The organism is Kitasatospora sp. NBC_01246 (assembly GCF_036226505.1).
Classification (GTDB): domain Bacteria; phylum Actinomycetota; class Actinomycetes; order Streptomycetales; family Streptomycetaceae; genus Kitasatospora.
Genome location: NZ_CP108484.1, coordinates 2,568,993 through 2,799,193 on the forward strand (window position 1 = coordinate 2,568,993; position 230,201 = coordinate 2,799,193).

Annotated in this window: 200 protein-coding genes, 1 pseudogene and 3 riboswitches (2 of these 204 cut by a window edge); of the genes and pseudogenes, 75 read left to right on the plus strand and 126 right to left on the minus strand. The window is 73.4% G+C overall.

Translation table 11 applies throughout. From position 1 onward, the window contains the following. On the plus strand, nt 1-1,331 hold the 3' portion of the coding sequence (locus OG618_RS11210) for a bifunctional metallophosphatase/5'-nucleotidase (protein ID WP_329487196.1). The gene continues 496 nt to the left of window position 1, outside the view; only the last 1,331 of its 1,827 coding nucleotides appear in the window; its start codon lies beyond the left edge, outside the window; it ends in the stop codon at nt 1,329-1,331. 104 nt (nt 1,332-1,435) lie between these two features. Next, nucleotides 1,436-2,005, plus strand: a complete 570-nt coding sequence (locus OG618_RS11215) for a Uma2 family endonuclease (RefSeq protein WP_329487197.1) — start codon at nt 1,436-1,438, stop codon at nt 2,003-2,005. A gap of 88 nt (nt 2,006-2,093) precedes the next feature. Here OG618_RS11215 and OG618_RS11220 read toward each other — a convergent pair whose 3' ends face one another. The 3 genes from OG618_RS11220 to OG618_RS11230 form a co-directional block, all read right to left on the minus strand. Further along, nucleotides 2,094-3,551, minus strand: coding sequence for an aldehyde dehydrogenase family protein (locus OG618_RS11220; protein WP_329487198.1), 1,458 nt, complete (start codon nt 3,549-3,551; stop codon nt 2,094-2,096). A 91-nt stretch (nt 3,552-3,642) separates the two neighbouring features. Continuing rightward, complete coding sequence (locus OG618_RS11225; protein ID WP_329487199.1) at nt 3,643-4,509, minus strand: helix-turn-helix domain-containing protein; 867 nt, start codon at nt 4,507-4,509, stop codon at nt 3,643-3,645. A 79-nt stretch (nt 4,510-4,588) separates the two neighbouring features. Then, nucleotides 4,589-5,317 (minus strand): MFS transporter, encoded by a 729-nt coding sequence (locus tag OG618_RS11230; protein ID WP_329487200.1) that lies wholly within the window; start codon nt 5,315-5,317, stop codon nt 4,589-4,591. Nucleotides 5,318-5,365: 48 nt separating this feature from the next. On the opposite strand from OG618_RS11230, the gene OG618_RS11235 reads away from it, so the two are divergent. Both OG618_RS11235 and OG618_RS11240 read left to right on the plus strand, forming a co-directional pair. Beyond that, nucleotides 5,366-5,596, plus strand: coding sequence for an ArsR/SmtB family transcription factor (locus OG618_RS11235; protein ID WP_442906782.1), 231 nt, complete (start codon nt 5,366-5,368; stop codon nt 5,594-5,596). 92 nt (nt 5,597-5,688) lie between these two features. Beyond that, a complete protein-coding gene (locus OG618_RS11240; RefSeq protein ID WP_329487201.1) occupies nt 5,689-5,871 on the plus strand; it encodes a hypothetical protein in 183 nt (60 codons plus the stop codon). A gap of 195 nt (nt 5,872-6,066) precedes the next feature. Here OG618_RS11240 and OG618_RS11245 read toward each other — a convergent pair whose 3' ends face one another. The 18 genes from OG618_RS11245 to OG618_RS11325 form a co-directional block, all read right to left on the minus strand. Next, nucleotides 6,067-7,527 carry a glutamate synthase subunit beta gene (locus tag OG618_RS11245; RefSeq protein ID WP_329487202.1) on the minus strand — a complete coding sequence of 487 codons (1,461 nt, stop codon included), beginning with the start codon at nt 7,525-7,527 and terminating at the stop codon, nt 6,067-6,069. Further along, on the minus strand, nt 7,520-12,121 hold the full coding sequence (gene gltB, locus OG618_RS11250) for a glutamate synthase large subunit (protein WP_329492077.1): 4,602 nt from the start codon (nt 12,119-12,121) through the stop codon (nt 7,520-7,522). Before gltB ends, OG618_RS11245 begins: the two co-directional genes overlap by 8 nt. Before the next feature lie 485 nt (nt 12,122-12,606). Further along, nucleotides 12,607-13,338, minus strand: coding sequence for a VIT1/CCC1 transporter family protein (locus OG618_RS11255; RefSeq protein ID WP_329487203.1), 732 nt, complete (start codon nt 13,336-13,338; stop codon nt 12,607-12,609). Nucleotides 13,339-13,491: 153 nt separating this feature from the next. After that, nucleotides 13,492-14,472 carry a prolipoprotein diacylglyceryl transferase gene (gene lgt, locus OG618_RS11260; protein WP_329487204.1) on the minus strand — a complete coding sequence of 327 codons (981 nt, stop codon included), beginning with the start codon at nt 14,470-14,472 and terminating at the stop codon, nt 13,492-13,494. Between the two features lie 162 nt (nt 14,473-14,634). After that, complete coding sequence (locus OG618_RS11265; protein WP_329487205.1) at nt 14,635-15,498, minus strand: DsbA family protein; 864 nt, start codon at nt 15,496-15,498, stop codon at nt 14,635-14,637. Nucleotides 15,499-15,572: 74 nt separating this feature from the next. Further along, nucleotides 15,573-16,085, minus strand: a complete 513-nt coding sequence (locus tag OG618_RS11270) for a MauE/DoxX family redox-associated membrane protein (RefSeq protein WP_329487206.1) — start codon at nt 16,083-16,085, stop codon at nt 15,573-15,575. 125 nt (nt 16,086-16,210) lie between these two features. Next, complete coding sequence (locus OG618_RS11275; RefSeq protein WP_329487207.1) at nt 16,211-16,468, minus strand: hypothetical protein; 258 nt, start codon at nt 16,466-16,468, stop codon at nt 16,211-16,213. Nucleotides 16,469-16,661: 193 nt separating this feature from the next. Continuing rightward, nucleotides 16,662-17,471: a tryptophan synthase subunit alpha gene (trpA, locus tag OG618_RS11280; RefSeq protein WP_329487208.1), complete on the minus strand. Its 810-nt coding sequence runs from the start codon at nt 17,469-17,471 to the stop codon at nt 16,662-16,664. A 2-nt stretch (nt 17,472-17,473) separates the two neighbouring features. Then, nucleotides 17,474-18,748, minus strand: a complete 1,275-nt coding sequence (gene trpB, locus OG618_RS11285; protein WP_329487209.1) for a tryptophan synthase subunit beta — start codon at nt 18,746-18,748, stop codon at nt 17,474-17,476. A 44-nt stretch (nt 18,749-18,792) separates the two neighbouring features. Next, the gene (trpM, locus tag OG618_RS38020) at nt 18,793-18,945 is read right to left on the minus strand and encodes a tryptophan biosynthesis modulator TrpM (RefSeq protein WP_380382725.1); all 153 of its coding nucleotides are present in this window, start codon (nt 18,943-18,945) and stop codon (nt 18,793-18,795) included. A gap of 10 nt (nt 18,946-18,955) precedes the next feature. Then, nucleotides 18,956-19,762: an indole-3-glycerol phosphate synthase TrpC gene (gene trpC / locus OG618_RS11290; protein WP_329487210.1), complete on the minus strand. Its 807-nt coding sequence runs from the start codon at nt 19,760-19,762 to the stop codon at nt 18,956-18,958. 200 nt (nt 19,763-19,962) lie between these two features. Beyond that, the gene (locus OG618_RS11295; RefSeq protein WP_329487211.1) at nt 19,963-20,403 is read right to left on the minus strand and encodes a DUF2752 domain-containing protein; all 441 of its coding nucleotides are present in this window, start codon (nt 20,401-20,403) and stop codon (nt 19,963-19,965) included. 127 nt (nt 20,404-20,530) lie between these two features. Then, the gene (locus tag OG618_RS11300) at nt 20,531-20,785 is read right to left on the minus strand and encodes an HGxxPAAW family protein (protein WP_329487212.1); all 255 of its coding nucleotides are present in this window, start codon (nt 20,783-20,785) and stop codon (nt 20,531-20,533) included. Between the two features lie 146 nt (nt 20,786-20,931). After that, on the minus strand, nt 20,932-21,543 hold the full coding sequence (locus OG618_RS11305; protein ID WP_329487213.1) for a TIGR02234 family membrane protein: 612 nt from the start codon (nt 21,541-21,543) through the stop codon (nt 20,932-20,934). Continuing rightward, nucleotides 21,540-22,151 carry a Uma2 family endonuclease gene (locus tag OG618_RS11310; RefSeq protein WP_329487214.1) on the minus strand — a complete coding sequence of 204 codons (612 nt, stop codon included), beginning with the start codon at nt 22,149-22,151 and terminating at the stop codon, nt 21,540-21,542. The genes OG618_RS11305 and OG618_RS11310 overlap by 4 nt, the downstream gene beginning before the upstream one ends. A gap of 26 nt (nt 22,152-22,177) precedes the next feature. Continuing rightward, nucleotides 22,178-23,698, minus strand: coding sequence for an anthranilate synthase component I (locus OG618_RS11315; protein ID WP_329487215.1), 1,521 nt, complete (start codon nt 23,696-23,698; stop codon nt 22,178-22,180). Nucleotides 23,699-23,735: 37 nt separating this feature from the next. Further along, on the minus strand, nt 23,736-24,107 hold the full coding sequence (hisI, locus tag OG618_RS11320; protein WP_329487216.1) for a phosphoribosyl-AMP cyclohydrolase: 372 nt from the start codon (nt 24,105-24,107) through the stop codon (nt 23,736-23,738). A gap of 97 nt (nt 24,108-24,204) precedes the next feature. Then, a complete protein-coding gene (locus tag OG618_RS11325) occupies nt 24,205-24,678 on the minus strand; it encodes a hypothetical protein (protein ID WP_329487217.1) in 474 nt (157 codons plus the stop codon). Nucleotides 24,679-24,828: 150 nt separating this feature from the next. On the opposite strand from OG618_RS11325, the gene OG618_RS11330 reads away from it, so the two are divergent. The 3 genes from OG618_RS11330 to OG618_RS11340 all read left to right on the plus strand — a co-directional run bounded on the left by OG618_RS11330 (nt 24,829) and on the right by OG618_RS11340 (nt 27,018). Beyond that, nucleotides 24,829-25,398: a hypothetical protein gene (locus OG618_RS11330; RefSeq protein WP_329487218.1), complete on the plus strand. Its 570-nt coding sequence runs from the start codon at nt 24,829-24,831 to the stop codon at nt 25,396-25,398. Nucleotides 25,399-25,434: 36 nt separating this feature from the next. Beyond that, nucleotides 25,435-26,082: a TIGR03085 family metal-binding protein gene (locus tag OG618_RS11335; RefSeq protein ID WP_329487219.1), complete on the plus strand. Its 648-nt coding sequence runs from the start codon at nt 25,435-25,437 to the stop codon at nt 26,080-26,082. Between the two features lie 150 nt (nt 26,083-26,232). Beyond that, a complete protein-coding gene (locus tag OG618_RS11340; protein ID WP_329487220.1) occupies nt 26,233-27,018 on the plus strand; it encodes a VOC family protein in 786 nt (261 codons plus the stop codon). A 51-nt stretch (nt 27,019-27,069) separates the two neighbouring features. Here the strand turns inward: OG618_RS11340 and hisF are convergent, their stop codons facing one another. The 8 genes from hisF to hisD form a co-directional block, all read right to left on the minus strand. Beyond that, nucleotides 27,070-27,840 carry an imidazole glycerol phosphate synthase subunit HisF gene (gene hisF / locus OG618_RS11345; protein ID WP_329487221.1) on the minus strand — a complete coding sequence of 257 codons (771 nt, stop codon included), beginning with the start codon at nt 27,838-27,840 and terminating at the stop codon, nt 27,070-27,072. Next, a complete protein-coding gene (locus OG618_RS11350; protein WP_329487222.1) occupies nt 27,837-28,268 on the minus strand; it encodes a Rid family hydrolase in 432 nt (143 codons plus the stop codon). The genes hisF and OG618_RS11350 overlap by 4 nt, the downstream gene beginning before the upstream one ends. Next, a complete protein-coding gene (priA, locus tag OG618_RS11355) occupies nt 28,265-28,990 on the minus strand; it encodes a bifunctional 1-(5-phosphoribosyl)-5-((5-phosphoribosylamino)methylideneamino)imidazole-4-carboxamide isomerase/phosphoribosylanthranilate isomerase PriA (RefSeq protein WP_329487223.1) in 726 nt (241 codons plus the stop codon). Before priA ends, OG618_RS11350 begins: the two co-directional genes overlap by 4 nt. A gap of 22 nt (nt 28,991-29,012) precedes the next feature. Continuing rightward, nucleotides 29,013-29,648 (minus strand): imidazole glycerol phosphate synthase subunit HisH, encoded by a 636-nt coding sequence (hisH, locus tag OG618_RS11360; protein WP_329487224.1) that lies wholly within the window; start codon nt 29,646-29,648, stop codon nt 29,013-29,015. Nucleotides 29,649-29,727: 79 nt separating this feature from the next. After that, nucleotides 29,728-29,880 carry a hypothetical protein gene (locus tag OG618_RS11365; RefSeq protein WP_329487225.1) on the minus strand — a complete coding sequence of 51 codons (153 nt, stop codon included), beginning with the start codon at nt 29,878-29,880 and terminating at the stop codon, nt 29,728-29,730. Then, the gene (gene hisB, locus OG618_RS11370; protein ID WP_329487226.1) at nt 29,877-30,470 is read right to left on the minus strand and encodes an imidazoleglycerol-phosphate dehydratase HisB; all 594 of its coding nucleotides are present in this window, start codon (nt 30,468-30,470) and stop codon (nt 29,877-29,879) included. Before hisB ends, OG618_RS11365 begins: the two co-directional genes overlap by 4 nt. A gap of 5 nt (nt 30,471-30,475) precedes the next feature. Then, complete coding sequence (locus OG618_RS11375; protein ID WP_329487227.1) at nt 30,476-31,624, minus strand: histidinol-phosphate transaminase; 1,149 nt, start codon at nt 31,622-31,624, stop codon at nt 30,476-30,478. Beyond that, entirely contained in the window at nt 31,621-32,955 is a 1,335-nt protein-coding gene (hisD, locus tag OG618_RS11380) for a histidinol dehydrogenase (protein WP_329487228.1), read from the minus strand. The genes OG618_RS11375 and hisD overlap by 4 nt, the downstream gene beginning before the upstream one ends. 91 nt (nt 32,956-33,046) lie before the next feature. Here hisD and OG618_RS11385 point away from each other — a divergent pair, with 91 nt between their 5' ends. From OG618_RS11385 to ybaK, 3 genes are read left to right on the plus strand one after another with little or no spacing between them, the layout of a single operon-like run. Continuing rightward, on the plus strand, nt 33,047-34,663 hold the full coding sequence (locus tag OG618_RS11385) for an oxidoreductase (protein ID WP_329487229.1): 1,617 nt from the start codon (nt 33,047-33,049) through the stop codon (nt 34,661-34,663). Nucleotides 34,664-34,705: 42 nt separating this feature from the next. After that, nucleotides 34,706-35,434, plus strand: a complete 729-nt coding sequence (locus OG618_RS11390) for an LON peptidase substrate-binding domain-containing protein (protein WP_329487230.1) — start codon at nt 34,706-34,708, stop codon at nt 35,432-35,434. A 32-nt stretch (nt 35,435-35,466) separates the two neighbouring features. Then, on the plus strand, nt 35,467-35,961 hold the full coding sequence (gene ybaK, locus OG618_RS11395) for a Cys-tRNA(Pro) deacylase (protein WP_329487231.1): 495 nt from the start codon (nt 35,467-35,469) through the stop codon (nt 35,959-35,961). Nucleotides 35,962-36,015: 54 nt separating this feature from the next. Here the strand turns inward: ybaK and OG618_RS11400 are convergent, their stop codons facing one another. The 6 genes from OG618_RS11400 to OG618_RS11425 all read right to left on the minus strand — a co-directional run bounded on the left by OG618_RS11400 (nt 36,016) and on the right by OG618_RS11425 (nt 42,592). Beyond that, a complete protein-coding gene (locus OG618_RS11400) occupies nt 36,016-36,849 on the minus strand; it encodes a hypothetical protein (protein WP_329487232.1) in 834 nt (277 codons plus the stop codon). A gap of 163 nt (nt 36,850-37,012) precedes the next feature. Beyond that, nucleotides 37,013-37,825: an ABC transporter permease gene (locus OG618_RS11405; RefSeq protein ID WP_329487233.1), complete on the minus strand. Its 813-nt coding sequence runs from the start codon at nt 37,823-37,825 to the stop codon at nt 37,013-37,015. Continuing rightward, nucleotides 37,822-38,823, minus strand: a complete 1,002-nt coding sequence (locus OG618_RS11410; protein ID WP_329487234.1) for an ABC transporter ATP-binding protein — start codon at nt 38,821-38,823, stop codon at nt 37,822-37,824. Before OG618_RS11410 ends, OG618_RS11405 begins: the two co-directional genes overlap by 4 nt. A 149-nt stretch (nt 38,824-38,972) precedes the next feature. After that, on the minus strand, nt 38,973-40,178 hold the full coding sequence (locus OG618_RS11415; RefSeq protein WP_329487235.1) for an NYN domain-containing protein: 1,206 nt from the start codon (nt 40,176-40,178) through the stop codon (nt 38,973-38,975). 309 nt (nt 40,179-40,487) lie between these two features. Further along, the gene (locus OG618_RS11420; RefSeq protein ID WP_329487236.1) at nt 40,488-41,534 is read right to left on the minus strand and encodes an aspartate-semialdehyde dehydrogenase; all 1,047 of its coding nucleotides are present in this window, start codon (nt 41,532-41,534) and stop codon (nt 40,488-40,490) included. A gap of 158 nt (nt 41,535-41,692) precedes the next feature. Then, nucleotides 41,693-42,592 (minus strand): 4-hydroxy-tetrahydrodipicolinate synthase family protein, encoded by a 900-nt coding sequence (locus tag OG618_RS11425; protein WP_329487237.1) that lies wholly within the window; start codon nt 42,590-42,592, stop codon nt 41,693-41,695. A 72-nt stretch (nt 42,593-42,664) separates the two neighbouring features. On the opposite strand from OG618_RS11425, the gene OG618_RS11430 reads away from it, so the two are divergent. Continuing rightward, nucleotides 42,665-43,555 carry a LysR family transcriptional regulator gene (locus OG618_RS11430; RefSeq protein ID WP_329487238.1) on the plus strand — a complete coding sequence of 297 codons (891 nt, stop codon included), beginning with the start codon at nt 42,665-42,667 and terminating at the stop codon, nt 43,553-43,555. A gap of 31 nt (nt 43,556-43,586) precedes the next feature. Here the strand turns inward: OG618_RS11430 and dnaE are convergent, their stop codons facing one another. Beyond that, complete coding sequence (gene dnaE, locus OG618_RS11435) at nt 43,587-47,120, minus strand: DNA polymerase III subunit alpha (protein ID WP_329487239.1); 3,534 nt, start codon at nt 47,118-47,120, stop codon at nt 43,587-43,589. 187 nt (nt 47,121-47,307) lie between these two features. Here dnaE and OG618_RS11440 point away from each other — a divergent pair, with 187 nt between their 5' ends. After that, entirely contained in the window at nt 47,308-48,636 is a 1,329-nt protein-coding gene (locus OG618_RS11440; RefSeq protein WP_329487240.1) for a DUF2252 domain-containing protein, read from the plus strand. 2 nt (nt 48,637-48,638) lie between these two features. Here the strand turns inward: OG618_RS11440 and OG618_RS11445 are convergent, their stop codons facing one another. Together OG618_RS11445 and OG618_RS11450 are read right to left on the minus strand one after the other, a co-directional pair. Then, complete coding sequence (locus tag OG618_RS11445; RefSeq protein ID WP_329487241.1) at nt 48,639-49,856, minus strand: hypothetical protein; 1,218 nt, start codon at nt 49,854-49,856, stop codon at nt 48,639-48,641. A gap of 381 nt (nt 49,857-50,237) precedes the next feature. After that, on the minus strand, nt 50,238-50,828 hold the full coding sequence (locus tag OG618_RS11450; protein ID WP_329487242.1) for a dienelactone hydrolase family protein: 591 nt from the start codon (nt 50,826-50,828) through the stop codon (nt 50,238-50,240). A gap of 190 nt (nt 50,829-51,018) precedes the next feature. Here OG618_RS11450 and OG618_RS11455 point away from each other — a divergent pair, with 190 nt between their 5' ends. Then, nucleotides 51,019-52,653, plus strand: a complete 1,635-nt coding sequence (locus OG618_RS11455; RefSeq protein ID WP_329492078.1) for an alkaline phosphatase D family protein — start codon at nt 51,019-51,021, stop codon at nt 52,651-52,653. Between the two features lie 66 nt (nt 52,654-52,719). Here the strand turns inward: OG618_RS11455 and OG618_RS11460 are convergent, their stop codons facing one another. The 6 genes from OG618_RS11460 to OG618_RS11485 all read right to left on the minus strand — a co-directional run bounded on the left by OG618_RS11460 (nt 52,720) and on the right by OG618_RS11485 (nt 59,721). After that, nucleotides 52,720-53,592 carry an ABC transporter permease gene (locus OG618_RS11460; protein ID WP_329487243.1) on the minus strand — a complete coding sequence of 291 codons (873 nt, stop codon included), beginning with the start codon at nt 53,590-53,592 and terminating at the stop codon, nt 52,720-52,722. Then, nucleotides 53,589-56,423 carry an alpha/beta fold hydrolase gene (locus OG618_RS11465; protein WP_329487244.1) on the minus strand — a complete coding sequence of 945 codons (2,835 nt, stop codon included), beginning with the start codon at nt 56,421-56,423 and terminating at the stop codon, nt 53,589-53,591. Before OG618_RS11465 ends, OG618_RS11460 begins: the two co-directional genes overlap by 4 nt. A 526-nt stretch (nt 56,424-56,949) precedes the next feature. Next, on the minus strand, nt 56,950-57,420 hold the full coding sequence (locus OG618_RS11470; protein WP_329487245.1) for a GNAT family N-acetyltransferase: 471 nt from the start codon (nt 57,418-57,420) through the stop codon (nt 56,950-56,952). Between the two features lies 1 nt (nt 57,421). Beyond that, nucleotides 57,422-58,360: an RluA family pseudouridine synthase gene (locus OG618_RS11475; protein ID WP_329487246.1), complete on the minus strand. Its 939-nt coding sequence runs from the start codon at nt 58,358-58,360 to the stop codon at nt 57,422-57,424. A gap of 33 nt (nt 58,361-58,393) precedes the next feature. Continuing rightward, entirely contained in the window at nt 58,394-59,005 is a 612-nt protein-coding gene (gene lspA / locus OG618_RS11480) for a signal peptidase II (protein WP_329487247.1), read from the minus strand. 209 nt (nt 59,006-59,214) lie between these two features. Continuing rightward, nucleotides 59,215-59,721, minus strand: coding sequence for a TraR/DksA family transcriptional regulator (locus OG618_RS11485; RefSeq protein WP_359834327.1), 507 nt, complete (start codon nt 59,719-59,721; stop codon nt 59,215-59,217). A gap of 605 nt (nt 59,722-60,326) precedes the next feature. On the opposite strand from OG618_RS11485, the gene ileS reads away from it, so the two are divergent. Further along, on the plus strand, nt 60,327-63,455 hold the full coding sequence (ileS, locus tag OG618_RS11490) for an isoleucine--tRNA ligase (protein WP_329487248.1): 3,129 nt from the start codon (nt 60,327-60,329) through the stop codon (nt 63,453-63,455). A 207-nt stretch (nt 63,456-63,662) separates the two neighbouring features. On the opposite strand, the gene OG618_RS11495 is transcribed toward ileS, so the two are convergent. The 16 genes from OG618_RS11495 to rsmH form a co-directional block, all read right to left on the minus strand. Next, nucleotides 63,663-65,000 carry a DivIVA domain-containing protein gene (locus OG618_RS11495; RefSeq protein WP_329487249.1) on the minus strand — a complete coding sequence of 446 codons (1,338 nt, stop codon included), beginning with the start codon at nt 64,998-65,000 and terminating at the stop codon, nt 63,663-63,665. A 59-nt stretch (nt 65,001-65,059) separates the two neighbouring features. Continuing rightward, nucleotides 65,060-65,341 carry a YggT family protein gene (locus OG618_RS11500; RefSeq protein WP_148645520.1) on the minus strand — a complete coding sequence of 94 codons (282 nt, stop codon included), beginning with the start codon at nt 65,339-65,341 and terminating at the stop codon, nt 65,060-65,062. A 93-nt stretch (nt 65,342-65,434) separates the two neighbouring features. After that, nucleotides 65,435-66,034 (minus strand): cell division protein SepF, encoded by a 600-nt coding sequence (locus tag OG618_RS11505; RefSeq protein WP_329487250.1) that lies wholly within the window; start codon nt 66,032-66,034, stop codon nt 65,435-65,437. Nucleotides 66,035-66,337: 303 nt separating this feature from the next. Further along, nucleotides 66,338-67,126 (minus strand): YggS family pyridoxal phosphate-dependent enzyme, encoded by a 789-nt coding sequence (locus tag OG618_RS11510; protein WP_329487251.1) that lies wholly within the window; start codon nt 67,124-67,126, stop codon nt 66,338-66,340. Next, the gene (pgeF, locus tag OG618_RS11515; protein WP_329487252.1) at nt 67,123-67,857 is read right to left on the minus strand and encodes a peptidoglycan editing factor PgeF; all 735 of its coding nucleotides are present in this window, start codon (nt 67,855-67,857) and stop codon (nt 67,123-67,125) included. Before pgeF ends, OG618_RS11510 begins: the two co-directional genes overlap by 4 nt. A 3-nt stretch (nt 67,858-67,860) precedes the next feature. Further along, nucleotides 67,861-69,072, minus strand: a complete 1,212-nt coding sequence (gene ftsZ / locus OG618_RS11520) for a cell division protein FtsZ (protein WP_329487253.1) — start codon at nt 69,070-69,072, stop codon at nt 67,861-67,863. A 364-nt stretch (nt 69,073-69,436) separates the two neighbouring features. Further along, on the minus strand, nt 69,437-70,243 hold the full coding sequence (locus tag OG618_RS11525) for a cell division protein FtsQ/DivIB (protein ID WP_329487254.1): 807 nt from the start codon (nt 70,241-70,243) through the stop codon (nt 69,437-69,439). Continuing rightward, nucleotides 70,236-71,342 carry an undecaprenyldiphospho-muramoylpentapeptide beta-N-acetylglucosaminyltransferase gene (gene murG / locus OG618_RS11530; protein ID WP_329487255.1) on the minus strand — a complete coding sequence of 369 codons (1,107 nt, stop codon included), beginning with the start codon at nt 71,340-71,342 and terminating at the stop codon, nt 70,236-70,238. The genes OG618_RS11525 and murG overlap by 8 nt, the downstream gene beginning before the upstream one ends. 6 nt (nt 71,343-71,348) lie before the next feature. After that, complete coding sequence (gene ftsW / locus OG618_RS11535) at nt 71,349-72,656, minus strand: putative lipid II flippase FtsW (protein ID WP_396487115.1); 1,308 nt, start codon at nt 72,654-72,656, stop codon at nt 71,349-71,351. Between the two features lie 233 nt (nt 72,657-72,889). Beyond that, entirely contained in the window at nt 72,890-74,323 is a 1,434-nt protein-coding gene (murD, locus tag OG618_RS11540; protein WP_329487256.1) for a UDP-N-acetylmuramoyl-L-alanine--D-glutamate ligase, read from the minus strand. After that, nucleotides 74,320-75,381, minus strand: coding sequence for a phospho-N-acetylmuramoyl-pentapeptide-transferase (gene mraY / locus OG618_RS11545; protein WP_329487257.1), 1,062 nt, complete (start codon nt 75,379-75,381; stop codon nt 74,320-74,322). The genes murD and mraY overlap by 4 nt, the downstream gene beginning before the upstream one ends. Beyond that, the gene (locus tag OG618_RS11550; RefSeq protein WP_329487258.1) at nt 75,381-76,784 is read right to left on the minus strand and encodes a UDP-N-acetylmuramoyl-tripeptide--D-alanyl-D-alanine ligase; all 1,404 of its coding nucleotides are present in this window, start codon (nt 76,782-76,784) and stop codon (nt 75,381-75,383) included. Before OG618_RS11550 ends, mraY begins: the two co-directional genes overlap by 1 nt. Beyond that, nucleotides 76,781-78,433: a UDP-N-acetylmuramoyl-L-alanyl-D-glutamate--2,6-diaminopimelate ligase gene (locus tag OG618_RS11555; RefSeq protein WP_442906783.1), complete on the minus strand. Its 1,653-nt coding sequence runs from the start codon at nt 78,431-78,433 to the stop codon at nt 76,781-76,783. The genes OG618_RS11550 and OG618_RS11555 overlap by 4 nt, the downstream gene beginning before the upstream one ends. 6 nt (nt 78,434-78,439) lie before the next feature. Next, complete coding sequence (locus OG618_RS11560; protein ID WP_329487260.1) at nt 78,440-80,752, minus strand: peptidoglycan D,D-transpeptidase FtsI family protein; 2,313 nt, start codon at nt 80,750-80,752, stop codon at nt 78,440-78,442. Then, a complete protein-coding gene (locus tag OG618_RS11565; RefSeq protein ID WP_329487261.1) occupies nt 80,749-81,342 on the minus strand; it encodes a cell division protein FtsL in 594 nt (197 codons plus the stop codon). The genes OG618_RS11560 and OG618_RS11565 overlap by 4 nt, the downstream gene beginning before the upstream one ends. 48 nt (nt 81,343-81,390) lie before the next feature. After that, complete coding sequence (rsmH, locus tag OG618_RS11570) at nt 81,391-82,365, minus strand: 16S rRNA (cytosine(1402)-N(4))-methyltransferase RsmH (RefSeq protein ID WP_329487262.1); 975 nt, start codon at nt 82,363-82,365, stop codon at nt 81,391-81,393. Nucleotides 82,366-82,951: 586 nt separating this feature from the next. On the opposite strand from rsmH, the gene OG618_RS11575 reads away from it, so the two are divergent. The 4 genes from OG618_RS11575 to OG618_RS11590 all read left to right on the plus strand — a co-directional run bounded on the left by OG618_RS11575 (nt 82,952) and on the right by OG618_RS11590 (nt 88,645). Continuing rightward, nucleotides 82,952-83,494 carry a beta-class carbonic anhydrase gene (locus tag OG618_RS11575; RefSeq protein ID WP_329487263.1) on the plus strand — a complete coding sequence of 181 codons (543 nt, stop codon included), beginning with the start codon at nt 82,952-82,954 and terminating at the stop codon, nt 83,492-83,494. A gap of 339 nt (nt 83,495-83,833) precedes the next feature. Beyond that, nucleotides 83,834-84,886, plus strand: coding sequence for an AAA family ATPase (locus tag OG618_RS11580; RefSeq protein ID WP_380382775.1), 1,053 nt, complete (start codon nt 83,834-83,836; stop codon nt 84,884-84,886). Nucleotide 84,887: 1 nt separating this feature from the next. Next, nucleotides 84,888-86,210 (plus strand): DUF58 domain-containing protein, encoded by a 1,323-nt coding sequence (locus tag OG618_RS11585; protein ID WP_329487264.1) that lies wholly within the window; start codon nt 84,888-84,890, stop codon nt 86,208-86,210. Beyond that, on the plus strand, nt 86,207-88,645 hold the full coding sequence (locus OG618_RS11590; RefSeq protein WP_329487265.1) for a transglutaminase family protein: 2,439 nt from the start codon (nt 86,207-86,209) through the stop codon (nt 88,643-88,645). The genes OG618_RS11585 and OG618_RS11590 overlap by 4 nt, the downstream gene beginning before the upstream one ends. A gap of 106 nt (nt 88,646-88,751) precedes the next feature. Here the strand turns inward: OG618_RS11590 and OG618_RS11595 are convergent, their stop codons facing one another. The 3 genes from OG618_RS11595 to OG618_RS11605 all read right to left on the minus strand — a co-directional run bounded on the left by OG618_RS11595 (nt 88,752) and on the right by OG618_RS11605 (nt 90,903). Further along, complete coding sequence (locus tag OG618_RS11595; RefSeq protein ID WP_329487266.1) at nt 88,752-89,141, minus strand: DUF3040 domain-containing protein; 390 nt, start codon at nt 89,139-89,141, stop codon at nt 88,752-88,754. A 366-nt stretch (nt 89,142-89,507) separates the two neighbouring features. Next, on the minus strand, nt 89,508-90,260 hold the full coding sequence (locus OG618_RS11600) for a methyltransferase domain-containing protein (protein ID WP_329487267.1): 753 nt from the start codon (nt 90,258-90,260) through the stop codon (nt 89,508-89,510). Nucleotides 90,261-90,339: 79 nt separating this feature from the next. Beyond that, nucleotides 90,340-90,903: an SAV_6107 family HEPN domain-containing protein gene (locus tag OG618_RS11605; RefSeq protein ID WP_329487268.1), complete on the minus strand. Its 564-nt coding sequence runs from the start codon at nt 90,901-90,903 to the stop codon at nt 90,340-90,342. A 542-nt stretch (nt 90,904-91,445) separates the two neighbouring features. Here OG618_RS11605 and OG618_RS11610 point away from each other — a divergent pair. Beyond that, nucleotides 91,446-92,075, plus strand: coding sequence for a DUF4126 domain-containing protein (locus OG618_RS11610; RefSeq protein WP_329487269.1), 630 nt, complete (start codon nt 91,446-91,448; stop codon nt 92,073-92,075). Between the two features lie 10 nt (nt 92,076-92,085). Then, nucleotides 92,086-93,582: a phytoene desaturase family protein gene (locus tag OG618_RS11615; protein WP_329487270.1), complete on the plus strand. Its 1,497-nt coding sequence runs from the start codon at nt 92,086-92,088 to the stop codon at nt 93,580-93,582. A gap of 30 nt (nt 93,583-93,612) precedes the next feature. Here the strand turns inward: OG618_RS11615 and OG618_RS11620 are convergent, their stop codons facing one another. Next, nucleotides 93,613-94,518, minus strand: coding sequence for a hypothetical protein (locus OG618_RS11620; RefSeq protein WP_329487271.1), 906 nt, complete (start codon nt 94,516-94,518; stop codon nt 93,613-93,615). Nucleotides 94,519-94,651: 133 nt separating this feature from the next. Then, the gene (gene metF / locus OG618_RS11625) at nt 94,652-95,566 is read right to left on the minus strand and encodes a methylenetetrahydrofolate reductase [NAD(P)H] (RefSeq protein ID WP_329487272.1); all 915 of its coding nucleotides are present in this window, start codon (nt 95,564-95,566) and stop codon (nt 94,652-94,654) included. Nucleotides 95,567-95,741: 175 nt separating this feature from the next. On the opposite strand from metF, the gene OG618_RS11630 reads away from it, so the two are divergent. Further along, entirely contained in the window at nt 95,742-96,848 is a 1,107-nt protein-coding gene (locus OG618_RS11630) for a polyprenyl synthetase family protein (RefSeq protein ID WP_329487273.1), read from the plus strand. 58 nt (nt 96,849-96,906) lie between these two features. On the opposite strand, the gene thiE is transcribed toward OG618_RS11630, so the two are convergent. Genes thiE through OG618_RS11645 form a run of 3 tightly spaced genes read right to left on the minus strand, consistent with a single transcriptional unit; the run spans nt 96,907 to nt 99,180 of the window. Continuing rightward, nucleotides 96,907-97,557 carry a thiamine phosphate synthase gene (thiE, locus tag OG618_RS11635; protein WP_329487274.1) on the minus strand — a complete coding sequence of 217 codons (651 nt, stop codon included), beginning with the start codon at nt 97,555-97,557 and terminating at the stop codon, nt 96,907-96,909. Then, entirely contained in the window at nt 97,557-97,922 is a 366-nt protein-coding gene (locus OG618_RS11640) for an Rv2175c family DNA-binding protein (RefSeq protein WP_329487275.1), read from the minus strand. The genes thiE and OG618_RS11640 overlap by 1 nt, the downstream gene beginning before the upstream one ends. Nucleotides 97,923-97,974: 52 nt before the next feature. Beyond that, the gene (locus tag OG618_RS11645; RefSeq protein WP_329487276.1) at nt 97,975-99,180 is read right to left on the minus strand and encodes an NAD(P)/FAD-dependent oxidoreductase; all 1,206 of its coding nucleotides are present in this window, start codon (nt 99,178-99,180) and stop codon (nt 97,975-97,977) included. A gap of 98 nt (nt 99,181-99,278) precedes the next feature. Beyond that, nucleotides 99,279-99,391: riboswitch (TPP riboswitch) on the plus strand. 3 nt (nt 99,392-99,394) lie between these two features. Between OG618_RS11645 and thiO the strand changes: the two genes are divergently transcribed. From thiO to OG618_RS11670, 5 genes are all read left to right on the plus strand, one after another. Beyond that, nucleotides 99,395-100,555: a glycine oxidase ThiO gene (thiO, locus tag OG618_RS11650; RefSeq protein WP_329487277.1), complete on the plus strand. Its 1,161-nt coding sequence runs from the start codon at nt 99,395-99,397 to the stop codon at nt 100,553-100,555. Then, nucleotides 100,552-100,761 (plus strand): sulfur carrier protein ThiS, encoded by a 210-nt coding sequence (thiS, locus tag OG618_RS11655; RefSeq protein WP_329487278.1) that lies wholly within the window; start codon nt 100,552-100,554, stop codon nt 100,759-100,761. The genes thiO and thiS overlap by 4 nt, the downstream gene beginning before the upstream one ends. Before the next feature lie 2 nt (nt 100,762-100,763). Beyond that, a complete protein-coding gene (locus OG618_RS11660; protein WP_329487279.1) occupies nt 100,764-101,561 on the plus strand; it encodes a thiazole synthase in 798 nt (265 codons plus the stop codon). Nucleotides 101,562-101,650: 89 nt separating this feature from the next. Next, nucleotides 101,651-103,420, plus strand: coding sequence for a Stk1 family PASTA domain-containing Ser/Thr kinase (gene pknB, locus OG618_RS11665; protein ID WP_329492081.1), 1,770 nt, complete (start codon nt 101,651-101,653; stop codon nt 103,418-103,420). A gap of 141 nt (nt 103,421-103,561) precedes the next feature. Beyond that, the gene (locus OG618_RS11670) at nt 103,562-104,932 is read left to right on the plus strand and encodes an FAD-binding oxidoreductase (protein WP_329487280.1); all 1,371 of its coding nucleotides are present in this window, start codon (nt 103,562-103,564) and stop codon (nt 104,930-104,932) included. Between the two features lie 7 nt (nt 104,933-104,939). On the opposite strand, the gene OG618_RS11675 is transcribed toward OG618_RS11670, so the two are convergent. Beyond that, nucleotides 104,940-105,569, minus strand: a complete 630-nt coding sequence (locus tag OG618_RS11675) for a molybdopterin-dependent oxidoreductase (RefSeq protein ID WP_329487281.1) — start codon at nt 105,567-105,569, stop codon at nt 104,940-104,942. A gap of 218 nt (nt 105,570-105,787) precedes the next feature. Between OG618_RS11675 and bfr the strand changes: the two genes are divergently transcribed. Next, entirely contained in the window at nt 105,788-106,267 is a 480-nt protein-coding gene (bfr, locus tag OG618_RS11680) for a bacterioferritin (RefSeq protein ID WP_329487282.1), read from the plus strand. 16 nt (nt 106,268-106,283) lie between these two features. Here bfr and OG618_RS11685 read toward each other — a convergent pair whose 3' ends face one another. Then, complete coding sequence (locus OG618_RS11685; RefSeq protein ID WP_329487283.1) at nt 106,284-106,568, minus strand: (2Fe-2S)-binding protein; 285 nt, start codon at nt 106,566-106,568, stop codon at nt 106,284-106,286. 187 nt (nt 106,569-106,755) lie between these two features. Next, nucleotides 106,756-108,093, minus strand: a complete 1,338-nt coding sequence (locus OG618_RS11690) for a class II 3-deoxy-7-phosphoheptulonate synthase (protein ID WP_329487284.1) — start codon at nt 108,091-108,093, stop codon at nt 106,756-106,758. Nucleotides 108,094-108,395: 302 nt separating this feature from the next. On the opposite strand from OG618_RS11690, the gene OG618_RS11695 reads away from it, so the two are divergent. After that, complete coding sequence (locus OG618_RS11695; protein WP_329487285.1) at nt 108,396-110,330, plus strand: anthranilate synthase family protein; 1,935 nt, start codon at nt 108,396-108,398, stop codon at nt 110,328-110,330. Nucleotides 110,331-110,387: 57 nt separating this feature from the next. On the opposite strand, the gene OG618_RS11700 is transcribed toward OG618_RS11695, so the two are convergent. From OG618_RS11700 to OG618_RS11710, 3 genes are read right to left on the minus strand one after another with little or no spacing between them, the layout of a single operon-like run. Next, a complete protein-coding gene (locus OG618_RS11700) occupies nt 110,388-111,071 on the minus strand; it encodes a response regulator (protein WP_442906784.1) in 684 nt (227 codons plus the stop codon). Further along, nucleotides 111,064-112,254, minus strand: coding sequence for a MacS family sensor histidine kinase (gene macS / locus OG618_RS11705; RefSeq protein ID WP_329487286.1), 1,191 nt, complete (start codon nt 112,252-112,254; stop codon nt 111,064-111,066). Before macS ends, OG618_RS11700 begins: the two co-directional genes overlap by 8 nt. Before the next feature lie 41 nt (nt 112,255-112,295). Then, nucleotides 112,296-113,114: a lysophospholipid acyltransferase family protein gene (locus OG618_RS11710; protein ID WP_329487287.1), complete on the minus strand. Its 819-nt coding sequence runs from the start codon at nt 113,112-113,114 to the stop codon at nt 112,296-112,298. Between the two features lie 193 nt (nt 113,115-113,307). On the opposite strand from OG618_RS11710, the gene OG618_RS11715 reads away from it, so the two are divergent. Together OG618_RS11715 and OG618_RS11720 are read left to right on the plus strand one after the other, a co-directional pair. Further along, a complete protein-coding gene (locus OG618_RS11715; protein ID WP_329487288.1) occupies nt 113,308-114,102 on the plus strand; it encodes an alpha/beta hydrolase in 795 nt (264 codons plus the stop codon). A gap of 10 nt (nt 114,103-114,112) precedes the next feature. Continuing rightward, entirely contained in the window at nt 114,113-114,859 is a 747-nt protein-coding gene (locus OG618_RS11720; protein ID WP_329487289.1) for a hypothetical protein, read from the plus strand. Between the two features lie 56 nt (nt 114,860-114,915). Here the strand turns inward: OG618_RS11720 and OG618_RS11725 are convergent, their stop codons facing one another. The 5 genes from OG618_RS11725 to OG618_RS11745 form a co-directional block, all read right to left on the minus strand. After that, nucleotides 114,916-115,659: an endonuclease/exonuclease/phosphatase family protein gene (locus tag OG618_RS11725; protein ID WP_329487290.1), complete on the minus strand. Its 744-nt coding sequence runs from the start codon at nt 115,657-115,659 to the stop codon at nt 114,916-114,918. Between the two features lie 134 nt (nt 115,660-115,793). Next, nucleotides 115,794-116,738 carry an ROK family glucokinase gene (locus OG618_RS11730; RefSeq protein WP_329487291.1) on the minus strand — a complete coding sequence of 315 codons (945 nt, stop codon included), beginning with the start codon at nt 116,736-116,738 and terminating at the stop codon, nt 115,794-115,796. A gap of 192 nt (nt 116,739-116,930) precedes the next feature. Then, nucleotides 116,931-117,290 (minus strand): DUF5304 family protein, encoded by a 360-nt coding sequence (locus tag OG618_RS11735; protein ID WP_329487292.1) that lies wholly within the window; start codon nt 117,288-117,290, stop codon nt 116,931-116,933. 182 nt (nt 117,291-117,472) lie between these two features. Beyond that, nucleotides 117,473-118,645, minus strand: coding sequence for an ArsA family ATPase (locus OG618_RS11740; protein ID WP_329487293.1), 1,173 nt, complete (start codon nt 118,643-118,645; stop codon nt 117,473-117,475). A 25-nt stretch (nt 118,646-118,670) separates the two neighbouring features. Further along, nucleotides 118,671-119,105 (minus strand): SRPBCC family protein, encoded by a 435-nt coding sequence (locus tag OG618_RS11745; RefSeq protein ID WP_329487294.1) that lies wholly within the window; start codon nt 119,103-119,105, stop codon nt 118,671-118,673. 322 nt (nt 119,106-119,427) lie between these two features. Here OG618_RS11745 and OG618_RS11750 point away from each other — a divergent pair, with 322 nt between their 5' ends. Then, nucleotides 119,428-121,221: an AMP-dependent synthetase/ligase gene (locus tag OG618_RS11750; RefSeq protein WP_329487295.1), complete on the plus strand. Its 1,794-nt coding sequence runs from the start codon at nt 119,428-119,430 to the stop codon at nt 121,219-121,221. 47 nt (nt 121,222-121,268) lie between these two features. On the opposite strand, the gene OG618_RS11755 is transcribed toward OG618_RS11750, so the two are convergent. Beyond that, complete coding sequence (locus OG618_RS11755; protein WP_329487296.1) at nt 121,269-122,408, minus strand: glycosyltransferase family 4 protein; 1,140 nt, start codon at nt 122,406-122,408, stop codon at nt 121,269-121,271. A 244-nt stretch (nt 122,409-122,652) separates the two neighbouring features. Between OG618_RS11755 and OG618_RS11760 the strand changes: the two genes are divergently transcribed. After that, nucleotides 122,653-124,077 (plus strand): glycosyltransferase 87 family protein, encoded by a 1,425-nt coding sequence (locus tag OG618_RS11760; protein ID WP_329487297.1) that lies wholly within the window; start codon nt 122,653-122,655, stop codon nt 124,075-124,077. Here the strand turns inward: OG618_RS11760 and OG618_RS11765 are convergent. The 6 genes from OG618_RS11765 to OG618_RS11790 form a co-directional block, all read right to left on the minus strand. After that, entirely contained in the window at nt 124,074-125,231 is a 1,158-nt protein-coding gene (locus OG618_RS11765) for a hypothetical protein (RefSeq protein WP_329487298.1), read from the minus strand. The two genes, OG618_RS11760 and OG618_RS11765, sit on opposite strands and share 4 nt — an antisense overlap. A 32-nt stretch (nt 125,232-125,263) precedes the next feature. Then, nucleotides 125,264-126,322: a C40 family peptidase gene (locus OG618_RS11770; RefSeq protein WP_329487299.1), complete on the minus strand. Its 1,059-nt coding sequence runs from the start codon at nt 126,320-126,322 to the stop codon at nt 125,264-125,266. Nucleotides 126,323-126,547: 225 nt separating this feature from the next. Next, a complete protein-coding gene (locus OG618_RS11775; protein WP_329487300.1) occupies nt 126,548-127,702 on the minus strand; it encodes a C40 family peptidase in 1,155 nt (384 codons plus the stop codon). Nucleotides 127,703-127,712: 10 nt separating this feature from the next. Continuing rightward, nucleotides 127,713-127,866: riboswitch (cyclic di-AMP (ydaO/yuaA leader) on the minus strand. A gap of 323 nt (nt 127,867-128,189) precedes the next feature. Continuing rightward, entirely contained in the window at nt 128,190-129,233 is a 1,044-nt protein-coding gene (locus tag OG618_RS11780; protein WP_329487301.1) for a C40 family peptidase, read from the minus strand. Between the two features lie 212 nt (nt 129,234-129,445). Next, complete coding sequence (locus OG618_RS11785) at nt 129,446-130,990, minus strand: NYN domain-containing protein (RefSeq protein ID WP_329487303.1); 1,545 nt, start codon at nt 130,988-130,990, stop codon at nt 129,446-129,448. Nucleotides 130,991-131,066: 76 nt separating this feature from the next. Then, on the minus strand, nt 131,067-131,318 hold the full coding sequence (locus OG618_RS11790; protein WP_329487305.1) for a hypothetical protein: 252 nt from the start codon (nt 131,316-131,318) through the stop codon (nt 131,067-131,069). A 202-nt stretch (nt 131,319-131,520) separates the two neighbouring features. Between OG618_RS11790 and OG618_RS11795 the strand changes: the two genes are divergently transcribed. Together OG618_RS11795 and OG618_RS11800 are read left to right on the plus strand one after the other, a co-directional pair. Continuing rightward, the gene (locus OG618_RS11795) at nt 131,521-132,303 is read left to right on the plus strand and encodes a rhomboid family intramembrane serine protease (protein WP_329487306.1); all 783 of its coding nucleotides are present in this window, start codon (nt 131,521-131,523) and stop codon (nt 132,301-132,303) included. A gap of 41 nt (nt 132,304-132,344) precedes the next feature. Next, on the plus strand, nt 132,345-132,626 hold the full coding sequence (locus OG618_RS11800; RefSeq protein WP_329487307.1) for an Lrp/AsnC ligand binding domain-containing protein: 282 nt from the start codon (nt 132,345-132,347) through the stop codon (nt 132,624-132,626). Between the two features lie 10 nt (nt 132,627-132,636). On the opposite strand, the gene OG618_RS11805 is transcribed toward OG618_RS11800, so the two are convergent. The 3 genes from OG618_RS11805 to OG618_RS11815 all read right to left on the minus strand — a co-directional run bounded on the left by OG618_RS11805 (nt 132,637) and on the right by OG618_RS11815 (nt 135,942). Beyond that, on the minus strand, nt 132,637-134,001 hold the full coding sequence (locus OG618_RS11805; protein WP_329487308.1) for an aminotransferase class V-fold PLP-dependent enzyme: 1,365 nt from the start codon (nt 133,999-134,001) through the stop codon (nt 132,637-132,639). A gap of 51 nt (nt 134,002-134,052) precedes the next feature. Beyond that, nucleotides 134,053-134,170: riboswitch (SAM riboswitch) on the minus strand. Nucleotides 134,171-134,317: 147 nt separating this feature from the next. Further along, entirely contained in the window at nt 134,318-135,394 is a 1,077-nt protein-coding gene (gene trpD, locus OG618_RS11810) for an anthranilate phosphoribosyltransferase (protein WP_329487309.1), read from the minus strand. Nucleotides 135,395-135,516: 122 nt separating this feature from the next. Next, on the minus strand, nt 135,517-135,942 hold the full coding sequence (locus tag OG618_RS11815; RefSeq protein WP_329487310.1) for a hypothetical protein: 426 nt from the start codon (nt 135,940-135,942) through the stop codon (nt 135,517-135,519). Nucleotides 135,943-136,337: 395 nt separating this feature from the next. Here OG618_RS11815 and ctaE point away from each other — a divergent pair, with 395 nt between their 5' ends. The 5 genes from ctaE to OG618_RS11840 all read left to right on the plus strand — a co-directional run bounded on the left by ctaE (nt 136,338) and on the right by OG618_RS11840 (nt 141,167). Continuing rightward, nucleotides 136,338-136,958 (plus strand): aa3-type cytochrome oxidase subunit III, encoded by a 621-nt coding sequence (ctaE, locus tag OG618_RS11820; RefSeq protein ID WP_073923280.1) that lies wholly within the window; start codon nt 136,338-136,340, stop codon nt 136,956-136,958. Nucleotides 136,959-137,145: 187 nt separating this feature from the next. Next, nucleotides 137,146-137,955: a cytochrome bc1 complex diheme cytochrome c subunit gene (gene qcrC, locus OG618_RS11825; protein ID WP_329487311.1), complete on the plus strand. Its 810-nt coding sequence runs from the start codon at nt 137,146-137,148 to the stop codon at nt 137,953-137,955. Next, complete coding sequence (qcrA, locus tag OG618_RS11830) at nt 137,952-139,022, plus strand: cytochrome bc1 complex Rieske iron-sulfur subunit (protein ID WP_380389855.1); 1,071 nt, start codon at nt 137,952-137,954, stop codon at nt 139,020-139,022. The genes qcrC and qcrA overlap by 4 nt, the downstream gene beginning before the upstream one ends. Beyond that, nucleotides 139,019-140,680, plus strand: coding sequence for a cytochrome bc1 complex cytochrome b subunit (qcrB, locus tag OG618_RS11835; RefSeq protein WP_329487313.1), 1,662 nt, complete (start codon nt 139,019-139,021; stop codon nt 140,678-140,680). Before qcrA ends, qcrB begins: the two co-directional genes overlap by 4 nt. 103 nt (nt 140,681-140,783) lie before the next feature. After that, nucleotides 140,784-141,167: a GntR family transcriptional regulator gene (locus OG618_RS11840; RefSeq protein WP_329487314.1), complete on the plus strand. Its 384-nt coding sequence runs from the start codon at nt 140,784-140,786 to the stop codon at nt 141,165-141,167. A gap of 28 nt (nt 141,168-141,195) precedes the next feature. Here the strand turns inward: OG618_RS11840 and OG618_RS11845 are convergent, their stop codons facing one another. From OG618_RS11845 to ctaC, 4 genes are all read right to left on the minus strand, one after another. Continuing rightward, nucleotides 141,196-142,455 carry a L,D-transpeptidase gene (locus tag OG618_RS11845; RefSeq protein ID WP_329487315.1) on the minus strand — a complete coding sequence of 420 codons (1,260 nt, stop codon included), beginning with the start codon at nt 142,453-142,455 and terminating at the stop codon, nt 141,196-141,198. A 165-nt stretch (nt 142,456-142,620) separates the two neighbouring features. After that, nucleotides 142,621-143,037, minus strand: coding sequence for a cytochrome c oxidase subunit 4 (locus OG618_RS11850; RefSeq protein WP_329487316.1), 417 nt, complete (start codon nt 143,035-143,037; stop codon nt 142,621-142,623). Further along, nucleotides 143,037-144,812, minus strand: a complete 1,776-nt coding sequence (gene ctaD, locus OG618_RS11855) for an aa3-type cytochrome oxidase subunit I (RefSeq protein ID WP_380389849.1) — start codon at nt 144,810-144,812, stop codon at nt 143,037-143,039. Before ctaD ends, OG618_RS11850 begins: the two co-directional genes overlap by 1 nt. Further along, nucleotides 144,809-145,663, minus strand: a complete 855-nt coding sequence (ctaC, locus tag OG618_RS11860) for an aa3-type cytochrome oxidase subunit II (protein WP_329487317.1) — start codon at nt 145,661-145,663, stop codon at nt 144,809-144,811. Before ctaC ends, ctaD begins: the two co-directional genes overlap by 4 nt. Nucleotides 145,664-146,030: 367 nt before the next feature. Here ctaC and OG618_RS11865 point away from each other — a divergent pair, with 367 nt between their 5' ends. Then, nucleotides 146,031-147,470 (plus strand): cysteine desulfurase/sulfurtransferase TusA family protein, encoded by a 1,440-nt coding sequence (locus OG618_RS11865; RefSeq protein WP_329487318.1) that lies wholly within the window; start codon nt 146,031-146,033, stop codon nt 147,468-147,470. 22 nt (nt 147,471-147,492) lie between these two features. Here the strand turns inward: OG618_RS11865 and OG618_RS11870 are convergent, their stop codons facing one another. After that, complete coding sequence (locus OG618_RS11870) at nt 147,493-148,470, minus strand: carbohydrate kinase family protein (RefSeq protein WP_329487319.1); 978 nt, start codon at nt 148,468-148,470, stop codon at nt 147,493-147,495. Nucleotides 148,471-148,720: 250 nt separating this feature from the next. Between OG618_RS11870 and OG618_RS11875 the strand changes: the two genes are divergently transcribed. Both OG618_RS11875 and OG618_RS11880 read left to right on the plus strand, forming a co-directional pair. Continuing rightward, the gene (locus OG618_RS11875; protein WP_329487320.1) at nt 148,721-148,939 is read left to right on the plus strand and encodes a hypothetical protein; all 219 of its coding nucleotides are present in this window, start codon (nt 148,721-148,723) and stop codon (nt 148,937-148,939) included. Between the two features lie 103 nt (nt 148,940-149,042). After that, nucleotides 149,043-149,771, plus strand: a complete 729-nt coding sequence (locus tag OG618_RS11880) for a hypothetical protein (protein ID WP_329487321.1) — start codon at nt 149,043-149,045, stop codon at nt 149,769-149,771. A gap of 73 nt (nt 149,772-149,844) precedes the next feature. Here OG618_RS11880 and erpA read toward each other — a convergent pair whose 3' ends face one another. Then, complete coding sequence (gene erpA / locus OG618_RS11885) at nt 149,845-150,198, minus strand: iron-sulfur cluster insertion protein ErpA (RefSeq protein WP_329487322.1); 354 nt, start codon at nt 150,196-150,198, stop codon at nt 149,845-149,847. Between the two features lie 244 nt (nt 150,199-150,442). Here erpA and OG618_RS11890 point away from each other — a divergent pair, with 244 nt between their 5' ends. Then, a complete protein-coding gene (locus OG618_RS11890; RefSeq protein ID WP_329487323.1) occupies nt 150,443-151,312 on the plus strand; it encodes a GNAT family N-acetyltransferase in 870 nt (289 codons plus the stop codon). 65 nt (nt 151,313-151,377) lie between these two features. On the opposite strand, the gene OG618_RS11895 is transcribed toward OG618_RS11890, so the two are convergent. The 3 genes from OG618_RS11895 to OG618_RS11905 form a co-directional block, all read right to left on the minus strand. Further along, complete coding sequence (locus OG618_RS11895) at nt 151,378-152,745, minus strand: pyridoxal phosphate-dependent decarboxylase family protein (RefSeq protein ID WP_329487324.1); 1,368 nt, start codon at nt 152,743-152,745, stop codon at nt 151,378-151,380. Between the two features lie 241 nt (nt 152,746-152,986). Beyond that, nucleotides 152,987-153,451, minus strand: coding sequence for an Lrp/AsnC family transcriptional regulator (locus OG618_RS11900; protein ID WP_329487325.1), 465 nt, complete (start codon nt 153,449-153,451; stop codon nt 152,987-152,989). A gap of 125 nt (nt 153,452-153,576) precedes the next feature. Then, entirely contained in the window at nt 153,577-154,500 is a 924-nt protein-coding gene (locus OG618_RS11905) for an NADP-dependent oxidoreductase (protein ID WP_329487326.1), read from the minus strand. Between the two features lie 222 nt (nt 154,501-154,722). Between OG618_RS11905 and nadA the strand changes: the two genes are divergently transcribed. Beyond that, nucleotides 154,723-155,907, plus strand: a complete 1,185-nt coding sequence (gene nadA, locus OG618_RS11910; RefSeq protein ID WP_329487327.1) for a quinolinate synthase NadA — start codon at nt 154,723-154,725, stop codon at nt 155,905-155,907. A gap of 71 nt (nt 155,908-155,978) precedes the next feature. On the opposite strand, the gene pspAA is transcribed toward nadA, so the two are convergent. Next, nucleotides 155,979-156,272 (minus strand): PspA-associated protein PspAA, encoded by a 294-nt coding sequence (gene pspAA / locus OG618_RS11915; RefSeq protein WP_329487328.1) that lies wholly within the window; start codon nt 156,270-156,272, stop codon nt 155,979-155,981. 37 nt (nt 156,273-156,309) lie between these two features. Continuing rightward, nucleotides 156,310-157,098, minus strand: coding sequence for a PspA/IM30 family protein (locus OG618_RS11920; RefSeq protein WP_329492084.1), 789 nt, complete (start codon nt 157,096-157,098; stop codon nt 156,310-156,312). A 316-nt stretch (nt 157,099-157,414) separates the two neighbouring features. On the opposite strand from OG618_RS11920, the gene OG618_RS11925 reads away from it, so the two are divergent. Continuing rightward, a complete protein-coding gene (locus OG618_RS11925; RefSeq protein WP_329487329.1) occupies nt 157,415-158,014 on the plus strand; it encodes a DUF3043 domain-containing protein in 600 nt (199 codons plus the stop codon). Between the two features lie 158 nt (nt 158,015-158,172). Continuing rightward, complete coding sequence (locus OG618_RS11930) at nt 158,173-158,913, plus strand: methyltransferase domain-containing protein (RefSeq protein WP_329492085.1); 741 nt, start codon at nt 158,173-158,175, stop codon at nt 158,911-158,913. A 29-nt stretch (nt 158,914-158,942) separates the two neighbouring features. Here the strand turns inward: OG618_RS11930 and OG618_RS11935 are convergent, their stop codons facing one another. Further along, nucleotides 158,943-159,146 carry a hypothetical protein gene (locus OG618_RS11935; RefSeq protein ID WP_329487330.1) on the minus strand — a complete coding sequence of 68 codons (204 nt, stop codon included), beginning with the start codon at nt 159,144-159,146 and terminating at the stop codon, nt 158,943-158,945. A gap of 104 nt (nt 159,147-159,250) precedes the next feature. Here OG618_RS11935 and cobU point away from each other — a divergent pair. The 7 genes and pseudogenes from cobU to OG618_RS11970 all read left to right on the plus strand — a co-directional run. After that, nucleotides 159,251-159,898 (plus strand): annotated as a pseudogene (cobU, locus tag OG618_RS11940) (bifunctional adenosylcobinamide kinase/adenosylcobinamide-phosphate guanylyltransferase); the annotation flags it as partial. Nucleotides 159,899-159,926: 28 nt separating this feature from the next. Beyond that, nucleotides 159,927-161,042 (plus strand): nicotinate-nucleotide--dimethylbenzimidazole phosphoribosyltransferase, encoded by a 1,116-nt coding sequence (locus OG618_RS11945; protein WP_329487331.1) that lies wholly within the window; start codon nt 159,927-159,929, stop codon nt 161,040-161,042. Between the two features lie 77 nt (nt 161,043-161,119). Then, complete coding sequence (locus tag OG618_RS11950) at nt 161,120-161,917, plus strand: adenosylcobinamide-GDP ribazoletransferase (RefSeq protein ID WP_329487332.1); 798 nt, start codon at nt 161,120-161,122, stop codon at nt 161,915-161,917. Between the two features lie 301 nt (nt 161,918-162,218). Continuing rightward, nucleotides 162,219-163,724 carry a leucyl aminopeptidase gene (locus OG618_RS11955; protein ID WP_329487333.1) on the plus strand — a complete coding sequence of 502 codons (1,506 nt, stop codon included), beginning with the start codon at nt 162,219-162,221 and terminating at the stop codon, nt 163,722-163,724. Between the two features lie 434 nt (nt 163,725-164,158). Further along, on the plus strand, nt 164,159-165,547 hold the full coding sequence (lpdA, locus tag OG618_RS11960; RefSeq protein ID WP_329487334.1) for a dihydrolipoyl dehydrogenase: 1,389 nt from the start codon (nt 164,159-164,161) through the stop codon (nt 165,545-165,547). A gap of 56 nt (nt 165,548-165,603) precedes the next feature. Continuing rightward, nucleotides 165,604-167,367 carry a 2-oxoglutarate dehydrogenase, E2 component, dihydrolipoamide succinyltransferase gene (sucB, locus tag OG618_RS11965; RefSeq protein ID WP_329487335.1) on the plus strand — a complete coding sequence of 588 codons (1,764 nt, stop codon included), beginning with the start codon at nt 165,604-165,606 and terminating at the stop codon, nt 167,365-167,367. Nucleotides 167,368-167,550: 183 nt separating this feature from the next. After that, nucleotides 167,551-168,066 (plus strand): DUF4240 domain-containing protein, encoded by a 516-nt coding sequence (locus OG618_RS11970; RefSeq protein ID WP_329487336.1) that lies wholly within the window; start codon nt 167,551-167,553, stop codon nt 168,064-168,066. 137 nt (nt 168,067-168,203) lie between these two features. On the opposite strand, the gene OG618_RS11975 is transcribed toward OG618_RS11970, so the two are convergent. Together OG618_RS11975 and OG618_RS11980 are read right to left on the minus strand one after the other, a co-directional pair. Next, a complete protein-coding gene (locus OG618_RS11975; RefSeq protein WP_329487337.1) occupies nt 168,204-169,247 on the minus strand; it encodes a DUF2510 domain-containing protein in 1,044 nt (347 codons plus the stop codon). A 225-nt stretch (nt 169,248-169,472) separates the two neighbouring features. After that, nucleotides 169,473-169,970, minus strand: coding sequence for a GNAT family N-acetyltransferase (locus tag OG618_RS11980; protein ID WP_396486894.1), 498 nt, complete (start codon nt 169,968-169,970; stop codon nt 169,473-169,475). 73 nt (nt 169,971-170,043) lie between these two features. On the opposite strand from OG618_RS11980, the gene OG618_RS11985 reads away from it, so the two are divergent. From OG618_RS11985 to OG618_RS11995, 3 genes are all read left to right on the plus strand, one after another. After that, nucleotides 170,044-170,949, plus strand: coding sequence for a TIGR01777 family oxidoreductase (locus OG618_RS11985; RefSeq protein ID WP_329487339.1), 906 nt, complete (start codon nt 170,044-170,046; stop codon nt 170,947-170,949). A 573-nt stretch (nt 170,950-171,522) separates the two neighbouring features. Then, nucleotides 171,523-172,854, plus strand: a complete 1,332-nt coding sequence (locus OG618_RS11990; RefSeq protein WP_329487340.1) for an FAD-dependent oxidoreductase — start codon at nt 171,523-171,525, stop codon at nt 172,852-172,854. A gap of 104 nt (nt 172,855-172,958) precedes the next feature. Beyond that, nucleotides 172,959-174,188 (plus strand): cation:proton antiporter, encoded by a 1,230-nt coding sequence (locus tag OG618_RS11995; protein ID WP_329487341.1) that lies wholly within the window; start codon nt 172,959-172,961, stop codon nt 174,186-174,188. Nucleotides 174,189-174,244: 56 nt separating this feature from the next. Here OG618_RS11995 and OG618_RS12000 read toward each other — a convergent pair whose 3' ends face one another. Next, on the minus strand, nt 174,245-176,083 hold the full coding sequence (locus OG618_RS12000; RefSeq protein ID WP_329487342.1) for a regulator: 1,839 nt from the start codon (nt 176,081-176,083) through the stop codon (nt 174,245-174,247). Between the two features lie 309 nt (nt 176,084-176,392). Here OG618_RS12000 and OG618_RS12005 point away from each other — a divergent pair, with 309 nt between their 5' ends. The 7 genes from OG618_RS12005 to OG618_RS12035 all read left to right on the plus strand — a co-directional run bounded on the left by OG618_RS12005 (nt 176,393) and on the right by OG618_RS12035 (nt 184,051). Next, nucleotides 176,393-177,154: a 3-hydroxybutyrate dehydrogenase gene (locus tag OG618_RS12005; protein ID WP_329487344.1), complete on the plus strand. Its 762-nt coding sequence runs from the start codon at nt 176,393-176,395 to the stop codon at nt 177,152-177,154. A 41-nt stretch (nt 177,155-177,195) separates the two neighbouring features. Beyond that, entirely contained in the window at nt 177,196-178,596 is a 1,401-nt protein-coding gene (locus OG618_RS12010; protein WP_329487345.1) for an MFS transporter, read from the plus strand. Between the two features lie 161 nt (nt 178,597-178,757). Further along, nucleotides 178,758-180,704 (plus strand): helix-turn-helix domain-containing protein, encoded by a 1,947-nt coding sequence (locus OG618_RS12015; RefSeq protein ID WP_329487346.1) that lies wholly within the window; start codon nt 178,758-178,760, stop codon nt 180,702-180,704. Nucleotides 180,705-180,886: 182 nt separating this feature from the next. Next, nucleotides 180,887-181,684 (plus strand): lipoyl(octanoyl) transferase LipB, encoded by a 798-nt coding sequence (lipB, locus tag OG618_RS12020; protein ID WP_329487347.1) that lies wholly within the window; start codon nt 180,887-180,889, stop codon nt 181,682-181,684. A gap of 150 nt (nt 181,685-181,834) precedes the next feature. Continuing rightward, entirely contained in the window at nt 181,835-182,791 is a 957-nt protein-coding gene (locus OG618_RS12025) for a lipoyl synthase (RefSeq protein ID WP_329487348.1), read from the plus strand. Between the two features lie 257 nt (nt 182,792-183,048). After that, a complete protein-coding gene (locus OG618_RS12030) occupies nt 183,049-183,234 on the plus strand; it encodes a hypothetical protein (protein WP_329487349.1) in 186 nt (61 codons plus the stop codon). Between the two features lie 127 nt (nt 183,235-183,361). Further along, entirely contained in the window at nt 183,362-184,051 is a 690-nt protein-coding gene (locus OG618_RS12035) for a DUF4191 domain-containing protein (protein ID WP_329487350.1), read from the plus strand. Between the two features lie 91 nt (nt 184,052-184,142). Here OG618_RS12035 and OG618_RS12040 read toward each other — a convergent pair whose 3' ends face one another. After that, complete coding sequence (locus tag OG618_RS12040; RefSeq protein ID WP_329487351.1) at nt 184,143-184,610, minus strand: RDD family protein; 468 nt, start codon at nt 184,608-184,610, stop codon at nt 184,143-184,145. A gap of 254 nt (nt 184,611-184,864) precedes the next feature. Between OG618_RS12040 and glnA (OG618_RS12045) the strand changes: the two genes are divergently transcribed. Continuing rightward, nucleotides 184,865-186,277: a type I glutamate--ammonia ligase gene (glnA, locus tag OG618_RS12045; protein ID WP_329487352.1), complete on the plus strand. Its 1,413-nt coding sequence runs from the start codon at nt 184,865-184,867 to the stop codon at nt 186,275-186,277. Between the two features lie 97 nt (nt 186,278-186,374). On the opposite strand, the gene OG618_RS12050 is transcribed toward glnA (OG618_RS12045), so the two are convergent. Next, nucleotides 186,375-187,592: a cytochrome P450 gene (locus OG618_RS12050; protein ID WP_329487353.1), complete on the minus strand. Its 1,218-nt coding sequence runs from the start codon at nt 187,590-187,592 to the stop codon at nt 186,375-186,377. Nucleotides 187,593-187,735: 143 nt separating this feature from the next. Between OG618_RS12050 and OG618_RS12055 the strand changes: the two genes are divergently transcribed. Further along, nucleotides 187,736-188,092: an ArsC/Spx/MgsR family protein gene (locus OG618_RS12055; RefSeq protein WP_329487354.1), complete on the plus strand. Its 357-nt coding sequence runs from the start codon at nt 187,736-187,738 to the stop codon at nt 188,090-188,092. Nucleotides 188,093-188,138: 46 nt separating this feature from the next. Here the strand turns inward: OG618_RS12055 and OG618_RS12060 are convergent, their stop codons facing one another. Continuing rightward, nucleotides 188,139-188,609 (minus strand): pyridoxamine 5'-phosphate oxidase family protein, encoded by a 471-nt coding sequence (locus tag OG618_RS12060; protein WP_329487355.1) that lies wholly within the window; start codon nt 188,607-188,609, stop codon nt 188,139-188,141. Between the two features lie 72 nt (nt 188,610-188,681). Between OG618_RS12060 and OG618_RS12065 the strand changes: the two genes are divergently transcribed. Both OG618_RS12065 and OG618_RS12070 read left to right on the plus strand, forming a co-directional pair. Beyond that, entirely contained in the window at nt 188,682-189,233 is a 552-nt protein-coding gene (locus OG618_RS12065) for a DUF1697 domain-containing protein (protein WP_329487356.1), read from the plus strand. 116 nt (nt 189,234-189,349) lie between these two features. Then, nucleotides 189,350-189,895 carry a DUF1707 and FHA domain-containing protein gene (locus OG618_RS12070; protein WP_329487357.1) on the plus strand — a complete coding sequence of 182 codons (546 nt, stop codon included), beginning with the start codon at nt 189,350-189,352 and terminating at the stop codon, nt 189,893-189,895. Nucleotides 189,896-189,927: 32 nt separating this feature from the next. On the opposite strand, the gene OG618_RS12075 is transcribed toward OG618_RS12070, so the two are convergent. Next, nucleotides 189,928-190,890 (minus strand): DUF1152 domain-containing protein, encoded by a 963-nt coding sequence (locus OG618_RS12075; RefSeq protein WP_329487358.1) that lies wholly within the window; start codon nt 190,888-190,890, stop codon nt 189,928-189,930. A gap of 63 nt (nt 190,891-190,953) precedes the next feature. On the opposite strand from OG618_RS12075, the gene OG618_RS12080 reads away from it, so the two are divergent. After that, complete coding sequence (locus tag OG618_RS12080; protein ID WP_329487359.1) at nt 190,954-191,547, plus strand: DUF6891 domain-containing protein; 594 nt, start codon at nt 190,954-190,956, stop codon at nt 191,545-191,547. A gap of 125 nt (nt 191,548-191,672) precedes the next feature. Here the strand turns inward: OG618_RS12080 and OG618_RS12085 are convergent, their stop codons facing one another. The 3 genes from OG618_RS12085 to OG618_RS12095 all read right to left on the minus strand — a co-directional run bounded on the left by OG618_RS12085 (nt 191,673) and on the right by OG618_RS12095 (nt 194,447). Continuing rightward, nucleotides 191,673-192,059 (minus strand): hypothetical protein, encoded by a 387-nt coding sequence (locus OG618_RS12085; protein ID WP_329487360.1) that lies wholly within the window; start codon nt 192,057-192,059, stop codon nt 191,673-191,675. 249 nt (nt 192,060-192,308) lie between these two features. Beyond that, nucleotides 192,309-193,064: a hemerythrin domain-containing protein gene (locus OG618_RS12090; RefSeq protein WP_329487361.1), complete on the minus strand. Its 756-nt coding sequence runs from the start codon at nt 193,062-193,064 to the stop codon at nt 192,309-192,311. Nucleotides 193,065-193,379: 315 nt separating this feature from the next. Beyond that, entirely contained in the window at nt 193,380-194,447 is a 1,068-nt protein-coding gene (locus OG618_RS12095) for an alpha/beta hydrolase (protein ID WP_329487362.1), read from the minus strand. A 435-nt stretch (nt 194,448-194,882) separates the two neighbouring features. Here OG618_RS12095 and OG618_RS12100 point away from each other — a divergent pair, with 435 nt between their 5' ends. Next, nucleotides 194,883-195,644 carry an SDR family oxidoreductase gene (locus tag OG618_RS12100; RefSeq protein WP_329487363.1) on the plus strand — a complete coding sequence of 254 codons (762 nt, stop codon included), beginning with the start codon at nt 194,883-194,885 and terminating at the stop codon, nt 195,642-195,644. A gap of 49 nt (nt 195,645-195,693) precedes the next feature. Here the strand turns inward: OG618_RS12100 and OG618_RS12105 are convergent, their stop codons facing one another. The 6 genes from OG618_RS12105 to pulA all read right to left on the minus strand — a co-directional run bounded on the left by OG618_RS12105 (nt 195,694) and on the right by pulA (nt 208,495). Continuing rightward, complete coding sequence (locus tag OG618_RS12105; RefSeq protein WP_329487364.1) at nt 195,694-195,915, minus strand: hypothetical protein; 222 nt, start codon at nt 195,913-195,915, stop codon at nt 195,694-195,696. A 167-nt stretch (nt 195,916-196,082) separates the two neighbouring features. Continuing rightward, a complete protein-coding gene (locus OG618_RS12110; protein WP_442906785.1) occupies nt 196,083-197,858 on the minus strand; it encodes a carbohydrate-binding module family 20 domain-containing protein in 1,776 nt (591 codons plus the stop codon). 278 nt (nt 197,859-198,136) lie between these two features. Continuing rightward, a complete protein-coding gene (locus OG618_RS12115) occupies nt 198,137-198,475 on the minus strand; it encodes a P-II family nitrogen regulator (RefSeq protein WP_329487365.1) in 339 nt (112 codons plus the stop codon). Then, entirely contained in the window at nt 198,472-199,794 is a 1,323-nt protein-coding gene (locus OG618_RS12120; protein WP_329487366.1) for an ammonium transporter, read from the minus strand. Before OG618_RS12120 ends, OG618_RS12115 begins: the two co-directional genes overlap by 4 nt. Nucleotides 199,795-200,079: 285 nt before the next feature. Further along, nucleotides 200,080-202,410 carry a M4 family metallopeptidase gene (locus OG618_RS12125; RefSeq protein ID WP_329487367.1) on the minus strand — a complete coding sequence of 777 codons (2,331 nt, stop codon included), beginning with the start codon at nt 202,408-202,410 and terminating at the stop codon, nt 200,080-200,082. Nucleotides 202,411-202,969: 559 nt separating this feature from the next. Next, complete coding sequence (gene pulA / locus OG618_RS12130; RefSeq protein WP_442906786.1) at nt 202,970-208,495, minus strand: pullulanase-type alpha-1,6-glucosidase; 5,526 nt, start codon at nt 208,493-208,495, stop codon at nt 202,970-202,972. 320 nt (nt 208,496-208,815) lie between these two features. On the opposite strand from pulA, the gene OG618_RS12135 reads away from it, so the two are divergent. Beyond that, complete coding sequence (locus tag OG618_RS12135; RefSeq protein WP_329487368.1) at nt 208,816-209,781, plus strand: phosphatase PAP2 family protein; 966 nt, start codon at nt 208,816-208,818, stop codon at nt 209,779-209,781. Nucleotides 209,782-209,926: 145 nt separating this feature from the next. On the opposite strand, the gene OG618_RS12140 is transcribed toward OG618_RS12135, so the two are convergent. From OG618_RS12140 to glnA (OG618_RS12150), 3 genes are all read right to left on the minus strand, one after another. Continuing rightward, nucleotides 209,927-212,944 (minus strand): bifunctional [glutamine synthetase] adenylyltransferase/[glutamine synthetase]-adenylyl-L-tyrosine phosphorylase, encoded by a 3,018-nt coding sequence (locus OG618_RS12140; RefSeq protein WP_329487369.1) that lies wholly within the window; start codon nt 212,942-212,944, stop codon nt 209,927-209,929. Between the two features lie 391 nt (nt 212,945-213,335). Next, on the minus strand, nt 213,336-214,565 hold the full coding sequence (locus tag OG618_RS12145; RefSeq protein WP_329487370.1) for a hypothetical protein: 1,230 nt from the start codon (nt 214,563-214,565) through the stop codon (nt 213,336-213,338). Nucleotides 214,566-214,803: 238 nt separating this feature from the next. After that, nucleotides 214,804-216,165: a type I glutamate--ammonia ligase gene (gene glnA / locus OG618_RS12150; RefSeq protein ID WP_329487371.1), complete on the minus strand. Its 1,362-nt coding sequence runs from the start codon at nt 216,163-216,165 to the stop codon at nt 214,804-214,806. A 150-nt stretch (nt 216,166-216,315) separates the two neighbouring features. On the opposite strand from glnA (OG618_RS12150), the gene OG618_RS12155 reads away from it, so the two are divergent. Further along, a complete protein-coding gene (locus tag OG618_RS12155; RefSeq protein WP_329487372.1) occupies nt 216,316-218,070 on the plus strand; it encodes an NAD+ synthase in 1,755 nt (584 codons plus the stop codon). Between the two features lie 28 nt (nt 218,071-218,098). Here OG618_RS12155 and OG618_RS12160 read toward each other — a convergent pair whose 3' ends face one another. The 3 genes from OG618_RS12160 to OG618_RS12170 form a co-directional block, all read right to left on the minus strand. Beyond that, on the minus strand, nt 218,099-219,283 hold the full coding sequence (locus OG618_RS12160; RefSeq protein ID WP_329487373.1) for an endonuclease/exonuclease/phosphatase family protein: 1,185 nt from the start codon (nt 219,281-219,283) through the stop codon (nt 218,099-218,101). 253 nt (nt 219,284-219,536) lie between these two features. Next, nucleotides 219,537-220,169 (minus strand): TetR/AcrR family transcriptional regulator, encoded by a 633-nt coding sequence (locus tag OG618_RS12165; protein ID WP_329487375.1) that lies wholly within the window; start codon nt 220,167-220,169, stop codon nt 219,537-219,539. Between the two features lie 190 nt (nt 220,170-220,359). Further along, the gene (locus OG618_RS12170) at nt 220,360-221,988 is read right to left on the minus strand and encodes an MFS transporter (protein WP_329487376.1); all 1,629 of its coding nucleotides are present in this window, start codon (nt 221,986-221,988) and stop codon (nt 220,360-220,362) included. Nucleotides 221,989-222,332: 344 nt separating this feature from the next. Here OG618_RS12170 and panB point away from each other — a divergent pair, with 344 nt between their 5' ends. The 3 genes from panB to OG618_RS12185 all read left to right on the plus strand — a co-directional run bounded on the left by panB (nt 222,333) and on the right by OG618_RS12185 (nt 225,190). Beyond that, a complete protein-coding gene (gene panB, locus OG618_RS12175) occupies nt 222,333-223,202 on the plus strand; it encodes a 3-methyl-2-oxobutanoate hydroxymethyltransferase (protein ID WP_329487377.1) in 870 nt (289 codons plus the stop codon). A 156-nt stretch (nt 223,203-223,358) separates the two neighbouring features. Beyond that, entirely contained in the window at nt 223,359-224,381 is a 1,023-nt protein-coding gene (locus tag OG618_RS12180) for an ATP-binding cassette domain-containing protein (protein WP_329487378.1), read from the plus strand. Then, nucleotides 224,378-225,190: an ABC transporter permease gene (locus OG618_RS12185; RefSeq protein ID WP_329487379.1), complete on the plus strand. Its 813-nt coding sequence runs from the start codon at nt 224,378-224,380 to the stop codon at nt 225,188-225,190. Before OG618_RS12180 ends, OG618_RS12185 begins: the two co-directional genes overlap by 4 nt. Before the next feature lie 49 nt (nt 225,191-225,239). Here OG618_RS12185 and OG618_RS12190 read toward each other — a convergent pair whose 3' ends face one another. Beyond that, nucleotides 225,240-228,632 carry an AfsR/SARP family transcriptional regulator gene (locus OG618_RS12190; RefSeq protein ID WP_329487380.1) on the minus strand — a complete coding sequence of 1,131 codons (3,393 nt, stop codon included), beginning with the start codon at nt 228,630-228,632 and terminating at the stop codon, nt 225,240-225,242. A 142-nt stretch (nt 228,633-228,774) separates the two neighbouring features. Here OG618_RS12190 and OG618_RS12195 point away from each other — a divergent pair, with 142 nt between their 5' ends. Then, nucleotides 228,775-229,590, plus strand: a complete 816-nt coding sequence (locus tag OG618_RS12195) for a site-2 protease family protein (protein ID WP_329487382.1) — start codon at nt 228,775-228,777, stop codon at nt 229,588-229,590. Between the two features lie 10 nt (nt 229,591-229,600). Here OG618_RS12195 and OG618_RS12200 read toward each other — a convergent pair whose 3' ends face one another. Continuing rightward, nucleotides 229,601-229,795, minus strand: coding sequence for a hypothetical protein (locus tag OG618_RS12200; RefSeq protein ID WP_329487383.1), 195 nt, complete (start codon nt 229,793-229,795; stop codon nt 229,601-229,603). Between the two features lie 99 nt (nt 229,796-229,894). Then, nucleotides 229,895-230,201: the final stretch of an NADPH-dependent F420 reductase gene (npdG, locus tag OG618_RS12205; RefSeq protein WP_329487384.1), read on the minus strand. Its footprint extends 386 nt past the window's final position; 307 of the gene's 693 nt are visible here — the last part of the coding sequence; the start codon falls outside the window, past its right edge — the gene reads right to left on this strand; the stop codon is at nt 229,895-229,897.

Sequence of the window (230,201 nt, forward strand, 5' to 3'; positions counted from 1 at the left end):
TGCGCGCCTACGAGGAGCAGCTGGACTTCCCGCTGCTGGGCGCCAACGCGCTGAACGCCCGCACCGACAAGCCGGCCTTCCCGCCGTACGTGATCCGCAAGCTGCGGCTGGGCAACGGCCCGGCCCTCAAGGTCGGCATCCTGGGCCTGACCAACCCGGGCATCGCGATCTGGGACAAGGCGAACGTCGCCGGCAAGATGACCTTCCCCGGCATCGTGGAGACCGCGAAGATCTGGGTGCCCAAGGTCCGCGCGGCCGGCGCGGACGTCGTCGTGGTGGCCTGCCACTCCGGCATGGACGAGGCCACCTCCTACGGCGACCAGCTGCCGTGGGCGGAGAACGCCTCGGTCGCGCTGGCCGAGCAGGTCGCGGGCATCGACGCCGTCCTGGTGGGCCACGCGCACAAGGAGATCCCGCAGCGGCTGGTCGTCAACAAGGAGACCGGCCGGACGGTCGTGCTCTCCGAGCCGCTCTGCTGGGGCCAGCGGCTGACCTGCTTCGACTTCGAGGTGGAGCTGGACAACGGCGCCTGGAAGGTGGTCTCGCTCTCCTCCCGGGTGCTGAACTCCAACACCGTCCCGGAGGACCCGGAGATCGTCGGCCTGATGACCGACCAGCACAAGAAGGTGGTCGAGTACGTCAACCAGGTCATCGGCACCGCGAAGATCGAGCTGTCGATCGCCGAGGCGCCGTTCCGGGACGTCCCGATCATCGACCTGATCGGCCGCGTCCAGGCCGACGTGGTCAAGGAGGCGCTGGCCGGCGGCCAGTACGCCAAGCTGCCGGTGCTCGCGCAGGCCGCGCCCTTCAACCGCACCGCCGTGATCCCGTCCGGCCAGGTCAAGCTGCGCGACGCGGCGGGCCTGTACATCTACGAGAACACCCTGGAGGCCCGCATCCTGACGGGTGCCCAGCTCAAGGACTACCTGGAGTTCTCGGCCCGGTACTACAACCAGCTCGCCCCGGACGCGCCGGTCGACAAGGCCACCCTGACCAACGCGCAGAACACCCCGGACTACAACTACGACTCGGTGTACGGCCTGGGCTACGACATCGACATCGCCCAGCCGGCCGGCTCGCGGATCGTCAACCTCACCTTCGAGGGCAAGCCGGTCGACCCCGCCGCCCAGTTCGTCCTCGCGGTGAACAACTACCGTGCCAACGGCGGCGGCAACTTCCCGCACGTCGCGGCCGCCCCGAAGGTGTGGGCCAACTCGGACGAGATCCGCAACGCGATGATCGCCTGGGTGAAGGCCCGGGGCGTCATCGACCCGGCCGACTTCGCCGCCGAGTCCTGGCGCCTGGTCCGGGCCGGCCGCCCGGTGTTCTGACCCCGCCCGCCCCACGACCGCCGCGACCGCCCCGCCGCCCCTTCCCCGGTGGCGGGGCGCCCGCGTCCGGCCCGGCGGGCCCGTCGCGGTGGGAGGATGGCGGCATGACCGAGTTCCGTGTCCCCGAACGACATGCCCAGCTCCTGGCGTACGCGCAGGGCCTGACTCCGCCGTCGGGGTGGAAGATCGAGATCTCCGGCGACGAGATCATCATGATGGCGGGCCCGTCGGTGATCCACCAACGCAACCTGCTGATCGTCCGGGAGCAGTTCGACGCGCACCGGCCGTCCGACCTGATGCCCAGCGAGAACACCGACCTCGCCTCGCCGAACGTCGGCAAGCTGCGCAATCCGGACCTCACCTACATCCCGGTCTCGGTGGTCGAGCTCGGCGGCAACGACGTGCCGGCAGAGCTGGCGGCGATCGCGGTCGAGATCGTCTCGCCCTCGAATCCGGAGAACGACCTGGTCGGCAAGGTCCGCGACTACCCGCTGATGCAGATCCCGCTATACCTGGTGATCGACCCGCGCGACGGCACGCTCACCCTCCACTCCGAACCCGGCAACGGCGTCTACCGCCGCCGGTGGAGCGGCGGGTTCGGCGACCGGGTGCCCGTCCCGGAGCCGTTCGCCTTCGAGCTCACCACCACCGAGCTGATCCGCTACCCCCGCTGAGCCCGGGCGCCCGCGCGGCGGGTTGGGCCCCCGCCACCGGTGGTCCGGGTGGCGGGGCGCCCGCGTCCGGCCCGGCGGGCCCGAGGGGTCAGAACGGGAAGCGGCTGCGCCCGTGCTGGATGGAGATCCACTTCACCGTGGTGAAGGCGTCCACCGTGGACTCGCCGTTGAGGCGGCCCACCCCGGAGTTCTTCTCGCCGCCGAACGGCACCACGGCCTCGTCGGCGATGGTCCCGTCGTTGACGTGGATCATGCCGGTCTCGATCCGCTGCGCCACCCGCACACCGCGCTCCACGTCCGCCGTGTGCACGGCGCCGCTGAGCCCGAAGGGGGTGTCGTTGGCGATCCGGACCGCCTCGTCCTCACCGTCGAACGGCACCACCAGGACGACCGGGCCGAAGAGTTCGCGCTGCAGGATCGGCGCGCCGGCCGGCAGGCCGCCGAGCACGACCGGGTCCATCAGGCTGCCGTTGGTCTCACCGCGCAGCAGGGCGGTGGCCCCGCCGGCGATCGCCTGGTCGACCTGGGCGGTGATGGCGTCGGCCTGCACCGGGTTGATCAGCGGGCCGATCTGGGTGGCCGGGTCCTTCGGGTCGCCGACCCGCAGCGTGGCGACCTTGCGGACGAACCGCTCGGTGAACTCCGCCTCGACGCTGCGGTCGACCAGCACCCGGTTGGCCGCCATGCAGACCTGGCCCTGGTGGGCGAAGCGGCTGAACACCGCGGCGTCGACCGCGTAGTCCAGGTCGGCGTCGTCGAGCACGATCAGCGCGCTGTTGCCGCCGAGCTCCAGCACCGTGCGCTTGAAGTGCGAGGCGGCGACGGTGGCGACGTGCCGGCCGACCTTGTCCGAGCCGGTGAAGGAGATCACCTTGGGGACGGGGTGCTCGATGAAGGCGTCCCCGATCTCGGCGATGTCGGTGATGACGACGTTCAGCAGACCGGCCGGCAGGCCCGCCTCCTCGAAGATCCTGGCGATCAGCGTGCCGCCGACCACCGGGGTCTCCTGGTGCGGCTTGAGCACCACGCCGTTGCCGAGCGCGAGGGCCGGCGCGACCGCCTTCAGCGACAGGAACAGCGGGAAGTTGAACGGACTGATCACACCGACCACCCCGACCGGGAGGCGGTACAGGCGGTTCTCCTTGCCCTCCACCGGCGAGGGCAGCAGCCGGCCCTCGGCGCGCAGCGACAGCTGCATCGACTCGCGCAGCATGTCCTTGGTGAGGGAGAGTTCGAACCCGGCCTTGAGGGCGGTGCCGCCCAGCTCGGCCATGATCGCCTCGGTGATCTCCGCCTCGCGCTCCTCGACGATGCGCAGCGCGCGCTCGAAGACCAGCCGGCGCGCGTAGGGGTTGGTGGCGGCCCACTCCTTCTGCGCCCGCTCGGCCGCGCGGTACGCCCGGTCGACCTCCTCGACGGTGGCGACGGTGATGGTGGCGAGCTTGTCGCCGGTGTAGGGGTCGACGTCGACGATGTCCCAGGAGCCGCTGCCGGTCCGCCACTCGCCGTCGATGTACTGCAGCGCCAACTCGGAAAGGTACGACATCTGATCCCTCTCGTGCTGATTCGGGAAAGCTGCGGGAAAGCCCGCAGGCTCTCCTCGATCAGATCTGATCAGGGCTCATCGTACTGACGCCTCACAGTTCCTGGCGTACGGAGCGAAGAAGTTCCCGGGTCAGCTCGGGGGTGAGGCTGTCGGCCGCCAGACCGTCCGCCGCGCCGGAGTACTCGGCCACCTCGGCGGGCTTGTCCAGGTAGAGCGCGGTGGTGAACTGCTCCAGGTAGACGACGTCCGCGAGCTCCGGTTCGGCGAAGCTCAGTACCGAGAAGGCGCCGCCCTCGGCGCGCAGCCCGCCGAAGCGCAGCGGCATCACCTGGAGGACGACGTTGGGCAGTTCGGTCAGCTCCAGCAGCCGGTCGATCTGCGCCCGCATCAGCTCGGGCCCGCCCCAGGGGCGGCGCAGTGCGGCCTCGTCCAGGACGGCGAGCAGTCGCGGCGCCCGGTCGGCGGTGAGCACCCGCTGGCGTTTCAGCCGGACCTCGACCCGCCGCTCGACCTCGTCGGCCTCGGTGACGTGGCCGCCGTGGGTGATCACCGCCCGCGCGTAGTCGGCGGTCTGCAGCAGCCCGTGGACGAACTGCACCTCGTAGCTGCGGATCTCGGTGGCGGCCTCCTCCAGGCCGAGGTAGGTCTGGAACCAGCCCGGCAGCACGTCGCCGTAACCGTGCCACCAGGACGTCGCGTTGGCGTCGCGGACCAGCCCGAGCACCGAGGCCCGCTCCTGCTCGGCCTCGACCCCGTACAGCGTGAGCAGGTCGGCGACGTCGCGCTCCTTGAAGCCGACCCGGCCGAGTTCCATCCGGCTGATCTTCGACTCGGAGGCGCGGATCGAGTACCCGGCCTCCTCCCGGCTGACGCCTCTGGCCTCCCGCAGCCTTCGCAGTTGGGACCCCAGTAGCAGGCGCCGTACCGTGGCACCTCCGCCTGCCTGAGTCATGCTCATCGCGTCACCCTCCGCACGTCGCGCAGCCCCCCGGCCGTCGGCCGCAGTCTGCCATCTGACACGGACAAACAACAGTCCGTCAGCGATCGCGTTCCAGGCGTAGCAGCCCGGGTACCGCGGCCAGGCTCAGGACCAGCAGGAACAGCCACGGCCAGGCGGCGCCGCGCCCCAGCAGCAGGGTGAGCAGGGCGGGAGCGACGGCCTGGCCGATGTTCCAGGACAGTTGGTAGACCGCCAGGTAGCGGCCGCGCAGCCCGGGGTCGGCGAGCGAGACGCTGAGCTCCTCCCGGAAGGGGGTGGCCATGGTCTCGGCGAGGTTGTAGAGGAACATCGCGGCGTGGAGCGCGGCGAGGACGGCCCAGCCGGGGGCGGCGGCCACCAGGGCGAAGGCGCCGAAGGCGAGGGCGTTGAGGAGCGAGGCGGCGGCGAGCACCCTGGTCGGCCGGAACCGCTCCAGCCGCCCGGCCACCAGGTTGCCGGTGAGGACGACCTGGAGGCCGTTGAGCACCAGCAGCGAACCGGCCACCCAGGCCTCGCGGTGCAGGCCCTCGGTGAGGTAGACGGCGAGCAGCATGCTCAGGATCATCGAGCCGAAGACGAAGGTGAGGTTGACGGCGACCAGCAGCAGGTACCGGCGGTCGCGCAGCACCGCGCGGTAGCCGCCCGCCTCCTCGGCCGGGGCCGCCACCTCCGCCGGCGCGACCGCCGGGGCCGGCCGCCAGGTGGCCAGCAGGACGGTCGCGACGACGTAGCTGACGCCGTTGAGCGCCACCAGCAGCCGCAGGCTCCCGGTGCCGCCGCCGGCCACCAGGAGGGCGCCCAGCGCCCCGCCGAGGGGGAGACCTCCGGCGCCACCGTGCCCGACGGCCTGGCCCGGGTGATCGGGCGAACCAGGGCCCGGCTGCTCGCCGAACTCGACGCACCCGCCTCGACCACCGAACTCGCCGCCCGGACCGGCCTGTCGGCCGCCAACGTGTCGCACCACCTCACGGCCCTGCGCGGAGCGGGCCTGGCCGCCCGCCACCGCGCCGGCCGCACCGTCCTCTACCTGCGCACCGAGGCCGCGGAACTGCTGCTGCGCGGCTGAGCCCCGAGAACCGCCGCCGCGCGGCTGAGGCACGAAGACCGCCGCGCGGCCGGGGCCCGGAACCGCCGCGGCCCCCGGCCCGTCCAAGCGCCATGCGCCGACGCCGCCCGAGCTCCGCCGCCCTGCTGCTCACCGTGCTGGCCCTCACGGCCCTGGTGTTCGCCGTCCTGACGGTCACCGCCGAGGGGAACGACCGGGGGCTGCCGCCCCGGCCCGGCGATCCGGGCCTCCCCCGCCCCACCGTCACGATCGCCCCGGCGACGCCCCGGGTCTGAACCGCCACCGCGGCGGGCGCACGAAAGCGGCACCTGCCCTCAACTTGGTCGGGGAGAGGGCAGGCGCCGTGGGACCGCGTTTGGCCCGGCGACACTGGCGGGAGGAGCGGCTCGTACTCCCGGCGATGCGGTGCCGGGCGCTCTGGGGGTGGACGGGTCCACCGGCGGGAGTGGCCGCCGGCGGTCCGGCCGGGGTCAGACCACCAGCGGGCGGTCCGTCGGGCGAATCGGGGCGGGCAGCGGGGTCTTGCCGCCCAGGTACTTGTCCACCGCGGCGGCGGCCGAACGGCCCTCCGCGATGGCCCAGACGATCAGCGACTGGCCACGACCGGCGTCCCCGCAGACGTAGACGCCATCGACATTGGTGGCGAACTTCCCGTCCCGGGCCACATTACCCCGAGCGTCCAGGTCGACGCCAAGCTGCTCGACCAGGCCGTTCTTCACGTCCGTGCCGGTGAAGCCCATGGCCAGGGTGACCAGCTGGGCCGGGATCGCCCGCTCGGTGCCGGGGACCGGCTCGAAGCGGCCGTCCCGGAACTCGACCTCGACCAGGTGCAGCTCCTGGACGTTGCCGTCCTCGTCGCCCGTGAAGTGGGTGGTGTTGACGGCGTAGACCCGCTCGCCGCCCTCTTCGTGGGCCGAGGTGACCTTGTAGGTCATCGGCATGGTCGGCCAGGGCTGGTGGCCGGGGCGCTCGTCGCTGGGGCGCGGCATGATCTCCAGCTGGGTGACCGAGGCCGCCCCCTGGCGCAGCGCGGTGCCGAGGCAGTCCGCGCCGGTGTCGCCGCCGCCGATGACGATGACGTGCTTGCCCTTGGCGCTGATCGGCGAGTCGACGAAGTCGCCCTCCTGCACCTTGTTGGCCAGCGGCAGGTACTCCATCGCCTGGTGGATGCCCTTGAGCTCGCGCCCGGGCACCGGCAGGTCGCGGGCGGTCGTCGCACCGGCGGCCACGACCACCGCGTCGAAGCGCTCGCGCAGCTGCTGGCCGGTGATGTCCTCGCCCACGTGGACGCCGGTGCGGAACCGGGTACCCTCCGCCCGCATCTGCTCGATGCGGCGGTTGATGTGGCGCTTCTCCATCTTGAACTCGGGGATGCCGTAGCGCAGCAGGCCGCCGACGCGGTCGGCGCGCTCGTACACCACCACGGTGTGCCCGGCCCGGGTGAGCTGCTGGGCGACGGCCAGGCCGGCCGGGCCGGAGCCCACCACGGCGACCGTCTTGCCGGAGAGCCGCTCGGGGATCTGCGGCGTGACGCCGCCCCGGTCCCAGGCCTTGTCGATGATGGTGACCTCGACGTTCTTGATGGTCACCGCGTCCTGGTTGATGCCCAGCACGCACGCGGACTCGCAGGGAGCCGGGCAGAGCCGCCCGGTGAACTCCGGGAAGTTGTTGGTCGCGTGCAGCCGCTCGATCGCGCCGACGAAGTCGTCCCGGTAGGCCAGGTCGTTCCACTCGGGGATGAGGTTCCCGAGCGGGCAGCCGTTGTGGCAGAACGGGATGCCGCAGTCCATGCAGCGGCCGGCCTGCTTGCTGATGATCGGCAGGAGGCTGCGTTCGACGTAGACCTCGTTCCAGTCCCGCAAACGGACGTCCACGGGCCGGCGCTCGGCCAGCTGCTTGCCGGTGGTCAGGAAGCCCTTGGGGTCAGCCACGTGCCGCCTCCATCATCTTGCGAGTGGTCTCGGACTCGGAGAGTCCATCGCGCTCAGCGGCGTCCTTGGCGGCGAGCACAGCCTTGTAGTCGGTCGGCATGATCGTGGAGAAGCGGGAGACCCCGCTGCCCCAGTCGGCCAGGAGCTCGGCGGCGACGGTGGAGCCGGTCTCCTCGTAGTGCTGCTGCACGGTCTCCCGCAGCCATTCGCGGTCGGCGGCGCTGGGGGCCTCGATGCCCACCATGCCGTCGTTGACGTTCGCGGGCCGCAGGTCCAGCACGTAGGCGACGCCGCCGGACATGCCCGCCGCCAGGTTGCGCCCGGTCTCGCCGAGGATGACGACCCGGCCGCCGGTCATGTACTCCAGACCGTGGTCGCCGACGCCCTCCACCACCAGGGTGGCACCGGAGTTGCGGACGGCGAAGCGCTCGCCGGCCTTGCCGCGCAGGTGCACGCGGCCGCTGGTGGCGCCGTAGCCGATGGTGTTGCCGGCGATCACGTGGCTCTGCGCGTCGGCGCCGATCGCGGCCGCCTCGCGGGCCGGGCGGACGATCACCACGCCGCCGGAGAGGCCCTTGCCGACGTAGTCGTTGGCGTCGCCCTCCAGGCGCAGCGTGATGCCCTTCGGCAGGAAGGCGCCGAACGACTGCCCGGCCGAGCCGGTGAAGGTGACGTCGATGGTCCCCTCCGGCAGGCCCTCGCCGCGGTACCGCTTGGTCACCTCGTGGCCGAGCATGGTGCCGACCGTGCGGTTGACGTTGCGGATCGGCAGCTGGATGCGGACGGCGTCGCCGCGCTCCAGGGCGTCCTGGGCGAGGTCGATCAGCTGGTTGTCCAGCGCCTTGTCGAGCGCGTGGTCCTGCGTGGTGGTGCGGTGCAGGGCCGCGCCCTCGGGCAGCTCGGGGACGTGGAACAGCGGCGCCAGGTCGAGCCCGGCGGCCTTCCAGTGCTCGATCGCGGCCTGGGCGTTGATGTGCTCGGCGTGGCCGACCGCTTCCTCGATCGTGCGGAAGCCCAGCTCGGCGAGGATCTCGCGGACCTCCTCGGCGATGAACTCGAAGAAGTTGACGACGAACTCGGGCTTGCCGGAGAAGCGCTCGCGCAGCACCGGGTTCTGGGTGGCGACGCCGACCGGGCAGGTGTCCAGGTGGCAGACGCGCATCATGATGCAGCCGGAGACGACCAGCGGGGCGGTGGCGAAGCCGAACTCCTCGGCGCCCAGCAGCGCGGCGATGACGACGTCGCGGCCGGTCTTCAGCTGGCCGTCGGTCTGCACCACGATGCGGTCGCGCAGGCCGTTGAGCAGCAGGGTCTGCTGGGTCTCGGCGAGGCCGAGCTCCCAGGGACCGCCCGCGTGCTTGAGCGAGGTGAGCGGCGAGGCGCCGGTGCCGCCGTCGTGGCCGGAGACCAGCACGACGTCCGCGTGCGCCTTGGAGACGCCGGCCGCGACCGTGCCGACGCCGACCTCGGAGACCAGCTTCACGTGGATGCGGGCCGCCGGGTTGGCGTTCTTGAGGTCGTGGATCAGCTGGGCGAGGTCCTCGATGGAGTAGATGTCGTGGTGCGGCGGCGGGGAGATCAGGCCGACACCCGGGGTGGAGTGCCGGGTCTTGGCGACCCACGGGTAGACCTTGTGGCCGGGCAGCTGGCCGCCCTCGCCGGGCTTGGCGCCCTGGGCCATCTTGATCTGGATGTCGTCCGCGTTGACCAGGTACTCGGAGGTGACGCCGAACCGGCCGGAGGCGACCTGCTTGATCGCCGAGCGGCGCTCGGGGTCGTAGAGGCGGTCCGGGTCCTCGCCGCCCTCACCGGTGTTGGACTTGCCGCCGAGCCGGTTCATCGCGATGGCCAGCGTCTCGTGCGCCTCCAGCGAGATGGAGCCGTAGGACATGGCACCGGTGGAGAAGCGCTTGACGATCTCGGAGACCGGCTCGACCTCGTCGACGGAGATCGGGGTGCGGCCGAGGGTGTCGAGGCGGAACAGGCCGCGCAGCGTCATCAGGCGCTCGGACTGCTCGTTCACCCGGTCGGTGTACTGCTTGAAGATGTCGTACCGGCGGTTGCGGGTGGAGTGCTGCAGCCGGAAGACGGTGTCCGGGTCGAACAGGTGCGGCTCGCCCTCGCGGCGCCACTGGTACTCGCCGCCGATCTCCAGCGCGCGGTGCGCGGCGGGGATGCCGGAGGCGGGGTACGCCTTGGCGTGGCGGGCGGCCACCTCCTTGGCGATCTCGTCGAGGCCGATGCCGCCGAGCTTGGTGGTGGTGCCCGCGAAGTAGGCGCCGACCAGCTCCTGGGAGAGGCCGATCGCCTCGAAGACCTGCGCGCCGCGGTAGGAGGCGACGGTGGAGATGCCCATCTTGGACATGACCTTGAGCACGCCCTTGCCGAGCGCCTTGATCAGGTTCTTGATGGCCCGCTCGGGCTCGACGCCCTCGATGAAGACTCCCTGGGCGACGAGGTCCTCGACGGACTCCATGGCCAGGTACGGGTTGACCGCGCCGGCGCCGTAGCCGATCAGCAGCGCGACGTGGTGCACCTCGCGGACGTCGCCGGCCTCGACCAGCAGCGACACCTGGGTGCGCTGCTTGGTGCGGATCAGGTGGTGGTGGATCGCGGAGGTGAGCAGCAGCGAGGGGATCGGCGCGTGCTCGGCGTCCGAGTGCCGGTCCGAGAGCACCACGATCCGGGCGCCGTCGGCGATCGCGGCGTCGGCCTCGGCGGCGATCTCGGCCAGCCGCGCGGCCAGGCCCTCGCCGCCGGTGGCGACCTTGTACAGGCCGGAGAGCGTGACGGCCTTGAGGCCGGGCTGGTCCCCGTCGTGGTTGATGTGGACGAGCTTGGCCAGCTCGTCGTTGTCGATCACCGGGAAGGTGATGCCGACCGAGCGGCAGGAGGCGGCCTCGGCGGTCAGCAGGTTGCCCTCGGGGCCGAGGTTGCTCAGCAGCGAGGTGACGAGCTCCTCGCGGATGGCGTCCAGCGGCGGGTTGGTGACCTGCGCGAAGAGCTGCACGAAGTAGTCGAACAGCAGCCGCGGCTTCTCGGAGAGCGCCGCGATCGGGCTGTCGGTGCCCATCGAGCCGAGCGCCTCGCCACCGGTGCGGGCCATCGGCGCGAGGATGACCCGCAGCTCCTCCTCGGTGTACCCGAAGGTCTGCTGACGGCGGGTCACCGACGCGTGGGTGTGCGCGATGTGCTCGCGCTCGGGCAGCTTGGCGAGCTGGATCTGGCCGCCGTCGACCCACTCCGCGTAGGGGTGCTCGGACGCCAGCGCGGACTTGATCTCCTCGTCCTCGACGATGCGGTGCTCCGCGGTGTCGATGAGGAACATCTTGCCGGGCTGCAGCCGGCCCTTGCGGGCGACCTTCTCCTGCTCGATGTCGAGCACGCCGACCTCGGAGGAGAGGACGACCAGGCCGTCCTCGGTGATCCAGTAACGGGCCGGGCGCAGGCCGTTGCGGTCCAGCACGGCGCCGATCTGGGTGCCGTCGGTGAAGGTGACGCAGGCCGGGCCGTCCCAGGGCTCCATCAGGTTGGAGTGGTACTGGTAGAACGCGCGGCGGGCCGGCTCCATGGTGGCGTGGTTCTCCCACGCCTCCGGGATCATCATCAGCACCGAGTGCGGCAGCGAGCGTCCGCCGAGGTGGAGCAGCTCCAGGACCTCGTCGAAGGAGGCCGAGTCGGAGTGGTCCGGGGTGCAGATCGGGAAGATCCGGTCGAGCCCCTGCCCGTTCTTGTTGGCCGGGATGAGGTCGGTGGCGAGCTGGGACTCGCGGGCGGTCATCCAGTTCCGGTTGCCCTTGACCGTGTTGATCTCGCCGTTGTGCGCGACGAAGCGGTACGGGTGGGCGAGCGGCCAGCTCGGGAAGGTGTTGGTGGAGAAGCGCGAGTGCACCAGGCCGAGCGCGGAGGCGTAGAGCCGGTCCGACAGGTCGGGGAAGAAGGGCTCCAGCTGGCCGGTGGTCAGCATGCCCTTGTAGACGATGGTGCGCGCGGAGAGCGACGGGAAGTACACGCCGGCCTCGCGCTCGGAGCGCTTGCGGACGACGAAGGCGAGCCGGTCGAGGGTGATGCCCGCGCTGCCGTCCTTGGCCAGGAACACCTGGCGGAAGCGCGGCATCACCGAGCGGGCGGTGGCGCCCAGCAGGTCGGGGGTGACCGGGACGTCGCGCCAGCCGAGGACGGTGAGGTCCTCCTCCGCGGCGATGGCCTCGATCTGCGCGACGGCGGTGGCGGCGGCCTCGTCCTCGTCGGGCAGGAAGGCGATGCCGACCGCGTAGGAGCCGGCCGCGGGCAGCTCGAAGGAGACCTTGGCGCGCAGGAAGGCGTCGGGGACCTGGGTCAGGATGCCCGCGCCGTCACCGGAGTCCGGCTCGGCGCCGGTGGCACCCCGGTGCTCCAGGTTGCGCAGGACGGTGAGCGCCTGCTCGACGATCTTGTGGTCGGCGATGCCGGTCAGCGTGGCGACGAAGCCGACGCCACAGGCGTCGTGCTCGTTCCTCGGGTCGTACAGGCCCTGAGCAGCAGGTCGCGCATCCGGAACGAGCGCGTACGGCGGGCGGGCGGCGCCGGCCTGGGGCTCGTTGGCGGAGTGCATGGATGCAGACAGCATCGGCTCTCCCGTCGTCGTCTTGAGCAATGAGCTTCGTGCAATAGGGACGACGTTGGCCCTCTGCGATTTCGTGCAGGTTACATGATGCCGGAGATCCCGAGAAGTGGAACATCTCGTCCATATGGCGGACATGACCCCAGGTCAGGGGCTATTACCGGCGAGTAGTGCGAGCGGGAGGAGTCGGTTTGCCGACTGCGCGCTCCTTCCAGTGTGCCCGTGCCGCGGAGGACCGAAACGGGACCGAAATCCCCCGTCGACAAGATCGCCACGAGCGCGCCTGCGATTCGATCCTCCGGGGCCGATCGGACCGAAGGAATCCTCGGACCGGCGGCTCTTCGGCCGATACTAGGACGACCGGGCATCCGGGCCCATGTGCGGAACGTCACGCGCTGCACAGCATAACCATGCAGCCTGCTGTAGCAATCGACGATTCCCCGCCCCGGCCGCCACAGCGCCCCGGCGGGCCCCGGTCAGCCGACCTGCCCGCCGATGAGCATGCCCAGCAGATACGTCACCGCGGCCGCCGCCCCGCCCAGCACCAGCTGCCGCAGCCCGCTGAACCACCAGGTCCGCGCCGTCACCCGGGCGACCACCGCACCGCAGAGGAAGAGGCCGCCCGTCGCGAGCAGCACCGCGGGCAGCAGCGAGGTCGCTCCCAGCAGGTACGGCAGCAGCGGCAGCAGCGCGCCGACCGCGAAGCAGACGAACGAGGACCCGGCCGCGACCCACGGCGAGGGCAGGTCGTTGGGGTCCACCCCCAGCTCCTCCCGGGCGTGGACCTCCAGGGTCCGCTCCGGATCCGCGGAGAGCTGCCGGGCCACCTCGCGCGCCAGCTCCGGATCGACCCCGCGCGAGGCGTAGAGCTCGGCCAGCTCGGCCAGCTCGCCCTGCGGGTTGCGGCGCAGCTCCAGCCGCTCGGCCTCGATCTCCGCCTGCACCAGCTCGCGCTGCGAGGCCACCGAGGTGTACTCCCCCGCCGCCATCGAGCAGGCACCGGCCGCCAGACCGGCGAGGCCGGTGATCACCACCGTGCCGCTGGAGGCCGCGCCCCCGACGACGCCGGTCATCAGCGCGAAGTTGGAGACCAGCCCGTCCATCGCACCGAACACCGCCGGCCGCAGCCAGCCGCCGTTCACATCGCGGTGGTGCCCTGCGGCGGGCACGCGGGGGTGTTGCCCGGCCTCGGGTTCAAGGGTGGTCACGCTCACGGTCCCGGGTCTCCGTCCGATCGTCCGACGACCCGAACGTAGTCCTTCCGGCCTGGGCACTTCCAGCAAAGTAAGGCTGTCCGAACACACCTCCGGCCGCCCTCCGCGGAAGTCGGGAGAACGGCCGGTGGCAGGGGAAAGAGCTGGTCAGGTGAGGTTCTTGGCGTCCTTGTCGGCACTCCCGGCGACGGACCGGGCCGACTCGCCGTCCACCTTTTTGTCCGAGGGGCGAGACGCCACCGGGCTGTCACCCGAGGAACCCGGAGCCTCCACGGGCTCGGCGGCGTCGGACGGGCCGGTCACGGTCGGGTCGATGGTCGCCGGGTCCTCCCGGCCGGGGTGCTTCTTGCCGACGATCACGAGGTAGACGACGGCGGAGATGAAGACCGCGATCGCCACCCAGTCGTTGAGCCGCAGCCCGAAGAAGGTGTGCGCCTCGTCGATCCGCAGCCACTCGGTCCAGAACCGGCCGACCGTGTACGCGGCCACGTACAGCGCGAAGGCCCGGCCGTGGCCGAGGGTGAACCGGCGGTCCGCCCAGATCACCAGCGCCGCGACGCCCACGCACCAGAGCGACTCGTAGAGGAAGGTCGGGTGGTAGATCCCGGTGACCACCTCGCCGTTGGGCAGCGTCTTGTCGATCTCCAGGCCCCACGGCAGCGTGGTCTCCCGGCCGTACAGCTCCTGGTTGAACCAGTTGCCCCAGCGGCCGAGCGCCTGGGCCAGCGCGATGCCCGGCGCGATGGCGTCGGCGTAGGCGGGCAGCGGCACGCCCCGGCGGCGGGCACCGATCCAGGCGCCGACCGCGCCGAACGCGATCGCACCCCAGATCCCGAGGCCGCCCTCCCAGATCTTGAAGGCGTTCCAGGGGTTCTTCCCCTCGCCGAAGTAGAGCTGGTTGTCGGTGATCACGTGGTAGAGCCGGCCGCCGACCAGGCCGAAGGGCACGGCCCAGACGGCGATGTCGCCGACCGTGTGCTTGCCGCCACCACGGGCGACCCAGCGCTTGCTGCCGAGCCAGACGGCGACGACGACACCGAGGATGATGCAGAAGGCGTAGGCGCGCAGCGGGATCGGTCCGATGTAGAGGACACCCCGCGACGGGCTGGGAATGTAGGCGATATCCATGGCAGCTCCGACGCTACAGGGTCGGCGGCCCGCCCCGGTCACCCCGCGGGTCACAGATCCCGAACAACAGGGTGCCGGGCGCCGGACGCCGGGCCGGACGCCGGACGCACCGCCACCCGCTCCGGACGGGGAGGGGCGGCGGGCGACCGGCCGGGGCCGGCCTCAGCCGGCGTTCGGCGACGGGTTGTTGCTCTCCGGCGCGGTGCCGGTCGGCGCCGGGGACTGCCCGTGCGAACCCGGTGTGCCCAGCTTCTTGCCCTGGTTGGCGGCGTCCACCCACGCGACCAGGTTCTGCGGGGTGATCTCCTCGTTGCCGTTCTTCGGGTAGATCGGCTGGCCGTTGAGCAGCACCGTCGGCGTCGACTTGTAGCTGGACTTGTCGAAGTCCTGCTGCACCGCGGAGACCCACCCGCCGTAGGTGTTGTCGTTGACGCAGGCCTCGAAGGCCGGCGTGGCCAGGCCGTCGACCTGCTTGGCGAGGTTGATCAGGGTGGCCTTGTCGCCGAAGGCGTCGTTGGTCTCGTCCGGCTGGTTGCGGTAGAGCACGTCGTGGTAGTCGCGGAAGTGCCCGGCCTGCTGGGCGCAGCCCAGCGCGTTGGCCCCGGCCTTGGAGCCCTTGCCGGGCACCGCCCGGTCGATGAACGAGACGATGTGGTAGTTGGTGTAGATCTTGCCCGCGTCTTCCAACTGGTCGATGGTGGAGGCGAATTCACGCTCGAAGGTGCCGCAGGCGGGGCAGCGCGGGTCCTCGTAGACGGTGAGCACGGCCGGGGCGTCGGCGGCGCCGACCGGGACGGCGAGGTTCTTGTCGCCGATGGTGCCGGCCGGTGCGGCGGTCGGGGTCTCCGGCTTGGAGCGCCCGTTCTGCACCACGACGCCGGTCACCACGGCGGCGGCGATCACCGCCAGCACCACACCGCCGATCACCAGCTTCTTCTTGCGCCGGCCGCGGGCCTCGTCGGCCGCCCGGTCCGCCAGCATCCGCTCGCGGGCGGTGCGCTTGCCTTCTCGGTTCTTCTCGCTCATCGCCTTGACATCCACTGTTCGCCTTGACATCCACTAGCGGGGAAAGGGGTGTGGGGATGGGTGCCCGCGGCCGCTCAGGCCGCCAGCCAGCCGTCCACCGAGAACTTGGTGCGGGGGCGCCAGATCAGCCAGCCGGCCAGGAGCAGGAACCCGGTGTCGCGCAGGATCTCCTGGAGGTACTCGGTCTGCGAGGCGTCCACCGCCCCGCCGCCGCCGAAGCAGCCGCAGTCGATCGAGATGCCGCGCGCCCAGGCCGAGGCGATCCCGGCGATGAAGGCGAGCAGCAGCAGCGCGGACACGCCCGCGACCAGCCGGACACCGAGCCCGATCACCAGCAGCAGCGCGAGCGCCAGCTCCAGGAAAGGCAGGGCGTAGCCGACCGGCTTGACCAGCGACTCGGGCAGGATCTCGTACGCGCGGACCGCCTGGGCCGCCTCCGCCGGATCGGCGATCTTGGCCAGTCCGGCCCAGCCCCAGACCACGGCGAGGCCGAGCCGGGCGGCGGTGCCGATCCACTCCGTCCAGGCCGGCCACGGACGCCGGGCCGCCGGCTCGGTCTGGCTGAGGTGCGCTGCCGGGCCGGCCATCGGGAAACCCCCCTCGGGAAACACGTTCACTTCCTGAGGAACCGTAAGGGATGAAGGGTGGTTCCTCCATATTCAGGAATTAAGCCGGATGAGTGACGTCTGATGGCGTTCTGTCCGAATGTGTTCTAGCGCCCGTTCGGGTCGCAGCCCGGCGGGCGCCCGGGGTCGTAGAGGTCCGGGCGGCTCTCGTGCGCCGAGCGCGTCGCCCGCGCCACCGCGTCCACCCGGGCCGCCTCGGCGCAGACGTACGCGTCCCGCTCGGCCCGCTCCGCCCCCCGCCTGGCCAGCGCGTGTCCCACCGCGGTGTCCGCCCCGACCGCCGCGGACAGGGCCAGCACGGCGGCCGCCGCCCGCAGCAGGACGGCTCGCTGCAGACCCGGCACCGGCGGACCCCTTCCGTTCGCTTCACGCCCCCGTACACGTGGTTCGTGCACTCGTCCCTCCACTCAACGCCGGTCAACCCCACCTGATGCGTCGGAGCCGCCTTGTTCACCCGTTCGGGTCCGGCCGGGCACGCCGACGGCCCGTCGCCCCCTCCGGAGGGGGCGACGGGCCGTCGGCGTCGGACGCGGGTGCCTACCGGCGGCGGACGCCCCGGGCCAGCTCGCCGGCCAGCTCGCGGACGGCGGCCAGCGCGGCCGGCTCGTCCCCGTCGGCGTCCAGGATCCGCTGGACGAAGGCCGAGCCGACGATCACGCCGTCCGCGAAGCCCGCCACCTCGGCGGCCTGGGCGGCGGTCGAGACGCCGAGGCCGACGCAGACCGGCAGGTCGGTGGTGGCCCTGGTCCGGGCGACCAGGTCCTCGGCGAGGTTGCCGACCTGCGCCCGGGTACCGGTCACCCCCATCACCGCGGCCGCGTAGACGAAGCCGGAGCCCGCCGCGGTGACCTCGGCGAGGCGCTTGTCCCTGCTGCTGGGGGCGACCACGAAGACGGTGTCGAGGCCGTGCTCGCCCGCCGCCTTGCGCCACTCCTCGGACTCCTCGACCGGCAGGTCCGGCAGGATGCAGCCGGCCCCGCCGGCGGCGGCCAGGTCGGCGGCGAAGCGCGCCGTGCCGTAGCGGTCGACCGGGTTCCAGTAGGTCATGACCAGCACCGCCGCCGCGGGGTGGGCGGTGGCCACCTCCTGGACGGTGCGCAGCACGTCCTTGATCTTCACCCCGGCCCGCAGCGCGATGTCGTCGGCGGTCTGGATGGTCGGGCCGTCCAGGACCGGGTCGGAGTGCGGCAGGCCGATCTCGACGACGTCGCAGCCGCCCTCGATCAGCGCGTTGACGGCGCGCACGCCGCCGTCGACGGTCGGGAAGCCGGCCGGCAGGTAGCCGATCAGCGCGGCGCGGTTCTCCGCCTTGGCCCCGGCCAGGACATCACTGAGCTTCGAAGCCATGGTCACTTACCCCCGTTGCCGGTGCCGTCGCCGGCGTTGCCGGCCGCCTTGCCACCGGTCTCGTCGTACAGGCCGAAGTACTCGGCCGCGGTGTGCATGTCCTTGTCGCCGCGCCCGGAGAGCGAGACCAGGATGGTGGCCTCCGGTCCGAGCTCGCGGCCCAGCTCCAGGGCGCCGGCCAGCGCGTGGGCGCTCTCGATGGCCGGGATGATGCCCTCGGTGCGGGACAGCAGCCGCAGGGCCTGCATGGCGGCGTCGTCGGTGACCGGGCGGTACTCGGCCCGGCCGGTGTCCTTCAGCCAGGCGTGCTCCGGGCCGACGCCCGGGTAGTCCAGACCGGCCGAGATGGAGTGCGACTCGATGGTCTGGCCGTCCTCGTCCTGCAGGACGTAGGTGCGCGAGCCGTGCAGCACCCCGGGGTCGCCCTTGGTGAGGGTGGCGGCGTGCTTCGGGGTCTCGGCGCCCTCGCCGGCCGCCTCGCAGCCGATCAGGCGCACCCCGGCGTCCGGGATGAACTCGTGGAAGATGCCCATCGCGTTGGAGCCGCCGCCGACGCAGGCGACCACGGCGTCCGGCAGCCGTCCGGTCCGCTCCAGCACCTGCTCGCGGGCCTCGACGCCGATGACCCGGTGGAAGTCGCGGACCATCATCGGGAACGGGTGCGGGCCGGCCACCGTGCCGAACAGGTAGTGGGTGGAGTCCACGTTGGCGACCCAGTCGCGGAACGCCTCGTTGATGGCGTCCTTGAGGGTGCGGCTGCCGGAGGTCACGGACACCACCTCGGCGCCGAGCATCCGCATCCGCGCCACGTTCAGCGCCTGGCGCTGGGTGTCGACCTCGCCCATGTAGATGGTGCAGTCGAAGCCGAACAGCGCGCAGGCGGTGGCGGTGGCCACGCCGTGCTGGCCGGCGCCGGTCTCGGCGATGATCCGGGTCTTGCCCATCCGCCGGGTCAGCAGGGCCTGGCCCAGCACGTTGTTGATCTTGTGCGAGCCGGTGTGGTTGAGGTCCTCGCGCTTGAGCAGGACGCGCGCGCCGCCCGCCTCGGCGGAGAAGCGGTGCACATCGGTCAGCGGGGAGGGGCGGCCGGTGTAGTCCTTCAGCAGCCCGTCCAGCTCGGCCGCGAAGGCCGGGTCGGCCTTGGCCTTCTCGTACTCGTCGGCGACCTGTTCGACGGCGGCGACCAGCGCCTCCGGGATGAAACGGCCCCCGTAGGCGCCGAAGTAACCGCGGGCGTCCGGCACCTCGGCGCCGGGCAGGTAGTCCTTCTCGGACATGGTGGAGTCCTTCTCGCAGATGACGGCAGTGACGTCGGAACGGCCTAGCGGCCGTGCGTCCTGCGCCATCGGCGGCCCTGCACCTGCCCGGGCTCGCAGCCGATCACGTAGCGCACCCGCCTGCCCAGCACCCGGCGTGCGGGCGCGCGGCAGCCGCGCGGGCGGCAACCGGGAGCGAGACGGGAGGCGAGTTTCATGGCGGCGGGATCAGTCCTTGTGCCGCAGGGCGGGGTGCGCACCGGCGGCGACCAGGTCGGCCACCGCGGCGCGCGGGTCCCGGCCGGTCACCAGGGTCTCGCCGACCAGCACCGCGTCGGCGCCCAGGTTGGCGTAGGAGATGACGTCCAGCGGGCCGCGCACACCGGACTCGGCGATCTTGACCACGTGGGACGGGATCGCGTGCACGATGTTGCCGAAGGTGTTGCGGTCCACCTCAAGGGTCTTGAGGTTGCGGGCGTTCACGCCGATGATCTTCGCACCGGCGTCCACCGCGCGGGCGATCTCCTCCTCGTCGTGCACCTCGACCAGCGGGGTGAGGCCGATCGACTCGGCACGCTCGATCAGCGACACCAGGGCCGGCTGGTCGAGCGCGGCGACGATCAGCAGCGCGAGGTCGGCGCCGTGCGCGCGGGCCTCCCAGAGCTGGTAGGCGGTGACGATGAAGTCCTTGCGCAGCAGCGGGGTGTCCACCGCGGCGCGGACGGCGTCCAGGTCCGCCAGCGAGCCGCCGAAGCGGCGCTGCTCGGTCAGCACGCTGATCGCCGCGGCACCGCCCGCCGCGTAGTCGGTCGCCAGGGCGGCCGGATCGGCGATGGCGGCCAGCGCTCCCTTGGACGGGCTGGAGCGCTTGACCTCGCAGATCACCCGCACCCCGTCGCCCTTGAGGGCGGCGACGCCGTCCTTGGCGTCCGGGGCCTTGGCGGCGAGCTCCTTGAGCTGGTCCAGTGAGACCTCGGCCTGCCGCTCGGCGAGGTCCTCGCGGACCCCTTCGATGATCGTGTCGAGCACACTCACGCGAGCGCCCCCATCAGTTCTGCTAGTTCTGCTAGCGAGGAGCCGGACGGCCAATGGGCCCGCCGGCCCTTCGATGGTATCGGCACCGGGGAGCGCGAGGCGCATCCACCCGGCGCGCGTCTCGCGGAACGGACGCCCCCCGACATGCCTCCCGACACGCCTCCCAACTGCGGCTTCACACCGTCCACACCGCGCCGGGGTCAGATCAGCGGCGGCGCCAGCCCCACGCCCACCGACAGGTTGCGCACCACCGTGAACACCAGGACCAGCAGCGCGACCAGCGCCCAGCGGCGGGCGCCCAGCGCGACCCGGGGCGCCGGTCCCCCGGTCAGCGCCGCCCACACCCAGCGCACCCAGAGCAGCGCCAGCACCGCGAAGAGCAGCACCGCGGCCGCGTTGTCGTGCAGCGCGCCGCTGAGGTCGCCGTGGGCGAGGGCGTGGACGCAGCGCAGGCCGCCGCAGCCCGGGCACCACCAGCCGGTGGCCGCCAGGAACGGGCAGGTCGGGTAGTGGCCGGGGGCGTTCGGGTCGACCACCGCGAGGTACACGGCGGGGACGGCCGCCGCGGCCAGGGCGGCCAGCGGCGGACCGAGCCGGCGCAGGACGGACGGCCGGGCGGAGACGAGGGGGGCGGCGTTCACGCCCACGATTGTGCCGGTACGACGCGCCCGCCGGGGGCACGAAACGGCCTCCGGCGGCGAAACGTTCCGGCCGGGACGACGAAACGGCGGGCGTGGCGCCCGCCGTTCGGTACCGCGCGGGGCTTCGTCAGGCGGCGGCGGCGACGGCGGCGGCCGCGGCGCGGTCCTCCACGGTCTCGACGTGCGGGCTGGGCTGCTTGCCCATGCCGGCCATCGACATGGCCTTGCCGATCACGCCGCCCAGCACGACGACCGCCAGGCCGCCCCAGACGACCGGCACCGACGGGAGGATCATCGCCACGCCCGCGATCGCGAAGCCGACGAAGGAGATGGTCACGCCGGTCCAGGCGGCGGGGTTGTGGCCGTGTGCTGCTGCCGACATCTGCGGTGCTCCTTGGTTCTCCGGGGCCCGGCCGGGCCCCGGCGGGCCCCTGGCGGGTTGACGTGTTCCATTGTGCCGGGCCACACACCGTCGGCCCAAAGGGGGTGCTCGTCTATCGGGTCACATCGGGGACGGGGCGGGGCGGGTCAGCCCGCGGTCGGGTCCTCGCCGCGGTCGAGCGCCTTCCAGAGGTCCGCCGGCGTCTCGGCCGCCTTCGCCGGCGCCGTCCGGGTGGGGGCGTCGTAGCGGCTGCCCATGGCCGGCCAGCTCCGCCCGTACCGGACGACCAGCAGCCCGGCCAGAGCCAGCAGCAGCCCGCCGACCAGGGCCACCCAGGGCCAGCCGGTGTGGCCGACCTCGGTGGCGGTGGTGCCGGAGAGCGCCAGCTTGCGGGCCGCCTCGCCGTCCAGCGCGGCGCTGTCGCCCGCCCCCGCGGCCGCGGTCGCCGCCGCGCCGAGGCCGGCCAGCAGGGTGAGCAGGCCGACGGCGATCCGGCCGGCGCCGCGCACCGCGAACACCGCCAGCGCCGCCGCCATCGCCACCAGGGCCAGCCCGCCGGGCAGTTCGGAGATCCGGCTGCCGGTGACGGACACCTCCAGGGTGCCGGCCACGCCGTCGGCCCAGACCCGGCCGACGGCGGTCAGCACCAGCACCGCGCCCAGCACGGTCAGCAGCAGCATCAGGCCGAGCGTGCGGCGCCCCGACCTGGCGGGGGCGGCGGATACGGCTTCGGCACGCGACTGGGTAGGAACGCTCACCCGTCCACTATCCCCCGGCCGCCGCCCGGCTCCGCACCCGGGGTCGGCGACTCGACCGGAAAGTCGTCGGTCCGCAGCACCAGGGTCCGCCCCGCCAGCGGCAGGAACAGGTCGTTGCCGAACGGCACCCGCTCCGCCTCCTGGTACGTCCCGGCCGGCTGCGGCGCGCTGTACACCGTGCAGACCGCCTCCGCCGGGTCCACCAGCACGTACAGCGGGATCCCGCACTCCGCGTAGAAGCGGTGCTTGCGCACGAAGTCCTCGTCCTGCTGACCGCGCGGGACGGCCTCCAGCACCGCCTCCAGGTCGCGCCAGCCGTACCGGCCCCCGGCCCCGGGGCGCGCGCCCGGGGCGACCAGGGCCACGTCCGGCGCGTAGCCGTACCGCGCGGACGGGAAGTCCACGACGGCCTGGGCCAGCACCGTGCCGCGCCCGGCCGACTGCTCCCCGGCCTGCGCGGCGACGGCCCGCGCGATCGCCGCCGAGGCGGCCGTGCGCGGCGTCATGGTGACCTTCCCGGCGGTGATCTCCACCCGGTGGCCGGGCGGCAGCCGGGTGCCCGCCAGGACGTCCCAGGCCGATCCGGTGGGCTGCCGGTCGTCCGACATCGTGGCCTCCTCGCTGCTGGGCGTCGCTAGAGCGTCGGCGTGCGCAGGGTGTTGGCGGTCGCCACGGCGCGCAGGACGGCGGCGGCCTTGTTGCGGCACTCGGTGTCCTCGCCGTGCGGGTCCGAGTCGGCGACCACGCCCGCGCCCGCCTGGACGTAGGCGGTGCCGTCGCGCAGGACGGCGGTGCGGATCGCGATCGCGGTGTCGGAGTCCCCGGCGAAGTCCAGGTAGCCGACGCAGCCGCCGTACAGGCCCCGACGGGTGGGCTCCAGCTCCTCGATGATGCGCATCGCGCGCGGCTTCGGCGCGCCGGAGAGCGTCCCGGCCGGGAAGCAGGCGGTCAGCACGTCGAACGCGGTCCGGCCGGGCGCCACCCGCCCGGTGACCGTCGAGACGATGTGCATGACGTGGCTGTACCGCTCGATCTGCATGAAGTCGACCACCTCGACGCTGCCCGGCTCGCAGACCCGCCCGAGGTCGTTGCGGCCGAGGTCGACCAGCATCAGGTGCTCGGCCCGCTCCTTGGGGTCGGCGAGCAGCTCGGCGGCCAGCTCGGCGTCCTCGTGCGGGGTGGCGCCGCGGTGCCGGGTACCGGCGATCGGGTGCAGCATCGCCTCGCCCTCGGTGACCTTGACCAGCGCCTCGGGGCTGGAGCCGACCACGTCGAAGCCGCCCTCGGCGGCGCCGTCCGGACCGGGGAAGCGGAACAGGTACATGTAGGGGCTGGGGTTGGTGGTGCGCAGCACCCGGTAGACGTCCAGCGCGGAGGCCGGGCAGGGGGCCTCGAACCGCTGCGAGGGCACCACCTGGAAGGCCTCGCCGGCCCGGATCCGCTCCTTGATCTCCTCCACGGCCGCCCGGTACGGCGCGCCGCCGAACGGCGAGCGGACCTCCCCCGGGCCGGCCGGGGTGAAGGTGGCGAGGCCGGGGTCGACCGGCTTCAGCAGGTCGGCCTCCATCGCGTCGAGGCGGGCCACCGCGTCCGCGTAGGCCTCGTCGACGCCGCTGGCCAGGTCGTTGTGGTTGACCGCGTTGGCGATCAGCAGCACCGTGCCGTCGGCGTGGTCGAGCACGGCGAGGTCGGTGGCGAGCAGCATGGTCAGCTCGGGGAGCCGCAGGTCGTCCGGGTTGAGGTCGGGCAGCTTCTCCAGCCGGCGGACGACGTCGTAGCCGAGGTAGCCGACCAGGCCGCCGGTCAGCGGGGGCAGGCCGTCGTCGGTGCGGCGCGGGGTGTGCAGCGCCTCCAGCGCGGCGCGCAGCACCTGGAGCGGGTCGCCGGTGGTGGGGATGCCGACCGGCGGGGCGCCGAGCCAGCGGGCGTTGCCGTCGGCGCCGGCGGTCAGCGTGGCGGCGCTGCGCACGCCCACGAAGGAGTAGCGGGACCAGCTGCGGCCCTGCTCCGCGGACTCCAGCAGGAAGGTGCCGGGGCGCTCGCCGGCGAGGCTGCGGTAGAGGCCGATCGGGGTGAGGCCGTCCGCGAGGAGCCTGCGGGTGACCGGGATGACCCGGGTGTCGACGGCGAGCTTGCGGAAGGCTTCGAGGTCCATGGCGGGCGGCACCTTCTGGTCGTGGTGGGCTGGGGGATCAGGCGAGCGGGAGCACGTCGGCGTCGAAGCAGGTGCGGTCGCCGGTGTGGCAGGCCGCGCCGCTCTGGTCGACCTTGACGAGCAGGGTGTCGCCGTCGCAGTCCAGCGCCACCGAGACGACCCGCTGGACGTGGCCCGAGGTGTCGCCCTTGACCCAGTACTCCCGGCGGCTGCGGCTCCAGTAGGTGCAGCGGCCGGTGGTGAGGGTGCGGTGCAGCGCCTCGTCGTCCATCCACCCCAGCATCAGCACCTCGCCGGTGTCGTACTGCTGCGCGACGGCCGGGAGCAGGCCGTCGTCCGTGCGCTTGAGCCGGGCGGCGATCTCGGGGGCCAGGGCGGTGGAGCCGGGGGCGGCGGGTGTGGTGGACATGGGGCCATTGTGTCAGCCCGGCCCCGGCCGCCGGGCCGCCGTCCGGATCGCGGCCCGGCCCGCGCGGCGGCGGGTCCGGCCCGCCCCCGGCCGCGGCTCAGGCAGGCCGCTCGCAGCCCTGCGGCCAGATCCGGTGGACGAACAGCCCGGCCCGCCGGGCCAGTTCGGCGACGTGGGCGGGCTCGCTGCCGGGCTCGCCGTCCCAGACCGCGATCACCTCGTCGACCATGCCGACCAGGGCGCGGGCGGTGTCGTCGCCGAGGCCGCCGTGCTCGACGGCGGCGAGCCGGTGGACGGCGCCGGCCTCGTTCATCAGCCGCAGCCGGGTGCCCCGGTGCCGGTCCTCGGCGCGGCCCACCGGCGCCGCCCCGGCGGGGACGATCACCTCCAGCTTGCCGCCGTGGTCCAGCACGGACCGGGCGAACCAGCTCTCGGGGCCCTCGCCGGCGCAGGTGACGCCGACCAGGTCGTAGGAGCCGAAGGTGGTGACGAGGTTCCAGAGGTCCCCGCGGACCAGCATCTCGGTGATGCCACCCGACAGGCCGTGGTGACCGGTGATTCCGACGCGCATCCGAAACTCCTGGGATCGTGTCGTGCCGGGGCGAGCCTAACCGACCCCCGTCCGCGGCCGGGCTCCGCTCGGCCGCACCGGACCGGTCTGCTCGTACGAGTTGTGCGAACCGCCTGTCACCGGGCCCCGGAGTGGGCCATTCTCGTGGCCATGACCTCCGAGCAGCCCCCCGCAGCCGCCTCCCGTCCGTCGCGGGGCCTGGTCCTCGCCGTCTCGGCGGTGCTGGCCGTCCTGCTCGCGGTGGTGGCCACCGTGCTGCTCTGGCCCGAGAAGAAGCCGGTCGCGCCGGCTCCGCCGCCCGCTCCCAGCAAGGCCCCCCCGGTGCCCACGCCCACCCCGACCCCCACCCCGACACCGACCAGGACGGTGCCGTACACCTTCCTCCCGGTGGGCTCCTGCTTCGACCACCCGCAGCTGAACAAGACGGTCACCAAGCCGGAGGCCCGCCCCTGCGAGGGCGAGCACGACGGCGAGGCGATCGCCGACCTGCTGCTGCCGGACGGGCTGACCGGCGACAGCCAGATCGGCAAGGCGATGCGGGAGGGCTGCCAGCCGGCGCAGGCCGCCGCCGAGGCCCGCCAGGGCGGCGGCGGCCCCTACTACGGGTACCCGTTCGGTCCGTCCATGACCTACTACCAGCAGGGCTGGCGGGACTTCACCTGCACCCTGACGGCGAGCAACCGCCCGGGCGGCGTCCGGCTCTCCGGACACCTGCGCTGACGGCCGGGCCCGGGGCCGGGCCCCTAGGCTGTCCGCATGTCGAACCACGCCCTCGCCGAGCGCCACCGGCTGGCCGGACTCCTCGCCGCCGCCGGACCGGACGCCCCCACCCTCTGCGCCGGGTGGACCACCCGCGACCTCGCCGCCCACCTGGTCCTGCGCGAGCACCGGCCGGACGCCGCGGCCGGCATCCGGATCGGCCCGCTGGCCGGCTGGACCGAGCGGGTGCGCACCGGCTACGCCGAGCGCCCGTACGAGGAGTTGCTGCGGACGTTCCGCGCCGGCCCGCCACTGCTCTCCCCCTTCGCGCTGCCCGGCGCCGACGAGGCGGCGAACACCGTGGAGTACTTCGTGCACGCCGAGGACGTCCTGCGGGCGGGCGACCCCTGGCAGGCGCGGCCGGTGCCGCCCGGGCGGGCCGAGGCGCTCTGGCGCCGCCTGCCGTTGCTCGCCCGGCTGGAGGGCCGCCGCTCCCCCGCCCGGCTGGAGCTGTGCCACCCGGACGGGCGGAGCCTGACGGCCGGCCCGGCGGGGGCGCCGACGGTGCGGATCACCGGCGAGCCGGGCGAGCTGGTGCTGTTCGTCCACGGCCGGGGCGCCCGCACCGAGCTGTCGGTGGACGGCCCGCCGGACGCGCTCGCCGCGCTGCACCACCTGTTCCCGCTGCCGGCGGCCCGGGGGTAGGGCCCGGGGGGCGGCCGCGGGGACGTGCCCGCGGCCGCCCCGGCTGCGGATGTCAGTGGCGGGGTGCAGACTCGCAACGGGCCGGGAAGAGGCGCGGCCGCGCCTCCGGAACGCCGCCCGGCCGTCTTTCCGTCGAAGGAGCACCACCTCATGCTCACCACCGACTTTCCCACCGGCTCGCCCTGCTGGATCGACCTCGGCAGTCCGGACCCGGCCGCGGCCGCCGCCTTCTACGGCGCGGTGTTCGGCTGGACGTTCCAGGACCTCGGCCCGGAGGCGGGCGGCTACGGCTTCCTGCAGGCCGACGGCAAGACCGTGGGCGCGATCGGGCCGCTCACCGAGGAGGGTGCGAAGTCCGCCTGGACGACGTACTTCAAGACCGCGGACGCGGACGCCACCGCCAGGGCCGTCGAGCAGGCCGGCGGCACCGTCCGGGCCGCGCCGTTCGACGTCATGGACGCCGGGCGGATGGCCCAGCTGACCGACCCGCAGGGCGCGCAGTTCGCGATCTGGCAGGCCGGCACCACCAAGGGCCTGGACGCGGTGTCCGCGGACAACGCGCTGGTCTGGTCCGAGCTGCACACCACTGACACGGAGGCCGGATTCGGCTTCTACGAGAAGGTCTTCGGCTGGCGCAACGAGAAGTTCCCGGCCCCGGGGATGACGTACCTGGTGCTCTCCCCCGCCGAGGGCGACCTGCGGGCCACCAGCTTCGGCGGCGTCGCCCCGGTGAGGGACGAGGGGCAGCCGCCGTCCTGGACGCCGTACTTCGCCACCGACACGGTGGACGAGCTGGTGCGCCGCGCCCAGTCGGCCGGCGGCACGGTGCTGATGCCCGCCGCGGACGTCCCGGAGGTCGGCCGGATCGCCTGGCTGGCGGACCCGTTCGGCGCGCCGTTCGCCCTGATCAAGGGCGAACCGCGGCAGGACGCCTGAGCGGAGCCGCCCGGGCCGGCCGCGCACGCGGGCGGCCCGGGCGGCGCGGCCTCAGCGGACGGGGTGCCCGGCCGCCCGCAGCGCGTCCTTGACCTCGCCGATCCGCAGGTCGCCGAAGTGGAAGACGCTGGCGGCCAGGACGGCGTCCGCGCCGGCCTCCACCGCCGGGGCGAAGTCGGCGAGCTTGCCGGCGCCGCCGGAGGCGATCACCGGGACGGCGACGGTCTTGCGGACGGCCCGGACCAGCTCCAGGTCGTAGCCGTCCTTGGTGCCGTCCGCGTCCATCGAGTTGAGCAGGATCTCGCCCGCGCCCAGCTCGGCCGCGCGGCCCGCCCACTCGACGGCGTCCAGGCCGGTGCCGCGGCGCCCGCCGTGCGTGGTGACCTCGAAGCCCGAGGCGGTCTCGGTGCCCTCGGGGCAGCGCCGGGCGTCCACCGACAGCACCAGCACCTGCCGGCCGAAGCGCTGGGCGATCTCCCGGACCAGCTCCGGGCGGGCGATGGCCGCGGTGTTGACGCCCACCTTGTCCGCCCCGGCCCGCAGCAGCCTGTCGACGTCGTCGACGGCCCGGATGCCGCCGCCGACGGTGAGCGGGATGAAGACCTGCTCGGCGGTGCGGCGGACCACGTCGTAGGTGGTCTCGCGGTCGCCGGAGGAGGCGGTGATGTCGAGGAAGGTCAGCTCGTCGGCACCCTCGGCGTCGTAGAGCTTGGCCATCTCGACCGGGTCACCGGCGTCGCGCAGGTTCTGGAAGTTGACGCCCTTCACCACCCGGCCGGCGTCGACGTCCAGGCAGGGGATGACACGTACGGCGAGGGTCACGGCTGTTTGCCTTCCAGAGTGCGTGCGAGCCCGGCGCGGTAGGCGTCGAGTTCGACCTCGACCATCATCCGGGAGTCGATCAGGCCGTCGACCACCACCATGGTGGCCGCCGGGCGGGCGGCGTCGAAGAGCGCGCGGTGGGCGCGGCCCACCTCGTCGGCGTCGCGGGAGTGGGTGATGTACATCCGGGTACGGACCACGTCGTCCGTCGTCAGGCCGTACGCGGCCAGGGCCTTGAGGCCCACGCCGAACGCGGCGAGGGTCTGCAGGTACGGGTCGCCCTCGTGCTCGATCTTCCCGTCCACCCAGGCGGTGGAGCCGGCCACGTGCACGTGGTCTCCCGCGGCGACCGCCCGCGAGTAGCCGAACTCGTCCTCCTTGGGGGAGAACCCGGCCACCCGACCGCGTACGACCTGACGTTCCGTCATCCTGAAACCGCCTCCAGGGCCTCTTCGAGGGTGAACTTCTGCTCGTAGAGTGCCTTGCCCACGATGGCTCCCTCGACACCCTCGCCGACGAGAGTGGCGATGGCGCGCAGGTCGTCCAGCGAGGAGACGCCGCCGGAGGCGACCACCGGCTTGTCGGTGGCGGCGCAGACGTCGCGCAGCAGCCGCAGGTTGGGGCCGGTCAGGGTGCCGTCCCGGTTGACGTCGGTGACCACGTAGCGGGCGCAGCCCTCGGCGTCCAGGCGGGCCAGCACGTCGAAGAGCTGGCCGCCGTCGCGGGTCCAGCCGCGGCCGCGCAGGGTGGTGCCGACCACGTCCAGGCCGACGGCGATCTTGTCGCCGTGCTCGGCGATGACCTTGGCGACCCACTCGGGGCTCTCCAGGGCGGCGGTGCCCAGGTTGACCCGGGTGCAGCCGGTGGCGAGGGCCGCGGCCAGCGACTCGTCGTCGCGGATGCCGCCGGACAGCTCGACCTTGATGTCCAGCGCGGCGGTCACCTCACGGAGCAGGTCGCGGTTGCTACCGGTGCCGAACGCGGCGTCCAGGTCGACCAGGTGGAGCCACTCGGCACCGGCGTTCTGCCAGGCGAGGGCGGCGGCGAGCGGCTCGCCGAAGGAGGTCTCGGTGCCGGAGGCTCCCTTGACCAGGCGGACGGCCTGGCCGTCCCGGACGTCGACGGCGGGGAGCAGTTCGAGGCGGCTCATGATGGTGGCAACTCTCAGATTGTCAGAGGGTGTTGACCCAGTTGGTCAGGAGGGCGGCGCCGGCGTCGCCGGACTTCTCGGGGTGGAACTGGGTGGCCCAGAGCGGGCCGTTCTCGACGGCCGCGACGAACGGCTGCCCGTGCGTGGCCCAGGTCACCAGCGGGGCGTGCAGCCGCGCGCTGTGGACCTCCAGCTCCCAGCGGCGCACCGCGTAGGAGTGCACGAAGTAGAAGCGGGTGTCGGCGTCCAGGCCGGCGAAGAGCCGGCTGCCCTCGGGGGCGTCGACGGTGTTCCAGCCCATGTGTGGGACGACCGGCGCGTCCAGCGGCTCGACGGTGCCCGGCCACTCGTCGCAGCCGGGCGTCTCCACGCCGTGCTCGACCCCCTTCTCGAAGAGGATCTGCATGCCGACGCAGATGCCCAGCACCGGGCGGCCGCCGGCGAGGCGGCGGCCGATGATCTGCTCGCCGCGGACGGCCTTCAGCCCGCGCATGCAGGCCTCGAAGGCCCCGACGCCGGGGACGAGCAGGCCGTCCGCGTCCATCGCGGCCTGGAAGTCCGACGTGACGGTGACGGTCGCGCCGGTGCGCTCGACGGCGCGCTGGGCCGAGCGGAGGTTGCCCGACCCGTAGTCGAGTACGACGACGTTCTTGCCCATGTTCAGGTGTCCAAGTCTCTCGGCTGTTCCGAAGCGGCTCTGTGCGGCGCCGTCCCGCGGGGCGGCGCCGGGCGCGGGTCTACAGCCGCATGAGGCCGGAGGCCAGGCAGAGCACCGAGCCTATGGCGAGCACGGCGATGACGCCCTTCGGGATCTTCTGCTTCCAGAACGAGATGACGCCGCCGGCCAGGAACAGGCCGACGAAGAGGAGGACGATCGCGGACTTGCTCACAGCGCACCCTTGGTCGAGGGGAGGATGCCGACCGCGCGCGGGTCGCGCTCGGAGGCGTAGCGCAGGGCCCGGGCCAGCGCCTTGAACTGGCACTCCACGATGTGGTGCGCGTTGCGCCCGTACGGCACGTGGACGTGCAGGGCGACCTGCGCCTGGGCCACGAAGGACTCCAGGATGTGCCGGGTCATGGTGGTGTCGTAGCTGCCGATCATCGGCGCCATCGACTCCGGCTCGGTGTGCACCAGGTAGGGGCGGCCGGAGAGGTCCACCGTGACCTGGGCGAGCGACTCGTCCAGCGGCACCGTGCAGTTGCCGAACCGGTAGATGCCGACCTTGTCGCCGAGCGCCTGCTTGAAGGCGGCGCCCAGCGCGAGGGCGGTGTCCTCGATGGTGTGGTGGGTGTCGATGTGCAGGTCGCCGTCGGTCTTCACGGTGAGGTCGAAGAGGCCGTGGCGGCCGAGCTGGTCGAGCATGTGGTCGTAGAACCCGACGCCCGTGGAGATCTCGGTCCGGCCGGTGCCGTCGAGATCGATCTCGACCAGGACCGAGGTCTCCTTGGTGGTGCGTTCAACGCGTCCGATGCGGGACATGCGGGTTACAGCTCCTGACTGGCCGCGCGCGCGGAGCGCGCCGCTGCGGGGGTGGGGGCGGGCGACGGGAGGGCGGAGCGGACGGCGTCCAGGAAGGCGTCGTTCTCGGCCGGGGTGCCGGCGGTGACGCGCAGCCACCCGGGCACGCCGTTGTCCCGGACCAGGACGCCCCGGTCGAGGATCGCCTGCCAGACGGCGTGGGTGTCCGCGAAGCGGCCGAACTGGACGAAGTTGGCGTCCGACTCGGTCACCTCCAGGCCCAGCCCGCGCAGCGCGTCGACCAGCCGGTCCCGCTCGGCCTTGAGCCGGCCCACGTACCCGAGCAGGGTGTCGGTGTGCTCCAGGCAGGCCAGCGCGGTGGCCTGGGTGACGGCCGACAGGTGGTACGGCAGCCGGACCAGCTGCACCGCGTCCACCACGGCCGCGTCGGCGGCCAGGTAGCCCAGCCGCAGGCCCGCCGCGCCGAAGGCCTTGGACATGGTGCGGGTGACCACCAGGTTGGGGCGGCCCTCCAGCAGCGGCAGCAGCGAGGCGCGGTGCGAGAACTCGACGTACGCCTCGTCCACGACCACCAGGCTGGGCCGGGCGGCCTGCGCGGCGTCGTAGAGCCGCAGCACCACGTCGGCGGCGACGGCGGTGCCGGTCGGGTTGTTCGGCGAGCAGACGAAGACGACGTTCGGCCGGTGCTCGGCGATCGCCGCGACGGCGGCGTCCACGTCGATGGTGAAGTCCGCGTTGCGCGGCCCGGAGAGCCAGCCGGTGCCGGTGCCCCGGGAGATCAGCGCGTGCATCGAGTAGGAGGGCTCGAAGCCCAGCGCCGTGCGGCCGGGGCCGCCGAAGGTCTGGAGCAGCTGCTGCAGGATCTCGTTGGAGCCGTTGGCGGCCCAGACCTGCTCGCGGGTGCGCGCGAAACCGGTCGTCGTGGTCAGGTAGGCGGCCAGGCCCTCGCGCAGCTCGACCGCGTCCCGGTCGGGGTAGCGGTTGAGGCCGCGGGCGGCCTCGGCCACCCGCTCGGCGATCCGGGCCACCAGCTCCGCGGGCAGCGGGTACGGGTTCTCGTTGGTGTTCAGCTGGACGGGGACGTCCAACTGCGGTGCGCCGTACGGGGACTGTCCGCGCAGTTCGTCGCGGATGGGGAGGTCGTCGATCTTCACGAGCGGGGAACCGTCCAGTCGCTGTGCCAGTTCTGTTCGTCTCCCACGAAACGTGCCTTGACGGCGTCGCCGTGACCGGGGAGGTCCTCGGCGTCCGCGAGGTTGACGACGTGCGCGGCGATGCCGGCCAGCGCCTCCCGGTCGTACTCGACGACCTGGACGCCGCGCAGGAAGGTCTGCACGGAGAGTCCGGAGGAGTGGCAGGCGCAGCCGCCGGTCGGCAGCACGTGGTTGGAACCGGCCGCGTAGTCGCCCAGCGAGACCGGGGTGTAGCGGCCGATGAAGATCGCGCCGGCGTTGCGGACCCGGTCGGCGACCGCGTGGGCGTCCCGGGTCTGGATCTCCAGGTGCTCGGCGGCGTACGCGTTCACCACCGCCAGGCCCTGCGTCAGGTCGTCGACCAGGATGACGCCGGACTGCCGGCCGCCCAGCGCCTCGGCCACCCGCGCGCTGTGCTTCGTCCGGGCGACCTGCGTCTTCAGCTCGGCCTCGACCGCCTCGGCCAGCTCGGGCGAGTCGGTGACCAGCACCGAGCCGGAGGTCGGGCCGTGCTCGGCCTGGCTGATCAGGTCGGCCGCGACCTCCGCCGGGTCGGCGCTGTCGTCGGCGAGGACGGCGATCTCGGTCGGACCGGCCTCGGAGTCGATGCCGATCCGGCCCGCGAAGTACCGCTTGGCCGCCGCCACGTAGATGTTGCCCGGACCGGTGACCATGTTGACCGGCTCGCACTCCTCGGTGCCGAGCGCGAACATGGCGACCGCCTGGGCGCCGCCGACCGCGTACACCTCGGTGACGCCGAGCAGCGCGCAGGCCGCCAGGATCGTCGGGTGCACCCGGCCGCCGAAGGCCTTCTGTGGCGGCGAGGTCACCGCGATGCCGGTCACCCCGGCCTCCTGCGCGGGCACCACGTTCATCACGACGGAGGACGGGTAGACGGCGAGGCCGCCCGGCACGTACAGGCCGACCCGGTCCACCGGCACCCAGCGCTGGGTGACCGTGCCACCCGGCACGACCTGGGTGGTGTGCCCGGTGCGGCGCTGGTCGGCGTGGACGAGGCGGGCGCGGCGGATCGACTCCTCCAGCGCGGCGCGGACCCTCGGGTCCAGCGTCTCCAGGGCCTCGGCGAGCTGCTCGGCGGGCACCCGGGTGGACTCCAGCCGCACGCCGTCGAAACGCTCGGTGATGTCGATCAGCGCCGCGACCCCGCGATGATGCACGTCCTCGGCGATCGGGCGCACCGTCTCCAGGGCGGCCGCGACGTCGAAGTCGGCACGGGGCAGCAGGTCGCGCGGGTCGTCGAGGGATCCGCGCAGGTCGATTCGAGAGATCACGCCACCCAGTGTAAGGAGTGGCCGGAACCGGCGGCCCCGCATTTCAGTCCGTGATACGAAAGGCGAGACGACCGGGGGAGACGGGGGAACGATGGCGGAGCGTGCGCCGGACGGCTGGACGCGGACCGAGCAGGGGCTCTGGGAGGCGTTCCGCCAGGGCGAGGTGTACGACCTGCGGGCCCGCGGCGCCGAACCGGCGAACGGCGCCGGCGGCCGGACCGGCACCCCACTGGACGACCCCTTCGGCGACGCGCCCTGGGGCCCCGGGCGCACCGTCCGCGCCGAGGTCCTGGCCCACCTGCTGCTGGACGGCCCGCCGGCCGCCCCCGGCCGGGTCGCCTCGCTCAAGCTGACCGGCGCCCGGGTCACCGGCCCGCTGGTGCTGGCCGGCGGCACCATCGGCCACTACGTCGAGGTGCACGACTGCCGCTTCGAGCGGAAGGTCCTGGTGTCCGAGGCCGACGCCGGCACCCTGCGCTTCGTCAGCTGCGCGATCCCCCGGCTGGAGGCCTCCCGCCTGACCACCTCCGGCGACCTGCACCTGGCCCGCTGCCGAATACCGGGCGGCGTCCGGCTCACCGACTCCCGGATCGGCACCGACCTGCTGCTCAACCAGGCCGTCCTCGGCGGCGACCGGTTCGGCCGGGCGCTGTCCGCCGACGGCCTGGCCGTCAGCCAGGACTTCGAGGCGGACCGGCTGGAGTCGCGCGGCGAGGTCAGCCTGCGCTCCGCCCGGATCGGCGGCCGGCTCTCGCTGCGCGGCGCCCAGCTGTACGCCGTCCCGGAGAACCCGAACGCCCTCAACGCCGTCCGGCTCACCGTCGGCCACACCCTGTACCTCAGCGGCTCGGCGGACGGCGGCTGGTCCTCCTCCGGCTCGTACTACGGCTCCGGCTACGGCCAGGTCGTCACGGCCGGCGTGGCCGGCACGCCGTTCCGCGCGCACGGCGCCGTCCGGCTCTCGGACAGCCGCTTCGACAACGCCTGCCTGATCTCCGACGCCGAGTTCCACCTGGGCACGGACGACGAGCTGGCGCTGCGCCGGATCCAGACCCCCGAGCTGCGCTTCACCTGCCGCACCCCGCCCACCGGCAAGGTCTCGCTCTCGCGCGCCCGGGTGGGCAACCTGGTCGACGCCCCGGACTCCTGGCCGCACGGCAGGCACCTCGGCCTCACCGGCTTCACCTACGAGTGCCTGCGCCCGGCCGCGCCCTTCACCGTCCCGCAGCGGATCGCCTGGCTGGAGGGCTCCTCGGTGGAGTTCCAGCCCGAGTCCTACGAGCAGCTGGCCGCCGCCCTGCGCCGCGACGGCGCCGACGACGACGCCCGTGAGGTGCTGTACGCCAAGCAGCGCCGCCGCCGGCAGACCCTGCCGCTGCCGGCCCGGCTCTGGGGCCGGGTCCAGGACGTCACCGTCGGCTACGGCTTCCGCCCCGGCCGGGCCGCGCTCTGGCTGCTGCTCGCCTGGGCGCTCGGCAGCGGCTACTTCGCGGCCCACCGGCTCCAGCCGCTCAAGGCCGACGAGAGCCCGCACTGGAACCCGGTGCTCTACGCGCTCGGCCAGCTGCTGCCGGTCGTCGACCTCGGTCAGCAGGGCTGGAACCCCGGCGGGTTCAGCCAGTGGGTGGCCTCCGGGCTGGTGATCGTCGGCTGGATCCTCGCCACCACGGTCGCCGCGGGCGCGACCCGGATGCTCCAGCGCGGATAACCCGGGCGCGAGGCGGCCGTCCGGGGAACTACGCTGTCGGCCGTGACAGAACGGCTGCCGCTCTTCCCGCTGAACACCGTGCTCTACCCGGGCCTGGTGATGCCCCTGAACATCTTCGAGGAGCGTTACCGCCGTCTGGTCGCCGACCTGCTCGCCCTCCCCGAGGACCAGCCGCGGCGGTTCGGCGTGCTCGCCATCAAGGACGGCCGCGAGGTCGCGCCGGTCCGGCCCGAGGAGGGCCCGGCCGGTCCGCTGGACGGCCTGGGCACCGTCACCGGGGACCCTCTGGAGGCGCTGTACCACGTCGGCTGCGTGGCCGACGTCGCCTCGGCCCAGGAGCAGCCGGACGGCAGGTACGAGCTGCTGGTCACCGGCACCACCCGGTTCCGGCTGCGCTCGGTGGACACCGGCGGCGCGTACCTGAACGGCGAGATCGAGACGCTCGAGGAGCTGCCCGGCGAGGGCGCCGGGGCACTGGCCTCCGGCGTCGAGCGGGCGTTCCGGGCGTACCAGAAGCGGCTGGCCGGCGCCCGCGAGGCGAGCACGGTCGGCCGCCAGGAGCTGCCGGACGACCCGCAGGTGCTCTCCTACCTGGTGGCCGCGGCCTCGGTGTTCGGGACGCCGGTCAAGCAGGAGCTGCTGGCCTGCCCCGACACCGCCCGGCGGCTGACCTCCGAGCTGGAGCTGCTGCGCCGCGAGACGGCGGTGCTCAGCTGGCTGCCGTCGCTGCCCGCGGTCGATCTGACCCGGCAGTCGTTCAGTCCCAACTGACCACGCCCACTCACGCGTTCGAAGAGGTCCCGATGGCCAGGAAGCCGAAGAAGGCCGGCGGGGGAACGCCCGCCACCGTCGCCCTGGAGAACGCCGCGGTGGCGTTCACCGTGCACTCCTACCCGCACGATCCGGCCGCCGCCTCCTACGGCGGCGAGGCCGCCGAGGTGCTCGGCGTGCCGCCCGAGCGGGTCTTCAAGACCCTGGTCGCCGATGTCGACGGGGTGCTCACGGTGGGCGTCGTCCCGGTCGCGGGCCGGCTGGACCTCAAGGCGCTCGCCACCGCCGTCGGCGGCAAGCGGGCCGCGATGGCGGACCCGGCGGCCGCCGAGCGCAGCAGCGGCTACGTCCTCGGCGGGATCTCCCCGCTCGGTCAGCGCCGCCCGCTGCGCACCGTGGTGGACGACAGCGCGCTCGCCCACGCCACGGTGTACGTCTCGGCCGGCCGGCGCGGGCTGGAGGTCGAGCTGGCCCCGGCCGACCTGGTCGGCGTCACCGGCGCGCTGACCGCCCCGATCGGCCGCTGACCGCCGGGGCGCACCGGGCGGGTCCGGCGAAGGCCGCCCCCGCCCGGTGCGCCGTCACGGCGTGCGGCCCTGCGGCGGCCGGCCCTGCGGCGGCTGGTCCTGCGGCGTGCGGTCGCCCGGGTGCTCCCCCGCCGGGCCCGGGTGGAACGGCCCGCCGGGCAGCGGACCGGCCGCGCCGGGCGGCCCGGCCACCGGCCGCTGCGGGTCGTACGGGCCCGCCCAGTACGGCGGCGGGTCCTCCTCGCGCTTGCCGAAGGCGGCCGAGAGCGCCAGCAGCACCACCATCGCGGCCATCGGCCAGGCCAGCAGCGCGCCGTAGGCACCGAGGTCGATGTCCGCGTCGAAGTGGCCGCCGTTGCCGACCCGCCGTGCCTCGGCGACGAGGTCGCTCGCCGGGCCGAGCCGCCGGCCCAGGCCCCAGGCGCCCACCGAGGCCAGCAGGCCGCCGACCGCGAGGCCGGTCGCCACCGCGATCCCGCCGCCGCGCCGCCGGGTGAACAGGAAGGCGCCGAGCGCGGTCACGATGCCCATGCCCAGCCCGATCAGCACGAAGACGCTGTCCGCCCCGGCCCGCTGCTCGCCCTCCGGGTCGCCGTAGAGGATCTTGTTGCCGTCGACCACCAGCGGCACCTTCGGCGCCAGCCAGGCCCAGAGCACCGCCATCAGCAGACCCAGCGCCAGACAGGCCAGCACCGTGACCGCACCGACCTTCAGCTCGGGCAGCAGCCGCTCCAGCGGCGCCCGCCGGTCCGCGGCCCGCAGGACGGCCTGGTCCACGGGCGGCGGCGCGTACGGGTCCCGGCCGGCGGCCGGACCAGGGGCGGTGGCGTCCGCGTCGGTGCCCGCGGCGGCACGCAGGGGGTCCGGAGGTGTGTTCGGTACGGTCACGGGCCCCATCGTTTCACGACCGCCGCCCGAACGGACCCGCCACCCGTACCGGCCCGCGCCCGGAGCCCGCCCGGCCTGGCGCGGCGGGACCGTCGCACGGGCCCGGGGCTTGCCCGGCACCTCCCGCCGCCCGCCGGTGCGACGCGAATCGATCGGAGAAGCCCTAGCGGGTGGTGGCCCGCCGGTACGCCCAGGTGGCCACCGCGAGCGACGCCACGCCGACCCCGGCGCAGACCGCCAGGTCGCCCGCCACCGCCGCCCAGTCCGGGTCGGCCGCGAAGGTCCGGGCGAACGCCTCGACGCCGTACGTGGAGGGCAGCAGCTCGCGCAGCCAGAGCACCGGCTGCGGCAGGTTGTCCACCGGGAGCACGCCCAGCAGCAGCGCCGCCGACATGCCGAGCTGCCCCAGCATGGTGGCGATCTCCTGCTTGGGCGCCAGCAGCCCGCAGGCCGCGCCCAGCCCGGAGAGCGCCGCCCCGGCCAGCGGCACCACCGCGAGCAGCACCCAGAGCTGTCCCATCGGCAGCCCGAACATCCAGGCCCCGGCGACGGCCGTCACCAGGGTGCCCGGCAGCGTGAAGGAGGCGTACGCGGCGGCCGCGCCGAGGACCACCGAGGCCGCCGGGACGGGCAGCGTCGCGTAGTGGTCGAGGCCGCCGGTGGCCCGCAGCCGGCCGAAGTACTGGGCCAGCAGGTTGAGCGCGACGAAGGCCACCACCAGCACGCTGGAGCCGGCCACCACCGACCGCGCGGCCGAGGTCTGCCCCGGGTCGACGACGCCCCGCATCATCACCAGGATGCCGAGCGACTGGAAGGTCGCCACGAACAGCAGCGGGATGCGGGCCACCTTGGCCCGGGCCAGCTGCGCCCGGTAGACGGCGGCCAGCGCGGGCAGCAGCCGGGCGGCGGGGGCCAGCGGGGCGGGCCCGCCGGCCAGGGCCCCGGCGGTCTGCGGCGGCACCGAGAGCAGCGTCACTTGGCCAGTCCTCCATGGCGGCCGCCCAGCTTGAGGTAGGCGTCCTCAAGGCTCGGGGTGGCCAGGGTGAAGTCGTCCAGCGCGGCGAAGGCCGGGCCGGTGGTGACGGCGGCGACCAGTTCGCGGGCCCGCTCGGGGCTGGTGCGCACGGTCCAGCGCCGGCCGGTGCGCTCGGCCCGCTCGGCGAGCGCGGCGACGGCGGGCACCGCCATCGGTGCCTCGTCCCGCCAGACCAGGTCCAGCCGGACGTCACCGTCCACCAGTGCCTTGAGTCCGCCGGGGGTGTCGCAGGCGATCACCCGGCCCTCGTCCACGACCGCTACGCGGTCCAGCACGGTCTCGGCCTCGATGACGTTGTGGGTGACCAGCAGCACGGTGGTCCGCCGTTCGGCGCGCCGGCGGTCGACGGCGCTCCAGACCGCGCGGCGGGCGACCGGGTCCATGCCGGTGGTCGGCTCGTCCAGCACCAGCAGCGGCCGCTCCCCCACCAGCGCGGCGGCGAAGCAGGCGAGGCGGCGCTGGCCGCCGGAGAGCTTGGCGAGCGGCCGGTGGGCGAGCGGTTCCAGGGCGAGTTCGGTCAGCACGTCGGCGGCCTCGGCCCGGGCCCGGGCCCGGGTGAGGCCGCGCAGCCGGCCGGTGGTCTCGGCGGCGAGCGCGACGGTCAGCTCGTCCAGCGCGCTGGACTCCTGGCCGAGGTAGCCCAGCAGGCGGGCGGCCCGCTCGGGGTGGCGGACGACGTCGTGGCCGAGCAGCTCGATGGAGCCCGAGTCGGGCCGCAGCAGGCCGGTGAGCTGGCGGACCAGCGTGGACTTGCCGGCTCCGTTCGGCCCCAGCAGCCCGAAGATCTCACCCTGCCGGACGGTCAGGCTGATGCTGTCGTTGGCCCGGATCTCACCGGCGGCCCCGGCGCCGCGTCCGGCGCGGTAGGTCTTGACCAGGTCGCGTACGGCACAGCACGGCGAAGCCTCCCCGGGTGCCCGCCCGGCCGTCTCGCTCATCCGCCCGCCTCGCTCCACCGAGCGGTCGCACCACGGATCGCGTCCCTGTCGACGCTCCGCTCCTTGCCCTCGCTCACGAGCGAAGACTCTACGCGGTGGACGCGGCCGGCCGGACAAGGGGGCCCGGCCGCCCGGGGCCGCGGGGCGGGTCAGTCGTCGACGACGAGGTCCCCGCCCGGCACCCGGCCGGCGAGCTCCTTCCAGAATCCCGCCCGGATGGCGTACCGGTCGTGCTCGTCGATCTGGTCGTCCTTGTGCGCGAGCAGCCCGAACCGGGCCGCGTAGCGGAGCAGCTCGCCGTCGACCCGGTGCGGGATGCGCGGGTAGTCGGGCCAGAGCACGGTGAGCCGTTCGACGTCGCCGAGCCGCTCCGTCCAGCGGCGGGCGAACACCTGGCCGACCTCGTGGGCGTCCCCGCCGATGGTGGTGATGTCCTCCTCGCGATCGGCCCAGCGCTGCTCGGCGGTGGTCAGCTGGGCCAGCGTGGGCAGGCCGTCCCCGGCGGTGACGGCCTGTTCGGCGGCGGGCCGCTCGACCCAGCCCCGGTCCGACGACCAGCGCAGCACCGGGCCGGTGGGGTGCGCCGCCGTCGCCGGCAGCTGGGGGGTGCGCCCGGCGAGGTCCTTGGGCGTCGGCACGACCTTCAGCGCGGTGGCCGTCCCGGTGGCGCGCCCGTTCGCCACCGGCACCTGCTCGGCCGCGGGGACGGCGGCGGGCCGGGCGGCGGACGCGACGGCGGCGGGCGGGGCGGCCAGGATCTTGGCGATCTCGTGGCGCGGCCCGGGGGCGGGGAAGGCGGTGGCGGTGTCGCGCAGGGTGAACGAGCCCTCGATCCACTCCCGGTCGAGCACCCGCCGCTCGTCCGCCTCGCCGACCAGGTCCTCGGACTGGTTGAAGTCGCCGTCGGCGGCCTGCAGCGCCCAGAGGTGCACGACCACGCCGTGCTCCTTGGCGGACATCATGCCGGGCAGCAGGTCCCCGTCGCCGGTGATCAGCACGACGTCCGCGCAGGCCCGGTTGCGGGCGAGCTCGGAGAGCTCGGCGTGCATCGCGGCGTCCACGCCCTTCTGCACCCAGCGGCCCTCCGCCCTGGTCAGGGCGCCCAGCCGGACGGTGACCCGCGGCAGGACCCGGAGCCGGCGGTGCTCGGGCATCGGGCGGCGGTCGGGGGCGGCGTCGAACCAGTAGATCCGCAGCAGCGGCAGCCCGGTCTCGGCCTCGGCGCGCTCGCGCAGCGCGGTGATGAGCGCGGTGTGGTCGACACTGACCCGGGAACGGCTCGGGTCGCCGGCGAGCAGGCTGGCGGCGGCGCCCAGCAGGTAACCGGCGTCCACCAGGACGACACAGCGGTCCATCGCGCACCTCTTTTCGCTCGCCCTCGGGGATCCGGCGGCGCCGGTGTGCGGCGCTGCCGGGTGGGCGCGGTCGGCCCGGCGCTCGGGCCCGTGGGGTGAGGGTGCCCGTGGCCGCCCGATCGTTGGGTCACCTTTACCCCTGGTTCGCCCGCCGAATCTCGGCGGATGTCGCGGTCCGGCAACATCCGGCGGCGGTGCGGCCGGGGCGCGGGCGAGGTGCGCGCGAGGTGCGGCCGGGGCGCGGGCGAGGGCCGGGAACGCGCGGCGGGCCCCGTCCGAGGACGGGGCCCGCCGGGTGCGACCGCGTGCTCAGCCCTTGAGCTCGGCGGCGACGAGTTCGGCCAGCTGGACGGCGTTGAGCGCGGCGCCCTTGCGCAGGTTGTCGTTGGAGACGAACAGCGACAGCCCGTTCTCCACCGTCTCGTCGACGCGGATGCGGCCGACGAAGCTCGGGTCCTTGCCCGCGGCCTGGAGCGGGGTGGGGATCTCGCTCAGCTCGACGCCGGGGGCGGCGGCGAGCAGCTCGACGGCGCGCTCGGGGCTGATCGGGCGCTCGAAGCGGGCGTTGATCTGCAGCGAGTGGCCGGAGAAGACCGGGACGCGCACGCAGGTGCCGGCCACCTTCAGCCCGGGGATGCCGAGGATCTTGCGGCTCTCGTGGCGGAGCTTCTGCTCCTCGTCGGTCTCGTTGGAGCCGTCCTCGACGATGGAGCCGGCCAGCGGCAGCACGTTGAAGGCGATCGGGCGCTTGTAGACCTTGGGCTCGGGGAACTCGACCGCGGAGCCGTCGTGGGCGAGCGCCGAGGCGCCGTCGACGACCTTGGCGGCCTGGTCCTGGAGCTCGGCCACCCCGGCCACGCCGCTGCCCGAGACGGCCTGGTAGGTGGAGACGACCAGCGCGGCGAGGCCGGCCTCGTCGTGCAGCGGGCGCAGCACCGGCATGGCCGCCATGGTGGTGCAGTTCGGGTTGGCGATGATGCCCTTGGGGCGGTTCGCGATGGCGTCGGGGTTGACCTCGGAGACGACCAGCGGGACGTCGGGGTCACGGCGCCAGGCCGAGGAGTTGTCGATCACGACGGCGCCGGCCGCGGCCGCCTTGGGGGCGAGTTCCCTGGAGGTGGAGCCGCCCGCCGAGAAGATCACGATGTCCAGGCCGGTGTAGTCGGCCGTGGCCGCGTCCTCGACGGTGATGTCGGTGCCCTGCCAGGGCAGCGTGCGCCCGGCCGAACGGGCCGAGGCGAACAGCCGCAGCTGCTCCACCGGACCCACACCTCCGGGAAGTCCTGCGCGCTCCGCCAGGATCTCGCGGACCACGCCGCCGACCTGGCCGGTGGCCCCGACAATGCCGATCTTCATTCCGACTACTCCTCTTGATGGTGCTGGTCACAGCCGCCCTCCGCCCATCATGCCTTGTCACCCGGGCGGGGCGACCTGGTATTCCACGGTGTGAGAGCCCGGCCCCGGTCCGGCCGGTCCCGCCGGGCGCCGATCCGGCCGGATCGGCCCGGGCCGGACTAGTGGTCCAGACCGGTGGCGAGTGCGAGCGCCACCGCCACCTCGTCCGCCCCCGCCGGCAGCAGCGGCAGCCGGACGTCCGGGGTGGGGATCCGGCCCTGCGCGTGCAGCACGCCCTTGACCACCGCGGGGTTGGGCGCGGCGAAGGCGGCCGTCGCCAACGCGGTCAGCCGGTGCCCCAGGGCCCGCGCCCGCGGTACGTCCCCGCGCTCCCAGGCGTCGGTCAGCTCGACGAACCGGGCGGTGGCCAGGTGGGCCGAGGCCGGGATGCCGCCGGCGCCGCCGAGCGCCAGCACCGGCGCGAGGAAGGCGTCCTCGCCGGACAGCACCGCGAACCCGTCCGGGGCCTGCGCGAGCAGCTCGACGGCCGCCTGGTCCAGCCCGCCGGTCGCGTACTTGACGCCGACCACGCCGTCGATCGCGGCGAGTTCGAGCAGCGCGCCGGCCGACAGCTGCTGCCCGGTCCGGTACGGGATGTGGTAGATGACCAGCGGCACCGCGCTCGCCGCGGCCAGCGCCCGGAAGTGCGCGACCGTCCCGGCCTCGCCCGGGCGGACGAAGGCCGGGACGGTGACCAGCGCGGCCGCCGCCCCCGGCACCCGCGCGCCCAGCCCGGCCAGCTCCTCGGCGGCGGCCCGGGTGTCGGCCCCGCCCGCGCCGACCACCAGCTGGGCGCCGCGATCGGCGCAGACGGCCGCGCAGACGTCGACCACCGCGCGCCGCTCGGCCGCGTCCAGCGTGGCCGGTTCGCCGGTGGTGCCGAGCGCGACCAGCCCGGCCGCGCCGTCGTCCAGCAGCGAACCGGCCAGCTTCTCCAGTGCGTCCAGCGCCACCGAGCCGTCCTCGGCGAACGGGGTGACCAGCGGGACGTAGATGCCCTTGAGAACCGTGTGTTCCATGCCCACGATCCTGCGGCCCGGTCATCACTCAGGTCCAGTTCACATTTCTGACGCTTCTCGTAAGCTGGGCCGATGCTCGATGTCCGACGCCTGCGCCTGCTGCGCGAACTCGCCCACCTCGGCACCATCGCCGCCGTCGCCGAGTCGCTCTCGTTCAGCCCTTCGGCGGTCTCCCAGCAACTGTCCGTCCTGGAGAAGGAGGCCGGTGTCCCGCTGCTGGAGCGCACCGGGCGGCGGGTCGCGCTGACCCCGGCCGGGCTGGGCCTGGTCCGGCACGCCGAGGCGGTGCTGGCACGGCTGGAACAGGCCGGCGCCGAACTCGCCCACGCCAGGGAGGGGCTGGCCGGTCCCCTGCGGATCGGCACCTATCCTTCGGCGGCCCGGGCGGTGATCCCGGCGGTGCTCGCCGAGCTGTCCGGCTGGCACCCGGGGCTGGAGCCGATGGTGGCGGAGGTGGACCCGGCGGACGTGGCGGCGGCGCTGCGCGCGGGCGAGCTGGACGTCGCGCTGGTGCACGAGTACGACCTGGTGCCGACCGACCCGGAGCCCGGCCTGGCGGTGACCCGCCCGGTGTTCACCGAGCCGATGTACCTGGCGGCCCGGGCGGCCGGCACCGTCGCCGAGCAGCGCGTCGCGCCCTGGATCATGGCGCCGCGCGGCACGCTCTGCCACAGCATGGCCGTCCGGGCCTGCGAGAGCGCTGGCTTCGCCCCCCGGATCCGGCACCAGATCGACGACTTCGCGACGGTGCTGGCCCTGGTGGCGGCCGGCCAGGGGGTGGCGCTGGTCCCGCAGCTGGGCACGGAACGGACCCCGCCCGGGGTGGTGCTGACCCGGCTGCCGATGTACCGCCGGACCCGCGCCGCCTTCCGGGCGGGCGCGGGCTCGCACCCGGCGATCTCGGCCTTCGTCTCGGCCCTGCACACCGCCGTCCCGCCCGCCCTCGGCGGCGCGGTGCTCTGAGCTCGCCCCGGGGCGTCTCCCGGGGCCGGTCTCAGTTCGCCAGGCAGCTCGGCCCGAGCAGCTGCTTGAGGTCCCCGAACAGCGCCGGGTCGGACTTCACCCGGTGCCGGTCCAGCCGCAGCACCGTGGTGGTGCCGCCGCGCCGGAGGTGGACGTGCACCTCGGTGGTCCCCTTGTGGTGGGCCAGTACCTCGCCGAGCCGGGTCACCACCTGCGGGTTGAGCCGGCTCTCCGCGATGGTGAGGGTGATCGGGAGCTGGGCGGCGACGTTCGACAGGTCCGGCACCGACAGCTCCATCCCCATCAGCCGCGGCACGTCCTCCCGCTTGTCCAGCTTGCCGCGGACGAACACCACGGAGTCCTCGACGAGTTGCGAGGAGACCAGCTGGTAGCTGGCGGGGAAGAACATGCAGTCGATCGAGCCCGCCAGGTCCTCGACGGTGGCGATCGCCCAGGCGTTGCCCTGCTTGGTCATCTTCCGCTGGAGGCCCGAGATGATGCCGCCGATGGTGACGATCGAGCCGTCCGGCCGCTCCGCGAGGTCGGCCACCGCGCAGTCCGCCCTGTCGGCGAGGAGGTGCTCGATGCCGTGCAGCGGGTGCGAGGAGACGTAGAGGCCGAGCATCTCCCGCTCCTGGGTGAGCAGGAAGGCCTTGTCCCACTCCTCCTCGGAGAAGACCACGTCCAGCCCGAAGCTCGGCTCGTCGGCGACCGCGTCGCCTCCGAACAGGTCGAACTGGCCCTCCGCCTCCTTGCGCTTGACCCCGACCACGTTGTCGATCATCGGCTCGAACTCCGCGGTCAGCCCCTTGCGGGTGTGCCCGAGCGAGTCGAACGCGCCCGCCTTGATGAGCGATTCGACGGTCCGCTTGTTGCAGACCACCGACTCCACCTTCACCAGGAAGTCGGGGAAGGAGGTGAACTTCCCCTTCGCCTTCCGGGTGCGGATCAGCGACTCCACCACCGGCCCGCCGACGTTGCGGATGGCGGTGAGACCGAACCGGACGAGGGTATCCCCGTGCGGGGTGAAGTCGGAGTCGGACTCGTTGACGTCCGGCGGGAGCACCTGGATGCCCATCTTCCGGCACTCGTTGAGGTAGACCGCCGACTTGTCCTTGTCGTCCTTCACCGAGGTCAGCAGCCCGGACATGTACTCGGCCGGGTAGTTGGCCTTGAGGTACGCCGTCCAGTACGAGACCAGCCCGTACCCGGCGGTGTGCGCCTTGTTGAAGGCGTAGCCGGAGAAGGGGACGAGGACGTCCCACACCGCCTGGATCGCCGCGTCCGAGTAGCCGCGCTCGCGGCAGCCCCGCTGGAACGGGACGAACTCGGCCTCCAGGATCTCCTTCTTCTTCTTGCCCATCGCGCGGCGCAGCAGGTCGGCCTGGCCGAGCGAGTAGCCGGCCAGGATCTGGGCGGCCTTCTGCACCTGCTCCTGGTAGACGATCAGGCCGTACGTCGGCTTGAGGATCTCCTCCAGGGGCTTCTCCAGCTCCGGGTGGATCGGGGTGATCTCCTGCTGGCCGTTCTTGCGCAACGCGTAGTTGGTGTGAGAGTTGACGCCCATCGGGCCCGGTCGGTACAGCGCGAGGACGGCGGAGATGTCCTCGAAGTTGTCGGGCTTCATCAGGCGCAGCAGCGAGCGCATCGGCCCGCCGTCGAGCTGGAAGACGCCGAGCGTGTCGCCGCGGGCCAGCAGCTCGTAGGCGGGCTTGTCGTCCAGGGGCAGGTCGAGCAAGTTGATCCTGACGCCCTTGTTCCGCTCGATCGCCTTGACGGCATCGTCCATGATCGTCAGGTTGCGCAGGCCGAGGAAGTCCATCTTGAGAAGGCCGAGGCCCTCGCAGGTGGGGTAGTCGAACTGCGTGATGGTGACGCCGTCGGTGTGCCGGGTCCAGACCGGGATGTGGTCGGTGAGCGGCTCGGCGGACATGATGACGCCGGCCGCGTGCACCCCGGGCTGGCGGATCAGCCCCTCGATGCCGCGCGCGGTGTCGATCACCTTGCGGACGTCCGGGTCGTTCTCGTACAGCCCGCGGATCTCGCCGGCCTCGCCGTAGCGCGGGTGCGAGGGGTCGGTGATGCCGGAGAGCGGGATGCCCTTGCCCATGACGTCCGGCGGCATCGCCTTGGTGATCCGGTCGCCCATCGCGTACGGGTAGCCGAGGACGCGCGAGGAGTCCTTGATGGCGGCCTTCGCCTTGATGGTGCCGTACGTGACGATCATGGCGACCTTGTCGGAGCCCCACTTGTCCGTCACGTACCGGATCACGTCACCGCGCCGGCGCTCGTCGAAGTCGATGTCGACGTCGGGCATGGAGACGCGCTCGGGGTTGAGGAAGCGCTCGAAGATCAGGCCGTGCGGGATCGGGTCGAGGTCGGTGATGCCCATCGCGTAGGCGACCAGCGAGCCGGCCGCCGAGCCGCGGCCCGGGCCCACCGCGATGCCCTGCTCCTTGGCCCACATGATGAAGTCGGCGACCACGAGGAAGTACGCCGGGAACCCCATCTGGATGATGGTGTCCATCTCGTACTCGGCGAGCTTCTTGTGCTCCTCGTCGTACCCGCCCGGGAAGCGCCGGTCCATGCCCTGCCAGACCTGGGCCCTGAAGAAGTCCGCCTCCGACGCGAAGCCCGCCGGGATCGGGAAGCGCGGCATCAGGTTCTTGAACTCGAACATGCCCTCGGTGTCGACCCGCGAGGCGACCAGCAGCTGGCTGTTGCGGCAGCCCTCCTGCCAGGCGTCCGAGGAGTCCAGCGCGTACATCTCGGCGGCCGACTTGATGTAGTAGCCGGTGCCGTCGAAGCGGAAGCGGTCCGGGTCCGAGAGGTTCTTGCCGGTCTGGACGCAGAGCAGCAGGTCGTGCGCGCCGGCGTCGGACTCGGTGGTGTAGTGCGAGTCGTTGGTGACCACCGGCGGGATGTCCAGCTTCCGGCCGATCTCCAGCAGCCCGTCGCGGACCCGCTTCTCGATGTCCAGGCCGTGGTCCATCAGCTCCAGGAAGTAGTTCTCCCGGCCGAAGATCTCCCGGTAGTCGGCGGCGGACCGGAGCGCCTCGTCGAACTGGCCGAGCCGCAGCCTGGTCTGCACCTCGCCGGAGGGGCAGCCGGTGGTGGCCATCAGGCCGGCCGCGTGCTCGGCGATGATCTCCTTGTCCATCCGGGGCCACTTCACCAGCCAGCCCTCGGCGTAGGAGCGCGAGGTCAGCTTGAAGAGGTTGTGCAGGCCCTGCTTGTTGCGGGCCCAGATGGTCTTGTGGGTGTAGGCCCCGGACGCCGAGACGTCGTCCCGCTTCTGGTGCGGCTGCCCCCAGAGGACGCGCTTGGTGTTGGTGCGCGACTCGGGCGCGACGTACGCCTCGATGCCGATCACCGGCGTGATCCCGGCGGCGGTGGCCTGCTTGTGGAACTCCGCCGCGCCGTACATGTTGCCGTGGTCGGTCATCGCGACATGGGTCTGGCCCAGCCGCTCGACCTCCTTGAAGAGCTGCTTCAGCCGGGCGGCGCCGTCCAGCATCGAGTACTCGGTGTGGACGTGCAGGTGCGCGTACGGCTGGTCGCTCAAGGCGGGGCCTCCGGAGGCTGGTGCTGTCTGGCTGGCCGGCGAACGCACAGGTCACGGAGGTGCCTGGAAACAGCTGTGGTCCGAGCCGCCATCGGGGCCCGGACCAGCTCTCACACGTTCACGGTCCTACTCTAGCCTCCGGCCCCAGAAGTGCCCGGCCGCCCACCACGCCGCAAAGGACCCTTCCATGTCCCACCCGCAGCCCATCGCCGACCACCGCGCCGAGACCGTCCTGAGCGTCTTCGACACGGCCTTCGGCGACCTGCTCGCCAAGGACCCGGCGGCGTTCCGGGTGAAGTTCCGGAAGATGGCCGCCTCGGCGTTCGCCTTCTACCGCGGCACCGCCGGCCTCTACTACGCCGACCTCGCCGACGGCCCGTTCGCCGGGTACGGCGCCACCTTCCTGGACGAGCGCACCAGCCGGGTCTGGATCCACGGGGACCTGCACGCCGAGAACTTCGGCACCTACCTGAACGCCGAGGGCCGGCTCGTCTTCAACGTCAACGACTTCGACGAGGCCTACGTCGGCGCCTTCACCTGGGACGTCCAGCGCCTCGCCGCCTCGCTGGCCCTGATCGGCTACGCCAAGGCACTGTCCGACACCACGATCACCCAGCTGGTCACCGCCTTCGCCACCGCCTACCGGGCCCAGATCGCCGCCCACGTCTCCTCCGGCGACGCCGACCCCTTCACCCTGGACACCGCCACCGGCCCGATCCTGGACACCCTGCGCCGGGCCCGGCTGCAGACCCGGGTCGCGCTGCTCGACGGCGACACCGTCGTCGAGGGCTACGAGCGCCGGTTCCGCCTCGGCGGCGGCGCGATCGAGCTGGACGAAGCGACCCGCGCCGAGGTGCTCGCCGCCTTCGAGGCCTACGTCGCCACCCTGCCGCCCGCCTCCCGCACCCGGCCGGAGTCGCTGAAGGTCAAGGACGTCGTCGGCCGCCGTGGCATCGGCATCGGCAGCGCCGGCCTGCCCTCCTACAACCTGCTGCTGGAGGGGCACACCGACGCGCTGGAGAACGACGTCGTCATCTACATGAAGCAGGGCCAGACCCCGGCCGTGTCGCGGCACGTCACCGACCCGGCGATCGCCGGGTACTTCGAGCACGAGGGCCACCGCACGGTCATCTCCCAGCGCGCCCTCCAGGCGCACAGCGACCCGTGGCTCGGCCACACCACCCTGCGCGGGCGCGGCCAGCTGGTCGCCGAGGTCTCCCCCTACACCACCGACCTCGACTGGACCGACCTCAACGAGCTGTCCGACCTGCTCGCCGTCACCGAGTACCTCGGCCGCGCCACCGCCACCATGCACGCGGCCGCCGACGAGTCCTCCAGCGGCCACACCCTGGTGCCGTTCTCCACCGAGCACGCCATCGACGCCGCCATCACCCGCGACGAGGCCGGCTTCCCGGCGATGCTGGTCGACTTCGCGCACGCCTACGGGGCGCAGGCCCGCCAGGACCACCAGCTCTTCGTCGACCTCTACCGCAACGGCCGCATCCCCGGCCTGTAGGGCTACCCGGTCAGGGCCGCCAGCCGCTCCCCGGCGGCGGCCCTGACCTCCGCCTCCTCCATCGGGTCGTCCCGCAGGTAGGCCAGCCGCTCCCGCACCTCCGGCCCGTCCGGCGCGTGCCCGACGGCCAGCAGCCGCGCCGCCGCCTCGCAGTCCCGGAGCGACTCGGTGTACCCCGCGCCCAGCCCGGCCGGGCCGATCGCGGCCAGCGCCTCCAGGTACGCGGCCCGCTCGTACGAGTGCGGCGTCCACAGCCAGAACCGGCGCAGCAGCGAGACGGCGTCGCCGGCCTCCGCCGGCCCGAACCGGGCGAGCGCCTTGGCCTGCCTCCTCGGCCCGCACCAGTGCCGCCGCACCCAGTGCCGTTCCAGCTCCGCCACCAGCACCGGGACATCCTCGGCCGCCCCGTACTCGGCCAGTACCCACTGCCCCTGCGCCCGCAGCCAGTCCGGCTCCGTGACCGCGGCCCACTCCCGCGCGGCGGGCACCGCCCCCGCGCCGAGCTTCTCCAGCACCCCGGTCAGTGGCCACAGCACGTACCTGCCGTCCGCCGTCCCCAGCGACGGCACCAGTGGAAGCACCCCGGGCTCCGGCCCCCGGTCGTCGAGCACGTCCAGCGCGGCGGTCCGTCGCTCCTGCGACTCGGCCGGGTCCGCCAGCAGCTCCAGCAGCTCCGCGTTCCCCGTCCTCGCCAACGGCTTCGCCTCCCGGGGCCCGTGCACCGGCCCCGGCCGGACCCACCCCCAACGCGTCCACGGCTCGCCCCACCGGTCCGCCGGATCCCGCCGCGCCCGTTCCCCGGCCGTCTCCGCCAGGTCCTCCCACCACTCCACCGGCCACCGGTCCGCCATCGCCTCCAGCACCGGCGCCCAGTGCCGCCCCACCCGCACATGCGCCCGCAGCGCCTCCCGGGCCTGCGCCGACCCGTCGAGCGCCAGCAGCACCAGCACCGCGCCGGCCCGCTCACAGGTGTCCTCGTCCCCCGCCAGCAGCTCGACCACCGGCCCGACCGGCAGCGCGAGGTCCCTGACCAGCCGCGCCAGATAGAGCGCCCGCTGATCGACGGGCTCCCACCGCCAGTCCCACCGCACGCACCCGTACACCAGCTCGGCGGCCGCCGCCGGGTCCTCCTCGGCCATCCGCGCCCCGAGCCCCCGGCCCCGCTGCAACAGCCCCGGCAGCGTCGCTGCCGGTGCGTACTCGTATCTCCGCTGTGTCACCCCGCCATCCTCCCCCAGCCCCCGTCGAGGACGGTTTCCGACCTACATCCCCGCTAGCGTCGGCCTTCCCGGACATGCGATGCGGAGACCGACATGAACCTCACCCGGCCGCGATCGGGGAGTGCGCCCGTTGCGCGGCCCCGGTGACGCCCGGCGGCGGGACGATCTGCCGCCGGGCGTCACCGGGGCTCATGCCCCCTGCCGCAGCGCCGGACAGGGCCGCCGCCGAGCGGAACCGGATCGGCGCCGAGTTCGCGCGCGGCCTGCTGCGCGGCGCAGCGCCGGTGCCTGTACCAGCGCCGGTGCCGGTGCCGTAGCAGCTGAGCCAGGCTCGATGCACAGGAAGTCGACCGGGCCGACTTCCTGTGCACGGGGCGCGTCTCAGGCCGCCTGGTCGTCCAGCTCGGCGAGGAAGTCCAGGGCCACCGCCCAGGTCCGCTCGGCCGCCTCGGCGTCGTAGTCGGGCAGCTCGGGGTCGGTGTAGACGTGACCGGCGCCCCGGTAGCGGTGGACCTCGACGTCGGCGCCGGCCCGGCGCAGCTGCAGGTACCAGGCGTTCAGCCAGTCCTCGGACTCGAACGGGTCCGGCTCGGCCACGTGCAGCTGGACGGGGATCGAGGTCGCCGCGTCCTCCCGGATGTCCGAGGTGCCGTGCAGCAGGAGCAGGCCGAGCGCCTTCTCGTCGGCCAGCGCGAGGTTCTGGGCGAGCGAGCCGCCGAGCGAGAGGCCCGCGTAGACGAGCGAGGCTCCCGACCCCAGCAGCGGGGCGGCGGCGCCGACGGCCCGGCGCAGCAGCTCGTCACTGCCGAGCTCCTCCTTGTACGCCATGCCCTCCTCGACGTCGTCGAAGGTCTTCCCGTCGAACAGGTCCGGGGTGTGCACGGTGTGCCCGGCGGCGCGCAGCCGGTCGGCGGCGGCGTGGACGGCGGGGCGCAGTCCGTAGACGGAGTGGAGGAGCAGGATCTGGGCCACGGTCGGACTTCCTTGCAGGGCGGGCGGAGACTCCCCCCATCATCGCCCATGGCCACCGGGTGGCCTCGCGCCCGCGCGGCGGTGGCGGAGGCCACGCGTCGGTGAAGCGGCGACGAACAGTCAGTCCGACCTATGGAGCGGCGCGTTACCGACCGGTAGCCTGTCCGCCGTGACTGACCTTGTCGATGACATGACCGCTGCCCGCCCGCACCGCCGCCAGGTGCTGAAGGCCACCGCGATCGTGGCGGGCGCCGCCGCCCTGCCGCTCGCCCTCGGCTCCGCGGCCTCGGCCGCGACCGCCCCGCAGTTCCTGCACGGCGTCGCCTCCGGCGACCCGCTCCCCGACGGCATCCTGCTCTGGACCCGGGTCACCCCGACCCCCGACGCCGTTCCCGGCTCCGCCACGGGCCCGGCCACCGAGGTCCGCTGGGAGCTCGCCACCGACAAGGGCTTCACCCGGATCGCGGCGGGCGGCACGGTGACCGCCACCGCCGCCTCCGACCACACCGTCAAGGCCGACGTCCGCGGCCTGACCCCGGACACCCTCTACTGGTACCGCTTCACCGCCGGCGCCGCCGTCTCCCCGGTCGGCCGCACCCACACCACCCCGGCCGCCGACGCCGCCCTCTCCCGTCTGCGCCTGGGCGTCGCGTCCTGCGCCAACTGGGAGGCCGGCTACTTCTCCGCCTACCGCCACCTCGCCGCCCGCGGCGACCTGGACGCCTTCCTCTTCCTCGGCGACTACATCTACGAGTACAAGACCGGCGAGTTCTGCGCCCGCGGCTCGGTCGTGCGCCCGCACGCACCCACCCACGAGATCCTCACCCTCGCCGACTACCGGACCAGGCACGGCCGCTACAAGACCGACGAGGACCTCCAGGGGCTGCACGCGCAGGTCCCGACCATCGCGATCTGGGACGACCACGAGTTCGCCAACGACGCCTGGTCCGGCGGCGCCGAGAACCACACCCCCGGCACCGAGGGCGACTGGGCCGACCGGATGGCCGCCGCCAAGCAGGCCTACTTCGAGTGGATGCCGGTCCGCCCGTCGATCGCCGGCACCACCTACCGCCGCCTGCGCTACGGCAAGCTCGCCGACTTCCACCTGATGGACCAGCGCTCGTTCCGCTCGGAGCAGGTCAAGGTCGGCAACGGCGACGTCGACTCGGCCGACCGCAGCATCACCGGTCGCGCCCAGATGGACTGGCTGAAGGCCGGGCTCACCGCCTCCGACACCACCTGGCGGTTGATCGGCAATGAGGTGATGATCTCCCCGGTCGCCTTCTTCTCGCTGCCGGACTACCTGCTGCGCCCGCTGGCCAAGCTGCTCGGCCTGCCGGGCGAGGGCCTCGCGGTCAACACCGACCAGTGGGACGGCTACACCCACGACCGCCGCGAGCTGCTCGGCCACCTCAAGACGAACGGCATCACCAACACCGTCTTCCTGACCGGTGACATCCACTCCGCCTGGGCGTCGGACGTCCCCAACGAGGCCGCCACCTACCCGCTCTCGGGCAGCGCGGCCACCGAGTTCGTGGTGACCTCGGTGACGTCGGACAACATCGACGACGTCCTCAAGGTCGCCCCGCAGACCCTCTCGCTGGTGGCGGCCGCGGCGATCAAGTCGGCCAACCCGCACGTCAAGTGGGTCGACCTGGACTCGCACGGCTACGGCGTCCTGGACATCACCCCGAGCCAGACCCAGATGGACTACTACGTCCTCTCCGACCGCACCCGCAAGGACGCCACCACCAAGTGGACGCGCTCCTACCGCACCCGGTCCGGCACCCAGCAGATCGAGCGGGTCTACTCTCCCGTCAAGTAGGCCGCGCCCCGGAGGGGGTACGCCACCCAGGCGTACCCCCTCCGCAGACGCCCCTCCGCAGGCTCCTCAGGACACCACGTCCTTGCGCGCGAACCCGCGGAACGCCAGCGCCAGCAGCACCACCGCGTAGGAGAGCGACAGCGAGACGCCCTGCACCATGCCGCCCCACTCCAACTGCGGCTGCAGGGCGTCCGCCCAGGCGTACTGCCAGTGCGCGGGAAGCCATTCCCGCAGGTCACCGAGGGCGGTGACGGCGTCCAGCACCCCGGTGACGATGGAGGCGAACACCGCGCCGCCGACCGCGCCCAGCGGCGCGTCGGTCGCGGTGGAGAGCCAGAACGCCAGCGCCGCGATCACGACCTCGCTGAGGAACACGAACGCCACCGCGAGCGCCAGCCGCGGCAGTGCCTCCGTCGCCGACAGGGTCGCGCCGGTGGGCAGCTTCAGGTCCCCCCAGCCGTACGCGGCGGTGCCGACCAGCAGCCCGATCGTCGGCAGCAGCACCACGGCCGCCGCCGAGAAGGCCAGCCCCACCACGAACTTGCGGGCCAGCAGCCGGGCCCGGGGCACCGGCGCGGCCAGCAGGTAGCGCAGCGAGGACCAGCTGGCCTCCGAGGCCACGGTGTCCCCGCAGAACAGCGCCACCGGGATCACCAGCAGGAAGCCGGTGCCCATGAAGAGCAGGGTGGTCGCGAAGTTGGGGCCGGAGGCGGTGGCCAGCTCGATGAAGCTGGTCCGGTCGGCCCGCCCCGGCGTGCCGCCGATCTGGAACGCCGCCAGGATCACGAACGGCATCGCGGCCAGCACCCCGCCGATCACCAGGGTGCGCCGGCGCCGCAGCTGGCGCAGGGCCTCGATCCGCAGCGGCAGAGTCCGCCCGGGCCGGTACCCGGGCGCGCGGTCCGGTGAGACGTGGTCCGGTGACACAGCGGCGCTCACGCCGCACCTCCGATCAGCGACAGGAACGCGTCCTCCAGCCGGCGGTGCGGTCCGGCCCGCTCCACCGGCACTCCCAGGCGCACCAGCTCGGCCAGCAGTTGGCTGGCCGCCATGCCGTCCAGCCGCACCAGCAGCCCGCCCTCGACCACCTCCACCGAGCCCACGCCGGCCAGCGCGCCCGCCTTGTCGGCGGCCACCGCCAGCTCCGACGGCCCGAACGAGGCGGGTGTGCCGATCAGCAGGTGCTCGCCCGCACCGATGATCTCGGCGACGGCGCCCGCCGTGACCAGCCGGCCGCGGTCCATCACCACCAGGTCGGTGCAGCTCTGCTCGACCTCCGCCAGCAGGTGGCTGGAGACGATGACGGTCCGTCCGGCGGCGGCGTAGCGCACCATCACCTCGCGCATCTCACGGATCTGCGGCGGGTCGAGCCCGTTGGTCGGCTCGTCCAGGATCAGCAGGTCCGGCAGGCCGAGCATGGCCTGGGCGATGGCCAGGCGCTGCCGCATGCCCTGCGAGTAGGTCCGCACCGCCCGGTCCAGCGCCTCGCCGAGCCCGGCGATGGCGAGCGCCTCCGCCAGGTGCGCGTCCGCCTCCGGGCGGCCGGTGGCCTGCCAGTACAGCCGCAGGTTGGCCCGACCGCTCAGGTGCGGCAGGAACCCGGCGCCCTCGACGAAGGCCCCGACCCGCGACAGCACCGGCGCGCCGGGCCGCACCAGGTGGCCGAAGATCCTGATCTCGCCGGCGTCGGGCCGGATCAGGCCCATCAGCATCCTCAGCGTGGTGGTCTTGCCGGCGCCGTTGGGCCCGAGCAGCCCGAGCACCTGGCCCTGCTCCACCCGGAAGCCCACGTCCCGGACGGCGTACCGGTCGGTGGCGCCCTTGTAGCGCTTGCCGAGGCCGGTGATCTGCAGCGGCACCTCGGCCAGCGCCGGGTCGTAGGCCGACCCCCGGGCGGTCCGGCCGCGTCGGCGCAGCCGCGGCAGGAGCAGCAGCGCGGCCGCCACGGCGACGGCGATCAGCGGCAGCACCCAGGTCCGGGCCGGCAGCGGGGTGGCCTCGGTGACCAGCTCGGCGACGGTCGGCGCGGTGACCGGGCCGGCCAGGGAGACCCGGTAGGTGGCCGGCTCGGCCGGCGAGGCGTACGCCAGGTCGGTCGCGGCGAGCACCAGCCGCAGCCGGTGCCCGGCGGCGAAGGTGTGGTCGACGGTGGGCAGCGCCACCGTGACGGTCCGGCCGCCGGGCGCGTCCGCGCCGGTCACCCGGAGCGGGGCGGACAGCTGCTGCGGCAGGGTCTGCTTGCCGTCCGGCGCGACGTCGTACAGCTTGGCGAAGAGCACCGCGTCCGGCCGGTCGGCCGCGACCTTCACCGTGACCGTCGGCTGCCCGGTCAGGTGCAGTTGCCCGTCCAGCGGCGCCGAGTCGAACCCGGCGTACTGACCGGGGAAGTCGAGCGAGAGCCCGGCCCCGAGCGAGGCGGCCTGGCTGAGCGCGCCGATGCCGGGCAGCGCGGAGATGTTGGGCGGCGCGCCGCCGGGCGGGTTGGCGAAGGTCTGCTCGGCGCCCGCCTTGCCGCCGGTCAGCTCCACCTGCCGCGAGCCGGTGCCCGCCAGACCGGGGTAGGCGTCGGCGGAGGCGCCGCGCAGCACGGCCTGGAAGCCGGTGGAGTCCACCCCGCCGGTGCGGGTCACCCGGAACGCCGGCCCGGTGGAGCCGGGCGGGTCCTGCCCGGCCGGCTCCTGCAGGTACCGGTCGAACCAGGCACCGACCCGGTCGTCCACCCGGGCGCTGGTGTCGGTGCCGCCGTCGTGCCCGCCCGCGAACCAGTCCACCGCGACCGGCGCGCCGTTGGCCGCGACCGCCCGGGCGATCGCATCGCCCTGGTCGAGCGGGAACAGCGAGTCCTGCTGGCCCTGGACGACCAGGGTGGGCGCCTTGAGCCGCCCGGCCACCGAGGACGGGCTGGAGCGGTCCAGCAGGGCCACGGCTTCCGGATCGGCGTGACCGGCGGTCGCCACCCGGTCGTACATCCGGCAGAGCTCGTCCAGGAAGCGGCCGCCGCCGACCGTCGCGTCCGCCGAATCGCCCGGGGCCTGCTGCGGCCCGGTGCCACCGCGCGGGGCCTCGCCCGAGGGGCCGAGGTCCCCCGCCGAGCCGGTGGTGAAGAAGATGCCGGCCCAGAGCTTCTTGAACACGCCGTCCACCGCGCCCGAGCCCCGCACGCCCTGCGGGAACAGCGCGTCGGCCAGGTTCCACCAGGTGATCTGGCTGGCCACCGCGTCGATCCGGCTGTCGTACGCGGAGCCGAGCAGCGACACCGCCCCGCCGTACGAGGCACCGGTGATGCCGACCCGCGGGTCGCCCGGCCCGTCGAGGCGCACCTCGGGCCGCTGGGCCAGCCAGTCGACCAGGTGCCGGACGTCCTCGACCTCGCGGTCGGGGGCGTTGAGGCCGATCCGGCCGCCGGAGTGGCCGAAGCCGCGCGCCGACCAGGTCAGCACCGCGTAGCCCTGCCGGGCGAGCTGCTGGGCGCGCTCGCGCTCACCCTCCTTGGAACCGCCGAAGCCGTGGGCGAGCAGGACCGCCGGTCGGGGGCCCGTCCCGGTCGTGAAGAACGAGGTGTCCAGCTGGACCGTGGCGTCGCTGCCGGGCGTCTCCGGCATGCTGAGGAAACGATCCTCCTGCCGGACGGGCTCGTCCCCGCCGGCGGCCACCGCCACCGCCGTGCCGACTCCGGCCACCACCACCAGGGCCACCGCCGCGGCCAGCACTCTTCGTCCGACAGCCGTTCCGCGGCCGCGCCACCGACGCCACGCCCCACCGAGCTCCATGGTCGGTGATCGTATCCGCCGTGCCGGTAGGCGTCCGATAAGGCCGCCCGGGCCGGGCCGTGCCGAGACGCCCGATTCATCCGACTATGCCCGGGTATCGTCCGCCCGTCCCATCCCACCGCCCGACGACGAGGTGTCTGTGCTCCGGCCGCTGATCGCCCTGCTCGCCGCCATCGCCGCCACCCTGGTGATCGGCCGGATCGTCGACCAGGTCCTCCAGCGCGTCGCCGCGAGCCATCCGGACGACGCCGTCTGAGCACTGCTGCGCCGTTGCCGGATCCCCCTGCAGCTGGGGGCCGGGGCGGCGCTGGCGCTCGCCGCCGCCCCGCGGGAGCGGATCTTCCACCGGCACGACGACGGCCTGCACCACCTGGTGCCGCTGTTCCTGCTCGGCTCCGTCGGCCGGCTCACCGTCCGGGTGGTGGCGGCCGGCCCGGAGGCGGAGCTCAGCCGGTACGAGCCGGCGCCGACGACTGCGCACGGAGGAGCACCCCGGTCCCGGCGCGACCCGGGACCGGGACCGGCCCTAGAGCACCCGGGTCATGGTCCGGTGCGGGATCCCGGCGTCGTCGTAGACCGGCCCCTCCGCCGTGTAGCCGAGCCGCTCGTAGAAGCCCAGCGCCTGCACCTGCGCGTGCAGCTCGACCTCACGGGCGCCCCGCCCGCGCCCGGCCGCCTCGACGGCGCGGACCAGCTCGGCGCCCAGCCCGGTGCCGCGCGCCGCCTTCACCACCGCGAGCCGGCCGAGCAGCACCCGGCCCGCCGTCCCGCCGGTGAGGGCGAGCGCCTGCGGGCCGTGGATCAGCCGGGCGGTGCCGAGCGGCTCGCCCTCCGGGCCGACCGCCAGCAGGTGCTCGGAGGTCGCGTCGAGGTCGTCGTACTCCAGTTCCTCGGGCACGCCCTGCTCGGCGATGAACACCTCGTGCCGGACGCCCCGCACCAGTGCCAGGTCGTCCGCGCCCTCGGCCACCCGGATCCGCGCCGCGAAGGAGCTCATGTCAGCTCTCCGCCGAGATGATGTCCAGCGCCCTGCGCAGGTCCTCGGGGTACTCGCTGCCGAACTGCACCCACTCGCCGTCGGCCGGGTGCTCGAAGGCGAGCGAGACCGCGTGCAGCCACTGCCGGGTCAGCCCGAGCCGCTTGGCCAGCGTCGGGTCGGCGCCGTAGGTCAGGTCGCCCACGCAGGGGTGGCGCAGCGCCGACATGTGCACCCGGATCTGGTGGGTCCGGCCGGTCTCCAGCTTGATGTCCAGCAGCGAGGCGGCCCGGTAGGCCTCGATGAGGTCGTAGTGGGTGACGGAGGGCTTGCCCTCCTGGATGACCGCCCACTTCCAGTCGGAGCTGGGGTGGCGCCCGATCGGCGCGTCCACGGTGCCGCTCATCGGGTCCGGGTGGCCCTGCACCAGCGTGTGGTACTTCTTCTCGGTCACCCGGTCGTGGAACTGGCGCTTGAGGTCGGTGTAGGCGCGCTCGGACTTGGCGACCACCATCAGCCCGGAGGTGCCCACGTCGAGCCGGTGCACGACGCCCTGGCGCTCCGCGGCGCCCGAGGTGGAGATCCGGTAGCCGGCCGCGGCCAGGCCGCCGATCACGGTCGGACCGGTCCAGCCGGGGCTGGGGTGGGCGGCGACGCCGACCGGCTTGTCGACGAGCACGATGTCCTCGTCGTCGTGGACGATGCGCATGCCCTCGACATGCTCGGCGACGATCCGCACGGGCGCGGCGGGGGCCGGGATCTCGACCTCCAGCCAGGAGCCGGCGGTGACCCGGTCCGACTTGCCGGCCAGGGCGCCGTCGAGCGTCACCTTGCCGTCGGCTGCCAACTCGGCGGCCTTCGTCCGGGAGAAACCGAACATCCGGGCGAGGGCGGCGTCGAGACGCTCGCCCTCCAGGCCGTCGGGTACGGGGAGGCTGCGGATCTGCGCTGCGGTACTCACCCGTACGAGTATGCCGGACGCGGGAGCCGCCCCTTACGCGGTCGGGCCGGGCCGGTCCCCGCCGGCGTCGCCCCCGGCCGCCCCGTCCTTGCCGCCCGCGCCCTTGCCGGCCGGCTGGTGGACGGTGCCGTCCGGGTTGCTGCCGCGGAAGGAGAGCAGCACCACCAGGATGCCGCCGCAGACGATCGCCGAGTCGGCGAGGTTGAAGACGGCGAAGTGCTGGACGGAGATGAAGTCCACGACGTGACCGCGGAAGGCGCTCGGCGAGCGGAACAGCCGGTCGGTCAGGTTGCCCAGCGCCCCGCCGAGCAGCAGCCCGAGCGCGATCGCCCAGGGGAGGCTGTACAGCCGGCGGGCGATCCGCCAGATGACCACGATGACCGACGCCGCGATCACGGTGAAGACGATGGTCAGCGCCTGGCCCATGCCGAACGCGGCGCCGGAGTTGCGGATCACCTGGAAGGTCACCACGTCGCCGATCACCTTGATCGCCGCGTGGTTCTCCAGGCGGGCGACCACCAGCAGCTTGGTCCCCAGGTCGATCAGGAAGGCGACCAGCGCGACGCCCAGCAGGACACCGATCCGCCGGCGCCCCTTCGGTGCCTCCTGCTCGACCGGAGCGGTCACCTCACCGGGCTCGGCCACGGCCTCCTCCAGGGCTTCGGCGGGGGTCGGGACGGACTCGTCCCGCGTCTGGGGGGAACCTTGCGTACTGATGATCCGCTCCGCTGCCGATGAGGGTCCCCCGGGGCCGAAGGTCGGGGGAGAGTGGGCCGGTGGTCGCCGACCTCGACGAGTCAGGCGACGTTACGGGGTCGAGCGTACGGCAAGCCCGACCCCCCGCGTCGCCCCGGTCAGCGGCGTTCCTGCTTGGCCTTGCACTGGACGCAGAGCGTCGCCCGGGGGAAGGCCTGCATGCGGGCCTTGCCGATGGCCTGGCCGCAGGACTCGCAGGTCCCGAAGCCGACGCCCTCCAGTCGGCCCAGGGCCCGCTCGACCTGCGCGAGGCTGTCCCTGGCGTTGTTGGCCAGCGCCAGCTCGCTCTCCCGCGAGATGTTCTTCGTACCGGCGTCGACCTGGTCGTCGCCGGCTCCGTCGTTGGAGTCCCGCATCAGCCCGGTGATCGCGGCCTCGGCGGCGCCGATCTCGTTCTGCAGCCGGTCCAGCTCGCTGATCAGCTCGGCGTGCAGTTCGTGCACCTCCTGCGAAGTCCACGGGTCCTCGCCCGGGCGGACGGGAAGCTCGGCCGGGTCCACGGCCTCCGCGCCGCCGCCGCGGACCGCCGCGGCGGGGGTGCGGGTGCGGCCGGGGGCCACGAGCGCGGAATCGTTGCTGGTCTTGTGCCGTGCGGTAGTGGTCACGGTCCCCTCCCCTGGTTCGCCTGCCACGGCCTTGCGGGCCCGCTTGGTGACGGTACCCGCGCCGGTTGCCTCATCAGCCATGGCTTCGACCCCATCTACGAACGAATCGAGCCGCCGGTTCCCGGCGGCCTCCAGTGCCGGAACGATAATCCCCATCAAAACCGGTCACAACATGACATACCGACGCCTCACAATGATCCCACCCAGGCAGCCGTCACAACCGCCCCGCCCCGCGCGCTGACCTGAGTTGTGCCCAGAACACCCCCGCCTAACCGCCTCCGCGCGCCGTCGCGGCGGCGGACAAACCGACTTGCGGCTGCCGATAGACTGGGCCGGCAAGGCGCAGATGGGACGAGTACCGACGTACGCAGCCACCAGCGACCCGGGGACGGTGCGAGCCCGGGGGTGTGCGCGGCGGGAAGATCACCCCGGAGCCGCCGGAAGAACGGCCGCTGGTCAGCCCAGCGGCCCGGTAGAACCGGCAGCAAGCCCAAACAAGAGGGTCGCAGCAGCACCGCGGCCAAGGAGGGTGGTACCGCGGGGCGGCTCGCCGTCTCGTCCCTCCGTCGGATCCAGCCGATATCCGCCGGAGGTTTGACACCGCGATGACCACCTACAACGCCGTCCCCGCACAGGTGGACCTGCCTGCCCTCGAACACCAGATCCTCTCCTTCTGGCAGGACAGCAAGATCTTCCAGCGCAGCCTGGAGCAGTCCGAGGGCCGCCCCGAGTGGGTGTTCTACGAGGGCCCGCCGACCGCCAACGGCATGCCCGGCGCCCACCACATCGAGGCCCGCGTCTTCAAGGACGTCTTCCCCCGCTACCGGACGATGAAGGGCTACCACGTCGCCCGCAAGGCCGGCTGGGACTGCCACGGCCTCCCCGTCGAGCTGGCCGTCGAGAAGGAGCTGGGCTTCTCCGGCAAGCAGGACATCGAGGCGTACGGCATCGCCGAGTTCAACGCCAAGTGCCGCGAGTCGGTGACCCGCCACACCGACGCCTTCACCGAGCTCACCACCCGGATGGGCTACTGGGTCGACCTCGACGACGCCTACCGGACGATGGACCCGTCCTACGTCCAGTCGGTCTGGTGGTCGCTCAAGCAGATCTTCGACAAGGGCCTGCTGGTCCAGGACCACCGGGTCGCCCCCTGGTGCCCGCGCTGCGGCACCGGCCTGTCCGACCACGAGCTGGCCCAGGGCTACGAGACCGTCGTCGACCCCTCGGTCTTCGTCCGCTTCCCGCTCACCTCCGGCCCGCTGGCCGGCGGGGCCGCGCTGCTGGTCTGGACGACCACGCCGTGGACCCTGGTCTCCAACACCGCCGCCGCCGTCCACCCCGAGGTCACCTACGTGGTGGCCACCGACGGCACCGAGCGGCTGGTCGTCGCGGAGCCGCTGCTGGCCAAGGCGCTCGGCGAGGGCTGGGAGGCCACCGGCGAGTCCTTCACCGGCGCCGAGATGGAGCGCTGGGCGTACCGCCGCCCCTTCGACCTGGTCGAGATCGAGGACGCGCACTACGTCCTCAACGCCGACTACGTCACCACCGAGGACGGCACCGGCATCGTCCACCAGTCCCCCGCCTTCGGCGCGGACGACCTCGCGACCTGCCGCCGCTACGGCCTGCCGGTGGTCAACCCGGTGCTCGCCGACGGCACCTTCGCGCCCGAGGTCCCGCTGGTCGGCGGCCAGTTCTTCAAGAAGGCCGACGAGGCCCTGGTCGCGGACCTCCAGGAGCGCGGCCTGCTCTTCCGCCACCTGCCGTACGAGCACAGCTACCCGCACTGCTGGCGCTGCCACACCGCGCTGCTCTACTACGCGCAGCCGTCCTGGTACATCCGGACCACCGCCGTCAAGGACGCGATGATCCGCGAGAACGAGGCCACCAACTGGTACCCGGAGACGGTCAAGCACGGCCGCTTCGGCGACTGGCTGAACAACAACATCGACTGGGCGCTCAGCCGCAACCGCTACTGGGGCACCCCGCTGCCGATCTGGCGCTGCGAGGAGAACCACCTCACCTGCGTCGGCTCGCTGGCCGAGCTCTCCGAGCTCACCGGCACCGACCAGAGCGGCCTGGACCCGCACCGCCCGTACATCGACGACGTCACCTTCGCCTGCCGCGAGTGCTCCGGCACCGCCACCCGGGTGCCCGAGGTGATCGACGCCTGGTACGACTCCGGCTCGATGCCCTTCGCCCAGTACGGCTACCCGTACCAGAACAAGGAGCTCTTCGAGAAGCGCTACCCGGCGCAGTTCATCTCGGAGGCGATCGACCAGACCCGCGGCTGGTTCTACACGCTGATGGCCGTCGGCACCCTGGTGTTCGACAGGAGCAGCTACCAGAACGTCGTCTGCCTGGGCCACATCCTGGCCGAGGACGGCCGCAAGATGTCCAAGCACCTGGGCAACATCCTGCAGCCGATCCCGCTCATGGACCAGCACGGGGCGGACGCGGTGCGGTGGTTCATGGCGGCCGGCGGTTCGCCCTGGTCGGCCCGCCGGGTCGGCCACGGCACCATCCAGGAGGTGGTCCGCAAGACCCTCCTCACCTACTGGAACACCGTGGCCTTCCAGGCCCTGTACGCCCGCACCTCCGGCTGGGCGCCGTCCGCGAGCGACCCGGCCCCGGCGGCGCGGCCGCAGCTGGACCGCTGGGTGCTCTCCGAGCTGAACACCCTGGTCCGCGAGGTCGACGCGGCCTTCGAGGCGTACGACACCCAGCGCGCCGGCAAGCTGCTCTCCGGCTTCGTCGACGACCTCTCCAACTGGTACGTCCGCCGCGGCCGCCGCCGCTTCTGGCAGGGCGACGCCGCCGCGCTCGCCACCCTGCACGAGGCGCTGGAGACGGTCACCCGGCTGATGGCCCCGCTGACGCCGTTCATCACCGAGCGGGTCTGGCAGGACCTCGTCGTCCCGGTCGCCCCGCAGGCCCCGGCCTCGGTCCACCTGGCGGGCTGGCCGGAGGCGGACGAGGCGCTGATCGACGCCGACCTCTCGCGCCACATGGCGCTGGTGCGCCGGCTGGTCGAGCTGGGCCGGGCCACCCGCGCCGAGTCCGGTGTGAAGACCCGTCAGCCGCTCTCCCGCGCGCTGATCGCCGCCCAGGGCTGGGAGGAGCTGCCGGCCGACCTGCGCGCGCAGATCGCCGAGGAGCTCAACGTCTCCACCCTGGAGTCGCTGGCCGAGGTCGGCGGCTCGCTGGTCGACACCACCGCCAAGGCGAACTTCCGGGCGCTCGGCAAGCGCTTCGGCAAGGGCGTGCAGGACGTGGCCAAGGTGGTCGCGGCCGCCGACGCCGCGGTGCTCGCCGCCGAGCTGCGCGCCACCGGCAGCACCGGGGTGGAGCTGAACGGCGAGCGGATCGAGCTGGGCCCGGACGAGGTGATCATCACCGAGACCCCGCGCGAGGGCTGGGCGGTCGCCAACGAGTCCGGTGCCACCGTCGCCCTCGACCTGGCCATCACCCCGGAGCTCAAGCGCCTCGGCATCGCCCGCGACGCGATCCGGCAGATCCAGGAGGCCCGGAAGAACTCCGGCCTGGAGGTCTCCGACCGGATCGTGCTGCGCTGGCAGGCCGCCTCCGACGAGACCACCGAGGCGATCACCGAGCACGGCCCGCTGGTCGCCGAGGAGGTGCTGGCCACCGACTTCGCGGCGGGCGCCGCCGACTGGGAGTCCGAGACCTTCTCGGACGAGGGCCTCGGCCTGACCTTCCGGCTCCGCAAGGCCTGACCCGCACGGCCCGACCCGTCGGGCCCGACCCGCACGGCGAAGCCGCCGCCGCCCCACCCGGGGTGGCGGCGGCTCCGCCGTCTCCGGAGCCCGCGCCCCGGCGCCCGGTCGCACCGGCGCTCACCCGGGCGGGCACACCGACGAGGGCGCCCCCGTCATGACCCGGAAGTCACGGCAGGGGCGCCCTCGAAATGCCTGGCTACAACCTCAGTTGTCGCCGTCCTCGTCGATCAGGAAACCGCGCATCGGCGCCGGCGCCTGCTGCATCGGCTGCGGCGGCTGCGGGCGGACGGCGGCCATCGGCTGCGTCATCCCGGCCGGCTGCATCTGCGGGGCACCGGAGTTGCCACCGGAGGACTGCCCGCCGAAGCTCGGCGCACCGTTGTTGCCGCCGAAGGAGCTCTGGCCGCCGAACGAGGGCTGGTTCCCGCCGAAGGACGGCTGGTTGCCACCGAAGCTCGGAGCACCCCCGCTCATCGCGGACGCACCGGCCGGAGCCATCGACGACGCGGCCGGCGGCAGCGAGGCGGTGGCCGGGATGCGCGGCGGAGCGAGCGAGTCGTCCGCCTGCGACTCCAGCTGGCGCAGCTGGGTCTCCAGGTAGGACTTCAGACGCGTGCGGTACTCACGCTCGAACGCCCGCAGGTCCTCGACCTTGCGCTCCAGCGTGGCCCGCGCGGACTCCAGGGAGCCCATCGCGACGCGGTGCTTCTCCTGCGCGTCCCGCTCCAGGGCATCGGCCTTGGCACGGGCGTCGCGCTCCAGACCCTCGGCCCGGCTGCGCGCCTCGCCGACGATCTTGTTGGCCTCGGAACGGGCCTCCGAGATCGCCTGGTCCGCGGTCTGCTGGGCGAGCGCCAGCACGCGGGCCGCGCTGTCGCCGCCGGGGCCCTGCTGCTGCTGCATCGGAGCGCCCATCGGGCCGCCCATCTGCTGCGGCTGGCCCATCGGGCCGCCCATCTGCTGCATCTGCTGCTGGCCCATGCCCTGGCCCATCGGGTTGCCCATCTGCTGCGGGCCACCCGGACCGCCCATGGGCTGGAGCATCTGACCGCCCATCGGCTGCACCAGCTGCTGCTGGCCGCCCATGGTCTGGTTCATCTGCTGCTGCTGGCCGCCCATCGGGCCGCCCTGGCCGGACGGGAGCTGCGGGGCACCGGACGGCAGGCCGAGGGGCTGGTTGCCCATCTGCTGCTGCTGCTGCTGCGGGCCGCCCATCTGCTGCGGACCGCCGGGGCCGCCCATCTGCTGCGGGCCGGGGCCCTGCTGCTGTCCGGGCACCGGCGGGCCGGATATGGCGGCCGGCACCGGGGCGCCGGGACGCGAGTCCTGCGGCGGCTCCTTGCGCATGTTGGCCTGGTTCTGCGCGGCGGCACGGGTCGCGGCGGCCAGCTTGGCGCGCAGGTCCTCGTTCTCGCGGAGGAGGCGGGTCAGCTCCGCCTCGACCTCGTCGAGGAAGGCATCGACCTCGTCCTCGTCATAGCCTTCGCGCAGGCGGACGGTCGTGAACTGCTTGTTCCGAACGTCCTCGGGGGTCAATGGCATCTCTTCACCTCAACGTGATCGTCGGCACACCGGCATCCTGTCGCATCGCTCACCTACGACTAGGGCCGCACAAGCGAGATCAGGACATACACAATGATCATCAGTACGAAGAAGGACAGGTCGAGCGCCACGCCCCCGAGACGCAACGGCGGAATGAACCGCCGAAGAAGCTTGAGCGGCGGATCCGTGACAGTGTACGTGGCCTCCAGGACCAGGACCATGGCCTTGCCGGGCCGCCACGAACGTGCGAACTGGAAGACCCAGTCCATCACCAGCCGCACAAGCAGGAACACCAGGAAGACGGTCAGCGCGTAATAGAGCACCGCCCACACGATCCCCATCGCGCTTCCCTCTCCCCGGTTCTCGGCCCTTCGGCCGTGCCGCCTGTCACTAACTCACTGTCGATCAGATCCACACGTAAAGTCGTGGCCGGGTCAGCTCTGGTTGAAGAACCCACCCTCGGCGATCCGAGCCTTGTCCTCCGCCGTGACATCGACGTTAGCAGGCGACAGCAGGAACACCTTCTGTGTCACGCGCTCGATACTGCCGTGCAGACCGAAGACGAGTCCAGCGGCGAAGTCTACGAGCCGCTTGGCATCGGTGTCGTCCATCTCGGTGAGATTCATGATCACCGGGGTCCCGCCACGGAACTGTTCCCCGATCGTACGGGCCTCGTTGTAGGTCCGGGGGTGCAGCGTGGTGATGCGGTAGGGCTCTCGTTCGTTCACTACCTTGGGCATGATCACCGGGGCGCTCTTCTCCAGGTTGTGGCGGCGTTCGGGTGTGATGGACGACACTGGGGCCATCCTCGGGGTCTCCTGGCGGATCGGGACCGCGGCCGGGACCGGCTGCGGCGTGATCGAGGAGACCGGGGCGGGTGCCGCGGCGGGCCGGGGGATGTCCTCCGTCCGCCCCGTTCGGATCGGCTCGGGGTCCGCGTCGTAGTCGTCGTCGGGGTCGTACCCCTGGCCGTCGTACGTCTCGTCCTCCACGAGGCCGAGGTAGACCGCCATCTTGCGCATTGCGCCGGCCATGCTCCTGTCTCCTCCGCTCATGCCCACCTCGCTGTCCGCGCGGTGGTCGCTTCGCGAACGCGCGCCTCTCGATGGTCGCTCGCCCTGCCCGCTCCGTGGTGGACCGGCTCCGTACCGACGGCCGGGCCGTCCGGCCCCGGCTGCGGATTCCGCGGTCCGCCCACGACGAGCCGACGGGCCGACGGCCGGTCAGAACTCGTGGGTGGGGGCCGCGGAGCTACGATCCACGGTTCGCCAGCGCTCTGGAAAGCTGCTAGCTTCTGTCCTATTTTGTCCTGCAGTCTGATCTACTACCCGGTGACGTTACCCGAGGGGTGACCGCACTCCGAGTACCGCCGTTCCGACGCGCACATGTGTCGCCCCGGCGGCAACGGCCTGCTCCAGGTCACCGCTCATTCCTGCGGAAACCATGGTGGCAGCAGGATGGGCCGCCCGTACGGCGGTTGCGATTTCCGTCAACCGCTCGAAGGCCCGGGCCGGATCGCCGGCGAGCGGACCGGAGAGCGGAGCGACGGTCATCACACCGTCCAGTCGCAGCCCGGGCGCGTCGGCGATCGCGTCGGCCAGCGCCTCGACCTCCGACGGGGTCGCCCCGGCCCGGCCCTCGCCCTCGCCGTGCTCCTTCTCCAGCGCGACCTGCACCAGGCAGCCCAGCTCGGGCCGCTCGGCCTTGAGCACCGCCGCGGAGAGCGACTCCACCAGCCGCGGCCGGTCCACCGAGTGCACGTGGTTCGCGTACCGGACCACCGAGCGGACCTTGTTGGTCTGCAGCTGGCCGACGAAGTGCCAGTCCAGCGGAAGGTTTCTGCACTGCTCCGCCTTGGGCGCCGCGTCCTGGTCGCGGTTCTCCGCGACGTCGGTGACGCCCAGTGCGGCCAGCAGTGCGCTGTCCTGCGCCGGGTAGGTCTTGGTGACGACGATCAGCCGCACCTCGTCACGCGCCCGCCCCGCGGCCGCGCAGGCGTCGGCGATCCGGCGTTCGACCACGTCGAGGTTGGTCCCGAGTTCCTCGTACCGGGCCCGCTGGCCCGGCGTCAGGGCGGCGAGGAAATCCGCACCGCCCGGGAACGGTCCGTAGATGTCGTTCGTCATGAGTGATCAGAGCCCAACCAGACGTAGCTCGCGAGCCGGCCCGTGCGCCGCTCGCGGCGATAGGAGTAGTGATCGGCGGATTCGAGGGTGCAGACCGATGATCGCACCAACTCGGTGACGCCCGCAGCGGTCAGCTGCGCCGCCACTCCCTCCGGCACGTCCAGGGCCGGGGTGCCCCAGGAGGTCTCGGCGTGCGCGGCCGGCACCAGCCGGGCCACCTCCGCACGCAGTTCCGCCGGCACCTCGTAGCAGCGGCCGCAGACCGCGGGCCCGGTCGCGGCGGTGATCCGCCCCGGCTCGGCGCCCAGCTCCACCATCGCCCGGACCGCCGCCGGCACCACCCCGGCCGCGAGCCCGGGCCGGCCCGCGTGGGCCGCGCCCACCACGCCCGCCACCGGATCGGCCAGCAGGACGGGCGTGCAGTCCGCGGTCAGCACCGCCAGCGCCAGCGGCCGGTCGGTGACCACCGCGTCGACGGTCGGCGCCTCCCCCGCGGACTGGCGCCGCGTCACCACGGCCACCTCCGCGCCGTGGACCTGGTTCATCCAGACCACGTCCGCCGGGTCGAGGCCCAGCGCGCCGGCCGCGATCGCCCGGTTGCGCCGGACGGCGGCCGGGTCGTCCCCCACCGCGCCGCCGAGGTTCAGCTCCCCGTACGGCGAAGTGCTCACCCCGCCCCACCGGTCGGTGAAGGCGAAGTGAGCACCGTTGCGTACTGCGTGATCGACCACTGCTTACTTCAGGAAGTCCGGCACGTCGAGCTCCTCGGCGGGGCTCTCCACGTACGGCTGGCGGGCCGGCTGCACCTGCGGCGGCACCGGAGCGGCGGTCGTGGTGGCCGGGCTCTCCGTCGAACGCGCCGGGGCGTCGCCCTCGGAGCGGGCCGTCACCGACCCGATGCTCCCGTAGGAGGGCCGGGTCGCCGGGCGCTCGGGGGCGGCCGGCGGCGGCGTGGCCGGGGTGGCCTTGACCACCGGGTCGCGGACGATCGCCGGGGGCTGGCCGCCGTCGAAGCCGGCCGCGATCACGGTGACCCGCACCTCGTCGCCGAGCGCGTCGTCGATCACCGCACCGAAGATGATGTTGGCCTCGGGGTGCGCGGCCTCGCTGACCAGCTGGGCGGACTCGTTGATCTCGAACAGGCCGAGGTCGGAGCCGCCGGAGATGGAGAGCAGCACGCCGCGGGCGCCGTCGATCGAGGCTTCCAGCAGCGGCGAGGAGATCGCCATCACGGCGGCCGCCTTGGCGCGGTCCTCGCCCCGGGCCGAACCGATGCCCATGAGCGCCGAACCGGCCTCCGACATGACGGACTTGACGTCCGCGAAGTCGAGGTTGATCAGACCGGGGGTGGTGATCAGGTCGGTGATGCCCTGGACGCCGGAGAGCAGCACCTGGTCGGCGGAGCGGAACGCGTCCAGCACGCTGACCTGGCGGTCCGAGATGGACAGCAGGCGGTCGTTGGGGATCACGATGAGGGTGTCGACCTCTTCGCGCAGGCCGGCGATGCCGTCCTCGGCCTGGTTCGCGCGGCGACGGCCCTCGAAGGTGAAGGGGCGGGTGACCACGCCGATGGTCAGCGCGCCGAGCGAGCGGGCGATGTTGGCGACGACCGGCGCGCCGCCCGTGCCGGTACCACCGCCCTCGCCCGCGGTCACGAAGACCATGTCGGCCCCCTTGAGGACCTCCTCGATCTCCTCGCGGTGGTCCTCGGCGGCCTTGCGGCCGACCTCGGGGTTGGCGCCGGCGCCGAGGCCCCGGGTGAGTTCACGGCCCACATCGAGCTTGACGTCGGCGTCGCTCATCAGGAGGGCCTGCGCATCGGTGTTGATCGCGATGAACTCGACGCCCTTGAGACCGACCTCGATCATCCGGTTGATGGCGTTGACACCACCGCCGCCGATGCCGACAACCTTGATGACTGCGAGGTAGTTCTGCGGTGCTGCCACGTCGAAGGCCTCTCGCCTCGAATTTCCGGGTCGGCCGGCCCCCTGTGGGGTGCCGTACCGACGGATGTCGATGGGTAGGGAGCCTGGTTTCTGACTGAATGTCCGAAATGCCGACCGCCGACCCCAACCCTAAACTTGACGTTTAGGGTTAGTGCTGTGCCTCCGTCACATCACCAGGAAGCACAGTCTGGTGACACAGGACACTAGGTGGCCCCGGGCACGTGTTTCAACGAACACGCCGAGCTTCCCTTTTTCTTTTGAGCCTATGTGATCATCAACCAGCTTATGAAACCGGGGTGACCACCAAGGGTCGGGCCGTCACCGAAAGGCGTCAACCCCTCCCCCAGGGAGAGAACCTACCGGATCATCCCGACACCGCCGGCGCGTCCGGCGCACTGACGTCGAAGTTCGTACCCTTCTGACTCATCAGTGCCACCAGCACCCGGGCTTTTCGATCGATCTGGTCCGGACTCCCCCAGCGGACCGTGGCACCCCCGCTGAGCTGCAGCTGGATGTCGTCGTAGGAGTGCACCAGCACCGCCCCGGCCCGCTGCCGGACCTCGGCGGGCAGCCCGGCGGCGACCGCCACCGCCCCCTGGACCAACTGCGGACGGGAAATCACCCCGCCCGCGTCGTTCGCCTGCTGACTGAGCCGCAGTTCGACCACCGGCACTCCGGCCGGGGCGGCGTCCTCGGTGGCGAAGCTCACGCCACCTGCGTCCACCTGGGTGAATCTGCCGTCGTCCCCCTTGACGGCGGCCACCGCGGTGCGCTGGGTGATCTTCACCCGCAGGGTGTGCGGCCAGCCCCGCCAGACCTCGGCCCGGGCCACCCGCGGGATCGCCTCCACCCGCCGGGTGGCGGCGTCCAGGTCGACCCGGGCCAGCGGGCCGGCGCCGACCGTGCCGATCGCCGCGCGGACCTGGTCGACCGTCAGCCGGTCGTCCTGCGCCCCCTGCACCGCGACGCTGCGCACGTCCAGGGCCGAGGAGAGGAAGACCAGCCAGGCCAGCCCGCCCAGCACCGAGGCGCCGAGCGCGGCCAGCACCGCGATGCCCCGCCGGGAGAGCCGGAGCCGGGGCGAGTACTCCTCGTCCCCGAACTCCACCTCCTCCCGCGGGTGCCCCCGGCCGGAGGCCGGGGGTTGATCGGCGGACCGACCGTCAGCCACGGCGGCGGCCACCCCTGGCGGCCTCGATCGCTTCGTAGACCATGCCGACCAGCAGGTCGTCGGCGTCCCGGCGGCCGAACTCGGCGGCGGCCCGGCTCATGTCCCAGAGCCGCTGCGGGTCGGTGAGCACCGGCAGGACGTTCTGCAGGACCCACTCCGGGGTCAGTTCCGCGTCGTCGACCAGCAGCCCGCCGCCGGCCTTGACCATCGGCTGGGCGTTCAGCCGCTGCTCGCCGTTGCCGATCGGCAGCGGGACGAAGGCGGCCGGCAGACCCACCGCCGCCAGCTCGGCCACCGTCATGGCGCCGGCCCGGCAGAGCATCAGGTCGGCGGCGGCGTACGCGAGGTCCATCCGGTCCACGTACGGCACGGCGCGGTAGGGCGGCATCCCGGGGATGTCGTCCACCTGCGGCAGCTCGTTCTTCGGTCCGACCGCGTGCAGGATCTGCACGCCGTACTGCTGGAGCCGGGGCGCGATGGCGGTGACGGTCTCGTTGAGCCGGCGGGCGCCCTGCGAGCCGCCGGAGACCAGCAGCGTGGGCAGCCGCTGGTCGAGGCCGAAGTAGTGCCGGGCCTCCGGCCGGGCCGCGTTGCGGTCCAGGGTGGCGATGGTCCGGCGCAGCGGGATGCCGATGTACCGGGAGTCGCGCAGCTTGCTGTCCGGCGTGGAGACGGCGACGAAGTCGCTGTACCGGGCACCGATCTTGTTGGCCAGGCCGGGCCGGGCGTTGGCCTCGTGGACCACGATCGGCACCCCGGCCCGCTTGGCGGCCAGGTAGGCCGGCATCGCGACGTAGCCGCCGAAGCCGACCACGACATCCGCCTTGACCCGCTCGATGATCTCCTGGGCGGCCCGGACGGTGCCGCGCAGCCGGCCCGGGACGGTGATCAGCTCGGGGGTGGGCTTGCGGGGCAGCGGAACGGCCGGGATCAGCTCCAGGTGGTAGCCCCGCTCGGGCACCAGCCGAGTCTCCAGGCCGCGCTCGGTGCCCAGGGCGGTGATCCCGATGGACGGGTCGTGCCTGCGGAGGGCGTCCGCGAGGGCGAGGGCCGGCTCGATGTGACCGGCGGTCCCCCCGCCGGCGAGTACGACATGCACCGAAATTCACCGCTCCCTGCGTGCCGGCACCGGGGCCGGGCGCGCTGTGGTTCGTCGTCGTGGCAGCACCCGGGCCAGTCGTCTCCTGATCCGGGAGTTCTTGCTCCGGGCGGCCAGGGCCGCCTTCGCGCCCGAGGTGCTGCGCGCGAGGCACAGCAGCACACCGATCACGGACATGGCCGACAGCATGGCGGAACCGCCGTAGGAGAACAGCGGGAGCGGGACGCCCGCGATGGGCAGCAGTCCCAGTGCCGACCCCAGGTTGATCACGGCCTGCGCCATGATCCACGTGGTGGCGGCCCCCGCGGCGTACCTGACGAAGGGGTCCTTCGTACCGATGGCCACACGGATACCCGCGTAGCCTAGTGCCGCGAAGAGACCGATCACCGACAGCGTCCCCACCAGACCGAGTTCCTCGCCCGTCGTGGCGAAGATGAAGTCGGTGTGCGCCTCCGGGAGCTGGCCCCATTTCTCGACGCCGGCGCCGAGGCCGGAACCGAACAGACCGCCCAGTCCGAACGAGTACACCCCGTGCAGCGCCTGGAAGCACGCGCCGGCCGGGTCGAGCTTGGTCACCCCGATGCAGGAGAGCCGTTCGGCCCGGTGCGGGACGGTGACCACCAGGGCGGTGCAGACCACGACGGCGACGCCGAGGGTGGCGACGAACAGCCGCATCGGGGCGCCGACCATCCAGAGCAGGCCGAACAGCATGGCGACCAGGATCATCGAGGTGCCCATGTCGCCGCCGAGCATGATCATCGCGAGCAGCAGCAGCGCGCCCGGCACCAGCGGGACCAGCAGGTGCTTCCACTGGTCGAGGGTGCCGGTCCGCTGCTTGCGGGCGAGCAGGTCGGCCCCCCAGAGCACCAGCGCGAGCTTGGCGAACTCGGACGGCTGGAACTGGAAGAAGCCCAGATCCAGCCAGTTCCGGTTGCCGTTGACCTCCACCCCGACCCCGGGGATCGCGACCAGCGCGAGCGCACCGATCACGCCGAACATCACGGGGTAGACGATCACCCGGAGCACCGCCACCGGGACCAGCGCGAAGCCGACCAGCAGCGAGAAGCCGAGCAGCACCGCGACCAGCTGCTTGAAGAAGTAGAACTGGGTGGACCGGTGCTGGCCCAGCGCGAGGATCTGCGAGGCCGAGAAGACCATCATCAGGCCGAGCACCACGAGCAGCAGCGTCGCGCCGATGATCAGCAGATAGGGCGTGAGCGGCCGGTCCAGGGTGTACCGCAGACGGGCCCGGAAGGCCTGCAGACGGGCCAACGGGCCGGCCGACTTGTAGGCGGTCGTGGTCGCCGAGAGCACCCGCCACGGATCGCCGGAGCCCTTTCCCGGCGTACCGGAACCGCCCTCCCTGCCCTGCCCCGCCACCACGCTGCCCCTCATTCCTTATCGAGGCTCGGCGCGCCCCTTCGGCTCGCTCGCCCGTGCACCGGTCGGCGGCCCGAGCCGGACGTCCGTTCGAACGGGACGGGCCGCCGTGCACGGGCGGATGAGCCGAGTCGGACGTCCGGGCGAACGGGTCGGCCGGCCGACCGTCAGCTGTTCGCTAGCTCCCGGACCGCCGCGGCGAAGAGGTCGCCGCGCTCGCCGTAGTTGGTGAACATGTCCATCGAGGCGCAGGCCGGGGCCAGCAGCACCGTGTCACCCGATCGGGCGAGTGACGCGGCCGTACGGACCACCTCGGTCATCGCCACCGCGCCAGTCTGGCCCTCGGCCGCCTCGATCACCGGGACATCCGGCGCGTGTCGCGCCAGCGCGTCCCGGATCACCCCGCGGTCCTCGCCGATCAGCACCACGGCGCGCAGCCGCTCGGCGGCGCCCTGGACCAGGTCGTCGAACGCGGCGCCCTTGGCCAGCCCGCCGGCGATCCAGACCACCGGCCGGTACGCGGCCAGCGAGGCCGCGGCGGCATGGGTGTTGGTGGCCTTGGAGTCGTCGATGTACGTGACCCCGGCGACCACGCCGACCTCGGCGATCCGGTGGGCGTCCGGGCGGAAGGCCCGCAGCCCCTCCCGGACGGCCGCGGCGTCCACCCCGTACGCCCGGGCGAGGGCGGCGGCGGCGAGCGCGTTGGCGATGTTGTGCGGGGCCGGCGGGTGGACGTCGGCGACCGAGCCCAGCTCGGCGGCGTTCTTGTCCCGGTCCGGCACGAAGGCGCGGTCCACCAGCAGGCCGTCGACGACACCGAGGTTCGACAGGCCGGGCGAGCCGAGGCCGAATCCGATCGCCCGGCAGCCCTCCTCGACGTCGGCCTCGCGGACCAGCGCCTCGGTGGCCGGGTCGGCCAGGTTGTACACGCAGGCGACGACGTTGCCCTCGTAGATCCGGCCCTTGTCGGCGGCGTACGCCTCCATCGAGCCGTGCCAGTCGAGGTGGTCGGGTGCCAGGTTGAGCACGGCCGCCGCGTACGGGCGCAGCGAGGGCGCCCAGTGCAGCTGGTAGCTGGAGAGCTCGACGGCGAGCACGTCGTACGGCTCCTCGGCGAGCACCGCGTCCAGCACCGAGACCCCGACGTTGCCGACGGCGGCGGTGCGCCGGCCGGCGGCGGTGAGGATCGAGGCGAGCATCTGGACGGTGGTGGTCTTGCCGTTGGTGCCGGTGACGGCCAGCCAGGGGGCCGGCTCGCCGGTGGACGCCAGCGGCGCGCGCAGGCGCCAGGCCAGTTCGACGTCGCCCCAGACCTCGACGCCGGCCGCCTCGGCGGCGGCGAACAGCGGGCTGCTGGGCGGCCAGCCCGGCGAGGTGACGACCAGCCGGGTGCCCTCGGGCAGGCTGTCGCCGTCGCCGAGGCGGACGGTGACGCCCAGTGCCCGCAGCTCGGCGGCCCGGGCCTCCAGGCCCGGGCCGGAGCCGCCGTCCACGACCGTGACCAGCGCGCCGAGGCCGTGCAGCACCCGCGCGGCGCTGATGCCGGAGACGCCCAGGCCGGCGACGGCGACCGGCAGTCCGGTCCACACCGGTCCGGTCATCCCGTCACCCATCCCGCGTAGAAGAGGCCGAGACCGACGGCCACGCAGAGGCCCTGGATGATCCAGAACCGGACCACGATCAGGACTTCGGTCCAGCCCTTGAGTTCGAAGTGGTGCTGCAGCGGGGCCATCTTGAAGACCCGCTTGCCGGTCATCCGGAAGGAGCCGACCTGGATGATCACCGAGAGGGTGATGATCACGTAGAGGCCGCCGAGCAGCGCGAGCAGCAGCTCGGTGCGCGAGCAGATCGCCAGACCGGCCAGGGCGCCGCCGAGGGCGAGCGAGCCGGTGTCACCCATGAAGATCTTGGCGGGCGAGGTGTTCCACCAGAGGAAGCCGAAGCAGGAGCCCATCAGGGCGGCGGCGACCACCGCGAGGTCCAGCGGGTCGCGGACGTCGTAGCAGCTGGAGGTGGCCGAGATCGCGTAGGCGCAGCTCTGGCCGTACTCCCAGACGCCGATGAAGGTGTAGGCGCCGAAGACCATCACCGAGGCGCCGGTGGCCAGGCCGTCGAGACCGTCCGTCAGGTTCACGCCGTTCGACATCGCGGCGATCATGAAGTACGCGAAGATGACGAACAGCACCGGGCCGATCGACCAGCCGAAGTCCCGGACGAAGGAGAGGTGCTGGGAGGCCGGGGAGAGCCCGCGGTCGTCGCTGAACTGCAGCGCGAGGATCGCGAAGGCGAGGCCCACGAACGACTGGCCGAAGAGCTTGGCCTTGGCCCGCAGGCCGAGCGAACGGCGCTTGACGACCTTGATGTAGTCGTCCAGGAAGCCGACCAGGCCCAGACCGACCGTCAGGAACAGCACCAGCAGACCGGAGGCGGTCGGCGAGTCGCCCGTTATCGCCTTGGTCGCGAAGTAGGCGATCAGCGTCGCCAGGATGAAGGCGATGCCGCCCATGGTGGGCGTGCCCTTCTTGCTGTGGTGCGCCTTGGGGCCGTCGTCGCGGATGTACTGGCCGTAGCCGCGCTTGGCGAGCAGCTTGATCAGGGCCGGGGTCCCGAGCAGCGAGAGGACGAGGCCGATCATGCCGGAGAAGAGGATCTGCTTCATTACTCGGCCGCACCGTCCGCGAGCAGTGCCTCGGCCACCTTCTCGAGCCCCACCGAACGGGAAGCCTTCACCAGGACCACATCCCCCGGCCGAAGCTGACTGCGCAGCAGTTCGACCGCCGCGTCCGCGTCGGACACCAGCACCGACTCCTCACCCCACGAACCTTCGTTCCTAGCGCCCAGTTCCATGCAGGCCGCCTCGCGTCCGCCGACCGCCACCAGCTTGGTGACGTCCAGCCGTACCGCGAGCCGCCCGATGGCGTCGTGCTCGGCCAGGCTGTCCTCGCCGAGCTCCCGCATCTCGCCGAGCACCGCCCAGGTGCGGCGGCGCTCCGGGCCGCGCCCTCCGATCGAGACCAGCGCCCGCAGCGCGGCCCGCATCGAGTCGGGGTTCGCGTTGTAGGCGTCGTTCACGACGGTGAGACCATCGGCCCGGTCGACGACCTCCATGCGCCAGCGGGACAGCGCACCCGCCTCGCTCAGCGCTTCGGCGGTGTCATCGACGGACATCCCGAGCTCCACCGCCACCGCTGCGGCGGCGAGGGCGTTCGAGACGTGGTGCTCACCGTACAGGCGCAGCTGCACGGGTGCGGAACCGGCCGGGGTGGTCAGTGTGAACGATGGCCGTCCGGTGGAGTCCAGGCGAACATCCTGTGCCCGGACGTGCGCCTCGCGGGACTCCCCGAAGTACACCACCCGGGCCCTGGTGCGGGAGGCCATCGCGCGCACCAGCGGGTCGTCGGCGTTGAGGATCGCCGCACCGTCCGCCGGCAGCGCCTCGACCAGCTCGCCCTTCGCCTCGGCGATCGCCTGCTGGGAGCCGAACTCGCCGACGTGGGCGGTGCCGACGTTCAGCACCAGGCCGATCCGGGGCGGGGTGATCGAGGTGAGGTACTCGATGTCGCCCTTGTGCCGGGCGCCCATCTCCATCACCAGGTGCCGGGTGCCGGCCTCGACCCGCAGCGCCGTCATCGGGTGCCCGATCTCGTTGTTGAGCGAGCCGGGCGGGTAGACGGTGTCGCCGAGCCGCTGGAGCAGCTGGGCGATCAGGTCCTTGGTGCTGGTCTTGCCGGCCGAGCCGGTCAGCGCGACCACGGTGGTGGATTCGGCGCGGGCCACCACCGCCCGGGCCAGCTTGCCGAGTGCGTCCACCACGCTGTCGACCAGGACGGCGGGCACCCCGACCGGGCGGGCGGCCAGCACCGCGACGGCGCCGGCGGCGACCGCCTTCTCGGCATAGTCGTGGCCGTCCACGTGTTCACCGGCGAAGGCCGCGAACAGGCAGCCGGGGCGCACCTTGCGGGAGTCGACCTCGACCGGGCCGGTGACCGGGGTGTCGGGGTCGGCGCCGTCCAGGGTGCCTCCGACGGCTGCGGCCACCTCGGCGAGGGTCAGTGCGATCACGGCTGCTCTACTCCTCCGGTGCCCCGGGCGGCCGTGGTCCGCGCGATCGAGTCCCGCAGTACCTCCCGGTCGTCGAAGGGGCGGATCTCGTCTCTTACGTACTGGCCGAGCTCATGGCCCTTGCCGGCCACCAGCACGGTGTCACCGGCCTGGGCGCGGGCCACCGCGAGGTGGACCGCCTCGGCCCGGTCGGGCACGACCAGGACGGCGCCGCGCTCGGCCTCGGGCACCGAGGCGGCGCCCGTGAGCATGGTGGCGAGGATCGCCAACGGGTCCTCGCTGCGCGGGTTGTCGCTGGTCAGCAGGGCGGTGTCGGCGAGCTCGGCGGCGATGGCGCCCATCGGGGCGCGCTTGTGCGGGTCGCGGTCGCCGCCGCAGCCCACCACGACGTGCAGCCGGCCCTTGGTGACCTCGCGCAGTGAGGCGAGGACGGCGCGCAGGGCGTCCGGCTTGTGGGCGTAGTCGACCACCGCGACGAACGGCTGCCCGGCGTCCACCCGCTCCAGCCGGCCCGGCACGCCGGGCACCTCGGCGATCCCGGCGACGACCTGCTCCAGCGGCAGCCCGGCGGTCACCAGCACGGTGATCGCGGCCAGCGCGTTGGCGACGTTGAACGGGCCCGGCAGCGGGACGGACGCGTCGGCCTCGGCGCCGTCCGGGCCGAGCACCCGGAAGGTCGAGCCGATCGGGCCGAGCTGGACGTCCACCGCGCGCCAGTCGGCCTCGGCCGCACCGGTCGCGGAGAACGAGGTGACCGGGATCTTCGCCTCGGCGACCAGCCGGCGCCCGTAGGCGTCGTCCAGGTTGGCCACGCCGAGCCGGGACTTGCCGGGCTGGAAGAGCCGGGCCTTCGCCTGGAAGTAGTCCTCCATGTCCGGGTGGAAGTCGAGGTGCTCCGGCGTGAGGTTGTTGAACAGCGCGACGTCGTAGGCGACGCCGTCGGTCCGGCCGAAGACCAGCGCGTGGCTGGAGACCTCCATGGTCACCGCGTCCGCGCCGCGCTCCCCCATCACGCCGAGGATCGCGTGCAGGTCGGTGGCCTCGGGGGTGGTGCGCTCGCTCTTGATCCGCTCGTCGCCGACCCGCATCTCGACGGTGCCGATCACGCCGGGGCTGTGCCCGGCGCCGCGCAGACCGCCCTCGACCAGGTAGGAGGTGGTGGTCTTGCCGTTGGTGCCGGTCAGCCCGATCATCAGCAGCCGGTCGGCGGGGCGGCCGTAGACCGCGGCGGCCAGCTCGCCCATCCGGGCCCGCGGCCGGTCGACCACCAGCGACGGCAGACCGCTGCCGGCCGCCTGTTCGGCACCGGCCGGGTCGGTGAGCAGCGCCACCGCGCCGGCGGCCGCGGCCTGGGCCGCGAAGGCCGCGCCGTGGTGGTTGGCGCCCGGGAAGGCCACGTAGACGTCGCCGGGGCGCACCGCGCGGGAGTCGTGGGTGACGCCGGTGACCGGGCCCCCCTCGACCGGCGCGAGGCCGAGCAGACGGGCCAGCTCGGCGAGCGGCAGGGCCTTCACCCCGGTGGGGCGGGGCGGGCTCACGGTGATTTGATCGGGTTTCGGCACGGCGGGCAGGCTATCCGTCGAAGGGCGTCCAGGGCCAAACCGGGCCCTCGCCGTGCCGTCGTCCCGCCCGGCCCGCTCGTTGCTCATGGTCGATCACGGCTTCCACTCGACGGGCAGGTTGGGTGCCTCGCTGCCGCTCGGCGGCACCTGCAGGGTCTTCAGGGTGAACTCCATCACCTGCTTGAACACCGGACCGCAGAGCTGGCCGCCGAAGTGGCCGTTGACCGGGTCCTGGATCACGCAGGAGACGGTGACCCGGGGCGCGTCGGCCGGCGCGAAGCCGATGAACGAGGCGGTGTACCCGCGGTATCCGCCGGTCTTCGGGTCCACCCGGTTGGCGGTGCCGGTCTTGCCGGCCACCCGGTAGCCGGGGACGGCGGCCTTGCCGCCGGTGCCCTGCTCGTCAGTGACGACCGACTCCAGCATCTCGGTGAGCGTCTTCGCGGTCTGCTCGCTGACCACCCGGGTCTGGGCCCCCGGCGCGGCCGGGGTGTACCTGCCGTCCGGCGAGGTGGTGCCCTGGACCACGCTCGGCGCCACGCGCACGCCCCCGTTGGCGATCGTGGAGTAGACCGAGGTGGCCTGGAGGGCGCTGAGGGTCATCGGGCCCTGCCCGAAGGTGATGTTGTACTTCTCCGAGGCCACGAGGTCCTCCGGCTTCTTCAGCTTTCCGGCGGCCTCCCCCGGGAAGCCCAGCCCGGTGGGCTGCGCCACCCCGAACTTGCGCAGGTAGCCGTCGAGCACCCGGTTGGCCTCCGGCTGGTCGGCGCCGAGCGTCTCGAAGGCCTCGATGGTGCCGATGTTGGAGGACTTGGCCAGCACCCCGGCCAGGGTCAGGTACCAGGTGCCGTGGTCGACGTCGTCCTGGAAGTTGACGTCGGCCCGCTGGAGCCGCCCGGGCACCGTCACCTTGGTGTCCCAGGTGGCCTTGCCGCTGTCCAGCACCGCGGCCATCGTCATCAGCTTCGCCGTGCTGCCCGGCTCGTAGGAGTCCTGCAGGGCCGGGTTGCCGAGCTGGGAGGACTTGGCCGTGCTCAGGTCGTTGGGGTTGAAGCCGGGCGAGGTGGCCATCGCCAGGACCTGACCGGTCTTCACGTCCTGGACGACGACGTAGCCCTTCTCCGCCCCGGCGTTGGCGACCTGGTCGGTGATGGCGCGCTGGGCGGCCCACTGGATGTCCCGGTTGACGGTCAGCCGCAGGTCGGTGCCGGGCACGGCCTGGTCCAGCGAACCCCCGGCGGTGGGCACCAGCCGGCCGCCCGCCTGGGCGTAGCTGCTGTGGCCGTCCTTGCCGGCGAGCTGCTTCTGGTACTGCTGCTCCAGGCCGCCGGCGCCCTCGCCCTCGGCGTTGACGAAGCCGACCAGGTTGGAGGCCAGCCCGTCCGAGGGGTAGACGCGCTTCTGGGTGTCCCGGTTGAAGACGCCGGCCAGCGGGTTGGCGCACTCGTTGTCCACCCTGCTCCGGCCGCCCTCCTCGGCCGACTTGGTCAGCAGGCGCTTCTGGGCCAGGCAGGCCTTGGAGTTCGCCTGCTTCTCCAGACCCGACTTGAGGTCGCTGATCTGGTTCTTGACGTCCGGGCTCTGCTGGGCGGCGAGCCGCTTGTAGCGGGTCTTGGGGGTGTGCAGGTCGGCGGCGAGCTTCTCCTTGGACAGGCCGAGGATCGGCGCGAGCAGCGCGGCCGCCTGCTCGGGGGCGTCCGGGACGCCCGCGGCCTCCGGGGTGAACATGGCCGGGTCCGCGGTGATGTCGTAGGCGTCGACGGTGGTGGCGAGGGCGACGCCGTCGGCGGACGTTATCGAGCCGCGCTCGGCGGTGATCGGGATGCTCAGGTAGCGGTTGGTGTTGGCGTCGGCGGCCAGTGCGTCGGAGTCCAGCAGCTGGAGCTGGACGAGGCGGCCGGCGAAGACCGAGAACACCAGGAACAACGCGACGGTGACCACCCGCAGCCGGCGGCGCGGGTCGGCCAGCCGGATCGCCCTGGACTGGGGGCGCTGCGGCGGGCGGGACTTCGGGCGCGGGCGGCCGGGCAGCCGGCCCTCCGGGCGGCGCTGGCCCGGCGTGCGGAGCGGCCGGCGGGCGGCCTTGGGGTCGCCGGTCCCGGCCGACTGCGCCCGCGGGGGCCGCGGCATGGCCGACTGGGCCTTGACGGACTGGGCCTTCCGGGGTGCTGCCGCCTTCGGGGACTGCGCCTTCGGGGACTGGGCCTTCGGGGGCTGCTTCGCCCGGGCGGGCTGCGGCTTGGCCGGCTGGGCCTTGGCCGGCTGCGCCTTCGCGGGCTGCGCCTTGCCGGGCTCGGCCCGGCCGGCCTGGCCGCGCGGGGTCTGCCGCGGAGCGGCGCCCTTGGCGACGAATCGGCGGCCACCGGCGCCGCCGGTCCCGCCGGTGGGCTGTCGGGGCGTGCTCATCGGCCCGCACCTCCGGTCGCGGTCGGCGCCGGCTGGGGCGCGGCCGGCGAACCGGCGGGGGCGGGGGCGGCCGGAGCGGCCGGGTTGATCTGGACGGTGGTGTCACCGCCGGGCGCCGGCGCGGCCGGCGCACCCGGCTGGGCACTCGGCGACGGCTGCTTCCCGGGCCACGGCTCGGCGGTGGACCGTTTCACCGGGGGGCTGTCCTGGGCCGGTCCGGGCGTGCCGAGCACCTTGCCGCCGTTCGGGACGTCCAGGAAGGCCATCCCCCCGGCGGGCACCATGCCCAGCTCGGTGGCCCGGCGGGCGAGCGCGTCCGGTGCGGAGTTCTGGTCGATCTGGTGCTGCAGTCCCTGCTGCTCGTCGGTGAGCACGGTGGTCTGCCGCTGCAGTCTGGACAGCTCGAAGGAGCCCTCGTTGAGGGCGGTGTTCAACGCCAGCAGGCCGAGCAGCCCGGCCGCGAGCAGCACCACGACCAGGACCGCGAACGGTGTCCTCCCCCGTACCGGGCGCCGCCCGGGCCGCACCGTGATCCGCGCCCTGCCGCCCTGCCCGGGGAGCACCGCGCTCCCCGCCCCGCCTCCGGCCACCGGCCCCACGCTGTTCCCTCCGCCCTTCGGACCGCCCCGTGAACCTGGTCAGCCCCGGGTGCTTCGGTCCCTGATCCTCTCCGCCACCCGCAGCCGCACGGGCGCGGCGCGCCGGTTCTCCTCGATCTCCTGCTCGGTGGCCAGCTCGGCACCGCGGGTGATCAGCTTCAGCCAGGGCTGGTGCTCCTCCGGGACGAACGGCAGCCCGGGCGGGGCGGTGGTGGTCGCGCCCGCCGCCAGGTACTGCTTGACCAGGCGGTCCTCCAGCGACTGGTAGGACATCACCACGATCCGCCCGCCCAGCGCCAGCGCGTCCAGGGCACCCGGGATCGCCCGGTCCAGCACCTCCAGCTCGCCGTTGACCTCGATCCGCAGCGCCTGGAAGGTGCGCTTGGCCGGGTTCCCGCCGGTGCGGCGGGTCGCGGCCGGAATGGCGTTGCGCACCAGATCGACCAGACGCGCGCTGTTGGTGAACGGTTCCTTCTCCCGCTCGCGCAGGATCACCGAGGCGATCTTCCCGGCGAACCGCTCCTCGCCGTACACCTTGAGGATCCGGGCCAGCTGCCCGTGGGTGTAGGTGTTGAGCACCTCGGCCGCGCTGAGGCCCCGGGTCTGGTCCATCCGCATGTCCAGCGGGGCGTCCTGGGAGTAGGCGAAGCCGCGCTCGGCCTCGTCCAGCTGCATCGAGGAGACCCCGAGGTCGAACAGGACGCCCTGCACCCGGGGGATCTCCAGGCGCTCCAGCACCTCGGGGATCTCGTCGTAGACGGCGTGCACCAGGGTGGCCCGGTCGCCGAACGGGGCGAGCCGCTGCGCGGAGAGCTTCAGGGCCGCCGGGTCACGGTCCACCGCGACCAGCCGGACCTCCGGGAACTGGGTCAGCAGGGCTTCGCTGTGCCCGCCCAGGCCGAGGGTGGCGTCCACCACCACCGCGCCGGGCTGCGAGATCGCCGGGGCCAGCGCGTCCATGCACCGCTGCAGCATCACGGGGACGTGCTTGGGGGCCGGATCGTTGGTGCTCATGCGCGGTGGCGCCCTTCTTCGGTGCGGAGCAGCCCGACGTCCGGGAGCTCCGACCTATTTTGGCCCACTGTGCGCCGGAGTCGCCGCGTGGGGCGGCGGGTGGCAGCCGCCGGCGGCCGGGACGCGGCCCGTGGTCCCCGCCCGCTCAGGGGGAAGATCGTGACCGCCCGGCGCCGGGGAAGGTGCGCCAGGTGGCACGGGAGCGGGTGGAGGCCACCGGCCGCGTCGGCCGCCGCACCGGCCGGAACCGCCCGGTTGACGGGCGCCGGCGGGTGTGCTTCTCCACTGCACCGCAACTCTATCGCGGACACCCCGTCAGTCAACGGTCCGCTCCGGCGCACCACCCGGGCGGCGGTACGGATCACCGCAGGTCGCGGCCGTCCGGCGGGCTGCCGGGGGCACCGTCCGGGGGTCGCGCGGCACGGCCGCGCGCCCCGACCCCGACGAGGCCGGACAAACCCGCTCGGAACACCTCGGCCACCGGCACGCCGCTCCACCCGGTTGTCGATATGCACTCGGTCACAGCCGCCCGGTCTGTAGCCCTCCGCCCCACCACGGAAGCCGGATTCGCACTAACGTCTTCACCATGACAGTGACCCCCGACCGGCCCACGCCGACAGCCGCTGCCGACACCACCGAACCGAAGATCATCGACCGCTTCGTGGCGGCCAACCGCGAGTACGCGGTGACCTTCCGCGACGGCGGCATGGACGCCCGCCCCGTCCAGCGCATCGCCGTGGTGGCGTGCATGGACGCCCGACTCGACCTGTTCGCCGCGCTCGGCCTCGAACTGGGCGACGCCCACGTCATCCGCAACGCGGGCGGTGTCGTCACCGACGACACCATCCGCTCGCTCACCATCAGCCAGCGTGCCCTCGGCACCCGCTCGGTCGCGCTGATCCACCACACCGGCTGCGGTCTGCTCGGCCTCACCGAGGACTTCCGGCGCGAGCTGGAGCTGGAGGTCGGCCAGCGCCCGCAGTGGGCGGTGGAGTCCTTCATCGACCTCGACGGCGACGTCCGGCAGTCCATGCAGCGGGTCCGCACCTCGCCCTTCCTGCTGCACACCGACGACGTCCGGGGCTTCGTCTTCGACGTCCACACCGGTCTGCTCCGCGAGATCGACTGACCCACCCCGTCCACCGGCCGTCTCCGGCCCGGCCAACGTCGTCCGGGCCCCCGCCGGCACCCCCGCCGACGGCCTCCGCACCCGTCCCGCCGCCCCCGCGCGGGCGCCCCACCTCCCCGCGGCTTCCCGGGCGCTTTCGGCCGGGTGGTGACTTCTGGCCACCACCCGGGGGAGAATGCGCCTGCCGGTCGGACCCCGAACCACCTGGGGCGGCCAGCCGCAGGCCCCCACGACGGCACCGGCTCCCGCCACGGAACCGCTTCCCGAGGAGCCGCGTCCAGCATGGGGTGGGGGCCCGCCTCGGGGTGAGGCGGGCGCAGTGTGCCAGGGAGCGTACGGGTGACGAGCTACAACGATCAGGCCGGTCTCGAAGGTCGTCCGGGGGGCGACCGGGGGACGAAGGGGTACCACCCGGTCGGCCTGCCCGAGCTCGCCGCCGTGGTGGAACGGGTCCGGGCCAACATCGAGAGCGTGATCGAGGGCAAGCCGGAGGCCGTCCGGATCGCGCTGACGGTGCTGCTCGCCGAGGGCCACCTGCTGCTGGAGGACGTGCCCGGCGTCGGCAAGACCATGCTGGCCAAGGCACTCGCCCGGTCCGTCGACTGCACGGTGCGCCGCATCCAGTTCACACCGGACCTGCTGCCCTCCGACGTCACCGGCACCAACATCTTCGACCAGCACCAGCGCGACTTCGAGTTCCGCCCGGGCGCGATCTTCGCGCAGATCGTGGTCGGCGACGAGATCAACCGGGCCTCGCCGAAGACCCAGTCCGCGCTGCTGGAGTCGATGGAGGAGCGCCAGGTCACCATCGACGGCACCAGCTACGAGCTGCCGTCGCCGTTCATGGTGGTCGCCACCCAGAACCCGGTCGAGATGGAGGGCACCTACCCCCTCCCGGAGGCCCAGCGGGACCGCTTCATGGCCCGGATCTCGATCGGCTACCCGAGCCCCGAGGCCGAGTTCGCGATGCTCGACGTGCACGGCGGCGCCAGCCCGCTGGACGACCTCCAGCCGGTCGCGCACGCCGCCGACATCCTCAAGCTGATCGACCTGGTGCGCACCGTGCACGTCGCCGACCCGGTCCGCCGCTACGCCGTCGACCTGGTCGGCGCCACCCGGAACAGCCACGAGCTGCGGCTCGGCGCATCGCCGCGCGCCACCCTGCACCTGGTGCGGGCCGCCCGCGCCGCCGCCGCGCTGGACGGGCGCGACTACGTCACCCCGGACGACATCCAGCGCCTGGCCGTCCCGGTGCTCGCGCACCGCCTGATGCCGACCGCCGAGACCCAGCTGAGCCGGCGCACCGCCGAGCAGATCGTGACCGACCTGGTCGCCCGGCTGCCGCTGCCGCGCCCGCAGGGCCAGGCCGGCCCGGCCCTGCGGAGGGGCTGAGGTGGGACCGTCCGACGCACCGTCGGGCCTGCGCGCCGGCCTGAACGGCCTCACCACCCGGGGTCGCTCCTTCCTCGCCGCCGGGGCCACCTCGGTGGTCTGCGCCTACGTGCTCGACCAGGACGCGCTGCTGCGCGTCGGCGTCCTGCTCGCGGCGCTGCCGCTGGCCGCCGCGCTGCTGCTGGCCAACACCCGCTACCGGGTGGCCAGTGGACGCCGGCTCAGCCCGCGCCGGGCCGTCGCCGGCCACGAGGCCCGCGTCCACCTGCGGGTGGACAACGTTTCCCGGGTCCCCACCGGCCTGCTGCTGCTGGAGGACAAGGTCCCGTACGTGCTCGGGCCGCGCCCGCGCTTCGTCCTGGACCGGGTCGAGCCGCACGGCCACCGCGAGGTGTCCTACCGGGTCCGCTCCGACCTGCGCGGCCGCTACCCGCTCGGCCCGCTCCAGCTGCGGCTCTCCGACCCGTTCGGGATGTGCGAGGTCAATCGTTCCTTCACCGCCTCGGACGTCCTCACCGTCGTGCCGCAGGTGCAGCAGCTGCCGCAGGTGCGGCTCAGCGGCGAGTGGGTCGGCCAGGGCGAGAGCCGCACCCGCACCCTGGCGCTGGCCGGTGACGACGACGTCATCCTGCGCGAGTACCGGCACGGCGACGACCTGCGCCGGGTGCACTGGAAGTCCACCGCCCGGTACGGCGAGCTGATGGTCCGCCGCGAGGAGCAGCCGAAGAAGGCCCGGGCCACCGTCCTGCTGGACACCCGGGAGTCCGGCCACCGGGGCAGCGGCCCGGCGTCCTCCTTCGAATGGGCGGTCGGCTGCGCGGCCTCGGTCGCCGCGCACCTGCTGGAGCGCGGCTACCAGACCCGGCTGCTCACCGACACCGGCCACTGCGTGCCCGGCCCGGACGCCGGCGGCGGCAACACCGCCGCCGACGCCTCCGGCCTGATCCTGGACGCGCTCGCGGTGGTCGACCTCTCCGACGGCGGCGGGCTCTCCCGGGCCGAGGAGCCCCTGCGCAGCTCCGGCGAGGGCCTGCTGGTCGCCGTGCTCGGCGAGCTGGACGAGGCCCAGACGGCCCGGCTGGCCCGGTTGCGGGGCCGGACCGGCGGCGCCGTCGTCTTCCTGCTCGACACCGGCACCTGGTCCGGCCTGCGGATGCTCGCGCCCGACACCGGCGGGGACGAGTTCCGTGCCCGGGTGCGGCAGCTGCGCGAGGCCGGCTGGACCGTCCTGCCGGTCCGCGCCGGGGACTCCGCGCCGGAGCTCTGGCAGGCCGCCGACCGGACCGAGTCGCCCTCCCCCTACCGAGATGAGGCCGGCGCGTGACCACCCGGGCCAAACTGACCGTCTACTCGGCGCTGGCCACCGCCCTGGCCTCGCTCTGCCTGCTCCCGCTGCTCACCACCAAGGGCTGGATCACCCACGCCTACCTGGTCGTCACCGTGGTCGCGGCGGCCGGCGCGGGCCTGCGCCGGACCCCGTTCTACCGCTGGACGGTGCCGCTCGGGCAGCTGCTCGTGCTGACCGTCCTGCTGCTGGTCGGCTTCGCCAGCTCGACCGCGCTCTGGGGCGGCGTGCTGCCCGGCACCCAGTCGGTGCACACCCTGGCGCAGGTCCTCGGCCAGGGGCTGGACGACATCCGGGAGTACAGCATCCCCGCGCCGCCCAACCCGGGCCTGCGGCTGATCCTGGTCGCCTCCGTCGGTCTGATCGCCATCGCGGTGGACACCGTCGCGGTCACCTACCGCCGCTCCGCGCTGGCCGGGCTGCCGCTGCTGGCGCTCTACTCGGTGGGCAACGGGCTGGCCGGCGACGGCGGCAGCTGGGCCTGGTTCGGCCTCGCCGCCGCCGGCTACCTGGTGCTGCTCTTCGCGGAGGGCCAGGACCGGGTCTCCCGCTGGGGCCGGATCTTCCGCGGCACCTCGCGCCAGGGCGAGGGCTCCGGCGCGCTCAGCCAGGGCGGCCGGCGGATCGGCGTCCTGGCCCTCGCGGTGGCCCTGCTGGTCCCGGCCTTCCTGCCGCGCTGGGAGGGCGGGCTGATCCACACCGGTCCGTCCGGCGGCACGGCCGCCGGCGGCGCCGGCGGCGGCATCACCACCCTCGACCCGCTGGTGACCCTGGAGGCGGCCCTGGCCACCCCCAGCAACGTCGAGCTGCTCACCTACCGGATGGACAGCAGCCTCGCCGACACCGCCTACCTGCGCACCGGCTCGCTGGACGAGTTCGACGGCACCGCGTGGAAGCTCAGCAACCCCGGGGTGACCGAGCTCAAGACCACCTTCGCCCCGCCGGAAGGCCTGGCGAGCACCAACGTCCCGTCGGAGTCGGGCGACTTCCAGGCCTCCGACAAGCTGGAGTCGGGCTGGCTGCCGCTGCCGTACCCGGCCGCCGGCGTCAGCGTCCCCAACCCCGGCGACTGGCGGGTGGACACCCTCACCGGCACCGTGCTCCCGGACCGGGACAAGGCCATCAAGGGCCTGCGCTACCAGGCCACCGCACTCGACATCCGGCCCACCGCGGCCGAGCTGCGCAGCGTGGGATCGGTACCGCCGAAGATCTCCGACCACTACACCCAGCTGCCCAAGGACCTGCCGGCCTCGGTCCGGGAGAAGGCGCAGGAGGTCACCCGGAACGCGTCCACCGCGTACGACCGCGCGCTCGCGCTGCAGGACTGGTTCACCAGCTCCGAGTTCACCTACAGCACCAAGATCAAGGCCGGTACCGGCAGCACCGCGATCGAGACCTTCCTGCGCGACCGCAAGGGCTTCTGCGTGCACTTCGCCTCCACGATGGCGGCGATGTCCCGCACCCTGGGCATCCCCGCCCGGGTCGCGGTCGGCTTCACCCCGGGCGACGCCAAGGGCAACGACCGGTACTCGGTGAACGGGCTGATGTACCACGCCTGGCCCGAGCTCTACTTCCAGGGCTTCGGCTGGCTGCGCTTCGAGCCCACGCCGACCCGCGGCGTGCAGCCCCGCTACACCGCGCCGGTCGCCGCACCCGCCACCGCGCCGACCCAGCAGCCGACCGCCGCCGCGCAGAGCACCGCGCCGGTCGCGGCGCCCTCCAGCAGCAGCGACTGCGACCCCAAGCTGCGCCGGATGGGCGAGTGCGGGAACGACGGCAAGGCCGCGGCCGGCGCCCACCAGGACTCCTGGCTGCTGTCCTGGCAGGTGCTGACCACCCTGGCCGCCGTACTGGCGCTGCTCGCCCTGCTGTTCACCCCGATGATCTGGCGGGAGCGGCTGCGCCGCCGCCGGCTCGGCACGGGCGGACGGCGCCGGCCCGGCGAGGACGGCCCGGCCGGGCCGACCGACGCCCAGGTGCTCGCCGCCTGGGACGAGCTGATCGACTCCGCCTGGGACCTCGGCATCCCGCCGGTCGATTCGCAGACCCCGCGCGCCGCCGCTCGCCGGATCGCCGAGGCCGCCGAGCTGGACGAGGCCTCGGCGGCCGCCGCCGGGCGGGTGGCGCTGGCCACCGAACGGGTGCTCTACGCCCGCTCCGCCGAGGTGTCCGAGCCCCTGGCGGCGGACGTCCGGACCGCCCGGGACGGCCTGCGGGCCGGCGTTGGCAGGGTCGGCCGGACGAAGGCGGCGCTGCTGCCGCCGTCCGCCGCCACGCTCTGGTGGCGGTTCTCGGACGCGGTCGTGGCCGCCCGGCTCGCGACGCGCGGCCTGGCCTCCCGGGCGGCCGCGCCGTCGCGGCGGGTGCTGGGCCGGCTGCGCCGCCGCGGCGGAGGCGACCGGACGCCGTCCTGACACCGGACGCACACGGAACGCCGACACCGGGCACACGAGGGGAACGCCGAGGGCGGGCAGTCGGATCGACTGCCCGCCCTCGTGGCGTTACGGTTCGGCCGGTGGCTCAGAAGCCGCCGGTCTGTTCGTCCCGGCGGCGCTGCCAGCGCTGCTCCACCCGGTCCATCACCCCCGCCTTGCGGCGCGGTGCCGCGGCCGGCCGCGGGCCGGAGGCCTGCCCCGCGGGCCCGCGCCGCCAGCCGGTGACGGCGAAGACGGCGCACCCCAGCATCACCAGGAACCCGACCACGCTGACCCAGATCTGGTCCGGCACGACCATGCCGCCCATCAGCAGCCCGATGCCCACCACGAAGCCGCCGACAGCCAGGTAGACCCGCCGACGGGTGTAGGTGCGCAGCCCGGTTCCCTCAAGCGCCGTCGCGAATTTGGGATCTTCGGCATACAGCGCTCGCTCCATCTGGTCGAGCAGTCGCTGCTCGTGCTCCGAGAGCGGCACGGAGTCCTCCTACTCGTCGGTCGCCGGTGCGACCGGTCCGCCGCCCCGGTCGGGGAGGCAAAGTCCAATCAGCCTTCAGAACACGCGGTCGGACGCCTGTACGGGGGCCCAGGCCCGTGTCGTCCATATGCCCCATGCATCCGGCTGTCATGCTTTCCGGCTTTACCCAGATCATACGGTCCACAGGCTCGTTGCGGGGCGGTCGGCCGCGCGTGGGCCGGGCCGTACCGGGCCGCACCCGGCCGCACAGGGCTCAACGCGGCCGACACCGGACAAGTGCCCGACGGCGTGGAATCGGCCGGGACCTGGGGAGCTTCCGCGCGGATCGCGAGGAGACCCGCCGGAGAACGGCGGGAGGAACCGGGGTCAGGCCAGCGTGGCCAGCAGGTGGAGCTGGGTCGCCACGGCGTGGAAGGCCGGCTGCTCGGCGGCGGCCTCCTCCAGCTTGAGCAGCGCCTCCAGCGCGCCCGGCTCGGTGTCCACCAGGACGCCGGGCACCAGGTCGGCGAAGACCCGGACGCCGTGCACCGAGTCCACCCGCAGGCCGGCGCCGGCGGCCAGCCGGCCGAGCTCCTCGCCGCTGAAGCGGCGCGGCATCGGGTCGCTCGCGCCCCAGCGGCCGTCGTCGGCCTCCAGGACGGTACGGGCGTCGGTGAAGTGGCCGGCCAGGGCGCGGGCCAGCACCGCGCCGTTGCGGTTGGCGGCGAGCAGGCTGACGAAGCCGCCGCGGCGCAGGGCGGCGGCCAGGCTGCCGAGCGCCTCGGCCGGGTCGTCCACGACCTCCAGCACCCCGTGGCAGAGCACCGCGTCGACGGTGCCGGGGGCGACCAGCTCGGGCAGCGTCTGGGTGTCGCCCTGGACGGCGCGGACGAGGTCGGTGACCCCGGCCTCGGCGGCCCGGCGCTCCAGCGCGAACAGCGCGTCGGGGCTCGGGTCGACCACGGTCACCCGGTGGCCGAGCCGGGCGACCGGCACCGCGAAGTTGCCGGTGCCGCCGCCGGTGTCGACCACGTCGAGCACGGGCTGGTCCAGCTCGGCCGCCCGCTTCTCCAGGGCTGCCCGCACCACCTCCCACACCACGGCGGTACGCAGGGCGCTGCGGGGACGCGTCGGGTACAAGGTCGGGCTCCTTGGCACGTGCAGATGGATCAGGATGCCTCCACCTTAGACCGGGCCGGGAGCCGGACCGTGCCGCCGGTCACCGCCGCGGACCCGGGTCGCGGCCGTCGCCCGGGCCGTCGTCCAGGGGCAGCCGCGGGGCGGGCGGCACCGGGTGCAGGCCGAGCAGCCGTTCGACCAGCCGCAGGAAGAGCGCGGAGTTGCGGATCAGGTCGTCGGCGTCGCGGGCCGAGGCGGCGCCCCGGATCCCGGCTTCGGCCGCGGCCCGGCGGCGGGCGCCGGCCGCGTAGTACACCGCCCATTCGGCGAGCTCCGGGGCGATCTCGGGCAGCACCTCCCAGGCGCTGCGGATGGCCTGGCGGCGCCTGGCGTTCTTCTCCGGCCGGCCGCGCGCGGCGAGCACCGCGGCGACGGTGCGCAGCGCGGCGAGGTGGGCGGCGGCGTACCGCTCCAGCGGGTCCTCCCGGGCGCGGGCTCCGGCGAGGGTGCGGTGCGCGTCGGCGAGCAGGTCGAGGGCGGCGGGCGGAGCGGCGATCCGGCGCACCACCGGGTGGACGTCCCCGGTGGCGGGGCGGTGGGCGTCCGGGCGGTGGGCGGCGGAGTGGAGGCGGGTGGTGACGGGCTCAGGACGGCTGATGGTCATGGTCTCCCCCGGTCCGAGGCAGCGCGCGGACCGGGTGGTCCGTGCTCCTCCATCGTGACCTGGGCCACTGACAACGCGGCCGCGCGGCGGATCCGCGTGCGGGCGGCGGCCCGCCGGCCGCCCCCGTCGGCCCCGCGTCCCACCGCCCCGCACCCCGCCGGAGCGCCGCCCCCCACGGCCGCCGCTCCGGAGCCCCCTCCGGGTCACCGGTTCCCCCCTGACCGCGCTCCGCCGCCCCGTGTCGGCGGTGCGCGGCCTGCGACCGGCTCCCGTACGGACCTTCCGGTGACGTCCGCGGCCCCCGTGCCCGCTGGACGGCACCTGTCCGCCGTCCCGGGACCTCAGCGCCCGACGCGCCGCCGTCCCGGTGCCCCTACTGTCCCGTCTCCGCAGGTCGGGGGCCATCCGCTCAGGTACTCAACCGGGTTTCTGAGTATCCGTACTCAGTCCGTCCGGGGCTGGAACCGCGAGCCGCCCGGCCGGCGTCCCGGTACGGTACGGCGAGCCGGGCGGATCCCGGCGGGCGCCACGAGGAGGAACGGATGACGATCGTTCCGCTGATCTTCACCAGCGGGCTGGCGAGCGGGATCAACGCGTACGCGGTGGTGCTGCTGCTCGGGCTGCTCGGCCGGTTCGGCGGCGCCGAGTCGGTGCCGGCCGCGCTGGAGCGCACCGATGTGCTGGCCGCCGCCGCGGTGCTGTTCCTGCTGGAGGCGGTGGCCGACAAGATCCCGTACGTGGACAGCGTCTGGGACGGCGTCCACACCGTGATCCGCCCGATCGCGGGCGCCACCGTCGGCGCGCTGCTGGCCAGTGCCGACCCGGGCTCGCTGGGCGAGGTCGCGGCGGGGGCGATGGGCGGGACCACGGCGCTGGTCAGCCACCTGGTGAAGGCCTCGCTGCGGATGGCGGTCAACACCTCGCCCGAGCCGGCCAGCAACATCGTGGTGAGCCTGGCCGAGGACCTCTCGGTCGCCGGTCTGGTCACGCTGGCGATCTTCCACCCGTGGGTGGCCGCCTCGATCTCCGCCGTGCTGCTGGCCGTCGGCCTGCTGCTGGTCTGGTTCGCGATCAGCCGGATCCGCCGCTTCCGGGACCGCCGCCGCGAGCGCCGGGCCGCCCGGGCGGCGGGCGTGCGACCGGCGCGGGAGGTGCCCGTCCCCCGGCCGTAGGATGCGGTCCATGGCACGGATCGTCATCATCGGCGCAGGAATGAGCGGGCTCGCGACGGCCTCCCGGCTGGCGACCCTCGGCCACCGGGTGACGGTCTGCGAGGCGACCGGGACGTACGGCGGCATGGTCGGCCGCTACGAGCGGGACGGCTTCGCCTTCGACACCGGCCCCGGGCTGCTCACCCTCCCGGCCGTCTACCGCGACCTCGCGCTGAAGACCGGCCGGGAGCCGCTGGAGCAGCTGGTCGAGCTGGCGCCGGTGGATCCGGAGAGCCGGCACCTGTTCCCCGACGGCACCGACCTGCTGCTGCCCAACGCCTCCCGCGGCGGGGTGATCCAGGCGCTGGACACGGCGTTCGGCACCGGCTCGGGCGCCCGCTGGGCCGAGGTGATGAACCACGGCCGCACGGTCTGGGAGGCCACCCGCCGCCCGCTGCTGGAGGAGCCGCTGCCGGCCGACACCGCGCCGCTGCGCACCGATCCGTACCCGGCGCCGCGGCCCGGTCGCCTCGCCCGCCTGTTCGGGGCCAGGGCGTGGACCCTCGCCGACGTGGCCGCCCGTGGACTCGGCGGCCACGACGGGCTGACCGCCCTGCTGCACGAGCACGCCCTGCGCTTCGGCCTCGACCCGCGCACCGCGCCGGCCGGGGCCACCGTGCTGCCGTACATGGAGCAGTCCTTCGGCGTCTGGTACGTCCGGGGCGGCATCCGGGCGCTGGCCGACGCGGTGTACCGGCGGTGCGAGCGGCGCGGGGTGGAGTTCCGCTTCGACACCCGGGTCGCCGAGGTGCTGGAGAAGGACGGCCGGGCCTGCGGCGTCGACACCGCGGCCGGCCGGATCGACGCCGACGTGGTGGTCTCCGCGATGGACGCCCGGGTGGTCTTCTCGGAGTACCTCGGCACGGCCGGCTCCCAGGACGACTGGCCGTCGTCGATGGAACGGCTGCACGACGCCCCCGGCCGCGTCGTGGTGCTGCTCGCCCTACGCGGGGAGCGCCCCGCCGGGACGGCGCACCGGACGGTGGTGCACGCCGCCGACCGCGCCGCCGAACTGGACGGGATCTTCCGCGCCGGCGCCCCGCTCGCCCAGCGGCCGACCGTCCAGGTGCTGCGCCCGGACGACGCCTCGCTGCACCCCGCCGGCCACGAGGCCGTGGTGCTCACCGCGACCACGCCGGCGATGGGTTTCGACTGGACCGGACCGGGCGTCGCCGAGCGCTTCGCCGACCGGATGGTCGCGCAGGCGGACGCGGCCGGTCTGGGCCTCGGTGAGCGGGTGCTCTGGCGGGTGGTGCGGACGCCGGCGGACACCGCGCGGGAGACCGGTTCCTTCCTCGGCTCCGTCCCGCTGCCCGCCCTGGCGGGCGCGCGCGGCGCCTACCTCCAGGCGCCGACCGAGGAGGCACCCGGCTTCTACCTGGTGGGCGGCGCCGCCCACCCCGGCGGCGGGCTGGCCCGGGTCGGCATGTCGGCCTGCATCGCGGCCAACCTCATCGGCCCGGCCTGAGCCGCTCCGGACCGGCCCGGCGGGCGGGGCTCAGCCCTGCTGCTGCCAGGTCGGCTGCTGCTGGTAGCCGTACTGGTCGTACTGCGGCTGCTGGGGGATGCCCTGCTGCTGCGGGTAGGGCTGGTGCTGCTGGTCGGCCTGCTGCTGCCACTGCTGCTGGGCCTGCTGCGCCTGCTGGGCCTGGTCGTAGCCGTACTGGTCGGGCTGCTGCTGGTAACCGCCGTACGCGTCCACCTGCGGCTGCTGCTGGTAGCCCGCGTACGGGTCCGGCTGCTGCTGGTAGGTGCCGTAGCCCTGGTCGTAGGCGAAGGCCGGCTGCTGCTGGGCCTGCCACTGCTGCTGGCCGTTCGCGTCCCAGCCGGGCTGCTGCTGCGAGGTGTCGTAGCCGGCCTGGTAGGCCTCGGCGTAGGGGTCGGGCTGGGCCGGTGGCGCGGGCTGCTGCTGCTCGTAGTAGCCGGGGGTGTAGACGCCGTCGGCGGCGATCTCCTGCATCTCGAAGGCGGCGGTCTGCTCGACGGCCGGGACGTCCTCGGCCACCGGGGCCGGGGCCGGGCTCTCCTCGACCGCGCTGACCGTGCCGATCCGGTCGGCCGCCACCGCGGTGGCCACCACCGCGCCACCGGTCAGCGCGCCCAGCAGGGGCACCCTGGCCAGCGGGCCGGGCAGTCCGCCGTCGGCCCGGCGCAGCGACCAGCCGGCCGCGTAGCCGCGTTTCACGGAGAGGGTGACGAGGGTCTGGCCGACCGCGAAGAGGGCCGCGCCCGCGCCGATCAGCGGGACCGAACCGGCCGCCATCCCGGCCGGCACGCCGAGGAAGCCGGTCAGGGCGAGGGCGCGCCAGTGCACCGGCGCGCGGTTCTGCAGCAGCAGCTCGGCCAGCAGCCAGAGCGCCACGACCGCCAACGCGCCGTACAGCAGCAGGTATCCGATGCCCATCCGCCCGCTACCTCCAGTCGCGTGCCCGCGCGCGCCGCGCGTGTTCGGCGACTGTACCGGTTGAACGGTCCGGGTACCGCATTGCGTTCCCGGCCGGAACGGCGGGCCCGGCCGGCCGGGAACGGCGGCCCGCTCAGCGCTGGTGCAGGCCGAGGTTCTGGTAGATCTCCAGCGTCGCGGTCGAGTGGTTGAGCGTGATGAAGTGCAGCCCGGGGGCGCCCTCCGCCAGCAGCCGCTCGGACATCGCGGTGGCGTGCTCCATGCCGATCGCGCGCAGCGCGGCCGGGTCGTCGATCGCGGCGCGCAGCCGCTCCTCCAGGTCGGGCGGGAAGGCCGAGCCGCTCAGCTGGGGGAAGCGCTCCAGCTGCTTGGCGTTGGTGACCGGCATGATCTCCGGGATGATCGGCGCCTCGCAGCCCGCCGCCGCGACCCGGTCGCGCAGCCGCAGGTAGTCGTCGACCTCGAAGAACATCTGGGTGATCGCGTAGTCGGCCCCGGAGCGGATCTTCGCCACGAAGTGCCGGATGTCCTCGTCCCAGTCGGTCGAGCGCGGGTGCATGTTCGGCGAGGCCGCGACGCCCACGCAGAAGTCGCCGATCCCCTTGATCAGCTCCACCAGCTCGTAGGCGTAGGTGACGCCGTCCGGGTGGCTGACCCACTCGCCCGTCGGGTCGCCGGGCGGGTCGCCGCGCACCGCGAGGACGTTGCGCACGCCCTGGTCGGCGTACTGGCCGATGATGTTGCGCAGCTCGGCGACCGAGTGGTCCACCGCGGTCAGGTGCGCCACCGGGGTGAGGGTGGTCTCGGTGGCGATCCGCCCGACCATGTTGACCGTGCGCTCGCGCGAGGAGCCGCCGGCTCCGTACGTCATGCAGACGAAGTTGGGGTCGAGCGGTTCGAGGCGGCGGATGGCGTCCCAGAGGCGCTGCTCACCGACCTCGGTCCGCGGGGGCATGAACTCGAAGGAGAAGGACCGCTTGCCGGCCGCCAGAAGCTCGCGGACCGTCGAAGCGCGGTCTGTTCTGGTGGAAGCGATGCCGAGTGCCATGGGGGCAGGTTAACCGTCGGCCGAAGGACACGGACAACCCGGTTCCAGGTATTGAGACAACTGGTGGACGACCGTCCGCTTTCGGTCCGAACGGGTGCACGGCCCTGCCCGACGGCCGTTCGCGGCCCTCCGGCTAGGCTTGCCGGACCCCCAGCGAACCCTCCGGAGCCTCATCGTGACCTCGTCCAGCAACCGGCCGGCCAACCCGATCGACGTGGAGGACGTGCGCGAGCGCGTCAACGCCGCGCTCGCCGGGTTCATGGACGGCCAGTCGGCCCTGCTCGGGAAGATCTCCCCGCAGCTGGCGCCCGCCGTCGAGGCCCTGCGCGACTTCCTGCTGGACGGCGGCAAGCGGCTGCGCCCGGCGTTCTGCTACTGGGGCTGGCGCGGCGCCGGCGGCCCGGCCGCCGGCGAGGCCATCGCGCACGCCGCGGCCGCCCTGGAGCTGCTGCAGGCCAGCGCGCTGGTCCACGACGACCTGATGGACCGCAGCGACACCCGGCGCGGCCTGCCCTCCGTGCACCGCCGCTTCGAGGCGCTGCACCGCGCGAGCGGCTGGCGGGGCGACCGCGAGCAGTTCGGCGCCTCGGCGGCCGTGCTCCTCGGCGACCTGCTGCTGATCTGGTGCGACGAGCTGTTCCTGCGCTCGGGCCTGGACCCGGCCGCGGTGCTGGCCGCCAAGCCGGTGTTCGACCTGATGCGCACCGAGGTCATGGTCGGCCAGTACCTGGACGTCCTGGAGCCGGTCGCCGGGGACTCCACCGACGAGGGCGCGCTGGACCGGGCACGGACCGTGCTGCACTACAAGTCAGCCAAGTACACGATCGAGCGGCCGCTGCAGGTCGGCGCGCTGCTGGCGGGCGCCGGGCCGGAGCTGGTCGAGGCTTACGGCGCGTTCGGCCTACCGCTGGGCGAGGCCTTCCAGCTCCGTGACGACCTGCTCGGCGTCTTCGGGGACCCGGCGGTCACCGGCAAGCCGGCCGGGGACGACCTGCGCGAGGGCAAGCGGACGCTGCTGGTCGCGCACGCCATGCGGGGGCTGCCCGCCGCCGACGCCCGCCACCTGGACGACCGGCTCGGCGCGCCGGACCTGGCGCCCGAGGAGGTGTCCCGGCTGCGCGAGCTGGTCGGGCGCAGCGGCGCGCCCGAGCTGGTGGAGCGGCGGATCGAGGAGCTGATGCGGCAGTCGCTGGCCGCGCTGGAGGCGGCCCCGCTGGCCGACCGGCGGGCCCGCGAGGTGCTGCTGGCACTGGCCGAGGCCGCCACCGTCCGCAAGTACTGAGCCGGGTGTCCGAAAAACGGGCACCCGGACGTACCGGGAACGGCGGCAGCCGTCCGGATCAGACCGCGCGCAGCCGCCGGGCGAACGCGGCGGCCGCCGCCCGCGGGTCGTCCGCGGCGGTGATCGCGCGGACCACCACGACCCGGCTCGCCCCGGCCGCCAGCACCTCGTCCAGGTTGCCGAGGTCGATGCCGCCGATCGCGAACCACGGCCGGTCGGTGCTCTGCTTCGCCGCGTACGAGACCAGGCCGAGGCCGGGCGCGTGGCGGCCCGGCTTGGTCGGGGTGGGCCAGACCGGGCCGGTGCAGAAGTAGTCGACGCCGGGCTCGACGAGCGCCGCGTCGACCTCGGACTCGGCGTGGCAGGACCGGCCGATCAGTACGTCCTCGCCGAGGATCGCCCGGGCGGCGGGCACCGGCAGGTCGTCCTGCCCGAGGTGCAGCACGTCGGGCCGGGCCGCGTGCGCGACGTCGGCGCGGTCGTTGACGGCGAGCAGCTTGCCGTGGCGGCGGCAGGCGTCGGCGAAGACCTCCAGGGCCGCCAGTTCCTGCTTGGCCTCCAGGCCCTTGTCGCGGAGCTGGACGATGTCCACCCCGCCGGCCAGCGCCGCGTCCAGGAACGCGGCGAGGTCGCCCTGCTCGCGGCGCGCGTCGGTGCAGAGGTAGAGCCGGGCGTCGGCGAGGCGCCGGCGCGGTGTGTCCGCCGCCATCAGATCAGCATCGCCTGGGCGCGGCGCTTCACCTCGGTGCCGCGGTTCTCCTGCAGCGCCTGGATCGGGCTGCCGGGCAGCGACGGGTCCTCGGTGAAGAGCCACTCCAGGATCTCCGCGTCGTTGTACCCGCAGTCGCGCAGCACCGTCAGGGTGCCGGACAGGTGCTTGACCAGGCCCGGGCCGTCGATGAAGGCGGCCGGCACCTGGAGCGACCTGTTCGGGCCGCGGCGGACGGCGATCAGCCCGCCGTTCTTGACCAGGTCGCGCACCTCGGTGACCCGGACCCCCCACTGCTCCGAGATGTCGGGCAGGTACATCCAGTCGGTGACCAGGGATTCAATCTTGCTTTCGATCTCACTCACGTCACCAGACTGCCACCTCCGGGGCCCGCCGCGCACCAACCGGCCCCGCGGACTACCCCGCTACGGCCGACTTCAGGGCCACCGCCGGGTCCGCCGCGCGGACCGGATCGAGCACCGCGGCGCGCTCGACCAGCCGGCGGCCCTGGGTGAGATCGCGCGGGCGGTCCACCGTCAGCAGGGCCCGCAGCACGCCGTCCCGCAGCCAGAGCACCGCCCAGGACGGGTCCTGCGGGGAGCCGCGCCAGAGCAGTTCGTCACCCTCGCCGTGCCGCCCGGCGTACTGCACCGTCCGGCCGAACTGCTCCGACCAGAAGTACGGCACCGGGTCGTACGCCACCTCCGCGCCGAGCACGGCGGCGGCCGCCGCCGCACCGGACTGCAGCGCGTGGTCCCAGTGCTGGACGGTCAGCCGGGCGCCGGCGCGGGCCGACGGGTAGCTCACGCAGTCGCCGGCCGCGTGGACGCCCGGCAGCGTGGTGCGCAGCCGCTCGTCGACCAGGATCGCGCCGGCGGCGTCCAGCGCGACCCCGGAGCCGGCCAGCCAGCCGGTCGCCGGGCGGGCGCCGATGCCGACCACCACCTCGTCGGCGGGCAGGTGCGAGCCGTCCGCCAGCAGCACCGCGCCGGACTCGACCGCCGCGACGCCCACCCCGCAGCGCAGCTCCACCCCGGCCTCGGCGTACCAGGCCGCCATCGCCCCGCCGATCACGGCCGGCAGCGCGCCGGGCACGGGCGCCGGGCCGGCCTCGACGACGGTGACCTCGCAGCCGGCCGCCCGGGCGGCGGTGGCCACCTCGGCGCCGATCCAGCCCGCGCCCACCAGGACCAGGCGCAGGCCGGGCCGGAGCAGGGCGCGCAGCGCCAGCGCGTCGTCCAGGGTGTGCAGCAGGTGGGCGCGCTCGGCGCCGGGCAGGGCGCGCGGGGCGGCGCCGGTGGCGATCACCAGGGCGTCGTACGGCAGGTCGCCGCCGTCGGTGCGCAGCACGCCGGGGGTGAGGCCGGTGGCGCGGCGGCCGGTGAGCAGTTCGACGCCGAGCTGCGCGAGGTCGAGGTCGAGCGGGGTGGCGTCGGCCTTGCCGAGCAGCACCTCCTTGGAGAGCGGCGGCCGGTCGTACGGGGTGTGCGGCTCCTCGCCGACCACCACGATCCGCCCCCGCCAGCCGCCCTGCCGCAGGCCCGCGGCGCAGTGCGCCCCGGCCAGCCCGGCCCCCACCACGACCACCTGATCCGTCCCGCTCAGCTCTGCCACGCCCGTCACTGTACTGGCGGGCGCACGGGGCGCCAGAGGGCCTCGGGCGCCCCGCGTCCGCCCCTCGTACGCGCCTTCGGTGGCGGCGACCCCCGGAGTTATGGTGGGGGCACCATCACGGGAGCCCGGCGGACCGGGCTGAGAGGCGGGCTTGCACGGCCTGCGACCGTCCGAACCTGATCCGGGTCATACCGGCGAAGGGAGAGCAGCGACTTTGACACGCTTGGCAGCAGGTACCCATGCCCACGTGCTGGTCGTCGGCGGCGGCATCATCGGCCTCGCCGTCGCCTGGCGGGCGGCCCGGCGCGGACTGACGGACATCGCGGTGGTCGACCCCGACCCGGGCGGCGGGGCCGCCCGGGTGGCCGCGGGAATGCTGGCCCCCGTCACCGAACTCCAGTACGGCGAGGAGCCGTTGCTGCGCCTCGGGATGGCCTCCAACGAGCGGTACGCGGCCTTCGCCGACGAGCTCACCGAGGCTTCCGGCGGCCGGGACACCGGCTACCGCCGGTGCGGCACCGTCGCCGTCGCCCTCGACTCCGACGACCGCGAGGAGCTGCGCGAGCTGCACGCCTTCCACGGGCGGCTCGGCCTCGACTCGCAGTGGCTGACCGGCCGGGAGGCCCGCAAGCTGGAGCCGATGCTCGCCCCCGGCGTCCGCGGCGGCCTGCACGTCACCGACGACCACCAGGTGGACGGCCGCCGGCTGGCCGCGGCGCTGGTCCTCGCCTGCGAGCGGGCCGACGTGCGGCTGCACCGCACCGAGGCCGCCGAGCTGCTGGTCGAGGGCGACCGGGCCGTCGGCGTCCGGCTCGGCACCGGGGAGACCCTGACCGCCGACCGGGTCGTGCTCGCCGCCGGCTCCCGCAGCCATCTGCTGCCCGGCCTGCCCGCCGGTGTGCTGCCGGCGATCCGCCCGGTGAAGGGCCAGATCCTGCGGCTGCGGATCCCGCCGGCCTACCGGCCGTTCCTCTCCCGCAACGTCCGCGCGGTGGTGCGCGGCCAACACCTCTACCTGGTGCCGCGCGAGGACGGCGAGCTGGTGATCGGTGCCACCAGCGAGGAGCAGGGCTACGACACCACCGTCACCGCCGGCGGGGTGTACGAGCTGCTGCGCGACGCCCACGAGCTGGTCCCCGGCATCACCGAGCTGCCGCTGGTGGAGACCTCCGCCGGGCTGCGGCCGGGCTCGCCGGACAACGCGCCGCTGCTCGGGCCGACCGCCCTGCCCGGTCTGGTCGCCGCCACCGGCCACTACCGCAACGGCGTGCTGCTCACCCCGGTGACGGCCGACCTGCTCGCCGAGTACCTGGTCACCGGCACGACGCCCGCGCTCGCCGAGCCGTTCTCCCCCACCCGCTTCACCACGAAGGTCCCCGCATGAGCGAGATCGAACTCACCGTCAACGGCGAGCCCCGCCGGGTGCCCGCCGCCACCACCCTGGCCGAGGTGGTGACCACCCTCAGCCGGGCCAACTCCGGCGTCGCGGCCGCTCTCAACGAGGCCGTGGTGCCGCGCGGCTCGTGGCCGCTGACGCGACTGGCCGCGGGCGACCGGGTCGAGATCCTCACCGCCGTCCAGGGAGGCTGACCATGGCCGACGACGTGTTCACCATCGCCGGGACGGCCTTCGGCTCACGCCTGATCATGGGCACCGGCGGCGCCCCCAGCCTGGACGTCCTGGAGCAGGCGCTGCGGGTCTCAGGCACCGAGCTGACCACCGTGGCGATGCGCCGGGTCGACGCCACCACCCAGGGCTCCGTCCTGGACGTGCTGACCCGCAACGGCATCCGCGTGCTGCCCAACACCGCCGGCTGCTTCACCGCCGGTGAGGCCGTGCTGACGGCCCGGCTGGCCCGTGAGGCGCTCGGCACCGACTGGGTGAAGCTGGAGGTGATCGCCGACGAGCGGACCCTGCTGCCCGACCCGATCGAGCTGCTGGACGCGGCCGAGACACTGGTCGACGACGGTTTCACCGTCCTGCCCTACACCAACGACGACCCGGTGCTGGCCCGGAAGCTGGAGGACGTCGGCTGTGCGGCGATCATGCCGCTGGGCTCGCCGATCGGCTCCGGCCTGGGCATCCGCAACCCGCACAACTTCCAGCTGATCGTGGAGGGCGCGACCGTCCCGGTGATCCTGGACGCGGGCGCCGGCACCGCCTCGGACGTGGCCCTGGCGATGGAGCTGGGCTGCGCCGCGGTGATGCTCGCCTCGGCGGTGACCCGGGCCCAGGAGCCGGTGCTGATGGCCGACGCGATGCGGCACGCCGTGGAGGCCGGCCGGCTCGCCCACCGGGCGGGCCGGATCCCGCGCCGCTTCCACGCCGAGGCCTCCTCGGCGATGGCCGGCCGGGCCGCGCTGGACACCCGCGAGCGCCCGGCGTTCTAGGCGGTGTCACAAGCCGGGCACAGAGCGCCCCGGGAGCGGTGTCTCCCGGGGCCGGTGCCGGGCGCCCCCACTACACTCGCCGGGTGGACATGGCACTGGACGACCCGCTGATCGGTACCCTGCTCGACGGCCGGTACCGGGTCGAGCAGCGCATCGCGGCCGGCGGGATGTCCACCGTCTACCGGGGCACCGACACCCGGCTCGACCGGGTCGTGGCGGTCAAGGTGATGCACCCCTCGCTCGCCGGCGACGAGGACTTCACCGGCCGGTTCATCCGCGAGGCCAAGGCGGTCGCCCGGCTCGCGCACCCCAACGTCGTCAACGTCTTCGACCAGGGCGCGGACGGCGCCCACGTGTTCCTCGCGATGGAGTACGTGCCCGGCCGGACCTTGCGCGACCTGCTCCGCGACCGGGGGGCGCTCTCCATCCGGGCCGCCCTGGACGTCCTGGAGCCGGTGCTCGCCGCGCTCGGCGCCGCCCACCGGGCCGGTCTCGTCCACCGCGACGTCAAGCCCGAGAACGTGCTGATCACCGACGGCGGCCTGGTGAAGGTCGCCGACTTCGGCCTGGTCCGGCTGCTGAACGCCGCCGACGGCGCGGCGAGCTCCGGCACCGCGACCACCGACACCGTCCTCGGCACCGTCTCCTACCTGGCCCCCGAACAGATCCGACCCGGCGCCGGGACCGACCAGCGGGTGGACGTCTACGCGGCCGGCATCCTGCTCTACGAGTTGCTCACCGGCCACCGTCCGCACACCGGCGAGAACCCCGTCCAGGTCATGTACCGCCACCTGCACGAGGACGTCCCGGCGCCCTCGCTGACCGTGCCGGGCGTCGTTCCCGAGCTGGACGCGATAGTCGCCGCGGCCTGCGCGCGCGACCCGCGGGACCGCCCGTACGACGCGGTCGAGCTGCTGGCCGCCCTGCAACGGGTCCGCCGCGCGCTCACCCCCGCCCAGCTCGACGCCGAGCCCCCGGCCTCCACCCGGCCCAGCCCGCGGTACCCGACCAACGAGCCGACCTCGGTGATCCGGCCGGCCGTGGTCGCGCCCCCGGTCGAGCGCACCAGCGTGCTGGACGTGCCGCCGGAGGTGATGGAGCAGCTGCTCACCGAACCGCGCCCGTACGACGAGCCCGCGCCGGTGCGCACCCGGCGCCGCCCCGGCCCGTGGCGCCGGCTCCCGCGCAAGCCGCTGATCTGGACCTCCGTCCTGGCCGCGCTGGTGCTGCTGGTCGGCGGCACCACGTACGCGCTCTCCGGCGCGCTGTACACGACGGTGCCGGGCGTGATCGGCAAGGACCGCGGCGAGGCGCAGCGGATCCTGGACGGCGCCGGGATGCACGGGCGGTTCACCGAGGTGTACAGCGAGAGCGTCCCGGCCGGTCAGGTGATCTCCACCGACCCCGGCGTCGGGGCGCGGGCGCGCAAGAGCGACGCGGTCGGGGTCACCGTCTCCCGGGGGCCGAAGCGGATCGCCGTGCCCGAGCTGGTCGGCCGGCCCGCCGAGCAGGCCGCCGCCGCCCTGAGCGGCGTGCAGCTGGCGCGCGGCGGCGTCACCGAGACGTACAACGACACCGTGCCGGAGGGCTCGGTGATCAGCAGCTCGCCGGTGGCCGGCCAGCAGGTGCCGGAGAACACCCCGGTCTCGCTGGTGGTCAGCAAGGGCATGGTGGCCGTCCCGGACGTCACGGGGATGTCCAAGGACGACGCCGCCAAGGCTCTGCAGGCCGCCGGGTTCGCCATGCAGAGCAGCGGGGTCAACCTGTTCGGCACCGGCAAGGTCTCCAGCCAGTCCCCGGCCCCGGGCGAGCGCCGCCCGCAGCGCACCGTGGTCACGGTCAACTTCCCTTTCATCTAAGGATTTTGCCCAGCCTTGGGGTCACGCGACGTAGCGTGGAACCAGGCCTGCCCGGCCCCGCCTGCCACGGCCAGGAGGGCTGTGGCGCCGGGATCTCCGGACGGGGCTGCGCGGCGGCCGGTACCCGAGGATGTGGTCGTCATGGGCGGACCCGCCGTCGACGGCTTGAGGGAGCGTGTACGGGGCGCGGTGATCACGCCCGACGACGAGGGCTACGAGCAGGCCCGCCGGGTCTACAACGGCACGGTGGACCGCCGGCCGGCGGCGGTCGTCCGGGTGGCCAACGCCGGGGACGTGATGGCTGCCGTCGACTTCGCCCGGGAGACCGGCCTGGAACTCGCGGTGCGCGGCGGCGCCCACAGCGCGCCCGGCTACGGGACCTGCGACGGCGGCCTGGTGATCGACTTCTCCGACCGGCACGGCGTCCGGATCGACCCGGTGGGCCGGACGGCGCGCTGCGAGGGCGGCGTCACCTGGGGCGACCTCAACGACGCCGGGTACGTCTTCGGGCTCGGGGTGACCGGCGGGATCGTCTCCACCACCGGCATCGCCGGGCTGACCCTCAACGGCGGCTTCGGCCACCTCGCCCGGGGGCTGGGGCTGAGCTGCGACAACCTGGTCTCGGCCGATGTGGTCACCGCGGACGGGCGGTTCCGGACGGTGAGCGAGGAGCAGGAGCCGGACCTCCTCTGGGCGCTGCGCGGCGGTGGCGGCAACTTCGGCGTGGTGACGTCCTTCGAGTACCGGCTGAGCCCGGTCAAGGACGTGGTCGCCGGGCCGTTCGTCTACGAGCTGGAGCACGCGGCCGAGGTGCTGCGGTTCTACCGCGAGTACGTCCGGGAGGCCCCCGAGGAGCTGGGCATCTTCCCCGGCTTCCACGTCGCGCCGCCGCTGCCGTTCCTCCCCGAGGACCGGGTCGGCGACTCCTTCATCCTGCTGGTGCCGTGCTGGTCCGGGCCGCCGGACCGGGCCGAGGCGGTACTGGCCCCGCTGCGGGACGCCGCGCCGGTGGTCGCCGAGGGCGTGGACACGGTGCCGTACCCGGCCTTCGCCGCCGCCTTCGACCCGCTGCTGCCGCCCGGCCTGCGGCAGTACTGGAAGGGCACCTTCGCGACCGAGCTGACGGACGCGGCGATCGCCGCGCACACCGAGCACGGCCCGCGGGTGCCCACGGTCCACTCGGCGGTGCACATCTACCCGATCAACGGCGCCTGCCACCGGGTGCCCGCCGACGCGACGGCCTTCGCACACCGGGAGGCGACCTTCGCCACCGTGATCCTCGCGGCCTGGACCGACCCGGCCGACGACGCGGCCGACACCGCCTGGGTGCGCGGCTACTACGACGCGCTCGCCCCGCACTCCGACGAGGGCGGCTACATCGGCTTCATGGACCACGACGACCAGCACCGGATCGAGGCCAACTACCGGGGCAACTACGCCCGTCTGACCGAACTGAAGCGGCGGTACGACCCGGGCAACCTGTTCCGGCTGAACCAGAACATCCGGCCCTGAGGGGCCGCTACCGCAGCGGCCCGTCGCCCGGCTCCTCCTGGTAGGAGTAGCGCTGCTCGCGCCAGGGGTCGGCCAGGTTGTGGTACCCGCGCTCCTCCCAGAAGCCGCGCCGGTCCGCCCGCATGTACTCCACCGCCCGCACCCACTTGGGCCCCTTCCAGGCGTAGAGGTGCGGGACGACCAGCCGGACGGGGAAGCCGTGCTCGGCGGTGAGCGGCTCGCCGTTGCGGTGGGTGGCGAAGAGCGTCGCGGGGTCGGCGAAGTCGGCCAGCCGGAGGTTGGCGCTGTAGCCGTACTCGGCCCAGACCATCACATGGGTGACACCGGGCGCCGGAGGCACCCGGGCCAGCACTTCGGAGGCCGACACGCCGGTCCACTCGCTGCCGAGCACGGAGAACTTGGTCACGCAGTGGAAGTCGGCGCGGACGGTCGCCCGGGGCAGGTCGTTGAAGCCGGCGAAGTCCCAGCGGTGCTTCGCCGCCGAGGCGGTGGCGCCGAACACCTGGAAGTCCCAGGTCAGCGGCTTGAAGCGGGGTACGGGGCCGTAGTGCAGGGCGGGCCAGCCGCGTTGCGTCCGCTGGCCCGGCGGGAGTCTCGGGTCAGACGGCGGAGGTGGTTCTTGCTCGGACTGACCCATGGCTCCATGGTGACAGACGGCGGACAACGCCCGGCGCGCGCCCCTTTCGGGTGCCGTGCGCCCCGCCCGTACGGCCCATTGAGCCACCAAATCGGATATTCCGACACATGTCCTAGTGAGTGTGAACTTACTGGAATTCGGCCCCGGCGCGGTGCCAGGATGCGTGCAGCCGGAGGGTACGGCCGTGAGTCCCGGACGCGAAGCAGGAAGGCACCGCCATGAAGGGCGACACCGAGGTCATCGAATTCCTCAACGAGCAGCTCACCGCCGAGCTGACCGCCATCAACCAGTACTTCCTGCACGCGAAGATGCAGGAGAACAACGGCTGGACGAAGCTCGCCAAGTACACCCGGCACGAGTCCTTCGACGAGATGAAGCACGCCGAGGTGCTCACCGACCGGATCCTCTTCCTGGACGGGCTGCCCAACTACCAGCGGCTCTTCCACGTCCGGATCGGCCAGACCGTCAAGGAGATGTTCGAGGCGGACCGCCAGGTCGAGGTCGAGGCGATCGACCGGCTGAAGCGCGGGATCGTGGTCATGCGGGCCAAGAACGACGTCACCTCGGCGAACATCTTCGAGGACATCCTGGCCGACGAGGAGCACCACATCGACTACCTCGACACCCAGCTGGAACTGCTGGAGAAGCTCGGGGAGGCGCTCTACCTCGCCCAGCTGATCGAGCAGCCGGAGTCCTGAACCCCCGGCCGTACCCTCAGGCCGCGCGCAGCGGCCGGGCCGGCAGGACGGCCGGCGCCTGGGCCCCGTCCCGCGGTTCGGCCTCCTGGTCGTCGGCCAGCCCCAGCTTGGCCGCCAGCCGGGCGGTCGGGCAGGGCCGTGCGCCGTGCTCACCGAGCAGCGCCTGGATCCGTCGGACGCAGGAGCCGCAGTCGGTACCGGCCTTGCAGCCCCGGGCTATCTGGCGCGGGGTGTTGGCACCCGCGTCGATCTCCTTCTTCACCTGGGCCTCGGTGACCGCATGGCACATGCACACGTACATCGCGGTCTCTCCCTGCGAAGGCGACTGGCTCGAAATCGATCTTGACTAAGGCATGCCTTAGTTCACTAAGCCTCACCTTACCCGGGGATCCGGGCATGAAAAAGCCCCTCCGGGTTCGGAAATCCCGAATCCGGAGGGGCTTTCGTCACATCGGGGCCGGCCGGACGGCCCGCCCGGGGGCGACGGCTCAGTTGCCGCCGCGGTACATCTCGGCCACCAGGAAGGCCAGGTCCAGCGACTGGCTGCGGTTGAGCCGCGGGTCGCAGGCCGTCTCGTAGCGCTGGTGCAGGTCGTCGACCAGGACCTCGTCGCCGCCGCCGACGCACTCGGTGACGTCGTCGCCGGTCAGCTCCACGTGGATGCCGCCCGGATGGGTGCCGAGGCCGCGGTGCACCTCGAAGAAGCCCTTGACCTCGTCGAGCACGTCGTCGAAGCGGCGGGTCTTGTGGCCGCTGGAGGCCTCGAAGGTGTTGCCGTGCATCGGGTCGCAGATCCAGACCGGCTGGGCGCCGGAGGCGGTGACCTTCTCCACCAGGGTGGGCAGGTGCTCGCGGATCTTGCCCGCGCCCATCCGGGTGATGAAGGTGAGCCGGCCGGGCTCGCGCTCCGGGTCCAGCTTCTCGATCAGGGTGAGCGCCTCGTCGACCGAGGTGGTCGGGCCGAGCTTCACCCCGATCGGGTTGCGGATCCTGGACGCGAACTCGATGTGCGCGTGGTCCAGCTGGCGGGTGCGCTCGCCGATCCAGACCATGTGGCCGGAGACGTCGTACAGCTCGCCGGTCCGCGAGTCCACGCGGGTCAGCGCGGTCTCGTAGTCGAGGATCAGCGCCTCGTGCGAGGAGTAGAACTCGACGGTCTTGAACTCCTCCGGCGCCACGCCGCAGGCGTTCATGAACGCCAGCGCGTTGTCGATCTCGCGGGCGAGCTGCTCGTAGCGCTGGCCGGCCGGCGAGTTGCGCACGAAGTCCTGGTTCCAGGCGTGCACCTGGCGCAGGTCGGCGTACCCGCCGGTGGTGAAGGCGCGGACCAGGTTGAGCGTCGCGGCGGAGGCGTTGTACATCCGCTTCAGGCGCTCCGGGTCCGGGTTCCGGGACTCGGGAGTGAAGTCGAAGCCGTTCACCGAGTCGCCCCGGTAGACCGGCAGCGTCACGCCGTCGCGGGTCTCGGTCGACTTGGAGCGCGGCTTGGAGTACTGGCCGGCGATCCGGCCGACCTTCACCACGGGGACGGAGGCGGCGTACGTCAGCACGGCCGCCATCTGCAGCAGGGTCTTCAGCTTGTTCCGGATGTGCTCGGCCGAGACACCGTCGAAGGCCTCGGCGCAGTCACCGCCCTGCAGGAGGAACGCCTCACCACGCGCCACGGCACCGAGCCGGGCGCGCAGCTGGTCGCACTCGCCCGCGAAGACGAGCGGCGGATAGGAGGCGAGCTCCGCAAGGGTCTTGCGCAGAGCCTCGTGGTCCGGCCATTCAGGCTGCTGCGCCGCGGGCAGGGACTGCCAGGGGTGGGGATTCGTCACGGTCACACGGCAAGGCTACGGGGTGGGACAACCGAATTGTGACCGCCGCTCGCTGGGTGAGACACCCGGTGGACAATCGTGTGAGGCGGCTCACGGCGCCCGCCGGATCCGCTACGCTCGACGCATGAACGCGCCGCACACCTCTTCCTGGTGGTGGGCCGACCCCTCGGGTGGCCCACCGATCGCGCGTTCCTAGACGAACACGACGGCCGCCCCTCGGGGCGGCCGTCGGCGTTTCGGCGCAGACGGCCCTCCCGGGAGCGGAACCCCGAACCACCGCACCCGCCCTCCCGGAAGGAAGCCGCACCGTGAACCTCGCAGCCGACCTGCTCGCCCGCCTCACCGGCCCCGACGCCCCGGCGTTCGCCCTGCTGCACCGCCGCGCCCCCCGGCTCGCGCCGGACACCGTCGAGGTCCTGCTGGGCACCGTCGACAGCTACGAACGGCTGGCCGACCTGCCGGTCCGCGCGGGCGTCCCGGCCGACGGCCCGGTGCACGACCTGCTCGCCCTCGTCCCGTTCCGGCAGATCCGCGAGCGCGGCTTCGAGGCCGTCGACGACGCCACCCCGCTGCAGGCGCTCTCGGTCACCGAGCAGTACGCCCTCCCGCTGGCCGAGCTGCTCCCGGCGCTCCCCCGGCGGCCGGTCGCCCTGACCGGCGGCGCGTTCGACATCGACGACCAGGAGTACGCCGGGATCGTCCGCCGGGTGATCGCGGACGAGATCGGCCGGGGCGAGGGCGCCAACTTCGTCATCCGGCGGGACTTCACCGCCACCCTGGAGGACTACTCCCCCGCGCTCGCGCTGACGCTCTTCCGCCGGCTGCTCGAACAGGAGCGCGGCGCCTACTGGACCTTCCTGGTGCACACCGGGGAGCGGGTCCTGGTCGGTGCCTCCCCCGAGGTGCACGTCCGCCAGAGCGGCGGCACGGTCGTGATGAACCCGATCTCCGGCACCTACCGCTATCCGGCGGGCGGCTCCGACATCGACTCGCTGCTCGCCTTCCTCCGCGACCCCAAGGAGCTGGAGGAGCTGACCATGGTGGTCGACGAGGAACTCAAGATGATGTGCACCGTCGGCGACCTCGGCGGCCAGGTGCTCGGCCCCCGGCTCAAGGAGATGTCCCACCTCGCGCACACCGAGTACGAGCTGCGCGGGCGCACCTCGCTGGACGTCCGCGAGGTGCTGAAGGAGACCATGTTCGCCGCCACCGTCACCGGCAGCCCGGTCCAGAACGCCACCCGGGTGATCAGCCGGTACGAGCGCGGCGGGCGCGGCTACTACGCCGGCGCGCTCGCCCTGATCGGCCGCTCGGCCAGCGGGGGCCAGCAGATGGACTCCCCGATCTGCATCCGCACCGCCGACATCGACCCGGCCACCGGCCGGCTGGTCGTCCGGGTCGGCGCGACCCTGGTCCGCCACTCCGACCCGGACTCCGAGGTCGCCGAGACCCACGCCAAGGCCGCCGGGGTGCTCACCGCGATCGGCGCCCGCCCGGCCCCCGCCCGGCTCCCCAACCCGTCCGGCCCGCGGCTCGCCGAGGACCACCGGGTCCAGGCCGCGCTGGACGCCCGGCGGGCCGACCTCGCGCCGTTCTGGCTCCGGATGCAGGAGCCGGCCCCGGTCACCCGGAGCGAGGAGACCCTGGTGGTGGACGGCGAGGACACCTTCACCTCGATGCTCGCCCACCTGCTGACCTCGCTCGGCCACCGGGTCACCGTGGCGCGCTTCGACGAAGCCGGCCTGCGCGAGCGGGTCGCCGCCCACCCCGGCCCGCTGGTGCTCGGCCCCGGCCCGGGCGACCCGGCCGCCGCCGACGACCCCAAGATGGGCGTCCTGCGCCCGATCGTCGCCGACGCGCTGGCCGCCGTCCGCTCCGGTGCCCGCACCGCGCCCCTGCTCGCCGTCTGCCTGAGCCACCAGCTGCTCGCGGAGCGGCTCGGACTGCCGCTGGCCCGCAAGGCCGTGCCCCACCAGGGCGCGCAGGAGACGGTCGAACTCTTCGGCGCCCGGCACACGGTGGGCTTCTACAACACCTTCACCGCGCGCTGCTCGGACCAGGACGCCGCCCGGCTCGCCGCCGAGGGCGTCGAGGTCTCCCGGGACCGGCTGACCGGCGACGTCCACGCGCTGCGCGGCGCCGGGTTCGCCGGACTGCAGTTCCACCCGGAGTCGGTGCTCACCCGGGACGGCGTCGGGATCGTCGCCGGGCTGCTGCGGTCGGCCGCCGCCGTCCACGGCTGAGACCCCGGGCGGGGTGCGCGCGTTCGTCCGGCGCGCCCCCGCCCCGGCCCCGGGGCGTCAGGCCTCGTCGTCCAGGCCCTGCTGGATCGCGTACCGGACCAGCTCGACCCGGTTGTGCAACTGGAGCTTGCCGAGGGTGTTCTGGACGTGGTTCTGCACCGTGCGGTGGGAGAGCACCAGCCGGTCGGCGATCTGCCGGTACGACAGGCCCTTCGCGACCAGCCGCAGCACCTCGGTCTCCCGGGCCGTCAGCTGCGGCGCGGCGGGGGCCGTCGGGGCGGCCGGCTCGGCGGCCAGCCGGCGGAACTCGCCGAGCACCAGCCCGGCCAGGCCCGGGGTGAAGACCGCGTCGCCGACGGCGGTGCGGCGCACCGCTTCCAGCAGCTCGTCACGGCCGGCCGACTTCACCAGGTAGCCGGTCGCCCCGGACTTCACCGCCTCCAGCACGTCCGCGTGCTCACCGCTGGCGGAGAGCACCAGGACGCGCACCGAGGGATCCTGGGCGACCACCTGGCGGCAGGCCTCGGCGCCGGACAGGCCGGGCAGGTTGAGGTCCAGCACCACCACCTGCGGGGCGCAGGCACGGGCCCGGCGGACGGCCTCCTCGCCGTCCCCGGCGGTGGCCACCACGTCCAGCCCCGCCTCGGCGAGGTCGCGCGACACGGCGTCGCGCCACATCGGGTGGTCGTCCACGACCATCACCCGCACCGGCGGCCGGTCGGTCATCGGCTGGTCAGCCATCGGAACCCCTCCTCGGGACGCGCAGTTCGACCTCGACGCCCTCCCCGGGCACCGAGTACAGCTCGGCCGTACCGCCGAGGTCCAGCAGTCGGCCGCGGATCGACTGGGAGACGCCCAGCCGGCCGGCCTGCTCCGCCTCACCGAGCCGCCCCGCCGCGAAGCCCGGACCGTCGTCGCGGACGCTGACCGTGACGGCCTCCGGCTCGTCCTCCAGCAGGATCCAGGCGTGCGCCCCGGGCCCGGCGTGCCGGCGGACGTTGTCGACCGCGGCGCCCACGGCCGCCGCCAGCTCGCCGGCCGCCGGGCCGGGCAGCAGCACCGGGGTGCCGGGGGCGGAGAGGGTGATCCGCTCGTCCGTGTAGGGGCCGAGCAGGGTGCGCAGGTCCTGCGGCTCCAGCGGCGCGCGCTGCGCGGGCAGCGGTCCGCCGCTCATCAGGGCCCGCAGCGCGCGCTCCTGCTCGCCGGCCAGCCGGCCGAGTTCGGCGAAGTCCGCGCCCCGGCCGGGGCCCTGCTCGCCGCCCCGGCGCTGGACCAGGGCGAGCACCTGGAGCACCCCGTCGTGGATGTCCCGGGAGAGCCGCTCGCGCTCCCGGTTCGCGGCCTCGACCTGGAGCGCCCGGGTCAGCGTCGCCTCGCTGGCGCGGGCCAGTTCGATCACGTAGCCGATCGCGCAGCCGGCCACCATCAGCAGCACGATGTTGTGGATGTTGTCGCCGGTCGGACCGCCGTGGCCGAGGATGTTCGCCACCCCGATCACCGATCCGGCCGCCGCCGCCCAGCGCCAGCCGCCCCGGCCCGCGAAACCCAGGACGGTGCCGGCCGCCCAGATGGTGGGCAGCGTGGGCGCGCCGTGGGCGATCCGGGCCGGGTCGTCGGTCATCCCGCTCATCACGATGCCGGTGACGACCAGGGTGAGGTCGGTGCCGAGCACGTACCAGGTGCAGCGCAGCGGCCCGGCGAAGGCGCGGGTGCTGGCGAGCGTCCAGAGCGTCAGCGCGCCGAGGTAGATCCAGCCGGCGACGGGGTGCAGGAACTCCAGGTACGAGTCGAGGTAGCGCAGCACCGCGTAGCAGAGCGCCAGCACCCGGAAGAACGAGATGGCCCGCCAGAGCGGCAGTTCGACGGACATGCCGCCGGCCGCCACCGCCGCGCCGACCGCTCCGGGTCTGTTCCCGTCCGACATCTCCGTGCCCCTCCCCCTGCGGGCGGATCCGGCCTCCCGGCCTAGGCCGACCCGCTCTCCTTCTGCTCCTGCTCGGCGGCCTTCTGCGCCTTCTCCGCCTCCGCCTTCTCGGCCTTGGCGGCGGCCTGCTCGGCCTTCTGGACGGCCTTGCGCTCGGCGTCGGCACGCTTCTTGTCGTCGGCGATCTGCCGCTTGGCGGCGGTCGCGTAGACGTCCACGTACTCCTGGCCGGAGAGCCGCATGATCTCGTACATCACCTCGTCCGTCACCGAACGGAGGATGAAGCGGTCGTTCTCCATGCCGTGGTAGCGGGAGAAGTCCAGCGGTCGGCCGATCCGGATGCCCGGACGGATGCCGAAGTTGGGGACGACCTGGCCGGGCGGCTGCACCTTCTCGGTGTCGATCATCGCGACCGGGATCACCGGCGCGCCGGTGGCCAGCGCGACGCGGGCCAGGCCGCCGACCTTGCCGCGGTACAGCTTGCCGTCGGGCGAACGGGTGCCCTCCGGGTAGACGCCGAACAGCTCGCCGCGGTCCAGCACGGCGATCGCGCTGCGGATCGCCGCCTCGCCCGCGCCGCGCACGCCGGAGCGGTCCACCGGCAGCTGGCCGACGCCCTTGAAGAAGGCGGCCGTCAGCTTGCCCTTCAGGCCCGGCGTGTTGAAGTACTCCGCCTTGGCGATGAAGGTCACCCGACGCCTGATCAGCGCGGGGAAGAAGAAGGAGTCCGAGAAGGAGAGGTGGTTGCTCGCGATGATCGCGGCACCCTCGGCGGGGATGTTCTCCTCACCCTCGATCCACGGCCGGAAGAAGATCCGTAGCAGTGGCGCGACGATCATCTTCATCAGTCGGTAGAACAACGCCGGGCCTCCTGTTATGCGGACCGGTCGATCCTAATGCCCCGCGGCCACCGCCCGCGCCCCGCCCCGCCCCGCCGGGGTGTCCGGCAGGGGTGTACGACGCGTGCGGGCGCGTGGGACGATGCGGTTCTCCGCAGCCCGCCGTCCCGCCCTCCCCCGTCCCAACGCGCCGCCGCCCGCGAAGGAGCCCGTCATGCCGCTGCTGCCCGGTGCCGAACCGTACCGCCACCGGGGCGGGCCGGTGGGCGTACTGCTCTGCCACGGGTTCACCGGCTCGCCGCAGTCGCTGCGCCCGTGGGCCGAGGAGCTGGCGGCGGCCGGGTACACCGTCTCGCTGCCGCTGCTGCCCGGCCACGGCAGCCGCTGGCAGGACATGCAGGTGACCCGCTGGGAGGACTGGTACGCGGAGGTCGAGCGGGAGTTGCTGGCGCTGGCCGCCGAGTGCGAGCGGGTCTTCGTCCTCGGGCTGTCGATGGGCGGCGGGCTGGCGCTGCGGCTGGCCGCGCTGCACGGCCCGGTGGTCTCCGGACTGCTGCTGGTCAACCCGTCGGTGCGTTCCGACAACCCCGCGAGCGTGCTGCTTCCGGTGCTGCGCCACGTGGTGCCGAGCCTGCCCGGGATCGCCAACGACATCGCCCGCCCGGGCTCCGTCGAGGTCGGCTACGACCGGACGCCGCTGCACGCCGCCTGGTCGCTGGCCCGGCTCTGGAAGGACGTGCAGCGCCGGCTGCCACAGGTGACCCAGCCGGTCCTGCTCTTCCACAGCCCGCAGGACCACGTGGTCTCGGCGGCCAACTCGGAACTGGTGCTGGCCCGGATATCCTCGACCGACGTGACGGAGCGGTTGTGCCAGCGCAGCTACCACGTCGCGACGCTGGACCACGACGCGGCGGAAATATTCGCGGCCGGCCAGGACTTCATCCGACGGCTGGCTCCCGCGCACGCGGCGGGCGTCACCCGGATCGAATCCGACGATCACCAAGGCTGAAGGGCCGGAAGTGCACGAGAGCAGCACGGCGGGCGGCGAGGACGAGGCGCCCCGCGAGGACGCGGAGAACACCGAGGCGGACGCCTCGAAGGCCGAGGCCGCCAAGGCCGACGGCGTGAGGACCGAGGCCGCCAAGACCGAGAGCGCGAAGACCGAGAGCGCCAAGACCGACGGCGTGAAGACCGAGGGCGCCTCGGGTGAGGCCGCCCCGGCGCCCGAAGCGCCCCGGGTGCGGCGCGCGCCCGAGCGCAGCCAGGCCGAGCAGGACGAGATCTTCGCCGCGCTGGTCGCCCAGTTCGACGACCCCGTCGACCTCAACAACCCGGACTGGCCGGAGGTCGAGGACCTCCGGGCGCGCGGCGAGCTCAAGGGCGGGTTCAAGGAGGGCACCGACCCGGACGACCTCGCCGACCTGGCACCGCAGCCGCGGCCCCGCTCCACCCGCCCGGTGATGCCGGCCGCCGGATCGGGCCCGCGCGACTTCGAGCTGACCGAGGAGACAGACGAGGGCCACTTCGTCCCGCCGGAGCCGCCGCCGCTGCCCGCCGCCGACGTCACCGCCAAGTTCGCCTGGCTCGCCGTGCTCGGCGGCCCGGCCCTGCTGCTGTTCGACGCGGTGGTCTGGCGCGAGGTGTCCGGCTGGCCGGCCTGGGTCGGCGTGACCGCCTTCCTCGGTGGCTTCGTCACCCTGGTGGTCCGGATGAAGGAGCGCGACGAGGACGAACCGGAGGACCCGCACGGCGGCGCCGTCGTGTAGGGCCGGCGCACCGGCGGCCCGGGGCCGAGCCGGTCACCCCGGCCCGGCCACGGAGTTCAGCCGGCCGGGAGCTCCAGGACGGCGAGCAGCGGCAGATGGTCGGTGGCGGCCCGCAGATCGCCCTCGATGACACCGGGCAGGCCGTGCGGCACCCCGCACGCGAGCACCCGGACGCCGGGGGTCGCGAAGACGGCGTCGATCCGCTGGTAGGGGTTCTCCGGGACGGACGTGAAGGTGCCGCCCCAGGGCGCCACGAGATGGCCGTCCTGCAGCCGGCCGGCCAGCAGCTGCCAGCCGGCGCCGTCCGGGTGTTCGTTGAAGTCCCCCGCCACCACGCCGAGTTCGGCGATCTTCAGCTGGTCCAGCAGCAGCTCGAACTGGCCGCGGCGCTCCTCGGCGTCCAGGCTCAGGTGGCAGCTGGTGACGCCGAACGGCGCCGAGCCGGCGATCCGGACCAGCGCGCTCGCGAAGCCGCGCGCGTGCAGCCCGCGGGTCTTGGGCAGCAGCCGGTCGTGGACGGCGAGCAGTTCCACGCCCGGGCCGCCGAGCAGCAGCGGCCCCGCGGCGATCCGGCCGCCGCCGGCCAGCACCTCGGTGCCGGTCGCCCGCGCCAGCCAGGCCGCCCGGCCCCGCGGGCGCCAGTAACGCGGCGACTCCTGAACGCAGACCACGTCCGGTTCACAAGCCCGGATCACCCGAACGAGGGCGTGCCGGTCGTCGCGGAGCGAGCGGATGTTGTAGCTGAGCAGCCGCAGCCGCCGCGGGCCGGGCGGCGGCAGGTCGGTCGGTCCGGTGGTCAAGGCGGTCCTCCCCTTTCGTCCGGTGTCGACCGTACGACAGGGGCCGGGCGGCCGGGGCGGAACACGGCGGCGGCGGCGCGGCCGGGCCACGAGGGCTCCGGTCGCGCCGCCGCCGTCGGCGGGTGCGGGGTGGGTCAGACGGTGCGGGCGAGGTCCGCCGCGCCGGCGATGCCGGAGGCGGAGCCCATCGAGGCGAGCACCACCTCGGCGCGCGGGCGGTGCACCCCGCCGGTCAGGTAGTGCTCGAAGGCCTTGGCGACCGGGTCGAGCAGCAGCCGGCCGGAGTCGGAGACCCCGCCGCCCAGCACGAAGACCGCCGGGTCGAAGAGCGCGGCGAGGTCGGCCATGCCGCGGCCCAGCCAGTCGGCCAGCTCGTTGTAGCAGTCCAGGGCGAGCGGGTCGCCCGCCTCGGCCGCCTCGGTGATGTGGATGCCGCGGATGGTCTCGGCGACGCCGTCGTTCAGCTCCAGCATCCGCCGGCCGCGCACGGGGTCGGCGGCGGCCATCTCCCGGCCGTAGCGGCGCAGCGCCCGGCCCGAGCCGTACTGCTCCCAGCAGCCCTTGCCGCCGCAGCCGCAGGGCAGGCCGTCGGGGACCATGTTGAGGTGGCCGATCTCGCCGGCCACGCCGAACCGGCCGCGGTGCAGCCGGCCGTCCAGGACGATCCCGCCGCCGATGCCGGTGCCGACGGTGATCAGCACCATGTCCGAGTACTCGGCGGCGGCGCCGAAGCGGAACTCGGCCCAGGCGGCGCAGTTGGCGTCGTTCTCGACCACGGTGTCCAGGCCGGTGAGCTCCTCGATCCGGCCGCGCAGCGGCTCGTCCTCCCAGTCGATGTTGGGGGCGAAGATCACCGTGGAACGGTCGCGGTCGACGAAGCCGGGGGCTCCGACGCCGGCCGCGACCACGTCGGGGTACTGCTCCTTGAGCTCGCGCACGGCCTGCGCGATGGCATCGACCGCCCACTGCGGGTCGGCCGGGGTGGGCACCCTGGTCCGGGCCAGGATCTCGCCCGCCTCGTTGACCACGCCTGCCGCGATCTTGGTCCCGCCGACGTCGACGCCGATGGTCAGAGCCATGTGTCCCTCAGCTATTCACTCGTTCCCGCTGGACGGAACGGTACCGTCCAACCCTGCCCCCGTACACACCGTCGCCTACATTAACCGAAGACAATTCACGACCAAGCTCGCCGAGCAGCTTCAAAAGTCGTACATTCCACCCCGCTCCGTCACAGCAAGGGTCCGCACGGTCACTTCCCGGGAGCCCGGGGTTCACTGCTTGTCGGACGGCCCGTCAGGTGTGTCGAGGTCGATCCGCTCGCTGCGCGCGGCGTCCCCAGCGGTCCAGCGGTGCTCGTGGCCGGCCACGGCGGCCCGGTAGGCGGCCATCAGCTCCCCGCCGGCGGCGGCCAGGCCGGTGCCGGCGGCGGACAGGTGGCCGTACACCTCGGGCTGCTTCTCGCGCAGGCGCTCGGCGAGGCCGGCCAGCGAGATCAGGGTGTCGGCGCTCGCCTCCTGGGCCTTCTGGCCGACGACGGACGCGAACCGGCGCACCTCGTCCACCAGCGGGCCCAGCTCCGGGCCGAACGGGTGCTCGGCGGCCTGCTCGGTGCGGTCGTCGGCAGTGGTCATCGCGGGCGTCTCCTCAGCTCCGGCCGCGCCTGCGGCCCCTGGCCCCGACGCTACCGGACGGGCCCGACCGCCCCGACGGCCCGCCATCGGCGCCGACGCACGGGCACCGGGCGGCGCGGGAGACGAACCGGCGCACGGGCACCGGGCGGCGCGGGAGGCCCGGTCGCGTCCGCGCAGGGTGCTCAGCCGCGCGGCCAGAGCGCCGGATCGGGCGCGAAGCGGACGGCGAGCGCCCCGTCGTGCAGGCCCGCGCCCGCCACCGTGCAGCGGCGCAGGGCCGAGGGCAGCGTGAGCACCCGCCGGTGGGCACCGAGGCCGACCACGAGTTCGTCGCCGCGCCGCACCAGGTCCAGGTCGGCCCGCTCGGCACCGGGCAGCGCGAGGTGCCAGACCAGCAGTCCGTCCTCGGCCAGCCGGTCCTCGACGCTCCACGGCTTCGGGTCGAGCGGGGCCGGGTCGGCCCCCGCGCCGTAGAGGCGGTCCGCGACGGCCTCCAGGGTGACCTCGGCGAACCCGGTGACCAGCACCGGGACGTCGCTCGCGGCAGTCAGCGCGGCCAGCTCCTCCTGCCGGCGCCGGGCCAGCCCGGCCAGCCAGGGATCGGCCGAATCGGCGGCGGCGTCCGGCAGCGCGCCGTGCACCACCACGGCGTCCGGCCGGTGGCCGTGCAGGGCCAGCCCGGCCCGGATCCGGCGCAGCTCCCCGTACGGGTGGGCGTCGGCGGCGGTGACCAGGCGGACGCTGGTGCCGGGGGCGGCGAGCGCCGCACGGGCCTCGGCGAGCGCGGCGGCCGCCTTGGTCCGGCCCTCGTAGAGCCAGTCGGCGGGCATCGGCACCCCGGCCAGGCCGGCCAGCAGCGGGCGCAGCGCCCGGGCGGCCTGCCGCTGCTCGGGCACCAGCCGGGCCAGGTAGCGCTCCAGCTGCTCGGGCAGCGCGAGCGCGGCGATCAGCTCGGCGGGCGGCGGGGCGAGCACCACCAGGACGTCGGCCTCGGCGGCGGGCAGGGCCCGGAGCAGGGCGAGCCGGGCGGTGCCGGGAAGGGCGGTGAGCTCCTCGGGGTCGAGCGGGTCGGCGCCGAGCAGGTCGAGCGCGGGCTTGATCCGGCCGCCGATCTCGCCGAGGGCGTGCCGGAACGCGGCCTGCTCGTCGATCCGGGCCACGGTCAGGCCGGGGGCGTACGGGGCCGGTTCGGGCTCCAGCCGGGCGCCGAGGACGGCGTCCAGGGTGCGGTGCGGGTCGTCGGCGGCCAGCAGCAGGGTGCGCCGCCCCTGCCGGGCGGCGTGCAGGGCGGTGGCGGCGGCCACCATGGGCGCCGCCCCGTCGCCGCTGACCAGGATGGTGCGTGTCGCCGTCATGCCGTCCAGCCCCGCTTTCCCGGCGTCAGCCCTCGACGCGCTTCTTCAGTCCGGCCAGCGCCCGGTCGATGATGACCTTCTCGGCCTTGCGCTTGATCATCCCGAGCATCGGGATCTTGACGTCGACGGCCAGCTGGTAGGTGACCTCGGTCCGGCCGCCGTCCAGCGGGGCGAGCGAGTAGGAGCCGTCCAGCGAACGGAGCATCTGGCTGCGCACCAGCGTCCAGCCGACCTCGCGGTCGCCGTCCCAGGTGTAGGCCAGCACGTGCTCGTCGCGGATGGCGCCGGCGTCGAGCAGCAGGCGCACCTGGGCGGCGCGGCCGTTCTCGGCGGTCTCCAGCACCTCGACCTCCTTGACCTCGCCGGTCCAGGCCGGGTAGGCGGCGAAGTCGGCGATCACGGCCATGACCTTCGCCGGGGTCGCGTCGATGGTGATGCTCGACCTGGTGTGCTCCGCCATGGGTATGGCCCTCCGCGTCGTCCCTTGCTGCCGGCCCGGCCGAGCCTGCTCGGTCGGGTGCGCCCGGAGCAGGCTATCGCGCCCGGCGATCCCTCAGGTCCGGGGCTCGGAGGGTGCGCGGCCCGGGCTCGGGGGCGCTCGCAGGCTACCCGCCGGTCACGTCCGGGCTGCCGTAGGGTGCCATTCGAACGACCCGGTCACGGCCTGGTCGGACCGGGTAAAGGTGTGACACTTCGAACACCGGAGCCGACCCCCCTGGTCGAAGCTGCCTACCGGGCAGTAACGTCCTGCCGTCCCGCAGCGTCGCGAACGAGGAGCAGTCTTGCTCGACTTCAGCCTTCCGGCCCTCTACCAGGTACCGAGCGGCGGTAACCTCTCCGACCTCGTGCACCAGAACGCCGAGCGGCACCCGGACGTCGTGGTGCTCAGTCGCAAGGTGGACGGCCGGTGGCAGGAGTTGACCGCCGCCCAGTTCCTGGTCGAGGTGCACGCCGCCGCCAAGGGTCTGATCGCCGCGGGCATCGAGCCCGGCGACCGGGTGGGCATCATGTCCCGCACCCGCTACGAGTGGACGCTGCTGGACTTCGCGATCTGGACGGCCGGCGCGATCACCGTGCCGGTGTACGAGACCTCCTCCGCCGAACAGGTGGAGTGGATCCTCGGCGACTCCGGGGCGGTGGCCGTCCTCACCGAGACCGCCCAGCACGCCGCGGTGGTCGAGGAGGTCCGGGGGCGCCTGCCGCTGCTGCGGCAGACCTGGCAGATCGAGGGCGGCGCCCTGGCGACGCTGGCCGGGGCGGGCCGGGACGTCACCGACGCGACCGTGGCCGAGCGCCGGTCGCTGGCGACGGCCGACTCGATCGCCACCGTCGTCTACACCTCGGGCACCACCGGCCGCCCCAAGGGCTGCCAGCTGACCCACGCCAACTTCATGGCCGAGTGCGGCAACATCGTGGAGCGGCTGGCCCCGCTGTTCCGCACCGGCGAGAGCTCGGTGCTGCTCTTCCTGCCGCTGGCCCACGTGCTCGGCCGGATCGCCGAGATCGCCCCCGCGATGGCCCCGATCAAGCTCGGCCACGTCTCGGACATCAAGGACGTCACCGCCGAGCTGGCGGCGTTCCGGCCCACCCTGATCCTGGGCGTGCCGAGAGTGTTCGAGAAGGTCTACAACACCGCCCGCACGAAGGCCCAGGCCGACGGCAAGGGCAAGATCTTCGACAAGGCCGCCGACACCGCGATCGCGTACAGCCGGGCGCTGGACGCCGGCGGCGCGGGCCTGGGCCTGCGGATCAAGCACAAGATCTTCGACAAGCTGGTCTACAGCAAGCTGCGCGCCGCGCTCGGCGGGCGGGCCACCCACGCGATCTCCGGCGGCGCCCCGCTCGGCGAGCGGCTCGGCCACTTCTACCGGGGCATCGGCTTCACCGTCCTGGAGGGCTACGGCCTGACCGAGACCTGCGCGGCCACCGCCTTCAACCCGTGGGACAAGCCGAAGATCGGTACGGTCGGCCAGCCGCTGCCCGGCGCCGCCGTCCGGATCGCCGAGGACGGCGAGGTCCTGTTCAAGGGCCCGCAGGTGTTCACCGGCTACTGGAACAACCCGCAGGCCACCGCCGAGGCGCTGAAGGACGGCTGGATCTCCACCGGCGACATCGGCTCGCTGGACTCCGAGGGCTACCTCACCATCACCGGCCGCAAGAAGGAGATCATCGTCACCGCGGGCGGCAAGAACGTCGCCCCGGCGGTGATCGAGGACCGGATCCGGGCGCACGCGCTGATCGGCGAGGTGATGGTGGTCGGCGACCGCAGGCCGTTCATCGGCTGCCTGGTCACCGTGGACGAGGACTTCTTCCCCAAGTGGAAGGAGCTGAACGGCAAGCCCGCCACCGCCACGGTGGCCGAGCTGCGCGAGGACGCGGACCTGCTGGCCGCCGTCCAGGCCGCCGTGGACGACGGCAACGCCGCCGTCTCGCACGCCGAGGCGGTGAAGAAGTTCCGGCTGCTGGACACCGTCTTCTCCGAGGAGAGCGGCCACCTCACGCCGTCGCTCAAGCTCAAGCGCAACCTGGTGCTGAAGGACTTCGCGGCCGACGTCGAGGCGATCTACCAGCGCTGACCGTACGGTGCGGGCCCCGCCGCGGTGGCGGGGCCCGCACCGCTTCGTCAGCCCGCCAGCAGCGAGGTCAGCCGCCCGGCCAGCAGGTCCCACCGCCAGGAGCGGTCCACCCAGCGCCGCCCGGCCTCGCCGAGCCGCCGGCGCAGCTCCTCGTCGTTCAGCAGCCGGACGATCCGCTCGGCCGCGGCGGCCGGCGAGCCGCCCGGCACCACGTAGCCGGTCTCGCCCTCCAGCACCGCGTCCGGCGCGCCGCCGGAGTCCCCGGCCACCACCGGCAGACCGGTCGCCGAGGCCTCCAGGTAGACGATGCCCAGGCCCTCGACGTCCAGCCCGCCCCGCCGGGTCCGGCAGGGCATCGCGAAGACGTCCCCGGCGCCGTAGTGCGCGGGCAGCTCCGACCACGGCACCGCGCCGGTGAACCGCACCGCGTGGCGCACGCCCCGGGCGTCGGCGAGCTTCTCCAGGTCCGCCCGGTAGGGGCCGTCGCCGACGATCAGCAGCACGGCGTCCGGCACCTCGGCGAGGATCTGCGGCATCGCCTCGATCAGGGTGTCCTGGCCCTTGCGCGGCACCAGCCGGGAGACGCAGACCACCACCGGCCGGTCGGCCAGCCCGAGCCGGCGGCGCAGCTCGGCGCCGCCCGAGTCGGGGTGGAAGGTCTGCTCGTCGACCCCCGGCGGCAGCTGCACCATCCGGGCGGCCGCCTCCGGGCCGACCGCGTCGGCGATCCGGGAGCGGGTGTACTCGCCGAGGTAGGTGAGGGTGTCGGTACCGGCGCCGATCCGGCGCAGCAGCTGCCGGGCCACCGGGAGCTGGGCCCAGGCGGCCTCGTGGCCGTGCGTCATGCCGAGCAGCCGCCCGCCGGCTCCGGCCCGGCGCAGCGCGGGCGCCATCAGCCCGAGCGGGGCGGCCGCGCCGAACCAGACCGAGTCGCACTTCTCGGCGCGGAGGATCTCGGCGGCCCGGCGGGTGACGCGCGGTGTGGGAACCATCACCTTCGTCCGGTCGCGGATCACCGGGAACGGCTGTTCGGCGTCGAAGCGGGCGACCTCGGCGCCGTCGCGCCAGGTCGACGCGTAGACCACGATGCTCCCGGCGGGCTGACGGACAGCCATGTTGTGGACGAAGGCCTGGATGCCGCCGGGTCGCGGCGGGAAGTCATTGGTGACGATCAAGGTCTTGTGCATCTGGCCACGGCTCGCTCGGTCGGGGGGTGCTCGGTGTACCGCTGGGTGATCCGTACGATAGGTCAACACCACGACCCGCCGGGAACGGATCCGCGCACGGCAACCGTTTCTCCCCCGGGTCTGTCCTAGAACCTAGGCAGCCGGTGCGGCCCCGCCGAACGTGGCGCCGCGCCCGGCACCGGCCGCCCGGGCGTCCGTCGCGCGACGCCTCCGGTGGGACGTCCGAGACGAACGAGGGAGCGCAGTGGAGTTGGCCCCGGCCACCAAGTCCGGTTCACCCAGCGGCGCCGACGGCCCCGGCACGGCGCTGGCCGTCCGCCAGGAGCCCGTACCGGCCCCCACCGGCCCCTCCCGGCGTACCGGGGCGCTCTGCGCGCTCGGCGGGACGTGGCTGGCCTCCCGGGCACTGCTGCTGCTGCTGGTGACCGGCGTGCTGCGGATGGCCGGCGGGGACATCACCACGGACGTCTGGCTGATCTACCACGGCTGGTACGGCGTCCTGCAGACCGGCACCTTCCCGCTGGACGACGTGACCTGGCAGTACCCGCCCGGCGCCGCCCTGGTGATCATGCTGCCCGGGCTGCTGCCCTGGTCGTACCTGGTCTCCTTCTGGGTGATCTGCGGGCTGGCCGACGCGGTCGCGATGGCCCTGCTGGTGCGTACCGGCCTGCGCAGGGGCCGGGCGCTGACCGGCGCCTGGGTCTGGGTGGCCGGCGTGCCGCTGCTCGGTCCGATGATCTACAACCGGTACGACGTCATCGTCACCGCCGTCGCGGTGGCCGGCCTGCTGGCGCTGATCCGCCGCCCGGCGATCGGCGGCATCCTGCTGGGGCTGGGCGGGATCATCAAGATCTGGCCGCTGATCGGCCTGATCGGCACCCCGTCCGGCCGCCGCACCCGCCGCTCCTGGACCGCCGCCGCGGCCACCGCCGTCTCGGTGGGCTTCCTGCTGGCGGCCGGGATGAACGGCGCCTTCGAGTTCCTGACCTTCCAGAAGGACCGCGGCGTCGAGGTGGAGTCGGTCGGCGCGCTGCCGCTGCACTTCGCCCGGATGGCCGGCGCCTGGGACGGCAGGGTGACGATGAACTACGGCTCGGTCGAGATGCTCGGGCCGTGGGTGAACGTGGTCGGCAAGGTGATGCTGGCCGGCAGCCTGCTGGGCTTCGCCTGGCTGCTGCTCTGGCGCTTCACCGCCAAGCGCCGCAACGCGGCGACCATGTACGACGCGGCGCTGGCCGCGCTGCTGATCTTCACCGTGACCAGCCGGGTGATCAGCCCGCAGTACCTGGTCTGGCTGGTCGGCGTGGCGGCGGTCTGCCTGACCGTGCGCGGCACCAGCCAGCGCCCGGTGGCGCTGCTGGTCCTGGCCGCGACGCCGCTGACCGTGGTGGAGTTCCCGCTGCTCTTCAGCGAGCTGGTCGGCAGCGAGCCCTGGGCCGTCACCGCGCTGACCCTGCGCAACCTGCTGCTGCTGGCCGCCACCGGGCTCTCCTGCGTCCGGCTCTGGCGCTCGACCCGCGGGACCGCCCAGCTCCCGCCGACCGTCGTGCTGGACCGCGCGGAGCCGGAGCCGGTGTCGGCGACCGGCTACCCGGTGCGCCCGGGGATCGCGTACGAGCAGGACCTGCTGGACGGCATCGACCGGCCGCCGGCCCAGCGGCGGCGCTAGGCCGCCAGGCGGCGGACCTCGGCGACCCAGAGCGCGGTGAACTCGGCCAGTCCGAGGCCCAGCTCGTCCCGCAGGACGCGGTCCGACTGCTCCTCCCGGCCCGCGCCCGCGCCCGCCGCGCCGACCGCCCGGTAGTAGCCGACCAGCCGGTCCGGCCCGAAGCGGCGGGCGATCAGGTCGCAGGCCAGCCAGGCCTGCTCGTAGGCCTGGGCGATGCCGTCGGCCCCGGCGGTGAAGTCCTGGTCGGCGGGGAGCGCCGAGGGCACCCGGCCGGCGGCGACGTCCCGGGCCAGCTCGGGGGCGATCTGCCGGGGCGAGCGGCCGGAGTCCCGGTAGCCGGTCCAGTCGGCGACGCCCTCGGAGAGCCAGAGCGGCGTCCAGGCCCGGGTGTCGGCCCGGGTCGCCACATGCACGGCCTCGTGGGTGATCACCACCTGGCGGCCGAAGTCGCTGAGCCCCCGGTAGGCCCCGGGGTTGACCAGCACCCGGTCGGCCGGGGTGTGCCGGGGGGCGCCGGGCGCCGCGGTGGTGACCGCCACCATGCCGGTCCAGCCCGCCGGGTCGGCGTCCAGCAGCCGGCCGAACTGCTCCTCGGTGCCGGGCAGCTCCAGGAGCAGCCGGCCCGGCCAGGCGGTGCCCCAGAGCGCGGTGACGGCCGGGACGGCCCGGTCGGCCACGGCCGTGAGCTGCGCCGGGTCCGGGCCGTCGGCCAGGCCGAGCACCAGGCAGTGCGCGCCGACCGCCGCCCGGACGGTCCCGAAGTCCCAGAGCGGCGCCGGCCCGTCCGGGCCGTCCTCGCGTTCGACCCGCCAGCCCCCGCCGGTCCGCCACAGCTCCAGCCGGCGCTGGTGGACCACCGGGTAGGCGTCGTAGCCGGTCACCCGGACGGTCAGTTCGGCGGTGGCGGTGAGCTGGTCCGGCCGACCGGCCGGACCGAGCACGAGGTTGCGGTAGGCCGCCTCCACCGGGGGCGCGGACGGTCCGGCGGTCAGCGTCCGGGCCCGCTCGGCCAGCAGCGCGGCCACCTCGGCCCGCTGGTCCGCCACCGCGGCCACGGAGGCCGCCGGAGCCGCGCGGGGCAGCGACAGCTGGGCCAGTCCGCCCGCCGCGAGCAGCAGGGCCCCGCGCCGGGACAGTGCGCGGCAGCGTGTCACGGCGTCGGCGGGAGGGGTCGGGACGGGCCGGCTCAGAGCCGGATCACCTCCGCGACGGGCATCGCGTTGACGCTCTCGTAGCGGACCTTGGCGCCCGGGTAGGGGGCGTGCACGATCACCCCGCCGCCGGCGTACATGCCGACGTGGTGCCTGTCCCGGTAGAAGATCACCAGGTCTCCCGGTCGCGCGTCGGAGATGCTGACCCGCTGGCCGGCGTACGCCTGGGCCTGCGAGGTGCGCGGCAGGGTCACTCCGGCCTGCCGCCAGCTCCAGTACATCAGACCGGAACAGTCGAACGCGCGGGGCCCGGCGGATCCGTACACATAGGGCGAACCGATCATCCGCACGGCGGCGGCCAGCGCGGCCGCGCCGCGTTCGGAGGCGGGCGGGGCCGTGCCCAGGTCGAGGCGGTCGGTGCCACGGGTGGCCCGCTGCTCGGCCTCGCGGGCGTCCTGGGCCACCATCCGGGCCCGCTCGCCCGCCCCCAGGCTGTTGAGCAGCCGCTGCGCCTTGGCCAGCCGCTGCTGGATCTGCTGCTTGCTCTCGGCCAGGGCCCGGCGGGTCTCCTCCAGCTCGGAGAGCTTCATCGAGGCCTCCGACCGGCGCTGGTCGAGCCGGCGCTGACGGGCCACCACCTCGTGCAGCGTCTCGTTCTGCCGCTCGGCGGCCTGGTCCAGGCTGCGGGCCTTGGAGAGGTAGCCCTCCGGGTCGGTGGAGAGCATCAGCTGGACGGTCTGCGCCATCCCGCCGCCCCGGTACTCGGCGCCGGCCACGGTGGCGAGGTCGCCGCGGAGCTCGTTGAGCTCGCCCTGGGCGACGGCGACCTGCTGCTGGAGCGTGCCGGTCTCGTGCTGGAGGCGCTGCTGGACGTCCAGTGCGGCGTTGTACTTCTCCGAGGCCTGCTCGGCCTCGTCGTACAGCTGTTCCACCTGCGCCTTGACGTCCTTGCGGTTCGACGGCCCGTCCGGCGTGCCCGGGGCGGCCTGGGCGGCACCCCCCGTGGCCACCCCCAGCGCGGTGGTGGCCGCGGCGGTCAGCACCAGCGCACGGGCGAACGCGCCCGGCAGGGGGGAACGGCGGTGCACGGCCATACGACGGTAACTCCGATCCTGCGACCCGGCCCCGCCGCCGCACCGGTGCGGGCGGCCGTCGAGCGGGAGTCCGGTGGCAGACGTTAGCGAGTCCGGGCGAGCGAGTCCAAACCCCTCCCAACCCGAATATTTGACCCGCAATCGGACATCAGCACGGTCCGGCACGAAAGCCGCAGGCCCGGCCTCCCGCGAGGGGAGACCGGGCCTGTGGGAGCAGACGTCGGATCAGACGCGCACGATGGCCGAGATCGGCAGCATGCTGGCGGTCTCGTACCGGACGTTCGCGCCGGGCTTCGGCGCGTGGATGACCTGGCCGCCGCCGACGTAGAGCGCGACGTGGCTGCGGTCCGCACGGTAGATGATCAGGTCGCCGGGCTGGGCGTTGGCGATGTTGGTGCCCACGTTGGTGCCGGCGGTGGCCTGGGACTGCGAGGTGCGCGGCAGCGACACGTCCGCCTGGGCGTAGGCCCAGCTGGTCAGGCCGGAGCAGTCGAAGGAGCTCGGACCGGCCGCGCCGTAGACGTACGGGGCACCCAGCTTGCTCTCCGCGGCGGCGATCGCGGCGGCGGCGCGCGAGCCGTTGGCGGCGGGCGCGGACGGCGCGGCGGCCGCGGCGGCGGGCTTGGCGGCCGGCGACGACGGGGCGGGCAGCTGGTCGCGGGTGTTGTCGCGGGAGGCGCGGTCGGCGTCCGCCTTGGCCTTGGCCTCGGCCTTGGCGGCGTCCGCCTTGGCCTTCGCCTCGGCGGCGGCCTTCTCCTCGGCCGCGCGCATCGCCTGGCGCTCCTGCTCGGACAGCGAGTTGTACAGGTCCTGGGCCTTGGCCAGCTTGCCCTGGACCTCCTCCTTGGAGGCCTTCAGCTGCTGGGTGGTGGCTTCGAGCTCGCCGAGCTTGCCCTGGGCCTCGTTGCGGTCCTGGTCGAGCCTGCGCTGCTGCTCCTGGAGGTCCTTCAGCGCACCGGACTGCGTGCTGCCGGCCTGGTTGATGGCGCCGGCCTGGCTGAGGAAGCTGTCCGGGCTGGACGAGAGCATCAGCTGCACGGTCGGCGATATGCCGCCGTTGCGGTACTGCTCGCCGGCGATCTCGGCGAGACCGCCCTGGGCCTCGGTCACCGCGGCCTGCTGACGGGCCACCTTGTCCTGCAGCTCACCGACCTGCTTCTGCAGCTCCTGCTGCTTGGCCTGGGCGCCGTTGAGCTTCTCGGTGGCCTGCTCGGCCTGCTCGTTGAGCTGGTCGATCTGCTCCTTGACCTGATCCTTGGTCGGCGTCGGGTCGGCGTGGGCGCCGGACTGCGCGGAGAGCGCGACCGCCGCGGCGGCGACACCGGTCAGAATCGAGACCCGGGCGCGGCCGGCGGGCTTGGGACGACGATGGGACGCCACGAAGGCGGACTCCTTCTTCCTACGTCCGCCTACCGGGTGAGCTGACGGGTTCGGGCCGGAAGCGTGCCCTACGACGCCTCACCGACCGCACGACGGTCGACCTGGCGCCGATTCACCCCGGAGGAACATGGTTCCCCGGCTCCGTTCCACAGCGCCCCCGACTACTGGACTCCCCGACGGGCAGATGCTCTGCCCCGCTGCTTCACGAACTCGGCGGTAAACCTCCGCCGCCACCCCTGCTGGGTGATCGACTGTGCGGTGGTTCGAGGCATGACCCTAGTAACAGAACCGTGATCCGTTCAAATCCTTGTCAGAAAAATGCCGGAAGAATATCCAAGTTCATTTGTGAATATGACCGGGTGTGATCACGCGCCCACATGGAGCTGATCGTTTGTCATGATGCGGCCGCAGACACCGACGCCACCCCCGGTTCCGGGGGTGGCGCGGATCACAGGGCCGGATCCCGGCCCGTGGGCATGTCGGTCCGTCAGACCCGGCGGATCGCGTTGATCGGCATCGCGTCGGCCTTCATCACCTTCACCACGTCACCGGTGTGCGGCGCGTGGACCACCATCCCGTTGCCGATGTACATCCCGACGTGGCTGCGGTCCGGGCGGTAGATGATGAGGTCGCCCGGCTGGGCGTCGGCCAGCGAGGCCACCTTCGAGCCGTAGTTGGCCTGCGCCTGCGAGGTGCGCGGCAGCGAGACGCCGGCCTTCGCGTACGACCAGACCATCAGACCGGAGCAGTCGAAGGAGTTCGGGCCGACCGCGCTCCAGACGTACGGCGAACCCTGCTTGCTCATCGCGTTGGCGACGGCCTGCCCGGCGAAGCCGCTGCCCTGCGGGAGGCTGCTCAGGTCGGTGCGCTCGCTGCCGCGCGAGGCCCGGTCGGCCTGCTGCTGGGCGGCCTTCAGCGCGGCCCGGTCGGCGGCGCTGAGCGAGTTCAGCAGGTCCTGGGCTTCCTTGAGCTTCTTGTTGACCTCGGCCTTGGACTGGTTCAGGTCCTTGGTCGTGCTGTCCAGCGAGGCGAGGACGGCGGCCGCCTCGGCCTTCTGCTGGTCCAGCCGGCGCTGCTGGTCCTGCAGGCCCTTGAGCGCCTCGGTCTGGCTGGAGCTGGCCTGCTGGACGCTGGCGGCCTTGTCCAGGTAGCCGGACGGGTCGGAGGCGAGCATCAGCTGGACGGACGGGTCGATGCCGCCGGTCCGGTACTGCTCGGCCGCCACCTCGGCCAGCCCGCCCTGAAGCTGGGTCATCTGGTCCTGGCCGCGAGCCACCTGGTCCTGGAGCTGGTCCGCCTGCTTGCGCAGCTGGTCCGCCCGCTCCTTGGCACCGTTGAACTTCTCGGTGGCCTGCTCGGCCTCCTCCTGCAGCTGGTCGACCTGCGCCTTCACGTCCTCCTTCTTGGGGGACGGGCTGGGCGCGGCGTGGGCGCTGACCTGGGCCGAGAGGGCGACCGCGGTCGCAGCGGCAGCGGTCAGCACGGTGACCCGTGCACGGCTCGACTGCTTGGGACGGCGGTGGGTGGCCAAGTGACCGGCTCCTTCTTCCAACGGACTCACCCGAACGAGTGAGAATCCGGAAAATAGGTTTGACGCCAGACCCTAGTGAAGATCCACGCTTTGCGCCACTCCCCCGATGGCGTGAACTCCCGCCCCCCGCCATGACTTCACGGGATCCACACATCCCCGCAAACCGGGCGCTGACCAGGCGTCATCTCCTGCCGGCCGGCCCCCGGCCGAGGTCAGGGCCGGGCCAGTCGGTTCAGCAGCAGCACCGAGGCTACAGGGCGCGCGCCCGCCTTCCGCACGCCCTCCGCGACCTCCCGGTCGGTGGAGACCACCACCACCGGCCGGCCCTGCGGCTCGGCCCGCACCAGGCGGCGGATCAGTTCGTCGGCGGTCTCCCCGGTCCGGCTGAACCGCACCCGGACCCCGCGCGGCGGCGCCAGGATCACCGGCACGTCGAGGTCCTGGCCGTCGAACACGCAGGTCACCTCCGCCTGCGTGCGCTGGGCCAGCATCGCCAGCCCGCCCAGCAGCCGGATCCGCTGCTGCTCCAGCGGGAGCGCCGGGTAGCCGGTCTTGGTCACGTTGTAGCCGTCCACCACCAGGTGGACCTGCGGGATCGCCAGCAGCTGGTCCAGCAGCGCCGGGTCGTCCTCGGCCAGCCCGCGCCGCGCCACGTCGTGCGGCGAGGCCGAACCCGGCACCACCGCCTCGACCAGGTCGGCCGGGCGGATCTGGGAGACCGGCAGGGCCAGCTCCCGCTGGAGCCCCTGCGCCGACTGCAGCACGGTGTCCAGCAGCAGCCGCAGCCGCATGTCCTCGACGCTGCGCCCCTCGCGGGCCGAACGGCGGCCCTGCTCGGCGGCGTTCTCCAGCTCGGAGATCCGGTGCCGCAGCCGCCGCGCCTCGCTCTCGGCGGCGCCGCGCTCGACGCCCGTCTGCGCCTTCAGGGCCTCCAGCTCCCCGGTGACCCGGCGCGTCTCGGCCTGGGCCCGCCGGGTGTCGCTCTCCAGCGAACGCACCTTCTTGCGCAGCGACTCCACCTCCTTGCGGACGTCCTCCGACTCGGCCCGCTGCCGGTCCAGGTCCGCCCGGGCGGCGGCGCGCACCTCGGCCAGCTCCGCCTGCAGCTTCTCGGCCAGCCGGGCCGCCTCGGCCGCCGCGCCCTCGGCGCCGGCCCGCTCGGCCTCCTCGCCGGCCTCGACGACCAGGCGGCTCCAGCCCGCCGACCGGACCAGGTAGGCGGCGGCCGCCACGTCCATCGGATCGGCGGCGCCCGGCACTGTGCCCGACTCCAGCGCCCGGACCAGGTCCGGCTGCCCGAGCCGCAGCCGCTCCGCTATCCGTACCCGGAACGCCGGCTCGGACTCCAGCGCCGCGGCGAGCGCGGTGGCGGCGTACTTGGCCCGGCGCGCCGGGGTGAACTTGGCGTACGGGCGCAGCGTCTGCGGCAGCTCCGCGACCGGCAGCCCCCCGAGCGCGTCGGCGGCGAGGCCCACCACACGCCGGCGCACCCCCTCGGGCAGCGGCCGGTCGAGCTTCTCGGCCGCGCGGGCTGCCGCCGGCTCCTCACCGCCGGAGCCGCCGGCCTCCTCGCCGTCGACCTCCTCGGCGGGGGCGCCGGTGCCGGGCGCGGCGGCCTCGACCGCGTCCGGCGCCTGCGCGTCCACAGCGGGCTGCCGCCCCTGCGGCCCGGCGGGCTCCTGCGCTGCGTCCACCACGTCCTCGGCTCCGATCCTCGCCAGCGGGGTACGGCCGTCGGCCGTACCCCTGGTCGTCACGCTCCGTGCGCTCTGTCTGTATTGTCCCGCGCGGCGGACGGCAGTGCCGCGCACCGTCCACCGCGCGGGGCGGGCATCAAGCCTGCTCGGCGGCCTCGGCGCCCGGACGGGCCACCAGTTCGACCTGGTCCACCGCGTTGCACCAGCGGCAGCGCACCGACTCGATGGTCTCGCTGTGCACCTCGGTCTCCTCCACCTTGGACTCGCCGGCCAGGTCGAAGTGCAGGAACTCGGTCACCCGGGCGGTACGGGTGACGTCGAAGCGGGTCAGGTTGCCGCACAGGGTGCAGCGCCAACGCGTCTCTGCGGTCAGGGCGGGGACGGTCATCGGGGGTCCTCTCGGGTGGTCCCTGGGTGGGCTCAGGCGCTCCCCCCGGAGCCCCGGCATCGGCGGCGGGAGGCGGGATTGCCCGCCCCAAGCCTATTGCCTGGGGCAACCACCCCGGCCACCGGTCACGGCGATCGCGGGGGTGCTCCACCTGCCGTACAGCGCGGTGTCGCCCGGGCCGGACGGAGGGATGCTTGGTCGCATGGCGATCCCGGTCCTCGACCACACCGGCGCGCGGGACGGCCCCCCGGCCGCGCCCGTCCCGGCCGTCAGCTACGCGCTGATCGCGCTGAACGTGCTGGTCTTCCTGCTCGGCCCGGCGGCCGGGCTCAACCCGCTGTACGGCCGCGGGCAGGACCGGGTCTGCGCGGAGCAGCGGTACGAGCAGCGCTGGGGCGCCGTCCCGGCCGAACTGCTGGCCGGACGGCCGCTGAGCGCCGAACAGGTGGCCGAGGCCCCCGACCCGGTGCCGGGCTGCCCGGCCGCCCCGACCCCCGGCAAGCACCCGGCGATGTCCGTCCTCAGCGGGCTCTTCGTCCACGCCGGCTGGCTGCACCTGCTGGGCAACCTGCTCTTCCTCCAGGTCTTCGGCCCCACCGTGGAGGCCCGCTTCGGCCGGGCCCGGTTCGCGCTCTTCTACCTGGCGGCAGGCTCGCTGGCCACCTACGGCTTCGCGCTGGCCGAGGCGCACTCGGCGGACTACACCCGGGTCCTGATCGGCGCCTCGGGGGCGATCGCCGGCGTGCTCGGCGCCTACCTGAGGCTGCACCCGCGGGCCCGGGTGACCACGCTCGTCCCGCTGCTGCTCTTCCTGCCCCTGCGGTTCCCGGCCTGGCTGGTGCTCGGCCTCTGGTTCGCGCTCCAGTGGTGGTCGGTGCACTCGGCGGGGCCGGGCGTCGCCTACCTGGTCCACGTGATCGGCTTCTCGGCGGGGTTCCTGTACGCCTGCACGCTGGCCACCCGCCCCTCGCGACGGCCCCGCTGACGCCCGATACCCTGGCGGCACCTCACAAAGGAGCCCGAACAGTGATCACCGCCATCGTCCTGATCAAGACCAGCGTCGACCGCATCCCGGAGATCGCCGAGGCGATCGCGGCCATCGAGGGCGTCAGCGAGGTCTACTCGGTCACCGGCGGCTACGACCTGGTGGCGATGGTGCGGGTGCGCCGGCACGACGACCTGGCCGAGGTGATCCCCGGCCGGCTGAACAAGGTCCCGGGCGTGGCCCACACCGAGACCCAGATCGCCTTCCGCACCTACTCCCAGCACGACCTGGAGACCGCCTTCGCGCTCGGCCTGGGCGAGTAGCCTCCCCCGTTCAGCCCTCGCGCCGGGTGTCCGCGACGCAGCGGCCGCCCTCGTTGCGGTAGTTCCAGGCCGCGCCGTCCGTGACCAGCTCGCGGACGGCGGTCAGGAACCGGTCGATGTGCTCGTCCGGGGTACCCGCGCCGAAGCTGACCCGGATCGCGTTCAGGCTGCGCTCCCCCGGCAGCGACGCCTCCGGCGCACCGCACTCGGACGGCGCCACGTCCTCGTCGCCGAGCAGGGTGCGCACCAGCGGGTGCGCGCAGAACAGGCCGTCGCGCACCCCGATGCCGTACTCGGCGGAGAGCGCGGCCGAGAAGTGCGAGCTGTTCCAGCCCTGGACGACGAAGGAGAGCACGCCCACCCGGGCCGAGTCCGCGCCGAACAGGTTCAGCACCCGCACCTGCGGGACCTCCGCCAGCCCGGCCTTCAGCCGGGCGATCAGCTGCCGCTCGCGGGCCTCCAGCGCGTCGAAGCCCGCCTCGGTCAGGGCCCGGCAGGCCGAGGCGATGGAGTAGACGCCGATCACGTTCGGCGAGCCGGCCTCGTGCCGGGCCGGGCCGGTGTGCCACTGCACGGCCACCGAGCCGTCGGCCTCCCGGGCGACCGTGCGGGTGGCGCCGCCGCCGGCCAGGTACGGCTCGGCCGCGTCCAGCCAGTCGGCCCGGCCGGCCAGCACCCCGGCGCCGAACGGCGCGTAGATCTTGTGGCCCGAGAAGGCGATCCAGTCCACGCCCAGCTCGCGCACCGAGACCCGGTGGTGCGGGGCGAGCTGCGCGGCGTCCAGCACCACCCGGGCGCCGTGCCGGTGGGCGGTCTCGGTGAGCTCGGCGACCGGCCAGAGCTCGCCGGTGACGTTCGAGGCGCCGGTGACGCAGAGCAGCTTGGGGCCCTCGGGGGCCTCGGCCAGCGCGGCGTCCAGCGCGGCGACGGCCTCGGCGTGCGAGCGCGGGGCGCGCAGGTAGGTGACGCTCAGCCCGGCGTGGCGCCAGGGCAGCAGCGAGGCGTGGTGCTCGGTCTCGAAGGCGAAGACCCGGGTGCCGGCCGGGACGGCGCCCGCCAGCAGGTTCAGCGAGTCGGTGGTGGCCCGGGTGAAGACCACCTGGTCGCCCTCGCGCAGGTCGAGGAAGTCCGCGACGGTGCGGCGGCTCTGCTCGAAGAGGTCGGTGGAGAGCTGGGAGAGGTAGCCGGCGCCCCGGTGCACGCTGCCGTAGTAGGGGGCGTAGGCGGCGACGTCGTCCCAGACCCGCTGCAGCGCCGGGGAGCTGGCGGCGTAGTCGAGCGCGGCGTAGGTGACCTTGTCACCGTTGACCAGCGGGACCTCGACGTCGTGGCCGAGGACGGGGAGCGGGGCGCAGATCTCGGTGGCGACGGACATGGGGGTGCACTCCTTCGACGGGTAAGGACCCCGGAGGTGCGTGTCAGCCGGCGTCCGCGCTTGTCACGCGGACGGTTCGCCGCGAGACCCGGTCCTCACCCAGGGCACCCCGCCACGGACGGAGGGTTGCCGGACAGCCAGCTGGGGCTTGACGCTGTCACTCATGACCTGGCGAAGACTCTAGGTCGCGTCCGTCGAGTGGTCAAACAGGGGTCCGCCATCCGGACAGCGGTCCACCGCCGGGGCCCGGCGACGCCACCGCCGGACGTGCGAAGGGCCCGCGGGGAGGCATCCCCCCGCGGGCCCGACCGCCGCTTCACACCCGGGTGGTGGCCTCGGACCAGCGCCGCAGCAGATCCTGCGCGGCGCCCGAGTCGATGGCCGCCGCGGCCCGCTCCATTCCGGCCGCCAGCTGCTCGGCGAGCGGCGCGTCGGTGAGGTCCAGCGCCACCAGCGCCGTCGCCGTGTTCATCAGGACGGCGTCCCGCACCGCCCCGCGCTCCCCGGCCAGCAGCCGGCGCGCGACGTCCGCGTTGAACGCCGGGTCCCCGCCGCGAAGCGCCTCGATGCCCACCAGCTGGACGCCGACGTCGCGCGGATCGAAGGAGGTCTCGGTGACCTCGCCGTCGCGCACGATCCAGACCCGGGAGGTGGTGGTGACGGTCAGCTCGTCCAGGCCGTCGTCGCCGCGGAAGACCAGCGCGGTGGACCCCCGGCGGGCCAGCACCCCGGCGATCAGCGAGGCCAGCCGGGTGTCGAAGCAGCCGATCGCGTGGGCGGTGACCTTGGCCGGGTTGGTCAGCGGGCCGAGGGTGTTGAAGGCGGTCGGCACCCCGAGGCCGCTGCGGGCCGGGGCGGTGTGCCGCATCGCGGGGTGGAACCTGGCCGCGAAGCAGAAGGTCAGTCCGACCTCCTCGGCCACCTCGGCGACCCGCCGGGCCGAGAGGTCCAGATTGACGCCGAGCTTCTCCAGCACGTCCGAGGAGCCGCTCGCCGAGGAGGCCGCCCGGTTGCCGTGCTTGACCACCTTGGCACCGGCCGCCGCGGCGACGATCGCCGACATGGTCGAGATGTTGACGGTCTTCGCCCGGTCGCCGCCGGTGCCCACGATGTCGACCGCCGGGCCGGGGATGGAGAGCGGTTCGGCGTGCGCGTACATCGAGTCCACCAGGCCGACGATCTCGTCCACCGTCTCGCCCTTGGCCCGCAGGGCGACCATGAAGCCGGCCATCTGCACCGCGGAGGCCTCGCCGCTCATGATCCGGTCCATCGCCCAGGCGGTGTCCGCCCGGTCGAGGTCCTCGCCCCGCAGCAGCGCCGACAGGATGTCCGGCCAGGTGCGGACCACCTGCACGGGGTCCTTGCCGCCGTTCGCAGGGTTCACGTTCACCATGGCTGACTCCAGCTCTTGTCGGTTCCCCGAGGGGTTCTCCGTAAGGATGGAGCCAGCCTATCGAGCGGCGGGACGCCTCCGCCCCGCCGTCGCCTTCACTTCTCTCCCACTGAGACGCGGTCCTACCGGGCGGCCGGGGCCCGCTTCGCCAGCCGGGCCCGGAGCAGCGTGGCGGCCGCCTCGGCCAGCGCCACCGGGTCCACCGGGTGGGAGATGGCCGCGTCGGCCCGGCTCCAGGCGGCCAGCCAGGAGTCCTGCGGCCGGCCGATCACCACCAGCACCGGCGGGCAGCCGTAGATCTCGTCCTTCAACTGCCGGGCGAGCCCGAGGCCGCCGGCCGGGACCGCCTCGCCGTCCAGCACGCAGAGGTCCACGCCCCCCTTCTCCAGTGCCTTCAGCACCGCGGGGGTCGTCGCGCACTCCAGGTAGGTCAGCTCCGGCAGATCCTCCGCGGGCCGGCGGCCCAGGGCCGTCAGCACCTGCTCGCGGGTGTTGCGGTCGTGGCTGTAGACGAGAACGGTCAGCGTCTCGTCGGTGGTGTACGCCATGGGCCCTGCTCCCTCAAGTGTGATCCGGACCACGTTCGTCTCAACCCGGATGCTACTCCCGATCACCGCCCGCCGAGCCACTCCCGCACGATCCGTCTCAAGCCGCCGCGCCCACGACTCACCCGCCCGGAGGACAGGCCGTCACCCCCGCAGTCGCGGTCCACCCGTACGGCCGACCCGAGGGCCTTTCCCTTACTCCCGGCGGACCCCGAAGGAGTGGAGCGACACGCTGGGCATCAGGGTCGAAGATGCCTTCGAAGAACCGTCAGAAAAGGGACACGCCCCTGCTCAGCCGCCATCCGGGCGTCCCGGCGGGCCCCACCGGGGCATACCGCACGCACCGGACACTCCGAGGGACACCCCCCGGCGTGAAGACGGAATAAGGGACCGACATAATGTCCGTCGTGGCGACAGCAACAGCAGTAGAAACCGGGCACGCGCACGGATCGGTCAACCGGCCGAACATGGTCAGCGTCGGAACGATCGTCTGGCTCAGTTCCGAGTTGATGTTCTTCGCGGCCCTCTTCGCGATGTACTTCACGCTCCGCTCCGTCAAGGGAGCCGAGTTCTGGAGCGAGAAGGCGCACGCCCTCAACGTGCCCTTCTCCTCGGTCAACACCACGATCCTGGTGCTCTCCTCTCTCACCTGCCAGCTCGGCGTGTTCGCTGCCGAGCGCGGGGACGTGAAGAAGCTCCGCTCGTGGTTCGTCATCACCTTCGTGATGGGCGCGATCTTCATCGGCGGCCAGATCTTCGAGTACACCGAGCTGGTCAAGAAGGACGGCCTCTCGCTGTCCTCCGACCCGTACGGCACGGTGTTCTACCTGACCACCGGCTTCCACGGTATGCACGTGACGGGTGGTCTGATCGCCTTCCTGCTGGTCCTCGGACGGACGTACGCAGCCAAGCGCTTCACGCACGAGCAGGCCACCGCCGCCATCGTGGTGTCGTACTACTGGCACTTCGTCGACGTCGTGTGGATCGGCCTGTTCGCGACCATCTACCTGATCAAGTAACCAGCTGATCAGGTCGCTGGCCACCGGCTCCGGGTCCCGCCCTCACCGGCGACGGCCCGATTTGCCGGTGCCTACGCTCCCAACCGACCGACCGCGCGCGCAGCCCTAGACAGGCAGCCTCGTGCCGGCCAGACCGGCCGCCGGGTGCACCCACCAGTCGACCAGATCCTGACACCGGGGTTATTCCGTGAAAAAGCTCTCCGCACGACGGCGCCACCCATTGGCGGCGCTGGTCGTCCTACTTCTCGCCCTGGCGGCAACCGGGGGGCTGTACGCCGCGTTCGCGCCCGCCGACAAGGCGCAGGCCGACGTCGCCGCGCAGTCGCTCGCGATCGATGAGGGCAAGAAGCTCTTCGCCGTGGGCTGCTCCTCCTGCCACGGCCTGAACGGCCAGGGCAGCAGCGACGGTCCGAGCCTGGTCGGCGTCGGCTCAGCCGCGGTCGACTTCCAGGTCGGCACCGGCCGCATGCCGGCCCAGCAGCCCGGCGCCCAGGTGCCGAGCAAGAAGAACATCTACTCGCAGGCGGAGATCGACCAGCTCGCCGCCTTCGTGGCTTCGCTCGGCCCCGGCCCGGTCATCCCGACCGAGGAGCAGTACACCTCGACCAACCCCGAGGACCTCTCCAAGGGTGGCGAGCTGTTCCGCACCAACTGCGCCCAGTGCCACAACTTCGCCGGCCAGGGCGGTGCCCTGACCCAGGGCAAGTACGCCCCGTCGCTGGAGGGAGTGGACGCCAAGCACATCTACGAGGCCATGCAGACCGGCCCGCAGAACATGCCGTCGTTCCCGGACACCACCATGCCCGAGGAGCAGAAGAAGCAGATCGTGGCCTTCGTCCGCCACACCACCAACGATGAGCCGAACCCCGGCGGTCTCACGCTCGGCAGCCTCGGTCCGGTGACCGAGGGCCTGTTCGGCTGGATCTTCGGTCTCGGCACGCTCATCGCGGTCGCGATCTGGGTCGCCGCCCACACCACCAAGGCCAAGAAGTCATGAGCCACGACATGTCAGAAGAGAAGCTCCCGGAGTCACACGGCTCCGCCGGACACCACGAGGTGGCCGCCCACGGCGATCCGTTCGCCGACCCGGGCCTGCCGGCCCACCAACCGCGTCGCACCGACATCGACGAGCGGGCCGCCCAGCGGGCCGAGCGCCAGGTCTCGCTGATGTTCGTGGTCTCGATGCTCGCCACCGTGGGCTTCATCGCCTCCTACGTGGCCATCGACCCGGACAAGATCGTCTACATCTTCCCGCTGGGCCACGTCAGCGCGCTGAACTTCGCGCTGGGCATGACCCTGGGCGTCGCGCTGTTCTGCATCGGCGCGGGTGCGGTCCACTGGGCCCGCACCCTGATGTCGGACCACGAGATCCCGGCCGAGCGTCACCCGATCGAGGCCGACGACGAGGTCCGCGCGGACGTCATCGAGCAGTTCAGGACCGGCGCCGCCGAGTCCGGCTTCGGCCGCCGCAAGATGATCCGCAACACCCTCATCGGTTCGATGGCCCTGGTGCCGCTGTCCGGCGTCGTGCTGCTGCGCGACCTGGGCCCGCTGCCCGAGGACAAGCTGGAGCACACCGGCTGGCGCGAGGCCACCGATGTGAAGCCGCTGCAGCTGATCAACATGAACACCAACCAGCCGATGAAGGCCGAGGACGTCATCGTCGGCTCGCTGACCTTCGCCATGCCGGAGGGTCTCAGCACGCACGACGAGGACTTCCAGCAGCAGATCGCCAAGGACGCCCTGATGCTGGTGCGCATCGCACCGGAGGACATCAAGGACACCGAGTCCCGGGAGAAGGGCTTCGAGGGCATCCTCGCCTACTCCAAGATCTGCACCCACGTCGGCTGCCCGATCAGCCTGTACGAGCAGCAGACCCACCACGCGCTCTGCCCCTGCCACCAGTCGACCTTCGACCTGGCGGACGGCGCGCGCGTCATCTTCGGCCCGGCCGGCCACCCGCTGCCGCAGCTGAAGATCACCACTGACGAGAAGGGCTTCCTGGTCGCCACCGGCGACTTCGACGAGCCCGTCGGCCCGAGCTACTGGGAGCGTGCTCGATGAGTAGCGCGAGCAGCACCACCTCCGGTGCCGCCAAGCCCGCCGGCAGCACGCGTGCCAAGCCCGCCAACAAGTGGGAGCAGGCTGCTGACTGGACGGACGGCCGGCTGGGGATCTACTCCCTCGCCAAGGCCAACCTGCGGAAGATCTTCCCGGACCACTGGTCCTTCATGCTGGGCGAGATCTGCCTCTACACCTTCGTCATCATCATCCTGACGGGCGTGTACCTGACGCTGTTCTTCAAGCCCAGCATGGGCGAGGTCATCTACGACGGCTCGTACATCCCGCTCAAGGGCATCCCGATGTCCGAGGCGTACGCGTCGACGGTGGACATCAGCTTCGAGGTCCGCGGCGGCCTGCTGGTCCGCCAGATCCACCACTGGGCCGCGCTGGTCTTCGTGGCCGCGATGCTCGTGCACATGATGCGCGTGTTCTTCACCGGCGCGTTCCGCAAGCCGCGTGAGATCAACTGGGTCTTCGGCTTCCTGCTGCTGGTCCTGGGCATGTTCGACGGCTTCTTCGGCTACTCGCTGCCCGACGACCTGCTCTCGGGCACCGGTATCCGCTTCATGGAAGGCGCGATCCTCGCCGTCCCGCTGGTGGGCACCTACATCCAGATGTTCCTGTTCGGCGGCGAGTTCCCCGGCCACGACATCGTGCCGCGGTTCTTCACCATCCACGTGCTGCTGATCCCCGGCATCATGCTCGGCCTGCTGGTCGCGCACCTGATCCTGGTCTTCTACCACAAGCACACCCAGTGGGCGGGCCCGGGCAAGACCGAGAAGAACGTCGTCGGCATGCCGCTGATGCCGGTCTACATGGCCAAGGCCGGTGGCTTCTTCTTCCTGGTCTTCGGTCTCATCGCCGCCGTCTCGGCGATCGCCACGATCAACCCGATCTGGGCGTACGGCCCGTACCGCCCCGACCAGGTGTCCACGGACGCCCAGCCGGACTGGTACATGGGCTTCTCCGAGGGCCTGATCCGCGTCATGCCGGGCTGGGAGATCGGCCTGTGGGGCCACACCCTGAACCTGGGTGTCTTCGTCCCGCTGATGATCTTCCCGCTGGTCCTGGTCGCGATCGCGGTCTACCCGTTCATCGAGTCCTGGGTCACCGGCGACAAGCGCGAGCACCACATCCTGGACCGCCCGCGCAACGCGCCGGTCCGCACCGCGCTGGGCGCCGCCTGGATCAGCCTGTACCTGGTGCTGCTGGTCGGTGGTGGCAACGACCTGTTCGCCACCCACCTGCACCTGTCGATCAACGACATCACGTACTTCGTCCGCGTGGGCTTCTTCGTGGTGCCGGTGCTGACCTTCATCGCCACCAAGCGCTGGTGCCTCGGCCTCCAGCGCCGGGACAAGGAGAAGGTGCTGCACGGCCGCGAGACGGGCGTCATCAAGCGCCTGCCGCACGGCGAGTTCATCGAGGTGCACGCCCAGCTGCCGCAGGCCGACCTGCACAAGCTCACCTCGCACGAGCAGCCGCCCGTGTTCGAGCTGCCGGCCGAGACGGACGAGAACGGCGTGGCCGCCAAGGCCGGGCTGATCCCCCGTACCCGGGCGAAGCTCTCCCGCGGCTTCTACGGCGAGGGCAGCCGGATCCCGAAGCCGACCGCCGAGGAGCACCACGAGATCACCAGCGGCCACGGCCACCACTGATCCCGTACGCATCCCCCGCGTCACCCCCGAGGGCCGCCGACCAGAGTTCTTCCTGGTCGGCGGCCCTCGGGCTTTCCCGTCCGCCCCACCGTCTGGAGCCCCCGTGGAGCTGTCCGTCGACCCCGCCGCCGCCACGCCCCCGTACGAGCAGATCCGGGAGCAGATCGCCGAGCGCGCCCGCACCGGTGACCTGCCGACCGGGCTGCGGCTGCCCACCGTCCGGGCCCTGGCCGAGCAGCTCGGGCTGGCGGCCGGGACGGTGGCGCGGGCCTACCGCGAGCTGGAGACCGACGGGGTGGTGGAGACGCACGGCCGGCGCGGCACCCTGATCGCCGCCACCGGGGACACCGCGCACCGGCTGGCCGCCGCCGCGGCCACCGAGTACGCCGAACGGGTCCGGCGGCTCGGCGTGCCGGAGGCGGACGCCCTGGCGGCCGTGGCGACGGCGCTGCGGCTGGCCCACCGGGAGCCCGGCCGGGAGGGCTGAGCGGCCCGGGCCGGGGCCGGGAGGGGCGTCAGAGCTCCGGGCGGATCATCCCGGTGGCGGGGGCCCGGGAGGCCGGCGGCGTGGTGCTGACGGGCTGTCCGAGGGCGCTGTGCTTGACCCAGTCGGTCCAGGCGATGTTCCAGTCCCCGAAGCCGTTGCCGAACGACTCCATGCTCGGACCCTGGCTGTTGACCACCGTGACCAGGTCGCCGATCCGGGTGTTCTGGTAGAACCACTTCGCGTTCTCGGTGCTCATGCCGGTACAGCCGTGGCTGACGTTCGCCACCCCCTGCGAGCCCACCGACCAGGGCGCGGCGTGCACGTACTCGCCGCTCCAGGTCACCCGGGTGGCCCACTCGACGTTGAGGTCGTAGGCCTCCGAGCTGCCGGCGGCTATGCCGATCGTCTCGCCGCTCATCCGCACCTGGCGCTCCTGTCCGAGCACCACCTTGACGCCGTTGCGGGTGTCGAAGCCGGGCTTGCCGGTGGTCACGGGTATCGTCCGGACCACCTCGCCGCCGCGCGTCAGGGTGAGCTCGTGGGTGGCGGCGTCCACCACCGACTCCACCCGCTCGCCGATCCGCAGGGCCAGCGCGGCGCGGTCGCCGCCGTAGAGGCCGTCCGCGATCCGGCTGCCGGTGCCGTCGTAGACCAGGCTGACGGTGGTGCCGGTCGGCCAGTACTCCTCCGGCCGGAAGTGCAGGTTCTTGTCGTCCACCCAGTACCAGCCGCCGGTGACGGCGGGCTGCGAGGTGACGGTCAGGGCGCGCTCGACCTCCTGGCGGGCCTGCGGGTCCTTCACCGCCTCCGAGAGCTGGACGGTGAGCGGCTGGCCGACGCCGTAGAGGCCGGTGCCGGAGGAGTCCGGGCCGAGCTTGGCGGTGAGCAGGCGCTGGCCCGCCACCGTGCTGAAGCCGGCGGTGGTCTCGCCGCGACCGCCCTTGCCGTCGTCGGCGGCGATCCTGACGGTGTAGGCGGTGGCCGCCTTGAGACGCCCGGTGGTCTGCCAGCTGAGCTGGTCCGCCGAGAGCTGTCCGGCCACCACCCGGCCGTCCGGACCGACCACCGTGACGTCGGTGAGCCGGCTGCCGGGTACCGCCGTCACCGTCACCGGCTGGGACGGATCCACCGTCCCGGTCGCCGAGAGGTGCACCAGCGGGGCCGCGTCGACCCGGTGGACGGCGCCCGGGGCGTCGTCCTCACCGGACGAGCAGGCGGCCAGTGGGGCCAGTACGACGAGAGCCAGCGAGATGCTGCCGATACCTGCGGTTCCGCGCCTGTCGGCCATGACCGCCTCCGAGGGTTCGCACGATTGATCAGATCGTAGGAACGTGAAGCGGCGGAGCGACATCCGAGCGACCCCCCGTTCGCCCAGGGGGGTGAGGCCGTCACTCCGGGGACGCAAAAGGGCCGGGCATCCTTTGCGGAATGCCCGGCCCTGTGCGAGGGAGACCTACTGGTTCTGGTTCTCGCCCCGGTAGAACTCGAAGACCCAGCCGAACAGGCCGATCAGGATGATCGGGATCGACCAGTACAGCAGCCACCAACCGAAGATCACGCCCATGAACGCGAGCGCGCCACCGATCGCCAGCGAGAGCGGCTGCCAGCTGTGCGGGGCGAAGAAGCCCAGCTCGCCGGCGTCGTCCGCGACCTCGGCCTCGGGGTTGTCACCAGCGCCGCTGTCCACCCGGCGGGCGGTGAAGGCGAGGTAGTACCCGATGAAGGCGCAGAGGGCGAAGGCGAGGAACAGCGCGGTGGTACCGGCGGCCTCCACCCCGAGGTCGGAGTGGTTGGTCCAGACGCCGTAGGTGATCGCCATCGCGAGCGTGAAGACCGCGAGGCCCAGGAAGATCTTGCCCTGTTCCTTCATCAGGCGTCGCCTTCCTTCTTGCCCTTGCCCAGCTGCGGGACGTCGTACTTGGCCGGGGTCACACCGGCGAGGTGCTTGGCCGGCTCACCGTGGTTCTCCAGGTAGTCCAGCGCGGCGATCTCCGGGTAGTGGAGGTCGAAGGCCGGCGATTCGGAGCGGATCCGGGGCAGCGTGAGGAAGTTGTGCCGCGGCGGCGGGCAGGAGGTCGCCCACTCCAGCGAGCGGCCGTAGCCCCACGGGTCGTCCACCTCGACCTTCTCGCCGTACTTGGCCGTCTTCCAGACGTTGTACAGGAACGGCAGGATCGACAGGCCGAGCAGGAACGATCCGATGGTCGAGACGGTGTTCAGCGTGGTGAAGCCGTCCGCGGCCAGGTAGTCGGCGTAGCGGCGGGGCATGCCCTCCGCGCCGAGCCAGTGCTGCACCAGGAAGGTGGTGTGGAAGCCGATGAAGAGCGTCCAGAAGGTCATCTTGCCGAGGCGCTCGTCCAGCATCTTGCCGGTCATCTTCGGCCACCAGAAGTGGAAGCCGGCGAACATCGCGAAGACGACGGTGCCGAAGACCACGTAGTGGAAGTGGGCGACGACGAAGTACGAGTCCGAGACGTGGAAGTCGATCGGCGGGGAGGCGAGCAGGACACCCGTCAGACCACCGAAGAGGAAGGTGACCAGGAAGCCGACCGTCCAGAGCATCGGGGTCTCGAAGCTCAGCGAGCCCTTCCACATGGTGCCGACCCAGTTGAAGAACTTCACACCGGTCGGGACAGCGATCAGGAAGGTCATGAAGGAGAAGAACGGCAGCAGCACTTGGCCGGTGACGTACATGTGGTGGGCCCACACCGTCACGGACAGACCGGCGATCGCGATGGTGGCCGCGATCAGGCCGGAGTAGCCGAACATCGGCTTGCGGCTGAAGACCGGGATGATCTCCGACACGATGCCGAAGAACGGCAGCGCGATGATGTACACCTCGGGGTGGCCGAAGAACCAGAAGAGGTGCTGCCAGAGCAGCGCCCCGCCGTTGGCCGGGTCGAAGACGTGTGCCCCGAATTTGCGGTCCGCCTCCAGGGCGAACAGCGCGGCGGCCAGGACCGGGAAGGCCAGCAGGACCAGCACGGCGGTCAGCAGGACGTTCCAGACGAAGATCGACATCCGGAACATCGTCATGCCGGGCGCGCGCATGCAGATGATCGTGGTGATGAAGTTGACCGCACCGAGGATGGTGCCGAAGCCGGAGAAGGCCAGGCCCATGATCCACATGTCGGCGCCGATGCCCGGCGAGCGGACGGCGTCCGACAGCGGGGAGTAGGCGAACCAGCCGAAGTCGGCCGCACCCTGCGGGGTGACGAAGCCGGCCACCGCGATGGTCGAGCCGAACAGGTACAGCCAGTACGCGAACATGTTCAGACGCGGGAACGCCACGTCCGGGGCGCCGATCTGGAGCGGCATGATCCAGTTCGCGAAGCCGGCGAAGAGCGGCGTCGCGAACATCAGCAGCATGATCGTGCCGTGCATCGTGAACGCCTGGTTGAACTGCTCGTTCGACAGGATCTGGGTCCCGGGACGAGCCAGCTCGGCGCGCATGACCAGGGCGAGGATGCCACCGATCAGGAAGAAGGCGAACGACGTGCCCAGGTAGAGCGTGCCGATCGTCTTGTGGTCAGTGGTGGTCAGCCACTTGATGATGGTCGAACCCGGCTTCCGGGTCCGCTGCGCCCCGACCGTGACGGCCCCGGCGCCCCCGCCGGCCGCGGCGGGCTCGTTGAGGATGGTCACTTCTCTTCACTTCCCATGGTCGTGATGCCGGAGGGCACCGCGCCGGTCTGGCCCTTGGCCCGGAGGTCCGCCAGGTGCTTGTCGTACTCCGCGCGGTCGACGACCTTCACGTTGAAGAGCATGCGCGAGTGGTCGACGCCGCAGAGCTCGGCGCACTTGCCCATGTACGTGCCCTTGACGGTCGGGGTGACCTCGAACTTGTTCACCACACCCGGGACGACGTCCATCTTCATCATGAAGTTGACGGGCCAGAAGTCGTGGATGACGTCACGAGAGGTCAGCCGGAACTGGACCGACTCGTTGACCGGCAGGTACAGGGTCGGCACCTCCTTGGGGGTGCCCACGTCGTACGCGGCGTCCTTGTTGGCCGGGTCGGGGTTCTCGGTGTTCTCGTAGTTGAACGCCCAGCTCCACTGGAAGCCGACCACGTTGACCGTGTGCTGCGGCTTCTCGGAGACGGAGATCAGCCTCGACTCGTCGCGGGCGACGAAGTAGAAGAGAACCGACACGATGATGATGGGGACCGCGGTGTAGAGCGCCTCGATGGGCACGTTGTACCGGGTCTGCGGAGGGACCTGCACACCGGTGCGGCTGCGCCGGTGGAAGATCACGCTCCAGATGATCAGACCCCACATCAGTACGCCGACCACCAGCGCCGCGATCCAGGACCCCTGCCACATGTGGAGGACCAGCGGCCCTTCCTCGGTGACGGGGCTCGGGAGGCCAAGCCTGGGGAGGTCGTTGGCCGAGCAGCCGGTGGCGGTCGCGATGACGAGGCCCAGTGCCAGCGCCTGAGGCAGCTTCCGCCGCATCGTGCGCCGCGGCGAGCGGTCGGAGCCGTTGGGACTCACGTAGCGCCTTCCCGAAGTCTCGCCCGCCTTCGCGTCGCCCCGCGGAGGTTTGTGAGCCTCCCCGGCGACCCGTCCACGGGCACGGTTTGAATGCTTATGCGGGCCAAACCCTACTCCAGCCTTATGCGCTGCTGACGGGCAGGTCCCGGTAACGCGCCGCCCGGTCGCCCGATCAGGCCCCGCAAGGGCTGCGCCGCAGGTCATCGTAGGCATTAGAGGTCCGTACGCCCGATCGGGGGATGACCTCGAACAACGTGGGTGACGGCCCGTCGGACGAGGACGAATCGGACATTCGGGTTGATCGTCTGACGGTCGGTGAGCGTGGCCGACGGCCGGAACGCGACCGGGAGTGTCGTTAAATGTGACCGTGTACTTCGATGTGGCGTCCACGGCCCCGCTCCACCCCGTCGCGCGGCAGGCGCTGACCGCCGCGCTGGACGAGGGGTGGGCCGATCCGGCCCGGCTCTACCGCTCCGGGCGGCAGGCCCGGATGCTGCTGGACGCCGCCCGCGAGACGGTCGCCGAGGTGCTCGGCGCCCGGACCGACGAGATCTCCTTCACCACCAGTGGGACCCAGGCCGTCCAGACGGGCATGCTCGGCGCGCTGGCGGGCCACCGGCGCCGGGGCGCGCACCTGGTGCACTCCGCGGTGGAGCACTCCAGCGTGCTGCACACCGCCGAGCGCTGGGAGCACTCCCGGCCGGGGGCCGGCGGCGAGGTGGGCGTGGTACCGGTCGACCGGTACGGGCGGGTGTCGCCGGAGGGGTTCGCGGCGGCGCTGCGGCCGGACACCGCGCTGGCCGTGCTCCAGTCGGCCAACCACGAGGTGGGCACGGTGCAGCCGGTGGCCGAGGTGGCCGAGGTCTGCGGTGACGTCCCGCTGCTGGTGGACGCCGCGCAGAGCGCCGGGCGGGTGGACGTCCCGGGCGGCTGGTCGCTGCTGACGGCCAGTGCGCACAAGTGGGGCGGCCCGGCCGGGGTCGGCGTCCTGGCGGTGCGCAAGGGGGTCCGGTACGCCTCGCCGCTGCCGGCCGACGAGCGCGAGGGCGGCCGGGTGCCGGGCTTCGTGAACGTCCCGGCGATCGTGGCCGCGGCCGCCTCGCTCCGGGCGGTGCGGGCCGAGGCCGAGCGGGAGAACGCCCGGCTGCACGCGCTGGTCGAGCGGATCCGGGCCCGGGTGCCGCGGTCGGTGCCCGAGGTCGAGGTGGTCGGCGATCCGGTGCGACGGCTGCCGCACCTCGTCACCTTCTCCTGCTTGTACGTCGACGGCGAGGTGCTGCTGACCGAGCTGGACCGGGCCGGCTTCGCGGTCTCCTCCGGTTCGTCCTGCACCTCCTCCACCCTGACGCCGAGCCATGTGCTGGCGGCGATGGGCGTGCTCACCGAGGGGAACGTCCGGGTCTCGCTGCCGTTCGGCGCGGCCGAAGCCGACGTCGAGCGGTTCCTCACGGTGCTGCCGGAGCTGGTGGCCCGGGTCCGCGCCCCGCTCGGGCTGGACCTGGCGCTGCCCGGGCCGGCCGGGGAGCCGGCGGGCGCCCCCGGGCCGGAGAGCGGCGCGCCGGCGACCGACGCGCTGGTGATCGACGCGCTGGGCAAGCGCTGCCCGCTGCCGGTGATCGAGCTCGCCAAGCGGATCGGCGAGGTGCCGGCGGGCGGGACGGTCGCGGTGCTGGCCGACGACGAGGCGGCCCGGCTGGACGTCCCGGCCTGGTGCGGCATGCGCGGCCAGGAGTACCTGGGCGAGGCCCCGGCCGCCGACTTCGGCGGTGACCGGGGCTCGGCCTACCTGGTCCGGCGCACCGCCTGAGCGGGTACGCCGGACCGCTCGGCTACTTGACCAGGTGCGCCCGGACCTCGGCGGCGGCTGCGGCGCCGTACGCGGCCTCGAAGCGCTGCAGGAAGGCGAGCGGACGCAGCTCGTACTCCTGGGTGCCGACGGTCTCGATCACCAGGGTCGCGAGCATGCAGCCGAGCTGGGCGGAGCGCTCCAGGTCCAGCTCCCAGGAGAGACCGGCCAGGAAGCCGGCCCGGAAGGCGTCGCCGACGCCGGTCGGGTCGACCTTGGCCTCCTCGGGCGCGCAGCCGACGACCACCGGGGCCTCGCCCTTGCGGTCGATCCGCACGCCCTTGCTGCCGAGGGTGGTGATCCGGGTGCCCACCCGGGTCAGGATCTCCTCGGCGTCCCAGCCGGTCTTGGTCTCGATCAGCGCGGCCTCGTACTCGTTGGTGAACAGGTACGCGGCGCCGTCGACGATCTCGCGGATGTCCTCGCCGTCCAGGCGGGCCAGCTGCTGCGACGGGTCGGCGGCGAAGGCGTAGCCGCGGGTCCGGCACTCCTGGGTGTGGCGGACCATGGCTTGCGGGTCGTCGGCACCGATCAGCACGAGGTCCAGCCCGCCGACCCGGTCGGCGATCGGCTTGAGCTCGATGTTGCGGGCCTCGGCCATGGCACCGGTGTAGAACGAGGCGATCTGGTTGTGGTCCTCGTCCGTGGTGCACATGAAGCGGGCGGTGTGGCGGGTCTCGGAGATGTGGACCGAGCGGCAGTCCACGTTGTTGCGCTCCAGCCAGCTGCGGTACTCCCCGAAGTCCGCGCCGGCGGCGCCGACCAGGATCGGGCTCAGCCCGAGGACACCCATGCCGAACGCGATGTTCGGCGCGACACCGCCGCGACGGATGTCGAGGGTGTCGACCAGGAAGGACAGCGACACGGTGTGCAGCTGCTCGGCCACGAGCTGGTCGGAGAACCGACCGGGGAACGTCATCAGGTGGTCGGTCGCGATCGAACCGGCGACGGCGATACGCACGGGAGGTCTCCTCAGGAGGGCGGCATGGGCCACGGGAAAGCAGGGGGCGGAACCCACCCACGGTACCGGGCGGGGGGCGGGCGGCAGCAAGAGCGCCCCTCCTGGCACCGGTCGCCGTCGAACGTGTACTACCCCCGGGTAGCTCTGGTGGGGGCCGGACGGGCGGCCTAGGGTCGCTGGCAGGGGCCGGTCCGGCCCTGACCGAGCCGTGGCAGTGCGGCCGCGGCACCGTGGATCGGAGCGATGCCCGATGATGCCAAATCACCACCCGCTGCGTGTTCCGCCCGCCCTCAAGGGCGACGCCGACGGCGAGACGCTGGACGCGCTGGTGGACTCCTCCCGGCAGCTGCGCCGCTTCTGGCCGCTGCTGGCGACCGGCCCGGAGCCCAGCGCTCCCGCCCCGGTCGGTTTCAGCGTCTCCTCCGGGGCCCAGCGCCTGGTCGCGGGGATGGCCGAGTACGGCATGTGATCCTCCCCGGGGGCGGGCGGGAACCGGATTCGTCCGAGGCACGTCACATCCGCGCGGTGCGGCCGTGGAGGCGGCGCCGCCGAAACCCTCGGGAGGATGTCAGATGGACCTGGAGACGATGCCCCGGCGTACCGGTGGAGCACGGCCCGCCCGGCCGGGCCGACGGCGGGCGGCGGCCCTGGCGGGTCTGCTGCTGGCGGCGGCCGCGCTGGCCGGCTGCGGGGACGGTGACGGCAAGGCGGCCGCGGATTCGGCCACCGGTTCGGCCTCGCCGTCGGCGAGCGCGACGCCCTCGCCCGGCTCCCCCGCCCCGACGACCGCCAGCACCGCGCCGTCGGCCCCGGACTCGCCGCCGGCGACCCCGCCGACCGATCCGACGGCGAGCACCCCCGACCCCCGGCCGACCGGCCCCGCGCCGGGCACCGGCCCGGGCCAGACGCCCACCCCGGTGCCCACTCCCCCGCGGGAGGGCATCGCGGTCGGTGAGCCCGACCCGAACGGCCGGCCGGCCCACCCCGCGATCACCTACCGGGTGGACGGGACCAAGCTGACGGTCTGGTTCTACGGCGGGATCTGCGAGAAGTACGCGCTGAAGGCGGACGAGTCCAAGCCCGGACGGGTGGACGTCCGCGTCACGGTGGCGGCGCCGATGCCGGCCGGGCAGGCCTGCGCCGAGCTGGCCAAGCGGCAGACGGTGACCGCCGACCTGAAGCAGCCGCTGATGGGCCGGGCGGTGACGGACCTCGCGACCGGTCAGCCGGTGCCGCTGGAGAGCGACCCGCACGTCGGCCCGGACCCGGCCGGCCCCGGCCCGGAGATCGGCGGGAAGTAGGGCCCGTGGCCCGGTACGGGAAAACGGCGAGGGCGGCCCCGGAGGATCCGGGGCCGCCCTCGCCGTCTACCGACTAGCTGAACGAGTCGCCGCAGGCGCAGGAGCCCGTGGCGTTCGGATTGTCGATCGTGAAGCCCTGCTTCTCGATGGTGTCCACGAAGTCGACGGTGGCGCCGCCGAGGTACGGGGCACTCATCCGGTCGGTGACGACCTTGACACCGTTGAAGTCCTTGAGCACGTCGCCGTCGAGCGAGCGCTCGTCGAAGAACAGCTGGTAACGCAGGCCGGAGCAACCACCGGGCTGGACGGCGACGCGAAGCGCAAGGTCGTCGCGGCCCTCCTGCTCCAGCAGGCCCTTGACCTTGGCCGCGGCGGCATCGGTAAGGAGGATGCCACTCTCGACGGTGGTCTCGTCCTGGACGGTCATCTGCTTTCTCCCGGTCTTGACGACGGTCTGCCGCCAGTGCCAACCAACGGCCGTCCGGATTCATTTCCCGGACGGCGGTGTAATTTCGGCGGCTTTCGGCGGCGGAATTTTCGTGGGCCGGGTGTACCACCCGCTCCCCTACGCTCCCCATGCTCGCACAGACGGCGCGGCTCGGACACCGCCCCGACCGCGGATCCGGCGGAACCGGCCCCGGGCGCCCGGTGCGACGGCCAGGATGGTGAGCATGATCCTGCGCCTGGTCCAGGACACCGCCGCCGACGCGGAGGCCGTCCAGCACATCGCCCGCGCCTCGTTCGCGCCGCTCCCCGACACCGCTGGCCCGGCCCCGCAGGACGGGCCCCCGGTGGGCCGGCTGGCCAGGACCAGACACCTCGTCCGGACCGACCCGCAGGGCTGCTGGCTGGCGGAGAGCGACGGCGAACCGGTCGGCGCGGTGCTGTCGCTGCGCCGCGAGGGCCTCTGGATCCTGGCGCTGCTCGTGGTGCGGCCCGAGGCGCAGGGGCACGGCCTCGGCCGGCTGCTGCTGGAGCGGGCCGCCGCCTACGGGCGCGGCTGCCTGCGCGGGATGCTCTGCGTCCCGCCGTCCCCGGCGGCGGCCCGCCGGTACCGGCTGGCCGGGTTCACCCTGCACCCGGCGATGGCGCTGACCGGCCGGGTGGACCGGGCTGGGCTGCTCGACCCCGGTGACATCCCGGTGCACCCCGGCAACGCCAGCCACCGGCACCTGCTGGACTCGGTGGACCGCCGGCTGCGCGGCGCGGCGCACGGGCCGGACCACGAGCTGATGCTGGGCCACTGCGAGGAGCTGCTGATCGCCGACGCGCTGGCCGGCAGCGGCTACTGCTACCGCGACGGCGGCGAGGTGCGGCTGCTGGCCGCGACCTCGAAGCGGATCGCCGCCCGGCTGCTGCGCGAGGCGCTGGCGCGGGTGCCGGACGGCGTGGACGCCCACGTGGGGCACCTGACCGCCGAGCAGGAGTGGGCGCTGGACGTCGGCCTGGAGGTCGGGCTGAGCCCGCGGACCGTGGGCTTCCTGGGCCTGCGCGGGATGCGCCCGCCGGCGCCGTACCTGCCCGACGGCGCGCTGCTGTGACGCGACGGCCCCCCGCCGGTCGGCCGGCGGGGGGTGGTCGCGTTCGCGCGGTCGGCCGCGGGGGCTCAGACCATGGTGTCCAGGATCTCCCGGACCATCGCCATCGTGGTGCCGGGGTGCAGGAAGGCGAAGCGGGCGACCGTCTCGCCGTCCCAGCCGGTCGGGGTGACGAAGCCGATCTGGTCCGCGAGCAGCTGCTGCGACCAGCGGTAGTAGTCGTCGTTGGTCCAGCCCTTGCGGCGGAAGCAGACCGCCGAGAGCTGCGGGTCGAACAGCAGCTCCAGGTGCTCGGTGTCGCGGATCAGCTGCGCGGTGTCCCGGGCCAGCGTGAGGCCGGTCTCGATGGCGTCGGTGTAGGCCTGGGTGCCGTGCACGGCCAGCGAGAACCAGAGCGGCAGGCCGCGGGCGCGCCGGGTCAGGTGGTAGGCGTAGTCGGTGGGGTTCCACTCGTCGCCCTCGGTGTGCAGCACGTCCAGGTAGGAGGCGTCCTGGGTGTGCACGGCGCGGGCGAGCTGCGGGTTGCGGTAGATCAGCGCGGCGCAGTCGAACGGGGCGAACAGCCACTTGTGCGGGTCCACCACGAAGGAGTCGGCGTGCTCGATGCCGTCGTAGCGGGCCCGGACGGAGGGGGCGAAGAGGCCCGCGCCGCCGTAGGCGCCGTCCACGTGGAACCAGAGGCCGCGCTCGCGGGCCACCTCGGAGAGGCCCTGGAGGTCGTCGATGATGCCCTCGTTGGTGGTGCCGGCCGTCCCGACGACGGCGATCACCGTCTCCGGGTTCGGGTCGGCGGCCAGGGCGGCGCGCAGCGCCTCGCCGGTGAAGCGGCGGTCGACGGTGGGGACCTTGAAGGCCTCCACGCCGATGATGTTGAAGGTGTTCTTGACCGAGGAGTGCACCTGGTCGGCGACGGCGATCCGCAGCCGGGCCTCCGGGCCGACGCCGAGCCGGCGGCGGGCGGTGTCGCGGGCGACGACCAGCGCGGAGAGGTTGCCGGCCGAACCGCCGGAGACGAAGGTGCCGCCGGCCGACTCGGGCATCCCGGCCCGGTCCGCGATCAGGCGCAGCACCTGGTTCTCGGCGGCGATGGCGCCGGCCGCCTCCAGCCAGGAGATGCCCTGCAGCGAGGCGCAGGAGACGACCATGTCGAAGAGCAGCGCGGCCTTGGTCGGCGCGCACGGGATGAACGAGAGGTAGCGCGGGCTGTCGGCGGAGATCACCGCGCGGGAGAGCTCGTGGTCGTAGAGCTTCAGCACGTCGGCCGGGTTGTTGCCGTCCGCGTTGAGCAGACCAGCCAGCTGGGTGCGCAGGTGCTCGCCGTCACCGGGGTGGTCGAGCGGAACGGGGTCGTACTGCAGCCGCTCCCGCATGTAGTCGAAAACCAGGTCGACCAGCTCGTTGTCGGGCCGGTGCATGCGGTCGGGTGCTGCGGACACGGGGGTCCCTCTCGGCTGTGGGGTGTCGGGGGAGGTCCGGCGGCGCGGGACGTCTCACCGCTCCGCCGGATGTGATCAGCCTAGGCAGCACCGCGCCCCCGCCGCGCGTCCGAACGCGGCTGGTCAGGCAGGATTCGAGCGTCTTGGCCGGGGCCCGCGCAGGATTCCTGCGCAGGCCGCCGGGCGGCCCCAGGGGGCGGCCGCGCCGGCCCCCGGAGGGAGCGGACTGGGCCGTTCGGATTCAGCCGATGAGCTGGGAGAGCACGACCGAGGAGCGGCTGCGCTGGACGCCGGGCTCCCGCCGGATCCGCTCGATCACGGCCTCCAGGTGCCGGGTGTCGGAGGCCCGCAGGTGGACCAGGGCGTCCGGGTCGCCGGTCACCGTCCAGGCCGCGACCACCTCGGGGAACTGGCGCAGGCTCGCCAGGATCTCCTCCGGGGCGGTCCGCTCCCGGCAGTACACCTCGACGAAGGCCTCGGTCTGCCAGCCGAGCACCGAGGGGTCGAGGACGACGGTGAAGCCGCGGACCACCCCGCGCGCCCGCAGCCGGTCGATCCGGCGGCGGACGGCGGTGGCGGAGAGGTTCACCTGCACGCCGATCTCGGCGTAGGAGGCCCGGCCGTCGCTGCCCAGCCGGGCGAGCAGGAGACGGTCGGTCTCGTCGAGGGTCGCCCCGACCGTCTCGTGTGCTCGACTGCTGGTCATCGGTGCGGGGCTCCACGGGTCGTACGGGGGTCGGCGGGACGGTGGCCGCCGAAACGGTTCTGCACCATTCTGGCGGATGACAGGACCGAGTCCACCGCTGGCAGATGACGGCTCGCGGACCGTTCTCAGTCCACCAGGAGCACGATCTTCCCCCGGGTGCGGCCCTCCGCGCTGAGCGCCTGGGCGGAGCCGGCCTGCGCGAGCGGGAAGGTGGAGGCGACGGTGACGGTGAGCCGCCCGTCATCGGCGAGCGCGGCCAGCTCCGCCAGCCCGGCGGCGTCGGGGCGGACCCAGACGTAGTGGCCGCCGAGCGCCTTCACCCGGTAGTCCGTCACCGAGGCGATCCGGGACGGGTCCGCGACCAGGGCGGCCGAGACCTCGACGGCCCCGCCGCCGACCAGGTCGAGGGCGGCGTCCACCCCGCCGGGTGCCAGGGCCCGGACCCGCTCGGCCAGGCCCTCGCCGTGGGCGACCGGCTCGGCGCCGAGGCCGCGCAGGTAGTCGTGGTTGCGCTCGCCCGCGGTGCCGATCACCCGGGCCCCGAACGCCTTGGCGATCTGCACGGCCAGGTGGCCGACGCCGCCGGCCGCGGCGTGCACCAGCACGGTGTCGCCCGCGGCCACCCGCAGCGCCCGCAGGCCCTGGAGGGCGGTCAGGCCGGCCAGCGGCAGGCCGCCGCTCTGCGCCCAGTCCAGGGCCGCGGGCCGGCGGGCCAGCGTGCGGACGGGGGCGGCGACCAGCTCGGCGTAGGTCCCGTGCTCGACGGAGTCCTTGCGCACGTAGCCGTAGACCTCGTCGCCGGGGGCGAACTCGGTCACCCCGCCGCCGACCGCCCGGACCACCCCGGCCGCGTCCCAGCCCATCACCAGGGGGAAGTGGACGTCCAGCAGGCCGTCCAGAGCGCCGTCCCGAACCCTCCAGTCCACCGGGTTCACCCCGGCCGCCCTGACCTCCACCAGTACCGAGTCCGGCCCGACCTTGGGGTCCGGGAGGTCGGTGTACTCCACCACCTCGGGGCCGCCGTAGCGGCGGATCGCGATTGCCTTCATGGTCCCAGCCAAACCCGGCCGGGCCCGGATACCGGTTCGGCCACGCCGAACCGCCCCATATCGTGCTTCCGGCGCCACCGAACGGGCCCGAAGCGGGAAGCGGTTCTCGTCACATCGACAGAATGGCCATCGTCAGTCTGACGCTAAGCGGTTATCATAGATAGCGTCAGATAGACGAGAAGGCTGCACCGACTGATCGGCCGCACAGAAGGGCACCCGCCCGTGACCACCACCATCACCGAGACCTACGGCGTCGACCCCACTCCGACGCCGCTCGCTCTGCTGCTGCTCGGCCGTGAGGCCGACCCGAACAGCGAGCGCGGCGTCGAGTGCCCCGGCGACCTTCCCGCCGCCTCCGACCCGGACCTCGTCGCCCGTGCGCGGGCCGCGAAGGAGGCGCTCGGGGATCGCGTCTTCATCCTGGGCCACCACTACCAGCGCGACGAGGTGATCGAGTTCGCCGATGTCACCGGCGACTCCTTCAAGCTCGCGCGCGACGCGGCCGCCCGCCCGGAGGCCGAGTACATCGTCTTCTGCGGCGTGCACTTCATGGCCGAGTCCGCCGACATCCTCACCGGCGACGCCCAGCAGGTCGTCCTGCCGGACCTCGCGGCCGGCTGTTCGATGGCCGACATGGCCACCGCCGAGCAGGTCGCCGAATGCTGGGACGTCCTGACCGACGCCGGCATAGCCGACATCACCGTCCCGGTCTCGTACATGAACTCCTCCGCCGACATCAAGGCCTTCACCGGCAGGCACGGCGGCACCATCTGCACCTCGTCCAACGCGAAGCGGGCCCTGGAGTGGGCCTTCGAGCAGGGGCAGAAGGTGCTCTTCCTGCCCGACCAGCACCTGGGCCGCAACACCGCGGTGCGCGAGATGGGCTTCTCGCTGGACGACTGCGTGCTCTACAACCCGCACAAGCCCAACGGCGGCCTGACCGCCGAGCAGCTGCGGAACGCCAAGATGATCCTCTGGCGCGGCCACTGCTCGGTGCACGGCCGGTTCTCGCTGGACTCGGTCAACGACGTCCGCGAGCGCATCCCCGGCGTCACCGTGCTGGTGCACCCCGAGTGCAAGCACGAGGTCGTCGCGGCCGCCGACATGGTGGGCTCGACCGAGTACATCATCAAGGCGCTGGACGCCGCCGAGCCCGGCTCCAAGTGGGCCATCGGCACCGAGCTGAACCTGGTCCGCCGGCTCGCCAAGGCGCACCCGGACAAGGAGATCGTCTTCCTGGACCGGGCGGTCTGCTTCTGCTCCACGATGAACCGGATCGACCTGCCGCACCTGGTCTGGGCACTGGAGTCGCTGGTCGAGGGCCGGGTGCCGAACGTGATCCGGGTCGACCCGGAGACCGAGAAGCACGCCAAGGCGGCGCTGGACCGGATGCTCGCCCTGCCGTAGCCACCGCACGCCGAAGGGCGGGCTCCTCCGCACTGGAGGAGCCCGCCCTTTCGTCTGGCGCGAGACGGCCGCTACTCGGGCAATCCGGGGATCAGGCCGTCACCCTCGGCCCGCAGCAGCTCCCTGACCTGGTCGATCGTCGAGTCGGCATCCGGGAGGATCAGGTCGGAGGGCTCCAGCGAGGCGTCCGGCAGCGGGGTGCCGAACTCCTTGACGGCGCCCAGCAGCTCCCCGAGCGCTCGGCGGAAATGCTCTTCGTCCCCCGAGTCCAGTGCGGTGACGAGCTCGTCGTCCAGCTCGTTCAGCCGGTTCAGATGGGCGTCGCCCACCTCGAACTGGCCCTCCCCCATGACCCTCATGATCATGCCGTGCGTCTCCCTGGTTCGTGGGGTGGAGCTCAGGTCACTTGTTGTAGTTGATCCGCGGGGAGTCCGGCTGGGCGTCCTGCGGCTGTCCCTTGCCCGGCTCGATGGCCTGCGGACCGGAGGCCGACGAGCCGCCCGTCAGCTCGGCCTTCATCCGGGCCAGCTCCAGCTCGACGTCCGAACCGCCGGCGACCCGCTCCAGCTCGGCCTCGATGTCGTCCTTGCGACCGAGACCGCTGGCGTCGTCGAGCGCGCCGGAGGCCAGCAGCTCGTCGATCGCACCGGCCCGGGCCTGCATCTGGGCGGTCTTGTCCTCGGCCCGCTGGATCGCCAGACCGACGTCGCCCATCTCCTCCGAGATGCCGGAGAAGGACTCGGCGATCCGGGTCTGCGCCTGGGCCGCGGTGTAGGTGGCCTTGATCGTCTCCTTCTTGGTGCGGAAGGCGTCGACCTTGGCCTGCAGCCGCTGGGAGGCGAGCGTGAGCTTCTCCTCCTCGGCCTGGAGCTGCTGGTACTGCGTCTCCAGGTCGGTGATCTGGGACTGCATGTTCGACTTGCGGGTCAGGGCCTCGCGCGCGAGGTCCTCCCGGCCGAGCGAGAGGGCCTTGCGGCCCTGGTCCTCGTACTTGGCGGACTGCTGCTGCAGCTGGGTCAGCTGGAGCTCCAGGCGCTTGCGCGAGGTGGCCACGTCCGCGACACCGCGACGCACCTTCTGCAGCAGCTCAAGCTGCTTCTGGTACGAATAGTCGAGCGTCTCACGGGGATCCTCCGCCCGGTCCAAGGCCTTGTTCGCCTTGGAGCGGAAGATCAACCCCATACGCTTCATGATTCCGTCGCTCATGGGCCTCGGGTGCCCCCTTCTCCGGCCTGCGGTCTTTATCTCGTTACCAGACACGACGAGTGTATGTGCAGCGAGCCCTTCGCCGCAGTGCACCTGCCTGCAACAAGACTGCTACAGCGTCCCCCTCCCGGGCCTCATCCCCGGGGTGGATCCGCCCCTCATCCCACCCATCGTCCGAAGCGGTGATCCCCTACGGGAAGACCCCCGGAAACCCGGCCGGGGGCCCGGACCGGCGCGATCGATATGCGTTTGGGTCCGAGGACACCCGTGGAAGCGGTCGCGCACCCCGTACGCTGGGGGTGTGTTCCGACGCCGTTCAGATGATGCCGCTGCCTCCGCCGCCGTGCTGGAGAAGCAGGACGAGACGACCCAGACCCGCGATCCGCAGGCGAAGAAGGGCCGGCCGACGCCCAAGCGCAGTGAGGCCGAGGCCCACCGGCGGACCAGGGTGACCGTACCCAAGGACCGCAAGGAGGCCTCCCGCCAGGCGCGCGAGCGCATGCGCAGCGAGCGCGAGAAGCAGCGCACCGCGCTGCTGGAGGGCGACGAGCGGCACCTGCCGGCCCGTGACAAGGGCCCGGTGCGCAAGTTCACCCGCGACTACGTGGACGCCCGCTGGTCGCTGGCCGAGTTCTTCCTGCCCGCCGCCGTGGTCATCCTGGTGCTCAGCATCGTCAAGGTGCCCGCCCTCCAGCTGCTCTCCACCCTGCTCTTCCTGGCCTTCTTCGTGCTGGTGGTGCTGGACTTCGTCCGCCTCGGGTTCGGTCTGCGCAAGTCGCTCACCGAGCGGTTCGCGGGCCAGAACACCCGCGGCGCGGTCGCCTACGGCCTGATGCGCATCCTGCAGATGCGCCGGCTGCGCCTGCCCAAGCCGCAGGTGAGGCGCGGAGAGAAGCCCTGACCGCCGAACCGGTGGACTCCGGCTGGGCCCCTCCCTCCTGGGAGGGGCCCGGCCTGTACGCGCTTCCGGGCCAGGGTGACGGCGGCCACGACCGGCTCGCCCAGGAGCGCCGACTGCCCTCGCGCAGCGGTTCCTTCGCCGGCGGCACCGGCCCGTGGCTGGACCGCCTCGGCAGCCTGCGCAACCTCGTCCGGCAGGAGCTGGTCGCCCGGCAGCTCGCCGAGCAGCTGACCGGCCGCGCCGAACAGCGCGTCCTCGACATCGGCTGCGGCCAGGGCACCCAGGCCCTGCGGCTGGCGCGGGACGGCCACTACGTCACCGGGATCGACTCCGACCCGGTCGCGCTCGGCGTCGCCCAGGGGGCGCTCGCCCAGGAGCCGCCCGAGGTCCGCGGCCGGATGCAGCTGCTCAGCGGCGACGGCCACCAGTGCGGGCGCTGGTTCGGGCCGCGCAGCTTCGACGTGGTGCTCTGCCACGGCGTCCTGATGTACCTGCCGGACCCGGATCCGATGATCGCCTCGCTGGCCCGGCTGCTGGCCCCGGGCGGACTGCTCTCGCTGCTGGTCCGCAACCGTGACGCGCTGGCCCTGCGGCCCGCCGCCGCCGGGGACTGGCGGGCCGCCCTGCACGCCTTCGAGAGCGACCGCTACTACAACCGGCTCGGGCTGGCCGCCCGGGCCGACCGGCTCGCCGACCTCGCCGTCACCCTCTCCGAGGTGTCCGTGCCGCTGCGGCACTGGTACGGCGTGCGGGTCTTCACCGACAGCGCGCCCGACGACGCGGCGCCGCCGGTGGACGGCCGGCAGCTGGCCCAGCTGCTGGAGGCCGAGGAGCGGGCCGGCCGCACCGACCCGTACCGGCAGGTCGCCGCGCTGCTGCACGTCTTCGGGGCCAAGTAGCGGCCGCTCCCGAAGACGTGCGGGCGGGCTCAGGCCTCGTGCAGGCTCATCGAGTAGATCTCCCGGCCGTCGTCGAGCAGGACCGCGGTGTCCACGCCGTCCTCGGCCAGCTGCTTCCAGCTCTCCCCGATCCAGGTCTCGGCGTCACCCTGGCCGGCGAACTCCTCCTCCTGGCCGCCGCTCGGGGCCACCACGGTGCCGTCCGCCTTCTCGTACCGCCACGTCCAGACCATGCCCGGTTCCTCCCACTGACGACCTGTGCGCTGCCTGCTGCTGCGCGCACCTTAGCCTGCCCGGCCCGATCTTCCGTATGCCTGACCGGGGCCGCATTGTCGGCCGGGTCGCGGCTCCCCGCCCGGCCGGGCCGGGCCCGCGCGGGGCGGGGCGCCACCGCCTTGGCAGGATGGACGGCATGGCAGCCCACCCCGCACTCCCCCGCACCCTGCTCCTCGGCGGCGCCCGCTCCGGAAAGTCCACCAGGGCCGAGCAGTTGCTCGCCCGGTACCCGGACGTGCTGTACGTGGCCACCGGCGGCGCCCGCGACGGTGACACCGAGTGGGCCCAGCGGGTGGCGCTGCACCGCGACCGGCGGCCGGCGAGCTGGCGCACCGCCGAGACCTGCGACCTGGCGGCGGTCCTGGCCGACCCCGCCGACCCGGCGCCAGTGCTGATCGACTGTCTGGCGCTCTGGCTGACCGCGGTGATGGACGAGTGCGGCGCCTGGGACGACGCGGTCTGGGCGGACGGCGGCGAGGCGGCCGTCCAGCGGCGCTGCGAGGAGCTCGCCCGGGCCTGGGCGGCGACCCGGCGCCCGGTGGTCGCGGTGAGCAACGAGGTGGGCATGGGCGTCGTCCCGGCCACCGCCTCGGGCCGCCGGTTCCGCGACACCCTGGGCCGGCTGAACATGGCGGTGGCCGAAGCCTCGGAGCGTGTGCTGCTCGTCGTGGCGGGGCAGGTTCTGACGGTCAAGCCCGCCGCGGGCTGAACACCCGCGGCGTGTAGCCTTCCGATCGATGGACACGACCGTGGATCTCGATACGTTCTCCTCGCTCGTCGAGCGCCCCGACGAGAGCGCCCGGCGGGCCGCCGACGAGCGCTGGCAGGCGCTGGACCGCCCGCGCGGCGGCCTCGGCCGGCTGGAGGAGCTGGGCAGTTGGCTGTCGTCCGTACAGGGCCGCTCCCCGGTGCGGCCGCTGTCGGCGCCCAAGGTGCTGCTGTTCGCCGCCGACCACGGGGTGGCGGCCCTCGGGGTGTCCCGGCTGCCCGCGCAGGGCGGCACGGCCGCCCGGGTGCGGGCGGTGCTGGACGGCACCGCGCCGGTCGCCCTGCTCGCGCGGCGCTTCGGCGCCGAGGTGCGGGTGGTGGACGTCGCGGTGGACGCGGACCCCTCCGACTTCCCGGACGAGGTCGTCGCCCACCGGGTGCGGCGCGGCTCCGGCCGGGTCGACGTCGAGGACGCGCTGAGCCCCGAGGAGACGGTCAAGGCCTTCCGGGCCGGGATGGCCGTCGCCGACGAGGAGGCCGACGCCGGGACCGACCTGATCGTCCTGGGCGACCTCGGAGTCGGCGCGACCACCGTGGCGGCCGTCCTGGTCGGCGCGCTCTGCGGCACCGACGCGGCCGCGGTGACCGGGCGCGGCTCGGGCATCGACGACCGGGTGTGGATGGTCAAGTGCGCGACCGTCCGGGACTCGCTGCGGCGGGCCCGGCCGGTGCTGGGCGACCAGTTGGCGCTGCTCGGCGCCACCGGCGGTGCCGACTTCGCGGCGATCACCGGCTTCCTGCTGCAGGCCGCGGTCCGCAAGCTCCCGGTGCTGCTGGACGGTGTGGTCTCGGCGGCCTGCGCGCTGGTCGCGCAGCGGATCGCGTTCCGGGCGCCGGAGTGGTGGCGGGCCGGGCAGTCCACCGGCGAGCCGGCCCAGGCCAAGGCCTACGACCGGCTGACCCTGACGCCCCTGCAGGAGCAGGAGATCACCATGGGCGAGGGCGTCGGCGCGCTGATGGCGCTGCCGCTGCTGCAGGCCGCGGCGGACGCCCTGGCCGAGCACGCGCCCGCCCCGAGCACCCCGGCGGCCCCCAAGGAGCAGCCGAAGCTGCCCTCGGCCGCGGAGCTGCTCGGCCGGGTCTGACCGCCCCGGGGCCCGGACGGGGGCGGGTCGTCGCGGTGCGCGACGCACCACGGTACGGATGCGAGGAGCGGCGGGCCATGCAGGACGCTTCGGCACGGGAGCCGGCCCGGTGGGGTGAGGGGCTGCGGTTCGCGTTCGGCACGCTCTCCGTGCTGAGGGTGCGGGTCGAGCGGTGGGACCGCCCCACGGCGGGCCGGGCGATGACAGCGGCGCCGGTGGTCGGCCTGACGCTCGGGGCACTGGCCGCGGGCGCGGGAGCGCTGGTGGCCTGGCGCGCGGGCGGGCCGCTCGGCGCGGTGACCGCCGTCGGCGTGCTGGCCGCGCTGACCCGGGGCCTGCATCTGGACGGCCTGGCCGACGTCGCCGACGGCCTGGGCAGCGGCAAACCGGCCGAGGACGCCCTGCGCATCATGAAGCAGTCCGACATCGGGCCGTTCGGCGTACTGACCCTGGTGCTGGTGCTGCTGGCCCAGATCGCCGCACTGGCCGGCCGGTTCGACGCGTCGCCGGCCGGCGGCGCGCTCGCGGTGCTCGCCTCGGCGACGGCCGCGCGGTGCGCACTCGGCTGGGGCTGCCTGCGCCCGGTGCCGGCCGCCCGGCCGGGCGGGCTCGGCGCGATGGTGGCCGGCACCGTGCCGCCGGCCGCGGCGGTGGCGGCGACGGCCGGCTCGGCGCTGCTGCTGGCCGCCCTCGGCCTGCTCGACGGCTCGTCAGTCCTGCGGCTGCCGCTGGCCGTTGCGGTCGGCCTCGGCTGCTCCTGGCTGCTGCTGCGGCGCTGCGTACGCCGGTTCGACGGCATCACCGGGGACGTCCTCGGCGCGATGGCGGAGACCGCCGCGACCGGCACCCTGGTCACCCTCGCGCTGATGGGCTGAGACCCGCCGCCGGCCCCCGCTCCCGGCGTTGGGACACCGGCGGCGCGTGATCCCAGCATGCGGACTACCATGCGTGGAGCACCGCAGCCCTGCACCGTCGCAGGTCCGGCCCGGCCGACGCGCGTCGAGGAGCCGGGGCTTCTGGTGTGTGCGGCCGCCGTGACCGGTGGACGCACGCGCCAGGGGCCCCGGACCCGGCCCGCTCCGGCGGGACGGCCCGCAGTGGCGGCCCCGGGCTGCGCCGGTGCGGCAGCCGTGCCGTGACCGGTGCCGTGGACCGCGATAGAACAGGACGCATTACGTGACTGCATTGTCTGTGAGCACCTCCTCCGCCGCCTCGCTGCGCGCGGACGCCGTGGTGATCGGTGTGGCGAAGGGCCCGAAGGGCATCGTGCTGGCGCCGGGCGCCGAGGCCGTGAGCGAGGCGTTCGAGGGCAAGCTGGCCGAGGTCCTCACCACCCTGGGCGCGACCGGCGCCGAGGGCGAGGCCGTCAAGGTCCCCTCCCCCGCCGGCCTGAAGGCCGCGCTCGTGCTCGCGGTCGGCCTGGGCGAGGCCGCCGACGCCGGCTACGGCCTGGAGACGCTGCGCCGCGCCGCCGGTGTCGCCGCCCGCACCCTGGGCGGCAGCAAGAAGGCCGCGCTGGCCCTGCCGGCCGAGTCCGCCGACGAGGTCGAGGCGGTCGCGCTGGGCGGCCTGCTCGGCGCCTACTCCTTCGGCACCTACAAGGGCAACGGCAGCGCCAAGGAGCCGGTCGGCGAGCTCGTGCTGCTGACCGTCCGCAAGGGCAGCAAGGACGCCAAGGCCGCCGTCGAGCGCGCCGTCGTCCTCGGCGAGGAGATGAACCGCGCCCGCGACCTGGTCAACACCGCGCCGAACGACCTGAACCCCAAGGGCTTCGCCGCGATCGCCCAGGCGGCCGGCAAGGAGCACGGCCTCAAGGTCGAGGTGCTGGACGAGAAGGCGCTGCTCAAGGGCGGCTTCGGCGGCCTGCTCGGCGTCGGCAACGGCTCGGCCAACCCGCCGCGGCTGGTGAAGGTGGCCTACACCCACCCGAAGGCCAAGGCGAGCCTGGCGTTCGTCGGCAAGGGCATCACCTACGACTCGGGCGGCATCTCGCTGAAGCCGGCCGGCCACAACGAGACCATGAAGTGCGACATGGCCGGCGCGGCCGCGGTGTTCGCCGCCGTCGTCTCCGCCAAGCGCCTGGGCCTCGCCGTCAACGTCACCGCCTGGCTGGCGCTGGCCGAGAACATGCCGTCGGGCACCGCCACCCGCCCGGGTGACGTGCTGCGCATGTACGGCGGCAAGACCGTCGAGGTGCTGAACACCGACGCCGAGGGCCGCCTGGTGCTGGCCGACGCCATCGTGCGCGCCGGCGAGGAGAACCCGGACGTGATCGTTGACGTGGCGACGCTGACCGGCGCGATGATGCTGGCGCTGGGCAGCCGCACCTTCGGCGTGATGGCCAACAACGACGAGCTGCGCGAGACCCTGCACACCGTCGCGGGCGAGGCCGGCGAGCAGTCCTGGCCGATGCCGCTGCCGGCCGAGCTGCGCAAGGGCATGACCGAGTCGACCATCGCCGACCTGGCCAACATGGGCGAGCGGATGGGCGGCGGCCTGGTGGCCGGCCTGTTCCTCAAGGAGTTCGTGGCCGAGGGCATCGACTGGGCCCACCTGGACATCGCCGGCCCCGCCTTCCACGAGGGCGCGCCGTTCGGCTACACCCCCAAGGGCGGCACCGCGAGCGCGGTGCGCACCCTGGTCCGCTTCGCCGAGCGGACCGCGGCGGGCGACAAGGCCTGATCCGGGGTTCGGATGGACGGGGTCCCGCGCACTCGCGCCGGACCCCGTCCGCGTTCCCGGGCCCGGCCCGCCCCCGGCGGGTGCCCGCCCGCGGCGCTGTTACCTGCGAGTAGAAGGCGGGAGCGCGTCCGCACCTCTGTTCGCTGCGGGCGAAACTTTGTTCCACAGTGCGGAACCGGGGGCGGGCCGGACCGCGCCAAAGGCTGCTCCCGCCGCTGTCAAGCCCGCATTGAGCTGCGATGATGCCCTTCGGTCGGGGCTGTTCCCGCCCCTGTGACCACCCTTTGGGACGCCCCTGGGGTGGACCCGGACATCAGCTGCCGTGAACAAGTGCGAAGATGTATTTCCGGCACGACTGGGCGCCCCACAAAGGCTTCCGACCCACCGGACCGCGACCGGCCCGGCGACCCACCCCATTGCATGGAGGACGTGACGTGGCGAACGACGCCAGCACCGTTTTCGACGTAGTCATTCTCGGAGGCGGAAGCGGCGGTTACGCCGCGGCGCTCCGCGCCGCTCAGCTGGGTCTGAGCGTCGCCCTGGTCGAGAAGGGTGAGCTGGGCGGCACCTGCCTGCACCGCGGCTGCATCCCGACCAAGGCACTGCTGCACGCCGCCGAGATCGCGGACGAGACGAAGGAGGCCGCCGAGTTCGGCGTTCTGGCCACCTTCCAGGGCATCGACATCAACGGCGTCCACAAGTACAAGGACGACGTCATCGCCGGCCTGTACAAGGGCCTGCAGGGCCTGGTCGCCTCCCGCAAGGTGACCTTCATCCAGGGCGAGGGCAAGCTCTCCTCGCAGACCTCGGTGGACGTCAACGGCCAGCGCGTCGAGGGCCGCCACATCGTCCTCGCCACCGGCTCCGTGCCGAAGTCGCTGCCGGGCCTGACCATCGACGGCGACCGCGTGATCTCCTCGGACCACGCCCTCAAGCTCGACCGCATCCCGAAGTCCGCCGTGATCCTCGGCGGCGGCGTGATCGGCGTCGAGTTCGCCTCGGTCTGGAAGTCCTTCGGCGTCGACGTCACGATCGTCGAGGCGCTGCCGCACCTGGTCCCGCTGGAGGACGAGAACTCCTCCAAGCTGCTGGAGCGCGCGTTCCGCAAGCGCGGCATCAAGTTCGAGCTGAAGGCCCGCTTCTCCGGTGTCGAGTACACCGAGACCGGCGTGCGCGTCTCCACCGAGAACGGCAAGCAGATCGACGCCGACCTGCTGCTCGTGGCCATCGGCCGCGGCCCGGTCTCGGCCGGCCTCGGCTACGAGGAGAACGGCGTCGCGATGGACCGCGGCTACGTGCTCGTCGACGAGTACATGCGCACCAACGTGCCCACCATCTCCGCCGTCGGCGACCTCGTCCCGACCCTGCAGCTGGCCCACGTCGGCTTCGCCGAGGGCATCCTGGTCGCCGAGCGCGTGGCCGGCCTCAAGGCCGTGCCGATCGACTACGACGGCGTCCCCCGCGTGACCTACTCCAACCCCGAGGTGGCCTCCGTCGGCATCTCCGAGGCCAAGGCCGTCGAGCTGTACGGCAAGGAGAAGGTCGTCACCCTCAAGTACAACCTGGCCGGCAACGGCAAGAGCAAGATCCTGAAGACCGCCGGCGAGATCAAGCTCGTCCAGGTCAAGGACGGCGCCGTGGTCGGCGTCCACATGGTCGGCGCCCGGATGGGCGAGCAGGTCGGCGAGGCGCAGCTGATCTACAACTGGGAGGCTCTGCCGGCCGAGGTCGCGCAGCTCATCCACGCCCACCCGACCCAGTCCGAGGCCCTGGGCGAGGCGCACCTGGCGCTGGCCGGCAAGCCGCTGCACGCGCACGACTGATCACGCCCAACTCCCCCCATTCCAGTACGCAAGACTTGATAGGAGTCGCTGAAACCATGGCGGTCTCAGTAACACTGCCCGCGCTGGGCGAGAGCGTTTCCGAGGGCACCGTCACCCGTTGGCTGAAGGCCGAGGGTGAGCGTGTGGAGGTCGACGAGCCGCTGCTCGAGGTCTCCACCGACAAGGTCGACACCGAGATCCCGGCCCCGGCCTCGGGCATCCTGGCCTCGATCAAGGTCGGCGAGGACGAGACCGTCGAGGTCGGCGCCGAGCTGGCGGTCATCGACGACGGCTCCGGCGCGCCGGTCCCCGCCGCGGCCCCGGCCGCCGAGGCCGCTCCGGCCGCCGCCCCGGCCCCGGTCGCGGAGGCGCCCGCCGCCCCGGCCCCGGCCCCGGCCGCCGAGGCTCCGGCTCCGGCCGCCCCGGCCGCCGCGCCGGCCGCCGACGCCACCCCGGTGCTGCTCCCCGCGCTGGGCGAGTCGGTCACCGAGGGCACCGTCACCCGCTGGCTGAAGGCCGAGGGTGAGACGGTCGAGGTCGACGAGCCGCTGCTCGAGGTCTCCACCGACAAGGTCGACACCGAGATCCCGTCGCCGGTCGCCGGTGTCGTGGTGAAGATCCTGGTCGGCGAGGACGAGACCGCCGAGGTCGGCGCCCAGCTCGCGCTGATCGGCGCCCCGGGCGCGGCCCCGGCCGCTCCGGCTCCGGCTGCCGCTCCGGCTCCGGCCGCCGCCCCCGCTCCGGCCGCCGCCCCCGCCCCCGCCCCGGCTCCGGCCCCGGCTCCGGCCGCCCCGGTGGCCCCGCCGGCCCCCGTCGCCGCCCCGGCTCCGGCTGCCCCGGTCGCCCCGGCTCCGGCCGCGCCGGCCGCTCCGGCCGCCGCCGCGCCGGCCGCCGACAGCGGTGACGCCTACGTCACCCCGCTGGTGCGCAAGCTCGCCGCCGAGCAGGGCGTCGCCCTGGCCTCCGTCACCGGCACCGGTGTCGGCGGCCGCATCCGCAAGCAGGACGTCATCGCCGCTGCCGAGGCCGCGAAGGCCGTTCCGGCCCCCGCCGCTGCCGCCCCGGCCGCCGCGCCGAAGGCCGCCGCCGCGCCGTCCCCGCTGCGTGGCCAGACGGTCAAGATGACCCGCATCCGCAAGGCCATCGGCGACAACATGCTGAAGGCCCTGCACGAGCAGGCCCAGCTGACCAGCGTCGTCGAGGTGGACGTCACCAAGGTCATCTCGCTGCGCGGCAAGGCCAAGGACGCCTTCCTCGCCCGCGAGGGCGTGAAGCTGTCCCCGATGCCGTTCTTCGTCAAGGCCGCCGCCCAGGCGCTGAAGAGCCACCCGGTGATCAACGCCCGCATCAACGAGGCCGAGGGCACCGTCACCTACTTCGACGCCGAGAACATCGGGATCGCGGTGGACTCCGAGAAGGGTCTGATGACCCCGGTCATCAAGGGTGCGGGCGACCTCAACATCGCCGGCATCTCGAAGAAGACCGCGGAGCTGGCCGGCAAGGTCCGCGGCAACAAGATCACTCCGGACGAGCTGTCCGGCGCGACCTTCACCATCAGCAACACCGGTTCGCGCGGTGCGCTGTTCGACACCGTCATCGTGCCGCCGAACCAGGTCGCCATCCTGGGCATCGGCGCGACGGTCAAGCGCCCGGTCGTCATCGAGGCCGACGGCGGCACCGCCATCGGCATCCGTGACATGACCTACCTGTCGCTCTCCTACGACCACCGCCTGGTGGACGGCGCCGACGCCGCCCGCTTCCTGGTGGCCGTCAAGGAGATCCTGGAGGCCGGCGAGTTCGAGGTCGAGCTCGGCCTCTGAGCCGGCCGCCACGGCAGCCCACGCAGTACGGAACCCCGCGTCGTCCCCGGACGGCGCGGGGTTCCGCGTTGGCGCCCGGCCGCCCGGCACCGGCCTCGGTACCCGTACTCCCCCGGCGCGGCCCGCGTTTCGCCGGGCCCATCGCATGCGATCGCGCGGGCGAACAGGGATGCTGGAGCGGTGATGGACGAGACCGACTTCTGGCAGATCATCGACGACACCCGGGAGGACGCCGACGGCGACCCCGACGAGCAGGCGGAACGGCTGGTGGAACGGCTCGTCCAACTGACCCCGGACGACGTCATCGACTTCGCGCGGCTCTTCGAGGCCCGGTTCCAGCGCGCCTACCGGACCGACCTGTGGGGCGCGGCCCACCTGCTGCTGGACGGCGCCTCCGAGGACACCTTCGACTACTTCCGCTGCTGGCTGATCGGCCAGGGGCGGGAGGTGTTCGAGGGCGGCCTGCACGAGCCGGACGATCTGGCCGACCTGCTCCCGGAGTTCGACGAGGAGGAGGACGGCGAGGCCGAGGACCTGGGCTACGCGGCCGACGAGGCGTACGAGCAGTTGACCGGGCTGCCGCTGCCCGAGGTGGGCGACCGGCAGCCCGCGCGGCCGGCCGGCGCCGCGCTGGACTTCGAGGACCCGGACACGATGGCGAAACGGTTCCCCAAGCTCTGGGAGCGGTACGGGGACTGACCCGGGAGCGGTACCGGGAGCGGCCCGGCGAAGGGTCCGGCCCGGCGGGAGGTCCGGCCCGGTGGCGGCCGGAGCGGGTGCCCGAGCGGGTGGCTCGGACACCCGCTCGGGGTGCCGGTGGCGTCGGACGCCCGGGCTCAGGTGCCGGAGCCGGAGCCGCTGCCGTCCTGCTTGATGCCCTTGAGGATCTGGTCGAGCACGGTGGGATCGGGTGCGCCCGCGGCGTCGTCGACCCCGCCCTCGAAGGCCACGAAGCCACCGCCCTTGGCCGGGACGGCCGCCAGCAGGATGTAGCCCTTGGTGCCGTCCGAGGTGGTGATGTGCCACCGCACCGCGTAGCCGGAGACGCCCGCCACGGTGGTGTTGGCGGAGCCCGCGTCGGTGTGCGAGGTGATCCCGGTGAAGATCGCCGCCGCGTAGGTGGGCATCGCCGCCTCCGCCGCCGCCCGGGCCGAGGCTCCCGAGATGGTGTCCTTCTCCACCGAGAACTGGCCCCTGATGCAGGAGCCGCCGCTCGGGCAGGTGTAGCGGCCGCTGCCCAGGAAGACCGTCGAGTGCGTGGTGTCGGTCTGCGAGTCCCAGCCCTGGAAGATCGGCACCGTGATGGAGTGCTGGGCGTCCGCGGCGGTGTCCTTGACCACCGGCACCGGCGGCAGGCTGGGGGCCGGCGTGGGCGTGGGCGCGGGTGTGCGCGTGGTCGGGCCGGGGCTCGGCGTCCGGCTCGGGGTGTCGGTGACGGTGACCGTCGGCACCGGCTCCGGGTCGGCCTTGGGATCGCCGCCGCTGTTGAGGGCGATCGCGGCGACCACGCCGACCACGGCCAGCACGCCGACCACGATCCCCACGACCGCGCCCGGCTTCATCCGGCCGGGCGGCGGCGGCGACGGCGGATAGCCGCCCTGCGGGTAGCCGTAGGCCTGCTGGTCCGGCGTCGGGTAGCCGTAGCCGGGCGTGCCCTGCTGGGGCGCGCCGTAGCCGTACGCGGGCGGCGGGGAGACGGGGGCGGGCTGCTGCGGGGTCTGCCAGGAGACCTGGGTCGGGGCGTCGGCGAGCCCGCCGCCGCCCGCCTGGAGAGGGCGGACGTCGCTGGTCCAGGCGTTGCCGTCCCACCAGCGCTCATGACCGGGCGTGCCGTCCGCACCCGGTACCGGGTACCACCCGGGAGGCGTCGAGTTGCTCACGGCCGTACGGTACCCGGCGCGGCACTGCTCCAGACAGGTTGGGTTTGTCACGAGTCTGCACCACCCCGGGGACCCTGATCTGACGTCCCGTCAGCGACTCGGGCCCCGGGAGGCGGCACGCGACCCACCCGCCGCGCCGGAGGGGGCGACGGGCGACCCGCCAGGCGCGGGAGGGCGGAGCGCGGGGTCAGCCGGAGCGCGGGGTCAGCCGAGCGGCGCGCGGGGTCACCCCAGCAGTGAACGGGCCATCCAGATGTCGTCCACGTACCGGCCGTCGATCAGGAACTCCTCGGCGAGCGAACCCTCGACCACGAAGCCGCAGGCCTCGTAGAGGCGGCGGGCCGGGGCGTTGTGCCCGAGCACCCGCAGGGTGATCCGGCGCGCCCCCTGCTCCGCGGCGGCCGCACAGCCCGCCTCCACCAGCGCCCGGCCGACGCCCCGGCCGCGGGCCCCGGCGGAGACCGCCAGCCCCTGGATCTGCCGCACGTGCCCGTTACTGGCCAGCGGGGTGGGCGGAACCACCCGGATGTAGCCGACGATCCGGCCGCCCAGCAGGGCGAGCAGGAACTGGTCCGGGGTGTGGCGCTCGTCGAACACGGTGTCCCCCTCGGCCGGCTGCGGGGCGACGTCGCTCTGCCAGGACCAGGCGGCCCGGTTGAGCGCGGAGAGTTCCTTCTCGTCCTCGGTCTGCGCGGGACGGATGATCAGATCTTCGGCGTGCATGCGCGCCATGCTAGTCAGCCGCGCCCGGGGTGGATACGGAGTTCCGGCCGCCGGAAACTGCGAGGATGGGCCCATGCGCATCGCGGTCACAGGATCCACGGGATTGATCGGCTCGACACTCGTCCGCTCGCTGCTGGCCGACGGCCACGAGGTGGTCCGGCTGGTCCGGCACCGCTCCAGAACCGGTCCGCGGCCGGACGGGACGACGGCGATCGGCTGGAACCCGCTGCTGGGCCAGGTGGACCGGGCCGGGCTGGCCGGCGTCGAGGCGGTGGTGCACCTGGCGGGCGCCGGGGTCGGCGACCGCCGCTGGACCGACGCGTACAAGCGCGAGATCCGGGAGAGCCGGGTGCTCGGCACCGAGACGCTGGCCGTCGCGATGGCCGAACTCGACAAGCCGCCCCGGGTCTTCGTCAGCGCCTCGGCCGTCGGCTACTACGGCCAGACCGGCGACCGGGTGATCGACGAGGACTCGCCCGCCGGGGACGACTTCCTCGCCGAGGTCTGCGTCGAGTGGGAGGCCTCCGCGCGGCCCGCCGAACGGGCCGGGATCCGGGTGGTCCACCCGCGCACCGGGCTGGTGCTCTCGGCCGCGGGCGGGGCCGGCGACCGGCTCTTCCCGCTGTTCCGCCTGGGGCTCGGCGGGCGGCTCGGCGACGGCCGGCAGTACTGGAGCTTCATCTCACTGGCGGACGAGGTCGCCGCACTGCGGTTCCTGATCGACCGCGACGACCTGAGCGGCGCGTTCAACCTCAGCGCGCCGGAGCCGGTCACCAACGCCGAGCTGACGGCGGCGCTCGGCCGGGTGCTGAAGCGGCCGACGCCGTTCCCGGTGCCGGAGGCGGCGCTCAAGACGGTGCTGGGCGAGCTGGCCGTCGAGGTGACCGGCAGCCACCGGGTGGTACCGCGGCGGCTGCTGGAGGCCGGCTTCCGCTTCGAGCACCCGGACGTGGACTCGGCGGTGCGGGCGGCACTGTAGCGGCGGGGCGGCGTCGCGGCGGCTCCGCGAGTGGCGGAGCCGTCGCGGCGGTGCGGTGCGGTCGCGGTGGTGCCGTGCGGTCGCGGCGGTGCGGTGCGGTCGCGGTGGTGCCGTCGCCGCGGGGCGGCATGGCGGCGGCCGCTCCGGGCGGCCGCGGGGTGCGCGCGGAGCGGGCGCGTCCGGTAGGGCGCCTGCGGTAGGCCGAGTGGTCCGGGCGCGGATGCCCCGCCCGGGCCGCCCGCGTACGCCCGCTACGGCATCAGCCCTGGCCGGGGGCATATGCCGAGCGGGGGTCGGGCGGGGCTCCGGGAGGGGGCGCACGGGAGCACGAACCAGGCGCGCCGCACGCCCCTGGTGACGGTGCGCGCCCGTGGAGCCCGAACCGGACCACTTGCGGGCACCGTGTGTGACCGCGCCCCCACCGCATGCTGTCGAACCCTCCCCGGGACCCGGATAGGGCCCGGTGTGCTTGTCTGACGCTCGTACTGACTGGGCATCACACCGTCGGACCGTGTCCCGGCACCCCGCTGCCTGCGTCGGCCGAAGCTCCGGGACCAGGGAGGGAGCACGCCAGTGCCCACATACGACTTCACCCGCCGCACCCGCCGACAGTCCGATCCGGACGTCGTCGTGGTGGGGGCCGGACTCGCGGGCCTGGCCGCCGCCCGCGCGCTCACCGGCTACGGCCTGACCGTCCAGGTCCTGGAGGCCTCGGGCCGGATCGGCGGCCGGATGGCCACCCGCGAGCTGGACGGCTTCCGGCTCGACCACGGCAGCCAGTTGCTGAACACCGCGTACCCCGAGCTGAGCCGGGCGCTCGACCTGGACCGGCTCGGCCTGCACCCGCTCGCGCCCGGCGTGCTCGTGCACAGCGGGGGCCGCCGCTACCGCGCCGGGGACCCGCAGTTGACCGCCGCCCGCCAGGCGGCCTCGCGGGCCCCGCTGGGCAGTCCGCTGGACAAGGCCCGGCTGGGCAGCTGGCTCAGCCGGCTGGCCGCCACCCCGGCCGGCCGACTGCAGGCCCGGCCGGAGACCACCACCGCCCGCGCGCTCGGCGAACGCGGGCTCGCCCCGCGCACCGTCGACGGCTTCCTGCGGCCGCTGCTCGGCGCCCTGCTCAGCGATCCGGCCCTGGGCACCAGCAGCCGGATCGCCGACCTGGTGCTGCGCTGCTACGCGCGCGGCCGCCTCTGTCTGCCCGCCGACGGGATCGCGGCCGTCCCGGCCCAGGTGGCCGCCGCCCTGCCGGCCGACACCCTGCGGCCCGGCGTGCGGGTCACCTCGATCGCGGCCGACGGCGTGGAGACCGCCGACCACGGCCGGATCGGCGCCCAGGCCGTCGTGGTGGCGACCGACGCACGCTCGGCCGCCGCGCTACTGCCCGGGCTGCGGCTGCCGGACTTCCACCCCGTCACGACCTTCTACCACGCGGCCGACCGGGCGCCGATCGGCGAGGCCGTCCTGCTGCTGGACGGCGACCGGCCGAACGGCCACCCGCCGCTGGTCTCGCACTCCCTGGTGCTCAGCGAGCTGCACCACTCGTACGCCCCGCCCGGGCAGGCCCTGATCGCCAGCACCGTGCTGGGGCGGCGCTCCTTCGACTCCGGCGGGCCCGCCGCGCTCGAACCCGCGGTGCGGGCCCGGCTGGCGGAGCTGTACGGCGTCCCGACGAAGGGCTGGCAGTTCCTGAGCGTGCGCCACGTCCCGGACGCGGTGCCGGCCATGCCGCCGCCGCACAACAACCGCCGCCCGGTGCGCCTGCTGGCCGGGCTGTACGTCTGCGGCGACCACCGGGACACCAGCAGCGTCCAGGGCGCCCTGGTGTCGGGGCGGCGGGCGGCCCTGGCCGTGGCGCGGGACCTCGGGCTGCCGGTCTCCGCCCGGGAGGCGGAGGCGGCGGCGTAACACGCGGCCGCCGGGCTGCCGGGACGGCACGCCACGGCGTGCCAGTATGCCGATATGACCGCTAATCGGACGTTTTCCGTCCAGGACCCCGGGCCCCTCGCCCGGTGAGCGCCGACTGCCGGATCGACCCGCTCGCACTGATCCTGATCCCGGCCGCCGCCGTGGCCGCCCCGCTGCTGGCCGACCGGCTGCTGCGGTGGGTCGCCGTGCCCACGGTGGTGTTCGAGATCGTGCTCGGCGTCCTGATCGGCCCCGACGTCCTGGACTGGGCGCAGGTCGACGGGCTGGTCGACGCGCTCTCCGAGTTCGGACTGGCGATGCTGATGTTCCTGGCCGGTTACGAGATCGACTTCGCCAAGCTGCGCGGCGGCCCGCTGAAGCGGGCGGGCGCCGCGTGGCTGGTGTCCCTGGTGGTGGCCCTCGGCGTGGGCGCCATGGTCAACCGGGACCCGCTGAACGGCGCCTTCGCCGGGCTCGCGCTCACCACCACCGCGCTCGGCACCATCCTGCCGATCCTGCGCGACTCCGGGGAGCTGCCGACGCCGTTCGGCTCGCTGGTGATGGCCACCGGCGCGGTCGGCGAGTTCGGGCCGATCATCGCGGTCGCGATCCTGCTCAGCGGCAACAGCCCGGCCAGGACCGCCGTCATCCTGGCCGTCTTCGCGGTGATCACGACGGCCGCCGTCGGCTTCGCCCGGCGGCCCCGGCCGGACTGGGTGACCCGGCTGATCCGCCGCACCCTGCGCACCTCCGGCCAGTTCGCGATCCGCACGGTGATCCTGGTGCTGACCGCGATGGTGTCCGCCGCGGTCTGGCTCGACCTGGACATGCTGCTCGGCGCCTTCACCGCCGGGATCGTCTCCCATCTGCTGCTGACCGACGTGCCCGAGGCCACGGAGGAGGTCATCGAGGCCAAGCTGGAGGGCATCGGCTTCGGCTTCCTCGTGCCGGTGTTCTTCGTGGTCAGCGGGATGAAGTTCGACCTGGAGGCGCTGCTCCGGGACCCGGGCGGCCTGCTGCTCGTCCCGGTGTTCCTGCTGCTGCTCCTGGCCGTGCGCGGACTGCCGGCGGCCCTCCTCGCCCCGATCGGGCTGGGCCGCCACGACCGGGCGGCGCTCGGCCTGTACGGCGCGACCGCGCTGCCGCTGGTCGTGGTGATCACCACGATCGAGGTGGACGCCGGGCACCTGCCGTCCTCCACCGCGGCCGCGCTGGTCGGCGCGGGCATGCTCTCCGTCCTGGCCTTCCCGCTGCTCGCCCAGCGGCTGCGCGGGAGCGCCCGCCCACCGGCCGCCGGGGGCGACCGGCAGCGGGTCAACGCCGAGAGCTGGTAGCCGCCGCGGCGGGCCGGCCGCCGGGCCCGGCCGGGCGGCCCCGGCGCGGGCCGTCGTCAGATCACCCCCGCCTGGCGCGCCGTCTCCTCGAAGGCGCGGGCCACCGGACTGCCCCGGTAGGGGGTGAGCCGGCGGTGGAAGTCCCGGACGTACTCCAGCGAACGGGCCGAGCGCATCTCCCCGGCCGCCCGCAACGCGTCGGTGGCCATGGTGCACGCCTCGTCCAAGTCCCCCATGCCGAGCCGGGCGGTGGCCAGCACCATCCGGCAGAAGATCCGGCTGCGGGCGTAGGCGGGCGAGCGCAGCCGCAGGGACTTCTCGGCGTGCTGCGCCGCCGTCCGCCACTGCTGGAGGTCCCGGTAGCAGTGGGCGAACTCGTCGGAGAGCTGCGCTTCGTCGAAGTAGCGCGCCCAGGAGGGCAGTTCATCGCCGGCCCGGGCGCCGGCCAGGGCCCGCTCGGAGCGGACCAGGGCGGTGGTGCAGGAGCGGACGTCGCCCAGCAGGCCGTGGCCGCGCGCCTCGGCGGCGTGCAGCAGCGACTGCACGGTGGGCGGCACGGCGGTGCCCACGCCCTGCTGGGCGACCCGGGCCAGCTGGACCGCCTCCCGGCCGTGGCCCAGGTGGACGGCCTGCTGGCTCATCGTCACCAGGATGTAGCCGCCGAGCGCGCGGTCCCCGGCGGCCTGGGAGAGCCGCAGGGCCTGGACGAAGTAGCGCTGGGCCAGGCCGTGCGCGGCGATGTCGAAGGACGTCCAGCCGGCGAGCCTGGTCAGGTCGGCGACGGCCCCGAAGAGCGCCCGCCCGATCTGCTCGCCGTAGCGGCCGCGCAGCATCGGCTCGGCCTCGCTCTCCAGGTAGCGGACCAGCGCCTGGCGGGCGTGCCCGCCGCCGTAGGCGTGGTCCAGCGCGCGGAAGAGGTCCCCGACGGCGCGGATGGCGGCGATGTCGCCCCGGCCGACGCGCAGCGCGGGCCTCGGCTCGCGGGCCGGGTCGGTGTACGGCGGTTCGACGGCGGTCGGCGGCCGACGGCTCTGGGTCGGCACCCGGCCGAGCGCGGCGGCCGAGGCGGCCGGGGCCGGCGGTGCGCCGGCCCCGCCGCGGGCCGGGCGCGCGGGGGACGCTCCGGGCGCCGCAGCGCGCGCCTGGGGTGCGGACGGGCCGCCGGGCCCGGCCGGACCGCCGGGCGCCGGGGCGGCGGCGGTGTCCGGCCGGGGCAGCGTGGAGCCGTCCCGGGCGACCCGCTCGTCGGTGCGGCCGATCAGCCAGTCCCGGCTGGGGACGACCGGGCCGGCCGGGGTGAAGGCGATCCGGCGCAGCTCGGACTGCGGGCCGTTGTCCTTGCGCCACATGCTCGCCACGATGTCCACCGCCTCCTGCGGCGTCTCGGCGAACTCCAGGCCGGCGTAGACCGGGGCGCAGGCGTCCAGGCCGAGGTCCTGGGCGGTGAGGCGGCGGCCGAGCCGGCGGGTGAACACCTCGGCGATCAGCGCCGGGGTGGCCCCGCGCGGCTGCTGGCCGCGGAGCCAGCGGGTGACCGAGGTCTTGTCGTACCGCAGGTCCAGGCCGTGCTCCAGGCCGAGCTGGTCGACCCGGCGGGCCAGGCCGGCGTGCGAGAAGCCGGCCTCCTCGATCAGGGCGGCCAGCTGGCCGTTCTGCGGAGCCGGACCGGTGCTCACCGCGGCCGGTGGCGGGGCGGGCGCGGGTGCGACGGGCGCGTCCGCGGGCGCCGGGGCGCTCCGGTGCCGTGCGGTCGTGACCTGCGCGGGCAGCCGCATATCGTCGGCGGCCGGGGCCTCGGGGGCGTCCGGAAGGGCCCGGCCGACCGGACCTCGGTGCTGGTCGAGCGGGTCGAGCGGTCCGTACGCCGGGCTGTCGGTTGCAGGCCGTTGGGGCATAGTCAGTCAACACCTCTCGGACGCCGTACCGGCTCCACCAGCACTTCGGCTGCCTGTGGCGGCGCCCCCTGTCGGGAATCGGCGTGAATGTAGCGAGCATTCGGGCGCTATGGGCGGTTCTGACCGAGCAATCCTCCGAACGGGTGAAGCATCGGCGCCCATTGTGGGGAAGCCCGACCGGCACGGGTTTGGCCCGGGGCGGCCGAACCGCCGATCGGCCCTCGTAGCGGTGACCACCACAGGGCGCCCGGCCGCTGTGGTACGCCATCACATGGGAGCCGGGCCGACGACTTCCTACCGTTCTCGGCCATGGACACCACTTCAGCCCGCCCGCTCGAAGGCCGTACGGCCCTGGTCACCGGGGCCGCCTCGGGCATCGGCCGGGCCTGCGCCGAAGCCTTCGCGGAGGCCGGCGCCCGGGTCTACGTCGTCGACCTCGCGGCCGCCCCGGCCCGGGAGCTCGCCGCGCGGATCGGCGGCGTGGCGCACGTCGCCGACCTCGCCGACCCGGAGGCGGTGGAGGCGCTGCCGGACGACGCCGACATCGTGGTCAACAACGCCGGTCTCCAGCACGTCGCGCCCGTCCACGAGTTCCCGATCGAGCGCTTCACCCTGATCCAGCGGGTGATGGTCGAGGCCCCGTTCCGCATCCTGCGCCGCACCCTGCCCCACATGTACGCGCGGGGCTGGGGGCGGGTGGTCAACATCTCCTCCGTGCACGGCCTGCGGGCCAGCGCCTTCAAGTCGGGCTACGTGACGGCGAAGCACGCCCTGGAGGGTCTGAGCAAGACGGTCGCGCTGGAGGGCGCGCCCCACGGCGTCACCAGCAACTGCGTCAACCCGGGGTACGTGCGCACCCCGCTGGTGGAGCGGCAGATCGCCGACCAGGCGCTCGCGCACGGCATCCGCGAGGACGAGGTGGTGGAGCAGATCATGCTCGACCGACCCGCCGTCAAGCGGCTGATCGAACCCGTCGAGGTGGCGCAGCTGGCCCTCTGGCTCTGCTCCGCGCACGCCTCCTACATCACCGGCGCCAGCCTCCCCGTCGACGGCGGCTGGACGGCCCGCTGATGCCCCCGCACCCCACTCCCCCCTTCGAGGTGACCCCGCCCATGGCCAGTTCCCCCGCCGTCGCGAGACCAGGCTCCCCCCTCTGGAAGGTGGTCGGCGCCAGCCTCATCGGCACCACCATCGAGTGGTACGACTACTTCCTCTACGGCACGGCCGCGGCGCTCGTGTTCGGCAAGGTGTTCTTCCCGGCGAGCGATCCGCTGACCGGGACCCTGCTCGCCTTCCTCACCTACGCGATCGGCTTCGCCGCCCGGCCGCTGGGCGCGCTGGTCTTCGGGCACTTCGGCGACCGGGTAGGCCGCAAGCGGCTGCTGGTGGTGAGCCTGCTGCTGATGGGCGGCTCGACCACGCTGATCGGCCTGCTGCCGACGTACCACCAGATCGGCGCCGCCGCGCCGGTGCTGCTGACCGTGCTGCGGCTGGTGCAGGGCTTCGCGCTCGGCGGCGAGTGGGGCGGCGCGGTCCTGCTGGTCTCCGAGCACGGGGACGCGCGCAGGCGTGGCTTCTGGGCGTCCTGGCCGCAGGGCGGCGCCCCGGCGGGCAACCTGTTGGCGGCGGGCGTGCTGTCGCTGCTCACCACCGTGCAGTCGGACGCCACCTTCCTGTCCTGGGGCTGGCGGGTGCCGTTCCTGCTGTCGGCGCTGCTGGTGGCGGTCGGCATGTGGATCCGGCTGGCGGTGGACGAGTCGCCGCTGTTCCAGCAGGCGCTGGCGGCCGCCGAGGCCCGGAAGGCGGCCGGCCGGGCGGTGGAGCAGCCCCCGCTGGTGGCGGTGTTGCGCCACCACTGGCGGGAGGTGCTGGTGGCGATGGGCGCCCGGATGGCGGAGAACATCTCGTACTACGTGATGACCACCTTCGTGCTGGCCTACGCGGTGACCCAGGTGCACCTGCCGAAGCAGACCGCGCTGAACGCGGTGCTGATCGCCTCGGCGATCCAGTTCGCGCTGATCCCGGTGTTCGGGGCGCTCTCCGACCGGGTCGGGCGCAAGCCGGTGTACCTGGCGGGCGCGGTGGGCGTCGGGGTCTGGGCGTTCGTCTTCTTCGGGCTGGTGGACACCCGCTCGTTCGGCTCGCTGCTGCTGGCGGTGACCGTCGGGCTGGTCTTCCACAGCGCGATGTACGCACCGCAGGCGGCCTTCTTCTCCGAGATGTTCGCGACCCGGATGCGCTACTCGGGCGCCTCCATCGGCGCCCAGTTCGCCTCGGTGGCGGCCGGCGCCCCGGCCCCGCTGATCGCGACGGCGCTGCTGAAGGACTACGGCAGCTCGACGCCGATCGCGGTGTACGTCGCCGTCGCGGCGGTGATCACCGTCCTCGCGGTGCTCTGCGCCCGGGAGACCCGCGGCCGCGACCTGACCGAGGCCGACCCGGAGGCCGGTGCGCAGGACCGGGTGGCGGGTGCGCCGGAGAGCGCCGCCGTCACCAAGACCGCGCGGGCCTGACGGACCGGTGGCCGGCGCCCACGACCCCGTGCGCGCCGGTCACCCGCGCCGGCCACCCGCACCGGTCACCCGCACCGGCCACCCGCGCCCGCCGGGCCGAGCGGCTACGATCGCGCTTCCGTCCCTGGGGTAGCGACCCACTGCCGATTGGCGGCCGTACCGTGAACGACCACCGTCCCGAGACCGGCGCGGCGCCCGCGCTACGGCGGTTGCTCGACCTCCTGGCCTCCGGGGCCGCCACCGAGGACTTCGCCGAGGTGCTGGCCGACGCCCGCCGCCGGGGGGCGCCGGCCGCCGTGCTGAGCGCGATCGACGACGCCACCTGGCAGGCGCTGCGGGTGCACCGGACGCTGCGTCAGCACCGCCGCCGCGAGGCCGAGCTGACGGCGCTCTTCGACACCGCCGGGGACCTCGCCGCCTCCCGGGACCTGGACACCGTGCTCCAGGCGATCGTCCGCCGGGCCCGGCTGCTGCTCGGCACCGACACCGCCTATCTGACCCTCCCGGACGAGGCCGCCGGCGACACCTACATGCGGGTCACCGACGGCTCCGTCTCGGTGCTCTTCCAGACCCTGCGGCTGAGCCTGGGCGACGGCCTCGGCGGCCTGGTCGCCCAGACCGCCCGCCCGTACGCCACCCCCGACTACCGGACCGACGAGCGGTTCCACCACACCGGCACGATCGACGCGGGCGTGCTGGACGAGGGCCTGGTGGCGATCATCGGAGTGCCGCTGCTGCTCGGCGGCCGGGTGATCGGCGTGCTGTTCGCCGCGGACCGCGCCCCGCGCGCCTTCTCCCCCGACGAGGTCGCGCTGCTCTGCTCGCTGGCCGCGCACGCCGCGATCGCGCTGGACACCGCCAAGTCGCTGGCCGACACCCGGGCCGCGCTGGCCGGGCTGAACAGCGCCAACGAACTGATCCGGGCCCACGCCGCCGCCGTCCAGCGGGCCGAGCAGGGCCACGACCGGCTCACCGACCTGGTGCTGCGCGGCGCCGAGGTGCCGGACGTCGCCGCCGAGGTCGCCGCCCTGCTGGGCGGCGAGGTGGCGGTCCTGGACACCGAGGGCGACCCGCTGGCCGGCCGGGCCGGACCCGCCGAGGGGCTGGCCGGGGCCGTCGCCGCCTCCCGGGCCGAGGGCCGGTCGGTGCGGCACGGCGAGGACTGGGTCTGCGCCGTGCTGGCCGGCCAGGAGCCCCTGGGCACCCTCGTGCTGCGCGGGCGGCCGGGCCTGGAGGACGCCGACCGGCGGCTGTTCGAACGGGCCGCCGTGGTCACCGCGCTGCTCCTGCTGCTGCGCCGCTCGGTGGCCGAGACCGAGAACCGGGTCCGCGGCGAGCTGCTGGCCGACCTGCTGACCGCCCCCGACCGCGACCCGGTCGGCCTGACCGCGCGCGGGCGCCGGCTCGGCGTGGACCTCGGCCGCCCGCACCTGGTGCTGGTGGCGGAGCCGGCCGGCGCCCCCGGCGCCGCGGCGACCGACCGCGGCCGGCTGGCGGGCGCGGCGGGGCGCTACCTGTTCGGCTCGCGAGGCATCAGCGCGGAGCACGGCGAGGCCGTGGTCCTGCTGCTCCCGGAGGACGCGCCGACGGGCCCCGCGGGCACGGCGGGCCCGGCGTCCGCCCAGCAGGCGGCCGAGCTGGCCGCCGAGCGGCTGGCCCGGCTGGCCGGCTTCCCGGTCACCGTGGGCGTCGGCCGTCCCGCCGCCGGGCCGGTCGCGCTGGCCTCCTCGTACGCCGAGGGCCTGCGCTGCGTCCGGGCCCTGCGGGTGCTCGGCCGGGCCGGGGACGGCGCCTCGGCCCGCGACCTGGGCTTCCTCGGCGTGCTGCTCGGCGACGGCCACGACGTCGACGGCTTCGTCGGCGCGACCCTCGGCCCGCTTCTGGACTACGACGCCCGGCGCGGCACCGAACTGGTCCGCACCCTGCGCGCCTACTTCGACTGCGGCGGCAGCCTGACCCGGGCCAAGGACGAGCTGCACGTGCACGTGAACACCGTGGTGCAGCGGCTGGACCGGGTCGAGGCGCTGCTGGGCCCGGACTGGAACCGTCCCGAGCGCGCGCTGGAGCTCCAGCTGGCGCTGCGCCTCCAACTGCTCGCCGGCGCCTGAGCCGGGGTGTTCCCGGGGCCTTCCCGGGGCGCTCCCGGGGTCGCTGCGGGCGATTCGGGCCGGTCGTCCACCGCATTCGGGCACCTGAACGACCGGCCGGGGCTCGGGCGTACAGTGGCGAGGTTGGTCTCGAACGCCGGGCAAGGAGCAGCAGTGGCCACAGAGCGCGACGAGGTGGGCGCATGAGCGGGAACGTACGGTTCGTGCGCCTGGGCACCGGCGAAGGTGCCGTCCCCTACCAGGAGGCCTGGGAGGAGCAGCAGCGGCTGCACGCCCTGCGGGTCGCGGACGAGATCCCCGACACCGTGCTGCTGCTGGAGCACCCCCCGGTGTACACCATGGGCCGCCGCACCAACCCGGCCGACCTGCCGCTGGACGGCACGCCGGTGGTCGAGGTCAACCGGGGCGGCGAGATCACCTGGCACGGCCCCGGCCAGCTGGTCGGCTACCCGATCGTGAAGCTCCCCGAGCCGATGGACGTCGTCGCCTACGTGCGCCGGCTGGAGGAGGCCCTGATCCGGGCCTGCGGCGAGTTCGGCGTGGAGACCACCCGGATCGAGGGCCGCAGCGGGGTCTGGGTGCTCGGCGCCAGCATCCCGGACGCGGTGGTCGACCCGGCGCAGGTGGTGGACATCGGCAAGCTCACCCTGCGGATGGGCCTGCCGCTGGGCATCGACCCGCGGCTGGCCGGCCCCGAGTACGCGCCGTCCAACGCCGGGCAGCGCGGCGACGACCGCAAGCTCGCCGCGATCGGCGTCCGCGTCTCGCGCGGGGTGACGATGCACGGCTTCGCGCTGAACTGCAATCCGGACATGACCTGGTTCGACCGGATCGTGCCCTGTGGCATCCGGGACGCGGGCGTGGCCTCGCTCTCCGGTGAGCTGGGCCGCGACTTCGAAGTCGGCGAGGCGCTGTCCGTGGTCGAGAAGCGCTTGGCGGAGGTGTTCGCCGAGCTGCCGGAACCGGCACTCGGCCGCTGAGCCCGCTCCCGGGGGCCGACCGACCTCGCCACCCGGGAATCTACCGGCCGGTAGCACTGTTGCCCTGCGTTTGCGGGCCACGGGCCCGGCGAAGGCCGTACAAGCACAGGCGTACCCTGGGGGTACCCCGTCTAGTTCTAGGAGTCGCACGTGTCCGCTGTCGCACCCGACGGCAGGAAGCTGCTCCGCCTGGAGGTCCGCAACAGCGAGACCCCCATCGAGCGGAAGCCCGAGTGGATCAAGACCCGCGCGAAGATGGGGCCGGAGTACAACGCCCTCCAGTCGCTGGTGAAGAAGGAGGGGCTGCACACGGTCTGCCAGGAGGCCGGCTGCCCCAACATCTTCGAGTGCTGGGAGGACCGCGAGGCGACCTTCCTCATCGGCGGTGACCAGTGCACCCGCCGCTGCGACTTCTGCCAGATCGACACCGGCAAGCCCGCCGACTTCGACCGTGACGAGCCGCGCCGCGTCGCCGAGTCCATCGTGACCATGGACCTCAACTACGCCACCATCACCGGCGTCGCCCGCGACGACCTGGCGGACGGCGGCTCCTGGCTGTACGCCGAGACGGTGCGCCAGGTGCACGCGCTGACCGCCGGCCGCGAGAGCGGCCGCACCGGCGTCGAGCTGCTGATCCCCGACTTCAACGCCGTCCCGGAGCAGCTGGCCGAGGTCTTCTCGTCCCGCCCCGAGGTGCTGGCGCACAACGTCGAGACGGTGCCGCGGATCTTCAAGCGGATCCGCCCGGCGTTCCGCTACGAGCGTTCGCTGGACGTCATCACCCAGGCCCGCGCGGCCGGGCTGGTGACCAAGTCCAACCTGATCCTGGGCATGGGCGAGACCCGCGAGGAGGTCAGCCAGGCGCTGGCCGACCTGGTCGGCGCCGGCTGCGAGCTGATCACCATCACCCAGTACCTGCGCCCGTCGCTGCGCCACCACCCGGTCGAGCGCTGGGTGAAGCCGCACGAGTTCGTCGAGCTGCAGCAGGAGGCCGAGGAGCTCGGCTTCGCCGGGGTCATGTCCGGCCCGCTGGTGCGGTCCTCGTACCGCGCCGGGCGGCTGTACCGGCAGGCACTGGAGCACCGCGAGCGGACCGCGGCGGTCTGACCGCGTCCGGTCGTGTTCCGGCCGCGGGGCCGCGGTCCGGTCCGGCCGCCGTCCGGTGTGAGCCATCTGAGGGGCGGAGCTACGGCTCCGCCCCTTCGGGTTCACCGGGCTTTGACTGACGGGTCACGGGCTGGTAACACGGAGTGGTGAGGATGGAAGCGTTCGAATCATTTCCGCCACACGATCCACCCTGTGATCCACCACGAGATCCGCGACGAGATCCACGACAGGATCCGCCACAAGAGGAGCTGTTCGACATGCAGGTCGGCATCCGGTCGGTGGGCACCGCGCTGCGGCTGGCCGAGAGCGTGCTGCTCGCGGGCGGGCAGCGACAGGCCCGGCGCAACGCCTGGGCCGCGGTCTGCGAGAACCGCCGCTACGCGGCGGACCGCGAGCGCGACACGGTGCCGGGAGGCCCCGTGGTGGAGTCCGCGCGCCGTTAGGGCCCCTCCGGCGCCGCCTCCTCGCGACCACTGTGCGCGACCGTCCCGGGGCACCCGGGTCACGGTTCGGTGCGAACGGGTACCCGGGCTTGGTTATCCCGTACCGACGGCACGTACCATGAGCGTTATGGCGAGGGAAACATCCGAGAACCCCGGGCGACTGAAGCAGATCCGCCTGGCATACACCATGACCAAGAAGGTCGACACCAAGATCGGCCTGATCATCGCCGGCGTCGGCCTGCTGACCTTCGGCGTGTTCCTCGCCATCGGCTTCGCGATCGACCACCCGATCTATCTGGGCATCCTGGGCTTCATCGTGGCTTTCCTGGCCATGGCGATCGTCTTCGGGCGCCGGGCCGAGCGCGCGGCGTTCGGGCAGATGGAAGGGCAGCCGGGGGCCGTGGCGGCGGTGCTGAACAACATCAAGCGAGGCTGGAGCGCGAGCTCCACCCCGGTGGCGGTCACCCGTAACCAGGACGCGGTCTACCGCGCCGTGGGCCGGGCCGGCATCGCGCTGATCGGCGAGGGCAACCCGAACCGGGTCCGCCAGCTGCTGGCGTCCGAGAAGAAGAAGATGGCCCGGGTCGTCGGCGACGTACCGGTGCACGACATCGTGGTGGGCACCGGCGAGGGCGAGATCCCGCTCAAGAAGCTGCAGGTCCACCTGATGCGACTGCCCCGCGCGATCACGCCCGCCCAGGTCACCGAGACCAACGACCGCCTCCGCGCGCTGGGCGACCTGCTCTCCAAGGCGCCGATCCCCAAGGGCCCGATGCCCAAGGGCGCCCGGATGCCCAAGGGCGGCCAGGTCCGCTGACCCCTCCCCCATCGACGCGAACGGCCCCGCCGCGGAATCTCCGCGTCGGGGCCGTTCGTCGTTCCGGGGGGGTGCCGTGGGGCGGCGTCCGCTAGATGCGGACCTCGACCGTGCCGACCGCCTTGTCGTGCAGGCCGCGGGTGTCGCGGTCCCACACCAGGGCCGGCACCACCAGGCAGAGCAGCAGGGTGCGCAGCAGCACCTGCGGGATGGTCGCGCGGCGGCCGTCCAGGCGGACCACCCGCAGGCCGAACAGCCGCTTGCCGACGGTCGTGCCCGTGGTGGCGAGCAGCAGCACGGTGACGGCGAAGAACAGCGGGGTGGTCCACAGGTTCGCCGAGGCCGGCGAGCCCTTGCCCAGCAGCCCGTAGGCGACCAGGGCGATCAGCCAGCCGTCGACGAACAGCGCGCCCAGGCGCCGGCCCGGGCCGCCGATCGAGCCGGTGCCCTCCTTGGGCAGTCCGAGGCGCTCACCGCGGTGGCCGAAGTCGGCACCCATCTTCTCGGCGGCCGCCTTCGGGCCGTCGATCCACGATCCCAACGCTTCTCTGGTGTCCACGAATCCACACTAACCGGGCGGACGGTGCGGCTCGGCACCGGCTCCCCCGGAGGGTGAATCGCGTCTCCCGGGGCTTTCCAAGTGGTCCAGACCACTCGTGGGGCGCGATCCGGGCCGGCGAAGCGTTTTGCCCCGGAGCGTACGACTTTGCCGCCCGCCCGGGGGCGGCGGTTAACATTCAGGAAACGAGCGGGTCACCGGTCGGAAACGGCCTGTTCCTAGGGTGAGCCCCATTCGCACGCCGAGGAGGATGGATGTTCAACAACGCCGCCGAAGTGAAGCAGTTCATTCAGGACAACGATGTGAAGTTCATCGACGTCCGGTTCTGCGATCTCCCGGGCGTCATGCAGCACTTCTCCGTGCCCGCGGCGACCTTCGACCCGTCCGAGACCCTGATGTTCGACGGCTCGTCGATCCGCGGCTTCCAGGCCATCCACGAGTCCGACATGGCACTCGTCCCGGACCTGGCCACGGCCCGCCTCGACCCCTTCCGCAGGGACAAGCACCTCAACATCAACTTCTTCATCCAGGACCCGGTCACCGGCGAGGCGTACAGCCGTGACCCGCGCAACGTCGCGAAGAAGGCCGAGGCGTACCTCGCCTCCTCCGGCATCGCCGACACCGCGTTCTTCGGCCCCGAGGCCGAGTTCTACGTCTTCGACTCGGTGCGCTTCGACACCAGCGCCAACGCGTCGTACTACCACATCGACTCCGAGGCCGGCGCCTGGAACAGCGGCTCCGCCGAGGGCGACGTGCGCGGCTACAAGGTCAAGTACAAGGGCGGCTACTTCCCGATCCCGCCCGTCGACCACTTCGCCGACCTGCGCGCCGAGATGTCGCTGGAACTGGCCGCGGCCGGGCTGGAGGTCGAGCGCCAGCACCACGAGGTCGGCACGGCCGGCCAGGCGGAGATCAACTACAAGTTCAACACGCTGCTGCACGCCGCCGACGACCTGATGCTGTTCAAGTACATCATCAAGAACGTCGCGTGGCGCAACGGCAAGACCGCCACCTTCATGCCGAAGCCGATCTTCGGCGACAACGGCTCGGGCATGCACGTCCACCAGTCGCTGTGGACGGAGGGCTCGCCGCTCTTCTACGACGAGCAGGGCTACGCCGGCCTGTCCGACACCGCCCGTTACTACATCGGCGGCCTGCTGAAGCACGCCCCCTCGCTGCTCGCCTTCACCAACCCGTCGGTGAACTCCTACCACCGGCTGGTGCCCGGCTTCGAGGCCCCGGTCAATCTGGTCTACTCGCAGCGCAACCGCTCGGCGGCGATCCGGATCCCGATCACCGGCTCCAACGCCAAGGCCAAGCGCATCGAGTTCCGCGCGCCGGACCCGTCGTCCAACCCCTACCTCGCGTTCGCCGCGATGCTGATGGCCGGCCTCGACGGCATCAAGAACAAGATCGAGCCGCTGCAGCCGGTCGACAAGGACCTGTACGAGCTGGCCCCCGAGGAGCACGCCAACGTGCCGCAGGTGCCGTCCTCGCTCCCGGCCGTCCTGGAGGCCCTGGAGGCCGACCACGAGTACCTGCTCGCGGGCAACGTCTTCACGCCCGACCTGATCGAGACCTGGATCGACTTCAAGCGCACCAACGAGATCGCCCCGATCGCCCTCCGCCCCCACCCCCACGAGTTCGAGCTGTACTACGACCTCTAGAAGGCCCTCGCCGCACGGCGGTTCGGCCTCGCACCGTGCCCTGGGGGTCAGCGTTTCGCTGACCCCCAGGGCACGGTGCGTTCCGGGCTCGGCGGGGTCAGCGGATGGTGACGGGGAGGGTGTCGAAGCCGCGGAGGACGAGGCGGTCGCGGCGGGTGGGGACGCCTCCGGGGGCGAGTCGCTGGAAGCGGTCGAGGAGCGCCGGCACGGCGAGCTCGGCCTCCAGCCGGGCCAGCTGGGAGCCGAGGCAGAAGTGCGCGCCGCCGCCGAAGCTGAGCGGCTGGCTGTCCGTCCGGGTGGGGTCGAAGAGTTCCGGGCGGTGGTAGCGGGCCGGGTCGTGGTTGGCCGCGGCCAGCAGGACCAGCACCACCGTGCCGGGCGGCGTCGGCACACCGGCCACGTCGAGCCCGGCGGCCAGCGCGATGCGGGTGGTGAGCTGGACCGGCGAGTCGTGGCGCAGCACCTCGTCGGTGAACCGCGCCGGGGCGAGCGCGCCGGTGCGCAGCCCCGCCATCGCGCGCGGGTGCCGGAAGAGCAGCGAGAGCCCGTTGCCGAGCAGGTTGGTGGTGGTCTCGAAGCCGGCCACCAGCAGCAGCACCAGGTTGGCCAGCAGCTCGCGGCCGGAGATCCGCTCCGGGGCCTCGACGGCGATCCGGGCGAGGTCGCTGACCAGGTCGTCCTGGGGACGGGCCAGGCGCTCGGCGGCGAGCGCGGCGAAGTAACCGGACAGCTCGTCGGCGGCGGCGTCGGCGACGGCCAGCTCGGCGAGGTCCTGGACCAGCTCCAAGGCGACGGTCAGGTCTCCCGCGAGGGCCCGGAACCGGTAGCGGTCCGGCTCCGGGACGCCGAGGAGTTCGCAGATGACCTCGACCGGCAGCCGGAACGCGAAAGCGTCCATGAAGTCGACCGGCGAGCCGTCCGCGCCCTGCTCCGCCATCGCGTCCAGCAGCCGGCCGACCGCGGCCTCTACGGCCGGCCGCAGCGCCGCCACCCGGCGGGCGTTGAAGGCCGAGGCGATCAGCGAGCGGACCCGGGCGTGGTCGGGCGCGTTGCGCTGCAGGATCGAGCGGCCGAGCAGGGTCACCGACGAGTGCCGGGCCACCTCGGCGTTCGCCTCCGCCAGCAGCTCGATGTCCTCCAGCCCGAAGCCGGGGTCGCGCAGCACCCGGTTGGCCGCGGCGTGGCCGGCCACCAGGACCGTACCGGGCCCGGCCGGCACGGCGGGGCCCAGCTCGTGCAGCCGCGCGTACAGCGGGTACGGGTCCGCCATGCCCCTGTCGGCCGTCAGCCGCTCGATGATCGACGCGCCGTCCACCCGGTGCTCCCCTCCCGCGATCCGCTGCCGAGACCGCGTTGCCGGGGCCTCGCTGCCGGTTCGTAAACCGCCGGTGGACGCACGGTAGTTCCCGGGAGCCCGGGTTCACCCGGCCGGGGACCGGCAGTCGGTACCCTGGCGGCATGGAGATCTGGATCAACCCCCGCTGCGGGAAGTGCCGCACGGCACTCGGCGCACTGGAAGCCGCCGGCGCCAAGTACACCGTGCGGCGCTACCTGGAGGACCCGCCGACCGCCGCGGAGCTGGAGCAGGTCCTGGAGCGGCTGTCGCTGGAGCCGTGGGACATCACCCGGCTCGACGAGCAGGCGGCCCAGGACCTGGGCATGAAGCGCTGGACCAGGGAGCCGGAGGACCGGGCGCGCTGGATCGCGGCGATGGCCGAGCACCCGATCCTGATCCAGCGCCCGATCATCACCGCGGAGGACGGCCACGCCGTCGTGGCCCGCACGCCGGAGGTCCTCAAGTCGGTCCTGCCGTAGGGCCCGCGAGCGGACGGTGCCGCCGCGACCGGGCGGCCGGCACCGGTCAGTGCCGCTCGATCCGCCGCACCGGCTCTCCCGGCCGCCAGGACGTGATCCACAGGTGGTCGTCGCCCACGGTGGTGTGCACCGCCTGCTCCAGCTCCAGCCGGAAGGCCTGGAACGGGCCGGGCGGCGGCTCCGGCAGGTCAGCCGCGTAGGCGGCCAGCTCGGTCTCGTCGGTGATCTCGACGGCCCGGCCGGAGAGCTTGGAGTCACCACCCGCCAGGGTCTCGTCACTCGGGGTGCTGTGCAGCGCGAAGCGGGGATCGCGCTGGAGGTCGCGCGCCTTCCGCGCGCCCCGCATCGACCCGAGCGTCAGGTCCGCGCCGAGGAAGTCCACCTCGATGCCGCTCACCCGGGGCGAGCCGTCCGCGCGCAGCGTCGCCAGGACGTGGTGCTTGTTCGCCTCGAAACGGGCCCGCACGGCGAGGGCCAGCTCCGGTGCCTCGCGCTCGAAATCCTGCCAGGTAGCCATGGCCTCAAGTCTGGCACCGGGCACCGACCGTGCCCGGGAGGCGCTGTCGGTGCCCGGTGCCAGACTGGACGGGTGACCACCACGACCACGTACATCGCGTTCCTGCGGGCCCTCAACGTCGGTGGCCGGACGGTGAAGATGGAGCGGCTGCGCGCCCTCTTCGCCGAGCTGGGCCTCGACGACGTGCGGTCGTACATCCAGAGCGGCAACGTCTTCTTCCGCACCGCGGAGCCGGACCGGGCCGCGCTCACCCGGCGCATCGAGGAGCACCTGGCCGAGGCGCTCGGCTACCCCGTCCCGACGATGCTGCGCACCGTGGACGAGGTGGCGGCGCTGCTCGACGCCGAGCCGTTCGCGGGCATCGAGGCCACCCCGGAGATCCGTCTGGTGGTCAACTTCCTCTCCGAGCCGCTGCCGGCGGACTTCCCGGTCCCCTACACCTCGCCAAAGGGCGACTACGAGGTGATCGGCGCCGACGCCGGCGCCGCGTACGTGGTGATCCACCTGCGGGACGGCAAGTGGCGGACCGGCAGCAAGCTCTTCGGCGCGTCCTACCGGGGCTCGGCCACGGCCCGCTTCCTGCACACCACCGTCAAGATCCTGGCCGCCGCCAGGAAGGCCTGACCCCGGGCCGGCGGCCGGCCGGGTGGACGGGCCGGCGGACGGGCCGGCGGCCGCCGGGCCGACCTGCGCGCCCGGCAATCTGGACAGGCACGGGCGGGTGACCCGACAATCGGGCCATGACGTCTCCTGAGATCCGGACGCACGTGGTCCGGCCGTCCGAGGCCGAGCGCGACCAGGCGCTCGGGGTGCTGCGGGAGGGCGCGGGCAGCGGCCGGCTGTCCCACGACACCTTCCTCGGCCGGATGGAACTCGTCCTGCACGCCGGCAGTCGGGCCGAGCTCGACCGGGCGATGGCCGACCTGCCGACCGGCAATCCGTTCGGCCGCTTCGTCTTGCGGACGGTGGGTCAGCTCTCGGCCTTCGGCGTGCGGTTGCGCGGGGCCTGGCGGATCGAGCGGCTGCCCGGACTGAGCCTGCCGCACCCCGCCGCACGGCAGTTGACGATCGGCCGGGTGCCGGGCTCGGGGCTGCGGCTGCACGACGCCTCGGTGTCGCGCCACCACGCCGAACTGCGGCGGGAGGGCGAGGACTGGGTGCTGTACGACCTCGGCTCGACCAACGGCACGCACGTGAACGGGCTGCGGGTCGCGGGCGGCGTCCGCGTCCGCCCGGGCGACCAGGTCCGGTTCGGGAACCTGGAGTTCCGGCTCGCCTCGGGCTGAACGGGCGCCGGGGCCCGGCGCACCCGCCGGCGTCAGTGCGGGAACTGCCGGGGCGGGCGCCGAACCGGCAGGGCGTCGCGGAACTCCTCGATCACGCTGCTGATCTGGCGGGTCAGCACGGTCCGCTCGATCAGGTGCAGGTAGCGGTGCTCGGCGGCCAGGGCCTCGACGGTGACGCCGAAGTACAGCGTCATCAGGGGATTGACGAAGAGCGGGCTGCCCTTGGTGCGGTCGGTGAACCGGACGTCGCCGAACTCGCCGCGCAGGGCGGCCGCCACCGAACCGTTGACGATGCTCGGGTACTCGGGGAACGCGGCCCTCGCGTACTCGACGGCGTCCAGGTAGAGCGCGCCCTCCCGGCTGTCGCGCGGGATCGAGAACGCCCCGAGGTAGCCGCCGGCCCGCTCCAGCGCGGCGAGGTTCTCCAACACCAGTGCATGGTTGACGCCGTGGAAGGCGTCGATGCCGAAACCCAGGCAGGCGACCAGGCGTTCGGGGACCTCCGTCAGCCCGGCGACCGCGCCGAGGCTGGCCATGTCCTCCTCCGGCGTGCCCAGGCCGGCCTCGTCGCCGCGCATCAGGATGTCGGTGCCGCCGTCGACCAACAGCACGGCGTCGACGGCGAGATGAGCGGTGAGCGCCCGGTAGGCGTCGCGCAGCGGCCGCACCCCGACCTTCGGGAACGCCCACACCGTGTCGGGCATGCCCTGCCGGTGCAGCCAGCGGGCCAGCGTCCGCTCGGGGAAGTAGCCGTCGGGGGCCGCGGTGTCGGGGCGGATCCGGGCGACGTCGGGCTCCAGCCAGACCTCGGCGGGGAGGCCGTGGAGGTGGCTGAAGGAGAGGTTGGCCAGGTGCACCTCCTTGCCGGCCGCGCGCAGCGCGAGTGCCAGCGGCAGGCCCGCGTACACGTCGAATCCTCCGCCGGCGCCGGCGATCAGGATGCGGTCGGCCGCCAGCAGACGGGTGATCAGAGGCGGTTCGAGAAGGGAGGGCACCGGGGGACGGTAGCACCGGGGGCGGCCGGCGGGACTGTCGGTGGTCGGTGCGAGGATGCGGGCATGAACCAGGAGACCGAGCTCAGCTTCGAGGTACGGCGCGAGGCGGAGGAGCGTGCCCGCGAGTTGATCCGCTGCGGGTTCCAGGAGCCGGACGAGATAGCCGAGTCCCTGGTCGACGAGTTCGAGGACCAGGGACTGGAGCCGGAGGACGCCGAGGAGATCGTCGGCCCGCTCTGGCAGGAGCGGCTGGCCGAGCAGGCTTCGTGGCCGGAGACCACGGACGTGGACCGGCTGGAGGAGGCCTTCGACGCGCTGGAGGAGCAGGGCATCGTCGCGGCGATGGACTTCACCTGCTGTGCGAACTGCGGCTATGCGGAGATCGGCGGCGAGGCGGACGAGGATTCGCGCGGCTTCGTCTTCTTCCATCAGCAGGACACCGAGGGGGCGGCCGCCGGGCGTGGACTGATGCTGCGCTACGGCGGGTTCCGGGCCGACGGCGGGAGCGCCGAGTCGGCGGAGCTCAGGACGGTGGAGATCGGCCGCGCGGTGGTCGCGGCGCTGGAGGCGGCCGGCCTGCCGGTGGAGTGGGACGGCTCGCCGGAGAAGGCGATCTGGGTGACTCCGCTGACCTGGCTCAATCGCCTGCCCGAGTAGCGGCCCACGGTCGTGGCCCGGTACCGGCCTGCGGCGGCACCCGGCCGATGGCGGCGACGGGCGACTGCGGCACCCGGCGCGTGGCAGCGACGTTCGACCGCGGCGACGTTCGACCGCGGCGACAGTCAGCGGCTGACGTGGAGTTCGGCGTAGTGGTCGTGGGCGTTGGCGTTGCGCAGGGTGATCTTGGCCGTGCCGATGGTGGTCTCGGCGCCCTCGGCGACGGTCCTGGTGTCGTCCCCGAGTCTCACCTCGGCCGCGCTGTCCGTGATATGACTGATCATCAGTTCGACGGTCCGGTCCCCGCCGAAGACCTCGACGGTGTGGGTGGAGTCGCCGCCGGCGGTGCGGACGACGACGACGCAGCTGTTGTCGCTGGTGCAGAGCGCGGCGCCGCCCTCGCAGGCGGTCAGCCCGGCACCGAGCAGCAGCACGGCGGCCGCCGCGAACAGGGTCGGGCGGACCGGTGCGGGCCGGCGCGCGGGGCGCGCGGTGGTGGTCGCCGTGGTCATGGTTCCGACGGTAGGCGGCGGTCCGGGCCCCACCATCGGCCCCCGGCGGTACCCTCCCCCTGGCCGCCCCGGACTGTCCGGACCATCCCGCCCCCTACGGCACCGGGGCCAATCCCTTCGGGGGCACGGGGAGTTGAGACGCCCAGCGCGCCCGACGCGGACCCGGCGCCGATCATCGCACACCGTCGCGGCATAGGCGCGCGGCATATGCCACGCGCGTAGATCGAGGGCCCGCGAAAGGCCCGCCGCTCACTCGGCGGAGCCGTCCAGGGCCTCCGCCGGGCCCCAGAGCAGGCCGGTGCAGCGCTGGTAGGTCGCGTGCCAGTGCGGCCAGTTGCGCGCCACATCGTCGTCGCACTGGGCCAGCAGGGACTCGACCACCGCCGGCTCGACGCCGTCCAGCAGCCAGGCGAGCGCGTCGGCGGTACCGGGGCCGTCGGCGGAACGCAGCAGGTCCAGCAGCTCCGGCAGGCTTCCCACCCGCGAGGCCCGCGCGAAGACCCGCTCCATCCGCGGCAGCAGTTGGCGCTCCTCGATCCGCAGGTGGGTCTCCAGCCGGGCCGCCAGGTCGTCCATGGCGTAGGCGACCGGCCAGGTGCTGCCCGCGTCCCGGCTGGCGATCCGGACCAGGGTGGTGACCCGGGTGAAGGAGTGGTCCAGGTTGTGGTGGTCGCTCTCCAGCCAGTTGAGCAGCAGGCGCAGCTCGGGCGCGAAGCGGCGGACCAACGGCCAGACCCGGATGTCCTGCTGCTCGTGGTGGCAGGTCAGCATCGCGGTGACGAAGGTCCAGTGCCGCAGGAGCGCCTCGCCCTTCTCGTCCTCGCCGGGCTGGAGCAGCCGCAGGGCGTTGGGCAGTCGGGCGAGGTCGCGACGGAGGGCGTTGTGCACCAGTCGCAGCCCGGCGAACCGGATGGCTTGCGGCTCCTCGTCGGCGGCCCGCTGACACTGGGAGCCCGCCTGGGCGGGCACGGAGGGGGACGCTAGGGACAGCAGACGGCTCGGCATGGCACTCTCTTCACGACTTGGCACGGCGGGCTTGCACGGCATGGCACGACCGGTCCTCCCGGACCGGTTCCGTGGCTGGCAGCACTGGCGGAATGCGGTCCCACCACAGTGGCCGTAGTCGATCAGAGGCGAATCAATGTCCGATTGACGCGCAGGTCAGCGGCCTGCCGCGGACTTGGCGGCAGCCGTCCGCGCCGTCGGCGACGGGCGCGCCGACGGGGACGAAGACGGAGGCGGGGCCCCGACGCGGCGGCCGGCGGCCCGCGCCGGGGCGGGGCCACCGGACGCGTCCACGGCGGCGCCTCCCCGGCCGGGTCAGTCGCTCTGCGGCCCCGCGAGGTTCCTGGTCAGCCACTGCAGCGTGTCCGGGATCATCTTCTTGAAGTCGCTGGTGAGGTGCTTGCCGCCGGCCTGCTCGTAGTACTCGACCGAGAGCGGCGGTGCGGCCTTGGCGACCCACGCCTTGACCAGCTTCATCTCGAACGGGTTGGCGCCGCCCGCGGTGGCGAGCATCTTCACCTCGGCCTTGCCCTGGGTGACCAGCAGATCGGGGCTGTTGGCCTGCCGCTCCGCCTCGTGACCCTTCCAGAGCGGCGAGTCCGGGTTAAAGTAGCCGTCGATCGGGACGGCGGCCTTGAACTTGTCCGGGTGCTGCAGCGCCAGCTTGGCACTGCAGAACGCACCCGTGGAGGCACCCATCAGGCCCCAGCCGTCGCGGCCCTTCACCGTCCGGAAGTTGGCGCGGACGAAGTCCGGGATGTCCTCGGCCATCCAGGTGCCCATCTTGGGCTGGCCCGGGATGTCGGCGCACTCCAGGGCCTTGGCCTCGTTGGAGTCGAGGTTCTGCACCGGCATGATCATGATGAACGGGTGCGCCTTGCCGGCCTTCGCCAGATCGGCGTCGATCTCCTGGATCGGCAGCTGGTTGTCGGTCCAGGTGTTGTATCCCGCGCTCTGGCCGCCCGCGTAGAGGGTGAGCACGGGGAAGCCGGTCCGGGCGTACTTCGGGTCGTTGTACTGGGGCGGCAGCCAGACCCAGACCTTGCCGGAGACGCCCGACTTGGGCCCGTTCAACGTGGTCATCAGGATCTGTCCGGCCGCGGTGTCCCGGGCCTTGCCGAAGCTCGCCTCCGGGCCGGTGGGCATGAGGACCTTGCCGGCCGGGTTCGGGGCCGTCGTCGTCGGGGTGCCGGGGGCGGCCGTCGGGCTGCCGGGTGCGGGGGTGCCGCTCGCCGCACCGGCGCCGCCTTTGGCGCCGCTCGCCTTGGCGGCGTCCCCCTTGCCGCCGGCATCCGTACTGCCGCACGCCGCCAGCGAGGCGGCCAGGGCGAAGGCGGCGGCGCCGGTCAGGGCGGCACGGACACGGGTGGACTGCGGCTGCACGGTGAGGACTCTCCGACCGATGTCACGCCCGGCCCCTCGGGAGCCGGCCGGCGGCCCCCGGGTGGGGCCGGACAGACCCGGGGTGCGACGTCACGCCGGTCCCCGGGGCGGCGGCGCGCCGCCCCTCGCGGGAGCGCGCCGTCCTGCGATCTTATGACGTGGACCCGGGCGGCCCGGTTGCGCTGCGGCCTGCGCCGATTCAAGGTTTGTCCCCGATCGGGTCAAGCCCCGCAGGCGCCCCCGCCACCCGGCGGGGCGGGCCACCCGCCGGGTGGCGGGGGCTCCCCCGGGGTCCCCCCACAACCGACGGCGCGCCGGACGGGAGGGGGGCTGGACTTTGGGACCTTCCACCAGTGACTCGGGGCGGCGGATCGGGAACGATCGCACCTGCCGTCGACCGACGGGCCGCCCGAAGACCCTCCGAGGAGTACCGCCATGCCACAGCAGATCGCCGTCGTCACCGGAGCCGGCAGCGGGGTGGGGCGCGCCGTGGCCGTGGAGCTGGCCGCCGCCGGGTGGCTGCCCGTGCTCGCCGGACGGCGGGAGGAGCCGCTGCGCGGGACGGCCGAACTCTGCGCGGCGGCCGGACCGGGCGGCGGGGCGGCCGTCGTGGTGCCGACCGACGTCACCGACCCGGCGGCGGTGGACGCGCTCTTCGCGGCGGCCGCCGAGCCGTTCGGCCGGGTCGACCTGCTGTTCAACAACGCCGGGACGTTCGGCGCGCCCGCCGCGGTGGACGAGCTGGACATCGCCGAATGGCGGGCGGTGGTCGACCTCAACCTGACCGGCGCCTTCCTCTGCGCCCGGGCAGCGTTCCGGCGGATGAAGGCCCAGGACCCGCGGGGCGGCCGGATCATCAACAACGGCTCGATCTCCGCGCACGTGCCGAGGCCGCACTCGATCGCGTACACCGCGACGAAGCACGCCGTCACCGGGCTGACCAAGTCGCTGTCGCTGGACGGGCGTCCGTACCGGATCGCCTGCGGGCAGATCGACATCGGCAACGCGGCGACCGAGATGACGGCGGCGATGAGCACCGGCGTGCGGCAGGCGGACGGGCGGATCGCGGTGGAGCCGACCATGGACGTCGCGGACGTGGCCCGCACCGTGCGGCACATGGCGGAGCTGCCGCTGGAGGCCAATGTGCAGTTCGCCACGGTGATGGCGACCGCGATGCCGTACATCGGACGCGGCTGACCCGGGCCGCGGGGGCACCCGGCCGACGCGGGCCGCGGGGCACCCGGCGCTACTCGTCGTGGGAGTGGCGGTAGCGCCGTCGGCCGCCGGTCTCGTCCAGCCGGTAGACGCTGGTGGTCGGCCAGTACTCGCCGGCCTCCGCGGCGGGCAGTTCGGCCCGCAGCACCATCCGCAGCGAGGGCGGCGGAGCCGCGGCGTGGACCCGCTTGCGGTGACCGTCCCAGCGGCCGCCGCACAGTTCGACGTCCAGGACGGCGGGGGTGGTTCTCATCCCGTGATGCTGACAGCGTTCACCCGTACCGGGGCGGCGAAGCGGCGGGATCCACTCGCCCGGGGTAGTTGCCGGGCGGCGCGCTGACGGCCGCCCGGGGAGGGTGGCACGCTGACGGCCGCCGCCCTCCCCGACGCAGGGCGGAGGGTGGCGGCCGTCGGCGCGGGTCAGCCGCGCCAGGTGTCGTTCAGGACCAGGCCGCCGGAGGCCGGCACCGTCGCCGTGCGGTTGGCGCCGGACTCCCAGGTCACGGCCCCGGAGGCGTCCTTCCGGACGTACTTGTACTCGAAGGACGTGCCCGCCGGCATCGTCACGTCCAGCTTCCAGACCGGGTACGCGGCCGAGGAGAGCGGCAGCGCCCGGGCCGGGTCCCAGCCTCCGAGCGCGGCCGTGCCGCCGACCACGAAGATGTTCTGCCCGGGCACGGTGGTCGCGTTGACCGCGAAGGAGGCGCCGCCGCTCACCGGCGTCCCGCCGCCGGAACCGCTGGAACCGCCCGAGCTGCCCGCGCCGCCGGGAGCGCCCACGTACAGCGCCACCGCGTCGCCCGCGCCGACGGTCGCGGTGAAGCGGCCGTCCGAGCCGACGGTGTAGGACGGGCCGCCGCAGCCGCCCGCCGCCGGGTCGCCGTGCTGGACGTCGCAGTAGGAGCCGGCCGGCAGCGAGGTCTGGAAGGTCTGGGTGACCGGCCCGCTCTCGCGGTTGATCGCCACGAAGCCCTTGCCGCCGCGCCCGAAGGCGATCGCGTTGTTGCCGTTGGACCACCAGTTGGTGATCCCGGTGCCCGCCACCGCGTTGCGGAAGCCCACCATGTTGGCGACCTGCCGCCAGGCGTGGGTGCAGTTCCAGCCGTCGCTGTAGCAGGCGTTGACGGTGCCGCCGTTGGGCGGGCCGTCGTCGTGGCCGGAGAAGGCGTAGCCGGAGTAGACGTTGGGCGAGCCGTAGGGGTCGGCCAGCATGAAGACGTTGGCCAGGGTGTAGGCGGAGCCGTCCTTGTAGGTCAGCGTGGAGCCGTTGCGCTCGGTGTCCCAGTTGTCGACGAAGGTCCGGGCCTTGTCGCCCGGCAGCAGACCGGAGCCCCAGGAGGCGAGGTCGGCGATCCGGCCGCCCTGGAAGGCGCTCTTCAGCCAGGTGCCGGAGCGGAACTCGTCGACGTCGCCGGTGCCGGTGTACTCGGTGGGCTGGATCGGCTCGCCCGCGCCGTAGATGACCTCCTGCACCCAGTACGCGTTGGGGTTGGCGGTCTTCGCCTTGATCGCGGCGAGGTCGGCGGCGGCGATGTGCTTGGCCGCGTCGATCCGGTAGCCGTCGACGCCGAGCGAGGCCAGGTCGTTCAGGTAGCCGGCGATGGTCTGCTGGACGTAGGAGCTGCCGGTGTTCAGGTCGGAGAGGTTGACCAGTTCGCAGTTCTGCACGTTCGAGCGGTCGGCGTAGTTGCTGATCGCGGTGCGGCAGGAGTGGAAGTCCTGGTCCTGGTAGTACCCGGGGTAGGTGTACTTGCTGTAGTTGGTTCCACCGGTGCCGGTCCCGGAGCCGGCCGACATGTGGTTGATCACCGAGTCGGCGATCACCTTGACGCCCGCCGCGTGGCAGGTGTCGATCATGCTCTTGAAGGACGCCCGGTCGCCGAGGCGCCCGGCTATCCGGTAGCTCACCGGCTGGTAGGACGTCCACCACTGGCCGCCCTGGATGTGCTCCTGGGGCGGCGAGACCTCGACGAAGCCGTAGCCCTTCGGGCCGAGGGTGTCGGTGCAGGCCTTGGCGACGGAGTCGAAGCGCCACTCGAAGAGGGTGGCCGTGACGTCCTTGCCGTTGCCGGGTGGGGCGGCCTGGGCGGTGGGGGCCGCGCCGAAGGCGGCGGTGAGCGAGAGCGCGAGCGCCGCGGAGGCGGCGAGCGCGCCGGCCGTCCGGGCAGGCCGGCGGACGGGGGCGGTGGTGACCACGATGTCTCCTGGGGGCTGGGGTGGGGCAGCCTGGGGTACCGCGCGTGAAAGGTTGCTGAAACTTGCAGGAAACTTGCAGCGCTGAACCTAAGGTCACACTGAGAGCCCGTCAAGGCCTTGGGAACAACGTTTCCGCAGCCCCGGAAACCTCGTATGCGACCTTCCACTCGTCGCGCGGCGCGGCGATGCCCCCGCGCGGTCGCGCACGGGGGCATCGCCGTAGTGTCTCCAGGGCCGCTCAGGGCCACTCAGCGCCGCTCAGGACGGCGGGGCGGGCCTCAGACGGCGTCCGGCCCGCGCTCGCCGGTGCGGACCCGGACGACGGTCTCCACCGGCACCGCCCAGACCTTGCCGTCGCCGATCTTCCCGGTCCGGGCGGCCCGGACGATCTCCTCGATCACCTGGTCCGCGTCGGCGTCCTCGACCACCACCTCGATCCGGGCCTTGGGGACCAGGTCGATCCGGTACTCGGCACCCCGGTAGACCTCGGTGTGCCCGTGCTGGCGCCCGTACCCGCTGGCCTCGGTGACGGTCAGTCCGTGCACCCCGATGGCCTGCAGGGCGTTCTTGACCTCGTCCAGCTTGAACGGCTTGACGATCGCGGTGATCAGCTTCATGCGGAGGGGGTCCTGTCGGAGGAGTGCGTGAGCACGGTGGTGGCATGGGCGGTCGTACCGTGGCCCAGGACGCCGTGATCGTACGCGGTCTCGGCGTGCACGGCGAGGTCCAGACCGGTGAGTTCGTGCTCCTCGTCGGCACGGAAGCCCATCACCCGGTCGACCGCCCGCCCGATCCCGTACGTCATGGCGAACGCGTAGACGGCGACGGCGGCCACCGCGGCCAGCTGCTTGCCGAGTTGGCCGAGGCCGCCGCCGTGCAGCAGCCCGACCGGGCCGCCGGTCATCGCGGCGCTGGCGAAGAGGCCGATCAGCGCGGTGCCCATGACCCCGGCGACGAAGTGCACACCCACCACGTCCAGCGAGTCGTCGAAGCCGAAGCGGAACTTCCAGCTGACCGCGTACGAGCAGACCACGCCCGCCGCCAGCCCGATCGCCAGCGCACCGAGCAGGTCGACGCTCCCGCAGGAGGGGGTGATGGCGACCAGGCCGGCCACCGCGCCGGAAGCGGCGCCCAGGGTGGTGGCGTGGCCGTCCCGGCGCTTCTCGACCAGCAGCCAGCCGAGCAGCCCGGTGCAGCCGGCCGCCTGGGTGTTGAGCAGCGCGGACGCGGCCAGGCCGTTGGCGCCCAGCGCCGAGCCCGCGTTGAAGCCGAACCAGCCGAACCAGAGCAGGCCCGCGCCGAGCAGCACCAGGGGCAGGTTGTGCGGGCGCATCGCCTCCTTGCGGAAGCCGATCCGGGGGCCGAGCAGCAGGGCCAGGGCCAGTCCGCTGGCCCCGCAGTTGACCTCGACCACCGTGCCGCCGGCGAAGTCGAGCGCGCCGAGCTTCGACAGGATCCACCCGCCGGGCGCGAACACCCAGTGCGCCACCGGGACGTAGACCAGCAGCGTCCAGACGGCGGTGAAGGCGACCCAGGAACCGAACCGCGCGCGGTCCGCGATGGCGCCGCTGATCAGCGCGGCGGTGATGATCGCGAAGGTCAGCTGGAAGGTGGCGAACAGCACGGTGGGGACGTGGCCGGTGAGCGAGGAGGGGGTGATTCCGGCCATCCCGAGGTGGTCCAGGCCGCCGATCAGCCCCCAGCCGCCGACGTCCGGGCCGAACGCGAGCGAATAGCCGGCCAGCAGCCAGACCACGGTGACCACGGCGATGGAGACGAAGCTCATCATGATCATGTTGAGCACGCTCTTGGTGCGGACCATGCCGCCGTAGAACAGCGCCAGGCCGGGGGTCATCAGCAGGACGAGTGCGGTACTGGCCAGCAGCCAGGCGGTGTCTCCGGTGTCGAGGCCGGGCGACGGGTCAGCCAGGAACATAGGGGCGTGCCTTCCCACGGGCCCGCGCCAGGGAGGAGCGCGGGTCGGTTGGGAGAGTGTCGCGAGGGCGGATTTCTGGTTGCGGACGGACACGTTTCGCCCGTGTTTCGTGTTGCCAGGCGGTTGCCCCGCGGTTGCCGGTCCGTTTCCGGAAGCTCACGCCCCGTGCCCGCCGGGCGGGCCCCCGGACGGGCCGCCCGCCGCACCCACGACGCAGGGCCCGGCAGCCGTGGCTACCGGGCCCTGCTCCCTGTCCTACTTGGTTCTACTGACCGCCGGAGCGGGTCAGCTGGTGGCGATCGAGGTGTCGTCGATCACGAAGCTGGTCTGCAGCGAGGCGTCCTCGGTGCCGGCGAACTTCAGGGTGACCGTCTGGCCCGCGTAGGACGAGAGGTCGAAGGTGCGGAGCTGGTAGCCCGCGGCGGCGTCCACGTTCGAGTAGGTCTTCAGCGCGGTGCCGTTGACCGTGACCGCCAGCTTGTCGTACACCGTCGAGCCGGTCTCGGCCGTGTCGATGTGCAGGTAGAAGCTGAGCGAGGCCTTGCAGCCGGCCGGGATGGTCACCGTCTGCGAGAGGTTGTCCGAGTGGGCGGAGCCGTAGCCGTTCAGCCAGGCCTTCCAGGTACCGCCGTGCGCGGCCTGCGAGGCGCTGTTGTCCACGACACCGCTGGAGGCGGTCCACGGGGCGGCGCTGCCGGTCTCGAAGCCGGCGTTGCCGAGCAGCTGCGCCGGGGTGCAGCTGCCGCCGCCGCCGGAGACGGTCCAGGTGAAGCTGGTGGAACCGGTCTTGTTGGCGGCGTCCTTCGCGGTCACGGTCACGTTGTACGTGCCCGCGGTCGTGGCGGTGCCGGTGATCTTGCCGCTGGAGCTGATCGACAGGCCGGTCGGCAGGCCGGTGGCCGTGAAGGTCAGCGGGGCGGTGCCGCCGGTGGCGGCGATCTGCAGGTTGACCGAGCCGTTGAGCGCGGTGCTCTGGTTGCCCGGGCTGGTGACGGTGACGCCACCCGGGTTCGGAGCGGTGCCCACGTTGACGCCCGCCCAGGCGGTGCTGACCGCGTTGAGCTCGGCGCTGCCGGCGCCGTACAGGTCGGTGGCCGCCTTCTCCGTCGCGGTGCGCGCCGCGGCGTAGTTGGTGGTGGAGGTCATGTAGGTGGTCAGCGCGCGGTACCAGACCGCCGCCGCCTTGTCCCGGCCGATGCCGCTGACGGCGATGTTGCCCTGGGTCGGCGAGTTGTAGCTGACGCCGTTGATCACCTTCGCGCCGCTGCCCTCGGACAGCAGGTAGAAGAAGTGGTTGGCGACACCGGACGAGTAGTGGACGTCCTTGTTGCCGACCGTGGAGGACCAGTAGTCGGCCGAGCCGCCGTCCTTGGAGGGCTTGTCCATGTAGCGCAGCGGGGTGCCGTCCCCGTTGATGTTGATCAACTCACCGATCAGGTAGTCGGGGTTGTCGGTCGGGATGTTGGCGTAGAACTCCACCATGGTGCCGAAGATGTCCGAGGTGGCCTCGTTCAGGCCGCCGGACTCACCCGAGTAGTTCAGGTTGGCGGTGGCCGCGGTGACGCCGTGGCTCATCTCGTGGCCCGCGACGTCGAGCTCGGTGAGCGGGTGGGTGTTGCTGTCACCGTCGCCGTAGGTCATGCAGAAGCAGGAGTCGTCCCAGAAGGCGTTCACGTAGTTGTTGCCGTAGTGGACGCGGCTGTAGGCGCCGACACCGTCGTTGCGGATGCCGTTGCGGCCGAAGGTGTTCTTGTAGTAGTCCCAGGTGGCCGCGACGCCGTAGTGGGCGTCGACCGCGGCCGACTCGCTGTTGGCGACGGTGCCGTCGCCCCAGCTGTCGGTCGACTTGGTGTACAGGGTGCCGGTGCCCGAGGTCCCGTGGTTCAGGTTCGTGGTGTACATCCCACCGCGAGCCCCGTCCTTCATCTGGTACGAGGAACCCGACTGGGTCGTACCGATGGTGACGTTGCCGACGAAGACGCCCTTGCCGGTGCCGGTCTGGATGCCCTCGAACTTCTGGATGACCTGGCCGGAGGTCGCGTCGGTGACCACGTGCAGCTTGCTCGGGGTGCCGTCGGCCTCGGTGGAGGAGACGACCGTCTCCCACGCGAGGCGCGGGCTGTTGTCGGCGGCCCAGACCACCAGGCGGGGCGCGGACTCCAGCGCGGCGCCCGACTCGGCGGCCAGCGCGGCGGACTGCGCGGCCGGCGCGGCCAGCTTCGGCGTGGTGCTCACGGCGGTCAGCGGGGCGGTGCTGGCGCGGTCCACACCCTTGGTCGCACCCGTGGCGCTCTGGTGCACGACCAGGTCGCCGCCGAGAACCGGAAGGCCGTTCAGCGTGCGCTCGTACCGCAGGTGGCGGGTACCGTCGGCGTCCTGGGAGACGTCCTTGGTGACCAGCTTCTCCTCGCTGCCCAGGCCCAGGGTCTGGGCGAGGGCGGCGGTCTGCCCGGTCGCCGAGGCGATCAGCTGGGCACGGCTCGCCTGCTGGGCGGCGACCGCGGCCGGCGCGTCCGGGGTGGCGGCCTGCGCGATGACGGGGATGCCGGTCACCAGAAGCGCGGTGGAGGCGGCCATGACAACCGCTGCCTTCCGAGCCTGGGTGTAACGGGACATGCGGACTCCTTTTCCGACCGACGCGGGGTGCGCGTGCGGTGGAGAGAACCTGGCCGCAGGGTTGCGGCGCAGTGGGGGCCCCCGCCGCCGGGTGCGCGGCGCGGGTGCGGTTGCGGAGCAAAGACCGAGCAGTTGCTGGCAGGAAGAGGCGCTGAACCTGACCTGGGACAGCCGCACCGGGGGGTGGGGCCCCCTCGTCTGCAGCCGGGGGAATCGTGGCAGTAAACGAGCCGTGAATGACAGATGCATGCCACTGATTGGCCGATTAGCTACCGGGACCGTTCATCCGTCGGACCCCCGTCCGTGTTACAGGCGCGGGAACTACCGACGACGGTTTTCATCGCCACCCGAAAGGTTCGATCACTTCCGGCGGGCACTGACCAGCGCTCAGGGCCCGCTCGGCGTCAGCATGGTGGACCTCACTGCCGGACGGATCCGTCACCTCACCTTTCCGGCCGTGCCAACGACGGTTTTCGGCCACTCGCGCGCCGGGCACCGGCGGGAAATACCACGGCCCCGCGCCGCCCGAGGGCGGTGCGGGGCCGGGTACGGCGGAGCGTCAGTTCTGGACGAAGACCGCCACGGTGCGGCCCGGCACGGTGAAGGTGCCGGTGGCGGCGGCGAAACCGGACTGCCGGACCACCGGATCGGCCCCGCCCGCCTGGACCGGGTGCAGCGCCTGCGCCGTGCCCTTCAGGGCGGCCACGGTCTGGCTCTGCGCGGTGGGCGTGGCGTTGAACACCACGGTGATGCCCTTCTGCGCGCCGGCCAGCCCGGTGCCGTCCAGGTGCAGCGTGATCACCCCGGGCGTCTCGCCGGGCGTGCCGGAGAGCGGGTAGGAGAGCCGCTGCTGGACGGCGGCCAGGGTGGGCAGCGAGAACAGCGGCGACCCCTGCTTGATCCGCAGGAACTGCTGGTACTGCGCGCTGGTCGCCCGGATGTCGGCGGCCCCCATCGCCAGCTTCGGATCGGCCAGCAGCGACTTGGCGGCCGGCCACATCTCCTTGTTGTCGGCCGCCGTCGGCACGCCGCGGCCCCAGCCGTTGCCCTGCGCCGGGTCCCACTGGATCGCGTTGAACCAGTCGCCCGAGTCGTAGGAGTTGGCGTCCAGCGACTTGGAACGCAGCAGGTCGGTGCCGGCCTGGACGAAGCCCGGCCCCTGGGTGAGCGCGGTCAGTGAGAGCGCGAGCGCCTGCATCCGGGCCCGGTCGGCGGGCGCGGTGGCGGCGGGCAGCTTGTAGGCCAGCGCGTCGAACAGGTCGGTGTTGTCGTGCGCGTCCACGTACTCCACCGCCTCGCCCGGCACGGCCGCGTACCCGGTCGGGGCGCCGTTGTAGTCGACGCCCGCGCCCGTGACGGCCCGGCCAGCGCTGTCGGTGAACGCGTAGCCGGCCAGGTTGCCGGTGAGCGCCACCTTGAGCTGGTCCATCTGCTTGAGCAGCCGGTCCTCCTGCTCCTGCGGCGTGCCGTTGGCCGGCGAGCCGTTGGGGTCGGAGTACAGGCCCGAGGCGAAGCCCTGCTGCGGGGCCGAGGAGAGCTGGAAGTTGCCGCCGCGCGCCGCGTCCCGGATCCGGTCGTCGAAGGTGGCGATGCCGGTGCCGGCCATGTTCAGCTGGGTGGCCTGCGCGAAGCGGGCGTCATTGGCCACGACGCCGAAGTTCCAGCCCTCGCCGTAGAGGAAGACGTTCTTCCCGTCGACGCCGTCCGAATCCGGTGTCATCCTGCGCAGTGCGGCCTGCACGTCCAGCATGGTGGACCTGGGATCGAGGCCCATCAGGTCGAAGCGGAAGCCGTCGACCTTGTACTCACGCGCCCAGGTGGTCACCGAGTCCACCACCAGGCGGTTCATCATGGCGTGCTCGGGCGCGGTGTCGGCGCAGCAACTGTCGGTCGTCACCTTGCCGTTGGCGTCGAGCCGCTGGTAGTAGCCGGGGACGACCCGGTCCAGCACCGAGTGCTCGGCCTGGCCGGCGGCGGCGGTGTGGTTGTAGACCACGTCCAGCACCACGCGCAGCCCGGCCTGGTGGATCGCCTGCACCATCTGCCGGAACTGCACCGTCCGGGCGGTGCCCTCCGGGTCGGTGGCGTACGAGCCCTCCGGCACGTTGTAGTGCAGCGGGTCGTAGCCCCAGTTGTAGGCGTCCTCGGCGGCGACGGCCGCCACGCACTCCTGCTGCCGCTCGCTGTCCGCCGCCAGGGCCTTGAGGTCGCAGGCCGGCAGCTTCTGCTGGGCCCGGTTCTCCCGGATGGTGGCGATGTCGAAGGTCGGCAGCAGGTGCACGGTGGTGACGCCGGCCTGGGCCAGCTCCCGCAGGTGCCGCATGCCGGCCGACTGGGACTCGGTGAAGGCCAGGTAGGTGCCGCGCTCGGCGGCCGGCACCGTGCCGTCCTCGACCGAGAAGTCCCGGACGTGCAGCTCCTGGATCTGCTGCTGCGCCGGCGGGACGGCCTTCGGGACGGTGTGGTCGTCCCAGCCCTTGGGCTTCAGCGCCTTGGCGGCGAGGTCGGCGACCAGGCTCCGCCCGGAGTCGGCGGACAGCGCCACCGAGTACGGGTCGGTGACGGTGTTGACCACCAGCTGCTGGACGGACGGCGCCCAGACCTTCACCTGGTACAGGTAGTACTTGCCGTCCAACTCGGCCTTGTCACGGACGAGTTCCCAGACACCGGTCTCGTCGTCCAGCTTCAGCGGGACGGTCTTCGGGGTGCCGCCGGCCGGTCCGTCGAAGAGCTGGACGGAGACCTCCCGCGCGGTCGGCGCCCAGACCGACAGCGCCACCTTGCCGTTGTAGTAGGCCGGTCCGAAGTCCACCCGGCCGGTGCGGCGGGCGTACAGGTCGTCCAGCACGCCGGGGGTCTGCACCCCGGTCGCGGCCAGCGCGGCGCCGCTGGGCAGGTGCTCGGTGAAGAGCAGCTGGCTGCGGAGCGCGGCGGGCACCCGGGCCGCGTCGCGGGCGTCCACGGTGAAGGCCCGGTAGCCGGCCAGGTGCGGGAAGGCGGCCTTCTGGGCGTCGGTCAGCCCGGCGGCGGGGGTCAGCCGGATCCACTGCCCGGCCTTGCTCAGCACGCCCTTCTCGGCGCGGATGCCGCCCTCGGGGTCGTACACCAGCTGGGCGCTGGTGCCGCCGGCCAGTGCGGCGTCGTTGGCGCCGTACCCGGCGGGCACCACGACCGTGCGGGCGTCGATCCACTGGGCCTTGGCGGAGCCGGGGTCCAGCTGCGAGGCGGCGGCGGCGTTCTGCGGGAGCAGGTAGCCCTCCCGGCCGCCCAGGATCCAGACCTCGTGGCCGTTGGCGGCGAGGTCCAGCGACTGGTCGGCCGGCAGGTCCTTGTCGTTGCCCCGGTGCAGGACGTAGCTGAGGCTGGTGGCTCCGGGGGCCAGCGGCACCTCGAAGACGGCGCCGAAGGCGTCTCGGCGGACCGGCAGCAGCGGGTTGCCCCAGTCGGTCGGGGTGGCGGCGCCGGTCCAGTCGTGCAGGCCCCAGCCGGTGTAGTCGCCGTCGGCCCGGTTGTAGTGGATGACGGCGGTGCCGGCGGGCTGGGTGTTGGCGGGCCCGGGGTTCGCCGTCCGGACGGTCGGGTCACCCTCCTTGAGCCAGACCTCGCCGGTCGCGCCGACGTCGAGGTGGCGGTCGGTGTCGACGTCCTTGACGCCGTCCTTCTCGACGACGAAGCCGACGTCCGAGGCCCCTTCCTTCAGCTTCACGTAGGCGAAGGCGCCGTAGGCGTCCCGGCCGGTGAAGCCGTGCCCGGCGGGCCAGGGGGTGGCCTCGCCGTCCGCTAGGTCGCCCCAGGCGTAGAGGTTCCAGCCGTCGTAGTCGCCGTCCTCGCGCTGGTAGTGCACGACGGCGTACGGGCGGGCGGTGGTGCTGGGCGCCGGGGCGGGGGCGGGGGTGCCGGTGGTGAAGCTGCCGGTGGCCGAGCGCAGGTGGCCGCTGGAGTCCTGGACCACGGCCTTGTAGCGGACCACCGTGCCGGGCTGCACGGCGCCGAGGTCCTGGGTGACCCGGTACGTCCCGTTGTCGGCGGTGCCGAGGGTCCGCCAGGGCGCGTCGCCGATCTGCGCGGCGAAGGTGACCCGGTCGAAGCCGCCGCCGTCGACGTCCGCGCCGACGGTGACGGTGCCGGTGGAGCCGTCGGCCGGCGTCCGCAGCGCGAGCTTCGGCGCGGCCGCGACCGGCGCCAGCTTCCCGGCGGCCTTGAACACCACCGAGGAGAGCGCGGGCACGGTGACGGTGACCGCGCGGTCCGCGCCACTGGTCAGCCGCTCCCCCGCGGCCGGGTAGATCCGGTCGAAGCCCTGGCCGGCCGAGAAGGTGTCCAGGGTGACGGTCTTCGCCTCGGCCGCGTTGTTGACCGCGACCAGGTACTCGACCTGCTGCCCGGCGTCGATCCGAGAGAAGGCGTAGACGCCCGCGCCGTCGGCGGCGTACCGCTCGATCTGGGCGCCGTCGGCGAGGGCCGGGTGGTCCCGGCGCAGCGCGGCCAGCCCGGCGATGCCCCGGTAGAGCTCGCCGTCGCGCCCGTAGCGGTCGGCGGAGCCGGAGGGGCCGCCGAGCACCCGGTCCGTGTTGTAGGAGGGGGTCCGCGAGGCGAAGAGGTCCTGCCGGGCGTCCTTGTCGCCGCCGGCGCCGGTGAAGCCCTGCTCGTCGCCGTAGTAGACGACCGGCTGGCCCCGGGTGAGGAACTGCAGCTCGGAGGCGAGCCGGTCCTTCTTCAGCAGGGTGGCGTCGTCGGCGCCCGGGTTGTCGCCGAGCAGGAAGGACCCGAAGCGGCCCATGTCGTGGTTGCCGAGGAAGGTCGGCAGCTCGTAGGCGTCGGTGTCGGCGGTGGTGTAGCGGTAGTCCTGCCCGTACACGTCGGCGAGGCCGCGGGCCGAGCCGCCCTGCGAGACGTAGGAGCGGGCGGCGCTCTGGAACGGGAAGTCCAGGGTGGCCTGGAGCCGGCCCTTGGTGACGTACGGCGAGGTGACCGCCGGGTCGCTGGAGAGGACCTCGCCGAACATGAAGAACTTCTTGTTGCCCTGCTTGGCGGCGAAGTCCTTGAGCGCGGGCGCCCACTGCTGCCAGAAGGCCATGTTGACGTGCTTGACGGTGTCGATCCGGAAGCCGTCCACGCCGGCGTCCTTGACCCACTGCTGGTAGACCTTCTCGAAGCCCTGGACCACCTTGGGGTTCTGGGTGTCGAGGTCGTCCAGGCCGGAGAAGTCGCCCTCGGTGGCGGACTCGCCGACGAAGGTCGAGTCGCCCCGGTTGTGGTAGAGCGCGGGGTCGTTGAGCCAGGCCGGGGCCTTGGCGGCGGTGTCGGCGGGCTTGCGGAAGACCGGGCTGTAGGGGAACGAGTCCTTGGTCAGCTTCGGCCAGGCGGCCGGGGAGCCGGCGCCCGCGTCGGCGACGGCGGTCTCGTCGACCGGCCGGCCGTCGGCGTCCAGCACCGGGTAGGCCCCGGTGGAGCGGTAGCCGTACTGCTGCTGCGCGTAGTCGATGACGTCGGCGGTGTGGTTGGTGATGACGTCGAAGAAGACCTTGATGCCCTTGGCGTGCGCCTTGGCTATCAGCTCCTTGAGCTGCTCGTTGGTGCCGAAGTGCGGGTCGACCTGGGTGAAGTCGGTGATCCAGTAGCCGTGGTAACCGGCCGAGGCCTGGTCGCCGGCGCCCTGGACGGGCTTGTTCTTGAAGATCGGAGCCATCCAGATCGCGGTGGTGCCGAGGTCCTGGATGTAGTCGAGCCGCTGGAGCAGGCCCGCGAGGTCGCCCCCGTGGTAGAAGCCCTTGTCGGCCGGGTCGAGGCCGTGGTCCAGCCGGCTGCCGGTGATGCCCCCGGTGTCGTTGCCCGGGTCGCCGTTGGCGAAACGATCCGGCAGGACGAAGTAGAACTGCTCGCGGGAGAGGTCGTGCCGCCCGGCGGTGGCGGCCAGCGCGGCGTCCGAGGGCGGGCCGGGCGGGGACGCGGCGAAGGCCGCGGGAGCCGCGCCGCCCAGGGTGGCGGCGGTCAGCGCGGCGGCCAGCAGCACGGCCGTGCGGCCGGGTCTGCGGATCGGGGTGGTGCTCCGTCGGCGTGTGCGGCGGGGCGGGACATCGGCCACTGAGGGCTCCCTTGCGGGGGTAAGGGTGTCGAGTTGCCAGGACGCTAGCGGCCTGCAATCTGTTTCAGCAAGATGCAGAAAGGGTTTCGGTCCCGGAAATTTCGGCCCCCGGCGTGCCGCTGCCCGCCCCCGATTGCGCCACCCGAGGCACTCGGCGTGAGAATAGGACGTATGCCCGTCCTGCCGGTTCGTACCAGATCCCACAGCACCCCCTACCCCGGTGGGAGCAGTCCCCTAGCCCTCAAGGGGGACAGTCGGTGAAGAATCCACTTCCAGAGGATGAGCAGACGGCTACGGGACGTCTGGCAGACTTCTCGTCCATGGGGGAACCGACCGAGATCCAGCAGACCGGCGCCGAGCGCGCCGCGGCGGCGCACGGTGGCGGTTCCGCAGCGGGCCCGGCCGGCTCCGGCCGGGTGCCCGACGGAGCCACCCGCGTCGCCCAGTCCCGCGCGGCCGCGCTGCGCGGCCGCATCCGTGACCAGCGCCGTTCACCGGCGCGACCGCGGATCTGGTTCGAGCTGGCGCTGATCGGGATCAGCTACTGGGTCTACTCCCTCGTCCGCAACGCCGTCCCGGAACAGGAAGCGATAGCCCAGAAGCACGCGGGCTGGATCTGGGACTTCGAACAGAGCCTCGGCGTGGCCGTCGAGCGCTCGGTCAACCACGCGGTCGACAAGTTCTCGTGGCTGATCGTCGGGATGAACTACTACTACGCGACGCTGCACTTCATCATCACCATCGGCGTCCTGGTCTGGCTCTACCGGCGCCACCCGGGCCGCTACGCCGCGGCCCGCACGGTGCTGTTCGTCACCACCGGCATCGCCCTGGTGGGCTTCTACTTCTTCCCCCTCGCCCCGCCCCGGCTGATGACGGACGGCGGCTTCATCGACACCCTGAAGGTCCACAACACCTGGGGTTCGATGGCCTCCGGGCCGGCCACGCACGTCTCCAACCAGTACGCGGCGATGCCCTCGATGCACATCGGCTGGTCGCTCTGGTGCGGCCTGGCCATCTTCTTCCTGGCCCGCGCGGCCTGGGCCCGCGCGCTCGGCCTGCTCTACCCGGTGGCCACCCTGGTGGTGATCGTCTCGACCGCCAACCACTTCTGGATGGACGCCGTCGGCGGCGTCGCCTGCCTCACGGTCGGCTTCGTCGTGGCCCGGCTGATCTACCACGTCTGGGTCTACCGCCTGCCGAAGGTCCCGGCCCGGGGGGCGGCGGACGAGCCGATCACGGTGCCCGAGCAGTGGAGCGAGCCCGCGGTGAGCGCCGGACGGCGCTGAGACCGGTACGGCGAAGGGCCCGCGGAGCTTTCCGCGGGCCCTTCGCCGTACCCCGGGCCTTGCCCTTGCCCAGGGCCCCTTCGCCGGACCTCCGGGGGCCGGGGCTCAGCGTTCCTCCGGTGGCCGGGGCGCAGCCGGTCGGGGATCAGCCGTAGAACAGCCGCTCCACCACCGCCCGGGCCCGCCGGGTGGTGCGCCGGTAGTCGTCCACCAGCTCGCCGCTGTGCCCGGCGCCGTACCCGAGGTAGCGGGCCACCGCGGCCAGCTCCCGGGCCTCCCCGGGGAAGCTGTCCCCGGGCCGGCCGCGGACCAGCATCACCGCGGAGCGCACCCGGGAGGCCAGCACCCAGGCGGCGTCCAGCACCGCCGCGTCCTCCGCCCCGACCAGCCCGGCCTCGGCGGCGGCCGCCAGCGCGGGCCTGGTCCGGGTGGTCCGCAGCGCCGGCAGCTCGTGCCCGTGCTGGAGCTGGAGGAGCTGGACGGTCCACTCCACGTCGGCCAGTCCGCCCCGGCCGATCTTGGTGTGGGTGGTCGGGTCGGCGCCGCGCGGCAGCCGCTCGGCCTCGATCCGGGCCTTGATCCGGCGGATCTCCACCACGTCCCGCTCCGGCACCCCGGAGCCCGGGTAGCGCAGCGGGTCGATCAGCTGCCGGAACCGCTCCCCCAGCTCCGCGTCCCCCGCCACCGGGTCGGCGCGCAGCAGTGCCTGGCTCTCCCAGGCGTGCGACCAGCGCCGGTAGTACGCCGCGTAGGAGGCGAGGGTGCGCACCAGCGGGCCGTTGCGGCCCTCCGGGCGCAGATCGGCGTCGACCACCAGCGGCGGCTCGGTGGACGGCCCGGAGAGCAGCGTGCGCAGCTCGTGGCAGACCGCCTGGGCGGCCCGGGCGGCGTCCTGGTCGAGCGAACCGAGCAGCGGCTCGTGGACGAAGAGGACGTCCGCGTCGGACCCGTAGCCGAGCTCGTGCCCGCCGAACCGGCCCATCGCGATCACCGCGATCCGGGTCGGCAGCTCCCCGTGCCGGGCCTCCCAGCCGGCCGTGCAGGCGCGCAGCGCGCCCTGGAGGGTGGCCGCGTTGAGCGCGGTGAGCGCCTCGCCCGCGACGTCCAGGGCCTCGGCCGGGTCGTCACCGAGCCGCCCGAGGACATCGGCGGCGGCGGTCCGGAACAGCTCCCGGCGCCGCACCGAACGGGCGGCGGCGACGGCCGCGGGGGCGGAGTCGGCGCGGCCGACGGCGGCCAGTATCTCCTGCTCCAGGGCGGGCCGGCCGCGCGGCGCCAGGCCCTGCGGGTCGCCCAGCATGGCGACCGCCTCGGGGGCCCGCAGCAGCAGGTCGGGGGCGAGCCGGCCGGCCGAGAGGACTCGGGCCAGCTGCTCGGCGGCGGCGCTCTCGTCGCGCAGCAGCCGCAGGTACCAGGGGGTGCGGCCGAGCGCGTCGGAGACCTGGCGGAAGTTGAGCAGCCCGGCGTCCGGATCGGCCGAGTCGGCGAACCAGCCCAGCAGCACCGGCAGCAGGGTCCGCTGGATGGCGGCCTTGCGGCTGACGCCGGAGGCCAGCGCGGTCAGGTGGCGCAGCGCGGCGGCCGGGTCGGCGTAGCCGAGCGCCTCCAGCCGGGCCCGGGCGGCGTCCGGGCTCAGCCCGGTCGCACCGGTCGGCAGCTCGGCGACGGCGTCCAGCAGCGGCCGGTAGAACAGCTTCTCGTGCAGCCGGCGGACCTCGACGGCGTGCCGCTTCCACTCCCGCTGGAGGGCGGCGACCGGGTCGGCCCGGGTGTCGTCGTTGATCAGCGGGGCGAGCGAGCGGGCCAGCCGGCGCTGGTCCTCCTCGCCGGTGGGCATCAGATGGGTGCGGCGCAGCCGGTGCAGCTGGATCCGGTGCTCCAGCGAGCGCAGGAAGCGGTAGGCGGTGTCCAGCGAGGCGGCGTCGGCCCGGCCCACGTACCCGCCCCGGGAGAGCGCGCCGAGTGCCTCCAGGGTGTTGCCGCTGCGCAGCGCCGGGTCGGTGCGACCGTGCACCAGCTGGAGCAGCTGGACGGAGAACTCGACGTCGCGCAGGCCGCCCGGGCCGAGCTTGAGCTGGCGGTCGAGCTCGGTGACGGGGATCGAGTCGATCACCCGGCGGCGCATCTGCTGCACGTCGGTGACGAAGTTCTCCCGGGCGGCGGCCTGCCAGACCATCGGCTCCAGCGCCGCCAGGTAGGCGGCCCCGAGCTCGGCGTCCCCGGCGACCGGACGGGCCTTGAGCAGCGCCTGGAACTCCCAGGTCTTGGCCCAGCGCTGGTAGTAGGCCTGGTGGCTGGCCAGGGTGCGGACCAGCGGGCCGTTGCGGCCCTCGGGGCGCAGGTTGGCGTCCACCGGCCAGATGGTGCCCTCGCCGGTGGTGTCCGCGCAGAGCCGGGTGAGCGCGGCGGCCAGCCGGGTGGCGGCCTTGATCGCCTCCTGCTCCTCGACGCCCTCCCGCGGTTCGGCGACGAAGATGACGTCCACGTCGGAGACGTAGTTGAGCTCGCGCCCGCCGCACTTGCCCATGCCGATGACGGCGAGGCGGCAGGCGCCGGCGGCCTCCGGATCCTCCTCGGCGGCGATCTCCAGGGCGGTCTGCAGGGTGGCGCCGGCCAGGTCGGCCAGTTCGGCGGCGGTCTGCGCGAGGTCGGTGGTGCCGGTGAGGTCGCGGGCGGCGATGGCCAGCAGGCAGCGGCGGTAGGCGATCCGCAGCGCGTCCGCCGGGCTGACGGCGGCCTCCGCCCGCAGGCCCTCGCGCAGCGCGCGCCGGAAGTCCTCCGGGCCGGGGTGCATGTCGCGCAGTTCGAAGGTGACCAGGACGTGCCAGTCGTGCGGGTGCCGGGCCAGGTGGTCGGCGAGCGCGGTGGACGCGCCGAGCACGCCGAGCAGCCGGTCGCGCAGCGGCTTGGAGGTGGTGAGGGTGTCGCGCAGGGTGTGCCGCTCGGTCTCGTCGGCGCCCTCCAGCAGCCGGGCCAGGCCGAGCAGGGCGAGGTCCGGGTCGGCGGTGGCGCCGAGCGCGTCCAGCAGCACCGGGTCGTCGGCCAGTCCCTCCAGACCGGGGCCGGCGAGCAGCCGGACGGCCTGCGCCGGGTCGGTGAACCCGCGCCGGACCAGCCTGATCTCCGGCCGGCTCACCCGGCTCCCGGCCCGCTGCTCCTCCATGACCCCTCCATCCGCCCGTTCAGCAGGTTACGCGCCCGCACGGCGCGGCGCCGGACGCGACCGCGGACCGGCCCCGCCCGGCCACGACCGGGAGCCTCACGGTCGGCCGGCGGACGGGCCCCGCCGCCGAGCGCCTTCACCGGCGCCGGTCGCCCCTGGCCCCGGCAGCCCTCCGGCGGGCAGCACGGACACCGCCGTCCTCTCCTCCTTCGAGGCGGACGGCGGCATCGGCTTCCTGTACGTCGAACGGGTGAAGGCCGGACGCAGAGCGCCGGGCGGCCGCTCACGGCGCACCGCCCTGTCGCCCGCAACGCCCGACCGGGTGCCCCGCCGGACGGTCACGCTGTCCGGCCCCGGCGCGCTGTCCGGCAGCCCGGGGGGACGGACCCGATCATGCGCGCCGTCGGCCGAGCCGCATCGCCGCCACACCCGCCGCGAGGAAAGCGGCCGAGAGGCCGATCAGGATCGGCGTCCCCCGGGAGCCCGTCTCGGCCAGCTCCCCGTGGGGGTGTTCGGCCGGGTGGTGCTCGCCCGCACCGTGCTGGCCGGACGCGTAGCCCCCGCCCGAACCGTAGTGCCCGCCCCCGCCGTGCCCGGTCTGCTCGCCGTGCTCTCCGTGCTCTCCGTGCTCTCCGCCACCGTGGTGAGCCGACTTGCCCGGCGCCTGGCCCTTGGCGACGAGGGTCGCCTTGTTCAGGTTGTGCGAGGCCTGGTGGTTGGACTGGCTCTGCTGGTTGGAGAGGTTGTTGGCCTGCGAGGCCGACTGGTTGTTCTGCGCCGAGTTCTGCGCGCTGTTCTGCGCGGAGTTGTTCGAGTTGCTGGCGGCGCTGTTGTTCGCACTGTTGTTGAGGTTGTTCGTGACGACGTTCTGCACGTTGACGGTCACCTGGACGTGCTGGTCCTGACCCTGGTTCTGCGAGCCGCTCTGGCTCTGCCCCTGGTCCTGACCCTGGGCCTGGCCCTGCCCCTGACCCTGCTCGTTGCTCTGGCCCTGGCCCTGGCCCTGGCCCTGCCCCTGGCCCTCGTGGCCACCGTGACCCTCGTGGCCACCGTGACCCTCATGGCCCTCGTGGCCGCCATGACCCTCGTGCTCCCCGTGCTCTCCGTGCTCCCCGTGCTCGCAGTCGCAGCCGGCGGGCCCGTGGTCGCCGGGGTGGCCCGGCGCGTTCTCGTCGCAGTGCTCGCCGCCACCGGCTGACGAGTCCTCGGAGCGGACGAGCTCCGACGACTGGGCCGTCGGAGCTCGTTCGCCCTCGGCCCGCCGAGCCGCGTCGCCCTGCTCGACGGCGTCGCCCTCGGCCACCTCCGAGAGGTCGGCGTCCGAGGCCTCGCCGGCCTCGCTGTCCTCACCGTCGCCGTCGTCCGCCCGGTGGGCCGGGCGGACCACCGGCGAGGAGTAGACGGTGCTGCGACCGGGGAAGGCCCAGGCGCGGGCGGCGGAGCCGGTGTCCTCCTCGGCCAGACGCAGGAGGCTGTCGACCCACTCGCCCTGGGCCTCCGGCGATTCGGAGGCAACGGTGTGGTCGACGAGGGGCGAGGCGTAGGCCGTGCCGCCGGCGCCCAGGGCGAGGGCGGCCGAGGCCAGTCCGGACAGGACCAGGGTGGTGATTCGAGTACGCATGACACTCCAGGATGATCCGCAAAACGGATCTTCTGAATACGCTCCCGCGTCACCTGGTCACGGCTCGCACCGCTGCAGGGTAACCGCATTGGCCCAACGAATTAGCGTGCGCGGGGGACCCCTGCCCGGACGCCCGCACCGCCCTCGCCCGCCGGAGACCGGCGGGCGAGGGCGGACCCGCACAACGGAACGGGCCTGCTCCGACCGGAGCAGGCCCACTCGCGCGGTTGACGGCCCGTCAGAGCACCTGGAGGTTCTTCCGCAGCTCGAAGGGGGTGACCTCGGAGCGGTACTCCTCCCACTCCTGGCGCTTGTTGCGGAGGAAGAAATCGAACACGTGCTCGCCGAGGGTCTCGGCGACCAGCTCGCTGCGCTGCATCAGGTCGATGGCCTCGCCGAGGTTCTGCGGCATCGGCTGGATGCCGAGGGCGCGGCGCTCCGCGTCGGTGAGCGCCCAGACGTCGTCGTCCGCGCCGGGCGGGAGTTCGAGGCCCTCCTCGATGCCCTTGAGGCCGGCCGCGAGGGTGACGGCGTAGGCGAGGTAGGGGTTGCAGCCGGTGTCCAGCGAGCGGACCTCGATCCGGGTGGAACCCTGCTTGCCGGGCTTGTACATCGGGACGCGGATCAGGGCCGAGCGGTTGTTGTGGCCCCAGCAGATGTACGACGGCGCCTCGCCGCCGGCGCCCGCGGTGCGCTGCGAGCCGCCCCAGATCCGCTTGTAGGAGTTGACCCACTGGTTGGTGACGGCGGCCGTCTCGGCGGCGTACTTGAGCAGTCCGGCGATGAAGGACCGGCCGACCTTGGAGAGCTGGTACTCCGCGCCGGACTCGTGGAACGCGTTGCGGTCCCCCTCGAAGAGCGAGAGGTGGGTGTGCATCCCCGAGCCGGGGTGGTCGGAGAACGGCTTCGGCATGAAGCTGGCGTGCACGCCCTGCTCCAGCGCGACCTCCTTCATGACCAGACGGAAGGTCATGATGTTGTCGGCGGTGGAGAGCGCGTCGGCGTAGCGCAGGTCGATCTCCTGCTGCCCGGGCGCGCCCTCGTGGTGGGAGAACTCCACCGAGATGCCCATCGACTCCAGCATCGTGATCGCCTGGCGGCGGAAGTCGTGCCCCACCCCGCGCGGGGTGTGGTCGAAGTAGCCGGACTGGTCGGCGGGGATCGGCGCGGTGCCGTCGCCGGGCAGGTTCTTCAGCAGGAAGAACTCGATCTCGGGGTGGGTGTAGAAGGTGAACCCGAGCTCGGAGGCCTTCTCCAGGGTGCGCTTGAGCACGAACCGCGGGTCGGCGAAGGACGGGGAGCCGTCCGGCATCAGGATGTCGCAGAACATCCGGGCCGTCCCGGGCGTCTCCGAGCGCCAGGGCAGGATCTGGAAGGTGGTCGGGTCCGGCTTGGCGATCATGTCGGACTCGTAGACGCGGGCGAAGCCCTCGATCGCCGACCCGTCGAAGCCGATGCCCTCCTCGAAGGCCTGCTCCAACTCCGCCGGCGCCACCGCGACCGACTTCAGGAACCCGAGCACGTCGGTGAACCACAGTCGGACGAAACGGATGTCACGCTCTTCGAGCGTCCGGAGCACGAACTCCTGCTGCTTGCCCATGGGGACAGTCTCACCTCTGCTCTTTACGTTCGTGTTACGCCCGGAAACCACCCGAAAGCGACTGTCCCCATCATGGCGGATCGCGGCCGCCGAGGGCAGTGGCAACCCTCGGACGCGACATCGCGTCAGATCGACGATTAGACTCGCGGCATGCCCAATCTCCGTCTCGCCCTGTGCCAGACCGACCCCTGGGTCGGTGATCTCGACCGCAACGCGGACGAGGTGGTACGCCGGACGGCCCAGGCCGTCGAGGCCGGTGCCCGGCTGATCGCCTTCCCCGAGATGGCCCTGACCGGGTACCCGGTGGAGGACCTCGCCCTGCGCCGCTCCTTCGTCGAGGCCTCCCGGTCCGCGCTGGTCGCCCTGGCCGCGCGGCTGGCCGGCGAGGGGCTGGGCGAGGTGCCGGTCGTGGTCGGCTACCTGGGCCGGTCCGACCAGGCCTCGCCGCGGTTCGGCCGCCCGGCCGGGTCGCCGCAGAACTGCGCCGCGGTGCTGCACCGTGGCGGGGTGGTCACCCGGTTCGCCAAGCACCACCTGCCCAACTACGGGGTGTTCGACGAGTACCGCTGGTTCGTCCCCGGCGACCAGCTGCCGGTGCTGCGGCTGCACGGGGTGGACGTGGCGCTCGCGATCTGCGAGGACATCTGGCAGGACGGCGGCCGGGTGAGCGCCGCCCGCGAGGCCGGGGCCGGCCTGCTGCTGGTGCTCAACGGCTCGCCCTACGAGCGGAACAAGGACGACGCCCGGCTGGAACTGGTCCGGCGGCGCGCCGCCGAGGCGGGCTGCGCGCTGGCCTACGTCAACATGGTCGGCGGCCAGGACGAGCTGGTCTTCGACGGCGACTCGATCGTGGTCGGCGCGGACGGCGGGGTGCTGGGCCGCTCGCCGCAGTTCGCGGAGCACCTGCTCGTCCTCGACCTCGACCTGCCGGCCGCGAGCAGCGACCACACCGACGGGCTGCTGCTCGCCGACGGCCTGCACCTGGTCCGCCGCGAACTGGGCGGCGAGCCGCTGCCCGCGCCCGCCGCGCCGCTCCGGGCGGAGGTGGCGCCCAGGATCTCGGACGAGGCCGAGATCTGGGCCGCGCTGGTATCCGGCACCGAGGCGTACGTGCGCAAGAACGGCTTCCGCTCGGTGCTGCTCGGCCTCTCCGGTGGCATCGACTCCGCGCTGGTGGCGGCCATCGCGGTGGACGCGCTGGGGGCCGGGAACGTGCACTGCGTCTCGATGCCGAGCCGGTACTCCTCCCAGCACTCCCGGGACGACGCCGCCGAGCTGGCCCGCCGGACCGGGCTGCACTTGCGGACGGTGTCGATCGCCCCGATGGTCGACGCCTACCTGGCGGCCACCGAGCTGACGGGCCTGGCCGAGGAGAACCTGCAGTCCCGGCTGCGCGGCACGCTGCTGATGGCGATCTCCAACCAGGAGGGCCACCTGGTGCTCGCACCGGGCAACAAGAGCGAGCTGGCGGTCGGCTACTCCACGCTGTACGGCGACTCGGTCGGCGCGTTCGGTCCGATCAAGGACGTCTACAAGTCGCTGGTCTTCCGGCTCGCCCGCTGGCGCAACGAGGAGGCCGCGCGGCGCGGCGAACCGGCGCCGATCCCGGAGCACACCATCGACAAGCCGCCGTCCGCCGAGCTGCGGCCGGACCAGGTGGACACCGACTCGCTGCCCGACTACGACCTGCTGGACACCGTGCTCAGCCGCTACATCGAGGGCGACGAGGGCCGGGACTCGATCGTGGCGGCGGGCTTCGACCCGGCGGTGGTCGACCGGGTGGTCCGGCTGGTCGACACCGCCGAGTACAAGCGCCGGCAGTACCCGCCGGGCCCGAAGATCTCCGCCAAGGGCTTCGGCCGGGACCGCCGGCTGCCGATCACCAACCGCTGGCGCCGGGGCTGATCACCGGCCGGCGGTCGGCCGCCGGTGGTCACCCCTGGTAGCGGTAGGTGGCCGCGATCGCGAGGTGGTCGCTGCCGTCGTGGCCCAGGGTGCGGGAGTCGGTGGGCTTCAGACCGCCCTTGCTCATGATCTGGTCGATCCGGGCCATCGGGAAGGACGCCGGCCAGCTGAAGCCGAAGCCGTCACCGGCCGCGCCCTGGGCCGAGCGCATCTGCGAGGTGACCGGCGCCAGGCTGCGGTCGTTCATGGTGCCGTTGAGGTCACCGAGCAGCAGCACCTTCTTCAGCGACTCGGCCTCGATCGCGTCACCCAGGGCCTGGGCACTGGCGTCCCGCTGGTTGACGGTGAAGCCGCCCTCGGCCTTCAGCCGGACGGACGGCAGGTGCGCGACGTACACCGCGACCGGACCCTGCGGGGTACCGACCTGGGCACGGAAGGCCCTGGTCCAGCCCATCTTGATGTCCACCACCGAGACGCCGCTGATCGGGTACTTCGACCAGAGCCCGACCGTGCCCTCCACCGCGTGGTACGGGTAGCTGTCGGCCAGCCCGGTCTCGTAGGCGCGCAGCGGCCGGCCGGCCAGCTCCTGGAGCGCGACGATCTGGGCGCCCGAGTCCTTGAGCAGCTGCACCGTGCGCTGCGGATCGGTGTTGGCGGCGGCCACGTTGTGGCTGACCACCATCCAGTCCCCGGCGCCGCCGCTCTTGTCGCTGAGCAGCCCGCCGAACATGTTGAACCAGATCACCACCGGCAGCAGCAGCGCGATCAGCGCGGTGGCGGAGCGGCGCAGCAGGGCCGGCACCAGCAGGACGGGTACGGCCAGGCCGACCCAGGGCAGGAAGGTCTCCAGCAGGCTGCCGAGGTTGCCGACGGTGTTGGGCACCTCGGCGTGGAAGGCCAGCAGGGCGGCGGCGAGCAGGGCGAGGGCGGCGAGGAGCAGGCCGCGCCGCCAGGGGTTGCTGCCCCGGGCGTCCCGGCCCCAGCCGCGCAGGCCGAGGAACCCGGCGCCGGAACCGGACCGGCCGGCACCCCCCGGACCACCGGGCCCGGGACCGCCGAGGCCGGGGCCGGGGCCGGGTCCGCCGAGGTCACCGGCGCCACCGGGGCTACCGGCGCCGTCCGGGCCGGTGCCGGTGCCGGTGCTCCCGGCGGTGGCCGGGGCTCCGCCTCCCGCCGCCGGTGCCGTCCGGTCCGTCCAGTCCGCCTGCGCCATCCCGTGGCTCCCGTTCGTTCGTGCCGTCTGCCGGTCCGACGCGCGACCCCGCCGGAGGGCGGGCACGGTGCCGGACTGGTGCCGGTTTGATCGGATTCCCGGCTCAGCCTATGCCGGGACAGACGCGGGCTCCGGGGAGCGGGTTCCGGCGTGGCCCGGTTTGGTGAGCCAGGCCACGCCGGGAAGCCGCACGGAGGCCCCCGCGGCAGGTCGGTCGCGGCAGGCCGGTCGCGACGGAGCGCGGCGGGGCGGGTCAGTCGCGGGTGGCCGGGCCGGCCAGGCCCTGGAGCAGCGCGTCGATCATCGTGGTGGCGAGCTCGGGATCGTCGAGGTCGGACTCCTCCCACAGGATGCTGCGGGTGAGGATCGGACCGATCAGCAGGTCGGCGAGGAGTTCCTCGCCGAGGTCGCCCCGGAGCACGCCCTCGGCGACGCCCCGGCGGATCAGGTCGCGCGCCATCACCCGGCGCGGCCCGATCACCCGTTCCCGGTAGGCCGCGTGCAGCTCGGGCCAGCTGTGCATCTGGCTGAGCGCGGCCTTGAGCACCCAGCGGGAGCGCTTGGCGAGGCCGCGGATGCGCATGTACTCGACCATCGCGATCAGGTCGTCCCGGACGGCGCCGCCGGTGCTCTCCGGGACGGGCGCCTCCAGCCGGCTGACCATGTCGACCAGCAGGGCCTCCTTGTTGGGCCAGCGCCGGTAGATGGTGGCCTTGCCGACGCCGGCGGCGGTGGCGATGCCCTCGATGGTCAGCTCGGCCAGACTGCTGCCGGCCGCCATGAGCTCCTCGACGGCGGTGAAAATGGCCTGCTCGGCCGCCTCGCTGCGCGGGCGGCCCCGCCGCGGGCTCGTGCAGTCCGGCGCGACCGTGGTGTCCGTCTTCATCCCCGCTGGTCTCCCTCGATGGTCGCGGGCGCGCGGCGCCGTTCCAGTACCGATTGTCGTCCGCACTCCGGCCCGGTGGAAGCCGCCGTACGCACATGGCCCCGGCCGCCCGGACGGGTCCGGGCGGCCAGGGGCCCATTCTCGCTCAGCTCGGCCGCAGCTCAGCCGGGGTCCGGCCGGCCGCGACCGGTCAGGCGTCGGCCGCTTCGGTCTCCCGCACGGGGCCGGCCGCCTTCGCCGGGGCGGGTGCGCCCCCCGGCGCGCCGCCGGGGCCGCCCGCCGTGATCCGGCCGGGGAGCAGGAACCAGGCGAGCAGGGCGCCGACCGCGGTGACTCCGGCCGAGAGGCCGGCCACCACGTGCATGGCGTCGATGAAGGAGGCGTTCGCCGGGCCGATCAGCTCGGCGCCCTGCGGCCCGAGCCGGCCGGCCACGGCCATGGTGGCCTCCAGGGACTCACCGGCCTTCTCCCGCAGCGCGCCGGCCGGCAGCTTGTCCAGCTGGTCGGACATCCCGTTGCGGTAGACGGTGGAGAGCACCGCGCCGAGCACGGCCACCCCGAGCGAGCCGCCGACCTGGCGGAAGGTGTTGTTGATCGCCGAACCGGCACCGGCCTTCTCGCGCGGCAGCGAGCCCATGATCGCGACGGTGACCGGCGGCATCACGTGCGCCATGCCGCTGCCCATCAGCAGGCCGAGGACCACCAGCACCCAGATCGGCGTGTCGACGTCGAGCAGCAGGTAGCCGAGGAAGCCGATCGCGATCAGGGCCATGCCGCCGGCGCAGGTGGCGCGGACGCCGAAGCGGTCCACCACCAGCCGGGCCCGCGGGGCGAACAGCAGCTGGGCGGCGGCCAGCGGCAGCATCAGCATGCCGGCCTGCAGGGCGCTGTAGCCGCGCACGCTCTGGGTGTAGAAGACGCCGAAGAAGGAGACGCCCATCAGCGCGAAGAAGACCACGCCGACGACGACCACGGAGGCGCTGAACACCTTGTTGCGGAACCAGCTGATGTCCAGCGCCGGGTACGCGGTGCGGCGCTCGAACCAGACGAAGGCGACCAGCGCGACCACGCCGACCAGCACCGGCCCCCAGGCCTCCGGGGAGGTGAAGTCGGCCAGCTCGCCGCCCTTGATGATGCCGAAGATCAGCGCGACCAGGCCGATGATCGAGAGCAGCACGCCGATCGGGTCGAGCCGGCCCGGGTTCGGGTCCTTGGACTCGGGCACCAGCAGCACCATCGCGATCACGGCGACCACCACGATCGGGACGTTGATCAGGAAGACCGAGCCCCACCAGAAGTGCTCGATCAGCAGGCCGCCGGTGATCGGGCCGATCGCGATGGCCAGGCCGACCGCGCCGGCCCAGATGCCGATCGCCTTGGGCTGCTCGGCGCGCTCGAAGACGTTCATGATGATGGCGAGCGTGGCGGGCATCGCCAGCGCGCCGCCGACCCCCATCAGCGCGCGGTAGCCGATGAGTTCACCCGGCGAGGCGGCCATCGCGGAGAGCAGCGAGGCGATCCCGAAGACCACCATGCCGGCCAGCAGGGCGCGCTTGCGGCCGAACCGGTCACCGAGCAGCCCCGCCGTGAACAGCAGCCCGGCGAAGACCAGGGTGTACGAGTTGATCGACCATTCCAGGTCGCTCTGGCTGGCGCCGAGCCCGGTGGGCGCGGGTGACGCGATGGTCTTCATCGCGACGTTCAGGATCGAGTTGTCGAGGACGACGACGAGGAGGGCGAGCACCAGGGTGCACAGGATCGCCCAGCGTCGGCGGTGGATGGCTTCCGGCACCCGAGGTGGCGCGGCTGCGGTGGTCATTGCGGTCTTCCCGTCCGTGGTGGCGTGTCACTGGCGGGCCTTTGCGAGTCGTATGCGTCTCGTAACCCCCGCGATCACCCTAGCGCGACTTTCGATACGAGACGAATCCGTTTCGTAAAGCTCGGGCAAAGGCTCGGCGCCGGGCCGGCGCGGCGAGCCGCACCGGGCCGGTGCGCGTCGGTCGGCCGGGCCGGGTGCCGCACCGGGCGCCCGGCCGGTGTGCCCTAGATCGCAGCGCGGTCCGGGCACGCCTCTTTGCGCCCGCGCCGGGGCGTGCAAGCATGGAGGGGATCCGGGGACGCCACACGGCGCCACGAGACGACAACCCTTCAGGAGCCTGTTCGATGAACGCTTCTTCGCCTTCGCCTGCCCAGAACCAGGCGTCGACCGCGACCCTCTACGGCGGGGTCACCAACCGCCGCGTCACCGTCCGCGACCTCGCCGCCGCCAAGCAGCGCGGCGAGAAGTGGTCGATGCTCACCGCCTACGACGCCCTCACCGCGGGCGTCTTCGACGAGGCCGGCACCCCCGTCCTGCTGGTCGGCGACTCGGCGGCCAACTGCCACCTCGGCTACGAGACCACCGTGCCGGTGACCATGGATCAGATGGTGATGCTCTCCGCCGCCGTCGTCCGCGGCACCAAGCGCGCCATGATCGTCGCCGACCTGCCCTTCGGCTCCTACCAGGAGTCCCCCGCGCAGGCCATGCACAACGCCGTCCGGCTGATGAAGGACGCCGGGGTCGGCGCGGTCAAGCTGGAGGGCGGCGAGCGCAGCGCCCGGTCGATCGAGCTGCTGGTCGAGGCCGGCATCCCGGTGATGGCCCACATCGGCCTCACCCCGCAGTCCGTGCACGCCTTCGGCGGCTACCCCGTCCAGGGCCGCGGCGACGAGGCGGCGCACCGGATGCTGCGCGACGCCAAGGCCGTCCAGCAGGCCGGCGCCTTCGCCGTCGTCCTGGAGGCCGTCCCCGCCGAGCTGGCCGCCCAGGTCACCGAGCAGCTGGCGATCCCGACCGTCGGCATCGGCGCCGGGGTGGACACCGACGCGCAGGTGCTGGTCTGGACGGACATGGCCGGCATGACGGCGGGCCGGGTCCCGAAGTTCGTCAAGCAGTACGCCGACCTGCGGGCCGTCCTCGGCGAGGCCGCCCGCGAGTTCGCCGCCGACGTGCAGTCCGGCGCCTTCCCGGCCCCGGAGCACACCTTCCACTGACCGGCCGGTACGGGCCCCGCTCCGCTCGGAGCGGGGCCCCACCCGTGCCCGGGACGCCGCGCCGGGAGCGCCGCGACAGCGGTATGACAGCGGGCCGCCCGGGCCCGGGCACACCGTGACAGCAGACTGTCAGTGGGGGCGGACAGTCTGGGGGGCATGACACGAATCGCCACTGCCCCGAACGACCGGGGGCCCGCCGCGGGCAATGCCGTAGAGGTGCGCGGCATCGTCAAGCACTACGGCGCGACCAAGGCACTCGACGGTGTCGACCTCACCGTCCGCGAGGGCACCGTGCTCGGCGTGCTCGGCCCGAACGGCGCCGGCAAGACCACGCTCGTCCGGGTCCTCTCCACGCTGATCAAGCCGGACGCCGGCACGGCCTTCGTCGGCGGCTACGACGTGCTGCGCCAGCCCAAGCAACTGCGCCGCACGATAGGCCTGACCGGCCAGTACGCCTCCGTCGACGAGATGCTCTCCGGCTACGAGAACCTCTACCTGATCGGCCGGCTGCTGGACCTCTCCCGCAAGGACGCCAAGGCCCGCGCCACCGAGCTGCTGGAGCGCTTCTCGCTCACCGAGGCCGCCAAGCGCGTCGCCAAGACCTACTCCGGCGGCATGCGCCGCCGCCTCGACCTGGCCGCCAGCATGATCGGCCGGCCCCGGGTCCTCTACTTGGACGAGCCCACCACCGGCCTGGACCCGCGCACCCGCAACGAGGTCTGGGACGAGGTGCAGCGGATGGTCGGCGAGGGCACCACCGTGCTGCTCACCACCCAGTACATGGAGGAGGCCGAGCAGCTCGCGAACGAGCTGACCGTGATCGACCGCGGCCGGGTGATCGCCTCCGGCGGGGTGGCCGAGCTCAAGGCCCAGGTCGGCGGCCAGACCCTGCAGGTCCGCCCGGCGCACCCGGGCGAGCTCTCCGAGATGGCCCGCTGCCTGCGCGAGAGCGGCATCGCCGGGGCCACCGTCTCGGCCGACACCGGCCTGCTGTCGGTCCCGATCACCGACGAGGCGCAGCTGACCGCCGTGGTCGGGGTGCTCGGGACCCGCGGTTTCGCCATCGCCGGCATCGACACCCTGGTCCCCAGCCTGGACGAGGTCTTCCTCACCATCACCGGCAAGCCCGCGACCGTCGCGGCCGCCGCCCCGAGCCTCGCCAAGGAGCCCGTCGCATGACCACCGCAACGCTCGCCCCCGCCCGGGTGGAGGACACCCGGATCGGCCTGGCCGGCACCTTCCGGCACATCGGGGCGCTGACCCGCCGCAACCTGATGCGGATCAAGGCGGACCCGGAGTCGATGTTCGACGCGGTGCTGATGCCGATCATCTTCACCGTGCTCTTCGTCTACGTCTTCGGCGGGGCGATCTCCGGCGGCCAGGACGCGTACAAGCAGTACATGATCCCCGGTCTGCTCGGGCAGACCGGCCTCACCCTGGCGATGGCCGTCGGCACCGGTCTGAACAGCGACTTCCAGACCGGGGTGATGGACCGCTTCCGCACCCTGCCGATCGGACGCTCCGCCGTCCTGCTCTCCAAGATCGCCGCGGAGACCTGCCGGGCGCTGGTCTCCTTCGCCATCCTGATCGGCTTCGCGCTGATCCTCGGCTTCGAGGTGAAGACCGGACCGCTGGAGGCGCTGGCCGCGGTCGGCCTCTCGCTGGTCTTCGGCATGTCGATCGTCTGGATCTCGATGCTGCTCGGCATGGCGATGAAGAGCGCCCAGGCCGTCCAGGGAGTGTCCATGCTCGTCCTGATGCCGATGCAGTTCGGCAGCTCGATCTTCGCGCCGACCGACACCATGCCGGGCTGGCTGCAGTCCTTCACCAAGGTGAACCCGCTCTCGGCGCTCGCCGACGCCTGCCGCGCGCTGCTCAACGGCGAGGGCGCGGTGGCCCACCCGGTGCTCATCGTGCTCGGCTGGTCGATCGGCATCACCGCGGTCTTCGCGCCGCTCGCGGTGGCCCGGTTCCGCAAGCGGACCTGAGGGCCCGCACCACCTGGTCCGCCGGCCGGCCGACCCCTGGGACGGGGGGTCAGCCGGCCGGCCAGTCGATCATCCGCTCCAGCAGCGCGTTCGCCTCGGCGATCGAGCGGCAGGCGCCCAGCGCGCGGGCCTCGGCGAAGGCGTCCTCACCCAGCCGGGCCCGCAGGCCCGCCTCGGTCCGCTCGCTCTCCACCCGCTCCAGGTAGCCGCCCTTGGGCCCGGTCAGACCGACGTGCGCGCCGAGCAGGACCGCCGCCCGGCGGGCCGCCTCGTCGTCGTCGTCCCGCTCGGCATAGGCCCACAGGACACCGACCGCCGGAAGCACCATCATCACGGACATCTGCTCCGCGAAACCGCTCGTGGTGTCCGTCAGCTCGCGCAGCAACCGCCGCCCCTCCCGCAGGAGTTCCATCCCGCGGTCCGGATCCCCGGAACGGGCCACCATCCAGCCCCGGGTGACCGTCAGCAGCCCGCCGACCAGGCCGGGGGCGAAGCCGCCCACCTTGGTCCCGCTCAGCTGGTCCAGCTCGCGCAGCGCGGCGTCGAACTCACCGCGCTGGGCGTGCACCGCGCAGAGCATCAGGTGCCCGAAGAGCAGCGCGCCGTTGGCCGCGTGGCTCTCGCCCGGCTCGACCGAGGCCAGGGCCTCCCGGATGTGCCGCTCGCCGGCGTCGAGGTCGATGCCGAGCATCGCACCGCCGAGCTGTACCTGCAGCATCGGCACCTCCTGCGGGGCGCCCAGCAGTTCGGCCAGTTCGATGGCGCGCTCGTAAGCGAGGACGGCCTCCTCGGACCGGCCCTCGTTGGACATCGACTCGCCGCGGGCCGCGTAGGCCTGGGACATCCCCCACCGGTCGCCGCAGCGCCGGAACAGCTCCAGCGACTCCTCGCCGTCGCGCAGGGACTGCTCCATCCCGCCGGGCCAGTCGTTCATCATCTTGGCCCGGATCTGCAGGATGAACGCCAGGTCGTTGTCGCTGCCGTGCACGCGGCAGCCGTCCACCGCGTCGTTCAGCAGGTCGCGCAGCAGCTCCAGCTTGCCGGCCAGGAACGCCCCGAACACCCGCATCAGGCCCGGGAACCGGTAGGCCTGCGGGAGGTCCGGGGTGTACGCGTCGAGCAGGTTCCGGGAGAGCCGCAGCGCCTCCGGGTCGCCGAGCACCTCCAGGTTGCCCTCGAAGAGCCCGACCAGCCGGTACATCACCACCTCGCGGCGGGCCTCCTCGGCCACCCTCGGCGGCAGCGGCATGCCGTACTCCAGCACCGGCCGCTCCAGCGGCCGCAGCGGCAGGGTGGCCGGGTCGAACGGGTCCGGGCCGAGCGCGGCCACCGCCTCGTACCACTCCCGGGCCTCCAGCCCGAAGCCGCGCAGCGACCAGTACCAGCTCATGCCGAGCACGAGGACCAGTGCCTCGTGCTCGTCGCCGCGGTCGACCGCCCGCCGCAGCGCCGCCCGGATGTTCTCCTGCTCCCGCTCCAGCACCGCCAGCCAGGTCAGCTGCTCCGGTCCGTGCAGGCGCAGTTCGGCGGTCCGGACCAGCTCGCGGAAGTGCTCGACGTGCCGGCGCCCGGTCTCGCTCCGCTCGGCCGCCTCGGCCAGCCGCTCGGTGGCGTACTCGTGGATGGTCTCCAGCATCCGGTAGCGGGGCAGGCCCTCGCCGCCCAGGTCGGCCACCAGCAGCGACTTGTCGACCAGCGAGAGCAGGGCGTCCGCGACCTCCTCGCGGGGCACCTCGGCCTCGTCGGCGCAGATCGCCTCGGCGTCCTCCAGCCGCCAGCCGCCGGCGAAGACCGAGAGCCGGCGCAGCACCGCCCGCTCCTGCTTGCCCAGCAGGTCCCAGCTCCAGTCGACCACCGCGCGCAGGGTCTGCTGACGGGGCAGCAGGGTGCGGCTGCCGCCGGTGAGCAGCGCGAAGCGGCCGTCCAGCCGGTCGGCGATCTGGCGGGCCGTCATCACCCGCAGCCGGGCGGCGGCCAGTTCGATGGCGAGCGGCAGGCCGTCCAGCCGGCGGCAGATCTCGGCACAGGCGGCCGGATCGCTCTGCGGGTCGAAGCCCGGGCGGGCGGCGGCGGCGCGCTCGACGAGCAGCCGCAGCGCGACCGGGTCGGGCAGCGGTTCGACCGGCAGGACGCTCTCCCCGGGGACACCGAGCGGTTCGCGGCTGGTGGCGAGGACGGTGAGGCCGGGGCACTCGGCGAGCAGCTGGTCGGTGAGGTCGGCGGCGGCCTGGATCAGGTGCTCGCAGTTGTCCAGCACGAGCAGCATCCGGCGGTGGCCGCAGTACTCGACCAGCCGGCGGAGCGGATCCTCCGCGCGGCTCTCCAGCGCCTCGGCGACCAGGCTGCCGGTGTGCAGCAGCGTCTCGCGCAGCCCGAGCGCGGAGACCACCGCGGCCGGGACGGCGAGCGGGCTCTCCAGCGGGGCGAGTTCGGCCAGCCAGACGCCGTCCGGCCAGTGGCCGGCGGCCTGCTCGACGCGGCCGGCCTCGATCGAGAGCCTGGTCTTGCCGGAGCCGCCGGGGCCGGTCAGGGTGACCAACCGGCTGCCGGCCAGGGCGGTGCGCAGTGCGCCGAGGTCGTCCTCCCGGCCGACGAAGCTGGTGAGCCGGCCGCGCAGATTGCCCGCGCCGCGGGTCGGCGCCGCCGGCGGTGCCTGCTCGGGAGCCGGCGGCGGCCCGGACGGCCTTGGCGCCCCGACCGGGGCCAGCAGTTCGGCGTGCAGGTCCTGGAGGCGGCGGCCCGGATCGGCGCCGAGCTCGTCCGCCAGGGCGTGCCTGGTCCGCTCGTAGTGACGCAGCGCCTCGGCGGTGCGCCCGCTCTCGTGCAGGGACCGGATCATCAGGTACTGCAGGGGCTCGTCCAGCGGCTGCCGCTCGCAGAGTTCGGCGAGTTCGGCGGTGAGTTCGGCGGCCCGGCCGAGGCCGAGGTCGGCGGTGATCCGGTGCCGGCGGGCCTCGTCCCGCTGGGCCTCCAGCCGGGTGGCGGGGCCGCCGCGGTCGGGGAGGTCGGCGAGGGCCGGTCCGCGCCAGAGCGCCAGGGCGGCGCGCAGCCGCTCGGCGGCCAGCGCGTGGTCGGCCTCCTCCAGCGCCCGGCGGCCCTCGCCGGCCAGCCGCTGGAAGTCGCCGAGGTCCGTCCGCGGCTCGGTCAGCCAGTAGCCGGCCGGGCCGGAGCCGATCTGGTCGCGGCCGACGGTGCGGCGCAGCCGGCCGACCAGGGTCTGCAGCGCGGCGGAGGAGTCCTGCGGTGGCTCGGTGTCCCACACCTCGTCCACCAGGAGGTCGGCCGGCACCGGCCGTCCCTGCCGCAGGACCAGCGCGGCGAGCAGCGCCCGCAGCCGGGCACCGCCGAGCGGGACCGGCGTGCCGTCGTCGTGGTGGGCGGTGGTGGTACCGAGGATGCCGTAGTGCACCCGCCCATTCTGGTCGATGAAGGGTCGTGCCACGCACGCATTTCCGGGCCGGGCCCGGAGACCGGAACCGGGACCGCTGCTCCGGACGTTCACCGGGGACGGCTTGTCCGGCAACGGGCCCGCCGGGCATGATCGGTCCCCTGCCCGCACCCCAGACCTCCGGAGCGACCACGTCATGACCTTCGCCGCAACGCAGCGCTCGCGCCGCGAGGACCGACGGATCAGCCCGGTGTTCTGGGCCATGCTGGCCACCCTCGCGACCTCCGGCTGGGCGGTCTACGCGGGCTACGGCAACGCCCGGTTCGGGATCTTCCTGTTCGTGGTGGCAGGCTGGATGGTCTCGCTGTGCCTGCACGAGTACGCGCACGCCCGCACCGCCCTGCACGGCGGCGACATCACCGTCGGCGCCAAGGGCTACCTCACGCTCAACCCGCTCAAGTACGCGAACGCGCTGCTCAGCTTCGTGCTGCCGATCGTCTTCGTGCTGCTCGGCGGCATCGGCCTGCCCGGCGGGGCGGTCTGGATCGAGCGGCACCGGATCAACGGGCGACTCAAGCACAGCCTGATCTCGGCGGCCGGCCCGCTGGTGAACCTGGCCGCCGCGGTGCTGATCCTGGTCCCGGTGGGCGCCGGCTGGCTGGACGGCACCGAGGTGCACGCGGTCTGGAACGGCTACGAGCTGAGCGTGTCGCCGCTGGCGCTGGCCCTGGGCTTCCTCGGCATGCTGCAGCTCAGCGCGACCCTGCTGAACCTGCTGCCGGTGCCGGGTCTGGACGGCTACGGGATCATCGAGCCCTGGCTGTCCCACAAGGCCCGCCGGGCGGTCGAGCCGTTCGCCCCGTACGGGATGCTGGCGATCTTCGCGCTGCTCTGGCAGCCCGAGGTGAACCACTACTTCTTCGAGGCCGTCTACGGCGTGATGGACCTGCTCGGCGTCGACCGGCTGTACGCCCAGGTCGGCCACGACCTGTTCACCTTCTGGAAGAACTAGCCGGCCGGCTTCAGGAGGCCGCGGCGCGCTCGGCCGCGGCCTTCGCCAGCTTCGCCCGGCGCAGGTTCAGCCAGAGGACGTTGCTGGCCACGCCGGCCAGCGGGATCCAGACCAGGCCCACCCAGTCGCCCCGCACCAGGGAGACCACGGCTGCGGCCAGCGCGAGGACGACGACGATCGAGGCGAAGAGGGACGTGCGGGGCATGGCGGGGGGCTCCTAGGGCCGGGTGACGGACGGCCCCATTCTCGCCGATCTCACCCCCGGGCCGGGCCCGGGGGTGAGATCGGCGCGCCCCGGCGCCGGTCAGACGTCGGTGATCCGCAGGCCCGCGTGGGCCTTGTAGCGGCGGTTGACCGAGATCAGGTTGGCGACCAGGGACTCCACCTGGTGGGCGTTGCGCAGCCGGCCGGCGAAGATGCCGCGCATCCCGGGGATCCGGGCGGCCAGCGCCTGGACCAGGTCGGTGGCGGCCCGCTCGTCGCCCAGCACCATCACGTCGGTGTCGATCCGCTCGACCGACTCGTCCTGGAGCAGCACCGCCGAGAGGTGGTGGAAGGCGGCGGTGACCCGGGAGTCCGGCAGCAGCGCGGCGGCCTGCTGGGCGGCACTG

Coding starts and splice junctions, on each gene's coding strand:
- OG618_RS11730 (WP_329487291.1), bottom strand. CDS start 116,738: ATGGCTCTGACCATCGGCGTCGACGTCGGCGGGACCAAGATCGCGGCA.
- OG618_RS11880 (WP_329487321.1), top strand. CDS start 149,043: ATGGACCTGGAGACGATGCCCCGGCGTACCGGTGGAGCACGGCCCGCC.
- lipB (WP_329487347.1), top strand. CDS start 180,887: ATGAGCGGGAACGTACGGTTCGTGCGCCTGGGCACCGGCGAAGGTGCC.
- OG618_RS11850 (WP_329487316.1), bottom strand. CDS start 143,037: ATGAAGGAACAGGGCAAGATCTTCCTGGGCCTCGCGGTCTTCACGCTC.
- OG618_RS11875 (WP_329487320.1), top strand. CDS start 148,721: ATGATGCCAAATCACCACCCGCTGCGTGTTCCGCCCGCCCTCAAGGGC.
- OG618_RS11900 (WP_329487325.1), bottom strand. CDS start 153,451: ATGACCAGCAGTCGAGCACACGAGACGGTCGGGGCGACCCTCGACGAG.
- OG618_RS11330 (WP_329487218.1), top strand. CDS start 24,829: ATGACCTCCGAGCAGCCCCCCGCAGCCGCCTCCCGTCCGTCGCGGGGC.
- OG618_RS12160 (WP_329487373.1), bottom strand. CDS start 219,283: ATGGCGCAGGCGGACTGGACGGACCGGACGGCACCGGCGGCGGGAGGC.
- trpM (WP_380382725.1), bottom strand. CDS start 18,945: ATGAAACTCGCCTCCCGTCTCGCTCCCGGTTGCCGCCCGCGCGGCTGC.
- OG618_RS11385 (WP_329487229.1), top strand. CDS start 33,047: ATGGCGGAGCGTGCGCCGGACGGCTGGACGCGGACCGAGCAGGGGCTC.
- OG618_RS11985 (WP_329487339.1), top strand. CDS start 170,044: ATGCGCATCGCGGTCACAGGATCCACGGGATTGATCGGCTCGACACTC.
- OG618_RS11620 (WP_329487271.1), bottom strand. CDS start 94,518: ATGGGCATCGGATACCTGCTGCTGTACGGCGCGTTGGCGGTCGTGGCG.
- OG618_RS12000 (WP_329487342.1), bottom strand. CDS start 176,083: ATGCCCCAACGGCCTGCAACCGACAGCCCGGCGTACGGACCGCTCGAC.
- metF (WP_329487272.1), bottom strand. CDS start 95,566: ATGGCACTCGGCATCGCTTCCACCAGAACAGACCGCGCTTCGACGGTC.
- OG618_RS11970 (WP_329487336.1), top strand. CDS start 167,551: ATGGACGAGACCGACTTCTGGCAGATCATCGACGACACCCGGGAGGAC.
- OG618_RS11770 (WP_329487299.1), bottom strand. CDS start 126,322: ATGGCCGTGCACCGCCGTTCCCCCCTGCCGGGCGCGTTCGCCCGTGCG.
- OG618_RS11980 (WP_396486894.1), bottom strand. CDS start 169,970: ATGCACGCCGAAGATCTGATCATCCGTCCCGCGCAGACCGAGGACGAG.
- OG618_RS12085 (WP_329487360.1), bottom strand. CDS start 192,059: ATGACCACGGCGACCACCACCGCGCGCCCCGCGCGCCGGCCCGCACCG.
- OG618_RS12200 (WP_329487383.1), bottom strand. CDS start 229,795: ATGCCCCGCACGTCCCTCTTCGCCTCGATCGTCGTCGTCCTCGCGCTG.
- OG618_RS12170 (WP_329487376.1), bottom strand. CDS start 221,988: ATGACCACCGCAGCCGCGCCACCTCGGGTGCCGGAAGCCATCCACCGC.
- priA (WP_329487223.1), bottom strand. CDS start 28,990: ATGAGCCGCCTCGAACTGCTCCCCGCCGTCGACGTCCGGGACGGCCAG.
- OG618_RS11415 (WP_329487235.1), bottom strand. CDS start 40,178: ATGGACCGCTGTGTCGTCCTGGTGGACGCCGGTTACCTGCTGGGCGCC.
- OG618_RS12185 (WP_329487379.1), top strand. CDS start 224,378: ATGACCACCGCAACGCTCGCCCCCGCCCGGGTGGAGGACACCCGGATC.
- OG618_RS11735 (WP_329487292.1), bottom strand. CDS start 117,290: ATGACCACTGCCGACGACCGCACCGAGCAGGCCGCCGAGCACCCGTTC.
- OG618_RS11745 (WP_329487294.1), bottom strand. CDS start 119,105: ATGGCGGAGCACACCAGGTCGAGCATCACCATCGACGCGACCCCGGCG.
- lgt (WP_329487204.1), bottom strand. CDS start 14,472: ATGGATATCGCCTACATTCCCAGCCCGTCGCGGGGTGTCCTCTACATC.
- OG618_RS11300 (WP_329487212.1), bottom strand. CDS start 20,785: ATGTCGGCAGCAGCACACGGCCACAACCCCGCCGCCTGGACCGGCGTG.
- OG618_RS11795 (WP_329487306.1), top strand. CDS start 131,521: ATGGCGATCCCGGTCCTCGACCACACCGGCGCGCGGGACGGCCCCCCG.
- OG618_RS11325 (WP_329487217.1), bottom strand. CDS start 24,678: ATGCGCGTCGGAATCACCGGTCACCACGGCCTGTCGGGTGGCATCACC.
- OG618_RS12115 (WP_329487365.1), bottom strand. CDS start 198,475: ATGAAGCTGATCACCGCGATCGTCAAGCCGTTCAAGCTGGACGAGGTC.
- ileS (WP_329487248.1), top strand. CDS start 60,327: ATGACCACCTACAACGCCGTCCCCGCACAGGTGGACCTGCCTGCCCTC.
- OG618_RS11310 (WP_329487214.1), bottom strand. CDS start 22,151: ATGTCGGACGACCGGCAGCCCACCGGATCGGCCTGGGACGTCCTGGCG.
- macS (WP_329487286.1), bottom strand. CDS start 112,254: ATGTCGGACGGGAACAGACCCGGAGCGGTCGGCGCGGCGGTGGCGGCC.
- OG618_RS11790 (WP_329487305.1), bottom strand. CDS start 131,318: ATGACCGTCCCCGCCCTGACCGCAGAGACGCGTTGGCGCTGCACCCTG.
- OG618_RS11470 (WP_329487245.1), bottom strand. CDS start 57,420: ATGAGCTCCTTCGCGGCGCGGATCCGGGTGGCCGAGGGCGCGGACGAC.
- OG618_RS11755 (WP_329487296.1), bottom strand. CDS start 122,408: ATGCACAAGACCTTGATCGTCACCAATGACTTCCCGCCGCGACCCGGC.
- OG618_RS11340 (WP_329487220.1), top strand. CDS start 26,233: ATGCTCACCACCGACTTTCCCACCGGCTCGCCCTGCTGGATCGACCTC.
- OG618_RS11560 (WP_329487260.1), bottom strand. CDS start 80,752: ATGAGCACGCCCCGACAGCCCACCGGCGGGACCGGCGGCGCCGGTGGC.
- OG618_RS12005 (WP_329487344.1), top strand. CDS start 176,393: ATGGACACCACTTCAGCCCGCCCGCTCGAAGGCCGTACGGCCCTGGTC.
- OG618_RS11440 (WP_329487240.1), top strand. CDS start 47,308: ATGTCCCACCCGCAGCCCATCGCCGACCACCGCGCCGAGACCGTCCTG.
- OG618_RS11505 (WP_329487250.1), bottom strand. CDS start 66,034: ATGGCCGGCGCAATGCGCAAGATGGCGGTCTACCTCGGCCTCGTGGAG.
- sucB (WP_329487335.1), top strand. CDS start 165,604: ATGGCGGTCTCAGTAACACTGCCCGCGCTGGGCGAGAGCGTTTCCGAG.
- OG618_RS11500 (WP_148645520.1), bottom strand. CDS start 65,341: ATGGGGATCGTGTGGGCGGTGCTCTATTACGCGCTGACCGTCTTCCTG.
- OG618_RS12145 (WP_329487370.1), bottom strand. CDS start 214,565: ATGCGTACTCGAATCACCACCCTGGTCCTGTCCGGACTGGCCTCGGCC.
- mraY (WP_329487257.1), bottom strand. CDS start 75,381: ATGAAGCAGATCCTCTTCTCCGGCATGATCGGCCTCGTCCTCTCGCTG.
- OG618_RS12030 (WP_329487349.1), top strand. CDS start 183,049: ATGCAGGTCGGCATCCGGTCGGTGGGCACCGCGCTGCGGCTGGCCGAG.
- OG618_RS11425 (WP_329487237.1), bottom strand. CDS start 42,592: ATGGAACACACGGTTCTCAAGGGCATCTACGTCCCGCTGGTCACCCCG.
- OG618_RS12125 (WP_329487367.1), bottom strand. CDS start 202,410: ATGTCCCGTTACACCCAGGCTCGGAAGGCAGCGGTTGTCATGGCCGCC.
- thiS (WP_329487278.1), top strand. CDS start 100,552: ATGAGCGAGATCGAACTCACCGTCAACGGCGAGCCCCGCCGGGTGCCC.
- OG618_RS11700 (WP_442906784.1), bottom strand. CDS start 111,071: ATGGCTGACCAGCCGATGACCGACCGGCCGCCGGTGCGGGTGATGGTC.
- trpA (WP_329487208.1), bottom strand. CDS start 17,471: ATGGCTTCGAAGCTCAGTGATGTCCTGGCCGGGGCCAAGGCGGAGAAC.
- glnA (WP_329487352.1), top strand. CDS start 184,865: ATGTTCAACAACGCCGCCGAAGTGAAGCAGTTCATTCAGGACAACGAT.
- OG618_RS11945 (WP_329487331.1), top strand. CDS start 159,927: ATGGACACGACCGTGGATCTCGATACGTTCTCCTCGCTCGTCGAGCGC.
- hisB (WP_329487226.1), bottom strand. CDS start 30,470: ATGTCCCGCATCGGACGCGTTGAACGCACCACCAAGGAGACCTCGGTC.
- OG618_RS11495 (WP_329487249.1), bottom strand. CDS start 65,000: ATGCCATTGACCCCCGAGGACGTTCGGAACAAGCAGTTCACGACCGTC.
- hisH (WP_329487224.1), bottom strand. CDS start 29,648: ATGGGCAAGAACGTCGTCGTACTCGACTACGGGTCGGGCAACCTCCGC.
- OG618_RS11660 (WP_329487279.1), top strand. CDS start 100,764: ATGGCCGACGACGTGTTCACCATCGCCGGGACGGCCTTCGGCTCACGC.
- OG618_RS11815 (WP_329487310.1), bottom strand. CDS start 135,942: ATGGCGTACACCACCGACGAGACGCTGACCGTTCTCGTCTACAGCCAC.
- OG618_RS12140 (WP_329487369.1), bottom strand. CDS start 212,944: ATGGAGGAGCAGCGGGCCGGGAGCCGGGTGAGCCGGCCGGAGATCAGG.
- OG618_RS11455 (WP_329492078.1), top strand. CDS start 51,019: ATGACCGCTGCCCGCCCGCACCGCCGCCAGGTGCTGAAGGCCACCGCG.
- OG618_RS11430 (WP_329487238.1), top strand. CDS start 42,665: ATGCTCGATGTCCGACGCCTGCGCCTGCTGCGCGAACTCGCCCACCTC.
- rsmH (WP_329487262.1), bottom strand. CDS start 82,365: ATGAGCACCAACGATCCGGCCCCCAAGCACGTCCCCGTGATGCTGCAG.
- OG618_RS11215 (WP_329487197.1), top strand. CDS start 1,436: ATGACCGAGTTCCGTGTCCCCGAACGACATGCCCAGCTCCTGGCGTAC.
- murD (WP_329487256.1), bottom strand. CDS start 74,323: ATGACCGGACCGGTGTGGACCGGACTGCCGGTCGCCGTCGCCGGCCTG.
- hisI (WP_329487216.1), bottom strand. CDS start 24,107: ATGTCCACCACACCCGCCGCCCCCGGCTCCACCGCCCTGGCCCCCGAG.
- bfr (WP_329487282.1), top strand. CDS start 105,788: ATGAAGGGCGACACCGAGGTCATCGAATTCCTCAACGAGCAGCTCACC.
- OG618_RS11270 (WP_329487206.1), bottom strand. CDS start 16,085: ATGGCCGGCCCGGCAGCGCACCTCAGCCAGACCGAGCCGGCGGCCCGG.
- OG618_RS11510 (WP_329487251.1), bottom strand. CDS start 67,126: ATGACGAACGACATCTACGGACCGTTCCCGGGCGGTGCGGATTTCCTC.
- OG618_RS12060 (WP_329487355.1), bottom strand. CDS start 188,609: ATGGCTACCTGGCAGGATTTCGAGCGCGAGGCACCGGAGCTGGCCCTC.
- thiE (WP_329487274.1), bottom strand. CDS start 97,557: ATGGCGGCGGACACACCGCGCCGGCGCCTCGCCGACGCCCGGCTCTAC.
- OG618_RS11615 (WP_329487270.1), top strand. CDS start 92,086: ATGGCACGGATCGTCATCATCGGCGCAGGAATGAGCGGGCTCGCGACG.
- OG618_RS11555 (WP_442906783.1), bottom strand. CDS start 78,433: ATGAGCAACGAGCGGGCCGGGCGGGACGACGGCACGGCGAGGGCCCGG.
- qcrB (WP_329487313.1), top strand. CDS start 139,019: ATGAGTAGCGCGAGCAGCACCACCTCCGGTGCCGCCAAGCCCGCCGGC.
- OG618_RS11890 (WP_329487323.1), top strand. CDS start 150,443: ATGATCCTGCGCCTGGTCCAGGACACCGCCGCCGACGCGGAGGCCGTC.
- OG618_RS11805 (WP_329487308.1), bottom strand. CDS start 134,001: ATGTCCGTCGCCACCGAGATCTGCGCCCCGCTCCCCGTCCTCGGCCAC.
- OG618_RS11315 (WP_329487215.1), bottom strand. CDS start 23,698: ATGGACCTCGAAGCCTTCCGCAAGCTCGCCGTCGACACCCGGGTCATC.
- OG618_RS12165 (WP_329487375.1), bottom strand. CDS start 220,169: ATGAAGACGGACACCACGGTCGCGCCGGACTGCACGAGCCCGCGGCGG.
- trpD (WP_329487309.1), bottom strand. CDS start 135,394: ATGGTGAACGTGAACCCTGCGAACGGCGGCAAGGACCCCGTGCAGGTG.
- OG618_RS11605 (WP_329487268.1), bottom strand. CDS start 90,903: ATGACCATCAGCCGTCCTGAGCCCGTCACCACCCGCCTCCACTCCGCC.
- OG618_RS11225 (WP_329487199.1), bottom strand. CDS start 4,509: ATGAGCATGACTCAGGCAGGCGGAGGTGCCACGGTACGGCGCCTGCTA.
- OG618_RS11675 (WP_329487281.1), bottom strand. CDS start 105,569: ATGGGTCAGTCCGAGCAAGAACCACCTCCGCCGTCTGACCCGAGACTC.
- OG618_RS11905 (WP_329487326.1), bottom strand. CDS start 154,500: ATGAAGGCAATCGCGATCCGCCGCTACGGCGGCCCCGAGGTGGTGGAG.
- OG618_RS11410 (WP_329487234.1), bottom strand. CDS start 38,823: ATGAGCGAGACGGCCGGGCGGGCACCCGGGGAGGCTTCGCCGTGCTGT.
- OG618_RS12155 (WP_329487372.1), top strand. CDS start 216,316: ATGCCCAATCTCCGTCTCGCCCTGTGCCAGACCGACCCCTGGGTCGGT.
- OG618_RS12055 (WP_329487354.1), top strand. CDS start 187,736: ATGGAGATCTGGATCAACCCCCGCTGCGGGAAGTGCCGCACGGCACTC.
- OG618_RS12080 (WP_329487359.1), top strand. CDS start 190,954: ATGAACCAGGAGACCGAGCTCAGCTTCGAGGTACGGCGCGAGGCGGAG.
- OG618_RS11220 (WP_329487198.1), bottom strand. CDS start 3,551: ATGTCGTACCTTTCCGAGTTGGCGCTGCAGTACATCGACGGCGAGTGG.
- OG618_RS11420 (WP_329487236.1), bottom strand. CDS start 41,534: ATGAAGATCGGCATTGTCGGGGCCACCGGCCAGGTCGGCGGCGTGGTC.
- pknB (WP_329492081.1), top strand. CDS start 101,651: ATGGCACTGGACGACCCGCTGATCGGTACCCTGCTCGACGGCCGGTAC.
- OG618_RS11350 (WP_329487222.1), bottom strand. CDS start 28,268: ATGACGGAACGTCAGGTCGTACGCGGTCGGGTGGCCGGGTTCTCCCCC.
- OG618_RS12070 (WP_329487357.1), top strand. CDS start 189,350: ATGACGTCTCCTGAGATCCGGACGCACGTGGTCCGGCCGTCCGAGGCC.
- ctaE (WP_073923280.1), top strand. CDS start 136,338: ATGTCCGTCGTGGCGACAGCAACAGCAGTAGAAACCGGGCACGCGCAC.
- OG618_RS11670 (WP_329487280.1), top strand. CDS start 103,562: ATGGGCGGACCCGCCGTCGACGGCTTGAGGGAGCGTGTACGGGGCGCG.
- erpA (WP_329487322.1), bottom strand. CDS start 150,198: ATGACCGTCCAGGACGAGACCACCGTCGAGAGTGGCATCCTCCTTACC.
- OG618_RS12105 (WP_329487364.1), bottom strand. CDS start 195,915: ATGAGAACCACCCCCGCCGTCCTGGACGTCGAACTGTGCGGCGGCCGC.
- OG618_RS11610 (WP_329487269.1), top strand. CDS start 91,446: ATGACGATCGTTCCGCTGATCTTCACCAGCGGGCTGGCGAGCGGGATC.
- OG618_RS12010 (WP_329487345.1), top strand. CDS start 177,196: ATGGCCAGTTCCCCCGCCGTCGCGAGACCAGGCTCCCCCCTCTGGAAG.
- OG618_RS12195 (WP_329487382.1), top strand. CDS start 228,775: ATGACCTTCGCCGCAACGCAGCGCTCGCGCCGCGAGGACCGACGGATC.
- qcrA (WP_380389855.1), top strand. CDS start 137,952: ATGAGCCACGACATGTCAGAAGAGAAGCTCCCGGAGTCACACGGCTCC.
- OG618_RS11465 (WP_329487244.1), bottom strand. CDS start 56,423: ATGGAGCTCGGTGGGGCGTGGCGTCGGTGGCGCGGCCGCGGAACGGCT.
- OG618_RS12090 (WP_329487361.1), bottom strand. CDS start 193,064: ATGCCGAGCCGTCTGCTGTCCCTAGCGTCCCCCTCCGTGCCCGCCCAG.
- OG618_RS11685 (WP_329487283.1), bottom strand. CDS start 106,568: ATGTACGTGTGCATGTGCCATGCGGTCACCGAGGCCCAGGTGAAGAAG.
- trpB (WP_329487209.1), bottom strand. CDS start 18,748: ATGTCCGAGAAGGACTACCTGCCCGGCGCCGAGGTGCCGGACGCCCGC.
- panB (WP_329487377.1), top strand. CDS start 222,333: ATGAACGCTTCTTCGCCTTCGCCTGCCCAGAACCAGGCGTCGACCGCG.
- OG618_RS11845 (WP_329487315.1), bottom strand. CDS start 142,455: ATGGCCGACAGGCGCGGAACCGCAGGTATCGGCAGCATCTCGCTGGCT.
- OG618_RS11920 (WP_329492084.1), bottom strand. CDS start 157,098: ATGAAGCGTATGGGGTTGATCTTCCGCTCCAAGGCGAACAAGGCCTTG.
- pspAA (WP_329487328.1), bottom strand. CDS start 156,272: ATGATCATGAGGGTCATGGGGGAGGGCCAGTTCGAGGTGGGCGACGCC.
- OG618_RS11575 (WP_329487263.1), top strand. CDS start 82,952: ATGACAGTGACCCCCGACCGGCCCACGCCGACAGCCGCTGCCGACACC.
- OG618_RS12135 (WP_329487368.1), top strand. CDS start 208,816: ATGGGGGAACCGACCGAGATCCAGCAGACCGGCGCCGAGCGCGCCGCG.
- OG618_RS11950 (WP_329487332.1), top strand. CDS start 161,120: ATGCAGGACGCTTCGGCACGGGAGCCGGCCCGGTGGGGTGAGGGGCTG.
- OG618_RS12120 (WP_329487366.1), bottom strand. CDS start 199,794: ATGTTCCTGGCTGACCCGTCGCCCGGCCTCGACACCGGAGACACCGCC.
- OG618_RS11240 (WP_329487201.1), top strand. CDS start 5,689: ATGCGCCGACGCCGCCCGAGCTCCGCCGCCCTGCTGCTCACCGTGCTG.
- gltB (WP_329492077.1), bottom strand. CDS start 12,121: ATGCACTCCGCCAACGAGCCCCAGGCCGGCGCCGCCCGCCCGCCGTAC.
- OG618_RS11335 (WP_329487219.1), top strand. CDS start 25,435: ATGTCGAACCACGCCCTCGCCGAGCGCCACCGGCTGGCCGGACTCCTC.
- OG618_RS12100 (WP_329487363.1), top strand. CDS start 194,883: ATGCCACAGCAGATCGCCGTCGTCACCGGAGCCGGCAGCGGGGTGGGG.
- OG618_RS11740 (WP_329487293.1), bottom strand. CDS start 118,645: ATGACGGCGACACGCACCATCCTGGTCAGCGGCGACGGGGCGGCGCCC.
- glnA (WP_329487371.1), bottom strand. CDS start 216,165: ATGGGCAAGCAGCAGGAGTTCGTGCTCCGGACGCTCGAAGAGCGTGAC.
- OG618_RS12035 (WP_329487350.1), top strand. CDS start 183,362: ATGGCGAGGGAAACATCCGAGAACCCCGGGCGACTGAAGCAGATCCGC.
- OG618_RS11935 (WP_329487330.1), bottom strand. CDS start 159,146: ATGGTCTGGACGTGGCGGTACGAGAAGGCGGACGGCACCGTGGTGGCC.
- OG618_RS12180 (WP_329487378.1), top strand. CDS start 223,359: ATGACACGAATCGCCACTGCCCCGAACGACCGGGGGCCCGCCGCGGGC.
- OG618_RS11265 (WP_329487205.1), bottom strand. CDS start 15,498: ATGAGCGAGAAGAACCGAGAAGGCAAGCGCACCGCCCGCGAGCGGATG.
- OG618_RS11715 (WP_329487288.1), top strand. CDS start 113,308: ATGCCGCTGCTGCCCGGTGCCGAACCGTACCGCCACCGGGGCGGGCCG.
- ybaK (WP_329487231.1), top strand. CDS start 35,467: ATGGCCAGGAAGCCGAAGAAGGCCGGCGGGGGAACGCCCGCCACCGTC.